Annotated in this window: 187 protein-coding genes, 3 tRNA genes, 3 rRNA genes, 16 pseudogenes and 1 riboswitch (1 of these 210 running past the window's edge); of the genes and pseudogenes, 117 read left to right on the forward strand and 92 right to left on the reverse strand. The window is 38.3% G+C overall.

Annotation, left to right across the window (positions count from 1 at the left end; translation table 11 throughout):
- Both AACL31_RS04725 and AACL31_RS04730 read left to right on the forward strand, forming a co-directional pair.
- Positions 1-561 carry the 3' portion of a pentapeptide repeat-containing protein gene (locus AACL31_RS04725; RefSeq protein WP_339053788.1) on the forward strand. 12 nt of this gene lie to the left of the window's left edge, so 561 of the gene's 573 nt are visible here — the last part of the coding sequence; its start codon lies off the left edge, out of view; its stop codon occupies positions 559-561.
- Between the two features lie 14 nt (positions 562-575).
- On the forward strand, positions 576-833 hold the full coding sequence (locus AACL31_RS04730) for a hypothetical protein (RefSeq protein WP_339053226.1): 258 nt from the start codon (positions 576-578) through the stop codon (positions 831-833).
- 73 nt (positions 834-906) lie between these two features.
- Here the strand turns inward: AACL31_RS04730 and AACL31_RS04735 are convergent, their stop codons facing one another.
- Entirely contained in the window at positions 907-1,245 is a 339-nt protein-coding gene (locus AACL31_RS04735) for a hypothetical protein (RefSeq protein ID WP_339053685.1), read from the reverse strand.
- 105 nt (positions 1,246-1,350) lie between these two features.
- Between AACL31_RS04735 and AACL31_RS04740 the strand changes: the two genes are divergently transcribed.
- The 12 genes from AACL31_RS04740 to AACL31_RS04795 all read left to right on the forward strand — a co-directional run bounded on the left by AACL31_RS04740 (position 1,351) and on the right by AACL31_RS04795 (position 11,425).
- A complete protein-coding gene (locus tag AACL31_RS04740; RefSeq protein WP_339053789.1) occupies positions 1,351-2,163 on the forward strand; it encodes a BRO-N domain-containing protein in 813 nt (270 codons plus the stop codon).
- A gap of 294 nt (positions 2,164-2,457) precedes the next feature.
- Entirely contained in the window at positions 2,458-3,234 is a 777-nt protein-coding gene (locus AACL31_RS04745) for a BRO-N domain-containing protein (protein WP_339053790.1), read from the forward strand.
- 64 nt (positions 3,235-3,298) lie between these two features.
- Positions 3,299-4,000, forward strand: a complete 702-nt coding sequence (locus AACL31_RS04750; protein WP_339053682.1) for a hypothetical protein — start codon at positions 3,299-3,301, stop codon at positions 3,998-4,000.
- A 12-nt stretch (positions 4,001-4,012) separates the two neighbouring features.
- Positions 4,013-6,076 carry a DNA polymerase gene (locus AACL31_RS04755; RefSeq protein WP_339053791.1) on the forward strand — a complete coding sequence of 688 codons (2,064 nt, stop codon included), beginning with the start codon at positions 4,013-4,015 and terminating at the stop codon, positions 6,074-6,076.
- Between the two features lie 28 nt (positions 6,077-6,104).
- On the forward strand, positions 6,105-6,326 hold the full coding sequence (locus AACL31_RS04760) for an ANR family transcriptional regulator (RefSeq protein WP_310513200.1): 222 nt from the start codon (positions 6,105-6,107) through the stop codon (positions 6,324-6,326).
- Positions 6,317-6,598: a VRR-NUC domain-containing protein gene (locus AACL31_RS04765; protein WP_310513199.1), complete on the forward strand. Its 282-nt coding sequence runs from the start codon at positions 6,317-6,319 to the stop codon at positions 6,596-6,598. Before AACL31_RS04760 ends, AACL31_RS04765 begins: the two co-directional genes overlap by 10 nt.
- 61 nt (positions 6,599-6,659) lie before the next feature.
- A complete protein-coding gene (locus AACL31_RS04770) occupies positions 6,660-7,448 on the forward strand; it encodes a KilA-N domain-containing protein (protein ID WP_339053335.1) in 789 nt (262 codons plus the stop codon).
- Positions 7,449-7,755: 307 nt separating this feature from the next.
- Positions 7,756-8,535, forward strand: a complete 780-nt coding sequence (locus AACL31_RS04775) for a BRO-N domain-containing protein (RefSeq protein ID WP_339053334.1) — start codon at positions 7,756-7,758, stop codon at positions 8,533-8,535.
- A 64-nt stretch (positions 8,536-8,599) separates the two neighbouring features.
- Positions 8,600-9,388: an antA/AntB antirepressor family protein gene (locus AACL31_RS04780; RefSeq protein ID WP_339053681.1), complete on the forward strand. Its 789-nt coding sequence runs from the start codon at positions 8,600-8,602 to the stop codon at positions 9,386-9,388.
- Entirely contained in the window at positions 9,360-10,784 is a 1,425-nt protein-coding gene (locus AACL31_RS04785) for an SNF2-related protein (protein ID WP_422389274.1), read from the forward strand. Before AACL31_RS04780 ends, AACL31_RS04785 begins: the two co-directional genes overlap by 29 nt.
- Before the next feature lie 195 nt (positions 10,785-10,979).
- Positions 10,980-11,156, forward strand: a complete 177-nt coding sequence (locus tag AACL31_RS04790) for a hypothetical protein (protein WP_310513667.1) — start codon at positions 10,980-10,982, stop codon at positions 11,154-11,156.
- 23 nt (positions 11,157-11,179) lie between these two features.
- A complete protein-coding gene (locus tag AACL31_RS04795) occupies positions 11,180-11,425 on the forward strand; it encodes a hypothetical protein (RefSeq protein WP_310513666.1) in 246 nt (81 codons plus the stop codon).
- A gap of 235 nt (positions 11,426-11,660) precedes the next feature.
- Here the strand turns inward: AACL31_RS04795 and AACL31_RS04800 are convergent, their stop codons facing one another.
- On the reverse strand, positions 11,661-12,893 hold the full coding sequence (locus AACL31_RS04800; RefSeq protein ID WP_339053792.1) for a site-specific integrase: 1,233 nt from the start codon (positions 12,891-12,893) through the stop codon (positions 11,661-11,663).
- Between the two features lie 446 nt (positions 12,894-13,339).
- On the opposite strand from AACL31_RS04800, the gene bla reads away from it, so the two are divergent.
- Positions 13,340-14,233: a class A beta-lactamase gene (gene bla / locus AACL31_RS04805; protein ID WP_310512212.1), complete on the forward strand. Its 894-nt coding sequence runs from the start codon at positions 13,340-13,342 to the stop codon at positions 14,231-14,233.
- An 83-nt stretch (positions 14,234-14,316) separates the two neighbouring features.
- Here bla and AACL31_RS04810 read toward each other — a convergent pair whose 3' ends face one another.
- A complete protein-coding gene (locus AACL31_RS04810; RefSeq protein WP_339053793.1) occupies positions 14,317-15,216 on the reverse strand; it encodes a hypothetical protein in 900 nt (299 codons plus the stop codon).
- A gap of 1,073 nt (positions 15,217-16,289) precedes the next feature.
- On the opposite strand from AACL31_RS04810, the gene AACL31_RS04815 reads away from it, so the two are divergent.
- Positions 16,290-18,608 carry an MMPL family transporter gene (locus tag AACL31_RS04815; RefSeq protein ID WP_339053794.1) on the forward strand — a complete coding sequence of 773 codons (2,319 nt, stop codon included), beginning with the start codon at positions 16,290-16,292 and terminating at the stop codon, positions 18,606-18,608.
- 163 nt (positions 18,609-18,771) lie between these two features.
- On the opposite strand, the gene AACL31_RS04820 is transcribed toward AACL31_RS04815, so the two are convergent.
- The 6 genes from AACL31_RS04820 to AACL31_RS04845 form a co-directional block, all read right to left on the reverse strand.
- The gene (locus AACL31_RS04820) at positions 18,772-19,431 is read right to left on the reverse strand and encodes a molecular chaperone (RefSeq protein WP_310512215.1); all 660 of its coding nucleotides are present in this window, start codon (positions 19,429-19,431) and stop codon (positions 18,772-18,774) included.
- A 17-nt stretch (positions 19,432-19,448) separates the two neighbouring features.
- A complete protein-coding gene (locus AACL31_RS04825; RefSeq protein ID WP_339053795.1) occupies positions 19,449-19,982 on the reverse strand; it encodes a spore coat U domain-containing protein in 534 nt (177 codons plus the stop codon).
- Between the two features lie 25 nt (positions 19,983-20,007).
- Positions 20,008-20,577 (reverse strand): spore coat protein U domain-containing protein, encoded by a 570-nt coding sequence (locus tag AACL31_RS04830; protein WP_032115612.1) that lies wholly within the window; start codon positions 20,575-20,577, stop codon positions 20,008-20,010.
- A 703-nt stretch (positions 20,578-21,280) separates the two neighbouring features.
- Positions 21,281-22,495 carry a hypothetical protein gene (locus tag AACL31_RS04835; RefSeq protein WP_310512217.1) on the reverse strand — a complete coding sequence of 405 codons (1,215 nt, stop codon included), beginning with the start codon at positions 22,493-22,495 and terminating at the stop codon, positions 21,281-21,283.
- Between the two features lie 1,029 nt (positions 22,496-23,524).
- Positions 23,525-24,259, reverse strand: coding sequence for a hypothetical protein (locus AACL31_RS04840; RefSeq protein WP_310512218.1), 735 nt, complete (start codon positions 24,257-24,259; stop codon positions 23,525-23,527).
- 197 nt (positions 24,260-24,456) lie between these two features.
- Positions 24,457-25,002, reverse strand: a complete 546-nt coding sequence (locus AACL31_RS04845) for a TetR/AcrR family transcriptional regulator (RefSeq protein ID WP_310512219.1) — start codon at positions 25,000-25,002, stop codon at positions 24,457-24,459.
- A 110-nt stretch (positions 25,003-25,112) separates the two neighbouring features.
- Here AACL31_RS04845 and AACL31_RS04850 point away from each other — a divergent pair.
- Positions 25,113-26,608: pseudogene (locus AACL31_RS04850) on the forward strand (MFS transporter).
- 153 nt (positions 26,609-26,761) lie between these two features.
- Positions 26,762-27,112 carry a metalloregulator ArsR/SmtB family transcription factor gene (locus tag AACL31_RS04855; RefSeq protein ID WP_290606571.1) on the forward strand — a complete coding sequence of 117 codons (351 nt, stop codon included), beginning with the start codon at positions 26,762-26,764 and terminating at the stop codon, positions 27,110-27,112.
- 99 nt (positions 27,113-27,211) lie between these two features.
- Here AACL31_RS04855 and blaOXA read toward each other — a convergent pair whose 3' ends face one another.
- Positions 27,212-28,048: a class D beta-lactamase gene (gene blaOXA / locus AACL31_RS04860; protein WP_310512220.1), complete on the reverse strand. Its 837-nt coding sequence runs from the start codon at positions 28,046-28,048 to the stop codon at positions 27,212-27,214.
- A 510-nt stretch (positions 28,049-28,558) separates the two neighbouring features.
- Positions 28,559-29,200, reverse strand: coding sequence for a bifunctional 4-hydroxy-2-oxoglutarate aldolase/2-dehydro-3-deoxy-phosphogluconate aldolase (locus tag AACL31_RS04865; protein WP_339053796.1), 642 nt, complete (start codon positions 29,198-29,200; stop codon positions 28,559-28,561).
- A 978-nt stretch (positions 29,201-30,178) separates the two neighbouring features.
- Here AACL31_RS04865 and AACL31_RS04870 point away from each other — a divergent pair.
- The 7 genes and pseudogenes from AACL31_RS04870 to AACL31_RS04900 all read left to right on the forward strand — a co-directional run bounded on the left by AACL31_RS04870 (position 30,179) and on the right by AACL31_RS04900 (position 35,869).
- Positions 30,179-30,766, forward strand: a complete 588-nt coding sequence (locus tag AACL31_RS04870; protein ID WP_310512222.1) for a fimbrial protein — start codon at positions 30,179-30,181, stop codon at positions 30,764-30,766.
- A gap of 51 nt (positions 30,767-30,817) precedes the next feature.
- On the forward strand, positions 30,818-31,378 hold the full coding sequence (locus AACL31_RS04875; RefSeq protein WP_310512223.1) for a molecular chaperone: 561 nt from the start codon (positions 30,818-30,820) through the stop codon (positions 31,376-31,378).
- 11 nt (positions 31,379-31,389) lie between these two features.
- Positions 31,390-31,512 carry a hypothetical protein gene (locus tag AACL31_RS04880; RefSeq protein WP_310512224.1) on the forward strand — a complete coding sequence of 41 codons (123 nt, stop codon included), beginning with the start codon at positions 31,390-31,392 and terminating at the stop codon, positions 31,510-31,512.
- An 11-nt stretch (positions 31,513-31,523) separates the two neighbouring features.
- Positions 31,524-33,629 (forward strand): annotated as a pseudogene (locus tag AACL31_RS04885) (fimbria/pilus outer membrane usher protein).
- 3 nt (positions 33,630-33,632) lie between these two features.
- Positions 33,633-34,046 carry a FimD/PapC C-terminal domain-containing protein gene (locus tag AACL31_RS04890; protein ID WP_310512225.1) on the forward strand — a complete coding sequence of 138 codons (414 nt, stop codon included), beginning with the start codon at positions 33,633-33,635 and terminating at the stop codon, positions 34,044-34,046.
- Between the two features lie 14 nt (positions 34,047-34,060).
- The gene (locus AACL31_RS04895) at positions 34,061-35,140 is read left to right on the forward strand and encodes a fimbrial protein (protein WP_310512226.1); all 1,080 of its coding nucleotides are present in this window, start codon (positions 34,061-34,063) and stop codon (positions 35,138-35,140) included.
- A gap of 27 nt (positions 35,141-35,167) precedes the next feature.
- Positions 35,168-35,869, forward strand: coding sequence for a molecular chaperone (locus tag AACL31_RS04900; protein ID WP_310512227.1), 702 nt, complete (start codon positions 35,168-35,170; stop codon positions 35,867-35,869).
- 105 nt (positions 35,870-35,974) lie between these two features.
- Here AACL31_RS04900 and AACL31_RS04905 read toward each other — a convergent pair whose 3' ends face one another.
- On the reverse strand, positions 35,975-36,991 hold the full coding sequence (locus tag AACL31_RS04905) for a 3-methyladenine DNA glycosylase 2 (protein ID WP_310512228.1): 1,017 nt from the start codon (positions 36,989-36,991) through the stop codon (positions 35,975-35,977).
- A 955-nt stretch (positions 36,992-37,946) separates the two neighbouring features.
- Here AACL31_RS04905 and AACL31_RS04910 point away from each other — a divergent pair.
- Both AACL31_RS04910 and AACL31_RS04915 read left to right on the forward strand, forming a co-directional pair.
- A complete protein-coding gene (locus tag AACL31_RS04910; RefSeq protein ID WP_339053797.1) occupies positions 37,947-42,413 on the forward strand; it encodes an inverse autotransporter beta domain-containing protein in 4,467 nt (1,488 codons plus the stop codon).
- A 266-nt stretch (positions 42,414-42,679) separates the two neighbouring features.
- Positions 42,680-47,455 carry an Ig-like domain-containing protein gene (locus AACL31_RS04915; RefSeq protein ID WP_310512230.1) on the forward strand — a complete coding sequence of 1,592 codons (4,776 nt, stop codon included), beginning with the start codon at positions 42,680-42,682 and terminating at the stop codon, positions 47,453-47,455.
- Between the two features lie 254 nt (positions 47,456-47,709).
- Here the strand turns inward: AACL31_RS04915 and tpiA are convergent, their stop codons facing one another.
- From tpiA to AACL31_RS04930, 3 genes are all read right to left on the reverse strand, one after another.
- The gene (tpiA, locus tag AACL31_RS04920; RefSeq protein WP_310512231.1) at positions 47,710-48,480 is read right to left on the reverse strand and encodes a triose-phosphate isomerase; all 771 of its coding nucleotides are present in this window, start codon (positions 48,478-48,480) and stop codon (positions 47,710-47,712) included.
- A 116-nt stretch (positions 48,481-48,596) separates the two neighbouring features.
- A complete protein-coding gene (locus AACL31_RS04925) occupies positions 48,597-49,115 on the reverse strand; it encodes a DUF1454 family protein (RefSeq protein ID WP_339053798.1) in 519 nt (172 codons plus the stop codon).
- Entirely contained in the window at positions 49,075-49,230 is a 156-nt protein-coding gene (locus AACL31_RS04930) for a hypothetical protein (RefSeq protein WP_339053799.1), read from the reverse strand. The genes AACL31_RS04925 and AACL31_RS04930 overlap by 41 nt, the downstream gene beginning before the upstream one ends.
- A gap of 52 nt (positions 49,231-49,282) precedes the next feature.
- Here AACL31_RS04930 and AACL31_RS04935 point away from each other — a divergent pair, with 52 nt between their 5' ends.
- Positions 49,283-49,705 carry a DUF805 domain-containing protein gene (locus AACL31_RS04935; RefSeq protein WP_310512234.1) on the forward strand — a complete coding sequence of 141 codons (423 nt, stop codon included), beginning with the start codon at positions 49,283-49,285 and terminating at the stop codon, positions 49,703-49,705.
- Between the two features lie 21 nt (positions 49,706-49,726).
- Here the strand turns inward: AACL31_RS04935 and fpr are convergent, their stop codons facing one another.
- A complete protein-coding gene (fpr, locus tag AACL31_RS04940; protein WP_310512235.1) occupies positions 49,727-50,473 on the reverse strand; it encodes a ferredoxin--NADP(+) reductase in 747 nt (248 codons plus the stop codon).
- A gap of 321 nt (positions 50,474-50,794) precedes the next feature.
- Here fpr and emrD point away from each other — a divergent pair, with 321 nt between their 5' ends.
- Positions 50,795-51,967 (forward strand): multidrug efflux MFS transporter EmrD, encoded by a 1,173-nt coding sequence (emrD, locus tag AACL31_RS04945; RefSeq protein ID WP_310512236.1) that lies wholly within the window; start codon positions 50,795-50,797, stop codon positions 51,965-51,967.
- A gap of 33 nt (positions 51,968-52,000) precedes the next feature.
- Here the strand turns inward: emrD and AACL31_RS04950 are convergent, their stop codons facing one another.
- The 6 genes from AACL31_RS04950 to AACL31_RS04975 form a co-directional block, all read right to left on the reverse strand.
- Complete coding sequence (locus tag AACL31_RS04950; RefSeq protein ID WP_310512237.1) at positions 52,001-52,825, reverse strand: hypothetical protein; 825 nt, start codon at positions 52,823-52,825, stop codon at positions 52,001-52,003.
- A gap of 32 nt (positions 52,826-52,857) precedes the next feature.
- Entirely contained in the window at positions 52,858-53,823 is a 966-nt protein-coding gene (locus tag AACL31_RS04955; protein WP_339053800.1) for an IS110 family transposase, read from the reverse strand.
- A 154-nt stretch (positions 53,824-53,977) separates the two neighbouring features.
- A complete protein-coding gene (locus AACL31_RS04960) occupies positions 53,978-54,742 on the reverse strand; it encodes a hypothetical protein (RefSeq protein WP_339053801.1) in 765 nt (254 codons plus the stop codon).
- 30 nt (positions 54,743-54,772) lie between these two features.
- On the reverse strand, positions 54,773-57,715 hold the full coding sequence (locus tag AACL31_RS04965) for a M66 family metalloprotease (RefSeq protein WP_339053802.1): 2,943 nt from the start codon (positions 57,713-57,715) through the stop codon (positions 54,773-54,775).
- 429 nt (positions 57,716-58,144) lie between these two features.
- A complete protein-coding gene (gene glpK / locus AACL31_RS04970; RefSeq protein ID WP_310511743.1) occupies positions 58,145-59,671 on the reverse strand; it encodes a glycerol kinase GlpK in 1,527 nt (508 codons plus the stop codon).
- Between the two features lie 49 nt (positions 59,672-59,720).
- Positions 59,721-60,533 (reverse strand): MIP/aquaporin family protein, encoded by an 813-nt coding sequence (locus tag AACL31_RS04975; protein WP_310511744.1) that lies wholly within the window; start codon positions 60,531-60,533, stop codon positions 59,721-59,723.
- Between the two features lie 324 nt (positions 60,534-60,857).
- Between AACL31_RS04975 and zapB the strand changes: the two genes are divergently transcribed.
- Positions 60,858-61,100 carry a cell division protein ZapB gene (gene zapB, locus AACL31_RS04980; RefSeq protein WP_310511745.1) on the forward strand — a complete coding sequence of 81 codons (243 nt, stop codon included), beginning with the start codon at positions 60,858-60,860 and terminating at the stop codon, positions 61,098-61,100.
- 122 nt (positions 61,101-61,222) lie between these two features.
- Here zapB and rraA read toward each other — a convergent pair whose 3' ends face one another.
- The 7 genes from rraA to priA form a co-directional block, all read right to left on the reverse strand.
- On the reverse strand, positions 61,223-61,741 hold the full coding sequence (gene rraA, locus AACL31_RS04985) for a ribonuclease E activity regulator RraA (RefSeq protein ID WP_310511746.1): 519 nt from the start codon (positions 61,739-61,741) through the stop codon (positions 61,223-61,225).
- 110 nt (positions 61,742-61,851) lie between these two features.
- Positions 61,852-62,775, reverse strand: coding sequence for a 1,4-dihydroxy-2-naphthoate polyprenyltransferase (locus tag AACL31_RS04990; RefSeq protein ID WP_310511747.1), 924 nt, complete (start codon positions 62,773-62,775; stop codon positions 61,852-61,854).
- A gap of 90 nt (positions 62,776-62,865) precedes the next feature.
- Positions 62,866-64,197 carry an HslU--HslV peptidase ATPase subunit gene (gene hslU / locus AACL31_RS04995; RefSeq protein WP_310511748.1) on the reverse strand — a complete coding sequence of 444 codons (1,332 nt, stop codon included), beginning with the start codon at positions 64,195-64,197 and terminating at the stop codon, positions 62,866-62,868.
- Positions 64,198-64,207: 10 nt separating this feature from the next.
- Positions 64,208-64,738, reverse strand: coding sequence for an ATP-dependent protease subunit HslV (gene hslV / locus AACL31_RS05000; RefSeq protein ID WP_310511749.1), 531 nt, complete (start codon positions 64,736-64,738; stop codon positions 64,208-64,210).
- 119 nt (positions 64,739-64,857) lie between these two features.
- The gene (locus tag AACL31_RS05005; protein WP_310511750.1) at positions 64,858-65,604 is read right to left on the reverse strand and encodes an SPOR domain-containing protein; all 747 of its coding nucleotides are present in this window, start codon (positions 65,602-65,604) and stop codon (positions 64,858-64,860) included.
- A 70-nt stretch (positions 65,605-65,674) separates the two neighbouring features.
- On the reverse strand, positions 65,675-66,703 hold the full coding sequence (cytR, locus tag AACL31_RS05010) for a DNA-binding transcriptional regulator CytR (protein ID WP_310511751.1): 1,029 nt from the start codon (positions 66,701-66,703) through the stop codon (positions 65,675-65,677).
- Positions 66,704-66,897: 194 nt separating this feature from the next.
- Positions 66,898-69,087, reverse strand: coding sequence for a primosomal protein N' (priA, locus tag AACL31_RS05015; protein WP_310511752.1), 2,190 nt, complete (start codon positions 69,085-69,087; stop codon positions 66,898-66,900).
- Positions 69,088-69,309: 222 nt separating this feature from the next.
- Here priA and rpmE point away from each other — a divergent pair, with 222 nt between their 5' ends.
- Positions 69,310-69,525, forward strand: coding sequence for a 50S ribosomal protein L31 (gene rpmE, locus AACL31_RS05020; RefSeq protein ID WP_310511753.1), 216 nt, complete (start codon positions 69,310-69,312; stop codon positions 69,523-69,525).
- 175 nt (positions 69,526-69,700) lie between these two features.
- On the opposite strand, the gene metJ is transcribed toward rpmE, so the two are convergent.
- Complete coding sequence (metJ, locus tag AACL31_RS05025) at positions 69,701-70,018, reverse strand: met regulon transcriptional regulator MetJ (RefSeq protein WP_180816830.1); 318 nt, start codon at positions 70,016-70,018, stop codon at positions 69,701-69,703.
- Between the two features lie 416 nt (positions 70,019-70,434).
- Between metJ and AACL31_RS05030 the strand changes: the two genes are divergently transcribed.
- The 4 genes from AACL31_RS05030 (at position 70,435) to typA (ending at position 79,117) form a co-directional block, all read left to right on the forward strand.
- A complete protein-coding gene (locus AACL31_RS05030) occupies positions 70,435-72,876 on the forward strand; it encodes a bifunctional aspartate kinase/homoserine dehydrogenase II (protein ID WP_310511754.1) in 2,442 nt (813 codons plus the stop codon).
- A gap of 400 nt (positions 72,877-73,276) precedes the next feature.
- Positions 73,277-75,913: a phosphoenolpyruvate carboxylase gene (gene ppc / locus AACL31_RS05035; protein ID WP_310511755.1), complete on the forward strand. Its 2,637-nt coding sequence runs from the start codon at positions 73,277-73,279 to the stop codon at positions 75,911-75,913.
- Between the two features lie 132 nt (positions 75,914-76,045).
- Positions 76,046-76,873 carry a hypothetical protein gene (locus AACL31_RS05040; protein WP_310511756.1) on the forward strand — a complete coding sequence of 276 codons (828 nt, stop codon included), beginning with the start codon at positions 76,046-76,048 and terminating at the stop codon, positions 76,871-76,873.
- A gap of 420 nt (positions 76,874-77,293) precedes the next feature.
- Positions 77,294-79,117 carry a translational GTPase TypA gene (gene typA / locus AACL31_RS05045; protein ID WP_310511757.1) on the forward strand — a complete coding sequence of 608 codons (1,824 nt, stop codon included), beginning with the start codon at positions 77,294-77,296 and terminating at the stop codon, positions 79,115-79,117.
- Positions 79,118-79,542: 425 nt separating this feature from the next.
- Here typA and AACL31_RS05050 read toward each other — a convergent pair whose 3' ends face one another.
- On the reverse strand, positions 79,543-80,478 hold the full coding sequence (locus AACL31_RS05050) for a metallophosphoesterase (protein WP_310511758.1): 936 nt from the start codon (positions 80,476-80,478) through the stop codon (positions 79,543-79,545).
- A gap of 737 nt (positions 80,479-81,215) precedes the next feature.
- On the opposite strand from AACL31_RS05050, the gene yihX reads away from it, so the two are divergent.
- The 3 genes from yihX (at position 81,216) to fabY (ending at position 83,291) form a co-directional block, all read left to right on the forward strand.
- Positions 81,216-81,833: a glucose-1-phosphatase gene (gene yihX / locus AACL31_RS05055; RefSeq protein ID WP_310511759.1), complete on the forward strand. Its 618-nt coding sequence runs from the start codon at positions 81,216-81,218 to the stop codon at positions 81,831-81,833.
- A 62-nt stretch (positions 81,834-81,895) separates the two neighbouring features.
- Complete coding sequence (dtd, locus tag AACL31_RS05060; protein ID WP_310511760.1) at positions 81,896-82,333, forward strand: D-aminoacyl-tRNA deacylase; 438 nt, start codon at positions 81,896-81,898, stop codon at positions 82,331-82,333.
- A 40-nt stretch (positions 82,334-82,373) separates the two neighbouring features.
- The gene (fabY, locus tag AACL31_RS05065) at positions 82,374-83,291 is read left to right on the forward strand and encodes a fatty acid biosynthesis protein FabY (protein ID WP_310511761.1); all 918 of its coding nucleotides are present in this window, start codon (positions 82,374-82,376) and stop codon (positions 83,289-83,291) included.
- A gap of 152 nt (positions 83,292-83,443) precedes the next feature.
- On the opposite strand, the gene AACL31_RS05070 is transcribed toward fabY, so the two are convergent.
- Positions 83,444-85,051, reverse strand: a complete 1,608-nt coding sequence (locus AACL31_RS05070) for an AsmA family protein (RefSeq protein WP_310511762.1) — start codon at positions 85,049-85,051, stop codon at positions 83,444-83,446.
- A gap of 1,134 nt (positions 85,052-86,185) precedes the next feature.
- On the opposite strand from AACL31_RS05070, the gene gltS reads away from it, so the two are divergent.
- Complete coding sequence (gltS, locus tag AACL31_RS05075; RefSeq protein ID WP_310511763.1) at positions 86,186-87,418, forward strand: sodium/glutamate symporter; 1,233 nt, start codon at positions 86,186-86,188, stop codon at positions 87,416-87,418.
- A 73-nt stretch (positions 87,419-87,491) separates the two neighbouring features.
- On the opposite strand, the pseudogene recG reads toward gltS, so the two are convergent.
- The 5 genes and pseudogenes from recG to gmk all read right to left on the reverse strand — a co-directional run bounded on the left by recG (position 87,492) and on the right by gmk (position 93,388).
- Positions 87,492-89,573 (reverse strand): annotated as a pseudogene (gene recG, locus AACL31_RS05080) (ATP-dependent DNA helicase RecG).
- A gap of 4 nt (positions 89,574-89,577) precedes the next feature.
- Entirely contained in the window at positions 89,578-90,297 is a 720-nt protein-coding gene (gene trmH, locus AACL31_RS05085) for a tRNA (guanosine(18)-2'-O)-methyltransferase TrmH (RefSeq protein ID WP_310511764.1), read from the reverse strand.
- Between the two features lie 3 nt (positions 90,298-90,300).
- Positions 90,301-92,418, reverse strand: coding sequence for a bifunctional GTP diphosphokinase/guanosine-3',5'-bis pyrophosphate 3'-pyrophosphohydrolase (gene spoT / locus AACL31_RS05090; protein WP_339053803.1), 2,118 nt, complete (start codon positions 92,416-92,418; stop codon positions 90,301-90,303).
- A gap of 19 nt (positions 92,419-92,437) precedes the next feature.
- A complete protein-coding gene (rpoZ, locus tag AACL31_RS05095; protein WP_310511766.1) occupies positions 92,438-92,713 on the reverse strand; it encodes a DNA-directed RNA polymerase subunit omega in 276 nt (91 codons plus the stop codon).
- A 51-nt stretch (positions 92,714-92,764) separates the two neighbouring features.
- Positions 92,765-93,388, reverse strand: a complete 624-nt coding sequence (gmk, locus tag AACL31_RS05100) for a guanylate kinase (protein ID WP_310511767.1) — start codon at positions 93,386-93,388, stop codon at positions 92,765-92,767.
- Positions 93,389-93,691: 303 nt separating this feature from the next.
- Between gmk and ligB the strand changes: the two genes are divergently transcribed.
- A complete protein-coding gene (gene ligB / locus AACL31_RS05105; RefSeq protein WP_310511768.1) occupies positions 93,692-95,410 on the forward strand; it encodes an NAD-dependent DNA ligase LigB in 1,719 nt (572 codons plus the stop codon).
- A gap of 33 nt (positions 95,411-95,443) precedes the next feature.
- On the opposite strand, the gene AACL31_RS05110 is transcribed toward ligB, so the two are convergent.
- Positions 95,444-96,061, reverse strand: coding sequence for a trimeric intracellular cation channel family protein (locus AACL31_RS05110; protein ID WP_310511769.1), 618 nt, complete (start codon positions 96,059-96,061; stop codon positions 95,444-95,446).
- Between the two features lie 134 nt (positions 96,062-96,195).
- Between AACL31_RS05110 and AACL31_RS05115 the strand changes: the two are divergent.
- Positions 96,196-97,497, forward strand: a pseudogene (locus tag AACL31_RS05115) (DUF3748 domain-containing protein).
- Positions 97,498-97,739: 242 nt separating this feature from the next.
- Here the strand turns inward: AACL31_RS05115 and AACL31_RS05120 are convergent.
- From AACL31_RS05120 to AACL31_RS05140, 5 genes are all read right to left on the reverse strand, one after another.
- Entirely contained in the window at positions 97,740-98,405 is a 666-nt protein-coding gene (locus AACL31_RS05120) for an outer membrane protein (protein ID WP_339053804.1), read from the reverse strand.
- A gap of 340 nt (positions 98,406-98,745) precedes the next feature.
- Positions 98,746-99,108, reverse strand: coding sequence for a YceK/YidQ family lipoprotein (locus tag AACL31_RS05125; protein WP_409013916.1), 363 nt, complete (start codon positions 99,106-99,108; stop codon positions 98,746-98,748).
- An 803-nt stretch (positions 99,109-99,911) separates the two neighbouring features.
- Entirely contained in the window at positions 99,912-101,156 is a 1,245-nt protein-coding gene (locus tag AACL31_RS05130; protein WP_310511770.1) for a valine--pyruvate transaminase, read from the reverse strand.
- A 139-nt stretch (positions 101,157-101,295) separates the two neighbouring features.
- Positions 101,296-101,883: a DNA-3-methyladenine glycosylase I gene (locus AACL31_RS05135; RefSeq protein WP_310511771.1), complete on the reverse strand. Its 588-nt coding sequence runs from the start codon at positions 101,881-101,883 to the stop codon at positions 101,296-101,298.
- A gap of 480 nt (positions 101,884-102,363) precedes the next feature.
- Positions 102,364-102,759: a hypothetical protein gene (locus tag AACL31_RS05140; protein ID WP_310511772.1), complete on the reverse strand. Its 396-nt coding sequence runs from the start codon at positions 102,757-102,759 to the stop codon at positions 102,364-102,366.
- A 747-nt stretch (positions 102,760-103,506) separates the two neighbouring features.
- Here AACL31_RS05140 and AACL31_RS20930 point away from each other — a divergent pair.
- The 3 genes from AACL31_RS20930 (at position 103,507) to glyS (ending at position 106,934) form a co-directional block, all read left to right on the forward strand.
- Positions 103,507-103,665, forward strand: coding sequence for a M10 family metallopeptidase C-terminal domain-containing protein (locus AACL31_RS20930; protein WP_409013917.1), 159 nt, complete (start codon positions 103,507-103,509; stop codon positions 103,663-103,665).
- 278 nt (positions 103,666-103,943) lie between these two features.
- Positions 103,944-104,855, forward strand: a complete 912-nt coding sequence (gene glyQ / locus AACL31_RS05145) for a glycine--tRNA ligase subunit alpha (protein WP_310511773.1) — start codon at positions 103,944-103,946, stop codon at positions 104,853-104,855.
- A gap of 9 nt (positions 104,856-104,864) precedes the next feature.
- A complete protein-coding gene (glyS, locus tag AACL31_RS05150) occupies positions 104,865-106,934 on the forward strand; it encodes a glycine--tRNA ligase subunit beta (protein ID WP_310511786.1) in 2,070 nt (689 codons plus the stop codon).
- 152 nt (positions 106,935-107,086) lie between these two features.
- Here glyS and AACL31_RS05155 read toward each other — a convergent pair whose 3' ends face one another.
- A complete protein-coding gene (locus AACL31_RS05155; RefSeq protein ID WP_310511774.1) occupies positions 107,087-108,514 on the reverse strand; it encodes a filamentous hemagglutinin N-terminal domain-containing protein in 1,428 nt (475 codons plus the stop codon).
- Between the two features lie 311 nt (positions 108,515-108,825).
- The gene (locus AACL31_RS05160; RefSeq protein ID WP_339053805.1) at positions 108,826-110,175 is read right to left on the reverse strand and encodes a filamentous hemagglutinin N-terminal domain-containing protein; all 1,350 of its coding nucleotides are present in this window, start codon (positions 110,173-110,175) and stop codon (positions 108,826-108,828) included.
- A 303-nt stretch (positions 110,176-110,478) separates the two neighbouring features.
- On the opposite strand from AACL31_RS05160, the gene AACL31_RS05165 reads away from it, so the two are divergent.
- From AACL31_RS05165 to AACL31_RS05210, 10 genes and pseudogenes are all read left to right on the forward strand, one after another.
- Positions 110,479-110,555, forward strand: a tRNA-Pro gene (locus tag AACL31_RS05165).
- A 299-nt stretch (positions 110,556-110,854) separates the two neighbouring features.
- Positions 110,855-111,127 (forward strand): hypothetical protein, encoded by a 273-nt coding sequence (locus AACL31_RS05170; protein WP_310511776.1) that lies wholly within the window; start codon positions 110,855-110,857, stop codon positions 111,125-111,127.
- Between the two features lie 11 nt (positions 111,128-111,138).
- Positions 111,139-112,485: pseudogene (locus AACL31_RS05175) on the forward strand (ShlB/FhaC/HecB family hemolysin secretion/activation protein).
- 431 nt (positions 112,486-112,916) lie between these two features.
- Complete coding sequence (dppA, locus tag AACL31_RS05180) at positions 112,917-114,527, forward strand: dipeptide ABC transporter periplasmic-binding protein DppA (RefSeq protein ID WP_339053806.1); 1,611 nt, start codon at positions 112,917-112,919, stop codon at positions 114,525-114,527.
- Between the two features lie 142 nt (positions 114,528-114,669).
- On the forward strand, positions 114,670-115,689 hold the full coding sequence (gene dppB, locus AACL31_RS05185) for a dipeptide ABC transporter permease DppB (protein WP_310511779.1): 1,020 nt from the start codon (positions 114,670-114,672) through the stop codon (positions 115,687-115,689).
- Between the two features lie 11 nt (positions 115,690-115,700).
- Positions 115,701-116,603 (forward strand): dipeptide ABC transporter permease DppC, encoded by a 903-nt coding sequence (gene dppC, locus AACL31_RS05190; protein WP_310511780.1) that lies wholly within the window; start codon positions 115,701-115,703, stop codon positions 116,601-116,603.
- A gap of 12 nt (positions 116,604-116,615) precedes the next feature.
- The gene (gene dppD / locus AACL31_RS05195; RefSeq protein ID WP_310511781.1) at positions 116,616-117,596 is read left to right on the forward strand and encodes a dipeptide ABC transporter ATP-binding protein; all 981 of its coding nucleotides are present in this window, start codon (positions 116,616-116,618) and stop codon (positions 117,594-117,596) included.
- Positions 117,593-118,585 carry a peptide ABC transporter ATP-binding protein gene (locus AACL31_RS05200; RefSeq protein ID WP_339053807.1) on the forward strand — a complete coding sequence of 331 codons (993 nt, stop codon included), beginning with the start codon at positions 117,593-117,595 and terminating at the stop codon, positions 118,583-118,585. The genes dppD and AACL31_RS05200 overlap by 4 nt, the downstream gene beginning before the upstream one ends.
- 392 nt (positions 118,586-118,977) lie before the next feature.
- Positions 118,978-120,393, forward strand: coding sequence for a filamentous hemagglutinin N-terminal domain-containing protein (locus tag AACL31_RS05205; protein ID WP_310511783.1), 1,416 nt, complete (start codon positions 118,978-118,980; stop codon positions 120,391-120,393).
- 366 nt (positions 120,394-120,759) lie between these two features.
- The gene (locus AACL31_RS05210; protein WP_310511784.1) at positions 120,760-121,518 is read left to right on the forward strand and encodes a filamentous hemagglutinin N-terminal domain-containing protein; all 759 of its coding nucleotides are present in this window, start codon (positions 120,760-120,762) and stop codon (positions 121,516-121,518) included.
- Here the strand turns inward: AACL31_RS05210 and AACL31_RS05215 are convergent.
- Positions 121,475-121,618, reverse strand: coding sequence for a hypothetical protein (locus tag AACL31_RS05215; RefSeq protein ID WP_339053808.1), 144 nt, complete (start codon positions 121,616-121,618; stop codon positions 121,475-121,477). The two genes, AACL31_RS05210 and AACL31_RS05215, sit on opposite strands and share 44 nt — an antisense overlap.
- 123 nt (positions 121,619-121,741) lie before the next feature.
- Here AACL31_RS05215 and AACL31_RS05220 point away from each other — a divergent pair.
- The 6 genes and pseudogenes from AACL31_RS05220 to AACL31_RS05245 all read left to right on the forward strand — a co-directional run.
- Positions 121,742-122,248 (forward strand): annotated as a pseudogene (locus tag AACL31_RS05220) (IS110 family transposase); the annotation flags it as partial.
- A gap of 84 nt (positions 122,249-122,332) precedes the next feature.
- The gene (locus tag AACL31_RS05225) at positions 122,333-123,538 is read left to right on the forward strand and encodes an IS91 family transposase (protein ID WP_339053809.1); all 1,206 of its coding nucleotides are present in this window, start codon (positions 122,333-122,335) and stop codon (positions 123,536-123,538) included.
- A 235-nt stretch (positions 123,539-123,773) separates the two neighbouring features.
- Positions 123,774-124,145, forward strand: a pseudogene (locus AACL31_RS05230) (transposase); the annotation flags it as partial.
- Between the two features lie 152 nt (positions 124,146-124,297).
- On the forward strand, positions 124,298-125,122 hold the full coding sequence (locus AACL31_RS05235; RefSeq protein WP_310512304.1) for a hypothetical protein: 825 nt from the start codon (positions 124,298-124,300) through the stop codon (positions 125,120-125,122).
- 343 nt (positions 125,123-125,465) lie between these two features.
- Positions 125,466-126,275, forward strand: a complete 810-nt coding sequence (locus AACL31_RS05240) for a filamentous hemagglutinin N-terminal domain-containing protein (protein ID WP_310512303.1) — start codon at positions 125,466-125,468, stop codon at positions 126,273-126,275.
- Between the two features lie 1,246 nt (positions 126,276-127,521).
- Complete coding sequence (locus AACL31_RS05245; RefSeq protein ID WP_339053810.1) at positions 127,522-129,006, forward strand: insulinase family protein; 1,485 nt, start codon at positions 127,522-127,524, stop codon at positions 129,004-129,006.
- A gap of 200 nt (positions 129,007-129,206) precedes the next feature.
- Here AACL31_RS05245 and yhjD read toward each other — a convergent pair whose 3' ends face one another.
- The gene (gene yhjD, locus AACL31_RS05250; protein ID WP_310512306.1) at positions 129,207-130,163 is read right to left on the reverse strand and encodes an inner membrane protein YhjD; all 957 of its coding nucleotides are present in this window, start codon (positions 130,161-130,163) and stop codon (positions 129,207-129,209) included.
- Between the two features lie 63 nt (positions 130,164-130,226).
- Positions 130,227-130,502 (reverse strand): DUF1090 family protein, encoded by a 276-nt coding sequence (locus AACL31_RS05255; protein WP_339053988.1) that lies wholly within the window; start codon positions 130,500-130,502, stop codon positions 130,227-130,229.
- 289 nt (positions 130,503-130,791) lie between these two features.
- On the opposite strand from AACL31_RS05255, the pseudogene rlmJ reads away from it, so the two are divergent.
- Together rlmJ and gorA are read left to right on the forward strand one after the other, a co-directional pair.
- Positions 130,792-131,131: pseudogene (gene rlmJ, locus AACL31_RS05260) on the forward strand (23S rRNA (adenine(2030)-N(6))-methyltransferase RlmJ); the annotation flags it as partial.
- Positions 131,132-131,222: 91 nt separating this feature from the next.
- Positions 131,223-132,575, forward strand: a complete 1,353-nt coding sequence (gene gorA, locus AACL31_RS05265) for a glutathione-disulfide reductase (protein ID WP_339053811.1) — start codon at positions 131,223-131,225, stop codon at positions 132,573-132,575.
- 229 nt (positions 132,576-132,804) lie between these two features.
- Here gorA and mobB read toward each other — a convergent pair whose 3' ends face one another.
- The 3 genes from mobB to AACL31_RS05280 form a co-directional block, all read right to left on the reverse strand.
- On the reverse strand, positions 132,805-133,323 hold the full coding sequence (mobB, locus tag AACL31_RS05270; protein WP_310512299.1) for a molybdopterin-guanine dinucleotide biosynthesis protein MobB: 519 nt from the start codon (positions 133,321-133,323) through the stop codon (positions 132,805-132,807).
- On the reverse strand, positions 133,313-133,906 hold the full coding sequence (gene mobA / locus AACL31_RS05275) for a molybdenum cofactor guanylyltransferase MobA (protein ID WP_032116076.1): 594 nt from the start codon (positions 133,904-133,906) through the stop codon (positions 133,313-133,315). The genes mobB and mobA overlap by 11 nt, the downstream gene beginning before the upstream one ends.
- Positions 133,907-134,272: 366 nt before the next feature.
- A complete protein-coding gene (locus tag AACL31_RS05280; RefSeq protein WP_310512298.1) occupies positions 134,273-134,482 on the reverse strand; it encodes a hypothetical protein in 210 nt (69 codons plus the stop codon).
- A 414-nt stretch (positions 134,483-134,896) separates the two neighbouring features.
- Here AACL31_RS05280 and AACL31_RS05285 point away from each other — a divergent pair, with 414 nt between their 5' ends.
- The gene (locus AACL31_RS05285; protein ID WP_310512297.1) at positions 134,897-135,652 is read left to right on the forward strand and encodes a nitrilase-related carbon-nitrogen hydrolase; all 756 of its coding nucleotides are present in this window, start codon (positions 134,897-134,899) and stop codon (positions 135,650-135,652) included.
- 68 nt (positions 135,653-135,720) lie between these two features.
- On the opposite strand, the gene AACL31_RS05290 is transcribed toward AACL31_RS05285, so the two are convergent.
- The 4 genes from AACL31_RS05290 to cutA form a co-directional block, all read right to left on the reverse strand.
- Positions 135,721-137,001, reverse strand: coding sequence for a cytosine permease (locus AACL31_RS05290; RefSeq protein WP_310512296.1), 1,281 nt, complete (start codon positions 136,999-137,001; stop codon positions 135,721-135,723).
- Between the two features lie 32 nt (positions 137,002-137,033).
- Positions 137,034-137,498, reverse strand: a complete 465-nt coding sequence (locus tag AACL31_RS05295; RefSeq protein ID WP_310512295.1) for a helix-turn-helix transcriptional regulator — start codon at positions 137,496-137,498, stop codon at positions 137,034-137,036.
- A gap of 291 nt (positions 137,499-137,789) precedes the next feature.
- Positions 137,790-138,053, reverse strand: coding sequence for a helix-turn-helix domain-containing protein (locus AACL31_RS20935; protein ID WP_409014147.1), 264 nt, complete (start codon positions 138,051-138,053; stop codon positions 137,790-137,792).
- Positions 138,054-138,395: 342 nt separating this feature from the next.
- Positions 138,396-138,752: a divalent cation tolerance protein CutA gene (gene cutA, locus AACL31_RS05300; protein ID WP_310512305.1), complete on the reverse strand. Its 357-nt coding sequence runs from the start codon at positions 138,750-138,752 to the stop codon at positions 138,396-138,398.
- Between the two features lie 396 nt (positions 138,753-139,148).
- On the opposite strand from cutA, the gene AACL31_RS05305 reads away from it, so the two are divergent.
- The 4 genes from AACL31_RS05305 (at position 139,149) to polA (ending at position 144,256) form a co-directional block, all read left to right on the forward strand.
- On the forward strand, positions 139,149-139,418 hold the full coding sequence (locus AACL31_RS05305) for a YihD family protein (RefSeq protein ID WP_310510179.1): 270 nt from the start codon (positions 139,149-139,151) through the stop codon (positions 139,416-139,418).
- Positions 139,419-139,436: 18 nt separating this feature from the next.
- Positions 139,437-140,426, forward strand: a complete 990-nt coding sequence (locus tag AACL31_RS05310; RefSeq protein WP_310512294.1) for a serine/threonine protein kinase — start codon at positions 139,437-139,439, stop codon at positions 140,424-140,426.
- Between the two features lie 32 nt (positions 140,427-140,458).
- Positions 140,459-141,079: a thiol:disulfide interchange protein DsbA gene (gene dsbA / locus AACL31_RS05315; protein ID WP_032116083.1), complete on the forward strand. Its 621-nt coding sequence runs from the start codon at positions 140,459-140,461 to the stop codon at positions 141,077-141,079.
- Positions 141,080-141,463: 384 nt separating this feature from the next.
- A complete protein-coding gene (gene polA / locus AACL31_RS05320; protein WP_339053812.1) occupies positions 141,464-144,256 on the forward strand; it encodes a DNA polymerase I in 2,793 nt (930 codons plus the stop codon).
- Between the two features lie 468 nt (positions 144,257-144,724).
- Here polA and yihA read toward each other — a convergent pair whose 3' ends face one another.
- On the reverse strand, positions 144,725-145,348 hold the full coding sequence (yihA, locus tag AACL31_RS05325) for a ribosome biogenesis GTP-binding protein YihA/YsxC (protein ID WP_310510349.1): 624 nt from the start codon (positions 145,346-145,348) through the stop codon (positions 144,725-144,727).
- A 283-nt stretch (positions 145,349-145,631) separates the two neighbouring features.
- On the opposite strand from yihA, the gene ppiA reads away from it, so the two are divergent.
- The 4 genes from ppiA to AACL31_RS05345 all read left to right on the forward strand — a co-directional run bounded on the left by ppiA (position 145,632) and on the right by AACL31_RS05345 (position 148,453).
- Positions 145,632-146,198, forward strand: a complete 567-nt coding sequence (ppiA, locus tag AACL31_RS05330; RefSeq protein ID WP_032116085.1) for a peptidylprolyl isomerase A — start codon at positions 145,632-145,634, stop codon at positions 146,196-146,198.
- Positions 146,199-146,395: 197 nt separating this feature from the next.
- Positions 146,396-147,085 (forward strand): hypothetical protein, encoded by a 690-nt coding sequence (locus AACL31_RS05335; RefSeq protein ID WP_310512292.1) that lies wholly within the window; start codon positions 146,396-146,398, stop codon positions 147,083-147,085.
- Between the two features lie 209 nt (positions 147,086-147,294).
- Positions 147,295-147,870, forward strand: a complete 576-nt coding sequence (locus tag AACL31_RS05340) for an aminodeoxychorismate synthase component II (RefSeq protein ID WP_310512291.1) — start codon at positions 147,295-147,297, stop codon at positions 147,868-147,870.
- Positions 147,871-148,096: 226 nt separating this feature from the next.
- Positions 148,097-148,453 carry a DUF488 domain-containing protein gene (locus AACL31_RS05345; RefSeq protein WP_310512290.1) on the forward strand — a complete coding sequence of 119 codons (357 nt, stop codon included), beginning with the start codon at positions 148,097-148,099 and terminating at the stop codon, positions 148,451-148,453.
- A 212-nt stretch (positions 148,454-148,665) separates the two neighbouring features.
- Here the strand turns inward: AACL31_RS05345 and crp are convergent, their stop codons facing one another.
- The 4 genes from crp to AACL31_RS05365 form a co-directional block, all read right to left on the reverse strand.
- Complete coding sequence (crp, locus tag AACL31_RS05350; RefSeq protein WP_032116089.1) at positions 148,666-149,298, reverse strand: cAMP-activated global transcriptional regulator CRP; 633 nt, start codon at positions 149,296-149,298, stop codon at positions 148,666-148,668.
- A gap of 550 nt (positions 149,299-149,848) precedes the next feature.
- Positions 149,849-150,718 (reverse strand): phosphoribulokinase, encoded by an 870-nt coding sequence (locus AACL31_RS05355; protein WP_310512289.1) that lies wholly within the window; start codon positions 150,716-150,718, stop codon positions 149,849-149,851.
- Between the two features lie 99 nt (positions 150,719-150,817).
- Positions 150,818-151,036, reverse strand: coding sequence for a YheU family protein (locus tag AACL31_RS05360; RefSeq protein WP_032116090.1), 219 nt, complete (start codon positions 151,034-151,036; stop codon positions 150,818-150,820).
- A 3-nt stretch (positions 151,037-151,039) separates the two neighbouring features.
- Positions 151,040-152,014 (reverse strand): hydrolase, encoded by a 975-nt coding sequence (locus AACL31_RS05365; protein WP_310512288.1) that lies wholly within the window; start codon positions 152,012-152,014, stop codon positions 151,040-151,042.
- A gap of 100 nt (positions 152,015-152,114) precedes the next feature.
- Between AACL31_RS05365 and AACL31_RS05370 the strand changes: the two genes are divergently transcribed.
- Positions 152,115-152,717 (forward strand): LysE family translocator, encoded by a 603-nt coding sequence (locus tag AACL31_RS05370; protein WP_310512287.1) that lies wholly within the window; start codon positions 152,115-152,117, stop codon positions 152,715-152,717.
- A gap of 31 nt (positions 152,718-152,748) precedes the next feature.
- Here the strand turns inward: AACL31_RS05370 and murP are convergent.
- Positions 152,749-154,211, reverse strand: a pseudogene (gene murP, locus AACL31_RS05375) (PTS N-acetylmuramic acid transporter subunit IIBC).
- Positions 154,212-154,235: 24 nt separating this feature from the next.
- Positions 154,236-155,147 (reverse strand): annotated as a pseudogene (gene murQ / locus AACL31_RS05380) (N-acetylmuramic acid 6-phosphate etherase).
- 255 nt (positions 155,148-155,402) lie between these two features.
- Between murQ and AACL31_RS05385 the strand changes: the two are divergent.
- Positions 155,403-156,266: an SIS domain-containing protein gene (locus AACL31_RS05385; protein ID WP_032116432.1), complete on the forward strand. Its 864-nt coding sequence runs from the start codon at positions 155,403-155,405 to the stop codon at positions 156,264-156,266.
- Positions 156,267-156,364: 98 nt separating this feature from the next.
- Here AACL31_RS05385 and AACL31_RS05390 read toward each other — a convergent pair whose 3' ends face one another.
- A complete protein-coding gene (locus AACL31_RS05390; RefSeq protein ID WP_310512286.1) occupies positions 156,365-158,299 on the reverse strand; it encodes an ABC transporter ATP-binding protein in 1,935 nt (644 codons plus the stop codon).
- 116 nt (positions 158,300-158,415) lie between these two features.
- Here AACL31_RS05390 and kefG point away from each other — a divergent pair, with 116 nt between their 5' ends.
- The 4 genes and pseudogenes from kefG to slyD all read left to right on the forward strand — a co-directional run bounded on the left by kefG (position 158,416) and on the right by slyD (position 161,647).
- Entirely contained in the window at positions 158,416-158,964 is a 549-nt protein-coding gene (gene kefG / locus AACL31_RS05395; RefSeq protein ID WP_310512285.1) for a glutathione-regulated potassium-efflux system ancillary protein KefG, read from the forward strand.
- 2 nt (positions 158,965-158,966) lie between these two features.
- Positions 158,967-160,767 (forward strand): annotated as a pseudogene (kefB, locus tag AACL31_RS05400) (glutathione-regulated potassium-efflux system protein KefB).
- A 26-nt stretch (positions 160,768-160,793) separates the two neighbouring features.
- Positions 160,794-160,997 carry a YheV family putative zinc ribbon protein gene (locus AACL31_RS05405; RefSeq protein ID WP_310512284.1) on the forward strand — a complete coding sequence of 68 codons (204 nt, stop codon included), beginning with the start codon at positions 160,794-160,796 and terminating at the stop codon, positions 160,995-160,997.
- A gap of 89 nt (positions 160,998-161,086) precedes the next feature.
- Complete coding sequence (slyD, locus tag AACL31_RS05410) at positions 161,087-161,647, forward strand: peptidylprolyl isomerase (RefSeq protein ID WP_310512283.1); 561 nt, start codon at positions 161,087-161,089, stop codon at positions 161,645-161,647.
- Between the two features lie 68 nt (positions 161,648-161,715).
- Here the strand turns inward: slyD and AACL31_RS05415 are convergent, their stop codons facing one another.
- The gene (locus AACL31_RS05415; RefSeq protein ID WP_032116376.1) at positions 161,716-161,937 is read right to left on the reverse strand and encodes a SlyX family protein; all 222 of its coding nucleotides are present in this window, start codon (positions 161,935-161,937) and stop codon (positions 161,716-161,718) included.
- Between the two features lie 87 nt (positions 161,938-162,024).
- On the opposite strand from AACL31_RS05415, the gene AACL31_RS05420 reads away from it, so the two are divergent.
- The 19 genes from AACL31_RS05420 to AACL31_RS05510 all read left to right on the forward strand — a co-directional run bounded on the left by AACL31_RS05420 (position 162,025) and on the right by AACL31_RS05510 (position 184,970).
- Entirely contained in the window at positions 162,025-163,230 is a 1,206-nt protein-coding gene (locus tag AACL31_RS05420) for an IS91 family transposase (RefSeq protein ID WP_339053442.1), read from the forward strand.
- A gap of 378 nt (positions 163,231-163,608) precedes the next feature.
- A complete protein-coding gene (fkpA, locus tag AACL31_RS05425) occupies positions 163,609-164,346 on the forward strand; it encodes an FKBP-type peptidyl-prolyl cis-trans isomerase (RefSeq protein WP_310512955.1) in 738 nt (245 codons plus the stop codon).
- Positions 164,347-164,805: 459 nt separating this feature from the next.
- A complete protein-coding gene (locus AACL31_RS05430; RefSeq protein WP_032116377.1) occupies positions 164,806-165,510 on the forward strand; it encodes a helix-turn-helix transcriptional regulator in 705 nt (234 codons plus the stop codon).
- 4 nt (positions 165,511-165,514) lie between these two features.
- Complete coding sequence (gene tusD / locus AACL31_RS05435; protein ID WP_310512956.1) at positions 165,515-165,928, forward strand: sulfurtransferase complex subunit TusD; 414 nt, start codon at positions 165,515-165,517, stop codon at positions 165,926-165,928.
- 7 nt (positions 165,929-165,935) lie between these two features.
- Positions 165,936-166,295, forward strand: a complete 360-nt coding sequence (tusC, locus tag AACL31_RS05440) for a sulfurtransferase complex subunit TusC (RefSeq protein WP_310512957.1) — start codon at positions 165,936-165,938, stop codon at positions 166,293-166,295.
- 17 nt (positions 166,296-166,312) lie between these two features.
- Positions 166,313-166,618, forward strand: a complete 306-nt coding sequence (gene tusB, locus AACL31_RS05445; protein ID WP_310512958.1) for a sulfurtransferase complex subunit TusB — start codon at positions 166,313-166,315, stop codon at positions 166,616-166,618.
- Between the two features lie 130 nt (positions 166,619-166,748).
- Positions 166,749-167,123 carry a 30S ribosomal protein S12 gene (rpsL, locus tag AACL31_RS05450; protein WP_310512960.1) on the forward strand — a complete coding sequence of 125 codons (375 nt, stop codon included), beginning with the start codon at positions 166,749-166,751 and terminating at the stop codon, positions 167,121-167,123.
- A gap of 98 nt (positions 167,124-167,221) precedes the next feature.
- Positions 167,222-167,692 carry a 30S ribosomal protein S7 gene (rpsG, locus tag AACL31_RS05455; RefSeq protein WP_026822991.1) on the forward strand — a complete coding sequence of 157 codons (471 nt, stop codon included), beginning with the start codon at positions 167,222-167,224 and terminating at the stop codon, positions 167,690-167,692.
- Between the two features lie 76 nt (positions 167,693-167,768).
- Positions 167,769-169,880, forward strand: coding sequence for an elongation factor G (gene fusA / locus AACL31_RS05460; RefSeq protein WP_310512959.1), 2,112 nt, complete (start codon positions 167,769-167,771; stop codon positions 169,878-169,880).
- 71 nt (positions 169,881-169,951) lie between these two features.
- Positions 169,952-171,136 carry an elongation factor Tu gene (tuf, locus tag AACL31_RS05465; RefSeq protein WP_032116381.1) on the forward strand — a complete coding sequence of 395 codons (1,185 nt, stop codon included), beginning with the start codon at positions 169,952-169,954 and terminating at the stop codon, positions 171,134-171,136.
- A 280-nt stretch (positions 171,137-171,416) separates the two neighbouring features.
- The gene (gene secE, locus AACL31_RS05470) at positions 171,417-171,800 is read left to right on the forward strand and encodes a preprotein translocase subunit SecE (protein ID WP_290604365.1); all 384 of its coding nucleotides are present in this window, start codon (positions 171,417-171,419) and stop codon (positions 171,798-171,800) included.
- A 1-nt stretch (position 171,801) separates the two neighbouring features.
- On the forward strand, positions 171,802-172,347 hold the full coding sequence (gene nusG / locus AACL31_RS05475; RefSeq protein ID WP_310512552.1) for a transcription termination/antitermination protein NusG: 546 nt from the start codon (positions 171,802-171,804) through the stop codon (positions 172,345-172,347).
- Between the two features lie 144 nt (positions 172,348-172,491).
- Complete coding sequence (gene rplK, locus AACL31_RS05480; RefSeq protein ID WP_032116418.1) at positions 172,492-172,920, forward strand: 50S ribosomal protein L11; 429 nt, start codon at positions 172,492-172,494, stop codon at positions 172,918-172,920.
- Between the two features lie 3 nt (positions 172,921-172,923).
- Positions 172,924-173,625 carry a 50S ribosomal protein L1 gene (rplA, locus tag AACL31_RS05485; RefSeq protein WP_310512553.1) on the forward strand — a complete coding sequence of 234 codons (702 nt, stop codon included), beginning with the start codon at positions 172,924-172,926 and terminating at the stop codon, positions 173,623-173,625.
- A gap of 305 nt (positions 173,626-173,930) precedes the next feature.
- Complete coding sequence (gene rplJ, locus AACL31_RS05490) at positions 173,931-174,428, forward strand: 50S ribosomal protein L10 (protein ID WP_310512554.1); 498 nt, start codon at positions 173,931-173,933, stop codon at positions 174,426-174,428.
- 61 nt (positions 174,429-174,489) lie between these two features.
- On the forward strand, positions 174,490-174,852 hold the full coding sequence (gene rplL / locus AACL31_RS05495; RefSeq protein WP_310512555.1) for a 50S ribosomal protein L7/L12: 363 nt from the start codon (positions 174,490-174,492) through the stop codon (positions 174,850-174,852).
- A 345-nt stretch (positions 174,853-175,197) separates the two neighbouring features.
- Complete coding sequence (gene rpoB, locus AACL31_RS05500) at positions 175,198-179,226, forward strand: DNA-directed RNA polymerase subunit beta (protein WP_310512556.1); 4,029 nt, start codon at positions 175,198-175,200, stop codon at positions 179,224-179,226.
- 115 nt (positions 179,227-179,341) lie between these two features.
- Positions 179,342-183,562 (forward strand): DNA-directed RNA polymerase subunit beta', encoded by a 4,221-nt coding sequence (gene rpoC, locus AACL31_RS05505; RefSeq protein WP_310512557.1) that lies wholly within the window; start codon positions 179,342-179,344, stop codon positions 183,560-183,562.
- Between the two features lie 73 nt (positions 183,563-183,635).
- The gene (locus AACL31_RS05510; RefSeq protein ID WP_310512558.1) at positions 183,636-184,970 is read left to right on the forward strand and encodes a polysaccharide deacetylase family protein; all 1,335 of its coding nucleotides are present in this window, start codon (positions 183,636-183,638) and stop codon (positions 184,968-184,970) included.
- Between the two features lie 142 nt (positions 184,971-185,112).
- Here the strand turns inward: AACL31_RS05510 and thiH are convergent.
- The 6 genes and pseudogenes from thiH to thiC all read right to left on the reverse strand — a co-directional run bounded on the left by thiH (position 185,113) and on the right by thiC (position 190,520).
- Positions 185,113-186,233 (reverse strand): annotated as a pseudogene (thiH, locus tag AACL31_RS05515) (2-iminoacetate synthase ThiH).
- On the reverse strand, positions 186,230-187,000 hold the full coding sequence (locus AACL31_RS05520) for a thiazole synthase (protein ID WP_310512559.1): 771 nt from the start codon (positions 186,998-187,000) through the stop codon (positions 186,230-186,232). The pseudogene thiH and the gene AACL31_RS05520 overlap by 4 nt, the downstream one beginning before the upstream one ends.
- Positions 187,001-187,003: 3 nt before the next feature.
- Positions 187,004-187,204 carry a sulfur carrier protein ThiS gene (gene thiS / locus AACL31_RS05525; RefSeq protein ID WP_032116426.1) on the reverse strand — a complete coding sequence of 67 codons (201 nt, stop codon included), beginning with the start codon at positions 187,202-187,204 and terminating at the stop codon, positions 187,004-187,006.
- 2 nt (positions 187,205-187,206) lie between these two features.
- Positions 187,207-187,955: pseudogene (locus tag AACL31_RS05530) on the reverse strand (HesA/MoeB/ThiF family protein).
- Complete coding sequence (gene thiE / locus AACL31_RS05535) at positions 187,948-188,601, reverse strand: thiamine phosphate synthase (RefSeq protein ID WP_310512560.1); 654 nt, start codon at positions 188,599-188,601, stop codon at positions 187,948-187,950. The pseudogene AACL31_RS05530 and the gene thiE overlap by 8 nt, the downstream one beginning before the upstream one ends.
- Positions 188,585-190,520 (reverse strand): annotated as a pseudogene (thiC, locus tag AACL31_RS05540) (phosphomethylpyrimidine synthase ThiC). Before thiC ends, thiE begins: the two are co-directional and overlap by 17 nt.
- A 117-nt stretch (positions 190,521-190,637) precedes the next feature.
- Positions 190,638-190,755, reverse strand: a riboswitch (TPP riboswitch).
- A gap of 144 nt (positions 190,756-190,899) precedes the next feature.
- Between thiC and nudC the strand changes: the two are divergent.
- From nudC to AACL31_RS05570, 6 genes are all read left to right on the forward strand, one after another.
- A complete protein-coding gene (gene nudC / locus AACL31_RS05545; protein WP_310512561.1) occupies positions 190,900-191,691 on the forward strand; it encodes an NAD(+) diphosphatase in 792 nt (263 codons plus the stop codon).
- Between the two features lie 105 nt (positions 191,692-191,796).
- Positions 191,797-192,861: a uroporphyrinogen decarboxylase gene (hemE, locus tag AACL31_RS05550; protein WP_310512562.1), complete on the forward strand. Its 1,065-nt coding sequence runs from the start codon at positions 191,797-191,799 to the stop codon at positions 192,859-192,861.
- 175 nt (positions 192,862-193,036) lie between these two features.
- Complete coding sequence (gene nfi, locus AACL31_RS05555; RefSeq protein ID WP_310513239.1) at positions 193,037-193,705, forward strand: deoxyribonuclease V; 669 nt, start codon at positions 193,037-193,039, stop codon at positions 193,703-193,705.
- Between the two features lie 74 nt (positions 193,706-193,779).
- A complete protein-coding gene (locus AACL31_RS05560; protein WP_339053813.1) occupies positions 193,780-194,352 on the forward strand; it encodes a YjaG family protein in 573 nt (190 codons plus the stop codon).
- A 131-nt stretch (positions 194,353-194,483) separates the two neighbouring features.
- Complete coding sequence (locus AACL31_RS05565; protein WP_119711947.1) at positions 194,484-194,756, forward strand: HU family DNA-binding protein; 273 nt, start codon at positions 194,484-194,486, stop codon at positions 194,754-194,756.
- Between the two features lie 98 nt (positions 194,757-194,854).
- A complete protein-coding gene (locus AACL31_RS05570) occupies positions 194,855-195,445 on the forward strand; it encodes a DUF1481 domain-containing protein (protein WP_310513053.1) in 591 nt (196 codons plus the stop codon).
- Positions 195,446-195,450: 5 nt separating this feature from the next.
- Here the strand turns inward: AACL31_RS05570 and purD are convergent, their stop codons facing one another.
- Both purD and purH read right to left on the reverse strand, forming a co-directional pair.
- Positions 195,451-196,734, reverse strand: a complete 1,284-nt coding sequence (gene purD / locus AACL31_RS05575) for a phosphoribosylamine--glycine ligase (RefSeq protein WP_310513052.1) — start codon at positions 196,732-196,734, stop codon at positions 195,451-195,453.
- 16 nt (positions 196,735-196,750) lie between these two features.
- Positions 196,751-198,340, reverse strand: coding sequence for a bifunctional phosphoribosylaminoimidazolecarboxamide formyltransferase/IMP cyclohydrolase (gene purH, locus AACL31_RS05580; RefSeq protein ID WP_310513051.1), 1,590 nt, complete (start codon positions 198,338-198,340; stop codon positions 196,751-196,753).
- Positions 198,341-198,991: 651 nt separating this feature from the next.
- Here purH and AACL31_RS05585 point away from each other — a divergent pair.
- The 8 genes and pseudogenes from AACL31_RS05585 (at position 198,992) to AACL31_RS05620 (ending at position 210,888) form a co-directional block, all read left to right on the forward strand.
- Positions 198,992-200,513, forward strand: a 16S ribosomal RNA gene (locus AACL31_RS05585).
- A gap of 87 nt (positions 200,514-200,600) precedes the next feature.
- Positions 200,601-200,676, forward strand: a tRNA-Glu gene (locus AACL31_RS05590).
- A 373-nt stretch (positions 200,677-201,049) separates the two neighbouring features.
- Positions 201,050-203,953: ribosomal RNA gene (locus AACL31_RS05595) — 23S ribosomal RNA — on the forward strand.
- 154 nt (positions 203,954-204,107) lie between these two features.
- Positions 204,108-204,223: ribosomal RNA gene (rrf, locus tag AACL31_RS05600) — 5S ribosomal RNA — on the forward strand.
- The 16S, 23S and 5S rRNA genes sit together here with 1 tRNA gene alongside, the layout of an rRNA operon.
- A 387-nt stretch (positions 204,224-204,610) precedes the next feature.
- Positions 204,611-206,251 (forward strand): malate synthase A, encoded by a 1,641-nt coding sequence (aceB, locus tag AACL31_RS05605; protein WP_339053814.1) that lies wholly within the window; start codon positions 204,611-204,613, stop codon positions 206,249-206,251.
- Positions 206,252-206,305: 54 nt separating this feature from the next.
- Positions 206,306-207,616: an isocitrate lyase gene (gene aceA / locus AACL31_RS05610; protein WP_310513022.1), complete on the forward strand. Its 1,311-nt coding sequence runs from the start codon at positions 206,306-206,308 to the stop codon at positions 207,614-207,616.
- A 76-nt stretch (positions 207,617-207,692) separates the two neighbouring features.
- Positions 207,693-209,417: pseudogene (aceK, locus tag AACL31_RS05615) on the forward strand (bifunctional isocitrate dehydrogenase kinase/phosphatase).
- 237 nt (positions 209,418-209,654) lie between these two features.
- Positions 209,655-210,888: pseudogene (locus AACL31_RS05620) on the forward strand (tyrosine-type recombinase/integrase).
- A gap of 235 nt (positions 210,889-211,123) precedes the next feature.
- On the opposite strand, the gene AACL31_RS05625 reads toward AACL31_RS05620, so the two are convergent.
- The 12 genes from AACL31_RS05625 to AACL31_RS05680 form a co-directional block, all read right to left on the reverse strand.
- Complete coding sequence (locus AACL31_RS05625) at positions 211,124-211,369, reverse strand: hypothetical protein (protein WP_310513666.1); 246 nt, start codon at positions 211,367-211,369, stop codon at positions 211,124-211,126.
- A gap of 23 nt (positions 211,370-211,392) precedes the next feature.
- Entirely contained in the window at positions 211,393-211,569 is a 177-nt protein-coding gene (locus AACL31_RS05630; RefSeq protein WP_310513667.1) for a hypothetical protein, read from the reverse strand.
- Positions 211,570-211,764: 195 nt separating this feature from the next.
- On the reverse strand, positions 211,765-213,189 hold the full coding sequence (locus AACL31_RS05635) for an SNF2-related protein (RefSeq protein ID WP_422389275.1): 1,425 nt from the start codon (positions 213,187-213,189) through the stop codon (positions 211,765-211,767).
- Positions 213,161-213,949 carry an antA/AntB antirepressor family protein gene (locus AACL31_RS05640; protein WP_339053681.1) on the reverse strand — a complete coding sequence of 263 codons (789 nt, stop codon included), beginning with the start codon at positions 213,947-213,949 and terminating at the stop codon, positions 213,161-213,163. Before AACL31_RS05640 ends, AACL31_RS05635 begins: the two co-directional genes overlap by 29 nt.
- Before the next feature lie 64 nt (positions 213,950-214,013).
- The gene (locus AACL31_RS05645) at positions 214,014-214,148 is read right to left on the reverse strand and encodes a hypothetical protein (protein ID WP_310513633.1); all 135 of its coding nucleotides are present in this window, start codon (positions 214,146-214,148) and stop codon (positions 214,014-214,016) included.
- 40 nt (positions 214,149-214,188) lie between these two features.
- On the reverse strand, positions 214,189-214,833 hold the full coding sequence (locus AACL31_RS05650) for a hypothetical protein (protein WP_310513634.1): 645 nt from the start codon (positions 214,831-214,833) through the stop codon (positions 214,189-214,191).
- The gene (locus AACL31_RS05655; protein WP_339053815.1) at positions 214,805-215,527 is read right to left on the reverse strand and encodes a DNA-processing protein DprA; all 723 of its coding nucleotides are present in this window, start codon (positions 215,525-215,527) and stop codon (positions 214,805-214,807) included. Before AACL31_RS05655 ends, AACL31_RS05650 begins: the two co-directional genes overlap by 29 nt.
- Positions 215,528-215,616: 89 nt before the next feature.
- A complete protein-coding gene (locus tag AACL31_RS05660; protein WP_310513574.1) occupies positions 215,617-215,898 on the reverse strand; it encodes a VRR-NUC domain-containing protein in 282 nt (93 codons plus the stop codon).
- A complete protein-coding gene (locus AACL31_RS05665) occupies positions 215,889-216,110 on the reverse strand; it encodes an ANR family transcriptional regulator (RefSeq protein WP_310513200.1) in 222 nt (73 codons plus the stop codon). The genes AACL31_RS05660 and AACL31_RS05665 overlap by 10 nt, the downstream gene beginning before the upstream one ends.
- A gap of 28 nt (positions 216,111-216,138) precedes the next feature.
- Entirely contained in the window at positions 216,139-218,202 is a 2,064-nt protein-coding gene (locus AACL31_RS05670; protein WP_339053816.1) for a DNA polymerase, read from the reverse strand.
- 12 nt (positions 218,203-218,214) lie between these two features.
- On the reverse strand, positions 218,215-218,913 hold the full coding sequence (locus AACL31_RS05675) for a hypothetical protein (RefSeq protein ID WP_339053817.1): 699 nt from the start codon (positions 218,911-218,913) through the stop codon (positions 218,215-218,217).
- A 65-nt stretch (positions 218,914-218,978) separates the two neighbouring features.
- On the reverse strand, positions 218,979-219,755 hold the full coding sequence (locus AACL31_RS05680) for a BRO-N domain-containing protein (RefSeq protein WP_339053683.1): 777 nt from the start codon (positions 219,753-219,755) through the stop codon (positions 218,979-218,981).
- 329 nt (positions 219,756-220,084) lie between these two features.
- Between AACL31_RS05680 and AACL31_RS05685 the strand changes: the two genes are divergently transcribed.
- The gene (locus AACL31_RS05685) at positions 220,085-220,537 is read left to right on the forward strand and encodes a DUF1664 domain-containing protein (RefSeq protein WP_339053818.1); all 453 of its coding nucleotides are present in this window, start codon (positions 220,085-220,087) and stop codon (positions 220,535-220,537) included.
- A gap of 10 nt (positions 220,538-220,547) precedes the next feature.
- Positions 220,548-220,620: transfer RNA gene (locus tag AACL31_RS05690), tRNA-Lys, on the forward strand.
- A gap of 4 nt (positions 220,621-220,624) precedes the next feature.
- On the opposite strand, the gene AACL31_RS05695 is transcribed toward AACL31_RS05690, so the two are convergent.
- From AACL31_RS05695 to AACL31_RS05715, 5 genes are all read right to left on the reverse strand, one after another.
- Positions 220,625-220,819, reverse strand: a complete 195-nt coding sequence (locus AACL31_RS05695) for a hypothetical protein (RefSeq protein ID WP_310513699.1) — start codon at positions 220,817-220,819, stop codon at positions 220,625-220,627.
- A 134-nt stretch (positions 220,820-220,953) separates the two neighbouring features.
- A complete protein-coding gene (locus tag AACL31_RS05700; protein WP_310513679.1) occupies positions 220,954-221,508 on the reverse strand; it encodes a DUF2815 family protein in 555 nt (184 codons plus the stop codon).
- A gap of 15 nt (positions 221,509-221,523) precedes the next feature.
- Complete coding sequence (locus AACL31_RS05705; RefSeq protein WP_409013971.1) at positions 221,524-222,843, reverse strand: DUF2800 domain-containing protein; 1,320 nt, start codon at positions 222,841-222,843, stop codon at positions 221,524-221,526.
- Entirely contained in the window at positions 222,815-223,756 is a 942-nt protein-coding gene (locus AACL31_RS05710; RefSeq protein ID WP_339053819.1) for a hypothetical protein, read from the reverse strand. The genes AACL31_RS05705 and AACL31_RS05710 overlap by 29 nt, the downstream gene beginning before the upstream one ends.
- Positions 223,757-223,768: 12 nt before the next feature.
- On the reverse strand, positions 223,769-223,903 hold the full coding sequence (locus tag AACL31_RS05715; RefSeq protein WP_339053341.1) for a hypothetical protein: 135 nt from the start codon (positions 223,901-223,903) through the stop codon (positions 223,769-223,771).
- A 137-nt stretch (positions 223,904-224,040) separates the two neighbouring features.
- Between AACL31_RS05715 and AACL31_RS05720 the strand changes: the two genes are divergently transcribed.
- Entirely contained in the window at positions 224,041-224,553 is a 513-nt protein-coding gene (locus AACL31_RS05720; RefSeq protein WP_339053458.1) for a hypothetical protein, read from the forward strand.
- Positions 224,554-224,694: 141 nt separating this feature from the next.
- On the opposite strand, the gene AACL31_RS05725 is transcribed toward AACL31_RS05720, so the two are convergent.
- Positions 224,695-224,928, reverse strand: coding sequence for a hypothetical protein (locus AACL31_RS05725; protein WP_310513607.1), 234 nt, complete (start codon positions 224,926-224,928; stop codon positions 224,695-224,697).
- A gap of 182 nt (positions 224,929-225,110) precedes the next feature.
- Between AACL31_RS05725 and AACL31_RS05730 the strand changes: the two genes are divergently transcribed.
- Together AACL31_RS05730 and AACL31_RS05735 are read left to right on the forward strand one after the other, a co-directional pair.
- Positions 225,111-226,079, forward strand: a complete 969-nt coding sequence (locus AACL31_RS05730) for an IS110 family transposase (protein ID WP_339053820.1) — start codon at positions 225,111-225,113, stop codon at positions 226,077-226,079.
- A gap of 459 nt (positions 226,080-226,538) precedes the next feature.
- The gene (locus AACL31_RS05735) at positions 226,539-226,778 is read left to right on the forward strand and encodes a hypothetical protein (protein ID WP_310513645.1); all 240 of its coding nucleotides are present in this window, start codon (positions 226,539-226,541) and stop codon (positions 226,776-226,778) included.
- Here the strand turns inward: AACL31_RS05735 and AACL31_RS05740 are convergent.
- Positions 226,747-226,980, reverse strand: coding sequence for a hypothetical protein (locus AACL31_RS05740; RefSeq protein ID WP_310513069.1), 234 nt, complete (start codon positions 226,978-226,980; stop codon positions 226,747-226,749). The genes AACL31_RS05735 and AACL31_RS05740 overlap by 32 nt on opposite strands.
- Positions 226,981-227,400: 420 nt before the next feature.
- A complete protein-coding gene (locus AACL31_RS05745; RefSeq protein WP_310513155.1) occupies positions 227,401-227,853 on the reverse strand; it encodes a helix-turn-helix domain-containing protein in 453 nt (150 codons plus the stop codon).
- Between the two features lie 100 nt (positions 227,854-227,953).
- On the opposite strand from AACL31_RS05745, the gene AACL31_RS05750 reads away from it, so the two are divergent.
- Both AACL31_RS05750 and AACL31_RS05755 read left to right on the forward strand, forming a co-directional pair.
- Entirely contained in the window at positions 227,954-228,184 is a 231-nt protein-coding gene (locus tag AACL31_RS05750; protein WP_026824195.1) for a helix-turn-helix domain-containing protein, read from the forward strand.
- A 23-nt stretch (positions 228,185-228,207) separates the two neighbouring features.
- A complete protein-coding gene (locus tag AACL31_RS05755) occupies positions 228,208-230,559 on the forward strand; it encodes a DUF5906 domain-containing protein (protein ID WP_339053821.1) in 2,352 nt (783 codons plus the stop codon).
- Positions 230,560-230,686 lie beyond the last annotated feature (127 nt).

Here is a 230,686-nt window from a genome sequence, read left to right on the forward strand (position 1 = left end):
GAATTAAGAAAAATACTTGATGAACATAAAGTTTGGGTAGAGTCGCTTGGCGAGAATGGATCTAAGGCCGACCTGTGTAGAGCCAACCTACGTGAAGCCGACCTACGTGGAGCCGACCTACGTGGAGCCGACCTACGTGGAGCCAACCTATATGGAGCCAACCTATATGGAGATGGAGCCGACCTACGTGGAGGCAACCTATATGGAGCCGACCTACGTGGAGCCAACCTATATGGAGCCAACCTATATGGAGCCGACCTACGTGGAGCCGACCTACGTGGAGCCAACCTATATGGAGCCAACCTATATGGAGCCAACCTGCCAGAGTTTACATTTATGATCATCGGTGAAACCTATCCAATCACAATCACAAATGGAGAATATCTGCGTGCTGGATGTCAGCATCATTCGGTAGAGAAATGGCGGCAATTTACCAAAGAAGAAATCTCAGGGATGGACGGTAGAAAAGCACTTGAATTCTACCCTCGTTTACTTGACATTCTGGATTTTTACTTGGGTAAAGGTGAACGCCCTGACTGGTTAAACCAAACAGCGCAATAAGAAGGAGTCTGCTTATGGAGCTCGATAATCCACGCATTGTAACAGCGAAACATCCCAATATGGGCAATTTGGTTGGAGTAACTAATGGTAGTCGTCATTTGAGCGATGCAAAATACTTAAGCAGCATTGATATATGGAATGACGACGACATGGAAACAAGAACTTTCAAGGAAATTATACAGTGCTTAACAAAAGAAAATGAGCGTCTTAAAAAAGAGAATCGAAGGCTGATGAAGATATATCGTGAAATTGGCGGGCTGTGCAGGACTTGAACCTGCAACCGAAGAATTAAATCCCCTGCTATACCATTCAGCTAACAGCCCAATGATAATTATAGTGCAAGAATTAGAAGAATTTCAGTATTGCCGTTGCAGCACTAATAGTCACAACGATTACACCACCAAGTTTTAAAAGTAATCCAGTAGCAATAGTTTCAACGTCTTTACGAATCAACGCTATCTGACCATCAGTTTTCTCAAAACGTAAATTCATCTCAGCAGATAAGTCTTTGCGAACATCAGCTATATCACGTTTGACTTCGGTAATATCAGCTTTAGTCGCTACATCAACCGCTTCGTGCGATTCACGAACAGCCAGAGATATAGCTTTTGCCTGGTCTTTAGGTAAACCAGCACCTTCAAGCGTTTCAACAAATTTTAATGTATCAAATGCAACTTGACCCATAACGTTATCCTCCCGTGTTTAGGTAAGTATAACGGGTTTAGGGTTCAATCTGCAAAATCTTTCACATTAATACCTTCATTCGTTCCATTACGGAGAAATATTTTTATGTCTAAAATTACCAAAACCGAATTAATGACTTTCAAAACCGATGATTTAGGTATTGAATTACAGGGAACCCTTTATCAAGGCAAACCAGTATTCTTTGCCGTAAAAGTTGCTGAAGCTTTAGGATATGCACAGCCAGCAAAAGCATTAAATGAGCATTGTAAGTCATTGATTAAACTTAATTGTGCTGAAACGGCAGAATTAAGTTTAGGATTCAGACCTAAAGGAATCATCCTTGTACCTGAAGGGGATGTTTTCCGTCTGATACTTAAAAGCAAACTTCCTTCCGCTGAACGTGTTCAGGATTGGGTCTGTGAAGACGTTTTACCAGCATTACGTCAACACGGAAGCTATAGCATTAAAAAGCATCACAAAGACGAAGGTAGCGGATTACCTGAATTTCGTAAAGCAAAGGCGATAGAAATTCAGGCTAAAGCCATACAAATTCAAATGGAAAATGTGAAGAAGATATTTGAATGGGCAACAAACCTTTCCGATAACGCCAGACAAACTATCATAGCCGGACTGATTAACCCTATTGCGGGTAGTGAAGTGATCCCCTTGCCGCTTATCACCGAAAAACATTATACAGCAACAGAGATTGGTAAAATGTTTAATGTTTCCGCAAATAAGATTGGGCGTATCGCTAATGACAATAAGATGAAAGTTAAAGCATACGGTGATACCTATCTCGATAAATCCCCTTACAGCAATAAAGAGGTTGAGTCCTTTCGCTACAACGACAACGCAATCAAGAAATTCAGGGAAATTCTTATTGCTGAACAAGAAGCAGCAAAAAGCGAACTTATTTAAATACCCATTGACGAAAGCAAAAATCATGCGCTATAGTTTATTTGCATCTGATAAATCAGGTGCCAGGTCTGCAAACCTGCCGTAACTAAGAAGGCGCATAGCACGCCAACAGCGTGTTTTTTTATGCGTCAGTCTGCCATATCAAGAATCAATGGTGGACTGGATGGGGGAGCCGAAAGGCTCGCCGGGATCCTTCTTAGCCGGTTTTTGCAGCCCTGTTCAGTTCACCGCCATATTAAGAGCCTGCAAACTCTTTGGTGGTGATTATCCTAATTTAAGAAGGAAATCATTACTATGACTACTTTAATTTTCCGCAGTACTGCTCTTGAAACTATTTCTCATAAAAACCAAATTTGGTTTACTTCTACTGAACTTGCTAGAGCTTTGCAGTATCAACAAATTGACTCTGTTACCAAAATATTTAACCGTAATAAAGACGAATTTACATCATGTATGACACAGACGGTCAATTTGACCGTCAGCGGTAAAATCAATGGGTTACAGCACAAAAAGACCCGTATATTCTCCTTACGTGGCGCACACCTGATCGCTATGTTTGCGAATACGCCAGTAGCAAAAGAATTCAGAAAATGGGTGCTGGATATTCTCGATAAGCAAACAATTAATCAAACCAGTAACTTTACCCCAAAATATCAACCAAAAGCCGTAGAGCGTTTCACTCATTCAGATACGCGCAATCTAACACATTTAGTCTGGTGTATGACAAATGGCTTTCGGTTTGAGCGTTCGTGGAGTAATGCGGTGTGGCTGGCTTTGCGCGAAGTGACGGGCACGCCATCACCGGAGCGTTTTCAGGTAGCACATATACCTTTAATGGCTGACGAATGTCGCCGGATTTACTACATCACAGAATCATTACGCCAAATTATCAATGACGCTGAAAAACAGGTTATCAAACGACTTTTACGTAAGCGTGAGAATATCGATACCGTTTTAGCGGAAATAAAACAGCTTTTTGAACACTTCCACCATCAACAAATCGGGATAATCACCGCGCGCACTGACCATTGGTACGAAGGTGAACTCACCCACTTCCTAGAACGTCATTAATTAATCTTAACGCCCCTTTCTAAGGGGCAATCTTTCATCAATTTAACTATTGAGGAATTTTCTTATGTCAAATTTAATGAATGTACCAAATGTCACACTTTCCAACAACGAAACGATTGACTCGCAACAATTACTCATCATGGTTAACGAAACACGAAAAGAACACGGAGAACCCGCTATTAGAAATAACGTTTTTATCGATCGCATTAAAGATGAACTCGAAGACGAGTACTACAAAATTTTTGTAGTGCAAAAAATGAACAACACGGAATCAGAAATTATCGAAATGACGCTTAAACAGGCACTGCGCGTTGCCGCCCGTGAATCCAAAGCCGTTCGCCGCTCGCTGATTGATAAACTGGAGCAGCAAAGTAAACCTAAATCACAGGCTGAACTTAATCTCGCTTATGCAATTGCACAAGTTGAGCAAGAGCGTCGGTTAAAGAGTATCGAGCATCAGGTAGAGCAAGTCTCAGAAGAAATCGAACAAATCAAACAAGGCACTATCCCAGCCGGTTTCCAGGGCTATAGCTATCTTAAAACAAAATACGGCTTAAGCGATGCCAAATGTCGGCAATTAGTCATGGCGTGGAAGGTGCCTTGCAAAAAAGTGCCCCATGTTGCGCCTGGCGGCCAAATTACCCAAATGTCAGTGGTTGATGAAGCGGCATTTAAAAACGCGTTGGATAACATGATGCTTGAGGCTGAGAAACGCGGCAGTCAGTGGTATCACCCTAAAATGGGGCGTTTTTCCGTAACCGCCTGATAAGGATGGATTATGCAAAATTTACTATTTTGCGATTTAGAAACCTATAGCGATATTCCGATTAATTGTGGCACGCATCGCTATGCTGAAAATGCAGAAATTTTACTTTTTGCTTATGCTTACAATCATCACCCCGTAAAGGTCTGGGATGTGACGCAAGATAAAACGATGCCGACAGATTTGAAAGCGTATCTTAATGACACAGAAATTTTAACTGTCTGGCACAACGGCGGCATGTTTGATACGGTAATTTTAAAACAGGTGTTAAATATTGACTTACCGTTATCCCGCGTTCACGACACATTAGTACAAGCACTGACACATGGCTTACCCGGTGCGCTCGGTTCGCTTTGCGATATCTTCAACGTCAATAGCGATAACGCCAAAGATAAAGAAGGTAAAGCGCTCATACAGCTATTTTGCAAACCGCGTCCTAAAAATAGCAAAATACAACGCGCCACGGCGTTAACTCACGCAGAGGAATGGCAACGTTTTAAGCAATACGCAGGTTCTGATATTTTAGCCATGCGCGAGATTTATCAACATTTACCGGGTTGGAATATGAGTGTGGACGAAACCCAATTATGGCAGTTAGACCAAAAGATTAATCGCCGTGGGATGTGCATGGATGTTGAACTGGCGAAAAGCGCCTTGACTGCCGTTGAAAACGAGCAAAAACGGTTATCAACCGTCACCCAGCAATTAACAGATAATGCCGTGCAAAACGCAACACAACGCGATGCACTGTTACAGCATATCGTTTCGGCATTTGGCATCACGTTACCGGATATGCAAGCCAGCACGCTACAGCGCCGCGTTAATGACCCTGATATTCCACCGGCTTTACGCGAACTGCTGTCAGTCCGTTTGCAATCGTGTACAACCAGCACCAGTAAATATAAGGCGCTGTTAAAATCGGTAAGCGCAGATGGACGACTTCGAGGAACCAAGCAATTTTGTGGTGCCTCACGCACCGGACGATGGGCGGGACGTATTTTTCAGCCGGATAATCTCCCCAGACCCACGCTTGACCAAAAGACGATTGATAACGGCATTGACGCATTAAAAGCCGGTTGCGCCGAGCTGATTTGTGATGACATTATGCAACTGACCAGTTCTGCGCTTAGAGGGTGTATTATCGCGCCACCCGTTAAAAAACTGGTTATCTCGGATTTGTCGAATATCGAAGGCCGCATGCTGGCATGGCTGGCAGGGGAAAACTGGAAAGTCAATGCTTTTAGCGAGTTTGATAACGGCAAAGGCGATGACCTCTATAAACTCGCCTATGCGCGCGCATTTAATCTTTTACCTGAGAACGTCACTAAAGCTCAACGACAAATCGGTAAGGTGATGGAACTCGGCTTAGGCTATGGCGGTGGGGTTGCGGCATTTTTGACATTTGCCCTCGCCTACGGTCTGGATTTAGATGAACTGGCGGAAGCCGCATTACCTAACATACCGCCTAACGTTAAGCGAGAGGCGATGCGCTGGTATCAAAAATCCGTTGAAACGGAGAAGACTTATGGCCTCAGCGAAAAAGTCTTTGTTACCTGCGATTCCCTTAAGCGCATGTGGCGCAATGCCCATCCACAAACCGTATCATTCTGGTACGACATTGAAGACACTGTAAAACAAGCCATTCAGTCACCGGGGATAGTGTTTAAGTGCCGTAAACTTAGCCTTCGTCGCGATAAAGGCTGGCTCAGAATTTGTCTACCATCAGGTCGTAGTCTTTGCTACCCTTCTGCGCGAATAGAGAATGGACAAATTAGCTATATGGGCACCAATCCCTACAGCCGAAAATGGGAACGGTTAAAAACCTACGGCGGTAAAATTACTGAAAATATCTGTCAGGCCGCCGCACGCGATGTCTTGGCCTATAGCATGCCACGCATTGAAAAGGCGGGTTATGCGATTGTCTTAACCGTCCATGATGAAATTATCAGCGAAGCGCCGGATACTCCTCAATTTTCCGCCGAGGGGTTAAGTAAGCTGTTAAGTCTTAATCCGGATTGGGCTTTTAATTTACCGCTTAGTGCAGCGGGGTTTGAGACTTATCGTTATCGCAAGGAATAAATAACACACACAGGATAAAATAAACATCATGGCCTTTATGAAAAACGACAGCCCACTTTATTTCAAGGCAGCACAGGATGCGGTACACCTTGAACAGTCAGGCCAATACCATGAAGCGGCGCGCGCATGGTCACAGGCAAACCGACTGGCGCGCAATCGCAATAATCGTATCTGGAGTGAACACCGCGGCGATTTTTGCCTGATGCAAATCAAACGGGAACATATTAAAAGGATGTATCCATGCGGTTAATCAGGGAAGAGAGCATTGAAAAACATTTGGTGCGTGAAGTGCGAAAAATCGGCGGCATTGCCTATAAATTTGTTTCACCCGGGCGACGAGGCGTACCTGACCGATTAGTTGCACTCCCCAATGGCAAGATTATTTTTGTGGAATGTAAAGCACCGGGCGAAAAACCCACCCCTTACCAATTACGCGAACACGCACGGCTTTTTGCCTTAGGCCATCAGGTCATCGTACTGGACAGTCAGGATTTAAGCAGCATTTTACCCACTGTGGACTAAGAACCCTTTAAGTCACTATATCTTATTGATTCTCTTTGTTTAACTACGGAGGCGTGTTTCCATGTCTAAATTAGTTGTTATTGAAAATACCGTTGTTCGTCAAGACGCTTTCGGGCGTTATTGTCTAAATGATTTACATAAAGCCGCTGGTGATCTTAAAAAAGACAGTCCTGCATATTGGCTTGCTAATAAACAAACTCAAGAATTAATTGAACAATTTTTGAGCGAGGGCGGAATTCCGGTATCGGTCATTCGAGGAGGTGTCGAGCAAGGAACTTACGTTGCTAAAGAACTAGTTTACGCCTACGCCATGTGGATTAGTGCTGCTTTCCATCTCAAAGTTATTCGCACGTTCGATGAAGTTATCGCTACACCTACACAACCGCTAACCGATAAAGTTAAGGCTGGATTAGCAATGCTGGCATTCTACAAACAAGAATTACGTATTGCCCCTTCTGGGCTACTTGGCGCAATGAAAAAACTGCAATCTTCCCTTGGGATGCCAGATGTACTACCTGCTTACGCCGTTGATGCACCTGAAGGAAGCATGACAGTATCAAGCGAAGTGACGCACTCTTTTACGGAGCTTTTACTGCTGCATGGTAAGCCTTACAGTCCGCCATCCGGCTTTAAACGTTTGCAATTATTAGGTATTGTTGAGCGTAAATCACGCCCAAGTAGCAAACATCCTGACAAGGAAAAACTATTCTGGTCACTGACGGAAAGAGGATTACAGTTTGGAAAAAACTTAACTGACCCAAACCATCCCCGTCAGACTCAGCCTCATTTCTATGATAGCCAATTTCCCAGATTGCTAAGCGTGATGATGAACGGAATTGCAGCTGCATAATAAAAACATTGACATTTTAAATCACTATTGACGAAAGAAGAAATCATGCGCTATAGTTTATTTGCATCTGCAAAATCAGATGTCGGGATTGACCTCTCGTCGTAACTACAAAGGCGCATAGCACGCCGAAAGCGTGTTTTTTTATGCGTCAGTCTACCATATCAAGAATCAATGGTGGGCTGGATGGGGGAGCCGTAAGGCTCGCCGGGATCCTTTGTAGCCGGTAAGGTCAACCTCGTCCAGTTCGCCACCCAAGATTGACCTCAAAGGTGGTGATTGTCCTAATCCTACAAAGGTAATCATTACTATGAATACTTTAATTTTTCGTAACACCGTTCTTGAAACAATTTCCCATAATGGGCAGATTTGGTTTACATCTAGCGTGCTTGCTAAAGCATTGGAATACTCACGCATCGACTCTGTTACAAGAATTTATGATCGCAATAAAGACGAATTTACCTCTGGCATGTCAATGACCGTCAATTTGACGTTCAATGGAATAAACAATAGCTTACGTGAAAAAGCAGTACGAACTTTCTCTCTAAGAGGTGCACACCTAATCGCTATGTTCGCCAATACGCCAGTAGCAAAAGAATTCAGAAAATGGGTGCTGGATATTCTCGATAAACAAGCTGTTAATCAAACCCCTAACTATAATCACCCCAGATACCAACCGAAAGCCGTAGAGCGTTTCACTCATTCAGATACGCGCAATCTAACACATTTAGTCTGGTGTATGACAAATGGCTTTCGGTTTGAGCGTTCGTGGAGTAATGCGGTGTGGCTGGCTTTGCGCGAAGTGACGGGCACGCCATCACCGGAGCGTTTTCAGGTAGCGCATATACCTTTAATGGCTGACGAATGTCGCCGGATTTACTACATCACAGAATCATTACGCCAAATTATCAATGACGCTGAAAAACAGGTTATCAAACGACTTTTACGTAAGCGTGAGAATATCGATACCGTTTTAGCGGAAATAAAACAGCTTTTTGAACACTTCCACCATCAACAAATCGGGATAATCACCGCGCGCACTGACCATTGGTACGAAGGTGAACTCACCCACTTCCTAGAACGTCATTAATTAATCTTAACGCCCCTTGCTAAGGGGCAATCTTTCATCAATTTCATTATTGAGGAATACCTTTATGTCAAATTTAATCAACATCGAAACAAAAAACATCAATGGCGGATTAATCCAAACGGTTAATGCTCGTGATTTACATGCGTTTTTGGAAAGTAAGCAGGAGTTTGCTAATTGGATAAAAGATCGCATTCAACAATATGGTTTTATTGAACATCAGGACTTTTTGATAAATTTATCAAAAACCCCAAATGGAGGCCGTCCAGCAAAGGAATATCATATTTCCCTCGACATGGCGAAAGAGCTATCAATGGTTGAGCGCAATGAAAAAGGGAAACAGGCCAGACAGTACTTTATTGAATGTGAGAGACGAATTTTACAACCTCAAACATTACTACCAACGGCAAAAGAACTGGCGCTCATGGTTGTTCGTGCCGAGGAAGAGAAAGAAAAGTTATTACTGGAAAATAAAAACCTATCAACCGAAAACGATTGTCTTAAAAATCTATTCAAAGAAGGCATGACCCCTACCCAATTTAGCAAAATGCTTAACGGCGTGAATAGTCAACAGATAAATCATTATCTTGCTGAGATTAAGTGGCTCTATAACGACAGTAAGTCCGGCAACAATTTACGCTGGCGTGTTGCCGCTACCGCTCGGGATAAATATTTAACCGAAAAACAAAACGAAATAAGCCCCCATGGTGCAAATAGCTTTATTAGCTATCGCCCTGTTTTGCTCAGAAAAGGCGCACAGCGACTTTATGACCAGTATTTGGCTGACAAACTCCCCATGAAAAAGAACTGGAACGGATTACATACCCATGACAAAACTATCCAGATTGTCGCCTGAACAAAAGACAATCGCAAAAACCTTCACCCCTCGCCCTTACCAAAATCTCATTATCAATCACCTGCTCGATATTAAACGCTCAAATGTCTGGGCGGGGATGGGAATGGGTAAAACAGCAGCAACCCTGACGGCATTAGAAAATCTCTATTTATCAGGCAGTGAAACCAAACCCACACTGGTATTAGCCCCTTTACGGGTAGCCCAATCCACTTGGCCTGACGAAGCGCTTAAATGGGGCCACCTGCGTAATATTGAAGTGCAGCCCATTATTGGCACTGCAAAAACGCGGATGACAGCTCTCAAAAATACCCATGCCAGCGTATTTACGGTCAATTATGACAATCTCGTCTGGCTGGTTGAAACACTAGGTGACAGCTGGCCTTTCGGCACGATTATCGCTGACGAGAGCACCCGGTTAAAATCATTCCGGCTACGCAAAGGCGGTAAACGCACCGCTGCACTCGCCAAAATCGCCCATAAATCGGTTCATCGATGGGTAAATCTGACCGGTACGCCTTCACCGAATGGCCTGATGGACTTATGGGGGCAAACCTGGTTTGTTGACCAGGGCGAACGGCTAGGCAGAACCCATAATGCGTTTACGTCTCGCTGGTTTAACCGTATCCAGTTCCCCGGGCAACAGTGGAGCAGGTTTGCGCCTTTAGGATTTGCGCATCTACAAATTCAGTTAGCACTCAGCGATGTCACGCTATCCCTTAATGCCGCTGATTGGTTTGATATCGACGAACCCGTACACAACGTTATTAACGTTGAACTACCCGCGAAAGCGCGAGCACACTATCAGGCCATGGAAAAAGAACTGTTTCTTGAATTGGGCGAGAGTGCGATTGAAGCGTTAAATGCCGCGGCCAAAACAATAAAATGTTTGCAAATTGCCAGTGGTGCTATTTATAGCGATGACAATCGCAACTGGACAGCGATACACGATGTCAAAATCCAGGCACTGGAGAGTATTGTTAATGAATCAGGAGGGACGCCAGTACTGGTCGCTTACCATTGGAAACATGACCTTGAAAGATTAGTAAAAGCGTTTCCAAAAGGCAAAATGTTAGACGCTAACCCACAAACCCTTACCAACTGGAATAGTGACAAAATCCCGTTGCTTTTTGCCCACCCCGCAAGCTGTGGACACGGCTTAAATTTACAGGACGGCGGTAACATTCTGGTCTTTTTCTCCCATTGGTGGGACTTGGAGCAGTACCAGCAAATTATCGAGCGTATCGGCCCCACGCGTCAAGCGCAAGCCGGACATAATCGCCCTGTCTTTATTCATCATATCGTCGCTAAAGATACACTCGATGAAGTGGTGATGGCGCGCCGTAATTCAAAACGGGCAATACAGGATTTATTACTGGAAGCGATGAAGAGAAAGTAAAAAAGACCAGCGCAAGGCTGGCCAACACCAGGTAAAAAAATTGTGAATAGCAAACACACAACCAAATAACTATACCAAAGTATATCAAAACTGTATATATAAACAGACTTAACCTTAAATTTACAAAAATTTATACTTTAATATCAAATAGTTATCATTAACATTACCATTCTCATTAACAACGGAGAGCCCACCATGTGGATTTTAATCCTAGGCATGTATGCCAGCCCTTATGCATCGAGTAACTTTGCAAGTGTTCATACTCAGGAATTTGACACTGAGAACATGTGCCAATTCGCCGCTAAACAGTTTGAGCGTGAGTTTGAAACTTTCAAGGATATCAACGCCAAAGCGATTTGCGTTAAGAAATAAGCTAATTTTACAAAGGCCAAACCATGAAACTTAACATCATCAAATTATTAATCACGACATTATTGTTTATCAGTGCAGCGTTCTCCTTCGAACTGATAGTTGGACATCTTGCGCACGCCGATACCGTCATTGACCCACAAATCAGGTTTAAACGTGGCGAATTAGGCAATATCCATTTAGGCGGGCAAGAGCTACTGGTTATCGGCATTATGATAGTGCCAGCACTCTTTGTCTATTTAGGGGTATTCCTCGACACATTGAAGAAATAGCATAGAGCGAATAAGCATTATCCCACCTGAATTTACCCCACTCAAATTACCCATACCGAAAGGTAAGCGTTTAACAGTAATAAAGGAGAATATCCTATGAATGAATCCCCTTTTGTCAAAACCAGTGAACTGGCAAAAAGGTACAAAGTGTCAACTCACACTATCAGACTATGGGCGGGTAACGGATACCAACGGCGGGAAGGTTTTCCACGCCCTCGGTTTAGATCTGATGAGCTTAATTTTGCCCGGCAGGATATTCTGGATTGGGAGATGGGTAAACGATTTGATTAACTTTATTCCACCAGCGATCATAAGCCTCTCGCTGTTCCTCTAGGTAGGTATGCTTGTCGTATACCTGCCAAATCCCCGGTAGTTTATGCCCTAACATGATCTCAGCAACATGGGGCTGGGTTAATTCCGCAACCCCCGTACGCATGGTTTTACGCAAATCGTGAATTGACCAGTGAGTATAGTTCTCAAATCTGCGAGCCATTTTTTTGTTGAGATTGCTAATAAAACTAATATGCCCACTGACACACAAAGGTTTCCCTTCTGAGACGGTAAATAAATAATCACTGCCATAATTCAATTTTTTAGCAGTTCTGATCAATTCCTCTGCCTCGGGGATAATAGGCCGGATAATGGGCTTTTTGCTTTTACACCCTGTTTTATGATTCTCTGGTGGCACTGTCCATATTCCTTTAGTAAAATCGAAATCAGCCATTTTTGCTTTTAGCAATTCACCTATCCGGCAACCAAACAATAACGCTAGGTTGATTATCAGGGCATTTCTAGGGTTATAGTCTGGCGCATCAATTAACGCAAATAATACCCTGAGCTCGTTGCTACTCAACACTCTCTCGCCTTGTTGCGTTTTTACCCCTAAATCCTGTGAGGTAACATCGATAAGTGGATTTAAAGAAATAATCCCCCTGCGAATTCCCCACCGATGGGCAGTTTTGGTATAACGTAAAATCCGTGCTCCTATCGCCGGTTTCGCTTTCACCACCTCTTCAATTAGCGATAGCCAGACATGCAAGTGCGTTTCGTTGTGGGGTAAATTGCCGATCTTGGGGAAAACATAAATTTCAAATGACCGTAATATCTCACCGGCTTTAACCTGTGAATTTTTAAGCGATTTCTCCCACCAGTCACGAATAACGGATTCAACCGTTCGCGCTTCAACTGATTTTTGTTTACGAGTGCGTTTGACCACTTTCGGGTTTCTGTGCTGCTCTAGTTCACCACGGTAAAAAAGCGCACTATCACGCGCATCTTTTAAACTAATTGCCGGATAGGTTCCAATGTCTATCCGATCACCTTTCCCCTGCCAACGATAGCGATATTGAAAAATGACTTTACCTTTTGGTGTCACGCGAACCGATAAACCCTCTCTGTCGGATTTAGTCACCATTTTAGCTTGTGGCTTACCATTTACCGCTCTTAACCAAGAATCACTTACCGCCATATTTTTTTCTCCTTACGTCTTTTTTATATAATATTTCATGTACACCAATATGTACATAAATTTGATGACACAAGGAATATAATAGGTGACTGAAAACAGTCATTCTATACTGAGATAAAAAATAAAATCATTATAAAACAAAGTATTAATTTTAATTTATCGACTGTCAGTGGCTGTTGACGACTGTTATTGAAGATTGTCTATTATTTCCATCACAAATAATAGAGAATCATAAATGTGGAATAAAAAATCTGCATTAATAAATTTATTCATATAAATCTATCAACTAATTAATCTGTGTAATATTTTATCAATAGCAATAAAGAGTTTTTGTTTGTGTTGTGACATTTTAGTTGAAAATAATACCGATAAGGCAAATTCTTATCATTGCCAGTCACACACAAGATGGATTTTATAGCAATTTATTACGAGGATAGGATGATACTATGTTTTTCAAACATCGAATAAAATCTGTTGGATTGATATTGTTTATTACTGCCGTCTGTAGTAATGCAAATGCTTATACAATTAATGACACTGAGCTTGCTAACATTGTTAAGCAAGAAGAAAAAAAACTAAATTCTCGTATTGGTGTTGCTGTTATTGATACAGCTAATAATGTCACGGTAAGTTATCGAGGTAATGAAAGATTTCCTCTAAATAGCACCTTTAAAGCGTTGCTATGTGGTATGTTGTTAAACCAAGTGGATAACGGAAAAATAGTATTGACGGAAAGTGTCCAGTTTGAGAAAGGACAACTGGTTGCTCACTCTCCCGTGATAGAAAAATTTATCGCTCCTTTATCGATGAATTGGCAACAATTATGTGCTGCAGCGATTAGTTACAGTGATAATACGGCAGCTAATCTGATTGAGAAAAAGGTGGGAGGGCCGACAAGCTTTACCCGTTTCTTACGTAGTATAGGTGATCGGGTTACCCGACTCGATCGATTTGAACCTGAATTAAATAGCGCTATACCGGGTGATAAGCGTGATACTACAACTCCTGTGGCTATTAGCCAAACATTACAAAAATTGGTGCTTGGTGATGTGTTGCAGCCTTCATCACGTCAGCAATTAAGGCAGTGGATGGAAGATGACAAAGTTGCGAATGCGTTATTGCGTTCTGTTCTGCCAGCACAGTGGAAAATTGCCGATAAAACGGGTACAGGAGATTATGGCTCCAGATCGATTATTAGTCTTGTTTGGCCAGAAAAACGTCAACCGCTAATCGTCTCTGTCTACATTACACAAACAAAAGCAACCTTAGCGCAAAGTAATGAAGCCATTGCTCGCATTGGTAAAGCAATATTTTCCGCAACAGATAAGAAAAATCAGTAACATTATCTATAATGCCTTGTACCAGCAAGGTATTTTAGTTATCGACTTGATTAAAAAAACTTACACTTTACAGTTGATTTTAGCTATTTTTTAGCCAGCCAAGGTGATTTTGTACTCGAAAAAATGATATCGGCACCGAGATAATTTTCAACAAATTGTACAAACTCAGCTTTGCTAAATGGCTTACCAGTCTTTTTATTTATATAGGTTAAGGTTGGCTCCTGCACAGCCATAGCAACATGTGTTAATTTATTTTTGTATTTATTAAAGAATGGGTATGAATTTTTCATTTGTGCCTTACGGTTGGGTACAATGTCCGGCCCACCGAGACCAATGTTATTAACACTGGCGAACTTGAATAATCGACTCATATAATTTTTGTCATTGTTCCATTCGCACGGCCAGAAATTTACATATTGTACTACATGTGATTTGGTAAACACTTTTCGTGCAAAGGCGAGATTTGCTATTTCACTGGCGAAGTAATTATCACAGGTAAATCCCTTAGGCGGGGCTTTCTCATCCAAATCAATGGCGGTTTCAGGTAAGTTTATTCCATATACCTGGCCATCAAAACGCTTAGCAAGTGCAGCCAATAAAGCTTGATAACGGTGACGTACGGCAGGATCCCATTGCCGTGCTACCCAACCAGAGCCAACAATGTCCCCCTCACCTGGATTGTCAAATTGCGGTGACAGCCCACCGTTATAAACCGGTTCATTCAACAGATAATCAGGAACATATCGGGCGTTCGGTTCGAAAAATCGATCTTGGATCTGGATAAATAATTTTTTGTTTGCTTGCTTGGTGTGCGCCAGATCCTTTTCAATCTTCGAGAAATCGTATTTGTCCTTCTCGGGTTCGAGCATACGCCAATTGTAAACAATTTGTACGCCGTGAATGTCGCTACACGCTAAGATAGCTGATCCCGATTCGAAATCACCTGCACTGGTATAAATATAGTTTTTTGGCTCCTTAGCCAAGGTTGATAGTGGCGTTGCGATAGTTAGGCTAACGGCTATGATGATGAGTTTTTTCTCATTAGTTTTTTGATGATAGTAAACATGATATCCACGCGTTCATTACTTGTAAGTCAAAATTTAGCATAAAAGAATACCTGACGCGCTATGTTTTTAATTCGCGGCAACACGCCTTAATTTAATAGGCAGCAGCAAGATAATTTTACCAGTATTAGATGAAAGAAAATCCTGATTGTTACTGAACAAAGAGCAATTAATATTACTATGAAAATTTATTGTGAGGTATTTAGAAGTTGGGTGAATATAACCATATTAAATGATTAATGTTTATTATTGATTTTGGTGATCCTTACTAAAACATAATCGCCATCGTTAACCTGATAAGGTAGCAGAGGGGTAATTGTTGTAATCAACATTGTCGTCACTATTAAATCATTAGTATAACTAATAAATACAAACGACAAATTTTTATTAAGTACAAAAGATATGCTAATTCTTTTTTACTATTGGTGAGTAAAAAATAATCCCTTTTTATTTAATTAATTATAAAAAATATTTTCTTATAAAAATATAGAATATTATTTTTATTTTATATATTAAAAATATAATTTTTTTCAGAATAAAAAACTAACTATTCATTTATGGAGTGTATATTTCTTTACACTATTAATAGATTTTTGATAGGGCAATTTTACAATTTTACTTACTTCTATAGGATGGAGTAATTATATGATTGCTCGTTTTTTACTCAAGCGGGGCAAGTAGCTTTACGCTGGTAAATTAAAGTAGGGTTAATGGAAAGCATAGCAAGAATATTTTTGTTTTAGCGTCAGGGAGTGATTTTGTGAGAGTTTTTTGCTGTTTTCTCATCGTAATGAAAACTTGTTTATTGATATTTGAACTTAAATTTTTATTATATTTTTTCTTAATAAATAAATTATTAAATAATGTCATCCAGATTAATTATTTTGAAAATTTATTTTATCTAAATGTTTTTCTTTTAGATGATAAACAAAATTATCAGATTAATATTGCTATTGGGTAATATCGATGAATGCTTTTTACACTGATTAATGATGAATAACCCATTTCTGCCTAATAAATTTTTGCACTGTGGTGCAGTGATATGGCTCTTTATTTGTTTGTTGTTAATAGCATTATTAGCATTGCTACCTAATGTACGATTTAGCGACAATATTTTAACATGGTTACCACAAAAAAAATTAAACGATTTCACCGCCTCGCTTGACAATGATTTTATGCAGCCGTTCGAGCGACATTTAATGTGGTTGATAAGTCCGGGCAAACAGCCAGATCCATCTGTTGCAGAACATTGGTTAGCATCGCTGCGTCTTGAACCCGGTATTAGTTATGTTAAAGGCCCAATTGATATTCAACGGCGGAAACAATTAGAAGAAAGCGTTCTTTCTGATTGTCGTGAAGGTGAACAGCTTCCTGGAGAGCTAGTATTAAAAAATCATAATAATGCGCATGCTCAGTGGATAATTTCTCAAATTTATGACGTTTTTTCTGATAATAATAAAAATTCTATTATTGATCCCCCAATACTTATGCCTAATACATGGCAAAAGTTAGCACAAAATACTAGTCAATTATGTCTACAAGATGGCTGGATTACAATACAAGATTATCACGGGCAATATTGGTATCTGATTTATGGAGAGCTGATAGATTCATCTCTTAGTATGCATAAGATTGATCAGTTAGTAACAAATTTAGAAGCCCGAGCGAAACAATTTACGGTTGATTATCCACAGGTACAAATTTTATCACGTGGTACTATGCTGTATAGTGATTATAAGAACCAGCAGATAGAACAGGATATTTTTATTTTTGGCACTATTGCCGTACTAGGTATGGCGTCACTAATATTGATTGTTTTTCGTTCTCTTCAATCATTATTACTTTGTTTTTTATCAGTTGGTATTGGTGCGCTAGTTGCTAGTATTACTACGTTATTCGTTTTTGGTGAATTATATTTGATTACGTTAGTAATGAATATAAGCATTATAGGACTATCTGTAAACTATCCCCTTTACTATCTTACAGAACGGATGCTTTATGGCCATAAAACAGATCCTTGGCAAAGTCTTAAAAAAATACAAGCGACATTATTATTAGTACTTATTACTACTATAACTGCTTATATTATTATGATGTTTACGCCATTTCCTGAAATTTGCCAAATAGTATTTTTTTCTGCAGCAAGTTTTATTGGTTCATATTTAACGGTTGTTTTTTGGTTTCCATGGTTAAGTCGTGGCATACCAATAAGAACAATACCCGCTAAAACTTTCATGTCGCTCTGGTTTAGAGCTTGGCAACGATACAAAATGTTACGTATTGGATTACCACTTTTGGTTGGTGTAGTGTCATTAAGTGGATTGGCAATGTTTAAAATTAATGATGATGCATCTTCGCTTCAGGTATTGCCTTCAGTAATTTTATCTCAGGAAGTTATCATAAGTTTAACCAGTAACAATAATGATCAAAAATGGTTTGTAATTTATGGTGATAATTCTAAAGAAACATTTAAGCGTCTTAAAGCTTTTGTTATGAAACTTAATATAGCGAAAAAACGTGGTTGGTTGATAAATTATCATCTTATTCCGTTTGACTCAGAACAAAATCAATATCCCGATACGGCCTTTATTCGAGATCTTACTATAATAGAAGACCAAGCCAGTCATTATACAGTTAATGTGTTAGAAAAATTAAAGATGACTGTAATGTTAAATCAAATTGAGCAAAATGCTGAAAATTCAGTCAGTAACAGTTGGCGTTTAATATGGACAACTTTAGCGGATGGTAAAAATGGTATTTTGATTCCGGTAGATGGTGTCAAAAATAGTGTTGCACTTTCAGCCTTAGCTGAAGCGCTTCCGGGAGTAGTATGGATAGATAGTAAAGCAGTATTTAGTGAAGTATTTACACTATATTGTATGATTATTGCGGGATTGCTATTCGCGGCACTTGGAGTGATTGCTGCCTGTATGATAGCTAAATTGGGCCTATGTCATGGGATGATTAGTTTATTACCTTCAATATTGTCATTAATCAGTAGCCTTGCCATGCTTGCATTTACTGGGCATTGTCTAAATATTTTTTCGTTATTAGCTTTGGTTTTAGTGCTGGGTATTGGTGTTAATTATACATTTTTTTTGAGTAACACTAATAATGAACCACTTAGCTCTTTATTTACTATTACGCTAGCTATGATAACAACACTTTTGACGTTAAGTGTACTAATTTTTAGTAATAGCTTAACAATTAGTAGTTTTGGTATTGTTTTATGTAGTGGAATTTTTGTTGCGTATATGTTATCACCAATGGTGATGTTTAAATGTAAAGAAAAAAATCACTATAAAATTTAGTATTTAATTTTTTTGAATGTTATTTTTTTATTTATCATATTGTTATGTTCTATATTTAGTCGCATTCAGAGACTGTTGACACCATAAATTTTTAATTCCAACCTAATTTACTATTAACTAAAACCGCGGTAATGTTAAATTTTTGTTGACATAAATCTTTTTGCTAAGTAGATTTCGAATGCCATACCGCCAGCACAATGCGTTTTTTGCCTTGTTGCACCACCACCTGACTTAAACGGACATGGATCGGGCCTCGATTGGTAATTTTGATGGCTAGCTTGCCATTTAATCGGGTTAATTGCCAACTGAGGTATTTTTGATCCAGTTGAATTGGGTCGCCTGAACCACGCAGATAGTTAATACCTTCACCATAAACAAACAGCGGAATGGAATAGCGCATCTGCATATTAATGCCAATCTTCGGCGCTGCTAATTGTTCTGGTGTCAATATTTCATCGGCTAATAAGCGGTAGGCAATCTCTTTGCCAGCCGGGACGGTAGCTTGTTTTATTAAGCGGATCAGCTGCTTTTGACCCGCTTCAATCCGCATAAAAGGTGGACTGGCGACGACATTTTGTTGATTACTATAGCGATCTTGGCCATCAATTTGTTGCCAGCCTATTACTCTGATTTGCATGGTGGTGGGCTCAGTACCCTTATTTTCGATCCAGAATTCAGTGGCATTATCGTTAGCGGTTAATACCGGATCCATTGGCCAAATCATGACATGGTTAGCGGATTGGGCTGAGGATGCGAAGAATAATAAGGTCAATAACCATAGTGTCGAAAAGCAACATAAAGGGGGTTGCGAAACATTGATCATATAGTATTCCTCCATGATCACCAGGATAATGTTACGGTTAATACGTCAGTATAGTTACCTGATGGATTATTGGCGCCGTTAAGTTGCAGCACGCCATAGATTGGTAAAATAATATTATTGCTATTGCTGTAACTAACAGAAACATTCTGATTGCGTGCAATCGGGATGGTGTGGGCACTATCAGCATAAAGTAGATAAGGCAGTAGGGTAGCAAAACCGCTTTGTTTGACATTACGGCTGGTGGTGTAGCTGTTGCCACCATTAATACTCATGCTGAGTACAGTGCCGGGCGTACAGGCTAAAGTTAACGAGGTGTTGGGCGTTAAGCTAGCATTAATATTGCCATTAGTATTACTGGGATGAGTGCCAAAATCGAGGGTGCCAAATAGCGTACCACCGGATACCATACAGCCAGGCGTAATAGTGGCAGCAACTTGGAATGTTTGGCTGGTAATGGCATGACTAGGCAGAGCGCTAAAAATAACCAACAATACAATAAAACAGGCTAAATAATCATCAAATAATAGCCATAAATAGTTGTTGCCAGACATATTTCATCCTGAAAAATAATATAAATTAATAATTTATAGTAATATTAACAACGTCAGTATAGGTTCCAGCTATAATACCAGCATTTGTGCCATTGCCTTGGATTAGGCCGTATAAGGTATAGGTGCTGACCCCATTTGTTGGTCCTGATACAGGGGTAATTGTGGCATTATTGGCAAGAGCAGTACCCGGAGTGGGTGAGGGATTAGTATCAAAAACACCATAGAAAACGCCATGTGAATTACCTGTTAAATTGACATAACGAGCTGTCGAACCAATCTGTGTACCATGTGGAGTTGTCGGTGCGGTGTTATTACTACTGGTTAATACAGCGGAAAAAGTATCATTAGGCGGACACTGTACCGTAAATGTTGTGCCACTATTAGAAAGTTGGGTTATTAGTTGACTAAAAGTGGTGGGTTGGGTACCAAAATCCAGCGTTCCCAAGGGAACACCCGAAGTTGCAGTTGAACCGTTAACAACACAGGAATTGGATAGGGTTAGGGTTACATTAACCGTTCCCGTTGTGGTTGCTGCCAGAGCAGAATGAGAGGCTAACAAACAGCCGATAACAGAGAATAAACGTATACCTTTCATTATGGCTCCTTACTATGATGGCTACATAGCTGTTCAATTGTTTGCTAACAGCAATCATTGCTATTCATGGCTGACAGTAAATAGCTTTGTTATGGCAATTAAGTGTTATAACAAAAAGGAATTATTTTATTACCATGATTTTTAATTTGAGTATTGAGTAGAAATGCAAAAAATGCCAATAAAATTATTGGTTTTTTTAGCGAATTAATTTTTTTGACGCAACAGACTATTTTTATCAGGTAAACTTAAGTTATTATTTCACTCTGCTAATAAATAGTTATTAATTAATATAATATGCATTTTTTCTTAAATTAAGATTAGTGAAAATAAGCCGTATTTTTTTTAATTTATTGAAATAAAAGCCATTTTAAATAATTATCCAATCATGTTGAACTAGTCAGTAGGAAATAAATAGCTCATTTTACGCGGTTAACCAGAGAGGTTTTATATTTTTGAACAGAGAATTAAATTAATAGGGATAGTTGCAGAAGTGATAGTAAATTATATTTATATTTATATTTATATTTATATTTATATTTATATTTATATTTATATTTATATTTTATTTTTTTATTTTCATAAGTCCTAGCATTTTATCTTATCGTAATTTAATCAGTAATAATAATTCTTATCCCCAGCTATTTTGATAGGCTGGGGCGGAAGTCATAATTAATAACTGTCAGAATGGGTTTGAATTGATATGTTATTTAACATCATCAACCTCGTTAATAAATGTTAAGTCATAGAGATTTTTGTTAGTAGAGTAATCTTTAACTGACAAATCTTCTTCAGATTCATAGCCAGATTCATCGCTTGAATCCGGCAGGACGACAGTACTTTGGTCGATGGCGGATTCTTCAAACAACGGTTTATTAGACATTATTTCATCAAAATCTGATTCTAAACCATCAGATTGTAACCTTATATCAGCAAACTCTACTTCTGGTTTATCAAACTCAAATTCTGAATCATCAAACTGTAATGCTGGCTCATCAAACTCTGATCCTAAATTATAAAACTTTTCCCGCAAGGCTTTGTCATTTGAAAGAGAACTAATTAGATTGGAAGTTAAATTATCATCAAAATATTCACCGGGTTGGTTTAGTGATAAGCCCCATAATCTATCAAGTGTTTTATCACCAATTTTAATTGCGCTAAGTTTCTCATTAACAATAGCTTGCTCTTGTTCGCTTAAGTAAGAAGCATCCTGGGTTATCGGATCATAAAAATCCATTTTCGCTTGTTGCAATATATTTATAAAGAAAGGCTCATTTTTGATTGTATATTGGCTGAAAAACAGCTCGCGCAAATTATTATAATTTTGGCCAGCGAAGGTATTTCTCAAGAAATTGTTGCCTAATTCACCCGTTTTGCTTGAAAATACCAGTTGCTTATCATTTTTAAATAATGCAATAAATTCATTAGGTTTGTTACTGTCTTTAACGCCAAGAAAATTATCTTTACTATAGCCACTGTCGTCTAATTTTTTTAGCAAACTATGTTGATTTTTTTCACTACCGCCTGAATATCTTCTAATAGAGAAATCTAATAGTTGCTTGGTATCGGGATTTTCGACAGAAAGTGCTTCCTCTAATTTCATACAAATTTTTTTTACATGAAAATCAGCTAATTGTTCTCTCTCATTAATATTTTTTGTTTTTTCATAAATTTTATCACATTGATATAAGGTAAAGTTGCCTACTTTTAATTTATATCCCCAGTCGTCATTGGCATCTTTTGGGGTAATTTCTAGTTTAAATTGATTGTAATGTTTGGGAAGTGCCAGTTTTCTAAGTTGGATAAATTTTTCCAACCGAGCTGATTCGGGGTTAGAAACATCAGTATTTTTTACATCTTGAATGGTTTCAAAAAGTTGTTCTATTTTTTGGCGTCTGACGCCACCTTTAAACCAATCCATTATGGAATCAATAAAATCGGATACGTTTTTTATTTTGGTTGCTTTAAGCTATTAGCCCCCAAAATCTGATTAAACTTGCTATCACTAATTGTTAATGATGTTGTTTTTGGTAGAGAAAAGCTTATATCCATAATATCCTCAAAAAATCAGTCAAACCTTAGTGTTGGTTTTGATTATTTAATATAATCAGCAAAAACTTAGAATAAAATTATTAACATCTTCTAAATTATATGAATTGTAAAATTGTTATGTATTATAAAAATGATTTAATTTTTTTTATATTCGATTATTTGGTTAAATTATAATTATTGGTGATTATGCTTATTGTTTTATTAAGTTAAATTTATATGTTTAATATAATTTTATTTTTAATTAAAAATATTTTTTATATCTATTTTCGTAAATGCAATCAAAAATATATTTATTAGTAAAATAAAAATCATTTAATAAAAGATAAGTTTTTAATTATTTTTTATTCAGTTAGATTTTTGTCTTTGATACAGAATATTATCTACTATTTATTAAACTGTTATTTAAATTATTCATTAAATGGATTTAATGCCTCATTATAATTTTGTTTTTTTGTGACTAAAGACGTTAATGTATTTGTTGTGCTGGAGACTTCTGGGTGACTTTTTTTAGTTGCAATTAATTTTTGCGGTAATTGTTTGCTATCAGCAATAACATCAGTTTGCTCTAAAACGCCATGATTGATATTTTCTAAAAATGCCGCCTTTTCTTTTTTATTAAGGTTTTGCGTGATAGTACTAATTTTACATGTTGGGCAAAGGGATTTTATTATATTTTCAATACATACACTATTAGCTGGTATATTTTCTAATTTAGTTATTAGGCTTTCATAAAATTCTTTTATTAATTCATTTCTTTTTTCACGGCTATCAAGTTTAGTTTTAGAATTTAAATTTAATTTAACATATCTTATATTGGTATCGTAATAAATATTTTTATCATCGCCGCTGGCTGGGCTTAATAAAAAAACTTGCTTAGAAGGAGAAACAATACCTAATATTAAATGTTTTTTATTAGTAAAATTATTTTTTTCTCAATAAAAGATAAACTAGTATAGCCCTCTTGATAGGTTTCTCTCAGTTTAGCACCAATACTTTTTTGGTTATATATTATTGGTTCATTAGGGTTATTTATTTTTAACACAACGCCATTATGTTCTTTATTATTTATATTATCATCTAATTTTTGCTTTATATTTTTGGCTATAGTCAAAAGAGATTCATCTTTATAAGTATAATCATATTCATGTGCCAAAATATCACTCACTAAAAGTTTTTTTATTTCCTCAAAAGTCTTATTAACATAAGATTTACTTTCATTATATTGACCCAAGTGAAAAACACGAACTTTTTTATATTCGATAATAGTTTCGTATCTGTTTTCGTTATTAGAAAATCTTTGTGTTAATTTTAATCTTTCACCTTTAGGTAAAGATATGAATATTACTTTTTCTTCAGATTGCTGATTTTCAATACTGTTGAGGGAAGATAATAAATTTTTAGTTATTGCAATACATTCAGCCCTTGATTTTTCTTTTCTGTGATCTTCAATTAAATGTATTACAACATGGCTTATCCCTAATGTTATTATTGATAATAATAATTTACCTTTGTCACTAAAACTAACATAATTTTCAGGGGCATTAATGATATTATTTATAATACTTGAATTGTTATTATTAATAAGTTTTAGTTCAGTATTTAGTTCGGTAGATAAAGCGCGATCTATAATCATAATTTTTCCCTAAATTTATATGACTATAGGATATTATCAATATTTATTATCAGAGATCAATTAAATATATATAATGATTATATATAGACAAATTAACTATATTTTTGGAATATTTAGAGATATGTTTGAATAAACATATGATCGTCAAAATATATCTTTAAATATTCTCTATCTTTATAGTATTTAATTTTTATTTTTCATATTTTAGCTGATAAAAACATTTCGATATCAGTGAAAATTTCATCCCACTCTTGCTGATCAATATTCATGAATCCAAAAGCACGTAAAATAAATGCCCCCTCTGTGGCAAAAAAGACAAGCCGAGCACGTCTCCCCACTTCGGTTGAAGTATCTAACTTAGCGATACGTTCACGATACCACTCACGAGTACTATTAAGATATTCTGGTGTTTGCAGTAATGCAGCCATTAAACCTGCACCTTTAGTGTTAGATGCTTGCTCAAAATGGTAGGTTGCTTTCATGTGCGCTATTACCCGATTTTCGGCTGAACTATCCTGCGTAAGTTGTTGAAAAAAGATTTCATTGTAGGCTTTTTCCCAGCGATCAAACATTGCATCAATCAGCGCTTCTTTATTACCGAAACAATACTGAACCCCTCCTTTGGAAATTCCCATTGCTTTTGCCACCGCATCGATAGTCAGTGCGCTGACACCCTGTTGGTGAACAATATTTTCGGCTACATCTAATACCTTATCTCTATCTATACTTCTTTGACGCCCCATTAAATAAAATCTCTTTTAAAATACATACGTATGGATTAATATCGTAAGCTTAACGTTAACATTATGGCAGATAAACATACTACATATTTTTTTCTAAATAGAGATATTTTATGGTTAATACTCATGATAATCGCAGATGGATTGCGCTCCTTTTAATTTCTAGTGCTCTTTTCTTAATTGTCATTGATATGACAGTGCTTTATACAGCATTGCCTACTTTAACCCATGAACTCCATGCCAACGCATCTGAGAAATTGTGGATTATCAATGCTTATCCATTGGTGGTTGCTGGATTATTGCCAGCCGCGGGTATGCTTAGTGATCGCATTGGTCATAAAAAAATGCTGATCAGCGGTTTACCACTTTTTGCATTAGCTTTACTTTGTGCTGCATTCTCGCCTAATGCAGAAAGTTTGATTGCTGCTAAAGTCTTTTTGGCGGTAGATGCCGCGATGATGATGCCAGCAACTTTATCAATTGTTCGTCATATTTTTACTGAGCCTCAAGAACGATCACTAGCGATTGGTATTTGGTCAGCGGTTGCTGCTGGTGGCGCTGCGGTTGGACCTTTAGTAGGTGGTTTATTACTGGAATATTTTTGGTGGGGATCGGTATTTTTAATTAATGTGCCTGTTGTTATGTTGGTGCTACCTTTTTCAGTGAGTTTGATCCCAAGCTGTGGTGGAACAAACAAACGTGCTATTGATTTTTTAGGCTCATTATTAATTTTAGTCGGTTTAGTTGGGCTGATTTATGCATTAAAAGAGTTAAGCAAACCCAATTTTTCTTTACTTGAATTTTGTGCTGCTGCCTTGATTGGCATCATCTTTATGCTGTTTTTTATATTACGCCAGCGCAAACAATCGCAACCGATGATTGATTTTTCTTTATTCAGTAATCGACTGTTTTCAGCGGGAGTAATTATCGCCGTTATTACTATGAGTGTAATTGTTGGCATTGAATTAGTTTTAAGTCAACGCTTACAGTTAGTACTTGGTTTCACACCATTACAAGCTGCGCTTTGTATCCTTCCAATACCAATTGGTTCCGTGCTTGCATCACCATTGACCGGTTTACTGTTACCTCGTTTTGGCGAGAGATTAACGACCGTGGTTGGTTTTATATTAACGCTGGTTGGGGTAATAGGGATGACCTGTTCTATCAGAGCGGTATTACTTTGTTGTTGATTAATTTATTCATGATTGGTATCGGTATGGGAATGGTATTTACCGCTGCATCTACCACGATTATGCTCAATGCGCCTGATGAAAAGTCCGGTATGGCAGCTTCTATTGAAGACGTTGCTTATGAGCTGGGTAGTGTATTAGGCGTTACCATATTGGGCGGCATGATGACGGCAATTTATAGTTATACTCTTTTTGTTCCCGAACAGCTAACAATTGATGCGCGAGTTTATGACAGTATCGATGAAGCATTAAGCACAGCATCAACGATGGATAAAGATCAGGCTCAGATATTGATAATGGAAGCGAGTAAAGCCTTTGATACTTCTTTTGTTGTTGTTTTTATTACCATTGTTTGCATATTGTTAGTTAGCACTGTGATTTTACAACGTATGTTGCGCCCTTTAATCAAAAAATCATGATGATATGAATTTTTGGGCTGTTTTAGATCTTACAAGAAGTTTTAGTGATTGTTTTTTGTAAAGCTAGTTGTTGGCGTTGTTCTATCTCAGGGATAGTGAGCTGATCCTAACATTCTATTACTGAAAATATAACCGGTTAGAGGTAAATTAGAGATGGAGTTACAGTCATTGCAGTTTTTTAAAAATTTGTCTGATGAAACAAGATTTAGGATCGTAGTACTTTTGCGAGAAATGGGGGAGCTTTGTGTTTATCATCTTTGTATTGCACTTGAGCAACCCCAAACTAAAATATCTCGTCATTTAGCCATGTTAAAAAAGAGTGGGTTGCTACAAAATCGTAAGGAAGGGAAATGGGTTTTTTATCGACTTTCTTCACAGATTTCTCCATGGGTTATGCAAATTATTGAGTCTGTATGGTCAAATCAACACCAACTAATCGACTTAATGGCTAAAAAATTGATACCAGAAAATTTGCCTGCACGGAGTATTAATTTCTCACTCTAGAATAAAACGCAATATCGTGAATAGCGTGTAATGTGAGCAATCTTTTATTTATCTATTTGTTACTAATCAGAATAATTTAGTATTCCGATTAGTAATTTTTTAAATAATTTTTAATTTTGCTAAACACTGTAAAGTCAATGATTCGCGTTTTGACACTGCTTTATCATCTGAGATCGCGACATTAAGGGCAAAAGTTTTTATTTTACCGTCAGCGTTTTCTACCCATCCAACATACCAGCCGGTACGCTCACCATTAATATTGGCTAAGCCACTTTTAGCATAAATTTTAATATTGGCAGTCTGTTTGATAAGTAGCATATTAGCTACTTCACTTTGAATGGTTTTATCAATAGGTAGTTGTTTAGTGGCTAACTTATAAATAAATTGGGCTTGTTCTTGCGGGCTAATTTTTAATGGGCCGTCTAACCAAAATTTGGTAACATCATTGCCTATTTTACTATTACCGTAGTGCAAACGATAAAGTTCTTTTTTCATTATTGCCAGACCCGTACGTTTTGCAATCTCTTGATAGACAGGGACAGCGGATAATTTCATTGCTTCTTGCATATTCATATCTTTATTCCAACTACTAAGATATCTGGGCTGTCCATCCCATTTAAAAATTTCGTTAATAGTCACTTTTTGATTTTTTAAAGCAATTAAGGCATTAACAATTTTAAATGTTGATGCAGGAACATATTGGGTTGCTGCACGTTTTATCTGGTCGCCATAGTTGTTAATTGATTTGCCATCATAAATGGTTAATACACCACGTATATGCTGCTGCTGAAAGATTTTTTTTATTTCGCTAGAAACGTTACTTTCCGTTATCTTGTTTAGCGGCTTGGTGATGTTATTACTATCATTAGAAATGTTATTTGCCTGAGTAGTTAGTGGTAAAAATAGTAAAATAATAACAACTAATTTTTTATTCATCTTTGTATTCTTTAAATAATATGTACCATAGACACTATCATATTTTTGTTAGGGTTAATACTAAACATAGGACCTGTTTTTATTTATTGTTAGCAGCGTTTCTTTTTATTATTTGATCATTACCGCTCAAGTATTAAGTAAAAAATAGAGAAAAAATTAACAAGATCGCTATCAAATCTGTAACACTGAACACACAAAGAAAAGCTGGTGCTCACGATGAAAACAAGTCGTGGCTGACTATTTTTGTTAATGCAGTTAATGGTTTATTTAATTTTTGGTTAACGAAAAACAGAACATGGTGATTGAATCAGCATTGATAAGTATTGTGTCTGCGTTAATATAGCTATCGTTGTTATCAAATATATCAACAATATCATTTTTATAATCTGGTCTGTTAACTGGAAAGCCATCTTTGTTATAATTGATCGTTTGCATATCGGCGGTGTTTAAAGGGTGAATAGATTGGAAAATAAGGCCAGCTGTTGACCTTATTACAGCTGAAATTAAATATCACTTAACTAACTTAACTGCCTGGCGGGTAAGTTGGCCAATAGTATCCCAATCTTTAGCTTTAATTAATTTATTATTAACCATCCAGGATCCTCCACAAGCAATAACTTGTGGCAAAGCAAGATAATTACCAATATTTTCTAGATTGATTCCACCGGTTGGCAAAATTTCTAATTTCGGATAGGGTGCAAGCAGTGCTTTGAGCATAGATAACCCGCCAGAAGGCTCTGCAGGGAAAAACTTGACACAATTAATACCCAATTGCATGGCCTGCTCGATTTGGGTTGGGTTATTTATACCGGGAATAATGGGTATGTCTAATTCATGACACGCTTTTACCGTATCGGGGTTTAAACCTGGTGAAACGATAAATTCAGCGCCAAATTCAGCGCCAACCGCTTCGGCTTGTCTAATCTGTTCTCGATTGATAATGGTGCCTGCACCAATCAAAATTTTGTTCGGCATCGCTTCTTTAAGCAGTTTGATCGCATCTGCTGCTGCTGGCGTACGGAACGTTATTTCTGCTACTGGTAATCCGTTTTTAACTAATGCTTCGCCTAAGGGAACAATATCTTGTGCTCGTTCAATGGTAATAACCGGAATGATCTTAAATTTTCGTAATTTATCTATCAGTGTGAGCATAATCAATCTTCCTTTAGTGTTGAAATTGGCGAGTAATGCTTTTTGTTGCTGAATTGGAATGATAGCACTTTTATGTTAAATAACGATATTTACTAATTACAGAATCATTAGCTTACACCGTTTTTCACTATTTTCATTAGCTAGATGAGATGATTATTCAATAAGATTAATGGTTGCAAAGAATAATCGTGTTACTTAAATAACCGGTTAATTTATTTTTATCATTAAACACGCTGTTTGTATCTTTTATTTATAATTGATATTAAAAAATTAATTTATCACGTTATTTTTTATTAGTACTAATTTTTTATTATATAAAATAAAAATGCGAGATATCTTTATAAAAATTCATCGGTAAAACATTATAACAATTTATTATTTCTTAATATTTTGCTATTAATAAGTCTTGCTTTTTGAATAAATATTTTTATATTTTTTTATTAAAGAAGAATATAAAATTATATCTATTTTTAGTTATTTTTTGTTGAAAAATAGAAATATAACAATAAATGTTGATTTTTTTATATTAATGAACGAATAAATGATTTTTTGTGTAAAATTCAGCATAAAATTTCAATTTTTTGGTAATTTTAATTTAGATAAGTGTAGAGCTTGACTGGAATAAAAAATTCATTTTATTAATTAGATAAAATATCTGCTAATGTATACCAAAAGCAGTAATTAATTCGAGTAATATTTTTCTTTTTAATTATTTCATTATTATAAATCTAAATTGATTTGTTAATAATTAACTTATTTATTAAATATAAAAATGCTTTTACTTATTGATTGTTAAATAAAATATTTACTTTGATATAAATCACAAAAAATAAAATATAACTTTAGCTTTCTTGTAAGTTAGATAGGGGCATCTAATATCAATTTAGGTTAATGTTATTTATTATTAACCTTTCATCATTATGCCAATAAAATAAATTTTATTTTATTGGCTTATTCATTTATTTTTTGGAGTTAATTATGTTTAAGAAAATACTCCCGTTATTGCTATTATCTGCGACTTTATTTTCGTCGAATATATTAGCGGCGACAAATTCAGCAGGTGGAATAATTTCAGTTGTTGGTGCTATAAATGATACTACTTGCAAAATTAATGGAGGTGAAAGTGCAAACTTTACTATATTATTAGATCCCATTTCTGTTGCTGATGCAGGAACAGCAGCATTTACCGTTCTTCAAAAAAATCAGAAAGCATTTAAGTTAACGTTTTCTGATTGTGCACCTGCTGGAGGTTTAGGCAGTAATTTAAAATTCTATTTTTCATCACCAAGTACGATATCAACGGATGGTCAATATTTAGTGAATGATACGGTTGATGAAAATAATCCTAACGTAGCAAAAAATGTCGGTTTTAGTTTGTCTACCCCAAGTGCTACCACGACCGCTATTCCATTAAATACCCCTTTTGATACAGGAGTAAAAGGAGATAAAACAGCACCACAAGCTGACGAGTTAACATTTATCGTTAGTTATTATAAAACGCGAGCGGAACCTGCTAAAGCGGGTCCATTGCATTCAAATTTAATCTATACCATCTCTTATTTGTAAATAACATTAACCAGGCTCTTTTTGAGTCTGGTTTTTAACGGACTATTTATTATGAAAAAATTTTTGTTATTTATTATATTAATTATTTCTTCTAAAAATATATTAGCCAATATTGTGCTGCAAGGGACTCGTATCATTTATTATGAAGCTAAAGGGAATGTTACGGTACAATTAACAAATAATGGAAAATTACCAGCATTAGTACAATCATGGGTTGATGATGGCAATATAAACTCTACCCCAGAAAAGAGTCATTCACCTTTTTATGTTTTTCCACCTATTGTAAAAGTAGCGGGACTAAAAGGACAACAATTAAAAATAAAAATGATATCGCATAAATTACTTAAAAATAGAGAAAGCGTTTTTTATTTAAATATTCTTGATATTCCACCATACCCAGAAAATACCCAAGGTAAAAGCGTTTTGCAATTGGCAATTAAATCAAGAGTTAAATTATTTTATCGGCCAAAGGAATTAATTACTCCTCCGGCAGATGTATATAAAAAAATAAGTTATAAATTAGAGGATAATGATCTAATAGTAACAAATAATTCTAAATATTATTTTACGATTGCAAAAATTACTCATATTAATGAGGCAAAAAAAGCCTGATAAAATCGAAGATGATCCCGCCATTATCAGACTTTAAATTACCGCTACAAAATAAGGTTAAGCATAATAAATTAACCGTAACTTATGTTGATGATTTTGGCGTCTATAAAACAAGAAATATTAACCTTAAATAAGAAGATAAATCGTGAAAAAAATATATTATCTTTATAATAGCTTAATTTTATTAGGTATATTGGATTGTATACCGGAGTTATTTGCAGAGGAGTTTGATACTTCTTTGCTAGTAGGAAAATCAGCTCAAGGAGATATATCTCGTTTTTATCAGAATAGTGAAATTCCGCCAGGTAAGCAATTGGTCGATATATATGTTAATGATGATTGGAAAGGACAATTTGAAGTTAATATTGGCGAAAAAAATCAAAATATTACTATTGATGCTAAGGATGCTAAAAAATTAGGTTTAAAACTTTCATCTCACACAAAACAGATGATTGAGCAAAAAACGACTGTCTCGTTAGATAATTTAGTCAATGATATCAACTACTATTTAGATGTTAATCAGTTAGCATTAAATATTTCAGTGCCGCAAATTTCTTTAGTTAAATCGGAAATAGGTTATGTTGATCCAGTGAATTGGGACCATGGTGTCCCGGCAATTATTCTCTCTTATAATACCAATTATTATAACTATCGAGAGAAAAAAAATCGTAAACAGAGTAATGAAGCTTTTTTTGCCAATTTAAATACCGGTATTAATTTGGGTGCCTGGCAGTTTCGAGATGAATCAAGTTATTCTTACTATTCCAGTGGTGATCATAAATGGCAAAATAATACCCGCTACTTACGCCGTTCTTTCAGCACTATATCTTCAAATTTGATGTTAGGTGATTTTTATTCTCCCTCTGCCTTGTTTAGTAGTATTCGTTTTAGAGGTGGTGCATTAACCACGGAAATGAATATGTTACCTAACTCCAGCCAAGAATTTACGCCGATTGTCAGAGGAGTTGCTCAAACCAATGCGTTAGTAAAAGTATATCAGAATGGAAATCTAATTTATCAAGAAACCGTTCCGCCTGGAGCGTTTGAGTTTAGTGATCTACGTGCAGCAGGAGGAGCGGGCGATCTTTCCGTTGTTGTGCAAGAAGCCGATGGCCGGCAAGAGTCTTTTACAGTGCCATTTTCAGCGGTACCTAATATGATGAAAGCGGGTGTTTATACTTACAGCATTTTGGCTGGGCAAGCAAAAATGATCAATACCCATTTCCAACCGAAATTTGCTCAAGCAGAAGCCTATTATGGTATCAATAATTTAGTCACCGTTTATACCGGCTTTATTGGTAGTCGTGATTATGCTGCTATTATACTTGGCAGTGGCTGGAATTTTCCGTTTGGTGCTGTTTCGGTTGATGCGACCCATGCTGCAGCTTATTTAGATACAGGAACCAAACGTGGACAAAGTTTTCGCTTGGCTTATAGTAAGTTTTTATCAACCACCGCTACCAATCTGACTATAGCGGCCTATCGTTATTCAACGGGAGATTATTATAGTTTTGTTGATTCCATTTATGCCCATGATAATTATCAAGCATGGCTTAAATATCAAACGACGATTAAAAATAATCCTAATGATCGAAATGAAAATAATCCATCAGATTTAGATTTGGCAACTTTTGATGCCTTACGGGGTGCCCGTGCCAGAAATACATTTAATTTAAATTTAAATCAGCATTTGGGGAAAGATAATGGTGTTATTTTTTTGGCTGGTACGCTGAGAAACTATTGGAATGTTGGCGGCAGCAGTCGAGAATAACAAATAGGTTACTCAAATAATTATAAAAATATTACCTATAACTTATCCGTTTCACGGGTAAGAAATACCGATCAAAAAGAAGAAACCCGTTATTACCTCAGCGCCAGTGTTCCAATTAATCTATTTGGTCGTAATGCTTATCTCAATTCGGGTGTCTACCTGACAAATTCCAACTATCAACAGGCCAATATTAGTGTCAGTGGGACAGCGGGTAAATATGATTTGATCGATTATACGTTAACCGCTTCAAATCAGACCGGTGGTAATAATTTAATTAGTGGTAGTGTAAATTACCGTAACCCTTATAGTACGATTGGTGCTTCATATAGTGAGGCTAATAATTATCGACAGTCAGGTTTGAATGCCAGAGGAACCATCGTAGCATTTCCCTACCATATTCTTGCTTCCGGTGAAACAGCGAATACATTAACGGTATTAGAAGCACCAATGGCTGAAAATTTAACCGTTAATAATAATTGAACGGTGTTTACCAATAAACAGGGGTTAGCATTAGTAACCAATGCCACTCCTTATCGTACAAATGTTTATACCCTTTCTCATACCAGTCAGACCTCAGGTGCAGAAATTACTGACAATATAGCGCATGTGATCCCCTATGACGGGGCGGTTAGTCATATCAAATTAGAAACCGATCAGCGAAAAACTTATATGTTAAAAGCGACTTTTGCCGATGGTAGCAATTTACCTTTTGGTACCGAGGTTACTGATAGTCAGGGTGAATTTGTTGGTCATGTTGGGCAGTCAAGTGTGCTGTATATAAAAAGTGATCAGTTACCACAATCATTGAATGTCAAATTGAATATTGAAGGTAAAACAGAATGTACCATCCAGCAACCCATTCATACCTTGAACATCAATCGTAATATTTGCCAATAGCTGGGGAAAATAAGATGAATAAATTAGCAATAAATTTTTTATTATTATCAGCGTGTTCCTTCAGTCAATTGGTTTATGCCGATTGTAAACCCAACAGCACTATCACAGTGCCGAGTTTATATTATGATTTATCGGCTGATTTTAGTAGTGCATCAATGGTAGTAGCAAAAACGGATAAAACCACGTTCCCAGGAACATTTACCTGTAGCTCCCCAGGGCTATTTTTTCCTAATGCGATTGGTATTGCTTCGCCATTTAATGGTCGAACAGCAACAATAGGATTTCATGGTGGTAAGCAGTTTGTCCAGGTTACAATGACTGCGTTAGGAAAAGATCGCGTAACCAACTTAGCTAGAGGTACCCATCCTGCATCGAATTTGAATACTAATTTCACCTTACAGTTTAGCTTATTGAAGAGTAAACCAAGTGGTAATTATACTGAAGTGGCTGGCGATACTGCAGTTATCTCACCCTTTATCTTGGTATCAGATGCTTCATCGTTGGGTATTTTGGTGTGGTTAGTTAGGATTGTACTAAAATTAGTTGAATTTTTATTAACCTGGCAATGGCCCGTTGATGAAAATGATATTTTTCTTCAACCGATTACTATTAAATATAATCCTATTGCCACTACCTGTGATTTTTCAAATAAAGGATTAGTGGTTAATTTACCTATCGTTAGTATCAGTGATATTAAAAATATTGACCGGCCTGGTTATCAGCCTTTTACCCTCAATTTTAGCTGCAGCGATCTTTTAGCAGGCAATAAAACGACGCGAAATATTGCCATGTTTTTGGCCAGCAATAATTTACATAGTGCCGATAAAACAGTGTTAATAAATACCACTCAACAAGGTGCTAAAGGAGTCGGGTTTCGCCTTGTGCAAAGGAATAAAACATCATCACACATTCTATTTTCCAGCAGTGAAAGTGTCCAAGGCAATGCGACATCTATTTTTAATATTGCGGTTGGAAGTGCCTTAGCTCCCTCGTTTTCCATTGACATGGCGGCTTATTACTACGCTTATGATCTGAATAATATTTCAGCCGGAAAAATAACCTCAACGGCAACTTTAGTATTTTCTTATGACTAAATACGATTAATTATAAGGATCAAAAAAATGGCGAAAAAAAATTACTTAGCTTTCTTACTCTATTTTATGGCTTTCTCAAGTAGTAGTAGTGTCTTTCTTAAAGGCACGCGAGTTATTTTTCCTGCTGAAAGAAAAGAGGCTGTTATTCAATTAGTTAATTCCAGCGATAACCCATCGCTGGTACAAAGTTGGGTTGATGAAGGTAATATTGATTCTACACCGGAGACAACCCAAGCGCCTTTTGTTGTGACGCCCCCAGTTGTAAAAATAAATCCAAGAGGAGGCGCACAGCTTCATATTCGGCAGTTAGCAAACCAGTTGCCAACTGATCGCGAATCTATTTTTTATCTTAATGTGCTGGATATTGCGCCAAAACCCGATAGTTTAAAAACGGATAATATTTTACAGTTAGCACTAAGAACACGAATTAAACTGTTTTATCGACCACAAAATATTAGCCAAATGTCTCAGAGTGTCGTTGAGCATATAAAAATAAGTAAGATTGGAGGATCAGTTGTTATTGATAACCCAACCGGCCATTTTTTTACTCTGGCTGCATTTTATAACCCGACAAATAAAAATAATATTTTATCTAAAACCGTTATGCTCTCACCTTTCTCACAACAAACCGTGGAAAATAAAAGTCATACTATTTTAGGTAATGAGATTTTGTTGGAATATATTAATGATGAGGGTAAATTTGTTAATCAAGTGAAAAAAATCAAATAATATTAAACGGCTGGTATTTCGTTATTTAAGCTAACTACTGCTAAATGCGATTATCAAATGTCAGCATATTTTCTATGTTGGTTTTGATTAATATAATTTGTCTGTTTAATAGCTAGCGTTAGATTGTTGTTGCCAGAGATGGGCAGCAACGAGCGCTTTCCAGGGAGAATATTGTGCTAACCATTTTTCTGTCTCTTTTGCACTTATTCTCTCACTGCAATTTAATAAATACTGAAGATTACGTTGGACGGCGACATCACCATGTAGAGAACCGTTCAAATAATTGAAGCCGCGCAGCAAGGAATAACTGATTGTCCATGGACCAATTCCTTTTATTTCACTCAATTTTTGCGTCCATGTTGCCAGATTATTTTCATCTACTGGAAGATTTAATAAGTGATGGTTATTTTTTAACATATTGCATAATGCAATAAGGGTTTTTGCTTTACCGATAGAGAATCCACATATTCTTAGCTTCTGTTCATCATCAGCATGGATCGCATAAAAAGAAGGAAAACACCAAATTCCTGACGAGTGTTGTTTACCAAAAGCATGAATAAATCGACGGCGAATAGCAATTGCAGCAGCGACACTAATTTGTTGCCCTATAATTGCCCAAGTAATTGCTTCAAATGCTGTTGCTGCTTGATAAACCCTTAAACCTTGTTGACGAGAAATTAAATTACCAATAACTGGATGGTTATGGTATTTATCTTCAAAAAGCTCAACGGATTGATATAAACTTAGCATATTTTTTGCTAGTTTTTCGAGCTGCTGCTCAGTGATAACGGCAGCTGGATTATCCGTTTGCAGAGAAACCAAAATGCTATTTTTATTTAATATAAACGTTAACTCAGCCGGCTGGCCACAGCATGTAATGCCTTTTCTTAATTGGTTATTGGTAATAATTTCTGCCACATTTTGCTTATCTCGTGAGTGATAGGCAAGAAAGTCTTGGTAATGATAATTGTTTGGTAAATGAATAATGGTTTTTTTGGCTAGCATTTTGTTATGGTTATTTAATTTTAAACTTAGTGAACAGTTGGCGTTTAATTTGATAAAAAATAGTAACATAAAAGCGAGTAAATTAAAGGCAAGAATTTCCGCATCTAATTCTGTCATCAGCGAGCTGAAAACTAAAAAAATTACTATTGTTTGCTGTGGGGCTGGATGATATTACCAAATGTTATTGTGAGTTGCCCACGTGATGAAAATCTAAATTACATGATAGCGTGTTGTTAACTCTTTTTATTCATTTATTCTTAATGTTTAATTTTCCTTGGTTATTTATTCTTTTATTTTCACTTAAGGAGGAAATGGTTAGCTTATTTTATGTTTTAAAATTTACCATTAAATATAATTGCTGTTTTTATCATTATTAAATATTAATCCTATTGAAATAGCGTTTATTTGTTATTAATAGATGGGCTGGTTAGCTAAATAAAATTATTTTTATTTGTAATATTGTTTAAATGAAAATAATAATTAACCGTTTTTTATTTAACATTATAGTAATGAAAATATTGTTTAAGCTGAAAAACTATTAAGCATTTTTTAAGTAAAGAAAGAAAATTACTATGGATTATTTTTTTATTAACATCAAATGTTAATGATGCATTGGTTTATTTTTATTAATTTGGTTTTAATTTTGAATTTATGTTAATTATTGGCATTGCTGTTGTGGAGTGACATTAATTCATAAATGGAAACAAATTTATACGTTTTTAAATAATACTTATCTATATCTTTGTAATCGATATAAGTAAGTAAAAGGAGTAATTGCAAATGGAATATTATCAAAAAAAACGTTTTTTTACCCTTCATTGTGCATTTTATCTCCTTCGTTAGCGTTAATTTAACGCGATCCAAAGTTTATTAATTGGTAATTATCCAGACAAAATAAGCAGGGATAAGAGTAATAAAAATTTATTGATTAAGGTAGTAAAAATAAGAATAGCTACATATCAATGTCTTTATTAATTTCAATAATAGATTGAAGTTATTATTTAGTATTTGTTTTTATTTTACACAAAAATAGTAGCAATATTTTTATATTATTTAGATAGGGAAATTATTTATGCAATGCATTGCTAATCGTTACTATTCGAAAACAAAAAGGATAACTGCCTATATATTGTTATTTATACAATTGTTGTTACCTATTTTTGTTACTTTTTCATCTGTCGCTAAAGCGGCGCAGGATGATGATGTTGCTAGCAATCAGATGCTGGAAACAATCAACGGTATAGATGCGTTAATAAATAATAACTCTACTTCAAAAAACTCTGCTCCGCAGTCCCCATCATCGCTTTCATCATCAAGCGGCAACGGCATCGAGCTGGAATATTCAGCTTTGCCTGATAATCGATCATTGATATCGGCGTCAACAGCAAATAACAACAAACCGTCAGTCGCTCATCATCCGGTATTACCGACATTAGATATAAAAGAGACGTCGCAAGCTAAACAAATTGTCTCATCAGAAAAACAATTTGCGCAAGGAGCAACCCAGGTAGCGCAAGTTTTTGCCAATAATAATGCCACAGAGGCGGCCATCGGTTATGCGCGTAATCGAGGTGAAGGCCTAATAAATCAGAAAATTAGTGATTGGTTGAATCAGTATGGCAAAGCACGCGTGCAAATTAGTTCAAATAAAACCGGTGATGCTGATTTACTTTTACCACTAATTGATAAACCAAACAGCTTATTGTTTAGCCAAATTGGTATTAGAGCTAATGAACAACGGAGTACTACCAACTTAGGATTAGGTTATCGTCAATATCAGCAAAATTGGATGTGGGGCCTTAACAGTTTCTACGATTATGATATTAGCGGCGGTAATGCACGTTTTGGTGTTGGTGGTGAGTTGTGGGCCTATTATTTGAAATTAGCGGTAAATGGTTATTTTCGTTTAACTGACTGGCATCAGTCGTTCCTGCATGAGATGCGCGATTATGATGAGCGGCCGGCCAATGGATTTGATATCCGAGCTGAAGGTTATTTACCCAATTATCCTCATTTAGGGGCTTATGCTAAATATGAACAATACTTTGGTGAAGGGGTTAGCCTTAGTCATAATCCATCAACTAAAGATTTGAAAAATAATCCTTCTGCCACAACTTTTGGCTTAAGTTATACCCCTTTTCCATTATTAACATTGAAAACTCAAGTCTCTCAGGGAGATTCCAACGATAGTCTGATTGGCGTGGAATTTGCCTATCGGTTTGGCATACCACTGGCTGCTCAGTTAAATCCAGATAATGTTGATTTAATGCGTAGTTTAGTGGGCAATCGTTATGATTTTGTTGATCGTAATTACAATATCGTTATGCAGTACCGAAAACAGGAGATATTAGCCATTTCTCTGCCAGACAGTGCGATGGCTGAAGCTGCTCAAACAATAGCCATAAAAGCGACGGTGCAAAAAGCCAAATATGGGCTCAATAAAATCTTATGGAGTGCCCCGGAGTTATTAGCTAAAGGTGGCAAGATCCACGAAACATCAACCAATACTATTGACCTAGTGTTACCTGCCTACGATGAAGATAACCAAGGTAATAAAGCTTATACCTTATCCGCTGTTGGTGTTGATAATGAAGGTAATAAATCTAAAGCTACCGTAATGATGATCAATGTTACTCAATCAAAGGATGGTTTTGCTTATTTTACGTTAGAAAATTCGGCGCCAATACCGGCAGATGGTAACCAAACGTATTTAGCTAAAGTGCAACTACAAAATGACAAAGGGGTACCACTAGCGGACAAACAAGTGACATTTTCCGTTACCGGTTTTAGCAAAAGTGCCAGCACCTTGGCAGCAAAAAATAATGGCGGCAATGCTGGGGTCGTCATGCTTAGTGAAGATGGTCAAAGAATGGGTAATCCTTTAACTGAGACTACGGATGCTGAAGGTAAGATCAATATAAAAGTTAGAAGTGACTTGGCCGGTCAGGGAGAATTGATTGCTACCATGGCAAATGGTAAGAAAAAAGCGGTTGCTATCCAATTTACCCCTGATGTCACTACCGCCAAAGTTAGAAATGTTAACCTGATTGATAAGAAAAATAGTAAGGTAGCTAATGGCGTCGATAGCTTTAGCTACGAAGCCTTTGTTGTCGATCAATTTAATAATCCATTACCAAATGTTGATGTTGCTTGGTCACATAATCAGCAAGATAAGGTCGTTTTGTCAGATAGTCATAGTAAAACAGATGCTAAGGGACGGGCGATTATTACCCTGCGTAGTACCCTTTTTGCTGTCGATAATGTGGAAGTCAGTGCCAAATATGACAATACGCTTGAAATGACCGCAGATAGAGTGGTCAGTTTTGTTGCTGATGAACGCACTGCCAAGGTTAGTGATGTTTCATTGAATGGCCGGGCAACAAATAAAGTTGCTGATGGAAAGAGTTATTTTAGTTTTAGTGCCCAACTGGTTGATGGCAATGGTAACCCGATTAAGAAAAGTGGATTAGTTGTTAATTGGACTCATAATAGAGACCCGCAAAAGGTTCTATTGTCGGCTGCAACCACCCCAACAGATAGCAATGGTATTGCCTCCGTTGAATTAATAAGTACCACTACCCCCATTGATAAAATACGGGTTAGTGCAAACTATGCAGCTACAGCAAGTGTAGAAGCGGATCAAGAGGTCAATTTTATCGCTGAAGAAGGTCTGATTACAGTTGGTACTGTTGAGTTAAAGGATCCTGATACCGTTACTAAAGTAGCCGATGGTCAATCCAGCTTTACTTTTAGCGCACAGCTTGTTGATAACAAGGGGCAACCTGTTAACCAGGCCGGCATCGATGTTGATTGGTTCCGTGATAAGGATGACGTTAAGTTATCAGACAATACTAGCAAAACGAATGAACACGGAATTGCTACCATTACACTGCAAAGTACAATTAAGGCCGTCGATGAGGTACAGATCAGCGTCAGTTCGGGCAACTTAGATGAAATAAATGCCAATAAGAAAGTGAGTTTTATTGCTGATAAAAGTCAGGCTCATATCGGTAGTGTGCTGTTAGATGGTTCAGAAGTCGAGAAAATCGCGGATGGTATCACTTACTTTAGTTTTACTGCCCAACTGGTGGACAATAATAATAACCCGATCAGGGAAAAAGGATTACAAGTCGATTGGTCACAAAATAGCGGCGATAAAGTTAAATTAGCTAATAGTAGCCACACCGACGAAAACGGTATCACCGCAGTTAAGCTGTATAGCACAACAACAGCGGTCAATAATGTAGAAGTTAGTGCCAGTTACACTGGTACAGCAAGCAAATCGGCTGATAGAAAGGTTAGTTTTACAGCCAATAAAGGTACGGCTAAGTTAGGTGAAATTAGGTTATTAGATAAACCTACGACCCATAAAATTGCAGATGGCAAGCAAAAATTTACTTTTGATGTCCAGTTGTTTGATAAAAATGATAACCCAATTAAACAAGCGGGCATAATCGTCTATTGGGGACATGATGGAGTAGGGAAAGCCCAATTAAACCCAACCAGTGAAACGAATCAAGATGGTGTTGCTACCGCTGAATTGCAAAGTACAACCATGGCTGTTGATGATATTGAAGTTTTCGCCAAATTTGGCAACGACGATAAAAAGACGGCAAAAGAAAAAGTAAGTTTTATTGCTAATAAGGCCACAGCAGTGGTCAAAAATGTCAAGCTAGACGGTAAGGTAGACCGTAAAGTTGCTCATAGTAGTAATAACTTTGTTTTTACCGCGCAATTGGTTGATGGCAATAACAACCCGATCAAGGAGGAAAATTTATCGATTAATTGGTCGGCGGATCCAGCTAGCAAAGTTCGTTTTAAGGGTGGCAACATCAGTCAAACTGATGCAAAAGGCCATACCTCTATCACTTTAGAAAGTACAGGCGATGAAGCAAAGAATGTGCTCGTCAGTGCCCAGTACGAGAGTTCAGTTCTACAACCCGCTGATAAGCCAGTTAGTTTTATAACTGTCTCTTTTAGCCATTTAAGTGTTAATGGCCATGATTTCCCAACCGGAGATAAATTCCCAACCACTGGCTTCCACGACACTAAATTTACCATCGAAACACAAGGCGCGCCGGCGTCAGAATTTGCATGGAAAAGCAATCAAAGTTGGGTTTCGGTTGATGATGGCAAGGTAACGTTTAATGGTGATGCGAGCAGTGCAAGTAAAACTGTCACTATCACAGCAACACATGAAACGGGTGGTGACCCGATTGAGTATACCTTTACTCTAAATAACTGGTTTGCCTTCTCTGGTGAGAAAAATTGGAATGACGCTAAAAACTGGTGTGTAAGTAATAACGGGACGATGCCAAAAGTGGAGCAACTTAGCCAAGGTAAAGGAAAACGTGCAGTCGGTTCATTATGGAGTGAATGGGGTAAATTCAGTCATTACGGTATAGAAGATGGCTATTATTGGACTTTAACTGAGGGAATAGGTGGTCGCTATATAGTCGTTAAATTAGACGATGGTTTTTCTGAGAAAGATAGCTATACCCATGACACAGAGGCAGTGGTTTGTTCTAAGACGCTGTAATTCATGTTCCCGCCTCACATGATGAGGCGGGAATATAAAATGTAAAAATTTTATATTAATAAAAAAGTAATCAGGAAAATTTGCGTGATGAATGAAGGAAATACGTCAGTTATCAGCTTGGTGGCGACAAGTTTTACTTATATTACCCACAAAATTTCTTAGCAACCGGTTATGAAGCAAAATATTTATAATAACTGATTGTTTTAGCGGAATAATTTTTTATGTTTATTAGTAATAGGATTTATATATTATTAGGGAAGAGATCCATGCAACGTAAAGCTGATTGTTATTTTACAAAAACGAAACGGATAATCGCCTATATTTTACTGTTTATACAATTGTTTTTGCCTGTTTTCGTTGCTTCCTCTTCAATTGCAAAAGCGGCGCAAACTAGTGAACAAAATAACCCGATGATGGACACCATCAACGGCTTAAATAATTTACTGCAACGTCCTGCAGAGAAAGATATGCCCGTTCTCGATAAAGAGCCTGCAAAGTCGGATAAAAATAATGCGCCGGTAAAATCATCGACCTCGCTTTCGTCATCGGATTCAGCATTATCCATGTTAGAGGCACACTTCTCTTCCCAACAACCGGCAACTGCCATTCAACGACCTAAAAATGCCGAACAGGATATTATTTTTAATAGCTTGCCAACCCTAGGCATCAACGATAGTGAGCCTAATTCGCAAACGGCTGTTTCCAGCGAACAACAAATGGCGCAAAATATTTCTCAATTAGCACAGACATTGTCAACCGATGATGCCATCAAGGCTTATATGGGGTATGCCCGCAGTATAGGTGAAAATCTGGTAAATCAAAAAATCCATGATTGGTTGAGTCAGTTTGGTAATGCCCGGGTGCAAATTAATTCCAATAAAACCGGTGATGTAGATTTATTGGTACCGGTACTTGATAAACCGAACAGTCTGTTGTTTAGCCAAATTGGTATTAGAGCGAATGAGCATCGCAACACCACTAACTTAGGTGTGGGTTATCGCCAATATCAGGATGCCTGGATGTGGGGCATTAACAGTTTTTATGATTATGATATTACTGGGAGTAACTCTCGTTTCGGTGTTGGTGGTGAATTATGGGCTGATTACCTTAAACTGGCGGTTAATGGTTATTTTCGTTTAACCGACTGGCATCAATCACGTCTGCATGAGATGCGAGATTATGATGAGCGTCCAGCCAATGGGTTCGACCTTCGTGCTGAAGGATTTTTACCCAGCTATCCACATTTAGGGGCTTATGCTAAATATGAAAAGTATTATGGTGATGGTATTAGCCTTAATAATGGTCTCTCAAGTAGTGATTTGATCGATAATCCTTCTGCTACCACTTTTGGCTTGAGTTATACCCCTTTCCCCTTATTGACCTTTAAAACCCAAATTTCGCGGGGCGATACTAAGGAAAGTAGCATTGGGATGGAATTGGCCTATCGATTCGGTGTATTGCTGGCTGAACAGCTTGATCCCGATAATGTTGATTTAATGCGTAGTTTGGCGGGTAACCGTTACGATTTTGTCGATCGTAATTACAATATTGTCATGCAATATCGCAAGCAAGAACTGTTATCCATTTCTTTGCCAGAAAGTACTGATGGCGAAGCAGCGCAGACCATGCCGGTCACGGTCACGGTTAATAAAGCCAAATATGGCTTAAAACAAGTTAGCTGGCAAGCGCCAGAATTAGTTGCTAAAGGAGGTAACATTCAAATTGTGTCACCGACTTCAATTAATTTAACCTTGCCAGCTTATATTTTCCAAAAACAGGCAAAAGTCGCTCAATCTTACCGCGTCTCAGCAGTGGCTGTTGATAATGAAGGTAATCAATCTAATACCGCAGTTATGATGATCAATGTCTCGCCATCACAAGATACCATTCAAGCAATAACATTAACGCCAAATAATACCCAGGTAGCCAATAATAGTGATACTTATGTTGCCACTGCATTAGTACAGAATAAAAAACATCAAGCACTCCCCGGTAGAGCCATTACTTTTACCATTGATGGATTCAAATCTAGTGGGGTAACACTGTTTGATATGGATGGCAATCAAGGTAATAGTTTGACGGTGATAACTGATAGCGAAGGTAAGGCTAATGTTAACATTAAGAGTAAGGTGGTTGGCACCGGAACATTAACGGCTGCGATGAAAAATGGCAATAGAAATACTATCCCTGTTAGTTTTGCGCCTGATATCGCCACCGCCAAAGTTGAAAGTGTTACATTAATTGGTAATGAAACGAGTAAAGCGGCTGATGGTATAAGTCGATTTACTTTCGAGGCATTAGTGACCGATCAATTCAATAATCCGGTACCCAATGTTAATTGGTCACATGATAGAGGTAATACCGCTATCTTATCGGCAGAGCAGAGCCAAACTGATGAGAATGGACGAGCGATGATTACTATGACCAGTAGGGTTGTGGTGGATAATGTTACGGTTAGTGCTCATTATAATAATCCTGCTAACAAAATAGCGGCGAATAAAGCGGTAAACTTTATTTACATTTTGGATACCGCTAAGGTCGGTAGCGTTACCTTAGAAGGTAGTGAAACGCAAAAAATAGCTGATAATAATAGCTTCTTTACCTTTACCGCCCAATTGATTGATGGTAACGATAATCCGATTAAGCAAAAAGGTTTAGATGTTAATTGGTCACATAATAAAGATAGTGAAGTTAAATTAGCGGCAAAAAGTCAAACCGATGAAAACGGGCGAGCTTCTGTTGTGTTGTATAGTACGACAGCAGCAATAAAAGGCGTAGTTGTTAGTGCAAGATTTGGTTCAACCAAAAGAGTCGATGCTGATCGGGAAGTGGCCTTTATTGCTGATGAAAATTCAATCAGAGTAAAGAGTGTGACACTCAATGATCAAAGCGATAGTAAATTAGCTAATGGTCATAACAAATTCACATTTACTGCTTTGGTATTAGACGGCAATGATAATCCAGCTAGACAACGGACGGTGAAATGGGCGCATAATAAGAATGACGAAGTAACACTGTCGGCAACAACCAGTGAAACCGATGAAAATGGTCGCACGACGATTATGTTACACAGCACCAACACTGCGGTGAATAATATTATTGTCAATGCAAGCTATGGCACTTCTGCACCAATAAATGCGCAACCAGTTGAGTTTTATACTGATACCAATACCGCTCAAGTGGGTAGTGTCACATTAGTCGATAGTGAAGTTAACAAAGTCGCTGATGGCAACAATTACTTTACCTTTGATGCTCAATTAGTCGACAAATATGGTCATCCGCTTAAAAAAGCGGGTCTGAATATAGAATGGTCACACAATAAAGAGCAACAAATCACCTTATCCGCTGCATCAACCACGACCAATGATAGTGGAATTGCCTCGGTTACCTTGAAAAGTAGTAAGATTGCGGTAGATGATATTATAGTTTATGCCAAATATAGGGTACCTCCATTAAAACCAGCTGATAAGAAAGTGAGTTTTGTTGGTGATATTAAAACCGCTAAAGTGGGCAAGATCACATTAAATGATGCTGACAATAATAAGATCGCTGATGGTAAGAATGGCTTTGAGTTTAGCACCCAACTAGTTGACCATAACGGTAACCCGGTTAAGCAAGCAGGATTAGTCATCAAATGGCGACAAGAAAAGGGTACTATCGTTAGCTTGCCTGCAAGCAGTGAAACAGATAGTGATGGGCGTGCGACTATTACGCTTAAAAGTAGCCAAAAAGCAGTGAATGATGTGGTGATCTATGCGCAATATGCAACAAGTGGTGAAGAAAAATCCGAAGCAGTAAATTTTATTGCTAATATTAACACCGCTAAAATAAAAGCAGTCACATTAGATGGTCAGGAAGTTAATAAAGTTGCGAATGGCGACAATTACTTTACCTTTAAGGCACAACTGGTTGATGAATTTGATAATCCTATTAAGGTGGCGGATCTGGATATCAGCTGGTTGCTAGATGATGATAAAGCTGAAGATGCCCATTTATCTGCAGCATCAAGTCAAACAGATAAAGACGGCTTTGCCAGTATAGAACTTAAAAGCACTACTAAAGCAGTGGATAATGTGGTCGTCAGCGCCCAATATGGTACTGCGGCTAAAATAAATGCAAACACACCCGTTAACTTTATAGCCGATATTGCTACAGCTAGAGTTGGTAGTGTGACATTAGTCGATGATATCGTTCGTAAGGTTGCCGATGGTAAAAACCATTTTACCTTTAAGGCGCAGCTGGTTGATCAACATGAAAACCCGGTTAAAGTGCCAAATTTAGATGTTAACTGGCAACAGGACATGAATGGTAATGATGTTATCTTACCCGCTAGCAGTAAAACTAATAGTGATGGGCAAGCAACGATAGAACTAAAAAGTACCAAGACGGCAGTAAATAATATTACAGTCAGTGCACGGTATGATACCAGTGAGAAAAAAGATGCCGATAAACTAGTTAATTTTATCCAGGTTTCTTTTAAAGAGCTTAAAATTAATGGCACATATTTTGACCTGAATGCAGGAATTCCGACTATTGGCTTCCAGGGTGCAACATTTGACATCATTACTAATGGTGCGCCTGTCAATGAATTTAATTGGCAGAGTAGTGAAAGTTGGGTTTCCGTTAAAAATGGAAAAATAACTTTTAGTGGCGATGCTAGCAATAATTCAAAAACAGTCATTATCACGGCAACCCATAGCTCTGGAGGTGAGCCAGTTAAATATGAATTTACACTTAAAAAATGGCATTTATATAGCCAACAAGAGATGAATTGGAATGATGCTAAAGACTGGTGTGCTAATAAGGGATTGACACTGCCAACTGTTGCCCAACTCAGTGCTGGTCAGTTTGTAAGAGGTATTGATTCACTTTGGAGTGAATGGGGTGACGTACGTTTATATAATTGGAATTATCATATGTACTGGACATCTGAAACATCAGGTAACAATGTTAAAGCTGCTGGTATGGTCAGTGGTTATATAAATAACAGTGGTGAAGGTAAGAACAATCGATTCTTTTTTACCTGTGTTCGCGATCTTTGATGAACGTTAATTAAATGCTTATCCCATTTAGCGAATATTAAGTTACTGCTAATAGAGGTTTATGTGCTGAGTGTATTGGTACATAAACCTCTTAATTATTAGAACCATCATGGTGTTAGCCAGCCAAGATAAATTTAAGCGAGTGGGTTTTTGATAAGTCGATTGAAGGGTACTTTAATTCGTCATCATCGATGACTGACCCGATCCTACCTGATGACTAGCTAGAACCGGGTTTGAATTACGGCAAGTAAAAATTAGCTGGCTTTTTTCGCTGCCGCAGCGGCGTTGACAATAGTAGCAAAAGCATCGGCTTTCAGCGATGCGCCGCCAACTAATGCGCCATCAATATCGGGTTGACTGAAAAGCTCGGCAGCATTGCTGGCATTCACTGAGCCGCCATACTGAATAATCACTTGTTCAGCAATAGCCGGATCTTGTTTGGCAATATGGTCACGAATAAATTTATGTACTGCTTGCGCCTGAGCGGGAGTGGCTGATTTACCAGTGCCAATCGCCCAAATCGGTTCATAAGCGATAACACTATTTTCAAATGCGCTGGCACCTAAGCTATTTAATACCGCATCAATTTGACGGGCGCAGACTTGTTCAGTTTTGCCGGCGCTATTTTCTTCTTCAGATTCACCAATACAAAGTACTGGCGTTAATCCTTGCGATTTTAACACGGCAAATTTGCGAGCGATAAATTCATCGCTTTCTTGATGATAAGTTCTACGTTCAGAGTGACCGATAATAATATATTTTGCGCCAATATCTTTTAGCATTTCCGCTGAGATATCACCGGTAAAAGCGCCGGAAAGATTGACGTCAACATCTTGTGCGCCAAGTGCTATCTTGCTACCGGTTAAAGCTTGTTTTGCTTGCGCCAGGTAAAGCGCTGGTGGGGCAATTGCGACATCACAGCCTGTGACATTATTTAATTCGTTACGCAAATTTCCAATCAATTCTTCAACCATTTTTGTACTGCCATTGAGTTTCCAGTTCCCCATGACTAATGGATGCCGCATGTTTTCCTCCAACTAAAAAATATTTATTAATAAATGAGATAAAGACAATTGATCATTATTCAGTTTATGCAAAAGGATAGTATAAAGATGCTATGACTAAATCACTTTGTTTTTCGTCATTCATGTGTGATGTTATCATCATTTAGTGAAAGCTTAACCGGTTCAATAGCGAAAGTAATCATGTTATCTTTACTTTTTACTAAAATATAACGGATAGCGCCTACTATCGTTTCATCACTCTGCACTTGGTTATGTTGTTCTAACATACGATCTAATACCGCGGTTAATTGATGTGTGTTATCAATTGAAGTGGTTTTTTCGAAGTGATTAATAATTGCCATAATATAACGTTCGAATAATTGTCGATTAATTTTATAGCTGCTTGCCTCTTTTGGTGGCAGTAATGTTAGCTGTAAACTTTTAATTTTTTCACTTCCTCGTTCAAGTACTGCGGAGGAGTAAATTTTGCTGTTAATTCGACTGGCTGCACGAATATAAGGTAAGCTAATATCCTTGCTTTTGATCACTTTAAATTCATGTATTGGATAGCTGGGATTATCCTGATTATATTTTTGCCAAAATACGGGAATAGTTTCATTGAATAAGGCTGCATCGGGCGATAAATAAATAAGCAACCGAGACCTCTGTTTCAGGCATAATTGATAATTCTTTTGCCAGCACCGGGAACAGTGGCAATAATGCAATAAATAGTAATACTAACTCAAATTTGCGATTGTAAATTTTCATCATCGTTACTCGTCAGTATGAATTTTTTCATAAAGGATCCATTAGGATAAGATAAATGACATTACAACAATGGGCACTCTCATTTAAAGGACGAATTGGTCGAAAACCATTTTGGCTTGGTATGGTTATTTGGTTTTTATTAATGGTCATGATATTTAGTTTGCAAACTTTTTTGTTATTTTCTCCTTATATTTTACTGTTATTAGTCATTTTGTTGCTCTACCCATTGGCGACAATTTTTACTAAACGTCTACATGATCGTGGTAAATCTGGTGGCTGGTTGTTGTTATTATTGTTGGCTTTTGTGCTATTTTCTATCGATGTTAGTTTATTCACACCTTTTTGGCAGTGGGGGATTGGACGATTTCTACCTTTATTTATTGTTACCATATTATTTTTAGATTGTGGTAGTTTTAAAGGTCAGGATAAAGCAAATCGTTATGGTAAAAAAACTGAACAAATTGACTATCTCAGCTGATTAATTTTTATTTACCTCGGCTTACCAATATTGTTCACTGGTAATGTGCCCAGCTTTACGGCGTAAGTGTTTATCTATCCCTCTTTGTATTTTTAGTAGTTGTTGGGTATCTTTAACCATTTGTGGATTACCGCAAAGCATAACATGGCTCGTTGAGGGATCAATTTTTGCCTTTACTGCTTGTTCTAGCTGTCCGCTTTCAATTAGCGCTGGAATACGGCCGGTGAGTGAACCAGTTTTGTTTTCGCGACTGACAATAGTTTGGATCTTCAATTTTCCCTGATATTTTTTCTCAAGAGCTTTCATTAATGGTAAGTAACTCAGATCTTCCGCGTAACGTACCGCATGTACCAGGATAATTTGGTTAAATCGGGCTAAATATTCGCCAAATTGCAAAATGGATAAAAAAGGCCCAATTGCGGTACCTGTCGATAGCATCCAAAGCGTTTCACAATCAGGCAGTTCTTCTAACACAAAAAAACCTGCTGCCTCTTCAGTGACATAAATAGGATCACCGGGTTTCAATGCTTCAAGGTGTGGGCTGAGTTTTCCTTCCGGTACGGTGACGAGATAGAATTCTAATTGATTATCATTGGGTGCGTTAACATAAGAATAGGCGCGTTGGATACGCTGGCCATTGATTTCTAGCGCAAGTTTAGCATATTGCCCCGCAATAAACGGTTTAATTGGCGCTTCGAGGATCAAACTAAATAAGGCATCTGTCCATTTATGATTTTTAATAATTTTTCCTGTTACCCAATTCGCCATACTACTGGCCTCCCAATGTGTCAAATAAAGCGTTAATGTTTGGTCATATTATGTCAAATCTAGGCAAAACCATTATCGATAATGTATTTTAACTATTCAGTTAAATTATGACTCTTTCATTATGATATAAAATTGTACAGTTATGTTTACAAAATAAGTCAATTAGATTCGGTTAGGTGGAAAAAATAATTTAATCGGTTAACTCGAATTTTTTTTATAATTTGTTAGATTAATTGATATTAACGTACAGATTTGATGGGGCTGTTTTTCTTTAAGCCTAAGATATTGTAACCTTTTTTAATACATTGATTATTAGATAAAATGAGAAAATTAGAACACTTCAATTTGCTATTAATGCTCATTGTTTTAATTGCTGTCGGGCAGATGACACAGACAATTTATGTCCCCGTTATTGCAGAAATTGCTGCCTATTTCGCTGAACCTGATGGTGCGGTGCAAAGCGTAATGGGAGCGTATCTGCTATTTTATGGTTTTTCACAACTATTTTATGGACCTATATCCGATCACGTCGGTCGTCGCCCGGTTATTTTAGTCGGTTTAATTATTTATTTGATCGCAACCATAATCGCAATTTCCGCACCTTCATTAAAGATCTTGATTATTGCCAGTGCACTGCAAGGTTTAGGTGTCGGTGTTGCCGGTGTGATGGCAAGAACTATGCCGCGTGATCTCTATATCGGAACCGCATTGCGTTATGCCAATAGCATATTGAATATGGGAATATTAGTTAGTCCGTTACTGGCACCGATGATTGGCGGGGGTATTGCCTATTTTTTCGGCTGGCATGCAACTTATATTTTCCTGTTTTTATTGGGTAGTTTTGTCTTGATCAGTATGTGGAAATGGTTGCCTGAAACTTGCCCGCCCGCATCTGAAAAAAGAAATATGCTTTCTGCTTATTATTCGTTGTTATCAAACCCTACCTTTGATGCTTACCTAGTCACATTAATTGGTGGACTGGCGGGTGTTGTGGTATTTGAATCAAGTAGTGGTGTATTGTTGGGGGGAGTATTAGGTTTAAATAGTATTACCGTCAGTATTCTATTTATTTTGCCTATTCCTGCGGCATTTTTGGGTGCTTGGTATGCCGGACGCGAAGGAAAAACTTTTTATCTGTTAATGTGGCATGCCGTTTTTTGTTGTGTTTCTGCGGCTATTATCATGTGGTTACCAGGTTGGTTTGGATTTATGAATGTGTGGTCACTGTTGATCCCTGCCGGACTTTTTTTCTTTGGGGCAGGTATGTTATTTCCATTAGCTACCACCGGAGCAATGGAGCCTTTCCCTTATTTAGCGGGTGCCGCCGGTGCACTGGTTGGCGGTTTGCAAAATGTAGGTTCAGGCGTGGCGGCTTGGTTGTCAGCTCATTTACCCCAAACTGGACAATTCAGTTTGGGGATGTTGATGTTTGCTATGTCTATCCTTATTTTATTATGCTGGTTACCTCTGGCATATAAAATGGATAAAAATTAACACCTATTTAATAAATATATTTAGATAATAAAATTAGGTGAATATGGGTTTTGTTACGCAATCGCTATATGATCTTGGTTGGTGAGACACGCGCTCTTCAAGCAATCTAGAGGTGATTATTCCTTCTACACTGTGAGAGAAACGCTGATCTGCCAGTAATTCAGCTAATATAAGGTTGCCCTTTTCTGCTATGTCGCTTGATTTTGCTGCTTTGTTATTTCTGTTGTCAGCGACTTGTTCCCTAATTGATGGTGTGACCATTATAGGCTCTTGGTTATTGGTCATATTTGCCAGCTCTGTTTCACTATTTTCACCGTTATAAAGGATCTGTTCTTCGATATCTACAATAAAATGATTGGGATTGATTAATTGGATTGGCGTAAAACTGTCGGATGGTTTGGTTACAGTTGCTGCTGGATCCTTTGTTAACTGTAAGGGCTTAGGTAACCATGCGATGGGGTATCTTTCTGGCCAATTAATCGGCATGGCAATTAAATTTTCTTTTGGTATCGGCTGATAATTTTCTTGCCCTACTGGGCGCCAGGTTAATTCTATGGTGTCCCAATATTGATCACCAACCGCGTGGCTATTGGTGCTCCAGAACAGCCAAATGGGATAATGTTTACCTGCTTCCAGATAGATTGTTTGATTATCACGATAGTCTAGCGTGTGAAATCGGTTTTTGTGTTGGATATAAACCCGTCCTATATCATCGGCTTTAAATTTTAACTGATAATGATTGGTTTCAATTGGTGCCAGAAAGCCAGAAAAAATCCACAATGTAGGTTTCAATTTTTTGCCGTTTAACACGTTAGACTTAAAATCAGCATCAAATTGGCCAAATTTTTCTTTTCCCATCCAATAATTAGCAACTGTCTTGAACGTTAAAATTATGGAGAAACGTGATGGTACGACTCATTCCATTCTTCGTTCTTTCTGAGCATCGCGTTCAGGATAGTCAGCAGCTTGCGCATACAGGCGACCAGCGCCACTTTTTTGGCTTTTCCCGCTGCAAGCAGACGCATGTAAAAGGCTTTTATCACCGGATTAAAGCGAGTTGCTACAAGCGCGGCCATATAAAGTGCTGTTCGGACTCCGTCCCTTCCGCCAAATATGGTTCGCCGACCACGCATGGTACCCGAGTCCCGGTTTATGGGGGCAACGCCTACAAGCGCGCTAATAGCTCGCCTCGAGAGGCTGCCCAGTTCGGGAAGCTCCGCCAACAACGCAGCAACTGTCATGGTACCAACCCCTTTAATGCTGCTCAGCCTAGCGGCCAGATCCTTAAAGTGGTTCCTTATGTGGTTGTTCATATCCTCATCGATTCTGGCAAGTTCATCTTCCAGCGCCTTGATGATGATGATGCTTTTTCTATTCTGTGGATGTGCGGTATACAGCCTATTACGTTCTGCCACCAACATTGTAATCAACTGGCGTCTGCGTACGACCATCGCAGCAAGAACCTGACGTTCTGCATTTGGCAGAGTCCGGATAAAGCGCTCTCGCTCCGGATGTCGATTAATAACCTCTGCCATTTGTGCAAGCACTTTGGCATCAATACGGTCAGTTTTTGCCAGATAGCCCATAGCGCGGGCAAAGTCTCGGGATTGTCTGGGATTGATCACAGTGACGTCAAAGCCTTCAGCCTGGAGCGAGCAGGCCACAGTAGCTTCAAGCCCGCCAGTTGCCTCCATCAGAACCAACACCACCGAATGCTTTCTCAATTCGGCGATAATGGCATCAAAACCGTCAGAGTCATTACTGACCGTAAACTGTGCAATATCACAGCTGGCTGCTATGTCCAGCGTTGCTTTAGAAACATCAATACCCACACAAAGTGGATTTGGCTGACTCATGATTACCCATCCTTGCAAATGCGTTATGGAGTACGGACAACTGTTCGGGTTTCAGATGAGTGACTCAGTGTATGCGCCGGTCGCTAATTAACGGGCTTAAAACCCTAGGAGGAATCGGGCTGCATGCACCTTACCAAATCTAATCGTAACTATTTTAAACCGTTTTCAAGATACAAGGAGAATCTCCTTGCCACCGTTTGGCATAAAGAGGAGCGTTATTTAACCACTGTTTTTTATTTAGTAGTGTATTAAATTGAGATTGCGTCAGACTTCTGTTGCCTAAATCTAGCTGACTGAGATCATAAATGCTTAAATTTAATCCACCATGTTGCGACCGATCGGGAACCTGATAATGGTGTTTAAAAGTTTGGCTTGATCCTGATGGGTAAGTTATGGTTGCGGAAATGGTTGTTGCACCATGGCCGATTAGTTGGCCATGATGGTTAATAACTTTCGGATCAGAGGAATGCCAGTTAATAGTCCCTTGCTGAAAAGATTGAGGTAGTGCTAATGGTTCTGTTGCAATGGTTTTTGTTTGTTGATGATGGGTATTAAAGAAGTGTGAATAGGCAATATCTTCTTGGGGAAGAGCCAGCGCAAAAATTTGCCTTTTAAGTACTTCTCCTTCTAACCATTCGGCTTTTAATGCACTGGCTGGATGATATTTTGTCAGTGTGGCTTTGCCATTCTCATAAATTAATGAGTTCCCTTCTGTAATTGACCAGCTAATTGCTTTACCTTGCCAATAGTTAACCAAACGCAGTGGGTGTGAAATGCTAAATTCACTACGCTGATCAAATAGTGTGTTAGCCAGCGAATCAGGATTAGTATAACGATAAACAGAACGATTGCTTAATTGACCTAAGGGTGCTTCAAGGATCTCGAAACGTACCAGTTCACCTTTGTTGGCAATATGCAAACTTAACGAGTGTACTGAGGTTGCCGGTATTTACAGCAACTCGGTCAGTAATCCATGCTCTGTGGCGTAAGTTACTTTCAATGCATAAGGGTAATGTTTCTGTAATGGGCGCCCTTTTGCAGTGAGAAAATTGTGGTAAGGCTGAGGGAGATTACCCTGGGTTGTAAAAACCTTTAGCTGATTTTGTGGATGAGGTTCGGTATTCGGTTCCAGTGTTTGACCGTTATGTTGAACCAGATGGCCGGTGATCCAGTAAACCGGTTTATTATGCTGGTAAGCGAGGGTTTCTTCTTCGATATTATACTGTTGATGATTATTCTTTGTTACAGTAACCCTCTGCCGAAGAGTTTCATCCCATACTTGGTAGAAACCTTCTCCGGCAAAGCCACCATCTTCGCTATCTATACCCGTTATCTGATTGGAATACCATTGATATTGCTGTTCGGCAAATTGATGATTTTTTGCAGTATTATAATCAGAAAAGGGAAGAAAGTTTTGCAATTTTGGCCGCGAACCTTTAGCACCGTGCATCGGATCGGTATTAGGATAGGAATCACCGTTATTATCAGTAGAAAAAGTTAGCAAAAATTGTTGATTGACTTGATCATAACCCCAACTTGCTTGGTAGCCTGATTTATACGGGTAGTTAGAGTCATCCATGCTATGAAGTAGGCCCATAGCGTGGCCGATTTCATGAATCAAAATATAAGCGCTCGCACTACCACCACCTTGTTGTCTGCCACCAAGTCCACCATAGGGATCAGGAGAAAAGGTAACATAACTTATTTCGTTACCACCGATATTAGCTTGCCGTAAACGCTTAGCTAAATTATAACTGGCGGCAATAGCGCCTTTAAACCCGCCATTACCGGCATGCGGATCACTGCCTGGCTCGTTTTTGTTACCAGTATAAACAGCATTAAATCCGTCTTCAAAAGAAGAAAACTGTTCAAATGCAACACTAGGGTAAGAATAAAGAGTGAGTTTTTTAATGGGCAATTTAGCCACTATTTCATCACCCCATTGATCTATATTGTCGTTAATAACCCCATCATTGCCGGTATGATGAGCTATTCGCATGATACGCAGAGTTAAATTTAGATCAGCTCCAACTTTAGGTCGAAATGCAAATGTTTTTTCTTGATAATGAGGTAAAGCAAGCGGTTGGCCATTGGCTGTCAGAGTAATCGAAATCCCTGGTTTTATCCATTTTTCTTTGAGTGGTGCTATATAACTATCGTGATCGTTATGACCCCTTTGGCTAGCAAGATTATCCTGACTGGGTAAATCAAGCGATGTGGGTAGCTTTTTATCACCGGTTAATAGAATACGACCTAATTCATAACCATCAGCATCATGAACGATTGCGGAAAAATCTGGTGCCGGCGCACCAGAGATGCTACTGGCATTAAGTTTAATTAATGCCCAACGATTCTGGACAAGTTGTAAATAAGGATCTTGAGGACGAAACACATGAGTTTGAGCAATAAAAACATCATGTAACTTAAAATCAGCAGGGATAGGCTGGTGATTAGCAATAGGTTCCTGATAATCAGGTGTTTTGAGTGTGAAGGTTTTAACGGTTGGAAAAAAAGGAATGGGTGCCTGATCATGTTGCAAAATGACGGCAATAGGACGACTGATACTACCAGCCCGATCGATTGCTTGAAGATGAAATTGATCATAACCTCGAAAACTATCATCGTAGGCTGGCTGATATTCCCATTGCCCAGTTGTGCTATCTATTTGTGCTGTGCCGAAATGCGGGGCTGCCAGTAATTGCCATGACCATCCTTGATGTGCTATTGACTGCGGTAATTGACCACGGATAACGCCAAGTTTGGCTTGGGTAGCATAGTTATTAGGTGTGGCAATGCCTGACATTTTTATTAACTGATCATAACTGCGATGGGTTTGTAACATAAACTCAGTTATCGGGCGACCTTGATGATCATTGATTACCAGCTGTTGATAGTCGCTATCCCATTTAATCTGGATATCATCATTACCCATTAATTTATTAAGTCTATTTTCTAATATTTTTGCTAACTGTTGATTATCAAATTCAGAAGGGAGTACTAAGTTAATATCGGTATAAAAAAGAGGTGCATTTTTCGTTGTTCCATTTAAGGCAAAAGAAAAATGGGTTATGCGATGGCGTTGTGAAGCATCGTAAGAAAGGCGATAATCAGCGTGGCCAAAGGGTGATAGCTTTTGCGATAAAATAATTGGCGTGATAGCGGCGGTTTTACCCAGCACTAGTGTTTCGACTGTTCTTTTGTGTGAATCGGTAATAATCAGCTGGCGATCATAGTAAATCACTTGCACACCATTGTGTTCAGGTAAATTACGATTGCTGTGCTCCTCCATTGCAGCAGCAAGTGTGGTACCTGAGGTGATATTTTCCAGTGGCATATAGGCAAGATCTAAGACCAGATTACCAGCACTATCTCGCATGCGGATAGAAAAAACCTTGGCCTGACTTGCTACTTGATCGGTAAAATTGAGCATTTGATAAGCAAAAATTATTTTTTGTTGGCCAAAATGCCACTTTTGGTTAGTAAGATTATTTAATGATATTGGTGGCACTTCAGATGGAGTGGTAGAAGACGTTGTTTGATGTTTTTTAACCAGATTTTGCTTGTCAATGAGCTCAGCTACAGTGAGCTTCTGCTGCCATAGAGGATCATCTCCTTCACCATATATCGTTATTTCAATTGGATTATATGGATTAATTTCGTTTGTGATAGGTAGATTTAATTGCCAATTACCTTGCTCATCATATTTGGCGTGATAATATTGATTACCATATTTGATCTGAATAAAAACTAAATTAGTTTGTGTGTTTATAGGTAATGCTCGATCGGTGGATATTTCACTTTCTAATGTACTGGAAGTTATATTTTTACATTGATTGTGATTGTTATTAAATTTTTCAAATGAAGTCTGGCAAACTAAAATATTACCTGACAAATTTATATATTGATTTTTTTTATACAATAATAAGTTTTTTATATTTACATGTAATTTATTATGGTTTTTTGAAGTAATAAAAGAATTGTTATTCATAATTTATTTTTTTGTGTTATTTAATTAATAATCAATCTGACACATCGAAAATTGATATTCGATGAAATATTTGCAGACTAAATGATAGTGAATGGCTAATCTATTTTCTTTTCATGACAAACACCTCATATAAATAACATAATGATTACTTGATGTTTTTTATATTATAGGCATAAAAATGACAATTAAAATAATTCGTTTTTGCTAACCTTAGTGAGGAGTTATATATTTTTATTTTTTATTAAGTATTTGTATCGAATTAATTATACTTTTTATATAAAAATAGCAGTAATTATTTACTGCTATTTTATTATTTATCGATTTTAATTGAGATTAAGTGTGTTCTTCCCAATCTCTGGCGCGGGAAACGGCTTTTTTCCACCCGTTATATTTATAGTTACGTTCAGTGGTTTCAATTCCAGGAGTGAATTTTTTTTCAATACGCATTTTTTCTTTAATTTCATCCAAATCTTGCCAGAAACCAATAGCTAGTCCAGCAAGTAAAGCTGCGCCTAATGCGGTACTTTCACGAATAATAGGACGCTCTACGTAGGCACCCAGGATGTCAGATTGGAATTGCATCAAGAAATTATTGGCGACAGCACCGCCATCAACACGTAATGAACTCAGGCGCATATCAGCATCTTTTTGCATCGCTTCCAGAACATCACGCGTTTGGTAGGCAATAGATTCTAATGTTGCACGAATAATATGGTTACGATTGGCGCCGCGTGTTAAGCCAAAAATCGCACCGCGGGCGTAAGGATCCCAATAAGGCGCGCCTAAACCTGTTAGAGCTGGAACGACATAGACACCGTTATTATTTTTGACTTTATTAGCGAAATATTCAGAATCGTTAGCATCATCAATTAATTTCAGTTCATCACGCAGCCATTGTATAGAAGCACCTGCCATGAAAACGGCACCTTCTAGGGCATAATTCACTTCACCTTGTGGGCCACAGGCAATAGTAGTTAGTAAGCCATGATCGGAAATTTTGGCTTTTTTGCCGGTATTCATTAATAGGAAACAGCCGGTTCCATAGGTGTTTTTAGCCATTCCGGGTTGGACACATAACTGACCAAAAAGGGTAGCTTGCTGATCGCCGGCCATTCCGGCTATTGGTATGCGTGTTCCACCTTTACCACCAATGTTGGTTTTCCCATAAATTTCTGATGATGGACGTACTGTTGGTAATATGGCGCGTGGAATATTAAAGGCATCGAGGATTTTTTGATCCCACTCCAGCTCATGAATGTTAAACAGCATAGTACGAGATGCGTTAGTATAGTCAGTAACATGGATACGCCCTTGTGTCATTTTCCATACTAGCCAAGTATCAATAGTCCCAAAGAGTAACTCGCCATTTTTTGCTCGTTCATAGGCTCCGTCAACATTCTCCAGGATCCATTTAAGTTTGGTACCGGAGAAATAGGGGTCAACTACTAAACCGGTATTTTCACGGATATATTTCTCCAGTTCTGAGTTATTCCGCTTTAGTTCAGTACAGAAATCAGCAGTACGACGACATTGCCAAACAATCGCATTATAAATGGGTTTACCGGTTTTCTTTTCCCAAACTATAGTAGTTTCGCGTTGATTGGTTATGCCAATTCCGGCAATTTGATCACTGCGAATATCAGAAATGGCTAATGCTTCAGCTAAAGTAGCACTTTGGGTTGCCCAAATTTTTATTGGATCATGTTCTACCCAACCCGGCTTTGGGTAAATTTGAGGAAATTCACGTTGAGAAATATTAATAATATTAGCATCATGATCAAAAATAATGGTTCGTGAACTAGTGGTACCTTGATCAAGTGCGATAATATATTTTTTTGTTGTTGGTGTTTCAGTTGTCATAATAATTGTCCAATTTACTTCATATTATTTTTTTGAATTATTTTTGCGTTTATTTTTTGTTTTGATTTGCCATAGTAGGTAAATGGTAGCCAATCAGTTTGCGATAAGCAAAAGCACCGAGAGTAGCGCCAACAAAAGGTGCCGTTAGGGGAATTATGCAATAAGGGAAATCTCGTCCACCGGTTAAGGCAATATCACCCCAGCCAGCCAGATCAGCTATTAGTTTGGGGCCGAAATCGCGAGCAGGATTTAATGCGAAACCGGTAAGTGGGCCAAATGAACCACCAATAACTGCAATCAAAATACCAATAAGTAGCGGTGCTAGTGGGCCACGGGGTATGCCATTGTTATCATCAGTTAAACTTAATATCATACAAACCAAGATAATAGCAATAACAACTTCAACCAGAAATGCCTGTAGGACGTTAATTTGGCCTGCTGGATAAGTAGAAAAAACACCGGCAGTAAATAAACTTGCTGGTGAACCACGTACTATATGGTGTAATTTTTCATAATCTAGAAATAGTTCGAAGTACAACCCATAAACGAGAGCGGCAGCGACGAAGCCTCCCAGCATTTGTGCAATAATATAAGGCAGTACTTTTTTTCTATCAAAATGGGCAAATAACCAAAAAGTAACGGTAATCGCCGGATTTAAGTGCACTCCTGAAATACCTGCCGTAAGGTAAACGGCTAGAGCCACGCCAAATCCCCAAATCATACTGATTTCCCATAAACCTAGTTGTGCGCCTGCAATACGCGTAGCAGCAACACAGCCCAGGCCAAAGAAGACCAGTAAGGCAATACCTAAAAATTCAGAGATACATTGACCTGTCAGCGTTGGTGAAGTAATTTTACTCATATGTTTATCCTACAAAAGTATGCATACTAAGCAATAAAATTGGTCTTTTATTTGTTATTTCCTAAGGAAACTCTGAAGGAATTTATCGTTAAATGAACGTAAACGGAAATAATGGGATCAAATATGTTGGATCACTTCAAAAAAATGAGCGAAATCGCTCTGATAAAGTGATCGAACTGACATTCTAGTTGATGTATTTTTTTGCAATTAGTTGAATAAATAGAAATAATTAAGGTTAAATCGACATTTATCGAGAGCTTTCAACTAGACAGGCGTAAGAAGGCTACTTACAATCGTAGCATTGCTAAAAAAGGGGACGAAAGAATGTCATTTGAAATTTTTGAAAAGTTAGAAACTAAAGTTCAACAAGCTATTGAAAAAATTGAGCTTTTGCAGATGGAAGTTAATGAACTTAAAGAGAAAAATAATATTTTGTATCAAGAAGTAGCGAGTGCTAAAGAGAAACATGGAACGCTGGCTCATGAAAATGAGAATTTAAAACAAGAACAGCATGCTTGGCAAGAGCGTTTACGCGGTCTATTAGGTCGAATGGAAGATGTTCAGTAATCGTCCGATATTTCATTACATTAGAAAAAAATAGCAATAAGGGCAAAATTTGTTGCCCTTATTGCTACTTAATCGATAGATATTGAATAATACAACAATGTTTGTTTTTAGCTGAAAGAGTATTAGTCTTCAATATTTTGATCGTTGTTTGACTCATCATCTAAAAGTAATGGATGCTCGGAAAGGATAATACCGGTATTATCTGCGTACAAATAATCTTCTGTAAAGAATGTGACGCCACCAAAATTGACTCGCACATCACTTTCTCCGATACCCTCACTGGTACAACCTACCGGAATGGCAGCGATTGCTTGAATACCGATATCTAATTCTGCCAATTCATCAACCTGACGTACTGCACCGTAAATAACAATGCCTTCCCATTGGTTTTTCATGGCAAATTTTGCCAATTCAGCATCAATTAGCGCCTTACGTACAGAGCCGCCACCATCAACTAATAGGATCCGACCCTCCCCCTGTTCTTCCAGTAAATCGTAGATGATGCCGTTGTCTTCAAAACATTTCACTGTTACGATTTGACCACTAAATGAAGTACGCCCGCCAAAGTTAGAGAATAAAGGTTCTACCACATTCACCTCTTCTTGGTAGATATCACAAAGCTCGGAAGTATCATATTTCATAGGATTTCGGTCTATTTTAAGTACAAGGGAAGTTCAGTATATCCTTATCTGGTTATTTTTTGCAAAAACATAGCTGATAAAAATACTGAGAAAAATCAAAATTACAATAATTAATTTAAAATAAGTCCAACAGAAAATAGAATATTAGTCAGCAATGCCGCTTTTACCATATTTTCCAATAAAGGTTTCATACCCAGCGCGGTGGTATCATGGATAACTCTCTTTATGTGGTTTAGTAACATCGGTATAGCGAGCAAAAATAACCAACCCGTCCAGTGATGAAGATATAACAAGCTAAACAGAATTAAACAAAAAATGGCAATTAAGATGAGTGCCGCATGATACTTTCGAGCGCCTTTAGTGCCTAATCTAACAGCCAAGGTATTTTTACCGGCTTTAATATCATTTTCTATATCACGCATATTGTTAACGTTTAGTACTGCTACTGACAGCAATCCACAAGCGGTTGCTGGCAATAATATCATCAAATTAAAGTGGTTAGTATGCAGATAGTAAGTTCCGATCACACTTAACCAACCAAAAAAGATCAACACTGAGATGTCGCCAAGCCCCAGATATCCATAGGGTTTTTTCCCCACGGTGTAGGTGATGGTTGCTATTATAGCGATAACGCCGAGTATCAGAAAGCCAATAATATCCTTTGGCATTCGACAAGCGACTATGATCAGAGTTAAGCCACATAAACAACAAATAAAGATAGTGATTTTTAGGGCAACTTTCATTTCTGCCAGGCTAATAATTCCTTTTTGTATACCTCGTAATGGCCCCAATCGTTGCTCGGTATCACTGCCCTTAATCGCATCGCCATAATCATTCGCCAGATTGGATAGAATTTGTAGTGCAGCAGCAGTGAGTAAAGCTAATAATGCAATAGAGAGGATAAAAGTGCCAGACCAATAAGCTAATGCAGAACCCGTTATAATTGGCGCAATACCCAACGGAAGTGTTTTGGGGCGTAAACTTTCTAGCCACGCCTGTATTTGTATAGGCTTTCTTGATGTGATTAAATTCATGTAATTAATCCACAAGTTTGTTGTTATAAAAATAATGGGAGGCTTAGCCCCCCATCCAAGATTATAATCAGCAAAGTTAACGACGCCAGATTATAAAATAAATCGACTCAGATCTTCATCAGCAACTAGTTCATCTAGATGCTTAGCTACGTAATCAGCGTCAATTATAATGTCTTGACCATTGCGTTCACTAGCATCGAAAGAGATGTCTTCCATCAATCGCTCAAGAACGGTATGTAATCGACGAGCACCAATATTTTCTGTTTTTTCATTGACTTGCCATGCTGCTTGAGCAATTTGACTAATACCTTCTGGCGTAAATTCAATGTTTAAACCTTCGGTTGCCATCAATGCTTTATATTGTATAGTTAAAGAGGCATTTGGTTCAGTTAAAATACGGTTAAAGTCTTCTGCCGTCAACGCTTGTAGTTCGACTCTGATGGGTAATCGGCCTTGTAGCTCCGGGATCAAATCCGATGGACTGGCAACCTGGAATGCACCAGAAGCGATAAACAGAATATGATCAGTTTTTACCATCCCATGTTTAGTAGAAACGGTGCAGCCTTCAACTAAAGGTAGCAAATCACGTTGTACACCTTCTCGAGAGACATCAGGGCCAGACGTTTCACCACGTTTACAAATTTTGTCGATTTCATCGATAAAAACAATGCCGTGTTGTTCAACTGCATCAATGGCTTGCTGTTTTAGTTCTTCTGGATTGACCAGTTTTGCTGCTTCTTCTTCGATCAATATTTTGAAGGCTTCTTTGATCTTCATCTTACGGGGTTTATGTTTTTGCCCTGCCAGATTTTGAAACATAGATTGCAATTGACTGGTCATTTCTTCCATACCAGGAGGAGCCATAATTTCAACGCCTACCGGTGTAGTGGCAACCTCAATTTCAATTTCTTTATCGTCCAGCTTACCTTCTCTTAGTTTTTTACGGAAAGATTGACGTGCGGTAGAAGGTTCTACATTAGGATCAGGTTGTCCCCAATTATTTTTAGCCGGAGGTAATAAAACATCAAGAATACGTTCTTCGGCCAGTTCTTCTGCTCGGTAACGGTTTTTTTCTATAGATTGCAGGCGTACCATTTTTACAGCAGCGTCAGTCAAATCACGAATAATAGAATAGACCTCTTTACCCACATAACCGACTTCAGTAAACTTTGTTGCTTCTACCTTGATAAAGGGAGCATTAGCCAGTTTTGCCAAACGACGGGCAATTTCAGTTTTACCCACACCAGTTGGGCCAATCATCAAAATATTTTTCGGTGTTACTTCCTGACGTAGTGCTTCATCAAGTTGCATACGACGCCAACGATTACGTAGCGCAATAGCGACAGAACGTTTTGCTTTGTCTTGACCAATAATATGATTGTCCAATTCACTGACAATTTCACGAGGCGTCATTTCAGACATGTTTAAATCCTTAAGATTTTGAAGAGAGCTCTTCAAAGTTAAAATTATGGTTGGTATAAATACAGATATCACTCGCTATATTTAACGCTTTTTCTGTAATATCACGTGCGCTCATTGTTGTATTTTCTAACAATGCACGCGCAGCGGCTTGTGCATAGGCACCACCAGAACCAATAGCGATCAAATCATTTTCTGGTTGAATAACATCGCCATTACCTGTAATGATCAATGAGCTGTTTTCATCTGCAACAGCTAAAAGCGCTTCGAGTTTTCTCAGCATACGATCAGTACGCCAATCTTTAGCCAATCCAACAGCGGCTTTCGTTAGGTGTCCTTGGTGAAGTTCTAGTTTTCGTTCAAAAAGTTCAAACAGGGTAAATGCATCAGCAGTACCGCCTGCGAAGCCCGCAATAACTTTATCATTATAAAGGCGGCGCACTTTACGTACGTTGCCTTTCATGACGGTATTACCCATCGTCGCCTGTCCATCACCACCAATTACAACTTGGCCATTACGGCGAACACTTACGATTGTAGTCATGAGTCAGCCCTTGGCTATTTTATTAGGGGAGTATGTAAACATACTTTTTAGGTTTTTTATGACGTAAAAAGTCAGTATTTACGCTATTAGGATTGTAAATGGGGGATAATAATCATTTTTCAACCCTTACTTGTACGAAGAATACAGCCGGATACGCCGACAGATTTAGCTCGGTCACGTATTTTTTCTGCTGCTTCTTGATTGTAAGGACCAAGAACTACACGATGCCAACCTTCAGTCGAGCTAATCCTACTCTCTAAACCTGAAAAGGCCAGGTTAGCTTTAACTGATTCTGCTTGCTCCAGGTTCTTAAATGAGCCGCATTGTACCACTATTTTTTGTTGGTTATTTGTTGGTTGTTGGGGCTGTGGTGCGGGTTTTAATCGCAGAGGTGATTCTATTGGTGGGCCATTAATGATCACGTGTGAGCGGGGAACATTATCATTATTAGGCACCTCGGATAGATTTGTGGTGGGATTGCGCCTATCCGCATCAATCTGCTCAAGAAATTGACGCTGTTCATTGGTTAACTCGGTGGTGTTATTAATATTTGATTTGGTTGAGTGGTTAAAGTTTGGTAGATCAGAGCCCCGCTTTTCCAGCTCTTTTATGTAACGCCACCGTTCTTCTGGTTTAGGAGGTAGACTGTTGACTGGCTGATTGCTGTTAGGTGAGGTTGTTTTGTTAAGCACAGGAACGCGTTTATTTTGCGTAATGTAATATAAGCCACCAATAAAGACAATTACGATGGCAATAGCGACAGCAAGGGTTGTTTTCGGCAATCCTTGATTTGATTTTTTTTTGCCTGCATGCTTATTTTTACGGAGCGTTGTGCGCCCTCGTCTTACGTAATCTTTTTGTGCCACTTTTCAATTCGCTAATTAATAAAAAAGTTACATTAATTCGTTATATGTTACTTAACCTAATCACTTATGACTAGTTTTTAGGTGGACAAACACTATCACGGATAATTAAATGGCAGTCTAGCAGTTTTGCATTTTTATCTATTCCGTGGCCTTCGATTTTCGCTAAAAGTAGTAACATTGCCTGGCGACCAATTTCAAAGCGAGGTTGCTCGATTGTGGTGAGAGCGGGTTCACTATATTGTGCAAAATTGAGATTGCCAAATCCAATAATAGATAAATCTCTTGGTAATGTTAGCCCCATACGTTTAGCCTGCCATATAGCACCAATAGCCATAATATCATTATGGCAAAAAATTGCGCTAGGTGGCTTAGTTAATGCAAAAAGTTTTTTTATGCCTTCAGCTCCACCTTGGTAACTAAAATCACTATTAATAATATATTCCTGTTGCACCTTATTACCAGCCCGCTGTATCGCTTGAGTGTAACCTTGCAAACGATATTGGCAAGACAGAATGGTTTCTGGGCCTGTTATGCAAGCAATATATTTATGACCCAGTTTTTGTAAATAGTTAATTGCATTAAAAGAGTAGGTTAGATTATCAATATTTATAGTAGCAAGATTGAATTCAGGTACAAATTCATTTGCAACAACTATTGGCGGTAAATTTTTTAGTTTTCTATTGGCGAGTGAAAACGGAATATCAGAATTGAGTAACACAATGCCATCAATTTGTTGGCTAATAAATATATCAATAAGAGTGTGTTGTTGTTTTTTATAATGTTTACAATCACCAATCAGTACCATATATCCTTGTTCAGCAGCCACTTGTTCAATACCACTAATAATATCAGGGCAGATAGGGCTGGTAATATCGGGTATAGCAACAAAAATAGTTTTAGCTTTGCTTGATTTGGTATTTTTTGTCAGACAATAGGTATCATAACCCGTTTTCAACGCAGCTTGTTCAACCTTCTGGAGCGTCTTGACAGAAACTTGATCTGGCCTAGTGAGTGCTCGTGAAACGGTTGCAGTAGACACGCCTGCTGCGTTAGCAACATCCTTCATCGTTGCGTTGTGGTGATTTATCTTTTGTTCCATATCTCCACCTTGCATACTTCAATGACTAATTAAGTCTATTTAATCAATGCATTTACTTATCTTAATCACTTTGCCAGCAAAATTTGTAAATAAATTTGTCTGAATCGTTCAATTAGATTTATTTATAGAATAGCTTCGCACAAAACTAATTTTATTTGCTTCAATAGGTGTAAGTAGATGATTAATAGCAGCGACTAATTTTCAGTTGGATCAACATCGATATTCCATTTTACTTTTCGACTTTCAGGGTATGCCATAATTTCAGGTAAAATATGCGAAAGGAATTGTTGTAAATAGGAGCGCGAAGGATGCTGGAGTAATAATTGCCAACGGAAACGGCCTGCCCGCTTAGCTTGGATCGCCGGTGTAGGACCCATTAACCAAAGTTGTGAGTCGCGCATGGTATGTTGTTCTATATATTGGCGGAACTTGTTTAAAAAATCAGGTGCCGATTGGTTATGATGATCTTCTGAACGGATCATGATATGACTGCTATGTGGTGGCAAAAAAACATCACGTCGTTCCGCTAGTGTTTCTGTCGCGAACGCGTTATATCCTTTTTCTAATAATGTCGCTAATAATGGATGTTCAGGGTGGTAGGTTTGTAGGATCACTTCACCATGTTTACCGGCCCGCCCAGCCCGTCCAGATACTTGGATATAAAGCTGAGCAAATCTTTCGGTTGCCCGATAATCACTGGAAAAAAGTGCGCCATCTACATTCAGTAGGGCGACCAGAATAACATCAGGAAAATGGTGTCCTTTCGCTAGCATTTGGGTGCCGATCAAAATTCGAGCACCACCTGTATAGACAGTTGCTAGCTGTTTTTCTAATGCGCCTTTCCGCCGAGTGGTATCTCTGTCAACGCGGGTAACCGGTATATTAGGAAAAAGCTGGTTAATAGCTTCTTCTAACTGTTCAGTTCCTAAACCGACAGGGAGCAGATGCGTTGAGCCGCAGTGTGAGCATTGTATTGGGATTGGCAGTTGACTATCACAGTGATGGCAACGTAGCTGACGTTGATGATGGTGTAGTGTGTAATAATGATCACAACGTGAACACTCGGCAATCCAACCACAATCATGGCAAATTAATGTTGGTGAGTAACCGCGGCGATTTAAAAATAGCATCACTTGATTATTTGCTGCCAGATGATCTTCAATACGCTGTATTAATGGTCTTGACATACCATATTTTAATGGCTGGCCTTTTAAATCAAGTAAATGTTGACTTGCCGGTTTGGCGTTTCCAGCTCGTTGGGTTAGATCTAGACGGTGATATTTTCCTTGTTCAATATTATAAAGACTTTCTAACGAAGGTGTTGCAGTACCCATAATAATTGGAATGTTCTCTTTTTTGGCACGAAAAACAGCCAGATCACGGGCATGATAACGCCATCCGTCTTGTTGTTTGTAAGAGTTATCGTGTTCTTCATCAATAATGATCAAGCCAAGATTGGCAAAGGCAGTGAATAATGCGGAGCGTGTGCCAATTACAATAGCACTGTGTCCCTTTTGTGCCCGCAACCAGACCGTCAGTCGTTCACTATCATTTAATGCGGAATGCAGCACATCAACAGGCGCATTAAATCGCTCACTAAATCGTTGGATAGTTTGGGGAGTAAGACTAATTTCGGGTACCAGGACTAATGCTTGTTTACCTTGTGCTAAAACATTTTCAATCACACTGAGATAGACTTCTGTTTTACCAGAACCCGTGATCCCCACTAATAACCAAGGCATAAATGTTGACAGAGAACTTATTGCCCCTACTGCTGTTGACTGTTCTAGGTTAAGTTTTGGTTTTTCACCACAAAGATGAAAATCAGTATGCCACTTTTCCATTTTTGGTTGGATGGGTAATAGTTGAATCAAGGCGCTCTTTTTTAATGCTTGTAGTGCACTTTCACTCAATTCGTATTCTGTTATTTGATGACGATAAAGGGGCTGTTGCTGTAGTAATGCGAGCGCCTGTTGTTGTTTTGGCGCTCTTTTAAGCTGGTTTAGGGCAAAAATTTTACCTTGCTGGGTGATTTGCCATTGCCATAGCGGAGAAAATGTTGCCGCTTTGCCTTGCCGCAGTAACACTGGTAGTGCATGAAATAGTACTTCACCAACCGGGTGATGGTAATACTGAGATGCCCAAAGTAGCAATGACCATAAACTGTCAGAAAATAACGATTCCTGATCTAACACTTGTTCAATGGTTTTTAATTGTTCACTACTGAGCTCACTATTTTGATTATGCGATAATACAATACCTAAGGTAGTACGCTTGCCAAATGGCACCAATACCCGGCAACCTTTAGCTGGTAAAGGAAGATTGGATTGGTAATCAAAAACGCGCATCAGCGGAACAGGGAGCGCCACTTGAACAATAGCCATTATTAAATGTTCCTAATCATTGTCATACAGCTTATTTATAAGACATATAAAGATAGAGTATCACATTATTTGAATAGATTTCATTGCGCTATAAACAGATTTTCTGTATGATCCGCCACCTTGGTTAGTAATTTTGATTACTAACCACTATTTTTAATCGATTTGACGTATGGTGTCTAGCGTTAGGGTTAGATAGCGATGCGGCCTAAGTAGAGGTTTTCTATGAAAAAAGATATTCACCCTAAATATGAAGAAGTTACTGCGACTTGTTCCTGCGGTAATCTAATGAAAATTAAATCAACTGTTAATCATGATCTGAATTTGGATGTCTGTGGTAAATGTCATCCATTCTATACAGGTAAACAGCGTGATGTGGCTGCCGGCGGCCGTGTTGATCGCTTCAAGCAGCGATTCAATATTCCAGGCATGAAAAAATAATAATGGCTCAATGATACAAGCCAAAATCATGCTTATAATATAGGAGTAACACTTCGCTTAATATCGGGGTGTTACTGTTATATAAAACCAAATTTGTTGAATTAAAAACAATTAAACTAAGACTATTTTTACAAAAAACTTTAGTTATTTGATCTTTAAAGAATAAGACAAATAATTAATATTCCCATGTGTCTGGATCAATACCTTTTTGGCGCATAACGATTTTTGCTGCTTCTGGAATCTCATCATCACGTTCTTTACGTAAATCATCGTCATTTGGCAACGGTTGCCCAGTGAAGGCGTGTAAAAACGCTTCACATAGCAATTCACTGTTTGTTGCATGGCGTAAATTATTAATTTGTCTACGAGTGCGCTCGTCTGTCAAAATTTTAAGTACTTTTAATGGGATAGATACTGTGATCTTTTTTACTTGCTCGCTTTTTTTACCATGTTCAGCATAAGGGCTAACATAATCACCATTCCACTCAGCCATGGGATACCTTAAGTTAAGTCAATCAATAGAAGAATTTAGTTGCTGTATAAATATAGCCTTAATTGGCAAAAATTTGTTTAATAAGTTTCTAATATTCTATCGTTTATTGTCGGGTTTAATATTGATAATTATCCCATTACTTGATTTAAACGTAAAGTATTTTGGATTTCCAGATGTATTAACATCTTCATGTCCATTTGGTTATATTTGATTATCTTTTTAATTTTTTTAGTGAATCGATATTATGTTAGTTGAACCGATAATGTTAACCATATGTCATTGGTTAAGTGCTATGTTAGCAGCGTATTATTTGATGTAAGCTAGCAACTACCAATAAAAATTTATTAAGTTTTTCAGTAGCTATTGAAGATTTAGGTAATGCGTTTCAGCGAGTAGCGAAGAGGTAACTTTTTATCATGAATGCAGTGACAGCGGGAGCAGTACAATATCACCATCGTCAATTACATAAATTTGGTGGTAGTAGTTTGGCTGATGTGAAATGTTATCAGCGAGTCGCTAATATCATGGCAAATTATAGCCAGCCAGGTGATTTAATGGTGGTATCTGCGGCAGGAACAACAACCAATCAGTTAATTGATTGGCTGAAATTAAGTCAAACAGATAGTGTTTTAGCCAATCAGGTACAGCAGGCAATTCGCCGTTATCAACAAGATCTTATAATTGGGCTATTACCTGACAAAAAAGCACAGATAGTAAAGTCGGCTTTTTTAGCTGAGCTTGATCGTTTAAGCACGTTAGTAGATAAACCAATTCATGCTGATATTTATGCAGAAATTGTTGGCCATGGAGAAATTTGGTCTGCGCGTTTGATGTCCGCGGTATTAGAAGAATTCGGTTTGGCTAGTCATTGGTTAGATGCACGGCTTTTCTTGCGTGCAGAGTTTGCAGCTCAACCTCAAGTAGATGAAACCCTATCACGCCCATTATTACAACAGCTTTTGCAACAACATGCCAATAAACGGTTGGTAGTGACGGGTTTTATTGCCCAAAGTAAACAAGGTAAAACGGTATTACTAGGGCGTAATGGTAGTGATTATTCAGCAACCCAAGTGGGGGCGTTAGCGGAGGTTAATAAAGTAACTATCTGGAGTGATGTTGCGGGTGTATACAGTGCTGATCCACGCAAAGTCAAAGATGCTTGTTTACTGCCACTATTACGCCTTGATGAAGCTAGTGAATTAGCGCGTTTAGCGGCACCAGTGCTTCATACTCGCACCTTACAGCCAATTTCAGTCACTAATATTGATTTACAACTTAGATGTAGTTATCAGCCTGAGCAGGGTTCGACAAAAATAGAGCGTGTTTTGGCATCAGGTACGGGTGTCAAAATTGTTACAAGCCATGATGATGTTTGTCTGGTCGAATTAATCGTGGCAACTCAGCAAAATTTTAGCCAAATCTATAAAGATATCGATTTATTACTAAAGCGAAATCAATTGCGGCCATTAGCGACTGGTTTACATCCAGATCGAAAATTGATCCAGTTATGTTATACCTCTGAAGTTGCTGCTAGTGCTCTAGCGCTATTAAAGGAGATGGTGGTAGTAGAAAAATTATCATTACGTGATCATTTTTCTTTAGTGGCAATTGTCGGGGCGGGCGTTGGTAAAAATCCACTGCATAGTCATCGTTTCTATCAACAATTAAAAGATCAACCGGTTGAATTTATTTGGCATTCTGAAGAAGAAATAAGCCTGGTTGCTGTTTTGCGCGCGACTCAAACATCACATTTGGTTCAGGGATTACACCAGAGCTTATTTCGGGCGGAAAAACGTATTGGCTTGGTTCTGTTTGGTAAAGGTAATATTGGTTCTCGCTGGCTGGAATTATTTGCTACCGAGCAAAAAACGATTTCCGCTCGTAGTGATTTTGAATTTATTCTGGCAGGTGTAGTCGATAGTTGCCGTAGCCTGTTAAATTATGAGGGCATCGATCCAAGTAGAGTATTAGCTTTTTTTGATCATGAAGCCACAATCCATCAAGATGAAGCGCTTTTTCTTTGGATGCGAGATCATCCGTTTGATGATCTGGTTGTACTGGATATAACAGCCAGTGACTTATTAGCCAAAAGCTATCTTGATTTTGCGAGTTACGGTTTTCATCTAATCAGTGCTAATAAGATACCCGGCGCTCTGGCGAGCGATGACTACCGTCAGATCCGTGATGCTTTTGCAAAAACAGGTCGATACTGGCTGTATAACGCGACAGTCGGGGCGGGATTACCAATAAATTATACTGTCCGTGATTTAAAAGAGAGTGGTGATAATATCCTTTCTATTAGTGGTGTTTTTTCTGGTACCTTATCTTGGTTATTTTTACAATTCGATGGCACGGTACCGTTTAATCAATTGGTTGAGCAAGCTTGGCAGCAAGGCTTAACCGAGCCAGATCCACGAATTGATCTTTCTGGGCAAAATGTGATGCATAAATTGATCATTTTGGCACGTGAAGCGGGCTATGAAATTGAACCTGAACAGGTACGAGTTGAGTCATTAGTTCCCGCCGAAGCTGCAGCCGGTGATCTGGATGCGTTTTTTGAAAATAGTATGGTCATTAATGAACAAATGGCACAACGTTTCCAGGCTGCTCAGGAAATGGGCATGGTGTTGCGTTATGTTGCTCGCTTTGATGCCACTAAGAAACGCGCCAAAGTCGGTGTTGAAGCTGTTCTGCCTGATCATCCATTGGCCGCCTTATTACCCGGTGATAATGTTTTTGCCCTAAAAAGTCGTTGGTATCGTGATAATCCGTTAATAATTAGGGGGCCTGGTGCTGGACGTGATGTGACGGCGGGCGCAATTCAGTCTGATCTTAATCGCTTATCACAATTGCTTTGATCGCCATAATAACAGCATAATCTCTTTGCTTCTACATGCATTGATAGTCAACAAAAGCAGAGGAGTTATTCCTCTGTTTGTTGGTAAAGTCTTTTCGATGGTTAACAATATTGGCTAGCTAGTCCTTCATTCAACAATTTCCTGAAATTGCACCCTACCTTGCACTGAAATAATCTTTATAGTGGCAATAAGTCAATTATAAAATTTTATAAAGATGCCATACTTTTTGATCTAGATTTGATGATAAAGCAGATATCCGTTATATGATCAGAGAATGTTATTATTTGGCGATTCTATTTTTAGCGTGAGAATGAGAAAAGGTAATTATCGACTAATAAAACGGTCTCAACTTAAATAATGCATAAGCAAGCTTTTAGCCAGTGAAAGTTAGGGAGTCTTAATGGATCAACAATATTCCGCGATGCGCAGTAATGTCAGCATGTTAGGTAAATTATTAGGTGATACAATTAAAAATGCTTTGGGTGAGGATATTTTAAATAAAGTAGAATCTATTCGTAAATTATCAAAATCTTCTCGGGCAGGAAATAAAGCACAACGTCAAGCTTTATTGAAAACATTACAAAATCTCTCTAATGATGAACTTCTTCCTGTTGCCAGGGCATTTAATCAATTTCTTAATCTAGCCAATGTCGCAGAGCAATACTATAGCATTTCTCCTCATGGTGAGGCATCTAGTAATCCTGAGGTATTAGCCAAGCTTTTTACTCGCTTAAAGGAAAAAAAATTTACTAATAAGGTGATAACAAAAGCGATCGATGAATTATCAATTGAATTAGTATTAACTGCCCATCCAACAGAAATTGCGCGCCGCACTTTAATTCACAAATTGATTGAAGTGAATACCTGTCTGGCACAGTTAGATCATGATGATTTAGTGGATTATGAACGTAATAATATTATGCGACGTTTACGTCAATTAATTGCACAGTGCTGGCATACCGATGAAATCCGTAAAAATCGCCCTACGCCGATTGATGAAGCTAAGTGGGGATTTACGGTAGTTGAAAACTCATTATGGGAAGGGGTCCCTGCTTTTTTACGTGAACTTAATGGACAGCTTGAAACCAGTTTGACGATTAATTTGCCTGTTGACACTAATTTGATCCGATTCACTTCCTGGATGGGGGGAGATCGTGACGGTAATCCCTTTGTTACTGCCGAAGTTACTCGAGAAGCGCTTTTACTAAGTCGCTGGAAAGCGGCTGAACTTTTTTTAGCTGATATTCAAATCTTGGTCTCTGAGTTATCGATGTCAGAAGCAACGGCTAAACTTCGACGATTAGCCGGTGGTGATGATATTGATGAGCCTTATCGCCAGATTGCTAAAGATTTACGTAGCCGTTTACGCAATACACTCGATTATCTGGACAGTTGTATTAAAGGTGAAAAGGTATTGCCACCTGAAGACTATCTTTATGATAATCAACAACTTTGGCAACCACTTTATACTTGTTATCAATCACTTATTGCCTGTGGTATGCCGATTATCGCCAATGGACAATTACTCGATACCTTACGCCGCATTCGTTGTTTTGGTTTGCAATTAGTACGGATTGATATCCATCAGGAAAGTAGCCGCCATACTGATGCATTAGCAGAGCTACTTAATTATCTTGAGTTAGGTGATTATAAAAATTGGTCAGAGGAAGAAAAACAGACTTTTCTATTGGCTGAACTAAGTTCTAAACGGCCACTTTGGCCAAAAAATTGGCAACCTAGTGCAGAAACGCAAGAAGTATTGGCTACTTGCCAGGTTATTGCCGATTCACCGACGGACGCCATTGCTGCTTATGTTATTTCCATGGCAAAAGTACCATCTGATGTATTAGCGGTAAAATTGCTGCTTAAAGAAAGTGGGTGTTCACTAAAATTACCGGTGGTGCCACTGTTTGAAACCTTAGATGATTTAAATAATGCTGAAAGCGTGATGCAAAAATTGCTCACCATCCCCTGGTATCGTGAGATTATTGATAATAAACAGATGGTCATGATCGGTTACTCCGATTCAGCCAAAGACGCTGGAGTGATGGCGGCCTCGTGGGCTCAGTATTGCGCTCAGGAAGCGCTAATTAAACTTTGTGACAAAGAAAAAGTTAAGTTAACCCTATTTCATGGTCGTGGCGGTACCATCGGTCGCGGCGGAGCGCCAGCGCATTCGGCACTGCTTTCGCAACCGCCTGGTAGTTTAAAAGGCGGATTAAGAGCCACTGAACAAGGGGAAATGATCCGCTTTAAATATGGCTTACCGCAAGTGACGATGAGCAGTTTATTTATTTATACTAGCGCAATATTGGAAGCTAATTTATTGCCACCACCGGAACCAAAACCAGAATGGCGTGCGGTAATGGAAATATTATCTGATATCTCATGTAATATGTATCGTGATTATGTTTGCCAACAACCGGATTTTGTTCCCTATTTTCGCGCTGCCACCCCAGAGCTTGAGTTAGCTAAATTACCATTGGGTCCCAGGCCGACAAAACGTCGTCAGGATGGTGGTGTAGAAACTCTGCGAGCTATTCCCTGGATTTTTGCCTGGTCGCAAAATCGCTTAATGTTACCCGCCTGGTTAGGTGCAGGAGCGGCATTGCAGCATGTTATTGATAATGGCATGCAATCAGTTCTTGATGATATGTGGCATGACTGGCCTTTCTTTAAGACTCGTATTGCGATGTTAGAGATGGTATTTGCTAAAGCTGATTTGTGGTTAGCTGAATATTATGATCAGCGATTGGTTGAAAAACGGCTGTGGCCATTAGGCGAAGAACTACGCAAACAGCTGGCGCAAGATATTAACAGTGTACTTGCTATCTCGAAGGATAAAACATTAATGGCTGATTTACCGTGGATTGCTGAATCCATTGCCTTAAGAAATGTTTATACCGATCCTTTAAATGTCTTGCAGGCGGAGTTATTGCATCGTTCTAGGAAACAGCAACAACCGGATCCCTATATTGAACAAGCGTTAATGGTGACCATTGCCGGTATTGCCGCTGGTATGCGTAATACCGGCTAAATTTTGTCAAAAACAGCCAACTAGCTGCGTTAGCAGCTAATTTTTGCTATGGAAAGTTGGTTAGATTATTTAGCATGAAATAATCATTATGATCATGGCAATAATCATACATACCAGCAAAAGGAATTTGCTATGCCAAATATTGGAGATTATCATCAAAGGCTTATTGGTAGTGATATTTTTATAGGAAAAACAGATAGTTTCAACGATAGATTTGCGGTAAGAAAAAGCTACGATATTATAAAAAAAATGAATGATATTCGTAATACCCTATTACTACCTTTTGCAACACTGACGAGATCTGAAATTTATAATAAAAATTTTGATCATCTTTGCCATTTTATTAAAGCCAGAATAGATGTTAAAAATAAAATCTCTATCAATCTTGCTGAAATAGAAAAAAGTATTGATTTAAATAAACCGCGTGATTTTAAATTAGAGTCACCTGCGAGAATGATTGAAACTTTATTTTCTGAAATAGAAGGTAAGAGCAATCATTTGATTGAGTTAAAAAATAATGGTTTCCTGTTGCTTAACAATAATGAAATAAATTTTTCTAAAGCAATGTATACATTTTCCTATCTTTATCATCAGTTAGATGAAGATAAGCAAGCTATTATGCAAAAAGAAATTGCTGATAAAATTTTTTTAGGTAGGCATTTTAATGAAAGTCAATCTAATTTATTAGTTCAAGTGTTGAAAAATATGGTTACACCCGAATCGATACTATATTCATATAGTTTGTTTAAAGCGGCTGATAATTTTATTCAATTAAAAAAATTTTTTCATCATCATTCTGTTCTTCATTATTTTATTAAACAACAAAAAAATGACATTATTAATTACTGTATTAAACCATTAGCTGAATTTTATTTTCAAGTTGATAATAAGAAGAAAGTTATTGAAGATCTAATTGATATAGTGATAAATAGAAAAAATAAATCTTTAACCAGCCAATAGCAGCAAGATCTTTATTATACAATAGAAAGTTATTTTAATATTTATCAAGCCAATTTTAGCAGCTTAAATCATAATGATTCTATTGATATATTTAAGAATGATTGGTGTCAAAAAAGCTACACTCAACATCTCCTCAAGGAGAACAGTTTATTGTCGTTAACGGCTCCAGAAAGGGTAATATATAATGTAAGAAACACATTTGCAGACTAACGAGGAATAATTTTTTTCAATCGTTTAAAATGCCTTTCAAACAATGATCTGCCTGGTTAGGTGGATTATTTAACTTGATATAGCTCACATTTATTTCACTCCGCCAATATTATGTGTAAAATAACAGCATATGTGTAGATGCCTACCGGCAAGCTACTGCTTGGCCAGAGTCATTTAATCCTTTCCAGTTAGATAATATGGTAACAATTTGTGTCTATTGAAAATTTAAGAAATATCGCCATCATCGCCCACGTCGATCATGGAAAAACGACACTGGTCGATAAATTATTACAACAATCTGGCACCTTTGGTGAACGTAATAACCTCGATGAACGTGTGATGGATTCCAATGACTTGGAAAAAGAACGTGGCATCACGATTTTGGCAAAAAATACCGCCATCCAATGGCATGATTATCGAATTAATATTGTTGATACACCAGGGCATGCTGATTTTGGTGGTGAAGTCGAACGGGTTATGTCAATGGTTGATAGTGTGCTGCTATTGGTTGATGCAATGGACGGTCCGATGCCGCAAACCCGCTTCGTTACCCAAAAAGCCTTTGCTCATGGTTTAAAGCCAATTGTGGTAGTCAATAAAATCGATCGCCCAGGCGCAAGACCTGATTGGGTTGTTGATCAGGTTTTTGATCTGTTTGTCAACTTAGGGGCGACTGATGAGCAACTGGATTTTCCTATCATTTACGCCTCAGCCTTAAATGGTATTGCTGGAATCGATTACAATGATATGGCGGCAGACATGACGCCACTCTATGAAGCAATTGTAAAATATGTTGCTCCGCCGCAGGTTGATCTGGCGGGTGCTTTCCAAATGCAAATATCTCAGCTTGATTACAACAATTACTTGGGTGTTATTGGTATTGGTCGCATTAAGCGTGGCGCAATCAAACCAAATAAAACCATCACTATTATCGACAGTGATGGCAAAACACGTAGTGGTAAAGTGAGTAAGGTATTAACGCATTTAGGATTAGAGCGTATCGATTCTGAAATTGCCCAAGCCGGTGATATTATTGCCTTAACGGGTCTGGGAGAATTAAATATCTCATATACCTTATGTGATCCAAATAATATTGAGGCATTGCCAGCACTGGCTGTTGATGAACCAACGGTAAGTATGTATTTTTGTGTTAATACCTCACCATTTTGTGGTCGTGAAGGAAAATATGTTACTTCCCGTCAAATTTTAGATCGCCTGAAAAAAGAGTTAGTGCATAACGTTGCATTACGTGTGGAAGAGACTGAAGATCCTGACGCTTTCCGTGTTTCAGGTCGTGGTGAGCTGCACCTTTCGGTATTGATTGAAAACATGCGCCGTGAAGGTTTTGAATTAGCTGTTTCTCGACCAAAGGTTATTTTCCGTGAATTTGAAGGTCGTAAACAGGAACCTTTTGAACAGGTTACACTCGATATTGAAGAGCGGCACCAAGGCGATGTTATGATGGCATTAGGTGAACGTAAAGGTGAATTGCGCGATATGTTGCCTGATAGTAAAGGACGGGTACGGCTTGATTATATTATTCCAAGTCGTGGACTAATTGGTTTTCGAACTGAGTTTATGACCATGACATCAGGGACCGGTTTGCTGTATGCAACCTTTAGTCACTATGATGATGTTCGTCCTGGTGAAATTGGTCGCCGCCAAAATGGTGTCATGATCTCAAATGGTCAAGGTAAAGCGGTAGCTTATGCACTTTATAGTTTGCAAGATCGCGGTAAATTATTCCTTGGTCATGGTGCTGAAGTGTATGAAGGACAAATTATTGGCATTCATTCTCGTTCTAATGATCTAACTGTCAACTGTTTAACGGGTAAAAAATTGACCAACGTGCGTGCTTCAGGGACAGATGAAGCGACAACTTTATCGCCGCCGATTAAAAAAACATTAGAACAGGCGTTAGAATTTATCGATGATGATGAATTAGTGGAAGTTACGCCACAATCAATTCGTTTAAGAAAACGTTATTTGACCGAAAACGATCGCCGTCGTGCCTATCGAAATAAAGAAGTTTAAATAACAAAAAATTGTTTGATTTAATATAAATAAAAGGCGTATTAAACGCCTTTATTTTTTTATCTATTGATTGCTCAAATCCAATTATTATTTAGCATAACGACAAAATTTACTGTCAGCGACCTGTTGAAAATACTTTAAATGTTCAATCAGTGCAGTGTGGCAGTATCATTTATATTTGATATTGATACTGGCTAATACTGATTAAAATCGTAGATCACTAATAAAATATCGTCATCGCTTAGTAACCGTCAGTCAAGCTACTTATGTAAAACATAAGTGATTTGTTATTTCACTGATAATAGTACTACTATTGTTCTATACATATTGGTAAAAATTGGGCATCTGTTATCAGATTATTTGTCTAACCAGCTGCGATCAATTGTTCAATAGTAAATATTAAACTAAAGTTACGGTTAATTTAATTAGAATGTTTTTATATGTTTAGCAGTGCCAGATGAGCCATTATAAACTTTGACCGTTAAATTGCGCCCGTTTACATCAACGACCAGAAAGTCACCTTTAAATAATGCTCCGCTATTGTAAACCTTAACATTGCCAAAGAGTTCATGATTGCCATAGGGATTCTCTTGTGCAACTTGATGAGTATGACCAACAAAAACAGCTTTAACATTATAATCACTCATAAAACGTCTAAATCTATTTTTTTCTTCAGTGCTACTCTGATGGATAAAATGATCAGTGCCATCATGAATATTTAATACGATAGTTTTGCCTCTTTGCTTGGCGCTTTTTAGATCAGATTCTAACCAATCCATCGATTGGGTTACGTTGATGGTCGCCGCCGCCCAGTGATCTAGCACTACATGATAAGTTGGATAATTTTGTAACTGTACATAATGAATATCACCATAATTCCATGAATATGCTTTACTTCCCGAATACTCACCACTGTCGTATGAAAAATTAATTGAAGTAGGATAATGACGGTATTCTTCTATTCGATAATGCATGTCGAATACCATTCCTCTTGCACAGGCATTCATACTGTAATCAGAATTGCTGGGTTCACTACAATTACCGACATTGTTTTGGTAATCATGATTACCTAATCCAACGTAAACATCGAAATTTAATGCGTTTGGCGAAAAAAATTCACGATAACTTTCTCTTTGACTTCTACGTCCATATTCAGTGAGATCACCATTAATAATTCCAAATGGGACATGAAGAGAATTATTCAGTGAAACAATACTATTGCGAACTGGATTTAATTTACTATGCCATCTACTTCTATCATCATTAGGATCATTATCAACTAATGCTAAACGCCAAGCTTGTGGATCTGACATAACAAAAATACTGTATGAAGAATTAAGTGCTTCAATTTTATTTTCCATAATTTAAAACCTTAAATAAAATTATAAATAATTAGTGTTGTGTAACTGATTAAAGAATATATATAAAATAAAAATGAAAGTTTAATAAAAACAATTACTTTTAAATTAAATTTACTTATATAAAAAATTTATTAATAATTAAATAATTATCATGTTTAAAAATAAAAAATATATTTGGTGAGTTTTGTTTTTATTTTAAAATGGTTTTTTTATTTATATTATTTCATATTAAAAACAATAACATTATTACTTTAGTATCATAATAGTTAATTAAAATTAATTAATTTAGAATAATAATTTTAAATTAAGGTGGGTTGAATATTTGAGATGCTTTTTTTCTGTCACGAATAAAAAAGCAGTGCAAGATTTAACCAAAAAACCAATTAAATACCTTTTATAATCAACTAAATGATAGATAGTTTTGTCTATAACAAATATTTTATTGATAAATGAGATTGGCCGATTGGATATAAATAATTCGATATAATCTGAAAATGTTATCCATTTTGTTCAATATATTATTCTTGTTTTGCTGATAATTATTTTAATTTATTCAAACTAAAAAAAGATTAAAATTGTAACACTTGTCACAGCTAGTCGTTAAATATGTTATTACCTATGGGATCAATTTTATTTATTATAAAAAAATTCTATTTTGACAAATAATTATTTTCTTCTGTTTGATCCTTTTAATAATGATATAGTAAAGTTTATATCAGTCACTATGGAGAGAATTTATGCTGTATATTTTCGATATGGGTAATGTAATTATTAATATCGACTTTAATCGAGCGCTACGGGTTTGGAGTGAATTAAGTAAGATTCCTATCGCCAGTTTGGCGCAAAATTTTGAACTAGATGAAACAGTGAAACTACATGAATGTGATAAAATTTCTGATTTTGAATTTGCTGAATTTACCAGTGAAAAATTAGGTTTATCATTAAGTTTTGAAGAGTTTGCACTGGGATGGAACGCTATTTTCGTTTCATTGCGTTATGATGTAATCGAAATTATGACCCGTTTACGTAAGCAAGGCCATCGTGTGGTTATTTTGTCCAATACAAATCGTTTACATCAAAATTATTGGCCTAGTCATTATCCTGAAATCGCGGCTTCTTCAGATTTTCTCTACTTATCCCAAGATCTCGGCATGCGTAAACCTGATCTGGCAATCTATAAATATGTTTTACAATCAGAGGGATTTGCTGCTGAAAATGCTATTTTTTTTGATGATAGCGAGGAAAATGTTGCTGCTGCCACACAGTTGGGTATTAAAAGCTGGCATGTTAGCGATAAAAATACTGTCGCAAAATATTTTGCTAACTATGATTTCAGCATCCCTGCCAAACAGTAGTTATCAATATGACTGAAATAATACTTAATTTAATGTTATCTTTGTTTTAGTACAGGATTTGTATGATTGCCTTAATTCAACGTGTGACTCAGGCTAATGTGATAGTTGAACAAAAATGTGTTGGCCAAATTGCAGAAGGTTTATTAGTGTTTTTGGCTATTGAAAAAGAAGATAATGAGCAAAAAGCTCAACGGTTGTGTGAAAAAATAATTGGTTATCGTATTTTTAACGATGAGCAGGATAAAATGAATTTGAGTATTCAGCAAGTAGGTGGCAGTTTGCTGGTTGTTTCGCAATTTACTTTAGCAGCTGATACAAAAAAAGGAATGAGGCCTAGCTTTTCAAATAGTGCAACTGCCAATAAAGCTAATGCACTATATCATTATTTTATTGAGCAGTGCCGATTGAGAGGAATAAAAGCAGAAACAGGACAGTTTGCTGCTGATATGCAAGTTAGTTTAACGAATAATGGTCCAGTAACATTTTACTTGCAGGTTTAGTTATAAACTCTGCCATTATTTATTAAAAGGAGAGAATTTTATGTACCATCTACGAGTACCAAAAACAGAAGCCGATTTTAAAAATTATTATCAGTTTCGTTGGGAGATGTTGCGTAAACCTTTCCATCAACCACCCGGCTCTGAAAAAGATGGTTATGATTCCACGGCGCATCATCAGATGATAGTGAATGAAGCCGGTCAAATACTTGCCATTGGTCGATTGTATATAAATGCAGATGATGAAGGTGCTATCCGTTTTTTATCTGTTCATCCGAGTATGCGAGGCAAAGGATTAGGAAAACTGATTGCCATGGCATTGGAATCAGTTGCACGGCAGGAAGGTGTAAAAAGAATTGTTTCTAGTGTCCGTGAGGAGGCTGTTCCTTTTTTTCGTTGTTTAGGATTTAAAAATCGTGGTCCTATTGCAAGCCAGCTTCTTACACCGGTGAAGCATTTTTTGATGATAAAAAAGGTGCAAACCCTGGATAAAATTTTACGTAGACCTGATTGGTGTAATCAATTACAAAAAATTTGGCACGAAAAAATTCCGTTAAGTGAAAAGATGGGAATAAAGATAGTGCAGTATACCGGCCAGAGTTTTATCACCAGTATGTCTGAAGGTAGAAATCAAAATCCTCACCATAGCATTTTTGCCGGTAGTCAGTTTTCACAAGCCACTTTAACCGGCTGGGGGTTAATATGGTTATTACTACAGGAAAGACACCTGGGTGGTAATATTATTTTGGTTGATGGTCATATTCGTTACCATAAACCGATTGTTGGCCGTCCAAATGCAGTCGCCGATCTTTGTAATATACGCGGTGCTTTAGATCGACTGGCTAGAGGATGTCAAGCTGTAATTGAGTTAGATGTCGATATTGGTAGTGATAAAAGCGCTCACGCCTCACTATTTACCGGCACTTACATGGTATTAGCTGATGGCAAAAAACAGAAATGATCTGACAGCCTGGCCATGATGCCAAAATTGGCAGCTAATCGATGCAACTAAGGTTTTTCGTCGTTGGCGGTAGTCAGTGGTATTTGACTATCATTTTGTGCCGTTATTTCGCCTTTGCTCATAGAGTAAGCCTTTTTTTCTCCGCTAAGTGTTTAATAGGATAGTTCTCCGGTCAATGTTTGCGCGATTGGATTGGCCAACAAGTTGCCTTTCAGAGTGAAATTGAAATCCGCTAATGTCTGTATGGGTAAATTTTTCCATCCCCATTGATTTAATATTGCTAAATCAACATTTATTCCATTGGCTGATAATGAAAAAGCATTATCATTGGCCTGCTGTTGAATATTAGTGGTGAATTTTACTAAGCCATTTTCGATATTGGTATTGAGCTCGACCGTAAAAGAGTGATCGCTATGGGGAGAAATTTGTATATAGGGTTGTCGTAACATAACTTTATTTAAGGTACCACTGCTCGCTGTAAAGGCGCCTTTTCCTTGCCATAATCCCCATTTTTTTTGTTTGATCAAATCCATATTGGTTAAGTAACCATTAACATTAGTCAATTCAAAGGGAAAATTGGCGTTGATATCCATCAGTAAGGAATTAGTTAATTTAAAATTAGTAATATGTAATGAATTCAGCCAATTGGCGACGGGTGTTTTAAAAAAACTAAACCAATCATCTGCTAATTGATAACGTATACCTGCTAATTGAGCATTAATAATATTGATAAATTGCTGTTTGGTATGCCAGTTTGCTTCAATGTTAAAAAGGCCTTTGTCATAATAACCAGCAAGACGGTTAAAATGCAAAATATCATTGGTAAATGTCATATCAGCCATTAATTGACTAATTTGTTGATTTTTATATATTAATTCATCAACATTTAGACTCAGTTGACTGCTCGGACTGTTCCAATTGCCAGCGGAAAGGACTATATCAGCCACTTTACCTGATAAACCGGCAATCGCCCAATCTTTTCCTTGGAAGTGGGTATTAGTCAAATTCAGCTCTTTTATGGACAATGTTTTAATATCTCGTAGCTTATTGAACAATTGGGAGAGTGATGAAGAAAATTGCCACCCGGTATTGGTTAACATCAGTTTTGCTAAAGTAATTGCTTGATCGGTGTATTGAACAGCTTTGGCATTAATAACCCCGTTATTGAGGTAAGCGGTAAGCTCATCGATAAAAAGAGAATTGATTTTATAGCTTCCCTTTGCTAGCAGGGTTGTTAAATGAATATTATTAATCTCAAACTGTTCGGTAGTGAATTGAAAATTTCCCTCCCCAAATGGGTTATCAGCAGTTGGTTGCCAGGGGGTTATTCCACCCGTTATATTGCTTGCCAGCAAGCCAATATTACCGATTCGATAGCTAACGTTCATGTTTTCAAGTTGCAATATTTTGCTGCTAAAAGGAAAAATCTGGCGGGAAGAGGGTAGCGTTAACTCACCTTCAGTAACAACCAACCGATGTAACCATGAGCCTGAAAATATTTTTTGCCACAGCAATTCAAAGGTAATTTGTTTGGTATTTAGCTTAAAGCTATTTTGTTTATTATGGATAGCAACATCTTGCAATACAATTTCGCCTGGCGTAGTGAGATGATGACTTATCACACCTATTTTTACATCATATTGGGTATATTTACTGAGTAAGTCACTTAACTGTTTTGCTCCCCACTGGGTTTGTATGATCAGATAAATAAATATAATCAGTATAAGGAGCGTAAGAATCAGGTTTTTTAGCCAGCGCACCCGGATGTCCTCTTTATCATAATTGTTTAGTAACAATCTTGCTTTATGCTGTAATGAATTATTTGGCTTAATATTAAAATAAAAATAAATTATTTGGCTAATGAAATTTTTGATATCGTCAACAAAAAAGGATTTTGTTGCATTAACACCAGACAGTAGTTCAGCAAAGGTAGAGTTGTTGGTGTTAATGTAACAGAACTCACAAGAGTGGTTACAGTACCATAATCTTTGTTATGATAATTAAGTAGAATTGCTTATTTTTTAATACCAAAATGAAGCTACATTAGTTAAATTATTTTAAACCATAAAAACTTTAATATCTGCCAACATTTTTTCTGTTTAGCAAAAATTAATTATATATTAATCTATTTTACTTATATAAAAATTACTTAGTATCCATTAAAATCATTTTTATTATTCAATACGAAAAGTAATATTTTATCATCTGCTACTCTTACTTGGAGAAGATAGATTATTTTTTTTAATTTTAAATACTTAGCGGTATTTTTTATGTCTGTTAAATTAGTGGTATTATTTTTTAAACATTTAATTAAATTAATTAAAGCATCTTATTGAAAGCCTAGTTCGAGAAGAGAGCTATCTCTAACTTTTCTTTATAAACACTATTATTTGTTAAATAAGAAATTTTATCGATATTAATTATATTTTCATCTAAATCGATTTCTGTTAATTTTCTATTATTAATTATTTTTTATTATTGTCGGTTTCTTCAAATAATCTGTTTTCATTATTTATCTTATTTTTTACTAAAATATAGTTTTCATCAAAATTATTTGATATTTTGATTAAGTGTTTCTCATAAAATTTCATAGAATAAATTTAATATAAAACACTTCGTCAATTTTCACCATAAATATAACAATTTGTGAGCTTGGTCTAGGGTTGATGTTTTCTTTCTACAAAAAACAGCATGTTATTTAACAACTTCATTATGCATTAGAAGTCAAAATACTCTTAAAAACTATCAGTCTTATCAAATTTTTGGGTTTTTTACTTGTGTTCAAATAAAAAATTAACTTTAATCAATGAGCCTGCTTTTTGTGTTGTTACAAAACATTCCACAACATCTTATTTGTTCTTTCATAAAAACTAACAATAAAATGAGGTACGTAAATGTATCATCTTGATGTCTATGGCACCTTTGTTGCTGCCACCTTAGTATTATTACTTGGACGTAAACTTGTACAATCGGTTGCTATTCTAAAAAGATATACTATTCCTGAGCCCGTTGCCGGTGGGTTACTTGTTGCACTAGTTCTTCTGTTATTGAAAACAACTTTAGATTGGGGGATAAGTTTTGACCTATCTTTGCAAGAGCCCATGATGTTAGCCTTTTTTGCCACAATTGGCCTCAATGCTAATTTGCTGAGTCTAAAAGCGGGTGGCAAAACGCTACTTATTTTTATTTTCGTGGTGGTTGGCTTACTGTTGGTGCAAAATACGGTTGGTATTACTTTGTCAAAATTATTGGGTCTCGATCCATTGATGGGATTATTGGCCGGTTCCATTACGTTGTCTGGAGGCCATGGTACCGGTGGTGCTTGGGGTAAAATTTTTACCGAATATTATGGTTTTCAGAGTGCAACTGAAGTTGCGATGGCTTGTGCAACATTTGGTTTAGTATTTTGTGGATTGATTGGCGGCCCGGTAGCGCGCTTCTTGGTTCGTAATATAAAAACACCAGCAGTGAGCCAAAATTCAGAGGATGATAAAGAAACCCCTATGGCATTTGAAAAGCCACAAACAGGGCGAGTAATAAGTTCTTTAGTGTTAATAGAAACATTAGCCATGATTGCGATTTGTATGGTGGTGGGTAAATTGGTTTCGCAATGGCTATTGGACAGTTATCAGTTTACTTTACCTACTTTTGTTTGTGTTTTATTTACCGGAGTGATTTTAAGTAATAGCTTATCATGGGTTGGTTTCTACCGCGTATTTGATCGCGCAGTTTCAGTTTTAGGTAATGTTAGTTTGTCACTTTTTTTGGCGATGGCATTAATGAGTTTAAAACTGTGGGAACTTGCTTCGTTAGCCATACCAATGCTCATCATTTTGATAATACAAGCGATTGTGATGGGTTTTTATGCTATTTTTGTTACCTTTCCAGTTATGGGTAAAAATTATGATGCTGCAGTCCTCGCAGCCGGTCATTGTGGTTTTGGCTTAGGGGCAACGCCGACAGCAATTGCTAATATGCAAGCTGTAACAGAAAGGTTTGGTCCTTCTCATTTGGCTTTTCTTGTGGTACCGATGGTGGGTGCTTTCTTTATCGATATTATTAATGCATTAGTGATTAAATTTTATCTATGGCTACCCATTTTTTCAACGCCAATAATGAATGGATAGTAGGAATGTAATTAATATAACTGAGCCGCTGATATTTAGCGGTTTTTGCCTTGGCAAGTAATCGTTAATTAACTCAAGCGTTGCTATATTGTGAACGTTCAGGTAACCAACGTTCAATCAGCGCATTGGTGTGATTGGGATAATGTTGCTGCAAATATTGGGCGATATTTCTGATTTCAGGCAATAGGTCTTGATCGCGCATTAAATCAGCCACTTTGAATTCTGCATTTCCTGTTTGACGAGTACCTAACAACTCTCCTGGACCACGAATTTCCAAGTCTTTTTGCGCAATGATAAAACCATCATTGCTATCTCTAAGTACCTGTAAACGTAATTTAGTCGCGTAAGTGAGTGGGGTTTTATATAGTAAAACACAATGTGAGGCAACGCTCCCTCTGCCAACCCGGCCTCTTAATTGATGTAACTGAGCAAGCCCTAAACGCTCTGGATTTTCAATAATCATCAAACTGGCGTTTGGCACATCGACACCCACTTCGATAACTGTCGTTGCGACTAATAGTTGTAGTTTATTGGCAGTAAAATCTGCCATCACGTTTTGTTTTTCTACCGATTTCATCCGTCCATGAACTAAACCAATATTTAATTCAGGTAATAGGCGCGTGAGTTCTTCTTGTGTTGCTTGAGCGGCTTGTGCTTCAAGCACTTCAGAGTCATCAATTAATGTACATACCCAATAAACTTGTCGTTTTTCTATCTGGCAGGCCTTTTTTACTCGTTGAATAACTTCATTGCGGCGGGTGTCAGGAATGGCAACTGTTGTGACAGGAGTTCTGCCTGGAGGTAGTTCATCAATGATTGAATTATCCAGATCCGCATAAGCTGTCATCGCAAGAGTACGTGGGATCGGCGTTGCTGTCATGATTAGCTGATGAGGATAAATGCCGTGTTGCTGACCTTTTTCCCATAGCGCCAGACGTTGATGTACACCAAAGCGATGTTGTTCATCAATGATCACTAATGCTAAAGCGTTGAATTCGACTTGTTGTTGAAAAATGGCATGAGTACCAATTATCATTGCGACTTCGCCCTGTGCAATCGCTTTTTGTTGACTCAGTCTGGATTTTCCTTTCTGTTTTCCTGATAACCAACCTACTTGGATACCAAGTGGTTCTAGCCATTGGCGAAAAGTATTGGCATGCTGTTCTGCTAATAACTCGGTAGGTGCCATGAGTGCTGCTTGTTTACCATGTGCGATAGCACGAATTGCGGCAAAGAGCGCCACTAATGTTTTACCTGAACCAACATCGCCTTGCACTAAACGCATCATAGGGCTTGTTTTAGCCAGATCTGCTTCAATTTCACTGACAACTCGTTGTTGGGCTTTGGTTGGAGAATAAGGTAACCGTGCCAGTAATTGATGTTTTAATTTTTCTTCTGCTGGTAATGGCTGGGCGGAAAATTGTTGTGTTTCACTCCGAACCGTTAGCATACTTAATTGATGGGCTAATAACTCTTCAAATATTAATCTACGTTGCGCCGGATGCTTGCCCTTTTCCAGTAGATCCAGAGGGATATCGGGCGGCGGGCGATGAAGTGTTTGAATAGCCTGTGGTAAACTTATCAATCCTCGATTAAATGGCGTCGGGATCAACTCATTGATCGCACAAGTATCAAGTAGCGTTAGCGCTTGAGCAATAAGTTTGCGTAAAGTTATCTGACGTATCCCTTCAGTTGTTGGATAAATGGGTGTTAATGTATTTTATAACTCAATATGATCGGCATTAGGTTTTATTTTATATTCGGGATGAATAATTTCTGGTCCTAAATTACCTCGCCGGATTTCACCATAAGCGACGACGTATTTGCCGACTGCCAGACTATTCTTCATAGCGGTAGAAAAGTTAAAAAACCGCAGGGTTAATGTTCCTGAGCCATCACTAATGTGGCTGGTCATCATTCGCTTACGTCCAAATGCGATTTTAGTTTGTAATATTTCGCCGCTTACAGTCACAGAGTTACCCGGTTGAACTTCACTAATCGCATAAAGCTGAGTTTGATCTTCATAACGCAAAGGTAGGTGAAAGAGGAGATCTTGGATAGTACGAAGTCCCATTTTATTGAGCTTTTCTGCTTGCGTTTCACCAACACCGTTTAATGATGTTAATGGAATAGCATCAAGTAATTTCCCCCTCATGCGGTTAGTTCTCCAGAGTGCGTTTTTTACCTGGTACTTTAGACGATTGCATAGCTGCCCACCATGCATCACTGGCAACAATTTCGCCATGTTCGTTAATTAGTGGTCGGGGAAGTCCTTTATGTTTTGAAACGGCGGCTAATACCGGATAACCGCCCTCAAAAAGCCACGCCTGTTGCTCTTCTTCTGATAGCTGACTAAAAAGGCCGTCATACATATTGGCATTTTGTCTTTGCCGTTGCGCTTCATAAAGAATTAAAGCAGAAGCCACAGAGATATTTAATGACTGTACCATACCCATCATCGGAATATGAATATTGTGATCAGCCAGTGCGAGAGCTTGTTTGGAAATGCCCGCTCGCTCTTGTCCCAAGATGATACAGGTAGGTCGAGTATAATCTATTTGACGAAAATCGATCGCTTGGTTGGTAAGATGAGCGGCTAAGATTTGCATGCCCGCAGCTTTGCAGGTAGAAATTGCATTTTCAATAGTGGCATGAGTCTTTACTTTTACCCAATGATTACTGCCGGCTGCTGCTGCGGATAAGCTTTTGCTGTTATTTTTGCACCAGATTGCATGAATTTGTGGTATTCCAACCGCATCAGCGGTACGGATCACGGCAGAAATATTATGTGGTTTATGAACATTTTCAAGACAAACCGTCAGATCAGGTTGGCGCATGGCGATCACTTGACGAATGCGAGCATAACGTTTTGAATTCATAACTTAGTTCCGGTTACGGCTGATGCGTAAGACATCAGGCATGATACGGATTTTTTTCATAATATTAGCTAATTGAATACGATCCTTAGCGGTTAAGCGAATAAATGCGCAGTAGACACGCCCGTCTTTCTCTTCGATATTCATACTTTGAATACTAGAATTTGCACTATTAATTGCTGCTGTTAAATTAGCTAATGCCCCTTGGTGATTGATCATATCGACTTTAATTTCAGCAATGAAGTTGTTATTAACGCCCTCATCCCACTCTACTTGCATAAATTTCTCAGGCTCTTTTTGATAGCCTCGAATATTACGGCAAGACTCATGGTGTATGACTAAACCTTTACCAGGGCTAATATGAGCAACAATCGGATCACCGGGGATAGGGCGACAACATTTAGCAAAGGTAATTAATACCCCTTCTGCTCCTTTGATTGGTAGTTTACTACGGCTATCACTATTATCTGTGATAACGTTATTTATACTAGCATTACCTAACAAATTATGCGCTACAACGACACTCATGGTATTGCCAAGGCCAACTTCAGCGAGCAAATCATCAATTGAGTGAAGTTTCATTCTTACTAATTCTTTATTGATATTCTCTTGCGGAATATCGCCCAGTTTGTTGCCATTGCCTAAAGCGTGGTTGAGTAAGCGGCGGCCTAAACTAATTGAATCTTCTCGTTTAAGGTTTTTAAGTAATTGGCGTATTTTTGCTCTGGCTTTGGAACTAACAACGAAATTTAACCAAGCGGCGTTTGGCCTTGCGCCAGGTGCGGTAATAATTTCTATGGTCTGCCCGGTATTTAACGATTGAGACAAAGGATAGGGTTGGCGATCTACGCGGGCTCCAACACAAGCATGACCTATATCGGTATGAACAGCATAGGCGAAATCAACCGGGGTTGCGCCAGTGGGCAATTCGACAATTCTACCTTCGGGGGTAAAAACATAGATTTCGTCAGGAAAAAGATCTGATTTTACACTTTCGATGAATTCAAAAGAATTACCTGCACTTTGTTGAAGTTCTAATAGGCTTTGCATCCAGCGTTGTGCTCTAATTTGAGCGGTTGTGCTAGATTCTCCTTGTTCTTTATATGCCCAGTGAGCAGCGACACCCATTTCTGCCATTTGATCCATATCTTCGGTACGAATTTGTACTTCAATAGGTACGCCATGTGGGCCAATCATTGATGTATGTAAAGATTGATAGCCATTTGCTTTTGGGATCGCAATATAATCTTTCACTCGCCCTGGCCGAGGATTATATAAACTATGTACCTGCCCAAGAACGCGATAACATGTATCAACGTCTTTAACAATAATCCGAAAGGCATAAATATCCATAATTGAGTGGAAGCGTTGCTCTTTCAGGTGCATTTTGCGATATATTGAATAGAGATGTTTTTCTCGACCACATACTCGGCAAGGGATCTTGGCTTCCAATAATCGACCTTCAATTTCTGCCAAGATTTTTTGTATCATCTCTTTTCGGTTACCACGAGCGGCTTTTACAACCTCTTTAATAACTCGATAGCGATTGGGATAGAGAGCTTCAAAGCCTAGTTCTTCCAATTCAGTTTTGAGATGATGAATACCAAGACGATGTGCCAGCGGGCTATAAATTTCTAATGTTTCTCTCGCGATCCGGCGGCGCTTATCAGCACGAAGGGAACCTAAAGTACGCATATTGTGCGTTCGATCGGCGAGTTTGATTAAAATGACACGGATATCTTGCACCATGGCCATAATCATTTTGCGAAAATTTTCTGCTTGAGCTTCTTTTTTGTCACGAAAATTGAGTTTGTCGAGTTTTGATACCCCTTCAACCAGGCCAGCAACGGTTTTACCAAAAAGCTGTTTTATATCCTGAAAAGTTGTCGGGGTATCCTCGATAATGTCGTGTAATAATGCGGCCATTAATGTTTCATGATCTAAACGCATTACCGCTAAAATGCATGCCACCGCGACTGGATGGGTAATATAAGGTTCACCACTTGAACGGGTTTGGCCTTCATGTGCATCCTGGGCGACAAGATAAGCTTGTTTCAGTAACGATATATGCTCTTTTGGCAGATAGTCCTGAACGATTTGATTGAGGCTTTCAAACAGGTACAAGGCAGGCCTACCTTTTCAGTTAACGACGACCTTCAGCAATAGCGGACACTGCTTGCATTTCTGCCGCCTCTTGCTCCTGCTGTTCTTGACGTTCGCGGACATCAAGAATTTGAGCACTAATCAACCCTGATTCTATTTCGCGCAGTGAAATAACAGTGACCTTATCGTTTTCTTCTTTAACTAAAGGATTTTTACCATTAATTTGTAATTGACGCGCACGCCGTGCCGCCACTAAAACCAAGTCGAAACGATTACCAATTTTTTCTACTGCATCTTGAACTGTTACACGTGCCATAATATGACTCCAAAGATAAAGAAATGACCGGATATAATACTGAACCTTTACTCAGTCTGCCAATAATTTATTAATTAAAGTATTATGTCGCTGAATCTGACGTTCTAAACGTAGACGCTCAGATCGAATAATAGATTGTAAATCTCCCAATGCAGTATTGAAATCATCATTAACAATAATGTAATCATATTCGTTATAATGTTTTATTTCAGCGACCGCTTGTGCCATCCGCTGGTTAATCGTTTCTTCGCTATCTTGCCCGCGACCACGTAAACGGCGTAGTAACTCATTTTTAGAAGGCGGTAAGATAAAAATAGTGCGAGCGGAAGGCATTTTTTGGCGAATTTGCTGTGCGCCTTGCCAATCAATATCTAAAAATACATCGACACCGCTATTAATAATTTCTTCAATAACTGCCCGGGAAGTTCCATAATAATTGCCGAAAACGCAGGCATATTCAAGAAAATCATTATGCTTAATCATTTGCTGAAATTTGCTTTCAGTAATGAAATAGTAATGTTCACCGTTTTTTTCACCAGGGCGTATCGCTCTAGTGGTATGCGAAATAGAAACTTGTGTGTCATATAAAGGCTGAGTTTTTAATAAAGCCTGAATAAGACTCGATTTACCTGCACCACTTGGGGCAGACACGATATATAACGTTCCTTGGATCATGATGATTTCTTGATTAATAGGCTAATTAATTAATAAAAATTTTTTAAAAAGTACAAAAGCTCTTTAATAGTATACACATGCAATCAGTAACATACAGCTTTAGTAACATTTTTAATGAAAAATCTGAATTATTTTTGAAAATAATTACCATTTTTGCGAAGTGCTTTGAGAAAAAATGATTAATAAATATCTTCATAATTATTTTCTATTTACGACTTCCCAATAATGGAAATTGTATATTGAAAGTATTTTTCGTGAATGAAATAAATAGATGATTAAAATTATGCATGGATGCTGTTTATTATGAGATCTTTTATTTTAATTTCAGTCTACTATCGTCAGAGCTTTTTTTTATTATTGATTTTGCTAAATATAAACTCATCAATAGCGGAAAGCATGCAATGCCCTGATTGGCCTGAATTAGTTTTACATAGGGAAATTAAAGCAGTTAATTCAAAATTAAAAAGATGGAATAAAGCATATTATATTAATGGCCAAAGTTTGGTTAATGATGAAACTTACGATCAAATTTATGCGTTATGGAAACATTGGTCAAATTGCCTTCATCAGCCGATAAATAAAACTCATTCGCTTTCTTTACCCGTTAAAGGAAGAAAAGTTCATCCAGTTGCTCATACTGGCTTAAAAAAGATAACCGTTGATGAAGTCGCTAGATGGATAGCGGGTCGTCATGAAATTTGGTTACAACCTAAAGTCGATGGTGTGGCTGTTACATTGGTTTATCGAAAGGGTAAATTGGCTGCATTAATTAGTCGGGGTAATCGTGTAGAAGGGATTGATTGGTCTAAAAAAGCTGATTTTCTGCCAGCAATTCCCAAAAAGATCCCAAATCATGCCTCTCAATTAATATTACAAGGTGAACTGTTTTGGTATCAGCCTGGTCACCAACAAGCCATTATGGGTGGCACCAATGCCCACAATAAAGTTGCTGGCTGGTTAATGCGAAAGAATTTATTGGTTCAACAAGAGGAACAAATTGGAATATTTATTTGGAGTTGGCCTGATGGGCCATCGAACATGCAAACACAATTTGAACAATTAGAAAGTTGGGGTTTTCCGTTAACGAAACGTTATTCTCATTTGGTCAGTAGTGTTGATCAAATTACACAATGGCAACGCTATTATTACAATCAACCAATGCCTTTTGCAACAGATGGTATTGTATTAAAACAACTCCCCTATACTTTAGGCCAATATTGGCAAGTGGGCATAAATAACTGGTCTGTTGCCTGGAAATATCCGACACCACATAAGGTTGCTCAAGTTAAAACCGTTAAATTTAATATAGGCAGAACCGGAAAAATTAATCCTGTCATTGTTGTTTTACCCGTGGAAATTGATGGAAAACAGATCCGGTATATTAGTATGGGGTCATTAAACCGTTGGCAAGGGATGAAAATTTTGCCTGGAGACACGATACAAATATCATTATCTGGTCATGGGATCCCGAAATTTGACAAAATTGTTTGGCGAATTAAACAGCAGAAAATGCTGTCCGTACCAGAGCAAAAAAATTATCATCCATTAAGCTGCTTCTATTACTCAATGAGATGCGAAAGTCAATTTGTTGCTCGCTTAGTTTGGTTGGCAAAACAGCTTAAGATGCAAAGGATCAATGAGAAAGGCTGGTTAGCATTAATAAGAGCTGGAAAAATAACCAATTTAATAGATTGGGCTACTTTAACCCTGGAACAAATCAATGAAGTGGCAATCTTTAACGCCATTAAAGGAAAATCTATTTATCAACAATTTTTATCAGCTCAAAAACAGCCTTTTTCTAATTGGTTAAAAGGGCTTGGAGTTCCATTACCAGAAAAGCTTTTTAGCAAAATAACCTGTTGGGATGATTTATCATCTAAAGAGATAAATAGTGATATTTTATCTCGTAAACAACAGAAAAAGTTAGCGCAGTTTATTGAGCATAAAGATGTTAAACAGCTGGTAAAAATTTTGCGCCAAATTAATATAAATGGATTTACCAATGATAATCAGTTTAAGTAAAAAGTTACTGATTTAATTAGACATATGGAGATCTTAATCATTATGTTCATAATTGAATACTGGTAATCCTAATCGATAACGAATGGCAAGTAGACGTGCGGTTAAACCAGCGATTAAGGTGATGATAATAACCATATCTTTAGGTAGTGGAGTATGTAGTATTAATCCGATATAAAGCCATGCCGCAGCAAAGGAGATGCCAGCGTATATCTCTTTTTGAAAAACCAGCGGAATTGTATTACATAACATATCGCGCAGTACGCCACCGAAAACACCCGTGACGACGGCTGCAATAGCGGCAATAATATAACTATAATTCATATCGAGCGCTATTTGAGCGCCAATAATGGAAAAGACAATAAGACCAATCGCATCCAAAATTAAAAATAAACGTCGTAAATGTTTCATCATTGGCGCCAGCCAGATAGTAATAACTGCCGCACAAGCAACAATGATAATATATTCAGGATGTTTAACCCAACCAAGAGGATAGTGTCCTAATAAAATATCGCGTACAGAACCGCCGCCAAATGCGGTTGCTGATGCAATAATAATAACACCGAAAACATCCATCTTACGACGGCCTGCGGCTAAAGCACCTGTCATAGCTTCAGCTGTAATACCAATGATATAAAGTATGCTAAGTAACATAATGATTTTTAGATACGATAACCCTTAAGGTTTAAAGTTGTATTATAAAAATAAAGTATTGACTAATATTCTTGTCATGCTCACAGAATTATATTATTTTTTATCGTTCACCATAAAAGAGTGCGGATAATAAAATGTTTTATCAAGAACAGCAGGTTACTTTGGATAAACGTAATCATCAATTGACTAATATAAACGTATGGACATCAGATAGCCAGTGGCTAGTTTTTGATGTACGGCCAAATAGTGCCTCTTTTACTGGGTTAATGATAGAAAAAGTTAATATTAAAACGCAACAACAAAAACAGATCTATGGCGCGAAAAATGGCGCGTATGTTGGTGTTGTTACGGTAAGTAGTGAAAATCCGCCCAGATATGCTTTTATTCATGGCCCGGAAAATCCCGATAAAAATTGGCATTACGATTTTCATCATCGTCGAGGTGTAATTGTCAACGATATGGCCCCTAATATTGCAGAAAATATTGAGGCCATGTGTATTACGCCGCCTTTTTTAGCAGTTGCATTGAGAGGAGGCACGCATGTTCATGTCTTTAGTTCAGATAATAGCAGGCTGAGTTTTACCTATAATGATCACGTGATGCATGAGTGTGATCCGGCGCTTGATTTGCGCAATGTTGCGATTGCTATCCCTTATCATGTTATTAATGTAGGCATTGCGGGTCAGAAAAAACATCACCGTGAATATAATGGCCATTATTATTGTGTTGTGATCAGTGAAACAACGCCTGTACCAACACCAGGTAGTAATGAAATTAGCCGTGCTTATGAAGAGGGTTGGATAGGTCGAAATGGGTATGAGAGAGCGAATGGTGAAAAGCAACGTTGGGCGATTGCATTTATAGGTGATACCTGCTCCCTAGATGGAAAAATAGTGGCCGAAATTTTTATTGTCGATTTGCCCGAAGCTGCTGAAAAGTATGCCATTGCAGGAATTAACCCAATACAGGGTACAGAAACCGCTATGCCTGCACCACCAAAAGGGATTAAACAACGCCGCTTAACCTATACTCATGAACGCAAATACCCGGGGGTGGCTAATCAACCGCGCCATTGGCTGCGATCTTCGCCTGATGGCAGTAAAATTGGTTTTTTAATGAAAGATAATAAGGGGATTGTTCAGTTTTGGTTAGTTTCTCCGGTTAGTGGGGTAATGCAACAAATTAGCAAGTCTGCATAGCATATTCAGTCAGTGTTTAGCTGGGATAGCCAAGGTCGGTATGTGGCGTTTATTTGTGATAATAGCGTGATGTTATGTGAAATTCCTTGCGGCAAACTGATTCGTTTGACTTATCGCAGTGATTTGCCGCCATTAGGTGATGCAGTGGTTATTTCCCCGGATGACAGCTATGTTGCTTATCTGCGTAATATTGCTGGCTATCAGCAAATTTTTATTGTGGCGACTGGGATTGTTTGATTTATATAGATGCAATTTTAAGTTTCAATTGAATAATATTTTACTGCTGAATGACCGATTCGTTTTATAGCAAAATAGTGCATTGGATTGGGGTATCCGGCTTTTAATTTTTAGTCTGCTGGCTGATATACTGAGAGTTTATGTCAATAAACACACATGCTGACCAAAGCAGGTAATTTCTTTATTTGTTATAAAGATTATAGTTTTATGTTATACCCCAATACCATCCAACGTTATTGATATCAGAAGTGATAAGTTGCGCTTAACATAATATCATGGGTTTTGACCTTGGTTTTTGAGTTATATTCTGTGTCAGAAAGGTTGTTATATACTTCAGCTTGGCCGGCATCCAGATATTTGTAACTAAGATCAAATGAAAAATCTTTATTAACTGTGTATTTGATGCCAGCACCAGCGCTCCAGGCAAAGTTGTTGGTGGCATGAGAGCGTGTCCATAAACTCTGTCTATCCCCTCCATTTGCCATAACATCAACAAATGTTTTTTGACTTATATAAGCATAACCCAGTCCGGCAGAAAGATAAGGTGTGAAATCAGATGAATTCTTAAAATCATAATAAGCGTTAAAAATTAATGTATTTACTGCTATTTGATTTTTAACAAAGGTTTTACCAGGAAAAACAAAAATTATATCATCCTCTGAGTAACTATCATCAGCGCTTGATCGGCTAATAAATTCCAGTTCGGTTCTGATTGGAATATCAAATTTTTCATAAAAGTCATAGCCTAAACCGAGACCGGCACCAAATACCGCAGTTCTATGGTTATCTCCTTTTATTTTTTTGTTAAATTCTTCTTCTTCCCCATTAATTTCCAATATATATTTCACTGGGAAAAATTGGCCTGACATTTGCTGAATTGATGCCCCCATTTTACCTGTTACGTACATACCAGATTTGCTTTCATTTGCTAACAACGTTGAAGGGATTAAACTGATAGTTAATAATACAATAGTGTTTTTTTCATACTTTATTTCTCTAATTTTAATAAAATTAAAAAGATTGTATTTATATGGTAGGCATAATTTATATATTAGATGAATTCTGAAAATAAGCAGAAAAATTGACAGTAATATAATGATATTTTTTTAATATAATTAATTTAATAAACTAAATTTGAGTTATGATTATTAAATACAATAATTGATATCATGTATTTATGAATAATATCAAATAATTACCACAATTAATTAATCACCGAATTGATTAAAAAATAGACGACAGATGATGTTATTCAGGTGACTTATTTGCTGGTGGTTTGATAAGTGATATCTGTAGCTTGATAGTTTTCCCAATCTTGAACGCGTTCTTTTGGCGACGGTTGTGATGCAATATTATCTGCCTGGAAATAATCATAGGGTAGTAAAACAGTGTCAAGCAGCGCAGAAAAAAAGGTAAGTCAATCATGGCAAGGGGTTTTATCACCCAGCCGGTATCTCTATCTTTTAGTATTCGGGTATCAGCTTTGGTGCCTGAATAGTAACCTTGATGGGGGCCGACATGGGTCATAATACTTGAACAGCCACATAACAATATCAGGCAGCCAACCATATTTAAACTAATGCTACAAATAACGAGGATTAATCGTTTCATTAAGGGTATAAGCCTAGCTTCTCCAAGCGATTATGAATTTTAATGATAAACATTAATGTTAAAAATACCAGTCTATTAATAGAAATAAAATTTTTTAACAATTATTTTCTGTCGTATGTCCTAAATATGGCACAATTAATGGAAAATTGGTCGCATAAAATTCTTATTTACTGTTGGAATGGGGAATTTGTTTAAATAGAATTATTGATTAACGATTTCTTTATTTCTGCGGAGTTAGTTCAACCTCTTTTTTAAATAGCATAAAATAGGCCAACAAAGAATAATCATCGGTAGTTGTAATTTCATTAACGGGTAAACAAGTGGGTAATAATAAATGTTGAGCGCATTTTAGTTTTTCTGCATAAATTATTCCGCGAATAGTCTTTTTATCTCTTTTTTAAAGCGTTTTTCCAGGTTTGAACAGGAGATAGCAACCGTATCAAGTCAATAGTCAACTTTAATACCTTTTATTCTGTCAATTGTTATAGCTGTATTATTCATAAAGCGATTAGGTTTTATAGTTTTCATTAAATTAACCAGCAATAGTTTGGTATAGTGGTGAAAATATCGCTTTATTGCTTAATTAAAAGAATACTTAATATGTTGTAATAATTGCGGTGTTAAAGAGCTCGGGATGTAGATCATTTCATTAACAATATGTTTGAATATGATCCCGTTAACTTTACAATTCAAAGTCCTCGTTATTATTTTATCACCTCTTATCTTGTATATGATAAGAGGTTTTTTTTATGTATATAGAATTTTATTACTTAATATATTTAATAAAGTTTATTGAATTTATGCTATTGATAGGCAATTTCAATTTCATCAGCTAAAATCGCAATCCCTTGTTCAATTTTTTCTAGTGGTAGAATATAGTTCATTCGCATACATTGATGCGAATGAGGCCAGTGTTCATTAAGTCCCGGGAAAAAATAATCGCCGGGCACCATTAATACACCGCGTTTTTTAAGACGTGTGTAAAGTATTTGACTGTCAATTGGTAAATCTTTAAACCAAAGCCATAGAAATATCGCGCCTTCTGGTTTATGGATCAGGCAGCGACTTTTTGGTATATAACCGCGAATAATTTTTACCGTTTCAGTAACGCGTTGTTGATAAAAAGGTTTTATTACTGTTTGTGAAAGTTTCAATAGATCATTACGTTTAAGGATCGCTAACATTAATGCTGGGCCTATACTACCTGGGAATAAGCTAATGATGCCATTCATGTTACTGATCGCGCTGATAATCGATTCGTTGGCAATAATAATACCGCAGCGACAGCCAGGTAATCCTAATTTGGATAGGCTCATAGATAGAATAATATTTTCATTCCAGATAGGTGTCGCTTGATTAAAAATAATACCTGGGAAGGGAATACCATAAGCACTGTCAATCAAAAGCGGAATAGCATGCTGTTTGGCTAAAGCATCTAATTGCATAATTTCTGCATCGGTAATGACATTTCCAGTCGGATTGGTGGGTCTGGAAACGCAAATTACACCGATATCATCGGTTATTTTTAACGATTCAAAATTAATCCGATATTTAAATTGACCATTAGGCAGGATGTCAATTAGCGGTTTATTAGCGACAAAAATATCATCATCAAGTCCAGTATCGGCATAACCAACATATTCTGGTGTTAAAGGGAAAAGAACTTTACGTTTTATTCCTTGTTCACAACAGCCGGCGAGGATATTAAATAGATAAAAAAAAGCGCTCTGACTGCCATTAGTCAATGCGATATTTTTAGCACTAATATTCCAGCCTACTTGCTCATTTAACGTATTTGCTAATGCTTCCAGTAAGGCATCTTTTCCTTGTGGGCCATCGTAGTTGCATAATGCTTCATTGAGCTGACCATTTTTAGCCATTTCTATCAATAATTGCTGAAAATATTGATCCATTTCAGGAATGTGTGCTGGATTACCGCCACCGAGCATAATAACATCAGGTTTGCGTAAACCTTCATTTAGATCTTTCATTAACAGAGAGATACTGGATGAACTGGAAAATTTTTTACCAAATTGTGAATGTATCATATTTTTCTTTATCAGCTTTGCAGGTGACTATTAAATAAATGGCAACAATATTCTGCTATTATCGCTAGAATAATGGCTGGATTAGCAAATTAGTTAGACGATATTATAATTCTTTTATATTTTTGTGATTATAAATTTATCATAATGATATTTTTATTACTCGTTTTTTTTTCTGTCGACAAATACAATCGCTCAAATGGTCATTTACCATACCGATTGCTTGCATAAAGGCGTAACAGATGGTGCTACCAACAAATTTAAAGCCACGTTTTTTTAAAGCAACCGAAAGATGATCAGAAATATTGGTATGAGCAGGTATTTCACTCTGATGTTGCCAATGGTTGATTTGTGTTTTTCCATCGACAAATTGCCAGACAAATTGGCTAAAATCTTCACCTGATTGGATCATGGCTAAGTAAGCTTGAGCATTGGTAATGATAGCATTAATTTTCAGGCGATTACGCACAATACGGGGTTCTTGCATTAAACGATCAACATCTTGTTGCGTCATTTTGGCAATTTTAGTTGGATTAAAATGGTAGAAACAGTCACGATAACCAACACGTTTTTTCAAAATAGTATACCAAGAGAGACCGGCTTGTTGACCTTCAAGGCAGAGCATTTCGAATAATTTCTGACTATTTTTTTCTGCTTTTCCCCACTCTTGATCATGATAGGCAATATATTCCTCATCGCTAGTGACCCAATGGCAACGTCGTGGCGTCATTTTTTCATTACTCCTATTGTGGGCTATCGGTCTATTATCGGATATTAATAAATTGATGATAGGAATTTTAATCAGTATTGCTATTACTTGCCAGGACAATAATATCGATAAATTTTCTTCAAAATAGGCGCTAATATTAAATAGGCAATGCATTTTGATTGCTAAAAAAAGGTACTTTAATTAATTGAAAAAAAAGGAAAATTATAATTTATGCTAGATTTTATAAATTTGGCAATAAATTATTCAAACGAGTCTATTAATGCCTTTTTATTATGATTATTTTTATTTTATTCGTTATTAAAAGAGAATTGTTTTTGTAACTTGAGTATTAAAGTTAATCCTGAATTAGTTAGTTATCTTTTTCATAAAGACATATTTTAATATAAGAAATCAATAAATTTACTTTATTAACAAAAGGTTATAAAAATATATTACTTTAGGAATTATTAATCAAGATTATTTAATTTATTTTTAGCTATTTTAGTTTCTAATAAATGTAATTTGAGCCTGTTTTGCTAAAAACATTTTTTTAAATTGCCATTCAATAACTGCCATTGCTCCTTGTGCTTGCAGTTTATTTTTAACTGTAAGCCAAAAATTGGCATTGTCGGTATAAATAATAATTTTATGGGCGTTAGCGAGTGCATAATAATAAACAGGAGATGCTTGTTCAGCGGTGGTAGGAAAAAATGTCGAATATTGCCATTTTTGGCTACTATTAGAAGACGCCTTGAGCTGCTGAATATGACTAATGTTTAACAGGGCTGAATGGTTAAACTCACGACTTTTTTTATCAAGCTCAATCAATGTTGATTGTGGCGGAGAAGTGCAGCTGGTTAGAGTTAATAATGTCAGCATTAAAAATAATATTTTCATGTTAATTACATCTGTTTTTGCAATTTTAATTTAACGGATTGTTTCATATTGAATCGTTTTACTGCAATATTTTATTCGACCCTAATGAGCAAAAATTTGTTATATCAAAAAGTTATGTTAATTATTTTAATAGAAAATAAATGAGTAAATATCATATTTTATTATGATAGTATTTGAAAGTGAGTGTTTTTTGAAAAATGAGTTAGTTAAGCTGAACGAGCCATTATTGAGTATTAATAACAATAAGACATATTATGAATTTATTAAGCAATAAAACCAAATAAACATTAACTTTTTGGCTCCTTTCGATGCCAGGAAATACTAAATAATTAACGACTCAGTCTGAGTATAATAATTGGCTATATTGGCGGTTTTTATTATTCCATGCAGTAAGTATTAAAAGTTGCAAAGCTGTGATTTGGATGTGATTTGCAAATTAACCAACTGATAAAATTAATTTTTTACTTAAAAACAGTGTTTCTTATATTAATATCAATCTTATTACATTATCTTGTTGATATATATTAGAGTTTTTCATGATTAAAAATTATATAACTAAAAAAACTTCACAATATTATCAATAAGGAAATGGCTCTGCTTGATTCTAATAAAAGCGGGAATGAGGATATAAGAAATGCTAAACAATTTTATGATCCTATGAAGTAAGTCAACAGATATTATATTCTACAATAGCGAATAATAACCTTTGTTTACAGTTTAAAAAAGGTGAAATAGTTTATCCATTTTGTGGTCGAGTTTAACGGTGTTCCTGGCGAAACCGTTATATCTTATAACAATAGAGAGCATTTTCATTATATCAGTATCAATGCTGATGATGATTTAAATCCAGATTTTGTCATTAAAGTTGCAGCTAACATTGTAACGGCCCATGATTTTATTTTATAAATAGACCTTGCGCGGTCATATGAATATGGCAGAAAAAGTATTGCAGTAAGCCAAATTGAAAATATCTTTTTTGCTGATAACCTTTGAATTAATTTTCAATGTTAGTGATTAACTAGTGATGAGGCTAATCAATCAGCTAACTTAAAATTACTAAAGATTTATCAGGCTGTTTTCATGTAAAACAACATCAATGTGTAATCAGTGCTGCATATCTGTTCGCCAAAGGGTATACTGAATCACTTTTTTAAATCACAATCTATCTATCGCGCGAATCTAACATGCAAAAGTTTGATACCAAAACCTTTCAGGGATTGATCCTAACATTACAGGATTACTGGGCGCGTCAAGGCTGCACCATTGTTCAACCATTGGATATGGAAGTTGGTGCAGGGACGTCCCATCCGATGACTTGCTTGCGGGCACTAGGCCCGGAGCCAATCGCTGCTGCTTATGTGCAACCATCTCGTCGGCCAACTGATGGACGTTATGGTGAAAATCCTAATCGTCTTCAGCACTATTATCAATTTCAAGTCATTATTAAGCCTTCACCGGATAATATTCAAGAGTTATATCTTGGTTCATTAAAAGCATTAGGGGTAGATCCCACTGTTCATGATATCCGTTTTGTTGAAGATAACTGGGAAAACCCAACTTTGGGAGCCTGGGGACTTGGTTGGGAGGTTTGGCTAAATGGGATGGAAGTCACCCAGTTTACCTATTTTCAGCAAGTCGGAGGCTTGGAGTGTAAACCGGTTACCGGCGAGATCACCTACGGCCTTGAGCGCTTGGCTATGTATATTCAAGCGGTTGACAGTGTGTATGAGCTAGTCTGGTCTGATGGCCCGTTAGGCAAAACAACCTATGGTGATATTTATCATCAAAATGAAGTTGAGCAGTCGGCTTATAATTTTGAGTATGCTAATGTTGATTTTCTCTTCAAATGTTTTGAAGAATATGAAAAAGAAGCACAATATTTATTGTCACTAGAAACGCCACTGCCTTTACCCGCTTATGAACGAATTTTAAAAGCTGCCCACACGTTTAATTTATTAGATGCACGTAAAGCTATTTCAGTCACTGAACGGCAACATTATATTTTACGTATTCGTACCTTAACCAAAGGGGTTGCAGCAGCTTATTATGCTGCTCGTGAAGCATTAGGTTTTCCAATCTGTAAAAATAAGAATTAAGAGGCTGTCATTATGCAACAGACTTTCCTGGTGGAAATCGGCACAGAAGAGTTACCGCCGAAGGCTCTTCGTTCATTAGCTGGATCATTTGCGGCAAATTTTAAACATCAATTAGAACAGGCTGAACTGCAGTATGGTGAAGTGCTTTGGTATGCCTCTCCCCGTCGTTTAGCATTAAAAATCACCGATTTGGCTGCACATCAAGCTGATCGTGAAGTTGAGAAGCGCGGCCCGGCAATTAGTCAGGCTTTTGATGCGATAGGTAAAGCGACGAAGGTCGCTGAAGGTTGGGCTCGTGGCTGTGGCATCACCGTTGAGCAGGCAGAACGTTTGGTCACCGATAAGGGGGAGTGGTTATTTTATCGTGCGACCAGTAAAGGCCGTGCCGCAAAAGAGTTGCTTGTTGATATGGTAGCGAATGCATTGAATCAGTTACCGATCCCAAAACTGATGCGCTGGGGAGACAAGGCAACACAATTTGTCCGGCCTGTTCATACCTTAATCATGTTATTGGGTGATCAGCTGCTCGAAGGTGAAGTATTGGGTATTCAGAGCGATCGCGTGATCCGTGGCCATCGATTTATGGGAGAAGCTGAACTGACTATTGATTCAGCGGAACAATACCCTGCGATCTTACGTGAACGTGGTAAAGTTATTGCTGATTATGAAGAGCGTAAGTCCTTAATCAAGCATGAGGCGAATAAGGTAGCACAGCAATTAGGCGGTACTGTTGAATTGTCCGATAGTTTACTCGAAGAAGTAACATCATTGGTTGAGTGGCCGGTGGTATTAACCGCAAAATTTGAGCAGAAATTTTTGTCTGTACCAGCGGAAGCGTTAGTTCATACCATGAAAGGCGATCAAAAATACTTCCCGGTTTATGATCAGATTGGTAATTTGATGGCTAATTTTATTTTTGTTGCCAATATTGAATCTTCTGAGCCACAGCAAATCATTGCTGGTAATGAAAAGGTGATCCGTCCACGTTTGGCAGATGCTGAATTTTTCTTTAAAACTGATTGTAAAAAGCGTTTAGAAGAATATTTACCCCGACTGGAAACAGTTTTATTCCAAAAACAGCTTGGTACATTGCGTGATAAAACCGATCGTTTAGAAGTGTTAGCCGGTTGGATCGCAGCTAAAATTGGTGCCGATGTCAATTATGCTAATCGTGCCGGTCTGTTATCCAAATGTGATTTGATGACCAATATGGTGTTCGAATTTACCGACACACAAGGTGTTATGGGGATGTATTACGCCCGTCGGGATGGTGAAGCGGAAGATGTGGCGGTGGCAATCAAGGAGCAGTATCAACCCCGTTTTGCTGGTGATCAGTTACCTTCTAATCATATCGCGGCTGCGTTGGCGCTGGCCGATAAAATGGACACTCTGGTAGGTATTTTTGGTATTGGCCAACCGCCTAAGGGCGATAAAGATCCCTTTGCCTTACGTCGTGCGGCGCTTGGTGTATTACGTATTATTGTTGAAAAGGGCTACGATCTGGATTTATTAGCATTAACACAGCAGACGGCCCAGTTGTATGCTAATAAGCTAACCAATAAAAATGTTGTCGATGATGTTGTTGAGTTTATGCTGGGGCGTTTTCGTGCCTGGTATCAAGAGCAAGGTTACCGCATTGATACTATCCAGGCTGTTTTAGCTCGTCGGCCAACTAAACCGGCAGATTTTGATGCTCGTGTGAAAGCCGTTACCTATTTTCGGACTTTGCCAGCGGCAGAAGCACTGGCGGCGGCTAATAAACGGGTTGCCAATATTCTGAATAAATCAGATGAAAAATTGAATGACAATGTTGCCACCACAGTGTTAAAAGCGCCCGAAGAGGTCACCTTAGCGGCTCATCTGGTTGTTTTACAAGATAAACTGGCACCATTATTGGCTGACGGACAATATCAGAGCGCATTAACTGAATTGGCTTCACTGCGTGAGGTTATCGATGCTTTCTTTGATAATGTAATGGTGATGGATAGCGATCAAATAGTCAGGATCAATCGTCTGACCTTGCTAAGTCAGTTGCGTGATTTATTTTTACAGGTAGCTGATATCTCTTTATTGCAATAATCTATTCAGCGATTAAAAATCCCTTGGATTAATCTTCAAGGGATTTTATTTATAATTAACTATTTTTATTTCTGTTATTACCTATATTGGGACCTGTTATTGTAGGTAATCACCAGTAACCATACTTGGTATGATTACTGATTTGGTACAATTTATTGTGCGGTGAAAACTTGTTCCCAAGCAGCAGGAAGTTGGCTTGTGTTGTCTTTAATGATATTTAAAGTACCATATTGATAGCGTGTTGCCTTACCAATTGGGAAAACTGTTGGCTTATCATTTTCTTGAGCGCCAATAGCGATTTGTCCCTCATCAACAAAGCTAGCTTTATTAATTAGAGTGATATCTAATTTAACCACAGTATCGTGATTTGCGTTATCAACATTGCTGATATCATATGCAGTTATCGTTCCCTCCTCATTATTTTTAAATTGGCTATCCACCAACTGATATTCTTGGTTTTTAGCGATCAATTGATCATTATTTTTAATATCTGTATGTAGTGCGGTTATTTTAACAGAGTCATTACCTTGAATAGTTTTATTGTTTGTGAGGCTTGTGAGTAATAAGTTGTAATCTTGATTGTTAGCGACTATCTTGTTGTTATTGATAATTACGGAATCTTGGCCATTGATGGCTAAAGACCCTTTACTTTTAATTACGCCAAAATTTGCAAAATTAGTGCTAATAAATGTGTAATTTTGGTTTTCGGCAATCAATTCCTTTTGGTTAAAAATATTGCTATTTACACTAGAAATATTCAAAATTCCACTACTATTAATAACACCGTGATTCTCTAATTTACCAGAACTAGTATGAAGATAACTATCATTGGCATTAATTGTTGAATTAGCATCAATAGTTAGCTTAATTTTTCTTGAATTATATTCTTGGTTATATCCAGTAATATTAATATATTTTGGATTATCGACATCTTCTAATCTATTTTTACCTGCAATCAACGAAATATCATTGACATTTAATTGACAGGATTGCAGATTGATTGATCTGGCAAAAACACGGCTGATTGCAGCGTCAGTAAATTTCTCTGATTTAACATTTTTGAAACGAATTTGCCCGTGTTTTGTATCATAAGTAAATTTATCCGTCATTTGGCCATTATCAAGCATATTACTTATTTTCGCTGTGGTTAATGTAAGCCTACCCACGTTAGTAACGCTACAATCACTACAATCGATACCAGTGGGATTGGCAATGATAAAATGCGGTTTACTGTCACCAAGTATATTGATATTACCACTGATGCGGGTTTTATCATTTGAAATGATTTCATTGAGAATGATTTTGGCTGGATTTTCCGTGGCATTATTAATATCAATCCCTGGTTTAGCAACATTAAATTTTTCATATTTATTATGAGACATTCCATTGCTATCCGTTGGCATAATCTCAATGACCGGACGTTTTTCAACTTTATTGATATTAATCTTTTTATCCAGGCTGATAATATTGGTCTGCTGCTGAACTGCTCCTGACGCGCCTAAGACATAATTAGAAATTCCCATTCCAATAAATAATGATAATAGGGATAGTTTATATTTAGAGCTTATCGATTGATTCATTTTATTTCCTTATAAAATATAATTATAAATTACAATATGATGTTTTCTTTAATAGCAAAATTTGATATTTTTTCTATTTCATAATGAAAATTACAAATAGCATTAATTTTTTATTATCTCAATTAGAATATTTTTATTCTTAGGTTATTTATATCAATAAATAGTAGATGTTTTATTTTTTTGGCAAAAATAAAGTAATCATATTATTAATAAAATGACTTATTTTAAAAAAATCATTCTTAAAGTTTATAAATGATTTTTTATCGTTACTAATAGTAGTTTTATATTAATTAGCAGAGCGAATAGATTTATCACATAACATTTTCAGAGAAATCGAGTTCAATACTATTATTAGAGTTTCGTTTGTGAGGTAATACAAAGCTAAAATCAACAAATCGACTAGATTTTAGCTCGGTTAAATCATACTTTGCTGAAGTTAAAATAAACTGATTATTAATATAGGCGTTGTTTCCTTTTATGGTCATTTTTTCGCTATGATCGATTATGCCGCTATTATAAAATTGTCCATCCTTTATTTCATAAATACCATTTTTACTTTTTATTTCAGCTTGATTGTTAATGTTGCTGTTATCAGCAAATATTTCTATTAACTCGGTATTTTTTATCTTACCGCTATTATTAAATTTTCCATTTCTAATAAGAAAATGGCTATTTTTAGCTTTTATTTTAGATTGATTGTCAATATTTGCATTTATACCGGTAATAACTAACATTTCAATATTATTTATGGTGCCGTTATTATAAAATTTTCCATTGATTATTTCATAATGACTATTTTGGTTACTGGCAAGTGTGCCTGCATTATTAAAGATACCATTTTTTATTTTAAAATAACTATGTTTGCTATTTATTGCTGAATGACGATCAATAGTTAATCTTGCATTTCTGGATGGTCTGCTATTTTGCAAGTTATTATCAGTAATATGAACAGCTTTGGTCGCGCTAAGCTTGGTCATAGGGCTAACACTATTGTTGATAACATTATTATCATCAACTGCAATGGTAATATTATTGACATTTAACTGGCTGGATTCTAGTTTAACCGATCTTGCCAATAATTGTATTTTATTAGCATCGGTAAAATTTTCTTGGTTGATATTTTTAAAATGAATATGTTTCTCTCTCATATTATCAATTAGTTGGTTAGAAGGCTTATTTTCCTCAAATGGGGAAGTGATTAAGCTGACCGTATTAACATTGGTCATACTACAGCGATTACTACAATTAATCCCATTAGGATTAGCAATAATTAAATGAGGTTTATTATTACCTAAAATAGTAATATTACCATTGATATTGGATTTTTCTGCTGAAATCACTTCGCTAATAATAAGGTTAGCGGGGGTGTTAGTGGCATTATTAATTTTAATGCCATATTCATTAACATTAAATTTTTCATATATATTGTGAGAAATTTTAAACTGTCCTTTAGAAACCGCTGGTAAGATATTAATTGTTAATGATTTATTGGTGGATTTTAAATTAATTTCTTTATTAGAACTGATAATCTCAGTGGGTTGTTTTAATGATACAGAATTATTATTTATCAAAGATAATTCAGACGCAAATATATTGCCAGAAAATGATATTGTCAGCGCTAATAAATTTAATTTATGATTATTGTTTTTTGATAAATACATATTATATCCTTATAAAATAAATGATTTGCTATCTATTAAATTTTTATTAATTTATTTTAACTTTTTTTAAAAAACAATTAATTTTTTTAAAATTTACTTATTTTTTATAAAATTTATATTATATTTAATCTGTTATTAATGTTATTTAACCACATGCATTGATGTAAATTATAATCTACAGCTTTTTTCTATTTATTTTTTATTAAAAAATAAATAGTTACTGTTTTTATCATCGAGATAGTAAATATTAATTAAAAAATTATTGACGACTTTATCATGTCGCAGTAAGATGCACACCGTTTTCGGCGAGTAGCGCAGCCTGGTAGCGCAACTGGTTTGGGACCAGTGGGTCGGAGGTTCGAATCCTCTCTCGCCGACCAAGTTCCCTAATCCTGTTTTTAGCAGAGCTTTTCATCTCCACCTCATTAATCATACCTACTTATTCTATAATTTAATTTGTTATTAGCCTGAATACTTTAAAATAGAGTCTTAATGTATTTTTTCTGAATTTATTCAATAAGTGTGATAATTAATTTTGCGCTTCTGGTTTTTTGTTTAATAAAGAATAAAATAGTTGCTAATTTTGATATATTTATTCTTATAAAAAATTTAATTTTATTTTTTTGTTATCTATCAGTGAAAGGAATTCACGCTCTTAATTCATAGCAAAGGAATGCTGATGAAAAAATATCTATTTTTCTTATTATTGGCTATTTATGGTCACGATTATGTGCAAGCTGGTGTTGTCGAAGACGCAAAGCAAGAGATAGCTCAGCAGCAACCGGTTTCTATTCCAATTAACTCTCAACAAATTAATAAAAATCAAATTTATCCCATTGAATCTCATTGCTTAAATATCAAATTTGTTTTTTTAAATGGTCAGGAATTATTTACTACATCATTACAGAAAAAATTATCTGTAATACAGATAATATTATTGGTCAATGTTTAGGTGATAAAGGATTGAATATTTTTCTCGCCGGAGTAAATCAAATATTCATCGATGCCGGCTATTTGACGACCAAAGTTTTGCTGCCAGAACAAAGTTTCATGTATGGTATTTTACGTATTGAACTGATCCCAGGCCTTATTTCTGATATTCGTTACGCAGATACCGGTAAAAGTCACTACTCTCTGCGTACTGCTTTTCCACAATCAACCATTCTTAATGTTCGGGACATTGAGCAAGGCTTAGAAAATCTACAGAATTCGCCTTCAACCCAACCAAAAATCACTGTTGATGATGATCCTAACTTAGCCAATAGCAGTATCATAACCATTAATCGACAAAAAAAGCGCGCTATTCGTGGCCGACTTTCTATTGATAATAGTGGCCTGAAAGATCATGCCAATTTAATGATTGATAATGTGTTAATGCTTGATAATCCTACCTTATTAAATGATTTCTTCTATTTTTATATCAGTCGTGATTTAGATACCGACCATAGTCGTGGGATTAAAGTCGCGGCATTCTTTTACTCATAACCTTTTCGTAACTGGCGGTTTGATTTATCAGGTAATTATCAAGATTTCTATTCCTGGGATGGTATTAAAACACCAGCCGGTAATTTATATAAAAGCAGCCGTTCTAAATCATTATCTGCGCAAGGTCAATACCTGATTAAGCGACGTTATGATAGTAAAACTTACTTTAATTTTGGCACTAGCATTGTGACCAATAATGGCTACATTGGTGACCAAGAAATTGGTGTTTATAAGCGTAGGGCAACTTATTGGAATATTGGTTTGAAGCATCAACACTATTTACCGCGTGCTGAACTCAATCTGACAATGGAGTATAAACAAGGCGCTAATTGGTTTGGCGCCATGCCTTCACCGGCAAAGGAGTTAAAACGACCACAAATTTTTCAATTTTCGGTCGTTATTAATCGACCCTGGCAAATCAATCAGCAGTTTTTTCTTTATGAGGGAACGGCAGCGATTCAGTTAAGTCGTTCTCAACTGGATGGATTTTTAGACGTTGATAGCATTGGTGGCAAAAATAGCGTGCGTGGCGCAATGTTAACTAATTCTTTGTCCGGCTCCCATAGTTTACTGATCAAAAATGAACTTAGTTGGTATACACCATTGCCGGGCCATGTGCTCTATGCAACCTTAGATTACGGTTCAGTTTCGAGAGATCGAGCGCGTTTTTGGCGTGATGATTACTTAATTGGTACATCGATAGGCTTAAGAGGCGGTTATAAGCAATTAAGCTACAGTACTTATATTGGTTTTCCGCTATTAAATTCGTCAGAGCGTAAACACGATCATATGGTTTCTGGTTTTCGAGTTAGCCTCAGTTATTAATCATTTATCAGGTATCCAGTTTGAGGATACCTGCCTGATATCCATTTTTCTATTTTATTCTTTTTTGTTGCTGAATGATTTTATCTTTTGCTAGCAGATATTTTAATAATTAGTCAATAATCGGTTAATTATTAATCAATTAAGCGTTCGGATGAAAATAGTTGTTAATGTCTGTTTAAGTTATTTTATTTGGAATTTACCACTAATAAATTGTAAATTTACTATTTTTTATCCTATTTTTCTGAATTATAGGTTTTATATTCGTTTCTTTTTTGTCTAAAAAAACAGCAATAAAAGTATTGACGTGAGCGGTAACAATTGATTTATTGTTTAACGTCCGTGATAAAAATATAACTAAATTACAATATCAGTAGCATTATTTAGTAAATTGCTTAAAAAATATAATAAAGTGACAACAGGGAAAGCATAATATGAAGTTTTTTATAAAAAATGCAGGGATTTCATCTATTAGTATCTGTTTGATTACTCTAGTTATTTATACTAATTTGCAAGCAAAAACCTTGGTTTATTGTTCAGAAGGCTCACCAGAAGGATTTAATCCACAATTATTTGCGTCAGGAACAACTTATGATGCTAGTTCTATTCCACTTTATAATCGACTGGTAGAGTTTCAATTGGGTACCACAGAGATAAAACCGGCATTAGCTGAACGGTGGCAAGTGAGTGATGATGGAAAAGTTTATACTTTCTATTTGCGCAAAGGGGTTAAATGGCACACTAGCAAAAACTTTAAACCAAGCCGTGAATTCAATGCTGATGATGTCATTTATACTTTTATGCGGCAAAAAGATGCATCTCATCCCTATCACAAAGTTTCAGACGGCAGCTATGAATATTTTATTGGTATGGATTTGGATAAAATCATCGATAAGATAGAAAAAATTGATGATCATACTGTACATTTTGTTCTTACCCGCCCTGAAGCACCCTTTTTAGCCGATATGGCAATGGATTTTGCTTCTATTTTATCGGCAGAATATGCCGAACAGATGATGAAAAAAGGTAAGCCGGAGCAGCTTGATCTTGATCCGATTGGTGCCGGCCCATTTCAGTTAATTCAATATCAGAAAGATTCGCGCATCCTTTATAAGGCCAATCGTGATTATTGGAGAGCTAAGCCTAAAATTGATCGTTTAGTGTTCTCAATTACCCCAGATGCAGCAGTACGCTATGCTAAGTTACAGAAAAATGAATGCCAGGTTATGGCATTCCCAAATCCAGCTGATCTTGAACGCATGAGGCAAAATAAACAAATCGTATTGATGGAACAACCGGGTCTCAATGTTGGCTATCTGGCCTTTAATACTGAGAAAAAGCCATTAGATAATGTAAAAGTCCGTCAGGCACTGACCATGGCGGTTAATAAAGATGCCATTATTGCGGCGGTTTACCAAGGCGCAGGCCAGAAAGCGAAAACGCTTATCCCATCAACCATGTGGGGATATAACCAGGCGATTAAAGATCACCCTTATGATCCACAGAAAGCAAAAGCACTATTGAAAGAGGCAGGTATTGCCGAAGGTTCTACTATCGATATTTGGGCAATGCCAGTACAGCGACCCTATAACCCTAATGCCCGGCGCATGGCGGAGATGATCCAAGCTGATTGGCAAAAAGTGGGTATTAAAGCCAACATCGTTAGCTATGAATGGGGCGAATACCTTAAACGTGCCAAGAATGGCGAGCCTCAAACAGTGATGATCGGTTGGACGGGAGATAATGGTGATCCCGATAACTTTTTCGCTACCTTATTTAGTTGTGCAGCTAAAGCACAAAGTATCAATTACTCCAAATGGTGTAATAAAGATTTTGAGGCTCTCATTCAGCCAGCACGCGTGACATTTGATCATAATAAACGTATTGAATTGTATCGGCAGGCTCAGGTTGTTATGCATGAGCAAGTACCTGCTTTGATTATCGCTCACTCAACAGTATATAAGCCTATTCGTAAAGAAGTGACGGGTTTTGTGGTTGATCCACTAGGCAAACATCACTTTGAAGTTGTTGATATTAAAGAATAAATTCTATCTTACTAAGTTGATTGTTAATTAATTACTCTATCGGGTTTACTGATAGAGTAATCATTGGCTTTGCTAACTTGTCGATCGAATGAAATCAAACAACTTAAGTATATTCGTCAGCATTTAACAGAGAAATCATCGAATGTGGCAATTTATATTTCGGCGTTTGGGTATTGTCATCCCTACGTTTATCGGTATTACCATACTGACTTTTGCATTTATCCATATGATCCCAGGTGATCCCGTCACGATTATGGCAGGTGAACGCGGTTTAAGTCCTGAGCGTCATGCACAGATGATCGCACAATTAGGGTTGGATCAACCGTTGTGGCAACAATATTTAAATTATATTCATGATGTATTACGAGGCGATCTGGGCGTCTCTTTAAAAAGTCGGTTGCCTGTATGGCAAGAATTTTGGCCACGTTTTATGGCAACTATAGAGTTGGGTATTTGTGCCCTGATATTTGCGATTACGATGGGGATACCTGTCGGCGTATTAGCGGCTGTCAAGCGTGGTTCTGTTTTCGATCATACCGCCATTGGGGTGTCATTAACCGGCTATTCGATGCCTATTTTTTGGTGGGGGATCATGCTCATTATGCTGGTTTCTGTACATTGGGATCTAACGCCTGTTTCAGGCCGCGTCAGTGACAGCGTTTTTCTGGATGATGGCTATCCACTAACCGGATTTATGTTAATTGATACTTTGCTATGGGGGGAAACTGGCGATTTTATTGATGCGGTTAAGCATTTAATTTTACCCGCTATTGTTTTAGGCACGATACCCTTAGCTGTGATCGTGCGTATGACACGCTCTTCAATGCTGGAAGTGCTGGGTGAAGATTATATTCGAACCGCGCGGGCAAAAGGGTTAAGCCGAAGACGAGTGATTTTGATCCACGCGTTGCGTAATGCTTTGTTGCCGGTTGTGACAGTAATTGGTTTGCAGGTTGGTACGTTATTAGCCGGGGCTATCTTGACGGAAACTATTTTTTCTTGGCCCGGTTTAGGGCGTTGGTTGATCGAAGGGTTGCAACGTCGTGATTATCCGATGGTTCAAGGTGGGGTTTTGCTGATCGCAACTTTGATTATATTGGTTAATCTGCTGATTGATCTGTTATATGGCATCGTTGATCCACGCATTCGGCATAAAAAATAAGGAAGGCAAATATGTCTCAACTAATTGAACAACAAATAGACAAGATGCCGGAGCCATTAACACCGTTGCAAGAATTTTGGCATTACTTTAGTCGCAATAAAGGGGCGGTTATTGGCATGGGGTATATTATCCTTATGGTTGTTATTGCTTTATTCGCTGATCTACTAGCCCCTCATTCACCTAATGAACAATTTCGTCAATTTCTATTGATGCCACCGGTTTGGCAAGAAGGTGGCAATTGGCAATTTATTTTCGGGACTGATGACGTAGGGCGAGATCTGTTATCAAGGCTAATGCATGGTGCACGCTTATCGCTACTTGTCGGTGGTTTAGTCGTCATTCTTTCCCTGATTATGGGTGTCTCGCTTGGCTTATTTGCCGGTTATATTGGTGGTTTGGTTGATATAGCTATCATGCGGGTTGTCGATATTATGTTGGCTTTACCCAGTTTATTACTGGCCTTAGTATTAGTGGCGGTTTTTGGCCCTTCAATTGTTAATGCTTCATTGGCACTGGCTTTTGTTGCTTTACCACACTATGTGCGATTGACACGTGCGGCAGTATTATTAGAAATCAATCGCGAATATGTAACGGCTTCTCAAGTGGTTGGTGCCAGCGCATTACGTCAAATGTTTATTAATATTCTACCTAATTGTTTTGCACCTTTAATTGTGCAGGCTTCTTTGGATTTTTCCAATGCTATTTTAGATATGGCTGCGCTAGGGTTTTTAGGTATGGGAGCTCAGCCTCCTACCCCGGAATGGGGTACTATGTTATCGGATGTTTTGCAGTTCACGCAAAGTGCGTGGTGGGTGGTAACATTTCCTGGTTTAGCTATTTTGTTAACAGTATTAGCATTTAATCTGATGGGCGACGGTTTGCGCGATGCCTTCGATCCTAAACTCAAGCAATAATGAGGTGATCTAATGGCATTATTAAAGATAAAAAATCTTTCTGTTCATTTTAGTGATCAAACGGCCCCTTTTCGTGCCGTTGATCAGATTAGTTATCAGGTAAAAGCCGGCGAGGTGGTTGGTATCGTCGGTGAATCAGGTTCAGGTAAGTCAGTCAGTTCACTGGCTATTATGGGGCTGGTTGATAAGCCAGGTCATGTGATCGCCGATACATTGATTTTCAATGGATGTGATCTATTAAAAATGACAGAAAAAGAGCTCTGTCAGTTAATTGGAGCTGAAGTAGCAATGATTTTCCAGGATCCGATGACCAGCCTTAACCCTTGCTTTACTGTTGGTTATCAAATTATGGAAACGTTAAAAATTCACCATGGCGGTAATCGTCGTAGTCGTTATCAACGCGCTATCGATTTGTTAACTATGGTCGGCATTCCTGAACCAAAATCACGCTTTGGCATCTACCCGCATCAGTTATCAGGAGGTATGAGCCAGCGTGTTATGATCGCGATGGCACTGGCTTGCCGCCCTAAATTATTGATTGCTGATGAGCCAACGACAGCACTCGACGTTACTATTCAGGCACAAATCATGGAGCTGCTCTTAAGCTTGCAGCAACAAGAAAATATGGCTTTAGTATTGATCAGCCATGATTTAGCGTTAGTAGCTGAAGCCGCTGATCATATTATTGTCATGTATGCCGGGCAGGTGGTGGAATCAGGTAAAGCCAATGATATTTTTGCTGCTCCACGTCACCCCTACACACAATCACTATTGAAGGCATTGCCCGAATTTGCGCTCAATAAACAGCGCTTAGCTTCGTTACCAGGTGTTGTTCCGGGAAAATATGATCGTCCGGTTGGTTGTTTACTTAATCCTCGTTGCCCTTATGTCGGTGACAAATGCCGAACTGAGGAGCCGCTATTGCAGCTTATCGCTGATAGGCAAGTAAAATGTCATATTCCACTGGATGATAACGGAAGACCAACAATATGAATAACCCCAACCAATTGGTAACACCCTTACTAAAGGTAGCGGAGCTGAAAAAATATTATCCAGTAAAAGGTGGTTTGTTTTCAGCGGATAGAACAGTAAAAGCCTTGGATGGCGTTTCATTTGAGCTGCAAAAAGGTAAAACATTGGCGATAGTCGGCGAATCAGGTTGCGGAAAATCGACATTAGGGCGGCTATTAACCATGATTGAAACGCCGACTGCTGGTGAGCTTTACTATCAAGGACAGGATCTATTAGTTAAAGATAAAATGGCGCACAAGTTGCGGCGGCAAAAGATCCAAATGGTATTTCAAAATCCTTATGCATCGCTGAATCCACGTAAAAAAATCGCTCAGATCCTCGAAGAGCCTTTATTAATTAATACCCCATTTTCTGCTATCGAGCGTAGAGAAAAGGTCTTGCATATGATGGCCAAAGTGGGGTTGAAGGCAGAACATTTACACCGTTATCCCCATATGTTTTCTGGCGGACAAAGGCAACGTATTGCTATTACCCGTGGCTTAATGCTTGAACCGGATATTGTGATTGCCGATGAACCCGTATCGGCACTGGATGTTTCTGTTCGGGCACAGGTATTAAATTTAATGATGGATCTACAGCTGGATTTTGGTTTGTCGTATGTTTTTATTTCTCATGATCTATCGGTGGTTGAGCATATTGCTGATGAGGTGATGGTGATGTATTTAGGCCGGTGCGTTGAAAAAGGCACGAAAAAACAAATTTTTGGCTATCCACGCCATCCTTATACTCAAGCACTATTATCTGCTACACCTCGGCTCAATGCTGATTTACGTCGTGAACGGATCAAATTAACCGGTGAATTGCCAAGCCCAATCGATCCACCACCAGGTTGTGCCTTTGCTGCCAGGTGCCAACATGCTTTTGCCCAATGTCGCCACTCACGACCAGAGTTAACTAGTTATCATGACCACCAGGTTGCTTGTTTTGCCATCGACTTAACGAATATTTAGTGATCACTCGTAACTAATCAATCTCTTTGTTAATTGAAGTGATAATAATATTTATTAGTATTATTATCACTTTTTTATTATTTAGCTGTTAGCTTGTATATCAATATTATCAGATCACAGGCAATATATAGCTCAAAATTAATTAAATAGACTACTAAATATCTACAGTAAAAAATAAATAAGAAATATATTATTTTATAAATAGAATGATATTTTATAATGCCAATTTAATAATAATCGTAAATAATAATATTTAATAAATATTTATTATGATAACTATCTTAATGATTATATTTGTGTTTTTTATTTTATTTGACAAATTACATAATATTTTTTTAAGCTGAAAAAGCTTTAGTATAAGCGTTAATTTATTAATTACAGGGAACTATTTTATGACAAAAAATAAACTGAGCTTTATTGCTTTAAGTGTTACCAGCATCCTTTTTTCTTTTCATATTAATGCCAGTGAAAATATTATTGTTGATAGTAATAAGAGTAAAGATCTTGCTATTAAAATTAAAGATGGAATTGAACATATTAATATTACAAAGACTAATAAGCAAGGTATTTCACATAACTATTATCAAAAGTTTAATGTTGGTGAAAAAGGAGCTGTTCTTGATAATACCGCTGTAGCGGCAAATATCATTATTAATGAAGTGACTTCGGCGGAAAAAAGTTTTCTCAAAGGCAATTTAAGGATTAATGGTCAAGAAGCAAATGTGATGGTTATTAATCCATATGGTATTGAGTGTGATGGTTGTTCAACTTCTGGTGTATCAGAATTCACTCTGCGATCAAGAACTCTATCGGATAACTTAATGGATGTACAGGGACATGGAGCAGCAAATGGTAATACTTTTATGATGAACGAATTACCTTCTTCTGCTAATCAGATTGTCTTTAAAAATATTTCTCAACCAATTAATGCTAATGGTTCACTAATGGTTGATGCCGATAGAGTAGCTATAATCGATGGTGATTTACAACATAACCAACATTATAAATTGATTATGAATCATAATGAAGAGATTATAGCTAATAAGGTAACTATAAAGAGTAACGATTTATCTATTGATCACAGAGTAGCAATGAACTTTGATCAATTAAAGGTGAATATTGCTGGTAAAGTTAATAACTACGGAGAATTAAATGCCAATAGTGTGGATATAGATGTGCAGGAAGATTTTATCAATCACCGAGGCTCTGAATTAAACATTGTTGGCAAAAATAATGATAAGTTAAACAATTCGAATTTCAAGGCAGCAAAATTAAAACTTGATCACGCATATCTTGATATAAATAACACTAAGATCAAATTTGACATTGATGAGTTTAACAGTCTTAATGGTCAGATAGGTTTTCAAAATTCGATTGTTACAATGAATAGTGATAAGTTTTTCAATGAAAACGACTATAAGAAGAATGATCAACATCATATTGAAGAAAATCTTTCAGATGGTGCTATTTTACTTGATAATACTAAGTTCATTATAAATAGTAAGGAGATTATCAATAAAGCTGCGATTAGAGGTAATGGTAGTTTGGAAATTAAAGCTAATTCTTTTATTGGTAGAAATAATATTAAAATAATGGGTAAAAAAACAACTAAAATAGGCCAATATACTATTAATAAAAATGGAGAAGTAAAAATTACTGTTAATGGACTACTTGATACATATGGAAGTAAAATAGCGGCTAGTAATAGTTTGATAATTAATACACAGAAACTAAAAGCTAAAAAAGGTGATATTAAAATTATTAATAGAAATAAAAATATTAAGCCTATTGTTCGTATAGCTGATTAATTAATATTAATCTTGATTAAAATTTGAAATTTGCTAATAGTAATAAAATTTAACAATGCCAATAGAAAAATAAACTAGTTTTTTATCAATAGATAATTTATCAATTATAGCACCTGCTAGAAAGCAGGTGCTATTTTTATACAGCAAACAACGAGAAGAATGATAAATTTCATTATTAAGCTAATTGAAATTTTGCTCAAAGTATAAAGTAAAAAACATGGTGGCGTTTTTATTGTTAAAATTTATATCTATAATAATAATTATATTTTGTTTTTTTTATTTTATTTGACACATTACCTAATGTTTATTTAAGATGAAAACGCTTTAGTTTAAGCGTTAATTTATTAATTACAGGGAAATTATTTTATGAAAAAACACAGACTGAGTTTTATCGCCTTGAGTATTGCCACTATCCTTTCTTCTTTTCATATTAATGCCAGTGAAAATATTATTATTGATAATAATAAGAAAAAAGATATTACTCTAGAAATTAAAAATGGTATTGAACATATTAATATTGAAAAAGCGAATGAGAATGGTATTTCCCATAATTATTATCAAAAGTTTAATGTTAGTGAAAAAGGGGCTATTATTAATAACCCAACTTATCTGGCGAACTCAGCTGCAAAATTTATTATCAATGAAGTCACATCTAATGAAAAGAGTTCACTTAAAGGTGAATTGCGGGTTAAAGGCGATGATGCATATTTGATGATTGCTAATCCAAATGGTATTGAGTGTAATGGTTGTTCATTTTCCGGTACTAAGCAACAGTTATTAGTAACAGGCAAAGTTAAATTAATCAATAACGAGGAATCATCAACCTTACCACAAGGCGGTAAGATCCACTATAAAGATGGCGATTTGAAAATTAATGTCTCAGCTGAAGGAAAGATTATATTTAAAAATAATATTAAGTCAGTTCATGATGAAGGGTTATTAACACTTATTTCTAATGAAATAGCGATGTCTGATGGTAATCTAAATGGTAAGTTTCTTAAAACCATTATTGGTAATAATGAAATTAAATTTTCCCATAAACATAAAACCCGTGATTTCTATGATGTAAAATATAATTTTTCTACGAATCAACAGATTCCAGCTTGTATCTTGAAAACGGTTTAAAATAGTTACGATTAGATTTGGCAAGGTGCATGCAGCCCGATTCCTCCTTGTATCTTGAAAACGGTTTAAAATAGTTACGATTAGATTTGGCAAGGTGCATGCAGCCCGATTCCTCCTAGGGTTTTAAGCCCGTTAATTAGCGACCGGCGCATACACTGAGCCACTCATCTGAAACCCGAACAGTTGTCCGTACTCCATAACGCATTTGCAAGGATGGGTAATCATGAGTCAGCCAAATCCACTTTGTGTGGGTATTGATGTTTCTAAAGCAACGCTGGACATAGCAGCCAGCTGTGATATTGCACAGTTTACGGTCAGTAATGACTCTGACGGTTTTGATGCCATTATCGCCGAATTGAGAAAGCATTCGGTGGTGTTGGTTCTGATGGAGGCAACTGGCGGGCTTGAAGCTACTGTGGCCTGCTCGCTCCAGGCTGAAGGCTTTGACGTCACTGTGATCAATCCCAGACAATCCCGAGACTTTGCCCGCGCTATGGGCTATCTGGCAAAAACTGACCGTATTGATGCCAAAGTGCTTGCACAAATGGCAGAGGTTATTAATCGACATCCGGAGCGAGAGCGCTTTATCCGGACTCTGCCAAATGCAGAACGTCAGGTTCTTGCTGCGATGGTCGTACGCAGACGCCAGTTGATTACAATGTTGGTGGCAGAACGTAATAGGCTGTATACCGCACATCCACAGAATAGAAAAAGCATCAACATCATCATGGACAGTAGCCCGCCTGCGTCGGGAGCTAAGACGCTGTAAGTAAATGGCTGTCCTTAGTAACCGCCTCCCGTTATAATCCGGTGTATGTATATTCCCCGACCCGCAAAACTTCTCTTCCAGATAGATGACGGCTGGAACCGGTTACTCATGAAATACGGCTCTTCCGTTCCTGAATGGACTAAACTGGTCGTCGAACGGATGCTCGCCTGTGGCACCGGTGCTATGGGTATCCGTCGTTATTGCTGCGACTCCCCTGACTGCCCGCACACCAAATATTTCTGTCAGAGCTGCAAAAGCAAAGGCTGCAGCGCCTGCGGGATGAAAGCCACCGAACAGTGGATAGCCGAGCAGCAACACATTTTGCCAGACTGCGAATGGCAGCACATCACTTTCACTATGCCTGATAAACTCTGGCCGGCATTTAATCACAACTGGCCATTACTGAATCAGTTGTTTGCCTGTGCCGCTCGAACCCTGCTGAAATGGGCAGAAAAACTCAATATCGAAATCGGGTTGTTTGTCGCCCTACATACTTACGGGCGTCAGCTTAACCAACACCCGCATATCCATTTATCGGTGACCCGCGGCGGATTATGCCGCAAACACGACGTCTGGCGACCGGTTTTCTTCAAAAAGAAAGTAGTAGAGCGGTACTGGCGCCGGGCTGTCATCGCGTTACTTCGAGAGAATTACGGCGGGCTGAATTTACCTGCTGCCGGCTATGTGCATATCCGCGACTACCGGGAATGGTGTCAGTTTCTGGAATCACAGTACCAGCGGCGCTGGAAAATTCACTTTGCGAAAAAAACCAAACATACCCGACAAAATGTCAATTATCTTGGCCGTTACCTGAAACGCCCGCCGGTTGCAGCCTCAAAACTGCGTCATTATAACGGCGGCACTGTTGTCCATCATTACTATGATCACCGGACGGGAAAGCACCGCACCCAATATCTGAGCCAGGAAGCAATGTTGTTGCGCTACATCAGCCATATCCCGTCACAGCATTTTAAGATGGTGCGGTATTACGGCTTTCTGGCCAACCGGAAACGGGGTATTTTGCTGCCGAAAGTCTATGCGGCACTGGGTATGCAGGTGAAGAAAAAACCGCATAAACCGGGCTTTGCGTCGCTGATGAAACACTTTACGAATGTGGATCCGTATCAATGCATATTATGTGGGAGCCGGATGATTTTTAACAGCGTACAGGTGGGTATCAGAGCAGAAGTATTACTGGAAATGCGCCGTAAGATAGTCAAAAAGGCGCGATGGTTACGGAAAACCGCGTAGGGAAGATCTAACTAAATTCAATTTATTGTATAAAAAAACCTCTGGTTGACGAAAAGCCAGGCGACTACTTGATGGTGAAACTAGAGATCGGTCATCCGTATCAGCAATTAAGGTCAGAAAAAAAGAAATAATTAACATTCAATTTCCTAACCATGAAGATGAACTTGCCAGAATCGATGAGGATATGAACAACCACATAAGGAACCACTTTAAGGATCTGGCCGCTAGGCTGAGCAGCATTAAAGGGGTTGGTACCATGACAGTTGCTGCGTTGTTGGCGGAGCTTCCCGAACTGGGCAGCCTCTCGAGGCGAGCTATTAGCGCGCTTGTAGGCGTTGCCCCCATAAACCGGGACTCGGGTACCATGCGTGGTCGGCGAACCATATTTGGCGGAAGGGACGGAGTCCGAACAGCACTTTATATGGCCGCGCTTGTAGCAACTCGCTTTAATCCGGTGATAAAAGCCTTTTACATGCGTCTGCTTGCAGCGGGAAAAGCCAAAAAAGTGGCGCTGGTCGCCTGTATGCGCAAGCTGCTGACTATCCTGAACGCGATGCTCAGAAAGAACGAAGAATGGAATGAGTCGTACCATCACGTTTCTCCATAATTTTAACGTTCAAGACAGTTGCTAATTACTCACTTATCCGTAAAGGAAAGGACGGTAAAGCGGATAAATATCGAGTAGCCAATTATTCTGATTATTATCACTCGGCGACGGGCCACTTTGGCAAGCAGGAAAATAGTCCCGATGCAGGTTTGTTGATTAATCAACATGCAACTGTGAAATTTAGTGGTTTAAGCATTACACAAACGGGTGATAGTCGCGTTATTAATGAAGGGCAGTTGAGTGCTAAAAAGTTTTATGCAGATGTGGAAAACGAGTTCATTAATAGGAAAGGCGCTGTATTGGATGTTGGTGATCAACAATATAATAAATCTGTAAATAAATCGCTTATTAAAGCAAAAGTTTTAAAATTTGATCATGCAACTTTTGAAATGAATAATACTGGTACAAATATTAATGTTGATTCGTTTGAAAATACCAATAGTCATATAAGTAGCAAAAATGCCATTGTTTATGTAAAAAGTAACCAATTTGATAATAAAAAGGACTCTTATCAATATCGTCATTTTGATGGTAATAAACCATCAGATTCAAATTATGGCAAATTTTCACTCAACAATTCCAAGTTAGTATTCGATAGTAAAGAGATTACCAATAATGCTGACTTGATAGGGGATGGTCGCTTAGAAATTAACACTGATTCTTTAAAAAATCGTGGCACTATTAAGGTAGAGGGTAAAAGAACAACTAACATAGGACAACACATTATTAATAAAAATGGGGCAGTAAAGATAAAAGTTAATGGAATACTTGATACATATGGAAGTAACATAGTTGCCAGTAATGGTTTAATAATTGATGCTCAGCAACTAAAAGCTAAAGATGGTAATATTAAAATTATTAATAAAAATAAAAACATTACGCCTGTGATTAGTACAGCAGAGTTAATTGATATTACTACTGATGAGCAGTTGAAATTTGTTAATAGTAATAAATTTGACTTTAAGTGGAAGATGTAAATAAAAAATAAATTAGTTTTTTAGCAATAAATAATTTATTAGTAATAGCGCCAACCAAAGATAGGCGCTATTTTTTATTTAGCAATTAACGGGATGAATGATAAACTTAACTGTTAAGCTAATTAAAATTTTTCTTAATATCCAAAGTGAAAGTTTGATGGATAGTTTTTATTGTTGAAATTTATTTTTGTAATATAATAAAATAATTAAAAACTTTATTATTATAAATAATTATGTTTTATTTTTTTTATTTAACTTGACGCATAATATAATTTTTATTTAAGATGAAAACGCTTTAGTCAAAGCATTAATTTATAATTTATTAATTACATGGAGGTGCTTTATGAGAAAAAATAAATTGAGTTTTATCGCTTTAAGTATTGCTAGTATCTTTTACTCTTTCCATGTTACTGCCAATGAAAATATAATTGTTGATGATAAGCTAAAAACTGATTTAACGGTTGAAATGAAAGATGGTATTGAACATATTCATATTGAGAAAACAAATGAAAATGGTATTTCTCATAATTATTATCAAAAATTTAATGTCAGTAAAAAAGGTGCTGTTCTTGAAAATACAAACGATTTAGCGGCAAAAATTATTGTTAATGAAGTGACTTCGGCAGAAAAAAGTTTACTCAGAGGCAAGTTAACCGTTAATGGTAAAGCAGCCGAGCTAATTATTGCTAATCCTAATGGTATTAAATGTAATGGTTGTTGGTTTGCTGGTTCACCAACCCAGCGGTTAGTAATAGGAAAAGTTTTTTATATTGAAGAAAATTCTCTAAACAGGTTTAGAGATGTGGGTTTTAATGAAGTAGAGTCAGGAGAAATACTTTTAGCGACTGAAAATGGTGATATTGTATTTAAAGGTAATAGTCGTGTTCATCGTAGCGGAAAAGGACGCTTAGATCTTATTTCTCGTAATATTAAAATATTAGATAATAGTTCTCTGTCTGCAAGCAGGATTTATGCCACGATCGGTGATAATATTTTAAGAGTTTCTCATGATAATCAATTATCTGTTATTGGAAAGAGTATGCCATCAACCAAAACTCCTGCTACCGGTTTATCTATTGGAGCAGATGCACTAATTCAAGCTAAATATATAAATATTAAGTTAACTGATGATAGTTCAATAAATAATAGATAATAAGTTGGGACGAGTAATTTTGATGTCGATATAAAAAGTAACTTTATTAATGACAAAATGTGCAATTAGCTAATGGTGATAATGGTAACGATAAACCAGAAAAATTATTGTATTTTGCAATAAAAGCTAAAAGTCTTAGGTTTAACAGTACATATTTTAATATTAATAAAGTAGATGTAATTTTGTTTTTGAATCATTATTGGTTAATTATGATAATATTACAAATATTAGCGATTATATTATTAACTTTTATAATTAATATAGATTATACAACAGGTAATAATAAAATTAATGATAGTAAATTATATTTTATCTAAAAAATAATAAACATAGAAAATGAAGCTCTCGTTTTTGATAGAGGCTTAATTCTAGGTAGTAGGCATCTGAAATTAAAATCATTTGGTAATGTGGAAAATAGTGGAACTATAGAAATTATAGACACCAGTCTAGTATCGACATTAGTTGAAGATGCAATAAATATAGATGCTATTAATGTTAATAATGATAACGGTAAGATAATTTCAGTAAGAGATTTAACGGTTGATATAGTTATTTTTCTGCTAAAGATGAAGTTATTTCAACGACATATTGGCAGAATAAATCGCTAATATGGTACCTCTCACTGCTTGATGAAATGGCATTCGCTGAAATAACAATACTTAATTTGGTCAAAGTGATAGATTATCAGAGGATATATTTGAATAGTTAACCTCTCCAAGTCATAGCGGCTACGGCAAAGTAGGCGCTATTGTTTTTTCTGATCGACAAACAAATCATTTTCTATAAGAATAATATTCCATAAAATTATTAAAATGAAAATTTTATCATAAAAATAGATAACAAAATTGTATTAATACATTGATTTAAATAGATCATCTGTGATGTATGTTGTTATTCGTTATATTTGAATAATTTTATTTATAAATTAACAACTTTATTGATTGTAATCGTAGTTAATTATTAATATGTTTTATATTATTTAAAGTGATAATATCAGTAACCTGTATTAAACAACTATTTTTGACCATAATGTAGTTAATAAAATTCGATAGATATCAAATAATCTGTCAAAAAACGTAGTGGTGAACTTTAAGCTTAACATGGTAATCTTAGAGATCTAAAAACATCCCAAATATTATGAGATTTAACCAGAGATCGGCTGTCTAAGCCCTGAGGTGGTACTTTCCGTTAAAAATAAATGTGGCATTTGACGGTTAAATCCAACAATTAACAACAAGAGGTTTGCATGCAGGGCATAAAAATTCGGTATTTTATTGGTGGCGCACTAATGGCTTTGTCCAGCCAACTGCCGGCAGAAACTTTGCAACCTGATCCTGCCTGGCAGCAGGGTAAATTAGATAATGGTTTTTCCTGGCAACTATTGCAAACTCCACAGCGGCCGAATGATAGGATCCAATTGCGGTTAGTTGTCAAAACGGGTTCAATGGTAGAAACAGCAAGTCAGAGAGGCTTTGCCTATTTGATTCCCAAAATGGCACTGTTTCACAGCAAAACCTTAAGCAGTTCGCAATTACAACAGTTATGGCACAATGCGATTGATCCAACAGCACCGATCCCTCCGGCGATTGTCTCTTATGACGTAACTCTTTATAACCTAAGCTTACCTAACAATCGACCTGAGTTACTGAAAGAGGCACTGCAATGGTTGGCAGGCTCGGCAGCGGGTAGCCAATTTGATAAAAAATCATTAATGATGGTAACGTCGTTACCAAAGCGTATGGTAGTAACACATCCAGCTAATGTAAAAGATCCTTTATGGCGAGCGAGAATAAAAGGATCAACCTTAATTGGTCATGAACCGGGAGCGATGCCAGTTACCCCGGTTAAGTTAGAAGAAATTAACAAATTTGTTCAACAATGGTATACACCTGACATAATGACGCTTTATGTCGCTGGCCATGTTGATAACCGTTCATTGACCGAAAATATTAATCAGATTTTTTCAGCACTAAGTGGGAAACGCTCTATGCCGGTTACTGTGGCGGCGCTCCCCGTTCTTCCACCACAAATAATTAATTTAACCAGCTTGGATCCAGCAAAAGATTCTTTATCGTTGACTTGGGATTTTGGTTGGCGAACGATTAACGATTCTGAAATGTTAAAGCGTTATTGGCTTGATGATTTAGCCAGAGAGGCTATTTTTCGTTCAATTAAACAGTCTTTTGACAAAAAATATGGCAAACTTGTTGGATTGAATATGGATTGCCGTATTCAATATCAGCGAGCGAGCTGTGCATTATTAGTATCGGCTGCGCCTGAAAAAATGAAGAGTGTAACCGAAAGCTTGTTAGCAGAGTTATCTGCTATTAGCAATAAAGGTATTTCTCAGGCCATATTTGAGCAAATAGTACAAGAAAAACAGCAGCAATTAGATCAGCTGTTTGCGGCTTATGCCAGAGTAAGTACTGACATATTAATTAATCAGCGGCTGATTTCACAACAAAATGGTGTCATAGATATTGCCCCGGAACAGTTTCAACGTTTAAGGCAAGCTTTCCTGGCAGAATTAACATTAGCTGTAATGACTGAAGATGCTAAACGGTTGGTTGCGCAAGAGCCTACCTTTATTTTATCTCAACCAGTGGATAAAAGGCGATTAGATATTGAACAGCTTAGAAATAAGTTTAAACAGGCTCTTTGGTCGGCAGTGGCTGCATCCGCAACGGAACAGGAAGTAAATGACAGCTCACCTGTTACCAGCTTTAATTAATCATGATAAAAAATCATAACTCAATGGTAATAAAGATATTTGGATATCATGAACAGGTAGCCTATCATCTTAAATAAATAGGGTTATGCAGCAAATAGTTACTGATGATTATTTTTTTCAGCAATATTTATATAGCAGAATTGTTGGATTTCATTGCTAACTTTCTATTACTAATAAGTTAACAAGTAATAGTTTTATTATTATGCTGGTTTATCTGTGGCTATCCAGGCAGCACAGAAAAGGGTCAAACGGGCAAAAAAGTAAAAAAAAGCCATAAGACCAATAACTGAACCAAATGCTGCACCTGATGGTGAGCTCGCTAGGTTAGGCAATACCCAAGTCATAATAGATTTGAGTATTTCAAAGCCAATAGCGGCAATTAATGTTCCTTTCAGTAACGAAAGACGGCGAAATTGTTGATGAGGTAAGATCCAAAAAATCCACAGGAACAATAGATAATTTGCCATAATTGAGATGGTTAAGCCGACTATTGTCCAAATTGGACGTAACCATTCAATAGCATCAAGATGCAATAGACTAACCAGTGTTGCTTGTGCCGAGCCGGCAATAGAAGTTAATGTAATGGTGATAACTAAGGCAATTAATAAGCCGATAAGAAAAAGAAAATCACGAAAATAGCGAAAAAAAATGGATTCTTTCTCATCTTCGTTTCTTTCCCAAATATCACGAGATTGCGCCAAAATAGCTTGACGAAGGTTATTAACCCAATTAACACCAGAATAAAGTGCAATCGCTAAACCGGTCAAACCGACGGCTGTACGTTGGCGAATAGCAGTATCGATACTTCTTTCCAGCGTTTGGGCTAATGTTGGATCACTAATGCTTTTTGATATACCACGGATCAATTTTTCCAGTAAATCGGGATTGGAGGCTAATATAAAGCCAGTTGCAGCAAAGGAAAACATAAGGACAGGGATCAAAGAGAGAAAAGAAAAATAGGTAATAGCGGCACCAAATTGGTTGCCCATACGGTCATTAAAACGTTCTGCCGCGCGGATCAAATGGGCAATAAATGGCATATTACAGATAACATCAACCCACTTCTTTGAATAGGTTAATGCTTTCTTACCACTAACAACACTTTTGTTCAATGTGTTTTTCACCTTTTTGCTCTCCTTAGGCTGCATGGCTATCATTTGCTCAAAATTACTTTTAAGCATGACCTATTTTTATTTAAATCCGTTTAATTTGCTGATGATTTATTTACTTGCTTTTAATATTTCCTCTACTTTATGCAGTTCAGTTTTGGCTTGTTGCAGTTTTTGTTGCTGCTTACTAATTTTATTCTTATCTCCTTTTGCTTGTGCCTCTTTCAAGTCAACTTCACGTTCTCTAACTTTTAAGCGTTTTTTCTCAACTTCATTTTTATTTTTTTGATATATAAACTCAGAGCTACAATTATTCTCTAAATTTTTTAAAGCCGTTTTTAACCCATCAATTTTATCTTGATTATTATCTTTTTTAGCATATTCGATTTGGGTCTGTAATGTTTGTTTTTTTTATTTCACACAAATTTATATGTTGGTTAGCAAATACCAGGTTACTACCAAGCATAAATGCAATACAATATATGGATAATGATATTTTTCTCATCGTCTATTCACCTTTTATTGTTAATAGTCTATTTAGCATAATGCTATAAATATGTTATGTCATTATCAGAGTTTAATATTACTATGATAAAATGTGCTGTAATATAAGTATAATAGTGGCTATATTTAGCCCCCGCAAAAACAGTTTTTTACATTAAATGGTAATAAATTTATGTTAAGTTATCGTCACAGTTTCCATGCTGGTAATCACGCAGATGTATTAGCATATTGTACAAAGTTTGATTATTGAGTCTCTCAAGGAAAAAGAAACGCCTTTTCTGTATCTTGATACTCATGCTGGAGCTGGTCGCTATCAACTAACAGGTAAGCATGCTGGTAAGACGGAAGAATATCTTGAGGGAATTGCGCGTTTATGGCAACGAGATGATTTGCCGACAGAGTTAGCTGCTTACCTAACAATAATGACTAAACTGAATGCCAAAGGTGATCTTCACTATTATCCAGGATCGCCATTATTGGCTAAGTTTTTGTTACGCGAGCAGGATAAACTGCTTTGGTGGTTTTTAACGGGTTATTAATAAATAGCCCTATAAGAATGTTAGTTAAACTGTAATTTAATTAATAAAATGGAATAAATTAACGATGAATGAGCATTATAATTATATTGCTATTGGTGGTGGTAGCGGTGGAATTGCTTCAATAAATCGTGCTGCTATTTATGGTCAGAAATGTGCGCTTATTGAAGCAAAAGCATTAGGTGGAACTTGTGTTAATGTTGGTTGTGTACCCAAAAAGATCATGTGGTATGCCGCACAAATTGCAGAAGCGATTCAAGCTTATGGGCCTGATTATGGTTTTAATACGAGTATTAATCAATTTGATTGGCAGAAACTGATCACTAACCGACAAAGCTATATTAATCGTATCCATCAGTCTTACGAACTTGGTTTGAGCACTAACAAAGTTAAGGTAATTAATGGCGTTGCGCGTTTTATTGATGCTCATACCATTGAGGTTAATGGCAGCAGGCTAACCGCAGATCATATTCTAATTGCCACCGGTGGCAGACCTGCTTGGCCTAATATTCCCGGCGCGGAATATGGAATAGATTCAGATGGTTTTTTTCAATTAACATCTTTACCTAAACGAGTCGCAGTTGTTGGTGCTGGTTACATCGCTGTTGAATTGGCTGGCGTATTGAATGCTTTGGGTAGTGAGACCCATTTGTTTGTTCGCCAACATGCTCCTTTGCGTCATTTTGATCCTATGGTGGTTAAATCATTGCTAGTGATCATGAAAAATGAAGGTATAACATTGCATACTGAATCTATTCCTAAAGCTGTGATTAAAAACTCTGATGGTAGTTTAACTTTACAGTTAGAAAATGGCCAAGCTCAAACTGTTGATACATTAATATGGGCAATTGGTCGTGAGCCAATGACAGACAATTTAGGTCTTGATCTGGCTGGTATAGAACGGGATAGCAAAGGTTATATTAAAGTTGATAAATTCCAAAATACTAATATAGAAAGAGTGTATGCAGTCGGTGATAACACCGGAGCGGTCGAATTGACCCCAGTTGCTGTAGCGGCTGGCCGTCGATTATCAGAACGTCTGTTTAATAATAAACCTGATGAACATTTGGATTATAGCAATATACCTACAGTAGTATTTAGTCATCCGCCAATAGGCACCGTTGGTTTGACTGAGCCACAAGCAAAAGAAAAATTTGGTAGCGATAAGATTAAAGTATATCAATCATCTTTTGTTTCAATGTACACAGCGGTAACCGATCATCGTCAACCCTGCCGTATGAAGTTGGTTTGTGTTGGTGAAGAAGAGAAAATTGTCGGTATTCACGGTATCGGTTTTGGTATGGATGAAATCTTGCAAGGTTTTGCTGTTGCATTAAAAATGGGAGCTACTAAACAAGATTTTGATAATACCGTGGCTATTCATCCAACGGCGGCAGAAGAATTTGTTACTATGAAATAATCACTGTCTTGTCAGTGGTTATTTTGATTGATAGATTTTTAACCCGTGAATTAGACTATTGGTTAAGGATTATCGGCGGAAAACTAACGCTATTAGATGGTTGAGAATATAGCTTAATTTATTGATGGTACTGTTACTTGCCTATCGCAATAGTACCTATTTAATTCATCCAGAACTTACAATAAAAATCTATTATTAATAAAATAGTCTGTTTTATTATTTATTTTTATCATTTGTCTGTTAACCAATTAGCGATATAATCGGCTATCTGTTCAGGAGAGTTAATATCCAATTGCAGAAGTTGGGTAGCTTGTTTGTCATCACTTGCGACTGCTATAACGTGTTGATCCATGATATCCAAGAAAGGGCGATTGGAAGTCGCTCGATACAGTGCAATTTTAGGGATACTTTCTTCTTTAAATCCTTCAACTAAAATTAAATCGGTCTGTTGGGGATCAAATTGATTGGCTAAATAAGCTAAATCAAGAGTGGTATTATTTGATGTCTCTGTCATTAACTCCCAACGTTGTTGACAGGCAATTAATGTTTGCTTAGCGCCTGCTTGGCGTAATTGATAGCTATCTTTATTAGGCTTATCAATGTCCATGTCATGATGGGTATGTTTGATAATCCCGACTTGAATATTCTTTTTAGCTAGCAAAGGAATAACTTTCTTTAATAGCGTTGTCTTTCCCGTACCACTATAAGCTGTTATTCCAAGTAGTGGAATTACATTTTTATTTGTCATTTATTTGCTGTTGCTCCCATTGATAGCAATCTGCCAACGTATTCAGATTAACAAAATTTTTGTCATAACTGGCAAAATTTACTGCTGAAGCGTTAATTTTTTCCATAAAAGACATTACCTTGTGCTGATGCTTAATTAAATTTTCTTCTAGTGTTGGGATAACAGAACGATGAAGTAATGCAAAAGTTGGATGGTTAAAGCCAGCGCTCGCGACATAACTGCCGACATTTTCTTTGCGGCCTTGCCAAAGTTTCATCACTAGGTCATCGGGAAAATCTGGCACATCACAAGGTACAAAGACAACCCAAGATGTTTGAGCGGCATAAAGACCTGCTAACATGCCGGCTAGGGGACCAGCAAAATCGACTATGGTATCAACAATAACAGGATATCCCGCTTGTTGATATTTTGTGATATTTCGATTGGCATTAATGAATAGATAATCAACTTGTGGCAACAGTTTTGCAATTGCATATTGGTAAAGTGATTTGCCTGCAATCTGGATCAGCCCTTTATCGCCCCCATTCATTCGGCGAGCTTGCCCACCTGCTAATATTATGCCAGTGACTACAATTTTGGCCATACTCAATTTACCTATTATGCTGGAGTCTTTAATTATTTATTTAATCTTGTTATAAACAACATTTTATATTATGGGAGTAAAGAATTAAATATTCTAATATGTTAATCTATTATTAGTGAAAGAATTGTGATTGATTAAGAATATTTATAAGATTTGTTATCTAAATAGATTATATAGTGGCTGGCCATTGAAAAATTAGCGGTAAAATAAATGAGTGCTTTTTGGACGACAGAATTTTTTCGATTAGAATACTACTCATGGCAGTTTGATTGTTTTTGATAAGCCGTGTCGATATATTAACAATTACGCTGAACGTAATAAAATTAAAAGAAAAGCTAACTAGATTGAGTTTTATATCTAATCCGATTATTCTTTAATGATACTTATTTTTGTACCACTTTCACCCATTAATACTCCATTACTGTCATCTACATCAAATTGGTAAATTAATCCCTTTTCTGTTAGTTTTATGTTGCGTAACTTTATTATTTTTAACACTTTTTCATTGTGAAATACAGCCATACCAGGCTTTAATCTTTGAAAAGTTGTTTTACGTTTTTGTTGTACATTAAACATAGTAACTTTCCTAAAATATTTTGTTAGAATATTAAATAAGCATTAAACCGATTAAGATTAATCATGCTATTAATTACCTACAATAATAGTAAAAATATCTTTACATTAATGTATTTAAAAAATTCATCCTAAAAATATTTTTTATAAATAAATTTATATAATATAGAATGAATTAACATAAATTTATCCCTTAATTATTTTAATGATAGACATTTAAATAAATTTCCCAAGTGTTGGCAAAAGCTTTTAACTAAATTTATAATATTTATGAAGCAACTATTTTAATATTTATTTTCAGATATTTTGTAATTATAAAACAGTGTATTATATTGGTAAATACCTAGGTTTTAGGTATTGCTGCAGATTAATATTATTAATATACTTAACGATTTAATTATTTTATGGAAATAAATTTTGCTACAGATTGCGCTTGCTCAGATTGATACAATTTTGGGCGATAAGAAAAGTAATTTATTAAAAATAGAAAAATTATGTAAAAAAGCGGCATCGAATAATACGGATATTATCTGTTTCCCTGAATTAGCAACAATTGGTTATTCGCCAGAATTATTACGTACTGAACTATGGTCGCTGAGTGAATCGAATGGAGGCGAAACTGACCAATTATTAAGTAAACTCTCAACACAACTAAATCTAACCATTATATGTGGATTTATTGAACGTGGAGAGATTTTAGGTGAAATTTTTAATTCAGCAGCTGTTTGGACGCCAAATAATGAAAGTTGGATTGGAACATTTCAAAAAATTCATTTGGTTAATCATGAAAGAACTTGGTTTACTGCTGGGAAGAATATACCTATATTTGATACGCCAAAGTGCCGTATTGGTGTAATGATTTGTCACGATGCCGGTTTCCCTGAACTTGCTAGAATTCTAACCTTGAAAGGAGCAGATATGCTGTTTCTTCCCGCCGCCTGGCATAAAGAAAGTAAAGATATCTGGTCGATAAATTGTGCCAGTCGAGCGTTGGAAAATGGCATTCATTTAGCAGCTGTCAATCGATGGGGTAAAGAACAAGATCTAAATTTCTTTGGTGGCAGTCAATTAATAGGAGCATGTGGGCAGTTGTTAAAAGTAGCATCTTATAATGATGAAGATCTTGCTTTTTGCGAGGTTGACTTTAACTTACAAGCAAAAAGCAGATTATAGATACCTTATTTGCGGGATAGACGGACAGATATTTATTCTATTGAATATTTATCTGAAAAATAGCTGCTTTAGTCTTTTTGCTGAAAAAAAGTGCACAGTATCCAATATGCGATACTGGCGCTTAATAAAGAATTCAATGATGGTATGCCAAAGTCGATTGTAGCGCCAACAAAGCTGCCTAATAAACAGGATATAATGGCATTCCATCCGATTAAAGGTATTGATGTTAAGCTTGGTAATTCGCCCGTTTGTCTAGAAGCATCGAGTAATTTACGATTAGTGTGAATGATATAATAATCAATCAACATTACGCCAATAATAGGAGGGAAAAGGATACCGAGAAAAGTGAGGAAATCGACAAATTTTTCTAGTATACCTAAAACAGATAAAATCGTTCCTATACATCCCAAAGTAATTGTTAGCCAAACGTAAGATAATTTTTTGCCAGTTAGTCCTTCAACAGCACTAGCAACACCTAATGATGAAGAATAGAGGTTTAAGTCATTAATTTTTATAGCTGATAAAATAACCGTAAGAAGACCGATCCAGCCGGCTGTTTGTCCCATAATTGTCACTACGTCATGGGTGTCCAGTGCATGGGCAATTAATATTGCAATACCATTAACAATAAATTCACCAATAATAATTGATGTTAATGTCATCCAAAAGACATGCCTACTACTTTGACAATAGCGTTTAATATCTGGTGTAGTGAAGGCGCCGGTCATACATCCACCAACAACTGCTGTAATCGCAGCGCTTAGAGTCATTGCGATACCGGTAGGTGTAGTCGTGATTAGATTGATAATATTATGATCTTTTACTAATAAAAAGAAAATCCAGCCTACTACCAGAGTAAAAAGTGGCACAGAAATTTTTGCTGTCCAATTTAACGCTTTAACACCAAAAGCAACTAATGTTGTTAGTGTTAAGCTTGAGATGATGGCCGCCCAACTAAAACCGAACCAATTATTAGTAGAATAATTTAGGCTGTTAGCTAAAATTGAATTTTGTATACCAAACCAACCTAGCAAACTAACAGCGATAATGATTCCGACCAACGCTGAACCTATACGCCCAAATCCGCACCAACGAGAAAGTAAACTAATTGATAATCCCTCTCTTGCACCGGCAATCCCCAAACCCAAACTTAATAATTCCAGTATTAAGGTACCGCATAATGTTGCTATCATTGCTTGCTCAAATGTCATGGCATGACCTAACATGGCGCCGAGCATAAATTGTGAAAGTGAGGTCATTTGTCCTATTCTGATTAATGCTACATTTAATAAACTCAATCTGGCACTATGAGGCACGCTATAAAGTGAATATGAAGCATGATCAGACATATATTAATTCTCCTGTTGTTTTACTGTTTGATTTATTTAACAAATTTTATTTCATTTTTTAGAAATTTTTGCGGAACATATCTATCAAATCCCGTTGATTTACAGTATTCAATCAGCTGTCTTAAACAATGTACGTCCACTTTTTTATAAATATTCTTCAGATGGACTTCTACTGTTTGGATGGCAATATTTAAAAATTTCGCTATTTCTTTACTACTAAGTTTTTGATGAGCAAGAAAAACGATATCAAGTTCTCTATTGGAAAAAAGATCATTTGGAGGAGTGAATAAATATACTGAAGGATGGGATATGTTTATGCATAAGTTGGCTAATTCGCGTCCGTGATAAATTGTTCCTATAATTTCGCCAGATTCGCTATAGAACGGTCGTTTTTCAAAAAAGTAGGGTTTTAATTTTTTTTCTTTAAAATTAAATGAGGTCTGAATTACAGCCTCTTTTTTGTCATTAAAAATTACATTGTTATCATGTATTATCAAATCTGAGGATAATTCTGCAACAGGATGAGGTAATTCGCTATCAAGTATACCTTCTATGTTAAAATCGAGCTTTATCCCTAGATGACTAAAGTTATTAGCATAAACATATCTCGAGTTTAAATCTTTAATTCCTCAGGGATCTTTCTCATGTTTTAAAAATGAGTGCAAGCTACCTAACTCTTTGCTTGATATAGTTTTTCCCATTGAAGTAACCTTTTTATTTTTAAATGGCTAAACCTTTTTTATGAAAAAATGATATCTTTTGCTTTGATTTTTAAGTTTTTATTAAATTTAGTGGCGCAGCGTTAATTTTTTTACAATAAGATTACGGCAGGACATATTTAAATAGTGATTTGGCAACATTTCAAACGGATGAATGCTAAATTGTTCAGTAATAATTTGTTTATTTTTTGAATATGATTGAATAGAGGTATTTGCTAATGTTTGTGAATTTATTTTAAATTTTGAGGAAATATCTGACGGGCTCGCACTGTTCTTTTGTAACTTATTACTAACGTTGATGAAACGCCAAATATGCATAAAACTAACAAACATTTTTGATCCCTCATTTTAAAGTGACAATTATCAGTTGGGTATAGATTTGCAGGAGGTAAAACCTCGTTTGTTAGAATTTCCTGACGTAAATATTACTTGAACCGAACCCAATTGTCTTACACGAAACAACAGTTAATTAAAGAATTTATATTTAATTCTCGTATGTAATATCGTTAATGATAGATTTATCATATTTGTTGCACTAAAGAAAAACGCTGATAATTATTATTAGCGTTTTTTGGTAACAAAAGGTTTATTTTCTCAAAATAGGTTATTTTTAACACAGTAGATAGTTAATGCGTTCTCATCAGTATATTGTGCTAAAAATTTAGTGATATTTATTTAATTTAAAGATTTTTTAAGCCATGACAAATAATTGTTATCGCCATCAGTTACTGTTATTGCTAATAACTCCGGAACTTGATAAGGATGATGGGTTTTAATGTGTGAAAAAACTTTTTCTTGTAAAGTGACATGTGTTTTGATGAGCATTTGTATTTCAGTTTGTTGTTCTAGCTCATCTTGCCAGTAATAAAACGAGATAGCTTTTGGTAATAGCGTAATGCAAGCAGCGAGTTTTTTGGCAAGTAATTGTTTAGTAATGTTTTTTGCGGTTTCTTCATCGGGCGCTGTACAGAGAATAATGCGAATACCTTCATTATTGCGATGTGAAGTTGCTTCATTTAAATGCTGTTGCATCATCAGTAACCACCTTTATAAAAATGTGATGAAAGGAATTAAAAACGGCTTCTTGAGCGAGTGTTAATTAGTAGAACAAATATGTGAATTTAAAAATTAGTTATATCTAAATTGTGTAGAAAATACATTACAATGTGTTAATTATTTTATATATAGATAATATATGTTAAAACCGTGATTTTTATTCATTATTGCTAATGCGATATGATCAAAATTAAATTTGTTAAGTTGATTTATTATAAATATGTTTATCTATTAGATAGTTGATATTTTAACTCAATACATAATAGTAACTAATAAAAAAATAATTTTTATGTTAACTGACAAAGTAACGCTTTCTCTAGCAGATAATCCTTGGTAATTTGTATAAATAATTTGTTAGTAAGGTATTGAAAAATGAAATATCATCGGTTAAACGAAGTTATTGAACTGCTGCAACCCTTATGGCAGGAATATCCAGAATTAAATTTGGCGCAATTATTGCAAAAATTAGCTGATGAAGCTGGTTTTAAAGGGGATTTATGCGATTTGACTGACGATACTTTGATCTATCATTTAAAAATGCGTAACTCTCCAACGGAAGCCGCGATACCTGGCTTGCAAAAAGATCACGAAGACGATTTCAAAACAGCACTTTTACGCGCTCGTGGCATCATTAAAGATTAACCTGATAGAGATAATAAAGTGACACAGCAAAGTGCTTTTCATTTCAAAACGATTACCCCCGATTTAATTCATGATGCGTTAATAGAAGTTGGATTATACCCTGATTCAGGGATAATCGAGTTGAATAGTTATGAAAATCGAGTTTACCAGTTTCTAGATGAACAGCATAAACGTTACGTTGTGAAATTTTATCGACCAACGCGTTGGAATCGGACTCAGATCCAAGAAGAACACGATTTTATGTTGTCTTTGTATGAAGCTGGTTTATCGGTTATTGCTCCTCTATTTTTCGCCGGGCAAACTGTATTGGAGTATCGAGGTTTTTTGTACGCAGTTTTTCCGAGTGTTGGGGGACGGCAATATGAGACTGATAACTTGTTACAGTTGGAAGAGGTAGGTCGATTAATTGGGCGCATTCATCAAATAGGATATCAGCACCATTTTTCTACCAGGCCAACTATTGGAATTGATGAATATTTAATTACTCCTCGTAACATTTTAGCGAATACTCCTTTATTACCCGGTAAATTAAAACAAAATTTTCTATTTGTCCTTGATGAGCTTATTGTTGAAGTAAAAAAGCGTTGGTCGCAACCGCATAGTTATCTTCGCTTACAGGGTGATTGTCATCCTGGTAATATTTTGTGGCGAGATGGCCCTTTTATTGTCGACTTTGATGATGCTCGTAATGGCCCAGCAGTACAAGATTTATGGATGCTTTTAAACGGCGAACGTCGGGAACAACGAATTCAACTTGAAATATTATTAGAAGCTTATACTGAGTATACGCATTTTGATAATGAACAGTTGGCACTGATTGAGCCTTTACGAGCAATGCGAATGATTCATTATTTATCATGGATTGTTCGGCGTTGGGAAGAGCCGGCTTTTCCGCGAGCTTTTCCTTGGATGATTGAGTATGATTTTTGGCGTAAACAGCAGTTACTTTTTTCTGAACAGATCAATGCGCTAAATGAGCAGCCTTTGCAACCCGGTTTAATATATTAATAAATGGAAAATATTTTTGGAGAATGAGTAATATGAATAAATTTTGGTTAGCTTTAATAGGGTTAGTACTGTCTTATGGTGTTTCTGCCGCAAATTACGCGGAGGGTACTGAATTTATCAAAATAGAAAAAGCGGTACAAAATGCACCTCGCGTCGTAGAGTTTTTTTCTTTTTACTGTCCACACTGTTATCAATTTGAATCCATCTATCATGTATCCCAAACCGTAGCAAAAAATTTACCTAAAGACATTAAAATGGAACGCTACCATGTTGATTTTTTGGGGCCATTAGGCGCTGAATTAACAAAAGCTTGGACGGTAGCAATGGTGTTGAAGGTTGAAGATAAAGTGTCACCATTGTTGTTTGAAGGGATCCAAAAGACAGAATCGATAAATACCCCTGCTGATATTAAAGCTGTGTTCATTAAAGCTGGCGTCAAAAGTGAAGAATATGATGCAGCGCTAAATAGTTTTGTCGTTAAATCGTTGGTTGTAAAACAACAGCAAGCAGTGGAAGAGTTTCAATTACGTGGTGTGCCGGCTATTTTTGTTAATGGTAAATATATGATACGTAACAATGGCATCACTATTGAAGATGTCAATAATTATGCTAAAGCTTATTCTGATGTTGTTAACTTTTTAATTAGTAAATAAGTAAGCCTTTTTTCCACCTTTTTTTAATAGCGCCATGTTGTACCAACGGTTTAACATATTGGTACAACAGCGGATTTTTCCTATTTTTTGGCATATTATTCTGTAATATCCACAAAAAAATGTTAACCGGCAAAAATAGCAGCGCGATATTATTTTTATCCGTAACGTCTTGATTATCATTTAATATTGTTTTCTAAGTTAAATCTGTTTAACTATTGAATATAGTATAATAAGAAGATTTACACACAAGTTTATCCACAGGATGTTCTAGTGCTATAAGCGGTGGAAAAGTGACAAATTGAAAATAAATTCAGGCAAAATTCGTCTCTCTCGCATGAGTGTGGCATTCTATCACTATTAATTATTTTGATGATGAAAAAGACTATGGCTCAAATTGCAGAAAACCCATTTATCCTAGTTGATGGCTCCTCTTACCTTTACCGTGCATATCATGCTTTTCCCCCATTAACCAACAGTGCAGGGGAGCCAACCGGTGCTATGTATGGTGTTCTTAACATGTTGCGTAGTTTAATTATGCAATATCAGCCGAGTCATATTGCGGTAGTATTTGATGCTAAAGGAAAAACTTTTCGGGATGAATTATTTGAGCAATATAAATCTCAACGACCACCAATGCCCGATGATTTGCGTGAACAGATAGCGCCGCTACATGAAATGGTTGCTGCCATGGGGCTTCCTTTATTGGTTGTTGCTGGTGTTGAAGCTGATGATGTAATAGGGACATTAGCTTTACAGGCTAGTAAGAAAGGATTGCCTGTACTAATCAGTACAGGAGATAAAGACATGGCTCAATTAGTGACCTCTGATATAACACTCATTAATACCATGACAAACACTATCTTAGGGCCAACAGAGGTTGTTGATAAATATGGTGTGCCACCTGAGTTGATGATTGATTTTCTCGCGTTGATGGGAGACTCTTCCGATAATATTCCTGGTGTACCAGGTGTAGGAGAAAAAACGGCATTAGCTTTATTGCAAGGAATTGGCGATCTGGCAACAATTTATAATGATTTGTCTGCAATTGCTCCGTTAGGGTTTCGTGGATCGAAAACATTAGCAGAAAAAATGGCACAACATAAAGACATTGCTTTTTTATCTTATAAATTAGCCACAATTAAGACTAATGTTGATTTAACTACAGATTATGATGGATTGGTTATGCAGGCGCCTGATATTGAAAAGTTACATGCGCTTTTTAGTCATTACGAATTTAAGCGTTGGTTAGCTGATTTACAAAATGGTAGTTGGCTAACGAAAAAAACAGCTAAATCTGCAACCACTATTTCTGATAACAATAGCGATATTTCTTTAGCTAAAGAGCCTGCAGCCGTACTATCAACAGAGCATTATCAAACGATATTGACCAAAGCTGATTTGATGCAATGGGTTGAAAAATTGCAATCGGCAAAGCGTTTTTCCTTTGATACTGAAACTGACAGCCTTGATACACTATCGATAAATTTGGTTGGGCTCTCTTTTGCCATTGAAGAAGGTAAAGCTGCTTATCTTCCGCTGGGGCATGATTATCTTGATGCGCCACAACAATTACCTTTAGATGAGGTGTTAGGGGCGATAAAACCGGTATTAATTGACCAAAATATTCAAAAGATTGGTCAGAATTTAAAATTCGATTACAGCGTGATGGCCAATTATGATATTGAATTAAAGAATATGGCCTTTGATACAATGCTGGAATCTTATATATTAAATAGTGTTGCCGGACTTGGTCGTCATGATATGGATAGTTTGGCGCAACGGCATCTCAATCATAAAACCATAACTTTTGAAGAGATTGCCGGCAAAGGAAAAAATCAGTTAACATTCAATCAAATCCCACTTGAACAAGCGTCAACTTATGCAGCCGAAGATGCCGACGTCACATTATTATTACACCAAACGCTTTGGCCTCAACTTGAGGCAGAACCTAAATTAAAAGAAGTTTTTCAACAGATAGAAATGCCGTTAGTACCGGTATTAGCCCGTATGGAGCGGGTTGGGGTGCTTATCGATGCAAATAAGCTGGCTAAGCAATCTCAGGAGATAGCAAGCCGATTAATGGAAATTGAAAAAGAAGCTTATGCTATCGCTGAACAAGAATTTAATTTGGCATCACCTAAACAATTACAAGCTATTTTGTTTGAAAAACTTCAACTGCCAGTGGTGAAGAAAACTCCTAGTGGGGCACCTTCCACTAATGAGGAAGTTCTAGAAGAGCTGGCCTTTAGTCATGAATTGCCAAAAATTATTCTGCAACACCGTAGCTTATCAAAATTGAAATCGACTTATACCGATAAACTACCCATGATGATCCATCCAAAAACGAAACGGGTACATACTTCTTATCATCAGGCAGTAACAGCGACTGGTAGACTCTCTTCCCGTGATCCTAATTTACAAAATATTCCAGTTAGGACTGAGGAAGGGCGAAGGATCCGTCAAGCGTTTATCGCTCGCGAAGGTTATAAAATTGTAGCCGCAGATTATTCGCAAATTGAATTGCGTATTATGGCCCATCTTTCGCAGGATAAAGGATTGCTTGATGCTTTTGCCGAAGGACAAGATATTCATAGAGCAACAGCGGCAGAGGTTTTTGGGGTATTGTTGACCGATGTGACTAGTGAGCAGCGCCGTAGCGCAAAAGCAATTAATTTTGGTTTAATTTATGGTATGAGCGCTTTTGGACTGTCCCGTCAGTTAGGAATTACTCGCGGCCAGGCACAGCATTATATGGATCGTTATTTTGAGCGCTATCCTGGTGTTTTAAATTATATGGAACGTACCCGCAAGCAAACTGCGGAGCAAGGTTATGTCGAAACGCTAGCAGGACGCCGACTCTATTTGCCCGATATTAATTCCCGTAATGCAATGCGACGTAAAGCATCTGAACGTGAAGCCATTAATGCACCAATGCAAGGAACGGCAGCAGATATTATAAAAAAAGCGATGATCACATTAGATAAATGGATTGAAACGGTAAAGCCTGATCTCTATATGTTGATGCAAGTACACGATGAATTAGTTTTTGAAGTAAAAGCGTCTGCTGTTGAGCGGTCACAACAAAAAATCCGTCAGCTAATGGAACATAGTATGCAATTAACTGTTCCACTAAAAGTTGATATTGGTATTGGTGATAATTGGGATGAAGCACATTAAAAAGAAAAAGCGGCATTTATGCTAATTGTCGATAAGAATTTTAAGTAAACTAACTTATTTTACTCGTGACAAAATAACGTAGTAGGTAATAACTTACTTTTGTTAGGATGATCGACCAAACTGTTTTAGTAAACTAGGCAGTTTTTATCACTAAAAATATATAGTTTTTGCTAATTATGTGCTAAAGTTATCAAAAAATTAGTTTTTATTACATAACGTTATGTTATGGCTTAAATTCAATCGAAAAAAATAACAAAAAACTTTTTTTATTCGCGAAATAAAGTAAAGTAATTGACGTAGAGTACAGAGGTAAGATGTTCTATTTTTAAAATCTATTACTTTATGTAATAAGATAAGCTAATTATTAAGCTGCTCTAGTCAAATAATTGACTGGAGCATTTTTTATTTGTTTTTAAGAAAATGTGACAGTAGTGATAGATAAAGCCCTCTAATTATCCATCATGTAGACTAATTATGCTCAGAATGGTGCTCATTGAACCATTCATCTAATTTAAGTTGTAATTTATCGATACCTATTTTTTTCAATGAAGAAAAGGTTTCAACTTGTATATTACCAGCCACTGTTTTTAATCTATTACGTACTGCTATGATTTGAGCTTTTTGTTTATTGGGTACTAGTTTGTCTGCTTTGGTTAGCAATACCAATATCGGGATATTCATTGCTACAGACCATTCAATCATTTGTATATCCATATCTTTTAATGGATGACGAATGTCCATTAATATTATCAATCCTTTTAAACATGTTCTTTTTTGTAAATATTCACTTAATGCTTGTTGCCATTGGCGTTTAATTGATTCAGGGACTTCTGCATAGCCGTAGCCGGGTAAATCAACCAGCCTAATACCCTCTGCAACTTCGAACAAATTGATTAGCTGTGTTCTGCCAGGTGTTTTACTGGTACGGGCTAGATTTTTTTGTTGGGTAAGTGCATTTAATGCACTGGATTTACCGGCGTTAGAACGTCCAGCGAAGGCAATTTCTATACCATGATCGTTTGGTAAATGGCGAATATCAGGTGCGCTTGTGACAAATTTTGTCTGGTGATAATTATAATTTTTGTTTGTCATCATTGTTTCTCGCTGATTTCGGCTTAAATTAGAGAAATTATACCTTTAAGAGGATAAATTAAGATAGTGATAGCTACATGAAAGATAGATTATTATGTGTTAATGAATTTTATTAAAAATAACATTTTTTACATAAGAAAAAAATATGGAATGTGACAGAATAGATCCTATTATTTAATTAGGTCAATTTAGGCCAGTTATGTATTTTTACTTAGTATAATGACCTGACGGTACTAAATTTTAGCTTACATTTTCATCTAAAATATAATTAAAAGGAACTTGAATGTTAAAACGTTTTTTTGTGCCGCTACTGGTAGCGTATATGGTTAGTATTTCTTCATTTGCTGTTGCAGCAGGAGATACTATCGTTAAATTAGTGACTTCGGAAGGTGAGATCGAACTTGAATTAAATAATAAAGCAGCGCCTATAACAACGGAGAATTTCATTCAGTATGTAAAAGCAGGTTACTATCAAAATACTATTTTCCATCGTGTGATCCCAGGTTTTATGATCCAAGGTGGTGGTTTTATTAGTGATTTGCAACCTCAATTAAATATTCGCTCGCCAATCAAAAATGAAGCTGATAATGGGTTACGTAATTTACGTGGAACCATTGCAATGGCGCGTACAACAGCTAAGGATAGTGCTACTAGCCAATTTTTTATCAACATAGCAGATAATGCATTCTTAGATCATGGCCAACGTGATTTTGGTTATGCTGTTTTTGGTAAAGTGATTAAAGGAATGGATGTTGTTGACAAAATTTCGAAAGTAAAAACAAAAGATATTGGTCCTTACCAAAATGTGCCAACTCAAGAAATAAAAATTATTTCTGCCAGTATTGAATAAGTTATCTAATAGCAGGAAATATTTTTCTGCTATTAAATTTAGCATATCTACCGATATTTAATTACAATAAGAAAACTAAAATAATTTACCTGTCTTTATCTTGCTATTAATGGCAGGACTTTACTTTATAATAAAACAAAATTTCCATCAGTTTATTAATTTATATCGTTATCTTGTTGTTAATGAGGAATTATTGTTTGAGTAAGCTATTACCTAGTTGCCAGAAATTAATAGAAAATATTGTTGAACCGAAAATAGAACATAAAAATAATCAATTTTCAGACTTACAGAATATGGCGCCTATGTCTACTTATTTTTTGGATGAGAAAATTGAATATATTCCGGGCAAAATGGTTCGATTTTCTGAAAAAACACAAGCGCTTATTACAAGTTCACCTACATTGAGTCGGGCATTGGAAACTTTAGAAATTGATGGTTGGAAATTAGTTGTAGCGCAACGGGAGCAAGGAACCGCGACCGATTTACGACGGAAAACTGTATTTATTTCAAATCGAGTATTGAATCATCCTAATTTGACTATTCAAGCGTTATCCCATGAAATTGGGCATATTTTTTATGCAGCAAAGCCAAATATAAAATCTAAATCAAATTTTGTTTCTCATTTTTTAGCCAGTGAAGGTGCTGCAACGATTAAAAATATTGAGATCCAACGAGAAATTATTAATCACATGGCAGTGGATATTGGAATTATGGCAAATCCAAGAAATATAGAATGTTATAATGAAGTCTATGATAATTATCTTATTGATAACAAATTTGATGAAGCAACTAAATATATTGGTGAAATTTATCGAAATAACGAAATAACATCAAATAATTTAAAACCTTATGGTCAATATTATAACGAAGTTTATAATAGTTTATAGTAATCCTTTATCATTATTCTCATTTATAATTATTGTGTTTATTTATTAAAATGAAACATTTTGATTGATTTTTGTAAGCCATTTTTTTCTACGGTTATGGTATGATAGCCCACGTTATTGTTATGGTATAATAATCAGTACAATTTGCCTTAATAATAAAGTTCATAATCAAGGAATTATTACTATAAAAATCATTTGGATAGCTAGTTATGCTTTTGATAATTGATAACTATGATTCGTTTACCTATAACCTTTATCAATATCTGTGTGAGTTAGGAGTTGATGTTGTAGTTAAACGTAATGATGCAATAACTATCTCGGAGATAGAAACATTAGCGCCGACACATTTAGTTATTTCACCGGGTCCATGTACACCTAATGAGGCGGGTGTTTCACTAAATACAATTTCATATTTTGCCGGTAAGATCCCAATTTTGGGGGTTTGCCTTGGTCACCAGGCGATTGGTCAGGCTTTTGGTGCTTCAATTGTCAAAGCGAGAGAAGTAATGCATGGCAAGGTATCTGCAATTCATCATAACCAGCAAGGTATTTTTAAAGGATTAAATCGTCCATTACAGGTTACTCGTTACCATTCTTTGGTGATTGATGCTGGAACTTTACCCGCTACCTTTGAGGTTACTGCCTGGACGCTACATGATGGAAATATTGATGAAATTATGGGTATTCGGCATAAAACACTACCTATTGAGGGCGTCCAATTTCATCCAGAAAGCATCTTGAGTGAGCAAGGACATGAGTTATTAAATAATTTTCTAAAGTATTAATTTATTACAAATTAGATCATGTCTGGCTATTTATTTCAATGATAAGTATAACTATCAACGTTGGAAAAATAGGTTTTATTTTGCTTGAAATGTAAATCTCAATAGGGGAAAAGCAGTATATAGAAAGTAAATATGTTTTTTGTATTTATCATCGATACAGGACTACTATTAAACATAATAAAAGAAATTTTTGTTAAATTTTTTATTATCAAAAAATGGTACAAAGATGATAATTTGTAAACGTATTTATGCGGATAAAACCAGTAATAATGGCTATCGGGTATTGGTTGATAGGATATGGCCAAGAGGTATTAAAAAACAAGATCTTCGCTATGATGAATGGAATAAAAATGTTGCTCCATTAAATGATTTAAGAAAATGGTTTCATAAATATCCAGCAAATTTTACTCAATTTAAGCGACTTTATTTTGAAGAATTAGAAAATAATCCTGATAGTTGGCAACATTTATTGCTTAAAGTAAAATCGGACTGTTTGATACTTCTTTTTTCTAGCAAAGACGAAGATCATAATAATGCGGTAGTATTAAAATCGTTTTTGGAAAATAAACTTAATAAGGTTTGATTATTATACTCTGACTATCTAGTAAATTTTATGATAGATAGTTCGATTATTTTTAATTTCAAATATCATATTAAAGTTGTATCATTATTCAGCTATTCGATTTTTTATTACTATTGTAATTATATATTCATAATTTAATTGTATATTAATAACAATAAATAAGTTTATAAAACCAATACACTACATAAAAGTAGGTACTGGTTTATAGAATATTAACGTGTACCGTAAACGACAATGGTTTTACCGTGAGCAGAAATCAGATTTTGATCTTCTAGCATTTTTAGGATACGTCCCACTGTTTCACGTGAGCATCCTACTATTTGACCTATCTCTTGGCGAGTTATTTTGATTTGCATTCCATCTGGATGCGTCATCGCGTCAGGCTGTTTTGCTAAATTTAATAATGTTTGCGCAATACGGCCTGTAACATCCAAAAAAGCTAGATTACCGACTTTTTCAGACGTTGTTTGTAAGCGTTTAGCCATTTGTGCTGATAATCGCATCAAAATATCTGGATTTACCTGTATTAATTGGCGAAATTTTTTATAAGAGATTTCAGCGACTTCACAGGCGCTTTTAGCTCTAACCCAAGCTGTTCGCTCTTGCCCTTCCTCAAATAATCCAAGCTCACCAATAAAGTCCCCCTGATTCAGATAGGAAAGGATCATCTCTTTTCCTTCTTCATCTTTAATCAAAACAGCAACAGAACCTTTTACAATATAATAAAGTGTTTCTGCTTTTTCGCCCTGATGAATAAGAGTGCTTTTGGATGGATATTTGTGAATATGGCAGTGTGACAAAAACCATTCAAGAGTCGGGTCTGTGTGTGGTTTGCCGAAAACCATTCGCTTAATCCTCTAATGTTATTGAAGCCTAAATATGAAAATACCAATCTTCATAAGGCTGGCTTATCTTATAAAATTCTAACATAGCATACTAACTTGTTTAGTTTGAAAAAGTTAATATTAACTATAGGGTATATTGATTCGGAATTTTTGGTATTGATCTTAACCATACTATAAATGTGCTTTTGCTTTGTAGCATAATAAAAGCATCCTGTCTCTACTGTCTCGATTCAGTCATGTTGTATAGACCAAATAATCCATATTTTAGCAATAAGTTGATTAGTTTTATTGTGTTTATTAATAAGTATGACAAAGTAAATATTACATTTGAAAATTAAACCGAAATAATAATATATTATTTCATAAGTTATCAAATTATAGCAAAAATAAATATTAACATTATAATATAATTACGTTATTAAATAATTAACCAGAAAATATTACCGCGATTATTATGATATACGGAAAAGATAATTTTATGCATAGTTTGAACTTTAAAATGGTTATAAGAATAAAAAATTGATATAAGTAAAAATATAATGCTGTGTTGTTAGCTTATTTTATGGATAATTTTTTTATTAGTGACAAGCTTTTTTACTAATGGGGTCATAATTAACTCCAATGCTAAACCTAGTTTTCCACCTGGAACAACCAATGTGTTCATTGAAGAAATAAATGAATTGTGTAGCATGGATAAAAGATAGGGAAAATCGATCTGGGTCAGACAATTAAATCGGATCACTATAAAACTTTCATCTGGTGAAGGAATCGCTTTAGCGGCAAAGGGGTTAGAGGTATCAACGGTTGGTACACGTTGAAAGTTGATATGGGTGCGAGAAAATTGTGGGGTGATATATTTAATGTAATCTCCCATTGAGCGGATAACTGAATCCATCACAGCTTCTCTTGAATGACCCCGTTCTGATGTATCACGAATTAGTTTCTGGATCCATTCAAGATTAACAATAGGCACAACACCGACTAACAAATCTACATGTTTAGCCACATTATATTTTGATGTTACAACCCCACCATGTAACCCTTCATAAAATAGTATATTGGTATTTTTAGGTAATGCTTCCCATGGTGTAAAAGTCCCAGGTTGAACGGCTTCATCGTAGGTGTGCAAATAGCGTCGGCGTTTTCCTGTCCCTTTTTCGCCATACTCGATTAAACTTTGTTCAAGCAGACCAAAATCATTGGATTCAGGTCCAAAATAACTAATATGACGACTCTGTTCCTTAGCTTTACGAATAGCAACATCCATTTCAGGGCGAGTATAACGATGAAAGCTATCACCTTCAATGGTTGCTGCCGAAAGCTTTAACTGAGTAAAGATTTTTTGAAATGCAAGGCTGGTGGTGCTGGTGCCCGCACCACTGGAGCCTGTTACTGCAATGATCGGATGATTAGCTGACATAATAAGTGGCTTCCATTACGCATTCAGATAACACAATATTTTAACACATTAATTACAATAACGTAAAATTTCTTTTTATATAGCGATGTATACAGTTATTTAAGAATGTAATTGTGTTTTTGGCAAAATATTTATCGTTTCATGTAATTCAGACCAGACAAGCACAACACTTCCTAATCGTAATTGTTGCTTAATATCCTCAACTTTTTCTTCCAGCGTTTTCTCATCTTTACCATAATCCGTTCCTTCTCGTAACACAAAGCTTTCAATCAAATTATTTAAAGTATCTGCTGCTAGCTGTTGCCATGGAATGATCATAAATTACGGCTCCAGATGTGGGGTTAACCAATCAGGTATGCGTTGCTCAAGCCACATTTTAGGCTGTTTTAATGTGCCACTAACAAACCCAACGTGACCACCATGTTCTGTCATTTGATACTCAATATTAGCGGGTAATTGGTTGATATCCGGTACAACTTCAGGCGCCATAAAAGGATCATCTTTTGCATGAATAATTAGTGTTGGCACACGGATATTCGGTAACCGAGGCAGAGCACTACATTGATGATAATAATCCGCTGCATCTTTAAAACCGTGTATTTTCGCCGTGATGACATTATCAAAATCACGTAGCCGTTTTAGCTTTTTTAGTTGTAGCAAATTAAGCGGTAATGAACCTGGGTAGCGAATGAGTTTGCGTGTTGCATTACGTTTAAGGCCGTTTAGTAAATAACGCTCATAGAATTGTGAAATCCCTTTTTCTAAACGAATTGAACAAGGCTCTAACATTAAAGGGGCGGAAACAATGACTGCTGCATTAACATCAGCATATTGTCCGGTTTCTGCTAAATAGCAAGCTAACATATTACCACCAAGTGAGTAGCCAACCGCGGCAATTGGTACTTGACCGTAAATCATTTTCTGCCATTTGAGGAAGTAGCGGGCATCGGTAATTTCACCGGAATGATAAATGCGTTTTTGTCGATTCGGTTCTCCACTACAGCCACGAAAATGCATAATTACACCAAGCCATCCTCGTCTTTTAGTCGCTTCTAACATGCCATGAGCATATGGGCTTCTAAAACTGCCTTCTAAGCCATGAAAAATGATCAGTCGAGGTTTATGCTTCGCAGATTGAGGATCTTCACTCCAAGCGAGATCAATAAAATCGCCATCAGGTAATTCTAGGCGTTGCCATAACGGTTTGATTTGTGGCTTTTTCCTCACAATACGCGGTAGTAGTGTTTGTAAATGAGGATTTTTAGCCCAATTTATTGGTTGAAAATTTTTACTCATAATTGTAAATCTAAATAATTAATTCTACATATATTCTGATAATATATTGTTATTTTTAATATGAAAAAAAGATTAATAATAGTTAATCAAAGGATCTTAAATGAGTTATGGGCTGATTTTTGCGTTATTTACTTTTTTATTCATTGTGGCGATTACTCCTGGGCCAAATAATTTATTATTTACGTCATCAGGTGCTCAGTATGGTTTGCGGCGTTCAATACCTTTAATGTTCGGCGTAATATTAGGTATCCAGAGTATTTTATTTATTTCTGCTGCTGGCCTTGCTGTTCTTTTACTGCTTTCGCCGGTGCTACAAATTATAATGAAAATTGTTGGGAGTTTATATTTATTATGGCTTGCTTGGAAACTCGCTACATCCCACCATATGCAACTTAATACAGAGTCCAAAGTTGCTAAATCAATTAAATGGTATCAAGGGAGTTTATTACAATTCCTGAATCCCAAAGCATGGATGATGGGCTTAGGTGCGGTTAGTAGTTATAGTGTTGCTGATAACTACGCTAACTCGATTTTGATCATAAGTTTTGTTATGTTGATTGTCAATTTAATCGGTGGTTTTGTCTGGGTTGGTTTTGGTTCTTTAATCGGCATCCTGCTTCGTGGGCGTAATGCTTGGTTTATTTTTAATATTACAATGAGTATTTTTACACTCGCTTGTATCCCTTTTATTTGGTTGCAATAGCGATGCAAAAAAGGGATGCCCCTTTTTTGCATTAACTTAAATCGACATTTTTACTAGCGAACAAATAGGTAAAAATAAAACCGAATAAATAGGAAATCAGTAAGCCAGCAATATAGATAAGTATACCGCTAAAAATCCCGGTTGTAGATTTCATCAGTGGAATAGCAATTAATCCGGATGGGCCGAAAACCGAGTTGAGGCCAATTGGTTGACCCAACCAGGCAACTAATCCGATAAAAAACCCTCAGCGGCTCCGCCAAGACAAGCGGTTATAAAAGGTTTAATGCGCGGTAAAGTTACCCCATAGATTAAAGGTTCAGCAATACCTAATAAACCCGGGATAATTGCCCCCCGTATCTGATTACGTAAGCCAGAATTCTTGGCTGCTTTGATATAGAGCGCTAATGTTGCACCAATTTGACCACCACCTGCCATAGCCAGGATCGGGAAAAGAGGATTAAACCCTTGTGTTTCCATTAAAGCGAAATAAACCGGAATAAAACCTTGATGTACACCAAAAACAACAGCGATCAAAAATAGACCAGCTAATATAGCGGTACCAAATGGATTGCCATTTAAGTGAATAAATAGCCAAGACATACCAATAAATAAATAGCTACCTATTGGCATAATAATCGTGTAAGTAATGGCGCCAACAATCAGCAATGTGATTGCGGAAGTCAGTATCATATCTAAATTGGCGGGAATAATTTTTCTGATTTGTCGTTCAATCCAGGCACCACAAATACAAGCAAGTAGAATACCAATAATATTACCTTGAGGATCAATGGTGTAATTGAAAAAGGTACTCATATTGGAGAAGAAGCCTGTTGTGGCGTGTGGATCGTAGCCCAGAATAAACAGTGACGCAATAATGGCACCATTAATCCCTGAACCACCAAAAACTTTTTGCGTATTGTAACCAATCAAGATCCCTAGAAAAGCATAAAGGCCTTTGCTAAAGACAGACATATAAAGTATTAAATGAACAAGAAAAGTCTGTTGCGTTGCCTCAGTTGGCAGACCGGCTGGATAGTATATTTGTTTGACCAATGTTGCAAAGCCAAGTAATAAACCAACGGCAATAAAACCCGGTATGAGTGGGGTAAAGATAGTGGCAAAAGTGGATAAAAATTTATGAACGCCACTGGTTTGTTTAGTTTTTAATTGTTTTTTGTTGTCGGCGGCAATTTTTTGCAAATCATTCTTAGTGGGTAATATTGTTTCTGTCTCAGAGCTGTCTGCTAATAATTGTTTCATCATGTCGCTAGCAGTTTGAGCATTACCTGGGCCTAATACAATTTGTAGTTGTTTATCACTGTCGATAATTCCTAACACACCGGGAATTTGTTTGAGGCGATTTTTGTCAACTAATTGTATGTCATGCAACGTTATGCGTAAGCGTGTCATACAGTTGCCGTGCTGAATAATATTTTTAGCGCCGCCAATAGCCACCAGTATCTGACTTAACATTTCATTAGTTATTTTTGCCATGGTACTTTTCCTGTAAAACGATTATTAATAGCCAGTTTGTTGTTTTAAGGCGGCTCGAATAAAACCATCATTGTCAGCTAGTGTTTGTTTAGCTTGTTGGGCATTTAAGCCGGTAAGGATCATAACGATAGCGGTTTTACAATGGTTATTACATGCAATAAGGGCTTGTTCTGCTGTTGTTCGATCACACTCTGTTGCAGCCATGACAATATGCTTTTAACGTTCAATAAGTTTAGCATTGGTTGCTTCTACATCTACCATCAGGTTACCGTATACTTTTCCAATCCGTATCATAGCACCTGTAGTGATCATATTAAGGACTAATTTTTGTGCCGTGCCGGCTTTCATTCGTGAGGAGCCAGTAATTACTTCAGGGCCGACAATCGGTATTATTGCGATATCTGCTATGTTGACCATTTCACTGTTAGGATTACAACTAATGCAGGCAACGGTTGCGCCTGTCGTTTTAGCGTAGTTCATCGCGCCCACTACATAAGGTGTGCGGCCACTTGCGGCGATACCAACTAAAACATCTTTTTGATTGAAATTAAAAGCTTTAAGATCATCAGCCCCAAACTGCGGATTATCTTCAGCGTTTTCTACCGCTTGAAGAATTGCTTGGTGTCCACCAGCAATTAGGCCGATTACCATGTCACAAGGGCTGCCATATGTTGGTGGACACTCACTTGCATCTAAAATGCCTAAACGGCCTGAAGTGCCAGCACCGCTGTAAAACAATCTACCATTATGTTGAAAAGCATAGGCAACTTTGTCAATAACAAGCGCAATTTCAGTTAGTGTCTGCTCAACAGCAATCGGCACTTTTTTATCTTCCTGGTTAATGATTTTCAACATTTCTAAGGTTGATAATGTATCTATACTGTTACTAGCTGGGTTGCGACTTTCTGTTACCATTTTATTAAGATCTAATGTCATCGAATGTTTCTATGTTATTTTGGGGAGATATTAAGGAATTATTTATTCTTTATATGTGTTATTGATCACAAAGCGATCTATTCTTATTTCATGGTGACAAGGGAATAAGAGAAAAATGAAAATAATATTATGTTAGCTAATTTATTGTTTAATCAGCCATTAATTTATTAGAATAATAAATAATAAAACAGGAATAATTTATCATAATTATTTTAATCTGGTGATCCGAATATTATGAATAGTCTTCAGTATAGTATGGCCATATTGAGTAAAATTTCATGGTTGTTACCTCAGTTAGCGTTAAATCAGCAGAAAATCGCCACCTTTATTCTTGAACAACCACAAGCGGTATTACTGCTTTCATCACAACAAATAGCGGAACAAATAGGTGTCAGTCAATCAGCAATTGTTAAATTTAGCCAGAAAGTTGGTGTCAAGGGATTTCCGGCTTTAAAACTGGCTATTAGTGAAGAGTTAGGACGTAAGCAAGTACTTACTGAGCAATCACATAAAGTTATTCATAATCAGATTGCCAGTAACGATAGTTTGATGGTTATTGCACAGAAACTGGCGCAAGAAAAAATTGATTCGGTTACCGAAACAACTCGGCGAATTAATTATCAGATTTTTAACAAAGTTGCCACATTGGTCAATCATGCCCAAAGAGTACAAATTGTTGGCATTGGTGGGTCAGGATTAGTGGCAAAAGATCTCTATTATAAATTGCAAAAAATAGGTATTACTACTCTTGTTGATTTAGACCACCACGTTCAAATAACAACAGCGCTAACCCTTACTGCAAAAGATATTCAGATTGCTATTTCATTTAGTGGAAAGCGAAAAAATATTTGTGAAGCGGCAGCAATAGCTAAGCAGCAGGGAGCGAAAGTAATTGCCATTGTTGGTAATAAACAACAGACACCATTAGTGCAGTTAGCTGATTATGTATTGGAAAGTATCGCTGGTGAAAATGAATGGCGAAGTTCGTCAATTTCTTCTCGTGCCGCCCAAAATACGTTGACCGATTTGTTATTCCTGGCGCTATTACAAAAACGGGAGGTAAAAGCCCGTTCATTAATCATAAATGCCCGTTTAATGATCAACAAATTAGATGAATAGTGACTGACGGCACGATGAGGCTAAGCGTAGCCTCATTAATGCCAGCTGCGCTTAGTTAAGTTTTATTATATTGTTAAAAAAATCTGTCTTGAATCGAATTATGCCTGACATTCGAACTCTTTTATCATATTTTCCAGAGTTTCTTGCTGTGCTAGCCACTCGGTTTCGGTTTCCTCTAATGTCGATTTTGTTTCAGTTTGCTGTTTTAGGTAATTATTGAGTTCAGATTTACGATTGTGGTTATAAATATCACTATCAGCCAGTTTTTGTTCAATTTGAGCTAATTGATTAGATAGATTTGTGATCTTTTGTTCTAATATTGATAACTGTTTTCTGATTGGCTGCGTGCGTTGGCGGAATTTTGCCTCACGTCGTTTTTGTTCTTTACGATCTTGGGCAGTTAAGTTAGCTGATAGCATCTTATCTTGTAACTGTTCCTGACGAATTTGTTGGTGCTGTTGTTTATTCTGTTCGGTTAACCATTTTTGATAGTCGTCCAGATCACCGGCAAAAGGTTCAACCTGACCTTGATGAATGCAATAAAATTCATCTGTTGTTGAGCGCAGTAAATGGCGATCATGGGACACAACAATTAAGGCGCCATCAAATACAATCAATGCTTCTGTTAATGCCTGTCGCATATCCAAATCTAGATGGTTAGTTGGCTCATCGAGCAGCAGAAGATTGGGCCGTTGCCAGACAATCAAGGCTAATACTAACCTCGCTTTTTCCCCGCCGGAAAAATGTATACATGGCTCATTTACTTTGTCGCCTTTAAAGCCAAAGCCACCAAGATAGTCGCGCAAATGTTGTTCAGTTTCTTGCGTAGCAAGGCGGTAAAGATGTTGTAATGGCGACTCATCCATGCGCAGATAATCTAATTGATGTTGTGCGAAATAACCGAGTTTAATGCCTTTCGCTAAGGAAATTTCCCCCTGTTGGGGTAATAGGTCACCAGCCAGTAACTTGATTAAGGTTGATTTACCTGCCCCGTTACGGCCGAGTAAACCAATTCTTGAGCCGGGAACCAGATTGAGTTTAATTGATTTTAAGATGACTTTATCGCCGTAGCCAGCGCTAACTTTTTCCATTTTAAGCAGGGGATTAGGTAAACAATCTGGTGCTCGAAACGAAAAGTGAAATGGGTTATCAATGTGGGCGGGGGCAACCAGTTCCATACGCTCTAACATTTTGATCCGACTCTGTGCCTGTTTAGCTTTTGTTGCTTTATAACGAAAACGATCAATATATTTTTTTAAATGGTTAACTTTTCCTTGTTGGTTTTCGTAAAGTGCTTGTTGTTGCGCCAGTTTAGTCGCTCTTTGTTGCTCAAAGGAAGTATAATTACCTGTATATTCGAATAAATTTTCTTGTTCGATATGCAGCACTTTGTCAATGATAGGATCGAGAAAATCTCTATCATGGGAAATCAGGATCAGAGTGCCAGTATAATTTTTAAGCCATTTTTCTAACCAAATAACCGCGTCTAAATCTAAATGGTTAGTTGGTTCATCGAGTAATAATAGATCAGAACGACAAATTAAAGCTTGTGCCAGATTTAATCGCATCCGCCATCCGCCGGAAAAGGCGCTGACAGGTTCATCTATTTGTAATGGTGAAAAACCTAAACCATGTAATAAACTAGCAGCACGAGCGCGAATACTCCAAGCATTGATAGCATCCAGTTGACCATGTATTAATGCAATAGCATGGCCATCATTTTTGTCATTTGCTAGTTGTAGTTGTTTTTCTAATTTGCGGTATTCGTGATCGCCATCAATCACATATTCAATGGCAGATTTTTTTAGTGCAGGTGTTTCTTGATTGACCCAAGCGAGAGCCCAAGTTGTTGGAAAAGTAATGCTTCCTGCTTCAGGTTGCATGTCACCTTTGATTAACGAAAATAGAGTCGATTTCCCACAGCCATTTTTGCCAATTAAGCCCACTTTTTGGCCTGGTGTGATAGAAGCTGTTGCACTGTTTAGTAAAACCCGAATACCACAGCGCATTTGTAGCGAAGAAAATACAATCATATAAACCGTATCTTGATAATATATTAAATCATTTATAATTTTAAAGAATATAAATGGCCTTTGGTGTGTATGTTAACTAAAAATTGTGCTTCTGGCACGCTTTTGAGGAGCTAATTATGTCGCTACCACCCAAGATTCTCATTATCTATGCCCATCCTGAACCTACTGAATCTGTGGCGAATAAGATGCTCATTGAATATGTTCAGGATTTAGACAATGTTGTGATCCATGATTTATATGGCACTTATCCGGACTATTTTATTAATGCCAGTTATGAACGGAAGTTGCTTTGTCAGCATGAAATTATCATTTTTCAGCATCCGCTTTATACCTATAGTTGTCCATCTCTTTTGAAAGAGTGGTTTGATAGAGTATTAACGCGAAATTTTGTTTGTGAGCAAAGTAAACAACTTAAAGGCAAATATTGGCGTTCGGTTATTACTACCGGAGAGCCTCAGGAAGCTTATCAATATGGTGGTTATAACCGTTTTCCGTTAACTGAATTGTTACGTCCTTTTGAACTTATCGCTTTAATGTGTGAAATGCAATGGTTATCACCGGTGATTATCTATATGGCAAGAAGGCAGTCGCTTGAAGACATGCAGGAGTGTGCAAAAGCCTATCGTGATTGGCTAAAATCACCCTTAGAGCATGGAGGTTTATAATTATGGAAGAATTTAGTTCATTCCGTTCTATTATGATATTCCTATTGGCGGGTGTCATTATGGTACCTATTGCCCAAAAAATTCGGCTAGGGGCGGTATTAGGATATTTATTAACTGGTATTGTCATTGGGCCATTTGTGCTGGGGTTTATCCGAAATGTTGATGAAATTATGCATTTCGCTGAATTAGGTGTGGTTTTTTTGATGTTTTTAATTGGCTTGGGACTTAATCCAGTTAAATTATGGACATTAAGGCGTTCAATTTTTGTTGTTGGCACCGCTCAGGTGATCATAACAGCCGCACTATTTACCGGTTTACTGATTATTATTCATTTTTCTTGGCAAGCAGCACTAGTTGGTGGGTTAGGTTTAGCGATGTCATCAACGGCAATTGCCTTACAGATTATGCATGAAAGGAACATGAGTAATACAGAAAGTGGGCGATTAGGGTTTTTCTGTCTTACTTTTTCAAGATATGGCAGTGATCCCGATATTGGCACTTATTCCATTTCTTGCCAGTGGAACGGCTGATAGCGATTGGTATCGAATTGGACTAAAAGTGGTTGCCTTTGTTGGTTTATGGGTAGGAGGGCGCTATTTATTACGGCCATTATTTCATCTGGTTGCTAAGTCAGGTATTCATGAAATATTTACTGCCGCTTCGTTGCTTGTCGTATTAGGTGCGGCTTTTTTTATGGAAAAACTCGGCTTTTCTATGGCGTTGGGCACATTTATGGCGGGTGTACTACTGGCTGATACTGAATTTCGTCATGAGCTGGAGATCACGATAGAACCTTTTAAAGGTTTGCTACTCGGTTTATTTTTTATTTCTGTTGGCATGTCGCTTAATTTAGCCATCCTTTGGTCACATTTATTAGAAATAGTCTTCGGTGTTGTGATCCTGGTAATATTAAAATTTGCTATTCTCTATATTTTAGGTTAGCTAGCGCGGGTGCGTCGTTCTTCACGCCTACTGTTTGCTGGCGTATTGAGTCAGGCTGGTGAATTTGCATTTATTATCTTTTCGACCACTATTAATGTGAAAGTAATGAGTAACGAGCAAATGTCGTTGTTATTAGTTATCGTTACTTTATCTATGATGACAACGCCACCGATGATGCAGCTAATCAGCAAATTACTGACTCACTGGTACAATGTGCGTAATGAGCCGATTGAAAAACCTTTTGTTGAGGATACCGATCCACAAGTTATTTTGGTAGGGTTTGGACGTGTTGGCCAAGTTGTTGGTCGTTTATTAATGGCCAATAAAATTCGTATTACGGTATTAGAGCAAAATGTCAGTGCAATTAATACGATGCGACGCTATGGCTATAAAGTTTATTATGGCGATGCGCAAGATTTGCAATTACTGCGATCGGCCGGAGCGGCGAAAGCCAGCGTGATTGTTATTACCAGCGATAATCCGGAAGAAGTGATGGGGATAGTTCATTTATGTCAGGCTAATTTTCCCAATCTTCATATCATAGCAAGAGCTCGAGGACGTTTTGAAGCGCATCAATTACGAGAAAATGGTGTGGCCGATTTTTGTCGAGAGACATTTGTCAGTGCGCTTGAGATGGGCGAAAGGACATTGATAAATCTAGGTATACATCCCCATCAGGCTCACCGAGCAAAACAGCATTTTCGTCGACTAGATGTTAAAATATTTAAAGAAAATTCGCCTAAAGCCGGTGAGGGTGAGATTGGCCAAGCGACTCGAATCAAAGAAGCGCGTAGAGAGCTTGAAGAATTGTTTGAAATAGAAATAACGCAAGAGCGTGGACAACCAAAAAGTTGGGATTAACATAAGATTAATTAGCGAGAAAGTGAATGTCTGTAATACGTAAAAGATTCATTGCTGGCGCTGTTTGTCCTAAGTGCCAATCTCAAGATACGCTGATGGTTTGGCAAAAAAATGCATTTGATTACCTTGAATGTAAAAAGTGTCACTATAGGCAATCTCAGACGGTAGATGGATCTGATAGTCATATCAAAGATAAAAATTTGCAAATAGAAATTTTTACTTTGAAATAAAAATAATGTTTTTTATAAGTTTCAATACAGCTGTACTTTTTTTTGTACAATCGGAAAAATTTTTTATCCACGACGTTGTAGGAGATGTAATGAAAAAAGTAGCGAAAGATTTAGTGGTGAGCCTGGCTTATAAAGTGAGAACAGAAGATGATGTATTAGTTGATGAGTCGTTGGACACTGCGCCACTTGATTATTTGCATGGTCGTGGTTCTTTGATTTCAGGTTTAGAAAAGGCACTCGAAGGACGCAGTGTTGGTGAACATTTCGATATTGAGATCCAAGCTGATGACGCTTATGGTCAATATGATGAGAATTTAGTTCAACGTGTACCAAAAGATGTTTTTGTTGGTGTTGATGAGTTACAAGTTGGTATGCGTTTCTTAGCTGATACCGATATGGGCTCAATACCGGTAGAAATTACCGGTATTGAAGGTGATGAGGTTATCGTTGATGGTAATCACATGTTAGCTGGTCAGAATTTAAAATTTAATGTTAAAATTATCGCGATCCGGGAAGCTACTGAAGAAGAATTAGCGCACGGCCATGTTCATAGTGAGGATGGTCATGAGGGTGGTTGCTGTAATGGTGAGCATCATGGTGATAAAGGGTGTTCTCATGGACATGGTGGTTGTGGTTGTGGTTGTCATTAAGTTGGCATAATAATCACCTAGACTGAAATAAATCAGCGAGAAAATAGGCTCGCTGATTTTTTGATTGCTTAATAGTGTGGTGGTGGAGTTTCTTCATTAATTGGCGCTAATGGTGATGATTGTGTGGCTTTTAATCGTTCAGTAACCAGTTGCATATGTTCTTTTAATTTAACCATTTCAAGTTGTTGTTCGACAACCACTTGATTAAGCGCTTCAATGGTGATCTCTTGAAAAGATAATTTACTTTCCAAATCTTCTAATCTTTCTTCATATTTTTTAAGTAAATCCACTTGGACAGTAGCCCGCCTGCGTCGGGAGCTAAGACGCTGTAAGTAAATGGCTGTCCTTAGTAACCGCCTCCCGTTATAATCCGGTGTATGTATATTCCCCGACCCGCAAAACTTCTCTTCCAGATAGATGACGGCTGGAACCGGTTACTCATGAAATACGGCTCTTCCGTTCCCGAATGGACTAAACTGGTCGTCGAACGGATGCTCGCCTGTGGCACCGGTGCTATGGGTATCCGTCGTTATTGCTGCGACTCCCCTGACTGCCCGCACACCAAATATTTCTGTCAGAGCTGCAAAAGCAAAGGCTGCAGCGCCTGCGGGATGAAAGCCACCGAACAGTGGATAGCCGAGCAGCAACACATTTTGCCAGACTGCGAATGGCAGCACATCACTTTCACTATGCCTGATAAACTCTGGCCGGCATTTAATCACAACTGGCCATTACTGAATCAGTTGTTTGCCTGTGCCGCTCGAACCCTGCTGAAATGGGCAGAAAAACTCAATATCGAAATCGGGTTGTTTGTCGCCCTACATACTTACGGGCGTCAGCTTAACCAACACCCGCATATCCATTTATCGGTGACCCGCGGCGGATTATGCCGCAAACACGACGTCTGGCGACCGGTTTTCTTCAAAAAGAAAGTAGTAGAGCGGTACTGGCGCCGGGCTGTCATCGCGTTACTTCGAGAGAATTACGGCGGGCTGAATTTACCTGCTGCCGGCTATGTGCATATCCGCGACTACCGGGAATGGTGTCAGTTTCTGGAATCACAGTACCAGCGGCGCTGGAAAATTCACTTTGCGAAAAAAACCAAACATGCCCGACAAAATGTCAATTATCTTGGCCGTTACCTGAAACGCCCGCCGGTTGCAGCCTCAAAACTGCGTCATTATAACGGCGGCACTGTTGTCCATCATTACTATGATCACCGGACGGGAAAGCACCGCACCCAATATCTGAGCCAGGAAGCAATGTTGTTGCGCTACATCAGCCATATCCCGTCACAGCATTTTAAGATGGTGCGGTATTACGGCTTTCTGGCCAACCGGAAACGGGGTATTTTGCTGCCGAAAGTCTATGCGGCACTGGGTATGCAGGTGAAGAAAAAACCGCATAAACCGGGCTTTGCGTCGCTGATGAAACACTTTACGAATGTGGATCCGTATCAATGCATATTATGTGGGAGCCGGATGATTTTTAACAGCGTACAGGTGGGTATCAGAGCAGAAGTATTACTGGAAATGCGCCGTAAGATAGTCAAAAAGGCGCGATGGTTACGGAAAACCGCGTAGGGAAGATCTAACTAAATTCAATTTATTGTATAAAAAAACCTCTGGTTGACGAAAAGCCAGGCGACTACTTGATGGTGAAACTAGAGATCGGTCATCCGTATCAGCAATTAAGGTCAGAAAAAAAGAAATAATTAACATTCAATTTCCTAACCATGAACCTCCTGTCGGGAGTGAAATACATAGATTGGATATTCGATATAATGCCTACTGATAAAGCCTTAGAGAAGTTTTTTCTATTATGATTTACCTGGTAACTTCTTTTTATTGGCCTGGTTTAACTATATTTAATCCCTTAACTTATTGTATTATCTCGCAGTTGATTAGCTAACACACTTTACTATGACTGATTAGGAATAATAAACATAATTGGAGAATTGAATGAAATCATTATTTAAAACAACTCTTTTAGTGACGTCTTTGTCTATGTTGCTAAATACCTCGCAAGTATTCGCTGCTGATGCAAATAAGAAATTTGATAATGAAGATCAGCATAGCGCTTATGCATTAGGGGCTTCGCTGGGTCGTTACATGGATAATTCTTTAATGCAGCAAAAATCTATCGGTATTAATCTTGATAGGCAACAGCTTTTAGCTGGCGTACAGGATGCGTTTATTAATAAAAGTAAACTTAATGATCAAGAAATAGAAACAACCTTAAAAGCACTTCAAAAAAGAATACAAACTGCAGCCCAGCTAAAAATGGAAGAAGAGAGTAAAAAGAATGATAAATTGGGTGATGATTATCGAGCTAAATATCTTAAAGAAGAGAAAAGTGCAGTAAAAACAAAAAGTGGATTAATTTATAAAATTGAAAAACCAGGCCAAGGAGCAAAACCAACAGATAAAGATACTGTCGTGGTAAATTACGAAGGTCGTTTAATTGATGGCTCAGTATTTGACAGTTCTTATAAGCGTAATGAACCGTTAACAATTGCGCTTGATTCAGTGATCCCTGGTTGGACCGAAGGTTTGCAACAATTGAAAAAAGGCGGCAAAATTCAACTTATTATTCCACCAGAATTAGGTTACGGAAAATCTGCAGCAGCGGCAATTCCAGCAAATTCAACTTTGATCTTTAATGTTGAGTTATTAGATATCAAACCGACTAAGAAATAATTGAGAGACAAAAGAGGCAGAGTTAAACTCTGCCTTTGGCTTTCTTATATATCAAGGATAGTCGAGATTTATTTATATTAATTTATGATGAGTGGCAATATAAATGCGGTAATAGAAATTGCGCATTATCAATAAATACATCGAATATAATTTAAAGTATTTTTATAAATGTTAATATTATTCAATTTGCTTAAAGTATTATTAGCAGGTTTTTTTGTGATTTTTGTCTAAATTAAATGATTAAGTTACTTTTTTGTTTATGTCCTGTGAGGCAGGCCAAAGGTCTGACACGAGATCCCTTGACGATCGGTCTTTGTGGTTTTAACGTCTTAGATTCTTTTTACCGTAAGTTTAGCGTATTGATGATTGCTAAATAAATTGCACATTAATAATAAGATCGGTGTTTACTCACATAATCGTTTAATAAAGTTTCGTCAATATGTAGAGGATGGAGTCTGAATGTCTAACCTATTATATTCTAATGATAGCTGTGATAATGATTTACTGGATGATCAACCGTTTGATGGTGTTGATTACGCGATTTTGACATCTTATGAATCGATGGTTGACGGTTTGGCTATGTTAATTGGTGGGCATTGTGAAATTGTTCTTCATTCACTTGAAGATTTAAAATGTTCAGCGGTCAGAATAGCTAATGGTGAACATACAGGCCGTAAGATTGGTTCACCAATTACCGATTTAGCTTTACGTATGCTACATGATATGACCGATATTGATTCCAGTGTATCGAAAGCTTATTTTACGCGCGCAAAAAGTGGCGCCTTAATGAAATCAGTCACTATTGCTATCCGTAATCCCAAACGGCGAGTTATTGGTTTACTTTGTATTAATATGAATTTAGATATGCCATTTTCTGAGATAGTCAAAACATTTGTGCCGGAAAAAAACCATGAAGTTGCTTCCAACGTTAATTTTGCCTCTTGTGTTGATGATCTTGTTGCTCAGGCATTGGAATTTACCATAGAAGAAGTTAATGCTGATCGGAATGTGCCAAATAATATGAAAAACAGACAAGTCGTGCTCAATTTATATGAAAAAGGAATTTTTGATATTAAAGATGCGATTAATCAGGTTGCTGATCGTTTGAATATTTCTAAGCACACTGTTTATCTCTATATACGGCAGTTTAAAAGTGGTGAGTAAATAAATGGGGGCTTCTACTTTAAATAAGCCTTTGACTTATTGCCTATTAGTGACAGAGCCTGCTTATGGAACTCAGCAGGCCACTAATGCTTGGCAATTCGCGAATGCTTTGGTTATGGAAGGACATATACTAAAAACCGTTTTTTTCTATCAAGAAGGTGTTTATAACGGTAATCACTTAATTTCACCAGCTAGTGATGAACTTAATTTACTTATAGGATGGAAAACATTAGCACAGCAGACAGGATGTCAATTGAATGTCTGCGTTGCTGCTGCATTGCGACGGGGTATTATTGATGAAACTGAAGCCAAAAATAGTCACTTACCCGGTGCTAATCTGGATGAAGATTTTGTATTGAGCGGGTTAGGTAGTTTGGCTGAGGCCATGCTTGTCTGTGATCGCACAGTTCAATTTTGAGATAAATATGAAAAAAATAGCATTTGTATTTATGAAAATACCTCATGGAACTTCAAGTGGTCGTGAAGGATTAGATGCTTTGCTCGCCGCTTCTGCATTAACTGAAAAGATTGGTGTTTTCTTTATTTCTGATGGTGTTTGCCAATTACTGGTCAAACAAAATCCGAGCAAAATCCTGGCGCGTGATTACATTTCAACCTATAAATTACTGCCATTATATGATATTAATGCTTGTTATATTTGTCAGGAAGATCTTGAAGCAAGGGGATTCTCTGCTGACAGTAGCTTTATCCTACCGGCAACAGTTATTCCTGCTGACAGGCTTAGACGTAACTTAGCAGATTATGATGTAATTCTGACTTTCTAGTTAAACAGAAGACTAACATGCTATATACCATTTCTACTTCCCCTTATTATAGTGACTTTGATTCACTCATTAGCTTATTAACGGAGCAGGATGAGGTATTATTATTACAGGATGGGGTTTTGCTGGGACATAAAATCTCATCGGGTAATAAAGATAATAATTTTTTAATGCAATTAAAAGATAAAGGGATTCAAGTTTTTGCTTTACAAAATGATGTAGAAGCAATAGGATTAATGCCATATATGTCATCTTATGTCCGTCAGATATCTTATGTTGATTTTGTGCAATTAACGGTAAAACATCCACAATATTTTGCTTGGTAATGGATGATCCTTTGTATATTTCTTGACACCTGCCTCTGTCAGCAATAAAATTTCGCGTCCTCGTGTTTTATCTTGGCGATAAGCGAGGAAAATATCCGTGTTTACGAAGCAAAAACCAGGAGCTTTTTTAATGTCAACAATTAATCAGCTGGTTCGCAAACCACGTAGCTCGAAAGTTGTGAAAAGCAACGTTCCTGCACTGGAAGCTTGCCCGCAAAAACGTGGTGTATGTACTCGCGTATATACTACTACCCCTAAAAAACCTAACTCAGCATTGCGTAAAGTATGCCGTGTTCGTTTAACTAATGGTTATGAAGTGTCTTCTTACATTGGTGGTGAAGGCCATAACTTGCAGGAACACTCAGTAATCTTGATTCGTGGTGGTCGTGTTAAAGACTTACCCGGTGTGCGTTATCACACTGTCCGCGGTGCACTGGACTGTTCTGGTGTAAAAGATCGCAAACAAGGTCGTTCTAAATACGGCGCTAAGAGGCCGAAGGCTTAATGGTTCTCCGTTAAGTAAGGCCAAACATTTAATTTTTTAATGTCAAAATAAACTCATAGAGTTTTGGACAACCCTGAATTTAAAAACGGAGTATATCCATGCCACGTCGTCGTGTAATTGGTCAACGTAAAATTCTACCAGATCCAAAGTTTGGATCAGAATTATTGGCTAAATTTATTAATATTTTGATGGTAGATGGTAAAAAATCTACTGCAGAAGCAATTGTATATAGTGCGCTTGAGGCCCTGGCTCAACGTGCTGGAAAAGATCATTTAGAAGCCTTTGAAATAGCTCTGGACAATGTTCGTCCAACAGTGGAAGTTAAATCACGCCGTGTTGGTGGTTCAACTTACCAGGTTCCTGTTGAAGTTCGTCCTGTCCGTCGTAATGCATTAGCAATGCGTTGGATTGTTGAAGCTGCTCGTAAACGCGGTGATAAATCGATGGCTTTGCGCTTAGCAAACGAATTATCTGATGCGGCTGAAAATAAAGGCACTGCTGTTAAAAAACGTGAAGATGTTCATCGTATGGCAGAAGCTAACAAGGCGTTTGCACACTATCGTTGGTAGCATTCGCTAGTTATGTTTCGTAAGGGTAACATGGTGTTACCCTGGTACGAATTGAACGGTCACGAGAGAGGAAAAAATGGCTCGTAAAACTCCCATTACGCGTTATCGCAACATCGGTATTAGTGCCCATATTGATGCTGGTAAGACCACAACAACTGAACGTATCCTATTTTATACTGGCGTGAGCCATAAAATTGGTGAAGTTCATGATGGCGCAGCAACGATGGACTGGATGGAGCAGGAGCAAGAGCGTGGTATTACTATCACTTCAGCTGCAACTACTGCTTTCTGGTCTGGTATGGGTAAACAGTTTGACGAACACCGTATCAACATCATTGACACGCCAGGACACGTTGACTTCACTATTGAAGTAGAACGTTCTATGCGTGTTCTTGATGGTGCGGTAATGGTTTATTGTGCAGTTGGTGGTGTTCAACCACAATCTGAAACAGTTTGGCGTCAGGCAAATAAGTATCAAGTACCCCGTATCGCATTTGTTAATAAAATGGATCGCATGGGTGCTAACTTCTTGCGTGTTGTTGAACAGATTGAGTCACGTCTGGCAGCAATACCAGTTCCACTTCAGTTACCTATTGGCGCTGAAGAGTCATTCACTGGTGTCATCGATTTAGTTAAAATGAAAGCAATCCAGTGGAATGATAGTGATCAAGGCGTCACTTTCGTTTATGAAGATATTCCAGCAAACTTACAAGCTCAAGCTGAAGAGTGGCATGGTAAGCTGATTGAAGCTGCGGCTGAAGCATCAGATGAATTGATGGAAAAATATTTTGGTGGCGAAGAGCTGTCTGAAGAAGAGATCAAACAAGCATTGCGTAAGCGCGTATTGAATAATGAAATTATTTTGGTTACGTGCGGTTCAGCCTTTAAAAATAAAGGTGTACAAGCAATGCTGGATGCGGTTATTGAATATTTACCCGCACCTACTGATATTCCGGCAATTAATGGTGTTTTAACCGATGGTAAAAATACACCAGCAGAACGCCATGCAAGTGATGATGAGCCTTTTTCAGCATTGGCATTCAAAATTGCAACTGACCCATTTGTTGGTCATTTGACTTTCTTCCGAGTTTACTCTGGTGTAGTTAATTCAGGGGATACCGTTCTTAACCCAGTTAAAGATAAAAAAGAGCGTTTTGGTCGTATCGTTCAGATGCATGCTAATAAACGTGAAGAAATTAAAGAAGTCCGAGCGGGTGACATTGCTGCCGCTATCGGCCTCAAAGATGTGACTACCGGTGATACGCTATGTGCTATGGATGCGCCAATTATTTTGGAGCGTATGGAATTTCCACAGCCTGTTATCTCGGTTGCTATTGAACCTAAAACTAAAGCTGACCAAGAAAAAATGGGTATTGCTTTAGGTCGTTTGGCTCAAGAAGATCCATCCTTCCGCGTGTCAACAGATGAAGAGTCTGGTCAGACAATTATTGCTGGTATGGGTGAGTTGCATCTGGAAGTATTGGTTGACCGTATGCGTCGTGAATTTAAAGTTGAAGCGAACGTTGGTAAACCACAAGTAGCATACCGTGAGACTATTCGTAAGTCTGTTGAGCAGGAAGGTAAGTTTGTTCGTCAGTCTGGTGGTCGTGGTCAATTTGGTCATGTATGGATACGCGTTGAACCTTTGGAAGCAGGCCATGAAATTGGTTATGAATTCCACAACGAAATCGTTGGTGGCGTTGTACCTAAAGAGTACATACCTGCGGTGGATAAAGGCGTTCAAGAACAGATGAAAAATGGTGTTCTGGCGGGCTACCCCATTGTTGATGTCAAAGTGGCATTGTATGATGGTTCCTATCATGAGGTTGATTCCTCGGAAATGGCATTCAAAATTGCAGGTTCTATGGCTTTCAAAGAAGGTTTCATGAAAGCAGGTCCAGTTTTGCTGGAGCCAATCATGAAAGTTGAAGTTGAAACGCCTGAAGACTATATGGGTGACGTAATTGGTGACCTGAACCGTCGTCGTGGTATGATTGAAGGTATGGAAGATACAGCAACTGGTAAGACAGTTCGTGCTCAAGTACCATTATCAGAAATGTTTGGTTATGCCACAGATCTGCGTTCACAAACTCAAGGTCGTGCTTCTTACTCAATGGAATTTTTGAAGTACAGTGAAGCACCAACCAATGTTGCTCAAGCAATTATTGAAGCTCGTAAAGCTAAGTAATTGGCTTTCGGTTTAACTATTTAATCTGGTTCTCTCCTATTGTTTGAGAGAACTCTATAAGGAATAGAGTCGTGTCTAAAGAAAAATTTGAACGTAAAAAACCGCACGTTAACGTTGGTACAATCGGCCACGTTGACCATGGTAAAACAACTTTAACTGCAGCAATCACCACCGTATTAGCGAAAACTTATGGCGGTAGTGCACGTGCATTTGATCAAATTGATAATGCACCGGAAGAAAAAGCGCGCGGTATCACAATTTCTACCTCTCACGTAGAATATGATACGCCAACCCGCCATTATGCCCATGTTGATTGCCCAGGCCACGCAGATTATGTAAAAAACATGATCACCGGTGCGGCACAAATGGACGGCGCGATTTTAGTGGTTGCGGCAACAGATGGTCCAATGCCACAAACACGTGAGCATATCCTATTAGGTCGCCAGGTAGGTGTTCCTTACATCATCGTTTTCCTGAACAAATGTGATATGGTTGATGATGAAGAGTTGCTGGAATTGGTTGAAATGGAAGTGCGTGAGCTTCTTTCTCAGTATGATTTCCCAGGAGACGACACGCCGGTAATCAAAGGTTCAGCGTTGAAGGCGCTGGAAGGCGTTGCTGAGTGGGAAGAGAAAATTCTAGAGTTAGCGAAAGCATTAGATGACTACATCCCAGAGCCAGAGCGTGCGATAGATAAACCGTTCTTGTTGCCAATCGAAGACGTATTTTCGATCTCAGGCCGTGGAACCGTAGTAACAGGCCGTGTAGAGCGTGGTGTAGTTAAGGTTGGTGAAGAAGTTGAAATTGTCGGAATTAAAGAGACGACCAAAACGACGTGTACGGGCGTAGAAATGTTCCGCAAACTGCTGGACGAAGGTCGTGCAGGTGAGAACGTAGGTGTATTATTACGTGGTACCAAGCGTGAAGATGTAGAGCGTGGTCAAGTATTAGCAAAACCAGGTTCAATCAATCCGCATACTCAATTTGAATCAGAAGTATATATTTTGAGCAAAGATGAGGGCGGTCGCCACACGCCATTCTTTAAAGGTTACCGTCCACAGTTTTATTTTAGAACGACGGATGTAACGGGCACAATCGAGTTGCCAGAAGGCGTAGAGATGGTAATGCCAGGTGATAATATCAACATGAAAGTGACGTTGATAGCGCCAATCGCGATGGATGAAGGATTGCGTTTTGCGATCCGTGAGGGTGGCCGTACAGTCGGTGCCGGTGTCGTTGCTAAAATTATTGCTTAATCTTTAGAGCAATAATTGTGAAAAGGGCATCATCTGATGCCTTTTTTATACTAGCTTGGATAATTTAAGAACCTATCTCATCAATAGTTTATATGGTAGTTTAATTATTGGTGAGATAGGCTCTGATTAAAGAATTATTGGATGTCTCTCAATAGTTGAATGTCATACTGGTTTATGGCGTAAAGTGAGATACAATAGTGGTATGTTTTATTTCGGTCAAATTTGAATTGTTTTACGAGGCAAATTGACTTTTTATTATATCATAGTAACGGGTTGATTTATGAGTGTGAATAGCGATGCTCAAGAAAGCGGACGTAGTTTTGATGTAGCAAAATGGGTATTAGTCGCGATTCTTTTAGTTATTGCTATTGTTGGTAATTATTATTTCCGACAATACAATCTTGCATTACGTGTCATAGCAGTTGTTGCTATTGCCGCGCTTGCTGGTGGCATTGCATTGTGGACAGCAAAAGGAAAAGCAACTTTAGCATTTGCTCGCGAAGCTCGTATTGAAATGCGTAAAGTCATTTGGCCAACGCGCCAGGAAACATTACAGACAACATTAATTGTTGCGGCAGTTACTGCCGTTATGGCACTAATTCTTTGGGGATTAGATGGTATACTGGTGCGTTTAGTTTCATTTATTACAGGCCTGAGGTTCTAAGATGTCTGAATCCCCTAAAAAACGCTGGTATGTTATTCAAGCATTTTCTGGTTTTGAAGCTAGAGTTGCCCAGTCATTGCGTGAATATATCAAGTTGCATGATATGGAAGATAAGTTTGGTGAAGTGATGGTGCCAATCGAAGAAGTTATGGAAATTCGAAGTGGCCAACGTCGTAAAAGTGAACGAAAATTCTTTCCAGGATATGTTTTAGTTCAAATGACTATGGATGATGCTAGCTGGCATTTAGTGCGCAGTGTACCACGTGTTATGGGTTTTATTGGTGGTACACCAGATCGCCCAGCTCCTATTAGCGATAAAGAAGTTGATGCGATTATGAATCGCTTGCAGCAAGTAGGGGATAAGCCGCGACCCAAAACACTGTTTGAGCCAGGAGAAATGGTTCGTGTTAGTGATGGTCCATTTGCAGATTTCAACGGTGTGGTTGAAGAAGTTGATTATGAAAAGAGCCGTCTTAAAGTATCGGTTTCTATTTTCGGTCGTGCAACACCGGTAGAATTAGATTTTAGTCAAGTAGAAAAAGTGTAATACACTTGACAACTTGCTAAAGGCGGGAAATTTAGCTACAATTTCGCGCTTTTTATTTTTTATGGTCTGAAAATTGCCCAGGTCATTATATACACAGGGGAGCTTCATAATTGAGGCGACATTACCCAATTAGAGGAAATATGCATGGCTAAGAAAGTACAAGCCTATGTTAAGCTGCAAGTTGCAGCAGGCATGGCTAATCCTAGTCCTCCTGTTGGTCCAGCTTTGGGTCAGCAAGGTGTGAATATCATGGAATTTTGTAAAGCGTTTAATGCTAAGACAGATAGCTTAGAAAAAGGCTTGCCAATTCCAGTTGTAATTACTGTCTATTCAGACCGTTCATTTACATTTATAACCAAGACACCACCTGCCGCGGTATTACTGAAAAAAGCAGCGGGTGTTAAATCAGGTTCAGGTACACCAAATAAAGAGAAAGTTGGTAAAGTAACCAGCGCACAAATTCGTGAAATTGCTGAAACTAAAGCTGCGGATATGACAGGGGCTGATATTGAAGCGATGATGCGTTCAATTGAAGGTACTGCTCGTTCCATGGGCTTGGTGGTGGAGGGTTAATCAATGGCTAAACTAACCAAGCATATGCGCAATATCCGTGAAAAGATTGATGCAACTAAACAATATGATATTACTGAAGCAATTACACTTTTGAAAGAATTGGCGACGGCTAAATTTGTAGAAAGCGTTGACGTTGCAGTTAATCTTGGTATTGATGCACGTAAATCTGATCAAAATGTTCGTGGGGCAACTGTTTTGCCGCATGGTACCGGTCGTTCTGTTCGTGTTGCGGTATTTACTCAAGGAGCGAATGCTGAAGCTGCGACAGCTGCTGGAGCTGAATTAGTTGGTATGGAAGAACTGGCTGATAAAATTAAAAAGGGTGAAATGGACTTTGATGTTGTTATTGCTTCGCCAGACGCAATGCGCATTGTTGGCCAGTTAGGTCAGATTTTAGGACCTCGTGGCTTAATGCCAAATCCTAAAGTTGGTACAGTAACGCCTAATATCGCTGAAGCGGTTCAAAATGCCAAAGCGGGTCAGATCCGTTATCGTAATGATAAAAACGGTATCATTCATACCACTATCGGTAAAGTTGATTTTGACGATAGTAAATTAAAAGAAAACCTTGAAGCACTATTGGTTGCGTTGAAAAAAGCAAAACCCTCTTCTGCTAAAGGTGTTTATATTAAGAAAATTAGCCTATCTACCACGATGGGAGCAGGAGTTGCTGTTGATCAAGCAGGATTATCTGCGTCAGCATAATTTTTGAGTATCATTTTTAGCTTTACCTTTGTGTTAAATTTGTATAGAATTTGGCGCCTTATGTTTGCTATTTCTATTTTAAACAGAAAATAGCAAACGCCGAATTTAGGTTGGTGCCTGGCCTTATCCAGGCCCCGTCCAAGACCGTAGGTGTAAGTGATTACTTAATATCCTACGTAGACGGTGACAGAGCCACTAAGATTAATTTCTGGATTCTGCTCACCGTATTTAACGCTCAAACATATGGGATGTTTTGAGTGATGTGAGTCCCGGGGTAACCCGGTTAATCCAGGAGCAAGAAGCTAATGGCACTAATTCTTCAAGACAAACAAGCGATTGTTGCTGAAGTCAGCGAAGTAGCCAAAGGTGCGCTGTCTGCAGTTGTCGCGGATTCTCGTGGTGTAGCTGTAGATAAAATGACTGAACTGCGTAAAGCAGGTCGCGAAGCGGGTGTTTATCTGCGTGTTGTTCGTAATACGTTGATGCGCCGTGTTGTTGAAGGTACTGCTTATGAGTGCCTCAAAGAAGCGTTTATTGGTCCAACCTTGATTGCTTTTTCTAATGAACATCCGGGCGCAGCAGCTCGTTTGTTTAAAGAATTCGCGAAAGCGAATCCAGCATTCGAGATTAAAGCAGCAGCCTTTGAAGGAGAGCTTATCCCAGCGAATCAAATCGATCGTTTGGCAACTCTTCCAACTTACGAAGAAGCAATTGCGCGTCTGATGTCAACCATGAAAGAAGCCTCTGCAGGTAAGTTGGCTCGCATTATGGCGGCACTACGCGATCAGAAAGAAGCTGCTTAAAGCTATTTCCGTTGTTGCTTTTTAACGTATAAAATATTTCTGAATTTTAGGAACCCTTGTTATGTCTGTAATAACTAAAGAACAAATTCTTGATGCAGTTGCAGAAATGTCTGTAATGGACGTTGTTGCACTGATCACTATGATGGAAGAGAAGTTTGGCGTTTCTGCTGCGGCAGCAGTCGCGGTTGATGCAGCTGAAGCAGTTGAAGAAAAAACTGAATTTGATGTTATCTTGTCTGCTATTGGTGCTAACAAGGTTGCGGTTATTAAAGCTGTTCGTACAGCAACTGGCTTAGGACTAAAAGAAGCTAAAGAAATGGTAGAATCAGCGCCAGCAACAATTAAAGAAGCAGTAAGCAAAGACGAATCTGAAACATTGAAGAAATCGCTGGAAGACGCGGGTGCTTCTGTTGAAGTTAAATAAGCTTTGCTTTAAGTTGGCAGCCTAATTTTATAGGCTGACGGCTGGTGATTTTTTAGTCACCAGCCTTTTTGCGCTATAAAGTGTATTAGGGTATCAGTAATATTTCACACTGTTTAGTTACTGAGTTATCCTTTCAATGCTTTTTGCTATTGACGACTTAATATACTGCGTTTATGACTCTGACAATTAAAGCTTGGTAGTTATATAATGCAATGAAATGATTTAAGAGTAATAGCAATAAGTATTATGGAAAATAATCTGTTTTCCGTTCCAAAAAATAGTGTTGCAGATGCTGTCCTTTAGGACGGACAGAGTGGGCCACTGATCAGCAAGCTGAGGAACCCTATGGTTTACTCCTATACCGAGAAAAAACGTATTCGTAAGGATTTTGGCAAACGTCCGCAAGTTTTGGGTGTTCCTTATCTTTTATCTATCCAACTTGACTCGTTCGCTAAATTTATCGAGCAAGATTTAGAAGGTCAGAATGGGCTGGAAGCAGCATTCCGTTCTGTATTTCCAATTCAAAGCTACAGTGGCAATGCTGAATTGCAATATGTTAGCTATCGTCTTGGTGAACCTGTATTTGATGTTAAAGAATGTCAGATCCGTGGTGTCACTTATTCTGCTCCTTTACGGGTTAAGCTACGCCTTGTTATTTACGAGCGTGAAGCACCAGAAGGCACCGTAAAGGATATAAAAGAGCAAGAAGTTTACATGGGTGAAATTCCACTCATGACAGATAATGGTACTTTTATTATCAATGGTACAGAGCGTGTTATTGTCTCTCAATTACATCGCAGCCCTGGTGTATTTTTTGATAGTGATAAAGGTAAAACCCATTCTTCAGGTAAGGTATTATATAATGCACGCATTATTCCTTACCGTGGTTCATGGTTAGATTTTGAATTTGATCCTAAAGATAATCTTTTCGTTCGTATTGATCGCCGTCGTAAATTACCGGCGACCATTATTCTACGTGCGATGGATTATGGTACCGAAGAAATCCTCAATCTCTTTTTTGAGAAAACGATTTTCCAAATCAGTGATAATAAACTGTTGATGACGTTGATACCTGAACGTTTACGTGGTGAAACGGCTTCTTTTGATATTGAAGCCAACGGTAAAGTCTATATTGAAAAGGGCCGCCGTATTACTGCACGTCACATTCGTCAGCTAGAAAAAGACCAAATCAGCAGTATTGAAGTACCTGTTGAGTATATTGCTGGTAAAGTGGTAGCTAAAGATTACATTGATGAAAGTACCGGCGAATTAATCTGTACAGCTAATACAGAGCTTTCTCTGGATATGTTGGCACGTCTAAGTCAAGGCGGTCATAAAACCATTGAGACCTTATTTACTAATGACTTAGATCATGGTGCATATATTTCAGAAACATTGCGTACTGATCCAACAAATGATCGTTTAAGTGCATTAGTTGAAATTTACCGTATGATGCGTCCAGGCGAGCCACCTACTCGCGAAGCGGCAGAAAATCTGTTCGAAAACTTATTTTTTTCTGAAGAACGTTATGATCTTTCCGCTGTAGGGCGCATGAAATTTAATCGCTCACTAGATCGTGAAGCAATTGAAGGCTCAAGCATCTTAAGTAAACAAGATATCATTGATGTAATGAAAAAACTCATTGGTATTCGCAACGGTAAAGGTGAAGTTGATGATATTGACCATTTAGGTAACCGTCGTATTCGTTCGGTTGGCGAAATGGCTGAAAATCAGTTCCGAGTTGGTTTAGTGCGCGTTGAGCGTGCGGTTAAAGAGCGTTTATCATTAGGTGATTTAGATGCATTAATGCCTCAGGACATGATTAACGCGAAGCCGATTTCTGCTGCGGTTAAAGAGTTTTTTGGTTCCAGCCAATTATCGCAGTTTATGGATCAGAATAACCCACTGTCTGAAATCACACATAAACGTCGTATTTCAGCATTAGGGCCAGCTGGATTAACACGTGAACGAGCTGGCTTTGAAGTTCGTGACGTACATCCAACGCACTACGGACGTGTATGTCCAATTGAAACACCTGAAGGACCGAATATCGGTTTGATTAACTCATTGTCTGTCTATGCACAAACCAATGAGTATGGTTTTTTGGAAACACCTTATCGTTTGGTACGAGATGGTATCGTTACTGATGAAATTCATTATTTGTCAGCGATTGAAGAAGGTAACTACATCATTGCTCAGGCGAATACTGTTTTAGATGATGATGGTCGGTTTGTTGAAGAATTAATCACTTGCCGTAATAAAGGTGAATCCAGTTTATTCAGCCAAGATCAGGTGGAATATATGGACGTTTCAACCCAGCAGGTTGTTTCTGTTGGTGCTTCATTAATTCCATTCCTTGAGCATGATGACGCAAACCGTGCATTGATGGGTGCGAACATGCAACGTCAGGCGGTACCGACGTTACGCTCAGATAAACCATTGGTTGGAACGGGTATGGAGCGTGCCGTTGCTGTTGACTCTGGAGTAACAGCGGTAGCTAAACGTGGTGGTACCGTTCAGTATGTTGACGCTTCACGTATTGTTATCAAAGTTAATGAAGATGAAATGTATCCTGGTGAAGCCGGCATTGACATCTATAATCTGACTAAATATACGCGTTCTAATCAGAACACTTGTATTAATCAAATGCCATGTGTTTCGCTCGGTGAACCGATTGAACGCGGTGATGTTTTGGCTGATGGACCATCGACTGATTTAGGTGAATTGGCGCTTGGTCAAAATATGCGCGTGGCGTTCATGCCCTGGAATGGTTACAACTTTGAAGATTCTATTTTGGTATCTGAACGAGTGGTACAGGAAGATCGTTTTACCACCATTCATATTCAGGAATTAGCTTGTGTATCACGTGATACTAAGTTAGGGCCAGAAGAGATTACGGCAGATATTCCTAACGTAGGTGAAGCTGCATTATCCAAATTGGATGAATCAGGTATTGTTTATATCGGTGCTGAAGTAACGGGCGGCGACATTCTGGTTGGTAAGGTAACACCGAAAGGTGAAACGCAATTAACGCCAGAAGAGAAATTGTTGCGCGCCATTTTTGGTGAAAAAGCTTCTGATGTTAAAGATTCTTCACTGCGGGTACCAAATGGGGTATCAGGAACGGTTATTGATGTACAAGTCTTTACCCGTGATGGCGTAGAGAAAGATAAACGTGCGTTAGAAATCGAAGAAATGCAGCTTCGTGATGCGAAGAAAGACTTAACTGAAGAGTTGCGTATCTTTGAATCAGGTCTATTTGCCCGTATCCGAGCAGTACTAACTAATGGCGGTATTGAAGGTGAAAAACTGGATAAATTACCGCGTGAACGTTGGTTAGAATTATCCTTAAAGGATGAAGAAAAACAAAATCAGCTAGAGCAATTAGCTGAGCAGTATGATGAGCTGAAAGCTAAATTTGAGAAGAAGCTAGAGGCTAAACGTCGTAAGATCACTCAAGGTGATGATTTAGCGCCAGGCGTATTGAAAATCGTTAAAGTTTATTTGGCAGTAAAACGCCAAATCCAACCGGGCGATAAAATGGCCGGCCGGCATGGTAACAAAGGTGTTATTTCAAAAATAAACCCTGTTGAAGACATGCCTTACGATGAAAGTGGTAACCCTGTTGATATCGTTTTGAACCCACTGGGCGTACCATCACGTATGAATATTGGTCAAATTCTGGAAACCCATTTGGGGATGGCTGCTAAAGGTATTGGTGATAAAATCAATGCCATGCTGAAACAACAGAGTGAAGTAGCCAAATTGAGAGAATTTATTCAGAAAGCTTATGACTTAGGAGATGATCCTCGTCAAAAAGTTGATCTCAGTACCTTTTCTGATGAACAAGTTCTGCGGTTAGCACATAATTTGAAGAAAGGTATGCCAATTGCGACACCGGTCTTTGATGGTGCAAAAGAAAAGGAAATCAAAGAACTATTGACTTTAGCTGAGTTGCCGACTTCCGGTCAGATTACATTGTATGATGGTCGTACAGGCGAGAAATTTGAACGTCAGGTGACAGTTGGCTATATGTATATGCTAAAACTGAATCATCTTGTTGATGATAAAATGCATGCACGTTCAACAGGCTCCTATAGTCTGGTTACTCAACAACCGTTGGGTGGTAAAGCACAGTTTGGTGGTCAGCGTTTTGGTGAGATGGAAGTTTGGGCTCTGGAAGCATATGGCGCCGCTTACACCTTGCAAGAAATGCTTACCGTTAAATCCGATGATGTGAACGGACGTACTAAGATGTATAAAAACATCGTAGACGGCAACCATCAGATGGAACCAGGGATGCCGGAGTCTTTCAATGTATTATTGAAAGAGATCCGTTCGCTGGGTATTAACATCGAACTGGAAGACGAGTAATAAGTGATGTTGTAAAGCTTAGTCGCGACTAAGCTTTATAAATTGTTACACTGGGTTTAGGAGGAAGTGGTTAAAACCGCTTCCTAGCAGGTTTAACTCCGACAGGAGCCATTCCGTGAAAGACTTATTAAAGTTTCTGAAAGCACAGACTAAAACAGAAGAGTTTGATGCGATCAAGATTGCTCTGGCCTCTCCAGATATGATCCGTTCATGGTCATTTGGTGAAGTGAAAAAGCCAGAAACTATTAACTACCGTACGTTCAAACCTGAGCGTGATGGTCTTTTCTGTGCACGTATTTTCGGGCCAGTTAAAGATTATGAATGTTTGTGTGGTAAATATAAACGATTAAAACACCGAGGTGTGATTTGTGAGAAATGTGGTGTTGAGGTTACTCAGACTAAAGTGCGTCGTGAACGTATGGGTCATATTGAGTTGGCTTCACCAACAGCACATATCTGGTTTTTAAAATCATTACCGTCACGTATTGGTTTGTTACTTGATATGCCTTTGCGTGATATTGAGCGGGTACTCTACTTCGAATCTTATGTTGTGGTCGAAGGGGGTATGACAAGCTTAGAGCGTGGACAAATCTTGACTGAAGAGCAATATCTTGATGCTTTGGAAGAGTTTGGTGATGAATTTGACGCTAAAATGGGTGCAGAAGCTATCCAATCTTTGCTAAAAAATCTCGATTTGGAGCAAGAGTGTGAAGTACTACGTGAAGAGTTAAATACAACTAACTCTGAAACTAAGCGGAAGAAATTGACTAAGCGTATCAAACTGCTAGAAGCGTTTATTCAGTCTGGTAATAAGCCTGAGTGGATGATCCTGAATGTACTACCGGTATTACCGCCGGATTTGCGTCCGCTTGTTCCGCTAGATGGTGGTCGCTTTGCAACTTCTGATTTAAATGATTTATATCGTCGCGTTATTAACCGTAACAATCGTTTAAAGCGTCTATTGGATTTGGCTGCGCCTGATATCATTGTACGTAATGAAAAACGAATGCTACAAGAAGCGGTTGACGCACTGCTGGATAATGGACGTCGTGGACGTGCGATTACTGGTTCGAATAAACGTCCGCTGAAATCTTTGGCCGATATGATCAAAGGTAAGCAAGGTCGTTTCCGTCAGAACTTACTGGGTAAGCGAGTTGATTACTCAGGTCGTTCTGTTATCACGGTTGGTCCTTATCTTCGCCTGCACCAATGTGGTTTGCCGAAGAGAATGGCATTAGAATTATTTAAGCCATTTATTTATGGTAAATTGGAATTACGTGGATTAGCGACAACGATCAAAGCAGCCAAGAAGATGGTTGAGCGTGAAGAAGCTGTCGTCTGGGATATTCTCGATGAAGTGATTCGTGAACATCCGGTGATGCTAAACCGTGCTCCAACGCTGCATCGTCTTGGTATTCAGGCGTTTGAGCCTATTTTGATTGAAGGTAAAGCAATCCAATTACACCCACTTGTGTGTGCTGCTTATAACGCTGACTTTGACGGTGACCAGATGGCTGTTCACGTCCCGTTAACTTTAGAAGCGCAGTTAGAAGCGCGTGCCTTAATGATGTCGACAAATAATATTTTGTCGCCAGCCAGTGGTGAACCTATCATAGTACCTTCTCAAGACGTGGTACTTGGTTTGTACTATATGACACGTGATTGTGTAAATGCTGAAGGTGAAGGCATGGTATTGTCTGGCCCGAAAGAAGCTGAGCGGGTTTACCGTGCAGGCTTAGCATCATTACATGCTCGCGTTAAAGTCCGTATTACAGAAGAAGTCCGTGATGGTGAAGGTAATGTTGAGGTTGCAACTCAGTTAGTTGATACCACAATTGGTCGCGCTATCTTATGGATGATTGTACCTAAAGGCCTGCCATACTCATTGGTTAATCAGCCGTTGGGTAAAAAAGCAATTTCTAAAATGCTTAATACTTGTTACCGTGTTTTAGGTTTAAAACCAACCGTTATCTTTGCCGACCAGATCATGTACACCGGTTTTGCTTATGCAGCTCGTTCTGGTGCTTCTGTTGGTATTGATGATATGGTAATACCGGAGAAGAAAGCCAGTATTATTGCTGAAGCTGAAGCTGAGGTTGCTGAAATTCAAGAACAGTTCCAATCAGGTCTGGTTACTGCGGGCGAACGTTATAACAAAGTTATTGACATTTGGGCTGCGGCTAATGAGCGTGTCGCAAAAGCGATGATGGAGAATTTATCCACAGAAACCGTTGTTAACCGTGATGGCCAAGACGAACAACAAGTTTCGTTTAACAGCATCTTTATGATGGCTGACTCTGGAGCACGTGGTTCTGCCGCACAGATCCGTCAGTTAGCGGGTATGCGTGGTTTGATGGCGAAGCCGGATGGTTCAATTATCGAGACACCGATCACCGCTAACTTCCGTGAAGGTTTGAACGTATTACAATACTTCATTTCAACTCACGGTGCACGTAAAGGTCTAGCCGATACCGCCTTGAAGACAGCAAACTCAGGTTATTTAACCCGTCGTTTAGTTGATGTTTCACAAGATCTGGTTGTCACTGAGGATGATTGTGGTACCCACGACGGTATTTTAATGACACCAGTTATTGAAGGTGGTGACGTTAAAGAACCTTTACGCGAACGTGTCTTGGGTCGAGTCACCGCGGAAGATATATTAGTACCTGGTACAGCGGACATTTTAATACCGCGTAACGCCTTATTAAGTGAAAAATGGTGTGATGAACTGGAAGCTAACTCTGTTGATAGCGTAAAAGTACGCTCTGTTGTAAGTTGTGAAACTGACTTCGGTGTTTGTGCGAAATGTTATGGACATGATTTAGCGCGGGGTCATATCATCAATAAAGGTGAAGCTGTTGGTGTTATTGCTGCTCAATCAATCGGTGAGCCTGGCACACAGTTAACAATGCGTACATTCCATATTGGTGGTGCGGCATCACGTGCTGCTGCGGAATCGAGTATTCAGGTACGTAACAAAGGTAATATCAAACTAGTTAATGCTAAGTTTGTAAAAAACTCTGAAGGTCACTTGGTTATCACTTCTCGTAATACAGAATTGCGAGTGGTAGATGAATTTGGTCGAACCAAAGAAAGCTATAAAGTTCCTTACGGTGCACACCTGAATAAAGGTGATGGCGTTAATGGTGGTGAAACCGTTGCTAACTGGGATCCACATACCATGCCGGTTATCAGTGAAGTTGCGGGTATTATTCGTTTCTCTGATATGGCAGATGGACAATCTATTATACGTCAGACAGATGAACTAACGGGTTTATCATCAATTGTTGTGCTCGATACAGCTGAGCGTACTGCGGGTAGTAAAGATTTGCGTCCTGCATTGCGTGTTGCTGATGCGAAAGGCAATGATGTATTAATTCCGGGTACTGATATGCCAGCGCAATATTTCTTGCCTGGTAAAGCGATTGTTCAATTGGATGATGGTGCAACAATTAATATTGGTGATACCTTAGCTCGTATTCCACAAGAATCGGGCGGTACTAAGGATATTACTGGTGGTTTACCACGGGTTGCTGATCTATTCGAAGCACGTCGACCAAAAGAGCCGGCTATTTTGGCTGAAATTAGCGGTATTATTTCTTTTGGTAAGGAAACTAAAGGTAAGCGTCGCCTAGTTATCACACCGATAGATGGTGATGATGCATACGAAGAAATGATCCCTAAATGGCGTCAGCTTAATGTCTTTGAAGGTGAGCGAGTTGAGCGTGGTGATGTGATTTCTGATGGCCCGGAATCACCGCATGATATTTTACGTTTGCGTGGAGCGCATGCTGTTGCTCGTTATATCACCAATGAAGTCCAGGAAGTTTATCGTCTACAAGGCGTTAAAATTAACGATAAGCATATTGAAGTTATCGTTCGTCAGATGTTACGTAAAGTCACAATTGTTGATGCTGGTAGCTCTGAATTCTTGGAAGGTGAACAAATAGAGTATGCACGCGTTAAAGTAGCTAATCGTAAATTAGAGCAAGATGGAAAAGTGCCTGCTACCTTCAGTCGTGATCTGTTAGGTATTACCAAAGCGTCTCTGGCGACAGAGTCCTTTATCTCAGCAGCGTCATTCCAGGAAACAACACGTGTGCTTACCGAAGCTGCGGTGGCTGGAAAACGTGATGAACTTCGTGGTTTGAAGGAGAACGTCATTGTTGGCCGTCTAATTCCTGCCGGTACAGGCTATGCATATCATCAAGATCGGATGCGTCGTCGTCATATGGTTAATGAACCTGTTGAATCATCACAAGTTAGCGCTGATGGGGCAACGGCTAATTTGGCAGAATTGCTAAATGCGGGTTTTGGTAACCGAGACCATGAATAATGCAGCTTGATCTGTAAAAAATGCCCTCATAACGAGGGCATTTTTATAGCTATATTATGGAGAAAATTAAATAATGACACGCTGTCGTTTTATTACTTTATATATATTGAGTATTTTTATTTCTTTTTTTCTCAGTTTTCCACTTTATGCGGAAAACAGCATGGTTCCATTGTTAGAAAAACGTCTTGATGTTGATCTCAACAAACCAATGAAAGTTAGCCAGGATAGTGTGATTTATGCGGTAGTGGGAGGAAAAATACGGCCAGCTGGTTGGTTATTGAAAAATTCGGTTTTACTTATGCAACAGGCGAAAAATAATTTTTACCGTTTTCATTTTGGTAATAGTGTTGGCTATATTACTCAGCAACAAGCTTTTGAGGCAAAAAAAAATCAGTTTCCGGCGGATACTTTAAAACAATTAGATCAGCCAGTTTATGACTATTTAGTGAACAATGAAAAAACGCCTATCTATGAAAATGCAGATGAGAAAAGCACGGTTATTGGTTTTCTGTCCGCCAATTTACGTTATCCAGTACTAAGTCGAATAGCGAAGAAAGTTGAGTTTGACTCATCATCCATGAGCTCTTGGTTTATTATTGATCTTGGTGGTAGACTGGCTTTTATTAATGGTCAAGATGTTTCATTAGATAAAGGGATCCCAATTCTCACCTATCATCATTTACTTCCTGATAATGAAAATAAATTATTTCGCCATACTTCAACAACTACTTCGGTAACAGCTTTTAAAGCTCAAATGGATTACTTAAAACAAGCGGGTTATCAGACAATTACCTTGGATGAAGTTGATGGTTATTTAAAGAAAAAAATTAATTTACCGGGTAAGGTAGTCAGTATAACTTTTGATAATGGCTTAAAATCGGTTTATCGCTATGCTTATCCAATCTTGAAAGCGCATGCGCAGCTGGCAACGCTTTTTGTTATCTCCTCGCGGATTAAATTTCATGATCAAAAATGGGATCCGAATGGTTTACAATTTATGAGTAGACATGAGTTGAAAAACAGTCGCGATGTCTTTGATATTCAATCTCACTCCCATTTTCTACATAGATTAGATAATAAAAATCAACCAATTATTTTTAGCCGATCTTATCGTACAGTAAAACTTGATTTTGCCCATTCTCGTCGTGTATTAGCGCCATTTAATCCCTTTCAACGTTACTTGGCATATCCTTTTGGTGCCTATAATGGACAGGTCATGGATGCGGCAAAAGCTGCTGGAATGATGTTGGCACTGACGACTATTCAAGGTAAAGTGAAACTGGGTGATAATCCGTATGCCTTGAAACGATTATATGCCTTGCGGAATGATCCAATGGAAAAATTTGCCCAAATGGTGGGCAATGGCGAGCAACAAATTATTAATAAAGACATTATTGTTGATCAATAAAGACTCATTATGTAGGTATCACTATAGGTAAGATCATAGCTAGGCAAATTTTTATTCTATTTAGTTGCTAGAAAAAAGGAATTAAAAATTAACCATTTGATCGAGTAGACCCGCTATCACCACCGATTAAGGTGGTGTTTTACTAACGGCCTAAATGGTGATCCCAATCTTTCCAGACGGGTTGGAGTCCAGCATTGATAATAACCTTAGCCATGGTTTCAGCGCTGCGATTATCATAGACAGTAAATTGCTCCAGTGCTTGATGATTATCAGCATAACCACCGGGTTGAGTCTTTGAACCAGCGCTAAGGGTATTGATAACCAGTGGAATAATATTATCACGGAAAAAAGGAGATTCACGGGTTGATAATGAAAGCTCAACTTCGGGTGCCAATAAACGGAAAGCGCAAATTAATTGAATTAATTCTGCTTCGTGGATGGTTGATGCTGGCTGAATACCCCCTATACAAGCGCGTATTCGGGGGAAAGAAATAGAGTAACGGCTTTTCCAATATTTTTTTGCAGATAAGATAGATGATTTGCGACGAGATAATAGTCAACTCGCCAATTATCGGATAATTCGATTAGTGCACCTAAGCCGATTTTATCAATACCGGCCTGGCCAAGGCGATCCGGTGTTTCTAGACGCCAAAAAAAATCTTGTTTTTTCCCCCGTAAATGGTGCTGCTGATAAGTTGGTTGATGATAAGTTTCCTGGTAAACCAGTACACCATCTAAGCCAATTTCTTTCAGTTCCCTATATTCTGTAATTGTTAATGGCTGAACCTCCATCAATAGCGTACTGAAATATTTTTTAATTAATGGAATATATTGGCGAAAATAATTCATCCCCACTTTGCTTGGATGTTCACCGGTTACCAGCAAGAGATTATTATATCCAATGGAACGTAGCGCTTCGCATTCTGCAATAATTTCTGTTTCGTGAAGTGTTTTTCGTTTGATTGGGTTGTGCATGGAAAAACCACAATAAGTACAATTATTAGCACACAGGTTAGACAGGTAGAGCGGTACATAAAGACCAACAGTATTGCCAAAGCGCTGGCGGGTTAATTTTTGCGCTTTTTGAGCGATAACTTCCAGATAGGGATAGGCAGCGGGTGAAATGAGAGCCATAAAATCATTCAGGGACGGTCTGTCTGAGCAAATCGCTTTTTCAACCTCTTGAGCCGATTTGCTATTAATTTGTATCGCTAGTTGCTGCCAATCAAGTTGCTGATAAATTTCAGTAAAAGCCGTCATTATTGAAATGCCTCGAGGAATTGAGTTAAAGGGCTAGTGGATGCCGCTTGATGCTGCTGCGCCGCGAGTCCAGCCGCTTGTACTATCTCACCTGCTTCAGTGGCAATGCGAAAAGCGTGAGCCATTGCAACAGGATCATTAGCAACGGCAATGGCGGTATTTACCAGTACAGCATCGGCTCCCATCTCCAAAGCGGCTAATGCATGACTGGGTGCTCCGAGCCCTGCATCGACAACAACTGGGATCGAGGCTTGTTCAACAATAATTTGTAGAAAATCGTAGGTAATTAATCCTTTATTGGTACCGATAGGTGCGCCAAGCGGCATCACAGCGGCGCAACCTACCTCCTCTAAACGCCGACACAAGACAGGATCGGCACTACAATAAGGTAAAACAATAAAACCTTCTTTTACCAATAGTTCAGCCGCTTTTAACGTCTCAATCGGATCGGGTAATAAGTATTTTGTATCGGGGTGGATCTCAAGTTTTATCCAGTTTGTGGCTAAGGCTTCACGCGCTAGACGAGCGGCAAATAGAGCTTCTTGGGCATTTTTAGCACCAGAAGTATTAGGTAATAATTTGACGCCGATTTTTTGTAATGGCGCTAAAATATCATCATTTTTATTTATTAAATCAAGCCTCTTCATCGCCATGGTGACTAACTGACTGCCAGAAGCTTGTATAGCTTGGGTCATCAATGATGAATTAGCGAATTTTCCGCTACCAATAAATAAACGTGATTGAAAAACAGTATCAGCAATTTTTAACATAAATTAGCCTCCGGCAATGGCCTGGAATAACAGGATCTTATCTTGGTGGTTAATATAGTGATGGTTCCAATCTTCACGGGGAATAATGATCTGATTAATTGCTATTGCAATACCTGATGCGTTAAGTTTCAGATGATCAAATAATTGGCTGATTGTGATTGCACTATTAAGTTCGATCAGTCGATCATTTAGCATAATGTGCATATTTATCTCCTGGTTCCACAAACTAAACAGCTTTTTGCTTTGCTAAGTTGCAAGGTATGCCAATTGTGTTGTTTACCATCGAATAATTTCAGTTTTCCATTGAGAGAAGAAGGTAAATTGATTAATAATTTAATCGCCTCTAAGGCTTGCAGAGTGCCGATAACGCCAACAATCGGTCCGACAACTCCTGCTGTGCGGCAGTTTTGATAGGGTTCATTGGTATCAGGATAAAGGCAAGCATAGCAGCCTTGGTTATAGGGAGGTTCAAGCACTAACAGTTGACCATTGAACCCTACTGCACTACCACTAATGAGTGGTTTTTTTCTGCCACGCAAGCTGCATTAATTGCCTGGCGGGTTGACATATTATCAGTACAATCCAATACCAGATCAGTATTGCGGACAAGTGGACGGAGAGAATGATAATGTTGTTTGGTGTTAAATGTTTTCACCTTGATTTGTGGATTGAGCTGATTAAACTGTTTTGCTGCTAATGTGACTTTAAGCTGAGAAACATCCTGCGTATGGTAAAGAATTTGTCGTTGCAGGTTGGAAATATGTAGCTTATCGTTATCGGCCAACCAGAGTTCGCCGACACCGGCCGCCGCTAAATAAAGTGCCGCCGGTGAACCCAGTCCCCCCAATCCCACAATAAGCACTTTGCTCATTGTTAATTTTTGTTGTCCTTTATTACCGATTTCTTCAAGTAATAGCTGACGGCTATAGCGCATAAAAATAGCATCATCAAGCATCGATCATTTCCTTACCTTCGATGAGATAGAGTAACTGAGCAACAACTTTACGCCAGTTAGTCGATTTGATGATCGCACTAACCATAGCAATACCCCCGACGCCAGTTGCAAGCACTGCGGGAACACACGCTAAAGAGATACCGCCTATTGCAATAGTGGCATAATCTGGTGTGTCATTAACCTGCTGTTTTAGGGTTACTAAACCTTGCGGTGATGAGGACATTAATTTTGTAGTAGTAGGAAAAATATGTCCTAATGCAATATAAGAGGGTTTTAACTGCTTTGCTCTGATGAGTTCTTGTTGATTATGGGTCGAAATTCCTAGGCGTAATCCCGCTTTTTGTAGGCGATTCAGATCAGCGAAATTAATATCCTCTTGCCCTAAATGGACGCCATAGGCGCCATGTTTTATGGCTAATTGCCAATAGTCATTAATAAATAGGCGAGCTTGATATTGCTGGCCTAGCATAATTGCCTGATTAATATCTTGTTCGAGGTTACTGGCTAATCGATCTTTGATCCTTAATTGAATAGTGGTAACACCGACGCTAAGCAAGCGCCTTATCCACTCGACGGAATCAACCACTGGATACAAGCCAAGTTTATGCTCCGTAGTTGCAAATGCGTGATCAGGCCATTTTGTCATCGGAAATCGTCTCCATATCGTGGTATAGCTCACTACCGTGGGCGCGAAATGTTACCGACATCTGTGCCATTTGAGCTGCATGCTTACGGACTTCTTGTGAAATTTTCATGGAGCAAAATTTAGGCCCACACATTGAGCAAAAATGGGCGACTTTACCAGCGGCTTGCGGTAGTGTTTCATCATGGTAGGCACGTGCGGTTGTAGGATCGAGAGCCAGATTAAATTGGTCTTCCCAACGAAACTCAAATCTGGCTTTGGATAAGGCGTTATCACGAATTTGAGCCCCCAGGGTGGCCTTTAGCCAAATCAGCGGCATGGGCAGCAATTTTATAGGTAATAAGTCCTTGTTTTACATCTTCTTTATTAGGTAAACCCAAGTGCTCTTTTGGAGTAACATAACAGAGCATGGCACAGCCAAACCAACCAATTAAAGCCGCACCGATACCAGAGGTAAAGTGATCATAACCTGGTGCGATGTCGGTGGTTAAAGGCCCTAAGGTATAGAATGGCGCTTCATGGCAATGAGTTAATTCTTCCGTCATATTGCGGCGGATCATTTGCATTGGGATATGACCAGGGCCTTCTATCATAACTTGAACATCATATTGCCAGGCTACCTTGGTTAATTCGCCTAATGTATATAGTTCAGCAAATTGCGCTTCATCATTAGCGTCTTGTAAGGAGCCAGGTCGTAATCCATCGCCAAGGGACAAAGAGACATCATAAGCAGCACAGATTGCACAGATTTCGTCGAAATGGGTATACAAAAAATTTTCTTGATGATGTGACAAGCATCATTTGGCCATAATAGAGCCACCGCGAGAAACAATACCCGTCAATCGATTAGCAGTCATTGGTATATAGCGTAGTAAGACACCGGCGTGGATGGTAAAGTAGTCTACGCCTTGTTCGGCCTGTTCAAGTAAGGTGTCGCGAAATATTTCCCAGCTCAAATTTTCTGCAACGCCATTGACTTTTTCTAGTGCTTGATAAATTGGCACTGTACCAATAGGAACTGGGCTATTACGTAAGATCCATTCTCTCGTTTCATGGATATAGCGGCCTGTCGATAAATCCATCACGGTGTCAGCTCCCCAGTGAGTCGCCCAGATTAGTTTTTCAATTTCTTCTTCAATCGATGAAGTTACTGAGGAATTACCGATATTAGCATTGACTTTCACCAAAAAATTTCGACCAATGATCATCGGCTCGGATTCAGGATGGTTAATATTGGCTGGAATAATGGCACGTCCAGCGGCAACTTCTTGTCGAACAAATTCAGGGGTAATATTGTTTGGCAGGTTAGCATTAAAGCTTTGGCCTGGGTGCTGTTGAGTTAATATTTTACTATTGATACGCTCGCGTCCCATATTTTCGCGGATCGCAATAAATTCCATTTCAGGTGTGATTATCCCTTGACGGGCATAGTGCAACTGCGTGACTGTTTTTCCGGTTTTGGCTTTTAATGGTTGTGGTCGGTGATTGAAGCGAAGATGATTCAATCCTGCATCAGTCAGTCGTTGTTGGGTAAAATAAGAGCTTGGTTTTTTAACTAACTCAGTATCATTGCGATCGAGGATCCAGTATTGGCGGCATTTTTTTAAACCCTCCTTAATATTTACAGTTACATCAGCATCGCCATAGGCGCCAGAAGTATCATAGACAGGTATTGCCTCATTCTCTACAAACAAGGGTTTATCTTTTGTACCGCCAACCAAGGTCGGTGAAAGCTGAATTTCACGCATAGGAACTTGGGTATTATAGTGATAACCTGTTAAATAGATCCGTTTTGAATTGGGAAAGTTGATATTTTGTAGCTTATCAAGAAAACGTTGTGCCGCTTCACGTTGTGCTTTTCGTGGCGAAGTGGTATTGGTTTTAACGGTAATATCGCTGGTTGCAATAATATTTTTCAACATAGCAAATTCCTATAATCATTACAAATGGTTCACGTAAGAGAGAAATTGCTTGTCTGGAGCTCGGTGAGAGTAATAGTATAATAATTGCGCTGTTTACTTTTGATAAGTCAAAATCGCAGGTTGATTACTCTTGTTCCCTTCGCAGGTATTAGCCTGATCAGGTTCCGCGGATCCCGAATTAACGGTCTCAGCCTGTAGGTATTATTAAACCGACTAGGCACTCCGACAAGATGATATCAGTATATAAGAGAGATAATGAAAACTGCAATGGATAACTTCTTCATCAAACAACTGTTAATCAAAATAGACACTTGATATTGATGAATAAGGCATATTTTCAAAATTCACTAATCAATAAAATATAGAAGAATTGAGCTATATGATTAGAAAAAAGTTAACAGGAACAGAAACAGGCTGGTGGGTGGTTAGTTCTGGTGGTCGAATTTGGTTGCCAAATGGTGATTTACCGAAAGGTTCCGCCCAATTTTGGTCGCTAACAGGAAAAGAGGCACTCCCTATTGGTGAATGGCAAGCGGAAACGATTTGGTTAATTATAGTAAAATCACCAACGGATATGTGTTCGCCGCGATGGATTGCCAGTCAAGATGAGGGGCTATTTAAACTAGTTGGACGCGGTATTCAACTGGCAGAGTTTTATCGTTCGCACCATTATTGCGGTTATTGCGGCAACAAAATGACAGCCAGCTTAACCGAATGGGCATGCTTGTGTAGTCATTGTCATGAGCGCTATTATCCGCAAATTGCGCCCTGTATTATTGTTGCTATTCGGCGTGCTGATCATATCTTATTGGCTCAACATCGGCGTCATAAAAAAAAGCCAATATTTACTGTATTAGCAGGATTTGTTGAACTAGGTGAGACTATTGAAGAAGCGGTGAAAAGAGAAGTAAAAGAAGAGAGTAATATTATCATTAGTAACATTCGCTATATTGCTTCACAGCCATGGCCTTTTCCTCATTCATTAATGATCGGTTTTCTGGCTGATTATGCCAGTGGTGAAATCCAGGCTAATCCTGATGAGTTAATTAGCGCGGACTGGTATCATCATGATAAATTACCGCTTATACCGCCTCCTGATACCATAGCTCGCCGTTTAATTGAAGATACACTGGCTTTATGTCGGCAAGAAAATGATAACTTATACAAATAATATTAATCACGCTATATCTAAGTTGTTGCTGATTTAAGCAACAAGAAAAAGGCAAATACACGATGATAAATGGCAATTTCTAATTGCCATTTAATGGAGCTAATGATGTCTGCATTAACAAACGATCGCTACTTACGTGCGCTATTACGGCAGCCAGTTGATAAAACCCCAGTATGGATGATGCGCCAGACCGGTCGTTATTTACCGGAGTATCGAAAAATTCGTCAGCAAGCCGGTGATTTTCTTTCATTGTGCAAAAATACCGAGTTAGCCTGTGAAGTGACATTACAACCGCTACATCGTTTTCCATTAGATGCGGCGATCCTGTTTTCAGATATTCTTACTATTCCTGATGCGATGGGCTTAGGTCTTTATTTTTCAGCCGGAGAAGGGCCTATGTTTCAGCGTCCAATTGATTGTGTGGCTGATATAGAGAAACTGCCAATTCCTGATCCTGAACAAGAATTGGTTTACGTAATGAATGCTGTACGCGCTATCCGCAAGGCGTTACAAGGAAAAGTGCCATTAATCGGTTTTTCTGGTAGTCCATGGACATTGGCAACTTATATGGTCGAAGGGCGAAGTAGTAAGGCTTTCACCCATATTAAGAAGATGATGTATACGGAGCCAAAAGCGTTACATTTATTATTGGATAAGTTGGCCCAAAGTGTCATTCTTTATCTAAATGCTCAGATTCGGGCTGGTGCTCAATCGGTGATGATTTTTGATACTTGGGGTGGTGTATTAACCGGTCCTGATTACCATCAATTTTCTTTACATTACATGCATCAGATCATTGATGGTCTACAGCGAGAACATGAAGGGCGTAAAGTCCCGGTGACCTTATTTACTAAAGGCGGTGGCCAATGGTTAGAGGCAATGGCTGCGACCGGTTGTGACGCGTTAGGGATCGACTGGATAACAGATATTGAAGAGGCTCGTTCTCGTGTAGGAGATAAGGTTGCATTACAGGGAAACATGGATCCTTCTATATTATATGCATCAAAAGAACGTATCGAGTTTGAGGTTAAAACAATTTTAAAGCAATTCGGTCAGGGCAGTGGCCATGTTTTTAATTTAGGTCATGGCATTCACCAGGATATTCCACCTGAGCATGTTAAAAATTTTATTAATTCAGTACACAAATTATCAGAGCAATATCATCAATAAGTAAGGTTTATCCAAACAAAGAAAATGCCGATAAATAATAATTGTTATATTTTTTTATTTATTATTAAATCTAAATTAAATATTTACAATTATTTAAATATATTTTTTTAAATTTTGTGTTATAAAACAAATAATAAAATATATTTATATAAAAATTTTTTAAGTAAAAATAAATATGATTGATACCAAATTATTACGTCAGGAACAGACCACAAAAGCTAAACAAATTATTCTTACGGATAATTTTGCTACCCCTAATCTTATTGCTGGTGCTGATGTTGGATTTGAAGAAAAAGGTACCATAACCCGAGCCGCAATGGTTGTTATGCACTGGCCTTCACTTGCTATTGTTGAATATCATATTGCCCGTATACCGACTGAATTTCCTTATATTCCAGGTTTACTCTCTTTTCGAGAGTATCCTGCACTACTGGCGGTTTGGGAAAAACTGCAACATAAACCCGATCTTATTATGGTTGATGGCCAAGGAATTGCCCATCCTCGTCGTTTTGGAGTAGCTAGTCATTTGGGTCTTTTATTAGATATTCCAACGATTGGTATAGCAAAAAGTCGTCTATGTGGTCACCATGAAGCTTTAGATGAAATAGTGGAAAGCTGCCAACCATTGAATGATAATAATGAGCAAATTGGTTGGGTGTTTCGTAGTAAAAAAAGATGTAAACCACTTTATATCTCACCTGGCCATAAAATCAGTTTAGATGCTTCACTATTATGGGTTAAGCATTGTATTAAAGGTTATCGTTTACCTGAACCTACTCGTTGGGCTGATGGAATCGCTTCTAATAGAGCGTTTTTTAATCGAATGAAACAGAATTTGGCATAATTAAAGTTAAAATATGTGGAACCTGTTGATTTTCAGGTAAACTTCGGCGTAAAAGGTAAGTGAGTAGAAATTTGATGTTAAGAAACCCAATTCATTTGCGGTTGGCAAAATTAGATAGTTGGCGGCATATTACTTTCATGGCCTGTTTATGTGAGCGTATGTATCCTAATTATCAATTGTTTTGTAAACAAACGAGCTTTTTAAATCCAATACGTTATCGTATTATTTTAGATTTAATCTGGGAATCACTGATTATTAAAGATAGTAAAATTGATTTTGATAATCAGTTGGAAAAGTTAGAGGAAGTTATTCCCGTCGCAAATGATTTTGATATATACGGAGTTCATCCTGCTATTGATGCATGTATTGCGTTAAGTGAAATAATTCATTCTTACTTAAGTGGGGAAACATTAGAAAGTGCTATTGAAGTAAGTAAAATTTCGATTCGAACTATCGCAATGTTTGAGATGACTCAGACAGGTAAAGAGATGTCTGATGAAGAACTGAAAGAATTGCTTACCATTGAAGAAGAATGGGATATTCAATGGGAGATTTACCGTTTACTTGCCGCTTGTGAAGAGCGGGATGTAGCGCTGATTAAAGGATTAAAATCCGAACTCCGTGAAGTATACTATGCTCTACAGTGAAGGTGGAGAGGAGTACTTTCGGGACGTATATTAAGAATTAATAGGTTCTACATATCCAACGTACTCGATGCTATGCAAATGATAAACACACTGTGTAAGGATAACTTATGAATAAGACTGTAAATAAGAACATGAATAAGGGTCATGTAATTGAATGTGTCGCGCAAAAGGCAAACTTGACTAAGACTCAAGCTAAAAGTGCGTTAGAAGCAGTCATTGAATGTATTACAGATGCATTGAAAGAAGGTGAGCAAGTTCAATTCGTTGGTTTTGGTACTTTTAAGATTAATTATCGTGCAGCTCGTACTGGTCGTAATCCTAAAACAGGTGCAGAACTCAAAATTGAAGCCGCTAATGTACCAGTATTTGTTGCTGGAAAATCACTGAAAGAAGCAGTTAAGTAATTCAGTTGCGAAAGAGAATATTCAGAGGGGGTATTAAACCCCTTTTATTGATTGGGCACATCCTCATTTTACTTGGCGCTTGCACCAGTAAACCTAAAATGCCCGAATTTAGCGCAAGTGGATTTATTTCTGACGCCGGCGTCGTTAGGCTATGGCGCTTAAATGATCAAAAAAGCAACCCTCAAGTAATTGTCGCTGTATATAGTCCTTACCAAGGCAAAAATACTACCATTACTTTCTTTGAATATCGTCAAAATAAACTTTGGCAGATTCGGTATCAATCTTTTGACTATAAAAATAAACAGCAACAACAGCTAAGATTTGATCAAAATGACCATATTATTTTTATGCAGCGCATAATAAATAATAACAAAATTCCTTTAACTAAGGATGATATTGTTCGCTGGCGATTTGAATCAGAGCGTTTAATTGAATTGAGCAACACACTTATTGCTGGTAATGTTCATCTTTACCAAGGTCATTGGCGTCAAGGACAAATTATAACTTGTAGTGGTGAAAAACGTGATACATCGTTTACCGCTCAAGCTGAAAATTGGTTGTTGCAAAGAGCCAAGACTAGTTCAGATGACTTGGCTATTGCCTGGTTAGAAGCACCAGAAGGCAACGAGTTATTGCTCGTTGCCAATAAGAATTTCTGTCTATGGGCGCCAACAAAAGAGAAACTTTAAATTTTTTATTTTAAACGAGCGAGTGCTCGATAACCGATATCATCCCTATAGAAACAACCCGTCCAGGATATTTTTTCTGCTTTCTGATAAGCTGCTTTTTGGGCATCAAGAATTGTTTTTCCAAGCGCGGTAACACACAGTACACGGCCACCGGCAGTAATGACTTGGTTTTGTTTTAATTCTGTTCCGGCGTGAAAAACTTTACACATTTCTGCTGGGTTATCATTGATCCCTTCAATAATATCACCTTTACGATAATTGGCCGGATAACCTTCAGCGGCCATGACAACACCTAAGGCACAGCGTTCATCCCAACATGATGTTTTACCCGCTAATTCTCCTTTAGCGCCGGCTAGACAAAGTTCTACCAGATCAGATTGTAAGCGCATCATAATGGGTTGTGTTTCTGGATCACCAAATCGACAATTAAATTCAATAACCTTTGGATTTCCTTGTTTATCTATCATTAATCCCGCATATAAAAATCCTTGATATCGCCGATCTTCGAGCGCCATACCTTTTACCGTAGGATAAATAATTTGATCCATTACACGCTGATGAATAATGTCTGTGACAACCGGAGCAGGAGAATATGCCCCCATTCCACCTGTATTTGGCCCGCTATCATTATTACCAACACGCTTATGATCTTGGCTTGTTGCCATAGGAATGACATTTTCACCATCAACCATTACGATAAAACTGGCTTCTTCGCCGTCAAGAAACTCCTCAATAACGATACGGTGACCCGCTTGGCCAAATGCATTACCGGCAAGCATATCATGAACAGCATTTTTGGCTTCTTCTAAAGTCATAGCAACAACCACGCCTTTACCTGCGGCTAGCCCATCAGCTTTAATAACAATCGGGGCACCCATTTTGTTTAGGTAGGCGAGTGCGGGTTCAACTTCGGTAAAATTCTGGTAAGTGGCGGTCGGAATATGATGACGTGTAAGAAAATCTTTCGTAAAAGCTTTAGAGCCTTCTAATTGTGCTGCTTTTTGACTGGGACCAAAGATCGTTAAACCGGCATGTTGAAAAGCATCAACAACGCCTAGAATTAAGGGGATTTCTGGTCCAACGATCGTTAAACCAATATTATTATTTTTGGCAAAATCGACTAATCCAATAATATCTGTTATTGAAATATTAATATTGGTTAGATTTTTTTCTAGTGCAGTTCCGGCATTACCGGGTGCAACATAAACCTTGTCAGCGAGAGGTGATTGTGCTGCTTTCCATGCTAAAGCATGCTCACGACCACCATTGCCGATAATTAAAATATTCATGTTATTGCTCCCTAAATTAATGGCGGAAATGGCGCATATCAGTAAAAATCATCGCGATATCATGTTCATTAGCTGCGGCTATGATCTCATCGTCACGAATTGAACCGCCTGGTTGGATAACACAGGTTATGCCTGCGGTAGCGGCAGCATCAATACTATCTCGGAATGGAAAGAAAGCATCAGATGCCATTGCACATCCGACAAGATCTAAATTTTCGTCCTGCGCTTTTAATGCCGCGATTTTTGCTGAATAAACTCGGCTCATTTGTCCCGCACCAATACCGACTGTCATATTATTTTTGGCATAAACAATGGCATTGGATTTTACAAATTTTGCCACATGCCAGCAAAATAGGGCATTATCTATTTCTTGTTCGCTTGGCTGACGTTTGGAAACGACACGCAGATCAGCTTTGGTTACTAAACCTAAATCGCGATCTTGCACCAATAAGCCACCATTTACCCGTTTGAAATCTAAACCTGCAATAGGTGAATGCCATTGGCCACAGGCCAGAACACGCACATTCTGCTTGCTTGCAAGTATTGCGAGGGCAGCTTCAGTAACCGCAGGTGCAATAATGACTTCAACAAATTGACGCTCAATAATTGTTTTAGCCGTATTTGCATCTAATTCACGATTAAATGCAATAATACCACCAAATGCAGAGGTTGGATCAGTTTTAAAAGCGTGATCGTAAGCCGCACAGATATCAGTACTGACCGCAACACCACAAGGATTAGCGTGTTTGACAATGACACAAGCCGGTTTGGAAAAACTTTTTACGCACTCCAAGGCTGCGTCAGTATCAGCAATATTATTATAAGAAAGCGATTTGCCTTGTAGCTGTCTTGCTGTAGCGACAGAGGCTTCTGCTCTATTTTCCTCTATATAAAAAGCTGCAGCTTGATGACTATTTTCGCCGTAACGCATATCCTGCTGTTTAATAAAATTCAGGTTCAATGTACGAGGAAATTTACCTGAAGGCTGGTTCATCTCACCATAATAAGAAGGTACTAACTTACCAAAATAATTAGCAATCATCCAATCATAAGCGGCAGTATGTTCAAAAGCCTTAACTGCCAAGTCAAAGCGGAACATGTTAGTTAGAGAGTTTTGCTGATTATCCATCTCTTCGATGATTTTGTGATAATCCTGACTATTAACCACGACCGCCACATCTTTATAATTTTTGGCAGCAGAACGGATCATGGCTGGCCCACCAATATCAATATTCTCAATGGCATTTTCTAGCGTACAATCTGGCTTGGCAACAGTTTCTGCAAAAGGGTAAAGATTAACAACAACCATATCAATTGGCGTAATTTGATGTTGTCTCATTATTTCGTCATCTTGCCCGCGCCGGCCGAGAATACCGCCATGTACTTTCGGATGAAGCGTTTTGACACGGCCGGCCATCATTTCTGGCCATCCGGTATAATCGGAAACTTCTATAACAGTTAACCCGGCCGCTAGCAATAATTTAGCTGTACCGCCGGTAGAGATAAGTTCAACCTTACGTTGAGATAAAGCTTTAGCAAATTCAACAATACCTTCTTTGTCAGAAACACTCAGTAGAGCACGCTGAATAGGGCGGAGTTGTGGCATGAAATAGATCCCTTGGAATAATAAAATGTTTTAAAACATTAATTAAATTTTATGGCTATTCGCTATTACAAATGATATTCGAAAATAACTAGTTTCAATCAAATATTTTTTGTCGCAAACGCAATTGTAACGCAAACGTTTGCGTATTTCGCTATAATTTTTGTCATTTTATTTTTGTGGATAACTCTGTTAATAATTCGGTATAATATAATGCTTTGCTGTTTAATTAATCAATTAAACAAAATTATGCAAAATTAAGCTTGCCAGCTGCGTAAAACTGCCTATAATGCGCCCCCCACTGAGTCAGTATAGAACGAATCAATTGAATTGAATTTTCTTGACGCAGGGTAAAGAAAAGTAGAAATAACTACTTGACTTTACAGGTGAAAAGCATAATATACGCCACCTCGCGGCCTGGGTCGCACGCTCTTTAACAATTAATCAGACAATCTGTGTGGGCACTCGCAAGACATCATCAAAAAATATTTGATTTTAAAGTCTTGAAGAGTGACAAAACAGTTAATTCATATATGAACTAATATGCAGTAACGTTATTTTGGTCGGCAGCGGCGAAGGTGGTCAAACATCGGCAAAGCGAGTTGAACAAAAGGGCGTTACGGTCAGTAAAACATTCTTTGAGCATCAAGCTTTTAATTGAAGAGTTTGATCATGGCTCAGATTGAACGCTGGTGGCAGGCCTAACACATGCAAGTCGAGCGGCAGCGGAAGGAAGCTTGCTTCCTTGCCGGCGAGCGGCGGACGGGTGAGTAAGGTATGGGGATCTGGCCGAAGGCGGGGAATAACCACTGGAAACGGTGGCTAATACCGCATAATCTCTAAGGAGCAAAGTGGGGGACCGTTCTGGCCTCACACCTTCGGATGAACCCATATGAGATTAGCTAGTAAGTGGGGTAAGGGCTCACCTAGGCGACGATCTCAGCCACTCTGGGACTGAGACACGGCCCAGACTCCTACGGGAGGCAGCAGTGGGGAATATTGCACAATGGGCGCAAGCCTGATGCAGCCATGCCGCGTGTATGAAGAAGGCCTTCGGGTTGTAAAGTACTTTCAGTCGTGAGGAAGGTGTTAGGGTTAATAACCTTAGCAATTGACGTTAGCGACAGAAGAAGCACCGGCTAACTCCGTGCCAGCAGCCGCGGTAATACGGAGGGTGCGAGCGTTAATCGGAATTACTGGGCGTAAAGGGCACGCAGGCGGTTAATTAAGTTGGATGTGAAATCCCCGGGCTTAACCTGGGAATGGCATTCAAGACTGGTTAGCTAGAGTCTTGTAGAGGGGGGTAGAATTCCATGTGTAGCGGTGAAATGCGTAAAGATGTGGAGGAATACCGGTGGCGAAGGCGGCCCCCTGGACAAAGACTGACGCTCATGTGCGAAAGCGTGGGGAGCAAACAGGATTAGATACCCTGGTAGTCCACGCTGTAAACGATGTCGATTTGGAGGTTGTGGTCATGAACTGTGGCCTCCGGAGCTAACGCGTTAAATCGACCGCCTGGGGAGTACGGCCGCAAGGTTAAAACTCAAATGAATTGACGGGGGCCCGCACAAGCGGTGGAGCATGTGGTTTAATTCGATGCAACGCGAAGAACCTTACCTACTCTTGACATCCAGCGAATCCTTTAGAGATAGAGGAGTGCCTTCGGGAGCGCTGAGACAGGTGCTGCATGGCTGTCGTCAGCTCGTGTTGTGAAATGTTGGGTTAAGTCCCGCAACGAGCACAACCCTTATCCTTTGTTGCCAGCGAGTAGAGTCGGGAACTCAAAGGAGACTGCCGGTGATAAACCGGAGGAAGGTGGGGATGACGTCAAGTCATCATGGCCCTTACGAGTAGGGCTACACACGTGCTACAATGGCGTATACAGAGAGAGGCGAGCCAGCGATGGGAAGCGGAACTCAGAAAGTACGTCGAAGTCCGGATTGGAGTCTGCAACTCGACTCCATGAAGTCGGAATCGCTAGTAATCGCGGATCAGCATGTCGCGGTGAATACGTTCCCGGGCCTTGTACACACCGCCCGTCACACCATGGGAGTGGGTTGCAAAAGAAGTAGGTAGCTTAACCTTTTGGATGGCGCTTACCACTTTGTGATTCATGACTGGGGTGAAGTCGTAACAAGGTAACCGTAGGGGAACCTGCGGTTGGATCACCTCCTTACCTAGATAGATGGAATGTGAGTGTTCACACAGATTGTCTGATGAAATAGCGCGTAAAGCCAATCTAAGATTGACTAAAGAGCTTGAAGTCCCCTTCGTCTAGAGGCCTAGGACATCGCCCTTTCACGGCGGTAACAGGGGTTCGAATCCCCTAGGGGACGCCACTTTAGTGATTTAGAAAGGCGGTGCATCACGCTTTTAGTGTTGTGCACTGTTTGTGCTTTACGCAATAATGATTAAACCAATTTAGTGAGTTGGTTTACCAATTATGCTCTTTAACAATCTGGAACAAGCTGAAAATTGAAACACACATTATTGAAAAAATAGTGTGGAGAACTCTCAAAACTCCAATCAGTTGGGTTTTTGTTGTCATGATGAAGCGTTATGAGCGAGCAGTCAGCAATTCGAGGCGGCCAGCGCACAGCAAGCGCAGCGTACTAAAGTACGTGAGCATTGCGCGCACTGCCCAACAAAGAATTGGTGGACGCGCAGCCATAACCCAACAAAAAGACAGTAGAAGACACCTTCGGGTTGTGAGGTTAAGCGAATGAAGCGTACACGGTGGATGCCTAGGCAGTCAGAGGCGATGAAGGACGTGCTAATCTGCGAAAAGCGTCGGTAAGCTGATATGAAGCGTACTAGCCGGCGATGTCCGAATGGGGAAACCCAGTGCATTAATGCACTATCGTTTGATGAATTCATAGTCAAACGAGGCGAACCGGGGGAACTGAAACATCTCAGTACCCCGAGGAAAAGAAATCAACCGAGATTCCCCCAGTAGCGGCGAGCGAACGGGGAGCAGCCCAGAGTCAACATCAATATTTACCGCAGGAGAAGGGTCTGGAAAGGCCGGCAATAAAGGGTGATAGCCCCGTATCTGAAACGGTAAGTGTTGTGAACTCGAAGAGTAGGGCGGGACACGTGTTATCCTGTCTGAATATGGGGGGACCATCCTCCAAGGCTAAATACTCCTGACTGACCGATAGTGAACCAGTACCGTGAGGGAAAGGCGAAAAGAACCCCGGCGAGGGGAGTGAAATAGAACCTGAAATCGTGTACGTACAAGCAGTGGGAGCACCCGAAAGGGTGTGACTGCGTACCTTTTGTATAATGGGTCAGCGACTTATATTCTGTAGCAAGGTTAACCGCATAGGGGAGCCGTAGGGAAACCGAGTCTTAACTAGGCGTTAAGTTGCAGGGTATAGACCCGAAACCCGGTGATCTAGCCATGGGCAGGTTGAAGGTTGGGTAACACTAACTGGAGGACCGAACCGACTAATGTTGAAAAATTAGCGGATGACTTGTGGCTGGGGGTGAAAGGCCAATCAAACCGGGAGATAGCTGGTTCTCCCCGAAAGCTATTTAGGTAGCGCCTCGTGAATTCATCTTCGGGGGTAGAGCACTGTTTCGGCTAGGGGGTCATCCCGACTTACCAACCCGATGCAAACTACGAATACCGAAGAATGTTATCACGGGAGACACACGGCGGGTGCTAACGTCCGTCGTGAAGAGGGAAACAACCCAGACCGCCAGCTAAGGTCCCCAAGTCATGGTTAAGTGGGAAACGAAGTGGGAAGGCTTAGACAGCCAGGATGTTGGCTTAGAAGCAGCCATCATTTAAAGAAAGCGTAATAGCTCACTGGTCGAGTCGGCCTGCGCGGAAGATGTAACGGGGCTAAACCATGCACCGAAGCTGCGGCAGCGACATTTAGATGTTGTTGGGTAGGGGAGCGTTCTGTAAGCCGTAGAAGGTGGACTGAGAGGTCTGCTGGAGGTATCAGAAGTGCGAATGCTGACATAAGTAACGATAAAGCGGGTGAAAAACCCGCTCGCCGAAAGACCAAGGTTTCCTGTCCAACGTTAATCGGGGCAGGGTAAGTCGACCCCTAAGACGAGGCTGAAAAGCGTAGTCGATGGGAAACGGGTTAATATTCCCGTACTAAGGGTTACTGCGAAGGGGGGACGGAGAAGGCTAGGCTATCCGGGCGACGGTTGTCCCGGTTTAAGCGAGTAGGTGGGTAGTGCAGGCAAATCCGCACTGCTACAACACTGAGACGTGATGACGAGCCACCAAGGTGGTGAAGTAGTTGATGCCCAGCTTCCAGGAAAAGCCTCTAAGCGATAGGTAATCATTAATCGTACCCCAAACCGACACAAGTGGTTAGGTAGAGAATACTCAGGCGCTTGAGAGAACTCGGGTGAAGGAACTAGGCAAAATGGTGCCGTAACTTCGGGAGAAGGCACGCTGGCATTAGGTGAAGGGTCTTGCATCCGGAGCTGAAGCCAGTCGAAGATACCAGCTGGCTGCAACTGTTTATTAAAAACACAGCACTGTGCAAACACGAAAGTGGACGTATACGGTGTGACGCCTGCCCGGTGCTGGAAGGTTAATTGATGGGGTAAGCCGTAAGGCGAAGCTCTTGATCGAAGCCCCAGTAAACGGCGGCCGTAACTATAACGGTCCTAAGGTAGCGAAATTCCTTGTCGGGTAAGTTCCGACCTGCACGAATGGCGTAATGATGGCCAGGCTGTCTCCACCCGAGACTCAGTGAAATTGAACTCGCTGTGAAGATGCAGTGTACCCGCGGCAAGACGGAAAGACCCCGTGAACCTTTACTATAGCTTGACACTGAACATTGAGCCTTGATGTGTAGGATAGGTGGGAGGCTTTGAAGTGTGGACGCCAGTCTGTATGGAGCCAACGTTGAAATACCACCCTTTAATGTTTGATGTTCTAACTTAGGCCCGTAATCCGGGCTGAGGACAGTGTCTGGTGGGTAGTTTGACTGGGGCGGTCTCCTCCCAAAGCGTAACGGAGGAGCACGAAGGTTGGCTAATCACGGTCGGACATCGTGAGGTTAGTGCAAAGGCATAAGCCAGCTTGACTGCGAGCGTGACGGCGCGAGCAGGTACGAAAGTAGGTCTTAGTGATCCGGTGGTTCTGAATGGAAGGGCCATCGCTCAACGGATAAAAGGTACTCCGGGGATAACAGGCTGATACCGCCCAAGAGTTCATATCGACGGCGGTGTTTGGCACCTCGATGTCGGCTCATCACATCCTGGGGCTGAAGTAGGTCCCAAGGGTATGGCTGTTCGCCATTTAAAGTGGTACGCGAGCTGGGTTTAGAACGTCGTGAGACAGTTCGGTCCCTATCTGTCGTGGGCGAAGGAAGATTGAGGGGGGCTGCTCCTAGTACGAGAGGACCGGAGTGGACGCACCACTGGTGTACAGGTTGTCATGCCAATGGCATCGCCTGGTAGCTAAGTGCGGAAGAGATAACCGCTGAAAGCATCTAAGCGGGAAACTTGCCTCAAGATGAGTCTTCCCTGACAGTAATGTCCTATAAGGGGTGTTCGAGAAGAGGACGTAGATAGGCTGGGTGTGTAAGCGTAGCGATACGTTGAGCTAACCAGTACTAATGACCCGAGAGGCTTAACCTGACAACACCGAAGGTGTTTTGAGAGAGAGAATTTTAGCTTGTTTTGAGATTGAATCTGGTCGAATTTTACTGAAGGCCGAGGTGTGTTCGCTACTGAGGTAGGTGAGCAGACTGTAAGGCAGCGAAATAAGACGGGATAAATAGAAAAGAATTTGTCTGGCGGTAATAGCGCGGTGGTCCCACCTGACCCCATGCCGAACTCAGAAGTGAAATGCCGTAGCGCCGATGGTAGTGTGGGGTCTCCCCATGTGAGAGTAGGGAGCTGCCAGACTTTGATTATGTTAAGAAAGCCACCCTTGGGTGGCTTTTTGACGTTTGGCTAGTTATATCGTAAAACGGTTTAGTTTATTTATTGTAAAATTTTATTTATAAATTTTTTGATTTGCTATGAATCGAGAAAAAAGAAAAAAACTAGGCTAGAATGTTTTTCCCCTTATTTCTTCTTGTAATATTACATTTAATCCATTAAATACATATTTATATAACAAATATGCAACATTTTCGTTGTCTTAAATTAAGTTAATTATCGTTATTATATTTGAAATAAATTATTTATTTTCAATAAGATATCTTTTTTTGGAAAATGAAAGGGTTTTTGATTTTTGCTGATTTTGAGATAGTCTTTAGCAAGTGTACCTTATATTAAAGGAGATGCTCCATGGATCAGCAGACAGTGATCAATGAATTAACTTTTTTGCAACCGTTTGGCGCACCAGAAAAGCAACTTTTGGCACCAGAAAAGCAACTTTTGGCACCAGAAAAGCAACTTTTGACACCAGCCGCAATTGATTTTTTAACAGCTTTAGTTGAGCAGTTTGCTGGACCTTATGATGTTTTACTTAATGCTAGAGTTGAGCGACAGTTGCAGATTGATCAAGGTATTTTACCTGATTTTATGCCAGAAACTATTTCAATTAGGAAGGATGATTGGAAAATACAAGGTATTCCTGCAGATTTACTTGATCGTCGAGTTGAAATAACCGGTCCAGTAGAACGTAAAATGATTATTAATGCTTTGAATGCTAATGTAAAAGTCTTTATGGCTGATTTTGAAGACTCACTTTCACCTGCTTGGGAAAAATTGATTGAAGGACAAATTAATTTACGTGATGCGGTTAATGGCACTATTTCATTTATTAATAAGCAAGGCAAAGTTTATCAATTAAAGTCTGATCCGGCTGTTTTGATGGCTCGTGTGCGAGGCTTACATTTACCTGAAAAACATATTTTATATCGAGGAAAAGCAATTCCAGGGGCATTATTGGATTTTGCACTTTATTTCTTTCATAACTATAAAAAGCTATTGGAAAAAGGGAGTGGCCCTTATTTTTATATTCCCAAATTAGAATCTTATAAAGAGGCTCAATGGTGGAGTGAAGTATTTAGCTATACCGAAGAGCGATACGGATTATCCATTGGTACAATTAAAGCAACTGTACTTATTGAGACACTACCAGCTGTCTTTCAGATGGACGAAATTCTTTATTATCTGCGTCATCATATTGTTGGGCTTAATTGTGGTCGTTGGGATTATATTTTTAGTTATATTAAAACTCTAAAAGAATACGATGATCGCGTGCTACCGGATCGACAGGCAGTAACAATGACACAACCTTTCTTAAATGCTTATTCTCGTTTACTAATTAGGACTTGTCATCGTCGAGGCGCTTTTGCGATGGGCGGAATGTCGGCTTTTATTCCGACTAAAGATCAAACACAGAATGAAGCAGTATGGGCAAAGGTTAAAGCAGATAAAGAATTAGAGGTTAAAAATGGCCATGATGGCACTTGGATTGCTCACCCTGCTTTAGCAGATATTGCAACCGCTGTTTTTAATGAGACATTAGCGGGAAGAAAAAATCAACTAGATGTCATGCGTGAGAATGATGAAGCTATTACCACTGAACAATTATTACAGCCTTGTAATGGTGAGCGTACAGAAGAGGGGATGAGAGCGAATATTCGCATTGCGGTTCAATATATTGAAGCTTGGATTTCTGGTAATGGTTGCGTACCGATCTATGGATTAATGGAAGATGCGGCAACAGCAGAAATTTCGCGTACTTCAATTTGGCTGTGGATCCGTCATCAAAAAAGATTATCTAATGGACAAAAAATAACCAAAGAATTGTTCTTAGAAATGTTGGATGAAGAGTTACAGACTATTCAGCAGGAACTAGGTGATGTTCGTTTTCAACATGGCCGTTTTCGCGAAGCTGTGGAATTGATGATCTCTATTACCACTCAGGATGAGTTGATCGAATTTTTGACCTTGGCGGGTTATCAACAACTTGACTGAAAAAAAATATTTTAGCTATTTAATATCTAATTAACTCGTATGAGGGAGACAAAAATGGCACTGACTAGATCACAACAAATTACGCAACTTGAAGAAGAATGGTGCTCTTCCCCTCGTTGGAAAGGAATTATTCGCACTTACAGTGCTGAAGATGTTGTCAAATTGCGTGGTTCACTAAATCCCGATTATTTATTAGCGCGCAATGGTGCTGAAAAGTTTTGGCAATTAATTAATGGCAAATCAAAGAAAGATTATGTCAATGCGCTAGGTGCATTGACCGGTGGTCAGGCGCTGCAGCAAGCAAAGGCGGGTATAGAGGCAGTTTATTTATCGGGTTGGCAAGTGGCAGCTGATGCTAATACTGCTGCGAGTATGTATCCAGATCAATCGCTTTATCCTGTTGATTCTGTTCCTGAAGTTGTCAAACGGATTAATAATAGCTTTCGTCGAGCCGATCAAATTCAATGGGCAAATAATATAAATCCAGGCGATGCTAAATATATTGATTTCTTTCTGCCAATTATTGCTGATGCGGAGGCCGGTTTTGGTGGCATATTGAATGCTTTTGAACTTATGAAAACATTAATTGAAACCGGCGCTGCGGCTGTGCATTTTGAAGATCAGCTCGCTGCCGCCAAAAAATGTGGTCATATGGGTGGTAAGGTATTGGTGCCGACGCAAGAAGCTATTGAAAAGTTAATTGCCGCACGTTTGGCGGCTGATGTTTGTGGTGTTCCTACGGTTTTGATTGCACGTACCGATGCTGAAGCGGCAGATTTGCTGACGTCAAACAGCGATCCTTACGATGAAAAATTTATGATCAACGAACGAACGCAAGAAGGTTTTTTCCGTACCCAGGCGGGTATTGAACAAGCAATTAGTCGAGGTTTAGCTTATGCTCCTTATGCTGACTTGATTTGGTGCGAGACATCAACCCCCGATTTAGATGCGGCTAAAATATTTGCCGAGGCTATACATGCTAAATATCCGAATAAGTTGTTGGCTTATAACTGTTCTCCATCTTTCAATTGGAAGAAAAACCTGGACGATAAAACCATAGCCTGTTTTCAAAAACAATTATCTGAAATGGGATATAAATTTCAATTTATAACCTTAGCTGGTATTCATAGTATGTGGTTTAACATGTTTGATTTAGCTTATGCATATGCTCAAGGTGAAGGAATGAGGCATTATGTTGAGAAAATTCAGGAAAAGGAGTTTGCTGCTGCTAAGCAGGGTTACTCGTTTTCTTCTCATCAGCAGGAAGTAGGCACGGGTTATTTTGATAAAGTAACAACCATTATTCAAGATGGAACTTCTTCTGTCACGGCACTAACCGGTTCAACTGAAGAGCAGCAGTTTTAAATATATTGCTTATGTTATTTAGCCTGATGGATTTGATGTTAATAAAGCTTAATTTGTCGAAATGAGGGCGTGATTTATGACCTTAAATTCAGCAGAGTTAATTGCCGAGACAATTTTACAAGGCTTTGATGCGCAGTATGGTCGTTTTTTGGAAGTAACATCAAGTGCCCAGCAACGTTTTGAAGATGCTGATTGGCACGGTGTACAAGAAGCGATGAAAAAGCGAATTAATCTTTACGATCATCATGTCGATCTGGTTGTTAAACAACTTGGGCAGATGAATTTAATAGCTGAGTTTACTAACCAATTATTAGCAGAAATTAAGCAGCGTTATATTAAACTGTTAGAAGATTACCCGCGTTTTGAAATAGCGGAAAGTTTTTTTAATTCAGTCTATTGTCGATTATTTCAACATTGTGATCTTACTCCTAATAATTTATTTATTTTTACTTCACAGCCAGTAAATCGTTTTTGTGATACCCCGCGTCCGTTATCTCGTTGTTTTTCTATTCATATGGGGCTTAAAAAAACCATAGAAAATATTTTAATGGATATTCCGTTCCGTCTAGCTTGGGAAGATTTACCGAGAGATGTAAGTTATATCGTTAGTTATCTTAAAAAGACATTTTCTGCTAAACAATTAGCTGACGTCAAATTTGAGATAGCAAATGAATTATTTTATCGTAATAAAGCAGCTTGGGTAGTAGGTAAAATAATGATTGGGAAAATTGTTTATCCATTTTTATTGCCAATCCATAATAATGAGCAAGGTGGTATTTATGTTGATACTTGCCTAACTAATTATAACAATGCCAGTATTATATTTGGTTTTGCTCGTTCCTATTTTATGGTCTACGTTCCATTTCCTGCGGCGTTGGTTTTTTGGTTAAGAGATATTTTACCGGGAAAGTCAATTGCCGAATTATATATGTCAATTGGCTGTCAGAAACATGGAAAAACCGAGTATTATCGAGAATACCTGGCTTTTATAAACTTTTCACAAGAACAGTTTATTATTGCTCCGGGTATCAAAGGCATGGTAATGCTAGTTTTTACTTCGCCTTCTTTTGAACGAGTTTTTAAAGTGATTAAAGATCGCTTTTTGCCACCAAAGCAAGTTACGCAAGAGCGGGTGCAGGCATGTTATCGAATAGTTAAGGAACATGATCGTGTTGGTAGAATGGCGGATACGCAGGAGTTTGAGAATTTTGTCATCGCCAAAAAACATATTAGTGAAGAATTGATGGCAGAATTATGGCGTGAAATACCATCAAAACTGCAAGATTTAGGTGATAAGATTTTGATCCGTCATCTCTACATGGAAAGAAAGATGATCCCACTAAATATTTATACTGATCAAGTTAAAAGTGAAGAGTTAAGATGAATCATTGAAGATTATGGTAATGCTATTAAACAATTGGCGGCAGCAAATATTTTTCCAGGTGATATGTTATTTAAAAATTTTGGTGTCACTCGTCATAAACGGGTAGTTTTTTACGATTATGATGAAATTTGTTATATGACTGAAATGAATTTTCGAAAAATACCAGAGCCACTTTATCCCGAGCAAGAAATGGCTGATGAGCCTTGGTATAGTGTGGCTGAACATGATGTATTTCCAGAAGAGTTCCGCCATTTTCTTTGTAATGATCCAGCTATTAGGAAATATTTTGAAATGTACCATGCTGATCTGTTTAGTGCAGAATATTGGCAATCATTACAAGAAAAAATATGTCAGGGCTATATAGCCGATGTTTTTGCTTATCCGGTAAAGCAAAGGTTTTGTCAACGCTCATTTTAATATAAGCAAGTGTTGTCATATATAATATAAATAAAATGGAAGCTTCAATAACAGTCGTCAACAGCCACTGACAGTCGATAAATTAAAATTAATACTTTGTTTTATAATGATTTTATTTTTTATCTCAGTATAGAATGACTGTTTTCAGTCACCTATTATATTCCTTGTGTCATCAAATTTATGTACATATTGGTGTACATGAAATATTATATAAAAAAGACGTAAGGAGAAAAAAATATGGCGGTAAGTGATTCTTGGTTAAGAGCGGTAAATGGTAAGCCACAAGCTAAAATGGTGACTAAATCCGACAGAGAGGGTTTATCGGTTCGCGTGACACCAAAAGGTAAAGTCATTTTTCAATATCGCTATCGTTGGCAGGGGAAAGGTGATCGGATAGACATTGGAACCTATCCGGCAATTAGTTTAAAAGATGCGCGTGATAGTGCGCTTTTTTACCGTGGTGAACTAGAGCAGCACAGAAACCCGAAAGTGGTCAAACGCACTCGTAAACAAAAATCAGTTGAAGCGCGAACGGTTGAATCCGTTATTCGTGACTGGTGGGAGAAATCGCTTAAAAATTCACAGGTTAAAGCCGGTGAGATATTACGGTCATTTGAAATTTATGTTTTCCCCAAGATCGGCAATTTACCCCACAACGAAACGCACTTGCATGTCTGGCTATCGCTAATTGAAGAGGTGGTGAAAGCGAAACCGGCGATAGGAGCACGGATTTTACGTTATACCAAAACTGCCCATCGGTGGGGGAATTCGCAGGGGGATTATTTCTTTAAATCCACTTATCGATGTTACCTCACAGGATTTAGGGGTAAAAACGCAACAAGGCGAGAGAGTGTTGAGTAGCAACGAGCTCAGGGTATTATTTGCGTTAATTGATGCGCCAGACTATAACCCTAGAAATGCCCTGATAATCAACCTAGCGTTATTGTTTGGTTGCCGGATAGGTGAATTGCTAAAAGCAAAAATGGCTGATTTCGATTTTACTAAAGGAATATGGACAGTGCCACCAGAGAATCATAAAACAGGGTGTAAAAGCAAAAAGCCCATTATCCGGCCTATTATCCCCGAGGCAGAGGAATTGATCAGAACTGCTAAAAAATTGAATTATGGCAGTGATTATTTATTTACCGTCTCAGAAGGGAAACCTTTGTGTGTCAGTGGGCATATTAGTTTTATTAGCAATCTCAACAAAAAAATGGCTCGCAGATTTGAGAACTATACTCACTGGTCAATTCACGATTTGCGTAAAACCATGCGTACGGGGGTTGCGGAATTAACCCAGCCCCATGTTGCTGAGATCATGTTAGGGCATAAACTACCGGGGATTTGGCAGGTATACGACAAGCATACCTACCTAGAGGAACAGCGAGAGGCTTATGATCGCTGGTGGAATAAAGTTAATCAAATCGTTTACCCATCTCCCAATCCAGAATATCCTGCCGGGCAAAATTAAGCTCATCAGATCTAAACCGAGGGCGTGGAAAACCTTCCCGCCGTTGGTATCCGTTACCCGCCCATAGTCTGATAGTGTGAGTTGACACTTTGTACCTTTTTGCCAGTTCACTGGTTTTGACAAAAGGGGATTCATTCATAGGATATTCTCCTTTATTACTGTTAAACGCTTACCTTTCGGTATGGGTAATTTGAGTGGGGTAAATTCAGGTGGGATAATGCTTATTCGCTCTATGCTATTTCTTCAATGTGTCGAGGAATACCCCTAAATAGACAAAGAGTGCTGGCACTATCATAATGCCGATAACCAGTAGCTCTTGCCCGCCTAAATGGATATTGCCTAATTCGCCACGTTTAAACCTGATTTGTGGGTCAATGACGGTATCGGCGTGCGCAAGATGTCCAACTATCAGTTCGAAGGAGAACGCTGCACTGATAAACAATAATGTCGTGATTAATAATTTGATGATGTTAAGTTTCATGGTTTGGCCTTTGTAAAATTAGCTTATTTCTTAACGCAAATCGCTTTGGCGTTGATATCCTTGAAAGTTTCAAACTCACGCTCAAACTGTTTAGCGGCGAATTGGCACATGTTCTCAGTGTCAAATTCCTGAGTATGAACACTTGCAAAGTTACTCGATGCATAAGGGCTGGCATACATGCCTAGGATTAAAATCCACATGGTGGGCTCTCCGTTGTTAATGAGAATGGTAATGTTAATGATAACTATTTGATATTAAAGTATAAATTTTTGTAAATTTAAGGTTAAGTCTGTTTATATATACAGTTTTGATATACTTTGGTATAGTTATATGCTTGTGTGTTTGCTATTCACAATTTTTTTACCTGGTGTTGGCCAGCCTTGCGCTGGTCTTTTTTACTTTCTCTTCATCGCTTCCAGTAATAAATCCTGTATTGCCCGTTTTGAATTACGGCGCGCCATCACCACTTCATCGAGTGTATCTTTAGCGACGATATGATGAATAAAGACAGGGCGATTATGTCCGGCTTGCGCTTGACGCGTGGGGCCGATACGCTCGATAATTTGCTGGTACTGCTCCAAGTCCCACCAATGGGAGAAAAAGACCAGAATGTTACCGCCGTCCTGTAAATTTAAGCCGTGTCCACAGCTTGCGGGGTGGGCAAAAAGCAACGGGATTTTGTCACTATTCCAGTTGGTAAGGGTTTGTGGGTTAGCGTCTAACATTTTGCCTTTTGGAAACGCTTTTACTAATCTTTCAAGGTCATGTTTCCAATGGTAAGCGACCAGTACTGGCGTCCCTCCTGATTCATTAACAATACTCTCCAGTGCCTGGATTTTGACATCGTGTATCGCTGTCCAGTTGCGATTGTCATCGCTATAAATAGCACCACTGGCAATTTGCAAACATTTTATTGTTTTGGCCGCGGCATTTAACGCTTCAATCGCACTCTCGCCCAATTCAAGAAACAGTTCTTTTTCCATGGCCTGATAGTGTGCTCGCGCTTTCGCGGGTAGTTCAACATTAATAACGTTGTGTACGGGTTCGTCGATATCAAACCAATCAGCGGCATTAAGGGATAGCGTGACATCGCTGAGTGCTAACTGAATTTGTAGATGCGCAAATCCTAAAGGCTCAAACCTGCTCCACTGTTGCCCGGGGAACTGGATACGGTTAAACCAGCGAGACGTAAACGCATTATGGGTTCTGCCTAGCCGTTCGCCCTGGTCAACAAACCAGGTTTGCCCCCATAAGTCCATCAGGCCATTCGGTGAAGGCGTACCGGTCAGATTTACCCATCGATGAACCGATTTATGGGCGATTTTGGCGAGTGCAGCGGTGCGTTTACCGCCTTTGCGTAGCCGGAATGATTTTAACCGGGTGCTCTCGTCAGCGATAATCGTGCCGAAAGGCCAGCTGTCACCTAGTGTTTCAACCAGCCAGACGAGATTGTCATAATTGACCGTAAATACGCTGGCATGGGTATTTTTGAGAGCTGTCATCCGCGTTTTTGCAGTGCCAATAATGGGCTGCACTTCAATATTACGCAGGTGGCCCCATTTAAGCGCTTCGTCAGGCCAAGTGGATTGGGCTACCCGTAAAGGGGCTAATACCAGTGTGGGTTTGGTTTCACTGCCTGATAAATAGAGATTTTCTAATGCCGTCAGGGTTGCTGCTGTTTTACCCATTCCCATCCCCGCCCAGACATTTGAGCGTTTAATATCGAGCAGGTGATTGATAATGAGATTTTGGTAAGGGCGAGGGGTGAAGGTTTTTGCGATTGTCTTTTGTTCAGGCGACAATCTGGATAGTTTTGTCATGGGTATGTAATCCGTTCCAGTTCTTTTTCATGGGGAGTTTGTCAGCCAAATACTGGTCATAAAGTCGCTGTGCGCCTTTTCTGAGCAAAACAGGGCGATAGCTAATAAAGCTATTTGCACCATGGGGGCTTATTTCGTTTTGTTTTTCGGTTAAATATTTATCCCGAGCGGTAGCGGCAACACGCCAGCGTAAATTGTTGCCGGACTTACTGTCGTTATAGAGCCACTTAATCTCAGCAAGATAATGATTTATCTGTTGACTATTCACGCCGTTAAGCATTTTGCTAAATTGGGTAGGGGTCATGCCTTCTTTGAATAGATTTTTAAGACAATCGTTTTCGGTTGATAGGTTTTTATTTTCCAGTAATAACTTTTCTTTCTCTTCCTCGGCACGAACAACCATGAGCGCCAGTTCTTTTGCCGTTGGTAGTAATGTTTGAGGTTGTAAAATTCGTCTCTCACATTCAATAAAGTACTGTCTGGCCTGTTTCCCTTTTTCATTGCGCTCAACCATTGATAGCTCTTTCGCCATGTCGAGGGAAATATGATATTCCTTTGCTGGACGGCCTCCATTTGGGGTTTTTGATAAATTTATCAAAAAGTCCTGATGTTCAATAAAACCATATTGTTGAATGCGATCTTTTATCCAATTAGCAAACTCCTGCTTACTTTCCAAAAACGCATGTAAATCACGAGCATTAACCGTTTGGATTAATCCGCCATTGATGTTTTTTGTTTCGATGTTGATTAAATTTGACATAAAGGTATTCCTCAATAATGAAATTGATGAAAGATTGCCCCTTAGCAAGGGGCGTTAATATTAATTAATGACGTTCTAGGAAGTGGGTGAGTTCACCTTCGTACCAATGGTCAGTGCGCGCGGTGATTATCCCGATTTGTTGATGGTGGAAGTGTTCAAAAAGCTGTTTTATTTCCGCTAACACGGTATCGATACACAAAAACTGCTGGGGGAAAATCGGCGTTGAATATAAAATTTGATTAAAAATCTATAACATCAAAATCATCAATAATATTTCTAACCGTTCTTGCGATAAAAAGCCCTATTATTTGAACATCTGGAATATGTTGCTTAATAACGGTTTTCATCGCCTTATAGTGACTACCAGCGGTTAAAACATCATCAAAAATAATTATAGTAGATCTAATATTATTGGCTAAAGAGCCATGGAATTCATAATTATTTGCTAATTCTTCACAAGATGGTCTATTTGAAGAATTATGTGATGCTATTAACGTTTCTCTTTGTGTTATTAGCTCTCTAAAGTCAACAGTGGAATTTATTTTTTTACATTCATCAAGGATGTTAATTAATCTATCATCATATTTGGGGTCTAATTTACATCTAGATGGTGGGACAGGTACAACTGTACATTTAAGTAAATAATCACGATATTCAGATAAAAAAGAAGCTATTTGTTTAATCGCTCTTTTCTTGTATTTATATTCAGGTTTATCTTTTTTTAAAACATCCTTTTTTAAATTAAGAATCAAATTGTTAGTATTACTGAAAGCAAATCCTTTTTCCGCTGTATACTCTCCAAAATAAAGACAGATATCATCTTCAGTTAAATGAAAATGATGACCAAGAGTAAGCTCATCTATCTTTTGTAATAGAAATGTCACAGATTATCCTTAATATCTTGGTAGTTCTTAACTCTAATTGCACCACGAGCTTCATATTTTGCAGGCCAAGATATTGTACTATTTTGGAAACAGCTATCCAGTATAAATAATTTTCTCTAATCCGTTGTTGTAACTCAATATTCTGTTTTGGATAAAAATGTGATAACGGCGTGCCAATAACTGCTATAGTATTCCCTCCAGCATCCAATGCTGTTCTATGAGCCTCAGTATCAACACCTTCAGCAAGACCGGAAACTATGGTAAAATTATCTTCTATAAGGCATTTAACAAGCTTTCTTGTTCTTTTCTTACCTTCTTCAGATACCCTACGAGAGCCAACAACTGCAACGTTGCGAGTATTTATTAGATCCCACCATCCCTGATAATAAAAAACTTCTATCGGATGTTTAGCATCCCTTAATTTCTCGGGATATTCATTAGCTCCATGTATTCTAATTCCAAAATGCTTAACCTGAAATCGGTCAAAAATATCTTTTAAGATCTCCTTAAATTCTTTTCTTACATTCTCAGTAACCATTCTTGATGGAATGGTATCAGGATATTTTCTAAATCTGTCTGCAATAGACCTGAATGTAGCTCCATTTTCAGACCACAAAGCTTCATAAGCTGCCATTTCTTCAAAAGGAGATATGACATGATCAAAAGAATCTAACGAACTGAAATTAAGCTGCATGTGTAACTGCTCTCCTTATGCAAAAATAATTAACTAAAAAATAATAAAAATATGTGGATTCTACAAGAAATAAATTGTTTTTAAGGTTATCAACCAAAAGCAGGTAAAATGCTGCTTAAATCCTGACTGTCCAGTACGATGACCTGATGGCCTAAGGCAAAAAGCCGTGCGTGTTCGCGTAATTGGTAAGGGGTGGGTTTTTCGCCCGGTGCTTTACATTCCACAAAAATAATCTTGCCATTGGGGAGTGCAACTAATCGGTCAGGTACGCCTCGTCGCCCGGGTGAAACAAATTTATAGGCAATGCCGCCGATTTTTCGCACCTCACGCACCAAATGTTTTTCAATGCTCTCTTCCCTGATTAACCGCATGGATACATCCTTTTAATATGTTCCCGTTTGATTTGCATCAGGCAAAAATCGCCGCGGTGTTCACTCCAGATACGATTATTGCGATTGCGCGCCAGTCGGTTTGCCTGTGACCATGCGCGCGCCGCTTCATGGTATTGGCCTGACTGTTCAAGGTGTACCGCATCCTGTGCTGCCTTGAAATAAAGTGGGCTGTCGTTTTTCATAAAGGCCATGATGTTTATTTTATCCTGTGTGTGTTATTTATTCCTTGCGATAACGATAAGTCTCAAACCCCGCTGCACTAAGCGGTAAATTAAAAGCCCAATCCGGATTAAGACTTAACAGCTTACTTAACCCCTCGGCGGAAAATTGAGGAGTATCCGGCGCTTCGCTGATAATTTCATCATGGACGGTTAAGACAATCGCATAACCCGCCTTTTCAATGCGTGGCATGCTATAGGCCAAGACATCGCGTGCGGCGGCCTGACAGATATTTTCAGTAATTTTACCGCCGTAGGTTTTTAACCGTTCCCATTTTCGGCTGTAGGGATTGGTGCCCATATAGCTAATTTGTCCATTCTCTATTCGCGCAGAAGGGTAGCAAAGACTACGACCTGATGGTAGACAAATTCTGAGCCAGCCTTTATCGCGACGAAGGCTAAGTTTACGGCACTTAAACACTATCCCCGGTGACTGAATGGCTTGTTTTACAGTGTCTTCAATGTCGTACCAGAATGATACGGTTTGTGGATGGGCATTGCGCCACATGCGCTTAAGGGAATCGCAGGTAACAAAGACTTTTTCGCTGAGGCCATAAGTCTTCTCCGTTTCAACGGATTTTTGATACCAGCGCATCGCCTCTCGCTTAACGTTAGGCGGTATGTTAGGTAATGCGGCTTCCGCCAGTTCATCTAAATCCAGACCGTAGGCGAGGGCAAATGTCAAAAATGCCGCAACCCCACCGCCATAGCCTAAGCCGAGTTCCATCACCTTACCGATTTGTCGTTGAGCTTTAGTGACGTTCTCAGGTAAAAGATTAAATGCGCGCGCATAGGCGAGTTTATAGAGGTCATCGCCTTTGCCGTTATCAAACTCGCTAAAAGCATTGACTTTCCAGTTTTCCCCTGCCAGCCATGCCAGCATGCGGCCTTCGATATTCGACAAATCCGAGATAACCAGTTTTTTACCGGGTGGCGCGATAATACACCCTCTAAGCGCAGAACTGGTCAGTTGCATAATGTCATCACAAATCAGCTCGGCGCAACCGGCTTTTAATGCGTCAATGCCGTTATCAATCGTCTTTTGGTCAAGCGTGGGTCTGGGGAGATTATCCGGCTGAAAAATACGTCCCGCCCATCGTTCGGTGCGTGAGGCACCACAAAATTGCTTGGTTCCTCGAAGTCGTCCATCTGCGCTTACCGATTTTAACAGCGCCTTATATTTACTGGTGCTGGTTGTACACGATTGCAAACGGACTGACAGCAGTTCGCGTAAAGCCGGTGGAATATCAGGGTCATTAACGCGGCGCTGTAGCGTGCTGGCTTGCATATCCGGTAACGTGATGCCAAATGCCGAAACGATATGCTGTAACAGTGCATCGCGTTGTGTTGCGTTTTGCACGGCATTATCTGTTAATTGCTGGGTGACGGTTGATAACCGTTTTTGCTCGTTTTCAACGGCAGTCAAGGCGCTTTTCGCCAGTTCAACATCCATGCACATCCCACGGCGATTAATCTTTTGGTCTAACTGCCATAATTGGGTTTCGTCCACACTCATATTCCAACCCGGTAAATGTTGATAAATCTCGCGCATGGCTAAAATATCAGAACCTGCGTATTGCTTAAAACGTTGCCATTCCTCTGCGTGAGTTAACGCCGTGGCGCGTTGTATTTTGCTATTTTTAGGACGCGGTTTGCAAAATAGCTGTATGAGCGCTTTACCTTCTTTATCTTTGGCGTTATCGCTATTGACGTTGAAGATATCGCAAAGCGAACCGAGCGCACCGGGTAAGCCATGTGTCAGTGCTTGTACTAATGTGTCGTGAACGCGGGATAACGGTAAGTCAATATTTAATACCTGTTTTAAAATTACCGTATCAAACATGCCGCCGTTGTGCCAGACAGTTAAAATTTCTGTGTCATTAAGATACGCTTTCAAATCTGTCGGCATCGTTTTATCTTGCGTCACATCCCAGACCTTTACGGGGTGATGATTGTAAGCATAAGCAAAAAGTAAAATTTCTGCATTTTCAGCATAGCGATGCGTGCCACAATTAATCGGAATATCGCTATAGGTTTCTAAATCGCAAAATAGTAAATTTTGCATAATCCATCCTTATCAGGCGGTTACGGAAAAACGCCCCATTTTAGGGTGATACCACTGACTGCCGCGTTTCTCAGCCTCAAGCATCATGTTATCCAACGCGTTTTTAAATGCCGCTTCATCAACCACTGACATTTGGGTAATTTGGCCGCCAGGCGCAACATGGGGCACTTTTTTGCAAGGCACCTTCCACGCCATGACTAATTGCCGACATTTGGCATCGCTTAAGCCGTACTTTGTTTTAAGATAGCTATAGCCCTGGAAACCGGCTGGGATAGTGCCTTGTTTGATTTGTTCGATTTCTTCTGAGACTTGCTCTACCTGATGCTCGATACTCTTTAACCGACGCTCCTGTGCAACGTTAGCTAACGCCATTGCTGCGATAATTTCATTGGCGCTTTGTGGTTTGCTTTGCTGCTCCAGTTTATCAATCAGTGAACGGCGAACGGCTTTCGATTCACGGGCGGCAACACGAAGCGCTTGCTTAAGCATCATTTCGATAATTTCAATATCAGCGCCGTTTTTTTGACCTACACTTTTTGTGTAGGTCTCTCCTTCAAGTTCATCTTTAACCTTTTCAATAAATTTGTTGTTTCTAATTGGTGGTTCGCCATGTTCTTTTCGTGTTTCGTTGACCATTAGCAGCAATTGTTGTGAATCGATGGTCTCGCTGGTGGAAAATGTGATATTTTGTGCGTTCATTAGATTTTGCATATAAAAATTCCTCAATAGTTAAATTGATGAAAAATTGCCCCTATAAAAAGGGGCGTTAAGATTAATTAGTGGCGTTCTAAGAAATGGGTCAATTCACCTTCATACCACTGATCGGTGCGTGCGGTGATTATCCCGATTTGTTGATGGTGGAATTGCTCAAAAAGCTGTTTTATTTCCGCTAAAACGGTATCGATATTCTCACGCTTACGTAAAAGTCGTTTGATAACCTGTTTTTCAGCGTCATTGATAATCTGGCGTAGTGACTCGGTGATATAGTAAATCCGTCTGCATTCGTCAGCCATTAACGGTATATGCTCTACCTGAAAACGCTCCGGTGATGGTGTGCCAGTGACTTCACGTAAAGCCAGCCACACCGCATTAGTCCATGAACGCTCAAACCGGAAGCCATTTGTCATACACCAAACTAAATGCGTTAGGTTACGTGTATCCGAATGAGTAAAACGCTCTACGGCTTTTGGTTGATATTTTGGGGTAAAGTTACTGGTTTGATTAATTGTTTGCTTATCGAGAATATCCAGCACCCATTTTCTGAATTCTTTTGCTACTGGCGTATTCGCAAACATAGCGATCAGGTGTGCGCCACGTAAGGAGAATATACGGGTCTTTTTGTGCTGTAACCCATTGATTTTACCGCTGACGGTCAAATTGACCGTCTGTGTCATACATGATGTAAATTCGTCTTTATTACGGTTAAATATTTTGGTAACAGAGTCAATTTGTTGATACTGCAAAGCTCTAGCAAGTTCAGTAGAAGTAAACCAAATTTGGTTTTTATGAGAAATAGTTTCAAGAGCAGTACTGCGGAAAATTAAAGTAGTCATAGTAATGATTTCCTTCTTAAATTAGGATAATCACCACCAAAGAGTTTGCAGGCTCTTAATATGGCGGTGAACTGAACAGGGCTGCAAAAACCGGCTAAGAAGGATCCCGGCGAGCCTTTCGGCTCCCCCATCCAGTCCACCATTGATTCTTGATATGGCAGACTGACGCATAAAAAAACACGCTGTTGGCGTGCTATGCGCCTTCTTAGTTACGGCAGGTTTGCAGACCTGGCACCTGATTTATCAGATGCAAATAAACTATAGCGCATGATTTCTTCTTTCGTCAATGGTTATTGTTAGGTTATACTTACCCAAAAGGAGGATTCCCTATGGGTCAAGTTGCATTTGATACATTACAAGCATCAGAAGAACTTCAAACCGCTGGACTTACTAGTCAGCAAGCTAAGGCTATTTCGCTTGTTGTACGCAAATCACATGAGGTTGCTGATGTAGCGACAAAGCGCGATTTAGAAGACGTACGTAAAGATTTAACTACTCAAATCTCTGATGTCAGAAAAGAAATCGCTGATGTACGTAAAGATTTATCTGCTGAAATCGCTGATGTACGTAAAGATTTATCTGCTGAAATCGCTGATGTTCGTAAAGACTTATCGGCTGAAATAACTAATGTCCGCAAAAATATGGAAATCACCCGTAAAGACTTACAACTTGAGATGTCAGGTATTCGTGCTGAACAAAAGTTAATGCGCTGGATGTTAGGCGCGGGTATTTTAGGTATCCTCTCTCTGGTGGTAAAAGCCTTTTTGATGCCTGCACTATAATTACTATCATGAGTTATTAGCTCAGTGGGTAGAGCAGTGGACTCTTAATCCATCGGTCGCAGGTTCGAACCCTGCATAGCCCCCAACTTACCGATGCATTTTTGCCAGTCGTTTATTCTCTTTTCTCAGGTATTGATTTTCTTCTGCCAGTAGTTGAATCATATTGATTAATGTCTTGGTTTCCTCATCGGCATAAACGGGTTGCGCTAAGTTAAGTAAATAACGGCCGTTGTTACTGGGGTTAGTGAGCGTAAGGACTTCAGTCATATTATCTAATTTCATTTTTAAGCCTCCTTGAGTTATTTACACTTTACATATCAAATTTCCCGTAAGCTAAATAGAGTAAAAACTACTCATATTTTTAATCGATGCCTGATTATTTAGCCACTTCAGGCCGCAGTGGTTTCTCTGGTGTTTTAAAAGGCGATATCGTCTTCTTCCTCAGCCATGCTCAGGTCGTCAAACTCGTCAACGGAGGCCACGCTTCCACCGCTAAAGGCATCGCCATCCCGGAAAAACTGAACCCCTCTTAAGGAGGCTGAAACCCCTTTACCATTATTGTCATAGGCATAAAATTCAATGGTGGCGTTAACGTAACAGCCAGAGTAGGGACGACCGTCCTGTGCGGTGAGTGGTGTACGATTTACGTCAATGACTAACGGACGATCTTTATTACTGGCGGTGATGTACATATTTCCGGCATAGCCATCGTATTCTTTATTGTCGCCATCGCGGAAGCAAAAACGGTTGTTGGAGTGGCAGATGCTGTTATAAATTTTTTCTACCTCTTTGGCTCCCCATTTTTCCTTAATGACCGCCTTAATCCCCGTTTTGATTTCTTCAATCAGGTCAGTACGGCTTTTGGCGATAAGGAAATTGGCACGGTATTTGAACGCTCCTTGACCACTGACTTGCGTAGGTTCAAATAATTCAGGAAAAGCCAGACGTACGTTGTTTAATTTAATTTTCATCACGTTACCTTTTAATTAGATGGATTTATCAGCGAGTGCCGCTTCGGTCACATCGTCAAAGTCGTTTAAGGGATTAATAACAAGGGCAGGGCGAGGGTCAGATTCCGGTGCGATAACGGGTTTCCCGTCTGCTCGCTCAATAAGTGCTTCCAGTTTTGCCCAGCGACTCGGTTTGTCTTTTTTAAGTAGTTTCTCAGCCTGTGGCGGACTAATAATTTTCTTGTGGTAGATTTGTTCCTGTTTAAGTTTGGCGGCTTTTAACAGCGTTTCGGCTTCACGTTCATCACACCAGGTGCGATTACCCTGTTTGCCGGTAACCAGTTTAAAGCCCGGTACCGATTGCCCCGTATGTAATGCCTCAGCGACCCGATTTCGCAGGGCTTTACAAAAACTCTCTATCAAATCGATATGCGGGTAGAGTGTTGCCATTTGCCCAGGGGTTAGTAACGTAATACGTTTCGGCGCATCGCTTAATTGTGGTGCGAGCGGTTGGGTCAAATCGACAAAATCGCCTTTGACTTCATTATGGACAAATTGCGCCTGGGCAAAACACAATCCGCCTTTTGCTTTGCAGAACTGGCATTGCCTGATGCCCGGTGAAAAGGCACTATCCGGTAGCGCATCAAGCCCGTTGCGCTCGGCAAGGGTTACCATCTCCATGGCTTTTTGCGCCCTCAATCTGGCTAAGTCCCCAAAGTCTTTTAAGTCCTCAACCGATAGCGCCCATTCGGACAGATGGTTAAGTCTGGGCTGATGAATAAAAAGACGAACCGTGTTAAAATCATAAATAAGGTCAAACTGATGTAACGCCCCTAGCGCATAGAGCATAAGTTGCGCATTTTGCCTGGCATCGACTTTAACGCCTTTACCGTATTTCAGGTCATGGATTTGTAACTCATCCTCGCTGACAATAATCGCATCGGCGGTACCAAACGAATTCTCTACGTCAATGACGGCTGAAAAGTCAACTCGCTCCTCAACCTGTAAGATTTTCCCGTCCGCAAGCCTCCAGACGGTATCGATATAGGTCTGGACGTGCTCAATCATCTCCTCATCCACTTGTGGCGAGTTGGCTTTTAACAATGGATACGTGCCGATATAGTCTTTCGCATCAAATCCAGATGTTCGTCTACGCCCGTCACTAAACGGGTTTTGGCGCATTGTTAAGATACTTTCCGCTAACGCATGCGCCGCGCTTCCTTCTTCCGCAAACGGCGATGTTTTATCGGGTAAGGTGGCCTCGACTGCGAGACTAGCTGCGCATCTCATCCACCTATGCGCTGAGGAGGGAGAAAGTTTTGCATGTTCAGCCATCGCTACCCTCGGCATTATCATCGGCTAAAACGCGTTGGGCTTTCTCGATAAACTGAACCAGATTGTCATCGGTTACGTCACCCATCTTTTTAGCGTTGAATGAGGCGAGGATATCCAGCGCTTCATTGCGATATCCGCCTTTGACCAGTTGAGTAATGCAGGCCGAAGCCTCACTGCGAAGTGCCTTAAAATCAATCGGTTTGACTTCTGCTGGGGTAGGCAATTCACGCAGTAATGACAAGGCAAATTCGCGACGATCGGTAATGCCAAAGAGATTATCCCAGTTAGCCAGTATTTTTAGGCATACGTCGAAGGTTTTGGCTTTAGGAAGAAATGTCACTTTAGGTAACCCGTTTAAGGCGCAATAAAGTGCATCAATTTGCCCGGTAACGCTATCTGCTTTTTCGGACGCAAAAGTCGCTTTGGCTTTAGCAACTTGCGTATTGTCAGGTTTAAGCGCTTTATCCCCAAACAAGACAGACAGGGCGACCACGTGACGCAAATCAAGTGATTCAATATCCACCGGTTCGGGCTTAGGCGCTACTTCAGGCGCTTCAATAATCGGCTCAATTGGTTTAACGGCTTTAGCAGGTTTCGTTTCGGTCTTTGGGGCTTGAACCTTTTTCTCGGCGACAACGGGGGCTGGTTTGTCTTCGGCTTTAGTGTGTGCTTTGACAACAGGCTCAGGTTCAATCGCTTCTTGAGGTTCAAAGGTAACCGATGGCGCAACAGGTTGTGGCTTAACATCCGGTGTGAAGGGTTTCGGCTTTTTCACCCCTGTCGGTTCATTTGGGTCACTGGGGTCATTTTCAGTATGTCCGACCAACTGACTGATTAACATTTTATGGGCTTCGGCCAGTTGATTGTGCGCCATGATCATTTGCGTGTGGTTTTCTGCCAGTCTTGCCAGCAGGGGGCTATTTGCGGTAAGCATTTTGCGTCGACCTCAACGATATACAGTGACAGGGAATTGGTGATTGCTATTACGTTTTAACGCTTCTAATTTTTGTAAATAGCGTAAACGCCGGACGTTGTTGTTCATCGGAAATCGCTCCGATGACAGGATTTTTGCTTTTTGCATGGTGGTTTTTCCGATGGAATGGGCTAGATAGGGTATGCCTGATTATTTTGCCACTTCAGGCCGCAGTGGTTCCTCTTGTACCCCTACAGAGAGAAATCGGCTAAAATAATTTCACCCTTACAGAGTGAGAGAGTTTTATGTCAGAAGATAAAAACATTATTACTAAAATAACTGAGGTGTTAACAAATACGACTTCATCTGTTGGTCAGGCTTTTAGTGCTGGACGGGCTATTCTCAGTATGAAAATCGATTATGAAGTCAAATCAAAAACGATAGATTTATTAAATAAATTAGGTGCGGTATCCCAACAACAAATACTACTTCAAGAACTTTTGATGATGGCAAAGAATCGCATCATTGAGCTTGAAAAAGAGGTTAATAACAAAGAGCAATGGTTGATTGAAAAATCTAATTATGAACTTTATAACCCTAAACCGGGTACGGTAGTCTACCGTAGCAAAATACCTGAAAGTGCTGAGCAAAAACCTCACTATCTTTGTATTCATTGCTATGAGTCTGGCGTGAAATCGATACTTCAATATGCTGTCATTAAACCAGGTGATACTTCTCTTCACGATGCGCTTTTCCATTGTCATAGATGCAATGCCTATTATGATTTCCCTTATGAGTATGTTAGGGATTACAAGTGATCAACTATTTTATTGAGTTGCCTGATATTTCTGGCGCGTCAGGCTCGCCCCCTTTGTGGTTTACGACAACACACAAAACAGGTATATCAATAATGAGTGACTAGCCTGGTTGACGATTGGGAAGCCTGGTTACCGTATACATCATGAATTGGCAAACCCAAAATTCTTATTGTTTTTACCAGGATCTTTACTAGCTCTTTTTTCTAGCTCTTCTGTTTCAAGTGCAATAAAACCGTCTCTGATAGCCGATGCAAGTGCTTTCGCCCTGACATTATCGATAGCGCGATTTGAATCCATTTCTGCCTGTAATGCATACAGTAGCGCTTCGCTGGCTTTCTCTTGAGATTTTTCACTCAATTCTTCAAATTTCATCATTTCTCCTTGTATCTTGAAAACGGTTTAAAATAGTTACGATTAGATTTGGCAAGGTGCATGCAGCCCGATTCCTCCTAGGGTTTTAAGCCCGTTAATTAGCGACCGGCGCATACACTGAGCCACTCATCTGAAACCCGAACAGTTGTCCGTACTCCATAACGCATTTGCAAGGATGGGTAATCATGAGTCAGCTAAATCCACTTTGTGTGGGTATTGATGTTTCTAAAGCAACGCTGGACATAGCAGCCAGCTGTGATATTGCACAGTTTACGGTCAGTAATGACTCTGACGGTTTTGATGCCATTATCGCCGAATTGAGAAAGCATTCGGTGGTGTTGGTTCTGATGGAGGCAACTGGCGGGCTTGAAGCTACTGTGGCCTGCTCGCTCCAGGCTGAAGGCTTTGACGTCACTGTGGTCAATCCCAGACAATCCCGAGACTTTGCCCGCGCTATGGGCTATCTGGCAAAAACTGACCGTATTGATGCCAAAGTGCTTGCACAAATGGCAGAGGTTATTAATCGACATCCGGAGCGAGAGCGCTTTATCCGGACTCTGCCAAATGCAGAACGTCAGGTTCTTGCTGCGATGGTCGTACGCAGACGCCAGTTGATTACAATGTTGGTGGCAGAACGTAATAGGCTGTATACCGCACATCCACAGAATAGAAAAAGCATCAACATCATCATCAAGGCGCTGGAAGATGAACTTGCCAGAATCGATGAGGATATGAACAACCACATAAGGAACCACTTTAAGGATCTGGCCGCTAGGCTGAGCAGCATTAAAGGGGTTGGTACCATGACAGTTGCTGCGTTGTTGGCGGAGCTTCCCGAACTGGGCAGCCTCTCGAGGCGCGCTATTAGCGCGCTTGTAGGCGTTGCCCCCATAAACCGGGACTCGGGTACCATGCGTGGTCGGCGAACCATATTTGGCGGAAGGGACGGAGTCCGAACAGCACTTTATATGGCCGCGCTTGTAGCAACTCGCTTTAATCCGGTGATAAAAGCCTTTTACATGCGTCTGCTTGCAGCGGGAAAAGCCAAAAAAGTGGCGCTGGTCGCCTGTATGCGCAAGCTGCTGACTATCCTGAACGCGATGCTCAGAAAGAACGAAGAATGGAATGAGTCGTACCATCACGTTTCTCCATAATTTTAACGTTCAAGACAGTTGCTAAATACCAATCGGTTTTGGCGGTGTGTGCCGGAGGTATCCGGATTATATCTACAGCCATATTGGTAGTGCCCTGGTGTTGGTTTTTAACTTAATGGCTGTATTTTGGTTATTCACACACCCCAAAACCGACTGTTTGGCGCATCATCTTTCTTGCTCTGACGCTACAGGGAAATATTTATCCAAGAATGTTTGTAGTAAAGCGAGGAGTTTTTCAGCCTTGGCTTCCCATCTACCAATAAAAAAACTCAAATCAGTATTTTGAACTACACCAAGATAAAAAACGATTGGGAGAGCAAGAATTATAAATAAAAACCTAATCGAAATATTGATATATCTGAGCATTTTGTTCACCGTAAAAAGGGCTAAAGCGCGGTGCTTGTTAACGTAATTTATTCATTGCCTGCTTTTAACCACGTCAGGCGAGGTGGTATCCTTATGGTTCGATTAACTTATAAGGAAAAAGTAATGTCCAATAAAAATGAAAAATTTGTATGCTATAAATACGATGCTCGCGCTTTAGCGGTCGAATACCTTAGACGTTGTGATAAAAAATTTACCCCTGAAGAATATCTTATTGAAGTTCTTAAACTAGAAGATGTTTATCAAAAAATTATTGAGGATGCTGGCAGCAAGAAGTCTTTAGCTATTTGGAAGAAGCTAGGCCAGAAAGATTAAAAACCATTCCAACTACTATCGCCTCGGCGGTAGTTTTTGCAGCATTAATAACGTCTTCTTTTTCTGCACCGTTTTTCACTAAATGTGTCACAACGTCTAAAACAGCTTGCTCCACCGTATCCATACAGTGATGAACAATTTCTTTATCAATTTCTTTCCCGTCAATAATCACGGTTTTCCTACTTAACTGTTCGTTATCCATGTTTGACCTCTTAATTTAATGTAATTTAGCGTTTAACTGTCGTCACTCACCATAGGCCACTTCGCAAAATGACCTATAATTAGTGTTTTTTGCGTTTGTACAGTCCATTATGGCTGCCTGTCCCTTGACATTGCTGTTTTGCAAAGAGCGGATCGCACTCAATGCAACGTGCATCACTGCACTCATACAGACATAACGCGCTGTACATTCCGACTTTCTAAATTGTTAAAGAGCGGGTGTTCATATTTCTTACATAATATTAGCTATGCTGATTTACTTGTCAATAGCAAAGCTAATATATTTGAGTGAAATAATGCTAATGGGGTAGTTAAAATTTTTTTTTATTTAAAGAGGGGGTAATAAAAAAAGTCGAAATAAACCGACTTAATAATTAAATTTGTAAGCCTAAAAAATTATGTGTCAACTTACTTTCAATCCTTTCGCCTTAGCAATTTCCTCAAATAAACGGTCATAATACCGTTTTTTTTCTTGAAGGGATTCATGAAGTGAAGTTTGTTCACTTTCAGGTAATTGATTTATAAGCTTCAATAAAGCCAATTCCCTGTTAGTGATTGAAATTTCTGGTTGTTGAGTAGGTGTGTTTGTGTCTGTTTCCCTGACATATTTGAGAAGTGATGATAGCTCAGGTTTTATAGCCTCAGGTGAAACATGAAGGATCTTAGCGAATTTAATTATTGTATCTGTGTTTAAAGGAACTTTTCCGTTTAAATACTGGCTAACAGCGCCCTGAGTGTTAAAGCCAAGCTCTTCCGCCGCTTTTTCTTGAGTTAGAGAAAGCGCTTCTTTCTTTTCGTTCCATAGTTTTTTTAAACGCGCCGCAGCTTGTTTATCTTCAGGAGTTATTCGTCTCATATATATACCTTATTTGCGTTACTAATATTTTTCAAATAGTAACGCTATTGACTAAGGTTATCAGCAATACTAATATTATTGGATTTTAAAAGGAGGCAATATGACACTCAATGAATATCTTCTGCATAAGAAAATTAGTCAAACATCGTTTGCTACAATTGTTGGCGTATCACAAGGTTTTATCAGTCAAGTTATAGCGGGCAAATATAAACCTAAAGGGTGTAAAGCCATTGAATGGTCACGAGCTACTGAATGGCTCGTAACGCCACACGAATTAAACAGTGACGATTACCCTAATGTAACGGATGGGCTTCCAAAAACTAATTCATAAAACCTTTAAAGGCCAAATAACCCATGCAAATCAATTATTCTGTCGGGCGTAGTGTGAGTGACCAGCGCCCGAGTCCTGCTGTTGTTGGCTCTTTTGCCGAGCTTGATCACATAAAAACATGGGGTGCGTTGCCTGATGAATGGGCGCACTTCGATTTAGTCCTTGGTTATACCGATAGGTTATTACCTGTGGTTTGTAATGCTGAGGCTGCTATTTCGCCTTCCAGTAAAATGAAAACGCTAGGCAAAACGCCCTCTATCTATAATTCTCAGCGACAGGTTATTGGTATAACCGAATGGACTCGCAAATCTTCCACAGGGGCAGATATCGAAAAATGGATGATGGAGCCTGATTACGGTATCTGTGTCAAAACAGGCTCCGGCATAGTAGCACTGGATTGTGATAGCGACGATGCGGATGTGCAATCCCGTATCCAGTCCTTTATGTTACAGTCCTTTGGGCAAATCCCACCACGCCGTTATAGAGATAACAGTAACAAATGCCTTTACCTCATCGCAGTAGAAGGTGAGTATTCTAAACGTGTACATCGTTTAAAAAACGATTTGGGGATTATTGAGCTGCTCGCTAAAGGGCAACAGTTTGTTGCCATGGGGGTGCATCCTACTGGTGCGAGGCTTCGATGGGATAATGATTTACCTTCTGAGCCTTTCATGATCACTGAAAAACAATTGAATGATTTCTGGAAGGGCTTAGCGGATGAATTAGCTATTGTGTCGTCGTCCGAGTCTAATCGCGTAGGTAAAGTACGAGACCGTTCGATCGCAACGCCTAATGCAACTGATGAAGTCGCTGAGTTCTTGGATAGTCAAGGGCTAACATTAGACTATGGTCGTAATGGTGAACGCTATATCACTTGCCCTTTTGAAATCGGACATAGCACGGATAGTGGAGTCACCAGTACAGCGTATTTCCCTAAAAATACAGCTGGTTTTGAAGTAGGGCATTTCAAATGTCTGCATGCCAGTTGTGCACACCGAAGCGATGGCGATTTCTTGCACGCTATTGGGTTTGGTAAAGATGATTTTGACGATCTGTCGGATAATAAGACTGAAGAGGGTTTTACCGATATCAATAAGGATATGACAAGCCACTTCCTTGAACGTTTTATTTATGTAGTCAAAGGTGATCAGGTGTGTGATTTATCACGCCCCCCTTATAATTGTGTCATTGAGATGAAATCATTTAAAAATCTGATGGCACCTTATCAAATACCTTCAATAAGTAAAAAAGGTCAACCAATCCCAGCAGCGAAATGTTGGATAGCGCATCCTAAAAAACAAGTAGCTGAAAGTATTGGATACCAACCAGGCGAAGGGCGTTTAATTAAACGACATGATGGGCGCTTTGATATCAATGAGTTTTATCTCCCTGAACATGGGAAGGTTTCTAATTTTGATAAGTCAGATAACGTATTTCGTAAACACATGGAGTATCTTCTGCCTAAAAAAGAGCAAAGGGACTTTTTCATTGCGCGCTTAGCCTGGATAGTTCAACGCCCGGATCGTCGATGCCCCATCACTATGCTTCATATATCTATGTTACACGGAACGGGCAGAGGATGGGTGATTCAACTGATGGAAAAAATTCTAGGCTCCTGGAATTGTACAAGGGCGAAAATGGATGTTATTTGTAAAAATCAATACCATGACTATTTACACCATTCTCTACTATGTACCGTTGATGAAGTAAGAGAAAACACGGATAAGCGGTATTCAATTAGCGATCAACTACGTGACATTCTTACCGAGCCTAGATTTGAAGTTAATAATAAATATGGAAAGAAAATAACTGAAGACATTTTTACTAGCTTTCTGTTTTTATCAAACCATATAGATGCCATTATTATCCCTGAAGAAGATAGACGTATTGCAGTCTTTGGAGGGCCTGATCACTTACAAGATGTCAAGTATTATGAAACCCTTTATCGTCATTTACAAGACGCTAATTTTATATCACAGGTATTTTGGTACTTAAAATCCATTGATTTGAATCAATTCAATTGGCAAAGAGCGCCTGATACTGAAGAGCGTCAGATCATGATAGAAAGTAGCCGTTCAGATGTTGCCAAAACCTTGCACGATTTGATTGATGCGCCTATTTCACCCGTTATGAGCTATCAGCAGATAGTTAATTTTATTATTAGTGATATGGGTTCAGCAGTGGAGATCAACGCTAAACAAATTACGGCGATTTTAAGAACAAAAGGGTTGACGCAATGTGAAAAAATAAAATTCAAAGGTGAAACTGTTCGTCCTTGGGTACTTGTTAAAAAAAGAAAGTTAACAAACGAAGAAGTACGTATAGCGTTAGAAAAATGCGAAGAACTACAAGAAAAGGTGGCAGGTGGCACTTAATTTCAAAACTTTTTCATTTTAAGAGCAATAAAAGGTGGCACATGGTGGCAGATAAAAAGGTAACTGCCACCTTAAAAAAAACAATAAAATCAATGGGTAAAATACTAAAGGTGGCAGGTGGCACTTG

Source organism: Arsenophonus endosymbiont of Crataerina pallida, from assembly GCF_964020125.1.
GTDB classification, from domain to species: domain Bacteria; phylum Pseudomonadota; class Gammaproteobacteria; order Enterobacterales; family Enterobacteriaceae; genus Arsenophonus; species Arsenophonus nilaparvatae.

Excerpts from the sequence above, each read along its gene's own strand:
- AACL31_RS05750 (WP_026824195.1), top strand. The coding sequence starts at position 227,954 with ATGACACTCAATGAATATCTTCTGCATAAGAAAATTAGTCAAACATCG.
- tusD (WP_310512956.1), top strand. The coding sequence starts at position 165,515 with ATGGGGGCTTCTACTTTAAATAAGCCTTTGACTTATTGCCTATTAGTG.
- AACL31_RS05700 (WP_310513679.1), bottom strand. The coding sequence starts at position 221,508 with ATGAAAATTAAATTAAACAACGTACGTCTGGCTTTTCCTGAATTATTT.
- dppC (WP_310511780.1), top strand. The coding sequence starts at position 115,701 with ATGTCTCAACTAATTGAACAACAAATAGACAAGATGCCGGAGCCATTA.
- AACL31_RS05130 (WP_310511770.1), bottom strand. The coding sequence starts at position 101,156 with ATGATACATTCACAATTTGGTAAAAAATTTTCCAGTTCATCCAGTATC.
- thiE (WP_310512560.1), bottom strand. The coding sequence starts at position 188,601 with ATGACAAAATGGCCTGATCACGCATTTGCAACTACGGAGCATAAACTT.
- rraA (WP_310511746.1), bottom strand. The coding sequence starts at position 61,741 with ATGAAATATGATACTTCCGAGCTTTGTGATATCTACCAAGAAGAGGTG.
- metJ (WP_180816830.1), bottom strand. The coding sequence starts at position 70,018 with ATGGCTGAGTGGAATGGTGATTATGTTAGCCCTTATGCTGAACATGGT.
- AACL31_RS05510 (WP_310512558.1), top strand. The coding sequence starts at position 183,636 with ATGACACGCTGTCGTTTTATTACTTTATATATATTGAGTATTTTTATT.
- AACL31_RS04935 (WP_310512234.1), top strand. The coding sequence starts at position 49,283 with ATGACATTACAACAATGGGCACTCTCATTTAAAGGACGAATTGGTCGA.
- gmk (WP_310511767.1), bottom strand. The coding sequence starts at position 93,388 with ATGATCCAAGGAACGTTATATATCGTGTCTGCCCCAAGTGGTGCAGGT.
- AACL31_RS05745 (WP_310513155.1), bottom strand. The coding sequence starts at position 227,853 with ATGAGACGAATAACTCCTGAAGATAAACAAGCTGCGGCGCGTTTAAAA.
- AACL31_RS05405 (WP_310512284.1), top strand. The coding sequence starts at position 160,794 with ATGTCTGTAATACGTAAAAGATTCATTGCTGGCGCTGTTTGTCCTAAG.
- AACL31_RS04875 (WP_310512223.1), top strand. The coding sequence starts at position 30,818 with ATGAAAAAATTTTTGTTATTTATTATATTAATTATTTCTTCTAAAAAT.
- AACL31_RS04910 (WP_339053797.1), top strand. The coding sequence starts at position 37,947 with ATGCAATGCATTGCTAATCGTTACTATTCGAAAACAAAAAGGATAACT.
- AACL31_RS05420 (WP_339053442.1), top strand. The coding sequence starts at position 162,025 with ATGTATATTCCCCGACCCGCAAAACTTCTCTTCCAGATAGATGACGGC.
- AACL31_RS05240 (WP_310512303.1), top strand. The coding sequence starts at position 125,466 with ATGAGAAAAAATAAATTGAGTTTTATCGCTTTAAGTATTGCTAGTATC.
- AACL31_RS05430 (WP_032116377.1), top strand. The coding sequence starts at position 164,806 with ATGTCTAACCTATTATATTCTAATGATAGCTGTGATAATGATTTACTG.
- AACL31_RS05685 (WP_339053818.1), top strand. The coding sequence starts at position 220,085 with ATGGGTCAAGTTGCATTTGATACATTACAAGCATCAGAAGAACTTCAA.
- aceB (WP_339053814.1), top strand. The coding sequence starts at position 204,611 with ATGGATCAGCAGACAGTGATCAATGAATTAACTTTTTTGCAACCGTTT.
- crp (WP_032116089.1), bottom strand. The coding sequence starts at position 149,298 with ATGGTTTTCGGCAAACCACACACAGACCCGACTCTTGAATGGTTTTTG.
- AACL31_RS05225 (WP_339053809.1), top strand. The coding sequence starts at position 122,333 with ATGTATATTCCCCGACCCGCAAAACTTCTCTTCCAGATAGATGACGGC.
- nfi (WP_310513239.1), top strand. The coding sequence starts at position 193,037 with ATGATTGATACCAAATTATTACGTCAGGAACAGACCACAAAAGCTAAA.
- AACL31_RS04990 (WP_310511747.1), bottom strand. The coding sequence starts at position 62,775 with ATGAATTTAATCACATCAAGAAAGCCTATACAAATACAGGCGTGGCTA.
- tusC (WP_310512957.1), top strand. The coding sequence starts at position 165,936 with ATGAAAAAAATAGCATTTGTATTTATGAAAATACCTCATGGAACTTCA.
- AACL31_RS05160 (WP_339053805.1), bottom strand. The coding sequence starts at position 110,175 with ATGTATTTATCAAAAAACAATAATCATAAATTAAATTTATTAGCGCTG.
- ppc (WP_310511755.1), top strand. The coding sequence starts at position 73,277 with ATGGATCAACAATATTCCGCGATGCGCAGTAATGTCAGCATGTTAGGT.
- AACL31_RS04800 (WP_339053792.1), bottom strand. The coding sequence starts at position 12,893 with ATGGCGGTAAGTGATTCTTGGTTAAGAGCGGTAAATGGTAAGCCACAA.
- AACL31_RS04750 (WP_339053682.1), top strand. The coding sequence starts at position 3,299 with ATGTCAAATTTAATGAATGTACCAAATGTCACACTTTCCAACAACGAA.
- AACL31_RS04745 (WP_339053790.1), top strand. The coding sequence starts at position 2,458 with ATGACTACTTTAATTTTCCGCAGTACTGCTCTTGAAACTATTTCTCAT.
- AACL31_RS04955 (WP_339053800.1), bottom strand. The coding sequence starts at position 53,823 with ATGAGTCAGCCAAATCCACTTTGTGTGGGTATTGATGTTTCTAAAGCA.
- AACL31_RS05340 (WP_310512291.1), top strand. The coding sequence starts at position 147,295 with ATGCTTTTGATAATTGATAACTATGATTCGTTTACCTATAACCTTTAT.
- dsbA (WP_032116083.1), top strand. The coding sequence starts at position 140,459 with ATGAATAAATTTTGGTTAGCTTTAATAGGGTTAGTACTGTCTTATGGT.
- AACL31_RS04900 (WP_310512227.1), top strand. The coding sequence starts at position 35,168 with ATGGCGAAAAAAAATTACTTAGCTTTCTTACTCTATTTTATGGCTTTC.
- AACL31_RS05345 (WP_310512290.1), top strand. The coding sequence starts at position 148,097 with ATGATAATTTGTAAACGTATTTATGCGGATAAAACCAGTAATAATGGC.
- AACL31_RS04915 (WP_310512230.1), top strand. The coding sequence starts at position 42,680 with ATGCAACGTAAAGCTGATTGTTATTTTACAAAAACGAAACGGATAATC.
- AACL31_RS04905 (WP_310512228.1), bottom strand. The coding sequence starts at position 36,991 with ATGACAGAATTAGATGCGGAAATTCTTGCCTTTAATTTACTCGCTTTT.
- AACL31_RS04950 (WP_310512237.1), bottom strand. The coding sequence starts at position 52,825 with ATGGGAAAAGAAAAATTTGGCCAATTTGATGCTGATTTTAAGTCTAAC.
- AACL31_RS05030 (WP_310511754.1), top strand. The coding sequence starts at position 70,435 with ATGAATGCAGTGACAGCGGGAGCAGTACAATATCACCATCGTCAATTA.
- dppB (WP_310511779.1), top strand. The coding sequence starts at position 114,670 with ATGTGGCAATTTATATTTCGGCGTTTGGGTATTGTCATCCCTACGTTT.
- AACL31_RS05280 (WP_310512298.1), bottom strand. The coding sequence starts at position 134,482 with ATGTTTAATGTACAACAAAAACGTAAAACAACTTTTCAAAGATTAAAG.
- AACL31_RS05735 (WP_310513645.1), top strand. The coding sequence starts at position 226,539 with ATGGTTCGATTAACTTATAAGGAAAAAGTAATGTCCAATAAAAATGAA.
- AACL31_RS04755 (WP_339053791.1), top strand. The coding sequence starts at position 4,013 with ATGCAAAATTTACTATTTTGCGATTTAGAAACCTATAGCGATATTCCG.
- AACL31_RS04780 (WP_339053681.1), top strand. The coding sequence starts at position 8,600 with ATGTCAAATTTAATCAACATCGAAACAAAAAACATCAATGGCGGATTA.
- gorA (WP_339053811.1), top strand. The coding sequence starts at position 131,223 with ATGAATGAGCATTATAATTATATTGCTATTGGTGGTGGTAGCGGTGGA.
- AACL31_RS05630 (WP_310513667.1), bottom strand. The coding sequence starts at position 211,569 with ATGTGGATTTTAATCCTAGGCATGTATGCCAGCCCTTATGCATCGAGT.
- polA (WP_339053812.1), top strand. The coding sequence starts at position 141,464 with ATGGCTCAAATTGCAGAAAACCCATTTATCCTAGTTGATGGCTCCTCT.
- AACL31_RS05660 (WP_310513574.1), bottom strand. The coding sequence starts at position 215,898 with ATGCGGTTAATCAGGGAAGAGAGCATTGAAAAACATTTGGTGCGTGAG.
- purD (WP_310513052.1), bottom strand. The coding sequence starts at position 196,734 with ATGAATATTTTAATTATCGGCAATGGTGGTCGTGAGCATGCTTTAGCA.
- AACL31_RS05560 (WP_339053813.1), top strand. The coding sequence starts at position 193,780 with ATGTTAAGAAACCCAATTCATTTGCGGTTGGCAAAATTAGATAGTTGG.
- mobB (WP_310512299.1), bottom strand. The coding sequence starts at position 133,323 with ATGACAAATAAAAATGTAATTCCACTACTTGGAATAACAGCTTATAGT.
- priA (WP_310511752.1), bottom strand. The coding sequence starts at position 69,087 with ATGGCTATTGTTCAAGTGGCGCTCCCTGTTCCGCTGATGCGCGTTTTT.
- glyQ (WP_310511773.1), top strand. The coding sequence starts at position 103,944 with ATGCAAAAGTTTGATACCAAAACCTTTCAGGGATTGATCCTAACATTA.
- AACL31_RS05040 (WP_310511756.1), top strand. The coding sequence starts at position 76,046 with ATGCCAAATATTGGAGATTATCATCAAAGGCTTATTGGTAGTGATATT.
- AACL31_RS04765 (WP_310513199.1), top strand. The coding sequence starts at position 6,317 with ATGCGGTTAATCAGGGAAGAGAGCATTGAAAAACATTTGGTGCGTGAA.
- ppiA (WP_032116085.1), top strand. The coding sequence starts at position 145,632 with ATGTTAAAACGTTTTTTTGTGCCGCTACTGGTAGCGTATATGGTTAGT.
- bla (WP_310512212.1), top strand. The coding sequence starts at position 13,340 with ATGTTTTTCAAACATCGAATAAAATCTGTTGGATTGATATTGTTTATT.
- AACL31_RS05370 (WP_310512287.1), top strand. The coding sequence starts at position 152,115 with ATGAGTTATGGGCTGATTTTTGCGTTATTTACTTTTTTATTCATTGTG.
- AACL31_RS04790 (WP_310513667.1), top strand. The coding sequence starts at position 10,980 with ATGTGGATTTTAATCCTAGGCATGTATGCCAGCCCTTATGCATCGAGT.
- yihX (WP_310511759.1), top strand. The coding sequence starts at position 81,216 with ATGCTGTATATTTTCGATATGGGTAATGTAATTATTAATATCGACTTT.
- AACL31_RS05390 (WP_310512286.1), bottom strand. The coding sequence starts at position 158,299 with ATGATTGTATTTTCTTCGCTACAAATGCGCTGTGGTATTCGGGTTTTA.
- mobA (WP_032116076.1), bottom strand. The coding sequence starts at position 133,906 with ATGGCCAAAATTGTAGTCACTGGCATAATATTAGCAGGTGGGCAAGCT.
- AACL31_RS05705 (WP_409013971.1), bottom strand. The coding sequence starts at position 222,843 with ATGATAATGCCGAGGGTAGCGATGGCTGAACATGCAAAACTTTCTCCC.
- fpr (WP_310512235.1), bottom strand. The coding sequence starts at position 50,473 with ATGGCGAATTGGGTAACAGGAAAAATTATTAAAAATCATAAATGGACA.
- emrD (WP_310512236.1), top strand. The coding sequence starts at position 50,795 with ATGAGAAAATTAGAACACTTCAATTTGCTATTAATGCTCATTGTTTTA.
- hslU (WP_310511748.1), bottom strand. The coding sequence starts at position 64,197 with ATGTCTGAAATGACGCCTCGTGAAATTGTCAGTGAATTGGACAATCAT.
- AACL31_RS04865 (WP_339053796.1), bottom strand. The coding sequence starts at position 29,200 with ATGCTCACACTGATAGATAAATTACGAAAATTTAAGATCATTCCGGTT.
- fusA (WP_310512959.1), top strand. The coding sequence starts at position 167,769 with ATGGCTCGTAAAACTCCCATTACGCGTTATCGCAACATCGGTATTAGT.
- ligB (WP_310511768.1), top strand. The coding sequence starts at position 93,692 with ATGAGATCTTTTATTTTAATTTCAGTCTACTATCGTCAGAGCTTTTTT.
- AACL31_RS05740 (WP_310513069.1), bottom strand. The coding sequence starts at position 226,980 with ATGGATAACGAACAGTTAAGTAGGAAAACCGTGATTATTGACGGGAAA.
- rplA (WP_310512553.1), top strand. The coding sequence starts at position 172,924 with ATGGCTAAACTAACCAAGCATATGCGCAATATCCGTGAAAAGATTGAT.
- fkpA (WP_310512955.1), top strand. The coding sequence starts at position 163,609 with ATGAAATCATTATTTAAAACAACTCTTTTAGTGACGTCTTTGTCTATG.
- AACL31_RS05210 (WP_310511784.1), top strand. The coding sequence starts at position 120,760 with ATGAAAAAACACAGACTGAGTTTTATCGCCTTGAGTATTGCCACTATC.
- hslV (WP_310511749.1), bottom strand. The coding sequence starts at position 64,738 with ATGACTACAATCGTAAGTGTTCGCCGTAATGGCCAAGTTGTAATTGGT.
- AACL31_RS04835 (WP_310512217.1), bottom strand. The coding sequence starts at position 22,495 with ATGGATTGGTTTAAAGGTGGCGTCAGACGCCAAAAAATAGAACAACTT.
- AACL31_RS05205 (WP_310511783.1), top strand. The coding sequence starts at position 118,978 with ATGACAAAAAATAAACTGAGCTTTATTGCTTTAAGTGTTACCAGCATC.
- AACL31_RS05125 (WP_409013916.1), bottom strand. The coding sequence starts at position 99,108 with ATGAAACGATTAATCCTCGTTATTTGTAGCATTAGTTTAAATATGGTT.
- AACL31_RS05565 (WP_119711947.1), top strand. The coding sequence starts at position 194,484 with ATGAATAAGGGTCATGTAATTGAATGTGTCGCGCAAAAGGCAAACTTG.
- AACL31_RS05665 (WP_310513200.1), bottom strand. The coding sequence starts at position 216,110 with ATGGCCTTTATGAAAAACGACAGCCCACTTTATTTCAAGGCAGCACAG.
- slyD (WP_310512283.1), top strand. The coding sequence starts at position 161,087 with ATGAAAAAAGTAGCGAAAGATTTAGTGGTGAGCCTGGCTTATAAAGTG.
- AACL31_RS05670 (WP_339053816.1), bottom strand. The coding sequence starts at position 218,202 with ATGCAAAATTTACTATTTTGCGATTTAGAAACCTATAGCGATATTCCG.
- AACL31_RS04930 (WP_339053799.1), bottom strand. The coding sequence starts at position 49,230 with ATGATGAAAATTTACAATCGCAAATTTGAGTTAGTATTACTATTTATT.
- AACL31_RS20935 (WP_409014147.1), bottom strand. The coding sequence starts at position 138,053 with ATGTTTGTTAGTTTTATGCATATTTGGCGTTTCATCAACGTTAGTAAT.
- AACL31_RS05050 (WP_310511758.1), bottom strand. The coding sequence starts at position 80,478 with ATGGAAAATAAAATTGAAGCACTTAATTCTTCATACAGTATTTTTGTT.
- AACL31_RS05120 (WP_339053804.1), bottom strand. The coding sequence starts at position 98,405 with ATGTACGTAACAGGTAAAATGGGGGCATCAATTCAGCAAATGTCAGGC.
- dppD (WP_310511781.1), top strand. The coding sequence starts at position 116,616 with ATGGCATTATTAAAGATAAAAAATCTTTCTGTTCATTTTAGTGATCAA.
- AACL31_RS05360 (WP_032116090.1), bottom strand. The coding sequence starts at position 151,036 with ATGATCATTCCATGGCAACAGCTAGCAGCAGATACTTTAAATAATTTG.
- thiS (WP_032116426.1), bottom strand. The coding sequence starts at position 187,204 with ATGCACATTATGCTAAATGATCGACTGATCGAACTTAATAGTGCAATC.
- tpiA (WP_310512231.1), bottom strand. The coding sequence starts at position 48,480 with ATGCGGCATCCATTAGTCATGGGGAACTGGAAACTCAATGGCAGTACA.
- AACL31_RS05355 (WP_310512289.1), bottom strand. The coding sequence starts at position 150,718 with ATGTCAGCTAATCATCCGATCATTGCAGTAACAGGCTCCAGTGGTGCG.
- rplK (WP_032116418.1), top strand. The coding sequence starts at position 172,492 with ATGGCTAAGAAAGTACAAGCCTATGTTAAGCTGCAAGTTGCAGCAGGC.
- AACL31_RS05140 (WP_310511772.1), bottom strand. The coding sequence starts at position 102,759 with ATGAAAATATTATTTTTAATGCTGACATTATTAACTCTAACCAGCTGC.
- AACL31_RS04735 (WP_339053685.1), bottom strand. The coding sequence starts at position 1,245 with ATGGGTCAAGTTGCATTTGATACATTAAAATTTGTTGAAACGCTTGAA.
- kefG (WP_310512285.1), top strand. The coding sequence starts at position 158,416 with ATGTCGCTACCACCCAAGATTCTCATTATCTATGCCCATCCTGAACCT.
- rpoB (WP_310512556.1), top strand. The coding sequence starts at position 175,198 with ATGGTTTACTCCTATACCGAGAAAAAACGTATTCGTAAGGATTTTGGC.
- AACL31_RS05695 (WP_310513699.1), bottom strand. The coding sequence starts at position 220,819 with ATGAAATTAGATAATATGACTGAAGTCCTTACGCTCACTAACCCCAGT.
- AACL31_RS05730 (WP_339053820.1), top strand. The coding sequence starts at position 225,111 with ATGAGTCAGCTAAATCCACTTTGTGTGGGTATTGATGTTTCTAAAGCA.
- trmH (WP_310511764.1), bottom strand. The coding sequence starts at position 90,297 with ATGAATTCAAAACGTTATGCTCGCATTCGTCAAGTGATCGCCATGCGC.
- blaOXA (WP_310512220.1), bottom strand. The coding sequence starts at position 28,048 with ATGAATAAAAAATTAGTTGTTATTATTTTACTATTTTTACCACTAACT.
- glpK (WP_310511743.1), bottom strand. The coding sequence starts at position 59,671 with ATGACAACTGAAACACCAACAACAAAAAAATATATTATCGCACTTGAT.
- AACL31_RS04775 (WP_339053334.1), top strand. The coding sequence starts at position 7,756 with ATGAATACTTTAATTTTTCGTAACACCGTTCTTGAAACAATTTCCCAT.
- AACL31_RS05710 (WP_339053819.1), bottom strand. The coding sequence starts at position 223,756 with ATGCTTACCGCAAATAGCCCCCTGCTGGCAAGACTGGCAGAAAACCAC.
- rpoZ (WP_310511766.1), bottom strand. The coding sequence starts at position 92,713 with ATGGCACGTGTAACAGTTCAAGATGCAGTAGAAAAAATTGGTAATCGT.
- AACL31_RS05680 (WP_339053683.1), bottom strand. The coding sequence starts at position 219,755 with ATGACTACTTTAATTTTCCGCAGTACTGCTCTTGAAACTATTTCTCAT.
- AACL31_RS04730 (WP_339053226.1), top strand. The coding sequence starts at position 576 with ATGGAGCTCGATAATCCACGCATTGTAACAGCGAAACATCCCAATATG.
- fabY (WP_310511761.1), top strand. The coding sequence starts at position 82,374 with ATGTACCATCTACGAGTACCAAAAACAGAAGCCGATTTTAAAAATTAT.
- zapB (WP_310511745.1), top strand. The coding sequence starts at position 60,858 with ATGTCATTTGAAATTTTTGAAAAGTTAGAAACTAAAGTTCAACAAGCT.
- AACL31_RS05655 (WP_339053815.1), bottom strand. The coding sequence starts at position 215,527 with ATGCAGCTTAATTTCAGTTCGTTAGATTCTTTTGATCATGTCATATCT.
- AACL31_RS05245 (WP_339053810.1), top strand. The coding sequence starts at position 127,522 with ATGCAGGGCATAAAAATTCGGTATTTTATTGGTGGCGCACTAATGGCT.
- AACL31_RS05110 (WP_310511769.1), bottom strand. The coding sequence starts at position 96,061 with ATGTTACTTAGCATACTTTATATCATTGGTATTACAGCTGAAGCTATG.
- AACL31_RS04770 (WP_339053335.1), top strand. The coding sequence starts at position 6,660 with ATGTCTAAATTAGTTGTTATTGAAAATACCGTTGTTCGTCAAGACGCT.
- cytR (WP_310511751.1), bottom strand. The coding sequence starts at position 66,703 with ATGGAACAAAAGATAAATCACCACAACGCAACGATGAAGGATGTTGCT.
- AACL31_RS05570 (WP_310513053.1), top strand. The coding sequence starts at position 194,855 with ATGCCCGAATTTAGCGCAAGTGGATTTATTTCTGACGCCGGCGTCGTT.
- AACL31_RS05725 (WP_310513607.1), bottom strand. The coding sequence starts at position 224,928 with ATGATGAAATTTGAAGAATTGAGTGAAAAATCTCAAGAGAAAGCCAGC.
- AACL31_RS04845 (WP_310512219.1), bottom strand. The coding sequence starts at position 25,002 with ATGGGGCGTCAAAGAAGTATAGATAGAGATAAGGTATTAGATGTAGCC.
- yhjD (WP_310512306.1), bottom strand. The coding sequence starts at position 130,163 with ATGATAGCCATGCAGCCTAAGGAGAGCAAAAAGGTGAAAAACACATTG.
- AACL31_RS05640 (WP_339053681.1), bottom strand. The coding sequence starts at position 213,949 with ATGTCAAATTTAATCAACATCGAAACAAAAAACATCAATGGCGGATTA.
- rplL (WP_310512555.1), top strand. The coding sequence starts at position 174,490 with ATGTCTGTAATAACTAAAGAACAAATTCTTGATGCAGTTGCAGAAATG.
- AACL31_RS04740 (WP_339053789.1), top strand. The coding sequence starts at position 1,351 with ATGTCTAAAATTACCAAAACCGAATTAATGACTTTCAAAACCGATGAT.
- AACL31_RS05155 (WP_310511774.1), bottom strand. The coding sequence starts at position 108,514 with ATGAATCAATCGATAAGCTCTAAATATAAACTATCCCTATTATCATTA.
- AACL31_RS04975 (WP_310511744.1), bottom strand. The coding sequence starts at position 60,533 with ATGAGTAAAATTACTTCACCAACGCTGACAGGTCAATGTATCTCTGAA.
- AACL31_RS05720 (WP_339053458.1), top strand. The coding sequence starts at position 224,041 with ATGTCAGAAGATAAAAACATTATTACTAAAATAACTGAGGTGTTAACA.
- AACL31_RS04760 (WP_310513200.1), top strand. The coding sequence starts at position 6,105 with ATGGCCTTTATGAAAAACGACAGCCCACTTTATTTCAAGGCAGCACAG.
- AACL31_RS05755 (WP_339053821.1), top strand. The coding sequence starts at position 228,208 with ATGCAAATCAATTATTCTGTCGGGCGTAGTGTGAGTGACCAGCGCCCG.
- AACL31_RS05520 (WP_310512559.1), bottom strand. The coding sequence starts at position 187,000 with ATGTTAAAAATTGCTGATACTGTTTTTCAATCACGTTTATTTATTGGT.
- AACL31_RS04895 (WP_310512226.1), top strand. The coding sequence starts at position 34,061 with ATGAATAAATTAGCAATAAATTTTTTATTATTATCAGCGTGTTCCTTC.
- nusG (WP_310512552.1), top strand. The coding sequence starts at position 171,802 with ATGTCTGAATCCCCTAAAAAACGCTGGTATGTTATTCAAGCATTTTCT.
- tusB (WP_310512958.1), top strand. The coding sequence starts at position 166,313 with ATGCTATATACCATTTCTACTTCCCCTTATTATAGTGACTTTGATTCA.
- hemE (WP_310512562.1), top strand. The coding sequence starts at position 191,797 with ATGTCTGCATTAACAAACGATCGCTACTTACGTGCGCTATTACGGCAG.
- nudC (WP_310512561.1), top strand. The coding sequence starts at position 190,900 with ATGATTAGAAAAAAGTTAACAGGAACAGAAACAGGCTGGTGGGTGGTT.
- AACL31_RS05135 (WP_310511771.1), bottom strand. The coding sequence starts at position 101,883 with ATGACGCCACGACGTTGCCATTGGGTCACTAGCGATGAGGAATATATT.
- AACL31_RS04825 (WP_339053795.1), bottom strand. The coding sequence starts at position 19,982 with ATGTCTGGCAACAACTATTTATGGCTATTATTTGATGATTATTTAGCC.
- rpsL (WP_310512960.1), top strand. The coding sequence starts at position 166,749 with ATGTCAACAATTAATCAGCTGGTTCGCAAACCACGTAGCTCGAAAGTT.
- AACL31_RS04840 (WP_310512218.1), bottom strand. The coding sequence starts at position 24,259 with ATGATTATAGATCGCGCTTTATCTACCGAACTAAATACTGAACTAAAA.
- AACL31_RS05385 (WP_032116432.1), top strand. The coding sequence starts at position 155,403 with ATGGCCATATTGAGTAAAATTTCATGGTTGTTACCTCAGTTAGCGTTA.
- AACL31_RS05170 (WP_310511776.1), top strand. The coding sequence starts at position 110,855 with ATGAAAAAATATCTATTTTTCTTATTATTGGCTATTTATGGTCACGAT.
- AACL31_RS04815 (WP_339053794.1), top strand. The coding sequence starts at position 16,290 with ATGAATAACCCATTTCTGCCTAATAAATTTTTGCACTGTGGTGCAGTG.
- AACL31_RS04880 (WP_310512224.1), top strand. The coding sequence starts at position 31,390 with ATGATCCCGCCATTATCAGACTTTAAATTACCGCTACAAAATAAGGTT.
- AACL31_RS05635 (WP_422389275.1), bottom strand. The coding sequence starts at position 213,189 with ATGACAAAACTATCCAGATTGTCGCCTGAACAAAAGACAATCGCAAAA.
- AACL31_RS04870 (WP_310512222.1), top strand. The coding sequence starts at position 30,179 with ATGTTTAAGAAAATACTCCCGTTATTGCTATTATCTGCGACTTTATTT.
- yihA (WP_310510349.1), bottom strand. The coding sequence starts at position 145,348 with ATGACAAACAAAAATTATAATTATCACCAGACAAAATTTGTCACAAGC.
- AACL31_RS04785 (WP_422389274.1), top strand. The coding sequence starts at position 9,360 with ATGACAAAACTATCCAGATTGTCGCCTGAACAAAAGACAATCGCAAAA.
- dppA (WP_339053806.1), top strand. The coding sequence starts at position 112,917 with ATGAAGTTTTTTATAAAAAATGCAGGGATTTCATCTATTAGTATCTGT.
- aceA (WP_310513022.1), top strand. The coding sequence starts at position 206,306 with ATGGCACTGACTAGATCACAACAAATTACGCAACTTGAAGAAGAATGG.
- AACL31_RS05305 (WP_310510179.1), top strand. The coding sequence starts at position 139,149 with ATGAAATATCATCGGTTAAACGAAGTTATTGAACTGCTGCAACCCTTA.
- AACL31_RS05215 (WP_339053808.1), bottom strand. The coding sequence starts at position 121,618 with ATGCACCTTGCCAAATCTAATCGTAACTATTTTAAACCGTTTTCAAGA.
- AACL31_RS05200 (WP_339053807.1), top strand. The coding sequence starts at position 117,593 with ATGAATAACCCCAACCAATTGGTAACACCCTTACTAAAGGTAGCGGAG.
- cutA (WP_310512305.1), bottom strand. The coding sequence starts at position 138,752 with ATGCAACAGCATTTAAATGAAGCAACTTCACATCGCAATAATGAAGGT.
- AACL31_RS04795 (WP_310513666.1), top strand. The coding sequence starts at position 11,180 with ATGAAACTTAACATCATCAAATTATTAATCACGACATTATTGTTTATC.
- AACL31_RS04855 (WP_290606571.1), top strand. The coding sequence starts at position 26,762 with ATGGAGTTACAGTCATTGCAGTTTTTTAAAAATTTGTCTGATGAAACA.
- secE (WP_290604365.1), top strand. The coding sequence starts at position 171,417 with ATGAGTGTGAATAGCGATGCTCAAGAAAGCGGACGTAGTTTTGATGTA.
- AACL31_RS05625 (WP_310513666.1), bottom strand. The coding sequence starts at position 211,369 with ATGAAACTTAACATCATCAAATTATTAATCACGACATTATTGTTTATC.
- AACL31_RS04820 (WP_310512215.1), bottom strand. The coding sequence starts at position 19,431 with ATGATCAATGTTTCGCAACCCCCTTTATGTTGCTTTTCGACACTATGG.
- AACL31_RS05715 (WP_339053341.1), bottom strand. The coding sequence starts at position 223,903 with ATGCAAAAAGCAAAAATCCTGTCATCGGAGCGATTTCCGATGAACAAC.
- purH (WP_310513051.1), bottom strand. The coding sequence starts at position 198,340 with ATGCCACAACTCCGCCCTATTCAGCGTGCTCTACTGAGTGTTTCTGAC.
- rpsG (WP_026822991.1), top strand. The coding sequence starts at position 167,222 with ATGCCACGTCGTCGTGTAATTGGTCAACGTAAAATTCTACCAGATCCA.
- AACL31_RS05290 (WP_310512296.1), bottom strand. The coding sequence starts at position 137,001 with ATGTCTGATCATGCTTCATATTCACTTTATAGCGTGCCTCATAGTGCC.
- AACL31_RS05365 (WP_310512288.1), bottom strand. The coding sequence starts at position 152,014 with ATGAGTAAAAATTTTCAACCAATAAATTGGGCTAAAAATCCTCATTTA.
- rplJ (WP_310512554.1), top strand. The coding sequence starts at position 173,931 with ATGGCACTAATTCTTCAAGACAAACAAGCGATTGTTGCTGAAGTCAGC.
- rpmE (WP_310511753.1), top strand. The coding sequence starts at position 69,310 with ATGAAAAAAGATATTCACCCTAAATATGAAGAAGTTACTGCGACTTGT.
- gltS (WP_310511763.1), top strand. The coding sequence starts at position 86,186 with ATGTATCATCTTGATGTCTATGGCACCTTTGTTGCTGCCACCTTAGTA.
- dtd (WP_310511760.1), top strand. The coding sequence starts at position 81,896 with ATGATTGCCTTAATTCAACGTGTGACTCAGGCTAATGTGATAGTTGAA.
- AACL31_RS04830 (WP_032115612.1), bottom strand. The coding sequence starts at position 20,577 with ATGAAAGGTATACGTTTATTCTCTGTTATCGGCTGTTTGTTAGCCTCT.
- AACL31_RS05675 (WP_339053817.1), bottom strand. The coding sequence starts at position 218,913 with ATGCAAAATCTAATGAACGCACAAAATATCACATTTTCCACCAGCGAG.